Here is a 227,052-nt window from a genome sequence, read left to right as displayed (position 1 = left end):
TTTACCTTGGCGGCGCAACCACCCAGCATGGACAGCGCAACGGCGCAGGAGAGGGCGATCAGGGCCTTTTGGGTTCTCATTGAATTTCCGTATCCACAGCAGTTAGGAGGGAGAGGCGTGCGCAGGTCATTCGCGCAGGCCTGTTAAATAAGCGGCGCTAAGATGCGTGAATGCCTATTGGTCTGTCCACATCTTGTTACGTGCGCGCGGCTCAACCACCCACAAAATTTATTGGTTCGCAGCAACAATTTTTCTTGTTGGACACCTCCCGCCCCCAGGCAGCAAAGTTGCCGCCACTGACGCTCGACCTTCCGGGTCAACAATAAAAAACCGAGCCGACTGCACGCCACTTCCTGCTGTGAACCCTTTGTTCACATCCTGCTGTAATGGCGCCGCAGCGCGCACTTAAGGACCTCACGCCATGCAAACTGTTGTGAACTTATGGCCGTTGATCGGCGTACTTGTGATCGTGGTTGGCTTTGTTTTGCGCATCAACCCTCTATTGGTGGTCACCGCCGCCGCTATCGCCACCGGGCTTGCCGCCCATTTCCCATTGGAAAAAATCCTCGCCACCATGGGCGATGGCTTCCTTCAGACCCGCGCCCTGCAATTGATTCTGTTGCTGCCCCTGGCGGTCATTGGGCTGCTGGAGCGACATGGGCTGCGCCTGCATGCGCAGAACTGGATTGCACGGTTTGAGCGCGCTACGGTCGGGCGCTTGTTGATTATCTATCTGTTTGTGCGTGAATCCACGGCTGCCATGGGCTTGACCAGCCTCGGCGGACACCCGCAGATGGTGCGTCCGTTGCTGGCGCCGATGGCTGAGGGGGCTGCGGAAAAACGCTACGGAAAGCTCCCCGACAAACTGCGCCATAAGGTGCTGGCGATGTGCGCGGCAACTGACAATGTCGGCTTGTTTTTTGGTGAGGATATCTTTGTCGCCTTCGGTGCAATCGCCTTGATGCACACCTTCCTGTTGGGCTCGGGTATTGATGTGGAGCCGCTGCATATTGCGGTGTGGGGGATTCCTACGGCGATCTGTGCCTTCATCATTCATGCGATCCGCTTGCATCGGTTTGATCGCAGGCTCACCCGAGAGATGACGCCGGTCGCTGCATCCGTGGAGGCCGCACAATGATTATTTCCATTCAATACCTGTACTGGCTGGCCGGGGTTCTGCTGCTGATCACGGCGGGCATGATCCTGATGGACCGCACCCATCCCAAACGCTGGACCAGTGCATTGTTCTGGCTGTTGTTCGCCATTCCGTTCCTGATCGGTGAGCGACTGCCGTCGGTGGCCATCGGGGGTGGCATAGTGGTGATGGCCTTGATCGCCGGCATGGGCGGCGTGGGCCGTGGCAAACATGCCGAGCTGCACGACAAGGCATCCCGTGCCAGTGCCGGTCGCCTGGGGCACAAGCTGTTCATCCCGGCGTTGGCGATCCCGCTGACCACGGTGATCGGATCGGTGTTGCTCAAGCACACCGAGATAGGCGGACTGCCGTTATTGGACCCAAAAAACACGACCTTCGTTTCTCTCGGTATCGGCTGCCTGATCGCCCTTGGCCTGGCGTGTTGGTTGACCCGTGATACGCCGGTGCAAGCCTTGCGCGAATCCCGTCGCCTGACTGAAGCGCTTGGCTGGGCCATGGTGCTGCCGCAGATGCTGGCAATGCTGGGCTTGCTGTTCAACGAGGCCGGGGTTGGTACGGCTGTCGCGCATGTCACCACCACTTATATCAACCTGGATTACAAGTTGGTGGCGGTGATGGTCTATGTGCTGGGCATGGCGTTGTTCACGGTGATCATGGGGAATGGCTTTGCGGCTTTCCCGGTGATGACCGGCGGCGTCGGCGTGCCGGTGCTGGTGGGTATCTATGGCGGTAACCCGGCGGTGATGGCGGCGATCGGCATGTTCTCTGGCTACTGCGGTACCCTGATGACCCCAATGGCCGCCAACTTCAATATCGTCCCGGCGGCGTTGCTTGAGCTGCCGGACAAGAATGCGGTGATCAAGGCCCAACTTCCGACCGCGTTGATGATGCTGGTGGTCAATATTGTGCTGCTTTACCTGTTGATGTGAGGCCATGATGCAAATTGTACTGCTGACGGGTTTCGAGCCCTTTGATCAAGACCAGGTGAACCCCTCCTGGGAAGCCGTGCGCCAACTGGACGGCGTGCGACTGGGGAACGATGTGCGGATTGTTGCGCGTCGACTGCCTTGCGCATTTGCCACGGTGGGTGTGTGCCTGACAGGGCTGATCGACGAGTTGCACCCGGCGATGGTGATTGCGACTGGCCTGGGGCCTGGGCGTAGCGATATATCAGTCGAGCGGGTGGCGATCAATATCAATGATGCACGCATCCCCGATAACCTCGGGGAGCAGCCTATCGATACGGCTGTCGTAGCCGGTGGCCCGGCGGCCTACTTCACGACCTTGCCGATCAAGGCAATGGTCAAGGCCGTGCGCGAAGCAGGAGTCGCGGCCTCGGTATCGCAGACGGCTGGGACATTTGTGTGTAACCAGGTGTTTTATTTGTTGCAGCATGCGCTCGCAGGTTCTGGGGTACGCAGTGGGTTTATCCACGTACCTTTTCTGCCAGAGCAGGTGGCAGATTCTCAGCGGCCCTCAATGGCGTTGGATACATTGGTTGCGGGGCTGCAGACAGCTGTGCTGGCGGCGTGGAAAACAGCGGTGGATGCAGAGGAAGCGGGCGGGCAGGTCAGTTGATCGGCCCGATGCTCCTCAAATCGCAAACAGACGGGTAAGCCCGAAGGTGATCGCGCAAGCCAGGCCAGTCATGGCGAATGCGGTTGCCACGTACCACTTGATAAGGTTCAGTTCAGTAGTTGCCAGGTCTGCCTTGGAAGCGAAGTGCTTGTCCATGGCATCTGCCTTGCTCGAAACGGTGATCAGCTTCTCATTCATTTCAGCCAGCCCCTTTTCCAGTAAACCTAATCGCATTTCCATTTCGGAATCTCTCCATTGTTTTACCGCTGCCGGCTCTACCTTGAGCCGATTGGGAAGCAAGATTAGCCTGGCTTGCGTCGAGCGGTTAAGAGACAAACCTTTGCAAAATAACACCGGGCGTTTGCGCTCAGTCTTCCCGTTTCGGAAAGAACAACTCAAAACACGTCACACCTGCCTCACTGCTCACGCTGTACCGTCCGTTGTGCAGTTGCATGATGGTTGCCACAATCGATAACCCCAACCCGTTTGATAGCGCCGAACGTTCCCGTGACTCATCCACTCGGTAAAATCGTTCGAACAGGCGCGGCAGATGCTCGGCGGCGATAGTCTCTCCTTGGTTGCTGACCCTCAGGTGAATGCCCTCGGCGCTTGGCACGGCGCGGATCTCCAGCTCGGTACTTGGTGCACCATATTTGATGGCATTGGCACACAGATTTGCCAGGGCTCTGCGCAGCAGCATCGGCTCCGCCCAGATCACGCCTTCACCTTCGGCACGAATGCTGATATCCACATCGCCCGCCAAGCCCTCAAAGTACTCGGCGATGCGTTCCACCTCATCCACGGCGCTGAGTTCCTGGCGTAGACGCAAAGCGCTCGCCGGGTCGGTGCGCGCGAGGAACAGCATGTTGTCGAGCATCCGCGCCAGGCGTTCAAGCTCTTCGACATTGGACGCAAGCAACTGCTGGTAACTTTCAATGCTGCGGTGCTGTTGCAGGGCGACCTGGGTTTCCCCCAGCAAATTGTTGATGGGCGTGCGCAGCTCGTGGGCCATGTCGGTGGATACCTGGCCCAGTTGCACAAAGCCCTTGGCCAGCCGCTCAAGCATGGTATTGAACGAATCAATCATCGGCAGCAGTTCTTTCGGCGCACCGTGGCTGTCGAGGCGTTCGGCAAGGTTGCCGACACCAATGCCCTGGGCGTGCCGGGCCAGGCGGCGCAACGGCACCAGCCCACGATGAACCAGCAGGTAACCGACCACTGCCAGGATAATTGCAGCAATGCCCGCCAGGATGTAAACGCTCAAGCGATAGCTGGCGAGTACGGCGGTGCGTTCGGTCATCAGGCGCCCCGTGGTGACTTGCAGGCTGCCCAGGTCACCGGAGTCGATGGACGCGGCCAGGGTTGCAAAGGGTACCCCATTGATGCCGGGAAAATGGTGCACGTCGGCAAACGTCAGTTCGTGGTTATTGGGGACCGGCGGAACGTCTGGCAGGTCGATATTGCCGGGATTGACCGTCAGCAGCGGCTTCTGGCCTGGCGCGGCGATGCTCAGCACTGACTCACGGTTGCCGAGCATGTTCTGGAACAACTCCGGCTTGGTCTTGATCAGGTCCAGGGTGTTGCTGTCATTGAGCAGGTTGCGCAACTGATCGATGCGGTAGATCAAGGCTGCGTCGTCACGCATGATCAGTTCCCGCTCCAACTCGCGATACAGTGCCACGCCGAGGGTCGCCAGCAAGGCGAAGGCGAGCAGGGCGAAGATCAACGCCAGGCGCAGGGTCAGGGAGTAATGATGGCGTGTGTTCATGGTTGGGTATCGAAGCGGTAGCCGATGCCACGCACGCTGTGGATCAGCTTGAGCTGGAAAGGGTCGTCGATTTTCAGACGCAGGCGCCGTACGGCCACGTCAACCACATTGGTGTCGCTGTCAAAATTCATGTCCCACACCCGCGACGCGATCAGTGAACGGGACAGCACCTGGTCCTGATGAGTTGCGAACAGGTGCAGTAAGGCAAACTCTTTGTTGGTCAGGGTGATACGGGTGCCGGCCCGGGTGACGCGACGCTTGAGCACATCGATTTGCAAGTCGGCGATCTGCAGTTGTTCCTCTTCGCGGCTTGGGCCGCGACGGGTCAGGGTTCGCAAGCGTGCCACCAGTTCAGCGAAGGAAAAAGGCTTGATCAGGTAATCATCGGCACCTAGCTCCAAGCCCTTGATGCGGTCGGCAATGTCATCGCGAGCCGTCAGAAAAAGTACCGGCGTATCCGCTTCCTTGCGCAGGCGACGCAGCACTTCCCAGCCGTCCATTTTTGGCATCATCACATCCAGCACGATCACGTCGAACGGTGTTTCCAGGGCCTGGTGCAAACCGTCCACGCCATCACGGGCGAGGCTGACGGAGTAGCCCAGTTCCTGAAGGCCGTTGAGCAGGTAATTGCCGGCCTTGGGTTCGTCTTCGACTACGAGAATGTTCATGGGAGTGCCCTGTCTCAATGCGTGGCGCAAGTGTAGCCCGATCAATTATCACTGGCGCAACCGATGCCCTGGACCTGGTAGTCCAGCACGTGTTCGCGGCCCTGGCTGTCCAGATAGTCGAGTCGTGCTGGGACGATGCCGCATTGGCCGTAGGTATCGGTGCTCGACAGCACTTTGGCCACATCCAGGTGTACGAAGAAGCCGGTTTTGTCATGGATCACAGGTTCAGCAGCAAACACGGAACCGGTAGCGAGCAGAGCGGCAAAGCCGAGGATAAACAGTTTCATGGCGGTATCTCTCTTAAGGGGTTGGCTGCCAGATCGTGGCGGTGAGTTCACAGTAACCAGGCACCCCGAACAGCCAACCAACAGGATGATGACAAGTTTGTAATGCAGGGCTCAGGGCTGGCGGCCGGAGGCTTCGAGGATCAGGTCGGTGATTTCCTTGGCGTGGGACACCAGCGACAGGTGGCTTGAAGGCAGCTCGATGGTGGTGGCGTTCATGCGCTTGGCGAGGAAGCGCTCCAGGTCCGGATTGATGGTCTGGTCATTCGCCGACACCGCATACCAAGAAGGCTTGGTGTGCCAGGCGGCGTTGACGGTGCGACCGCTGAACAGGGTCTTGGTGATGGGCTGCTGCACGGCGTACAGCTCCAGGGCCTTGGCATGCGGCACATCGCCGGCAAAATACTTGAGGAAGGCCTCCTGGCTCAGGGTGAGGTAGCCGTCGTGGTCTTCAACGCCGGCTCGCACCGGCATGCTCGGATACTTTGCCGAGAGCGCGACAAAGTCTTCATTGGCGTCCGGCGCGCGTGCGGCCACGTACACCAGGGAGCTGACCTTCAGGTTGGCCCCGGCGTCGCTGACCACGGTGCCAGCGTAGGAGTGGCCGACCAGCACAGTGGGGCCGTCCTGCTGGTCCAGTACACGGTTGGTGGCGGCGACATCGTCGGCCACCGAGGTCAGCGGGTTCTGCACCGCAGTGACGTGCAGACCGGCGGCCTGGAGGCGGGTAATCACCTCGGACCAACTTGAACCGTCAGCCCAGGAACCGTGAACCAGCACCACGTTATTGGCTTTGACCGGCGCCACGGTGCCGGCCATGGCGGTACCCGTGCCCAGCATCAGCAGGCTGGCGGCGATCAGGCAGAGTTTGCTTGCAGGTTTCATCGGGGGACCCTTTTCATCAGTGGGAAGTGGCGTCATCCGGTGTGGGTGACTGACGACTTCACTGTATGAAGTGAGGGTGCTGGTAAGACTTACCGCTCCATTACAAACCTGTAATGCAATCGACCTCGGTAGCGTTTACAAGCGCCAAGGCGATCCGTAGATTGCATCGGGCCTATCATTTTTGCGCCCATGAGGAATTCGCTCAGTGTCTATCCGAGGTTCAGCCGTGTTCAATCGCCGTTACCGTGCCTTTTTGTTTGATATGGATGGGACCTTGCTCAACTCCATTGCCGCTGCTGAGCGGGTGTGGAGCATCTGGGCTGAACGTCATGGCCTGGACGTGGCGGCTTTCTTGACCACTATTCACGGTGCCCGCGCGATCGACACCATCACACGCCAGGCATTGCCTGGCGTCGATCCCGAGGTTGAAGCGCAGTGGATCACCGAGGCTGAAATCAATGATGTCGAAGGTGTTGTGGCGATTTCCGGCGCCGTGGCGTTTCTGAACCGCCTGCCGGGTGATCAATGGGCGTTGGTCACTTCTGCTCCAAGGGAGTTGGCGTTGCGTCGACTGCAAGCCGCGGGCATTGCGCCGCCGGCGGTATTGGTGACGGCTGAAGATGTGGCCGTCGGCAAGCCGAATCCAGATTGTTATGTGTTGGGGGCGCAGCGCCTGGGTGTGCCGGTGCAGGAATGCCTGGTGTTTGAAGATGCGACGGTGGGCATTCGTGCAGGAGAGGCTGCTGGGGCGGATGTGATGGTCGTGACGTCGACGCATCACACGCTTATGGCCACTGACCATCCTTCGATTGATGGGTACCAGCAGATAAAAGTACAGCGTGATGCAGACGGCCTGTTGTACTTGCAGAGCGTGGCAGGCTGATACGGAAAGACCGGACTCGTTACCGGTCTAGGTCTTGTTCGGCGCTGGCAGCATCAGGAGGCTGCATCCGTTCATTCCTCATGCCTTGGCGGGACAGAACCATCTCCCGGAGGATTTCATTGGCGAGCCGTGCGATCGCTTTGGTGCCGCGATAATGCGCGCGCACAATCCCGGTAATGGCAAAATGGTCGGTTTCCGGGCCGCTGAGTACGGCCGAAAGGGTCCCGTCGGCGTGCAATGTGCAGGTCACCTGATAACTAGGCAGGCGGGCCGCAAGTGCTGATTCGATTTGGGATTTACTCAGGGTATCCATTTGCTCTAGTACCTTTCACAGACCATGCACGGCCAAGCATAGGTGGTGTTGTGGTGCTGAGAATACCGGCGATCTGATAGCGAAGAACCCGCCATCAACGCGTCGTTTGCCGGCACAGCCTGCGCTGTATGGCTTTCTGGATGGGCTGGAGGCAGAAAAGAAACAGATAGCCGCCAAGCAGCAGCGACAAGTCCAGCCAGGAGTGAGGTGCTGCCAAGCCAGCGCCTTCGATTGCAAACCTTAAGCCATACGCCAGCGCTACAAACACCAGCCCTATCAATAAGGCAATCATCCAAGACCTGTAGGCAAACGGCGGCGTGGTAGTAGGCCTCATCGACGTGCTCCTGAATGCACATGGAGGGTTGGATGTCAGTCAGGAGATTCGGCTGTGAGCGAAACAACTAGTTCCAAGCGTGAAGACAGTTTCATCTTTCCATGAAGATGAACACATTGGCGACGTCAGTCACGCAGCAAGGACAAGAGCGGTGGGAAGGTTTTTTCGCCAGCCATTACAGTGAACGAAAGGGCTGGCTACTGAAGGCACTTCAAGGCGTCTGGTTTTTGTCCGGAGCGGTCAGGCCGGCCTGGATGCGCTGGTAGATCTCCTCGCGATGCACGGCAACATCCTTGGGTGCGTTGATGCCGATTCGTACTTGCTGGCCGCTGACGCCCAGGATGGTGATCGTGATGTCATCACCGATGTTTATGCTTTCACCAACTTTTCGGGTGAGTATCAGCATGGACTTCTCCTTGATTACTTTTAAGGACACATGTTTCAGACAGGGCAGGTGTCGGATGTGTGTAGCTTACTGCTAAGCGCTTCCCTGTGACTGCCTCTTTTTAGGACGCATAGAGGCGACATTAATTCCCATGGCGGCATCATACAGGTCTGCGATACATGATTCGCATTGTTTAAGCCAACGTTTATGACGGCCAGAATAGACAGTGAATGATAAAGTCGCCTCTTTATCTTTAAAGGAGCAGGGCAGTGCGTAAAGTAGCGATGGCAATGGCGGTGTTGGCGTTGGTAGGTTGCGGTGAGGGCAAGCGGGTCGAGGCACCCAAGACCAAGCCTGCCGTGACCGAAAGCCAGCCTCAGACCGGCGCAATTGCCGCGCAGGAATGGGACGTGTGGGTAGGGCCGCCGGACCACAAGCTACAAGCTATCACCGACCTTACGGCCTGGTTGCTGGAACATGGTTTCAACTTTTACATCGTGAAGGTGGACGGTAAGGACGAAGTCCTGCTGGGCCCGTTCGCGACCAAAGCTGAAGCGGAGGCCAAGCAGGCGCTGCTCAACGAGAAAATGGCCCGCGCCAAGAAAACGGATACCGAATCGCAGGTTATCGAGCACAAGGTTGCGCAGTAACGCGTCGGGTGGGCGGGAGTTTCGCCCATTTTCAACTGCAGGCTTTCAGATTCACCGGGCCGACAAACTCATTGCCGCGCCCCATCACACACGCCACAGTCTGGTTGCGCTGGCGCTCCCAGGCTTGCACCGGGTAGGTTTTGTTCCAGGCTTCGTACAACTGGCGATCCTGTTTCGACAGGCGCAAGCCGTACTGTTTGCTCATATAAAAATAGGTGCGGGCGATCATTCCCCGGATGGAAGGGCGTGGCATGACCTTCTTGGCCTTGAAATCCACCTGGGTCAGGCATGACCCGTACTGCCCGCTTTGTACCGGCAGCCAGCCAAAACTGAAGTTATTACGGTCGCCGTTGACCTCGCCGATGCTTGGCACCAGGTTATGCAGGTCCGCTTCGGCGCGTTTGAACACGTCATCACGGCGCGTGCAGTTCTTGCGCCCACCGTCCTGCCAACATTGGCGCTGATGCCCGATCTGCCAGGCGGGAACAATGTGCTCCCATTCGATGCGTGCGGCACGGTTGGCGTTTTTGCGGGGGATGTAGCCACAGGCTTTCAAGTCCACGCGGTTGCCGGTGTATTTGCAGCCGCAATAGAACTCGGTGGATTGTGGGGCGTAGAGCTTCCAGGCGATTTTCTTGGCTTCGCTGAACGTGCGTGGCGCCTGGGCGTGGGCGGTGACGGCAAAAAACAGGCAGCACACCGCGATAAAACGGACACTCATTGAATCAATCTTCCTTCGGTACAACCCAGAAAATCTGTACGCCACCGTCGTCACGATAGGCGAGGGTGACATTGTCGTTCTCAGCGATTTCCTCCAGTAAGCGCGCCCATTCATCCTCAGGCTCTTCCGGCAAACGGAAGATCAACGCTGCCTTGGCTTTCTGGGCGTTGGTTGAATTGATGATCTTTTGCACGCGAACAGCCAGGCGTTCGTAGGCATCAGGTGCGGTTGGCGCTGCGGAAGAGGACTTTGCCACGGAGTATTCCTTAATAAGCTGTACGCACATACAGTATTTAACTGTAGGCGATTTCGCAACCACTTAAAATTCAAGAAGTTCGTCTTACAGCACTTCAGGCAACTGGGTGTAGGGCGGGGCATGATGGTGTAGGAGCGAGCAAGCTCGCTCCTACAGGGGGGGCAGTCAGGAATCAGTATTCCCAGAAGATCCGCTGCAGCTCTTTGCTGTCTTGGGTCTTGGTCAGGGCGACCATGGCCAGGATGCGGGCTTTCTGCGGGTTCAGGTCGAGTGCAGCGACCCAATCGTATTTGTCGTCAGGCTGTTCGGCGTTGCGCAGAACCATGCCGCCGGCATTCACGTGGGAAGAGCGAATGATCTGTACACCCTGCTTGCGCAGTTCCACCAGCGCAGGTACGACTTTGGAGGACACGGAGCCGTTGCCAGTACCGGCGTGGATGATGGCTTTGGCGCCTGCTTGAGCCAGGGCCTTGTAGGCAGTGTCGCTCACGTTGCCGTAGCCATAGGCGATCTCGACGTCCGGCAGGCTCTTGATGTTCTTGATATCGAATTCCGAATCCATGGTGTGACGCTTGGCCGGCAAGCGGAACCAGTAGGATTTGCCTTCAACCACCATGCCCAGTGGGCCCCATGGGCTCTTGAACGCTTCGGTCTTGATATTGATCATCTTGCTGACGTCGCGGCCCGACTGGATCTCGTCGTTCATGGTGACCAGCACGCCTTTGCCGCGTGCATCCTTGCTGCCGGCAACAGCCACGGCGTTGTACAGGTTGAGCATGCCGTCAGCCGACATGGCGGTGCCTGGTCGCATGGAACCGACCACCACGATTGGCTTGTCGGTTTTCTCCACCAGGTTCAGGAAGTAGGCGGTTTCTTCCAGGGTGTCGGTACCGTGGGTGATCACGATGCCGTCCACGTCCTTGCTGTCGGCCAGTTCAGCGACGCGGCGACCCAGTTGCAGCAGGTTTTCATTGTTGATGCTTTCGGACGCAATTTGCATCACTTGCTCGCCACGCACATTGGCGATCTGGCTAAGCTCAGGAACACCAGCGATCAATTGCTCGATACCGACTTTCGCTGCCTGGTAGGTGGCGCTGTTGGCTGCGCTGGCACCGGCGCCAGCAATGGTGCCGCCGGTGGCGAGGATCACCACGTTGGACAGTTTGGTTTTGGTTTCAACTTCCTTTGCCTGGGCGGCAACGGGGAACAACAGCAGGAGGGCTAACGCGCCCGGAACAAAAGTCTTCAGTGCAGATTTCATTATTTTTCTCTCTGGTTTTTGATGATTGCTGTAGCAGGTTCATCTAGAACACCCGGGCGGTTCTGAATGCCACGAGGTGATGGGGTAGAGCAGGATCTGTACCAGGCTCAGCGTGAACGCAAAAACAATTTAAATTATTGATTTATAACAATTAATATTGATTTTTCGGGCTTGTTGATCATGTGCTTGTCCGGCTTTCCGAACATCGGACTGTATTGCGTTCGGTTGTCCGAAAAAGTTGACCGCCAGGCTTTGGGGGATGCATGAATCATGCGCACCAGCCTGTCGTTTTAGAGAACGACTGGGGGTGTGCGATGTTTAACTGCATCCATGGTCAAGCGTGAGGGATGGCGTGGATGAAAGGCTGTTTTCAACCGTTGACAAATCTCGACAAGGTTCTCATAGTTTGAATAACGCAAACGTTTGCGAGATGTTTCACGGAGCACTCCTTGAGTATCGTGACAGCTCGTACCAGCCGCCCGGGTGGGAAGGCTGCCGAAGGGGTCTTCGGTGCAAGCGTTGCTCACAATAATCATAAGATCGGAGTGAACCCATGAAGCTGCCATTCGCTGGACGTCTTCTTGCTGTCGCTGTGCTTGCTGCTGCATCTGCTGCCCTGCCTCTCTCCTCTGCATTTGCCGATGACGCCGCCAAACCCAAGGTCGGCCTGGTCATGAAATCCCTTGCCAATGAATTCTTCGTCACCATGCAGGAAGGTGCCAAGACATATCAGAAAGAGCACGCCGCCGATTTCGACATGATCACCAACGGTATCAAGAACGAAACCGACACCAGCGCGCAGATCGACATCGTCAACCAGATGATCCTCGCCAAGGTCAACGCCATCGTCATCGCGCCTGCCGACTCCAAGGCACTGGTCACCGTGCTGAAGAAGGCTTCCGATGCCGGTATCAAGGTCGTCAACATCGACAACCGCCTGGACCCGGACGTGCTCAAAAGCAAGAACCTCGACATCCCTTTCGTAGGTCCGGACAACCGCAAAGGTTCCAAGCTGGTCGGCGACTACCTGGCCAAGCAACTGGCCTCGGGTGACAAGGTCGGCATCATCGAAGGCGTGCCGACCACCACCAACGCCCAGCAACGTACCGCAGGCTATAAGGATGCGATGGACGCTGCCGGCATGAAGATTGTCTCCACCCAATCCGGCAACTGGGAAATCGACCAGGGTCAGAAAGTGGCGTCCGCCATGCTGAGTGAATACCCTGACCTCAAGGCCCTGCTGGCCGGTAACGACAACATGGCCTTGGGCGCAGTTTCTGCCGTGCGTGCGGCCGGCAAGGCTGGCAAGGTGCAGGTCGTAGGCTACGACAACATCGAAGCCATCAAGCCGATGCTGCAGGACGGCCGTGTCCTGGCGACCGCCGACCAGGCCGCTGCCCAGCAAGCCGTGTTCGGTATCCAGAATGCGCTCAAGCTGGTCAAGGGTGAGAAAGTCGATGCCAAAGATGGCGTGATCGAAACCCCGGTCGAACTCGTCCGCAAGAAGTAATCCTGGCAGCACCCAACAGCGCCCGCTCGTCCTGAGCGGGCGCCTGGAGATTTTCCTATGTCATCTTCCGCCCCGAACGCTGTCCTCTCGGTCAGCGGTATCGGCAAGACCTATGCCCAACCGGTTCTGTCCGACATCACCCTGACGCTGAATCGCGGGGAGGTGCTGGCGCTGACCGGTGAGAACGGCGCAGGCAAAAGCACGCTGTCGAAGATCATTGGTGGGCTGGTCACGCCGACCACCGGGCACATGCAGTTCAACGGCCAGGACTTCCGCCCTGGTAGCCGCACCCAGGCCGAAGAGCTGGGCGTGCGCATGGTCATGCAGGAGCTCAACCTGCTGCCGACGCTGACCGTTGCCGAAAACCTGTTCCTGGATAACCTGCCCAGCCACTGTGGCTGGATCAGCCGCAAGCAACTGCGAAAAGCCGCGATCGAGGCCATGGCCCAGGTCGGGTTGGACGCCATCGACCCTGATACGCTGGTTGGCAGCCTGGGTATTGGCCATCAGCAAATGGTCGAAATCGCCCGCAACCTGATCGGCGACTGCCACGTACTGATCCTTGACGAACCCACGGCCATGCTGACGGCCCGTGAAGTCGAGATGCTGTTTGAACAGATCACCCGCTTGCAGGCCCGGGGCGTGGCGATCATTTATATTTCGCACCGGCTGGAAGAGCTGGCCCGTGTTGCCCAGCGCATTGCGGTCCTGCGTGATGGCAAGCTGGTCTGTGTCGAGCCGATGGCCAATTACAACAGTGAGCAACTGGTCACCTTGATGGTCGGTCGTGAGCTGGGTGAACACATCGACCTGGGCCCGCGCACCATCGGCGGCCCGGCCCTGACGGTAAAAGGCCTGACCCGCTCGGACAAGGTTCGCGACGTGTCCTTTGAAGTGCACGCGGGCGAGATCTACGGCATCTCCGGCCTGATTGGTGCCGGTCGTACTGAGTTGTTGCGCCTGATCTTCGGCGCCGACCTGGCCGACAGCGGCACCGTGGCGCTCGGTTCGCCGGCCCAGGTGGTAAGCATTCGCTCGCCGGTGGACGCGGTGGGCCATGGCATTGCGCTGATCACCGAAGACCGCAAGGGTGAAGGCCTGCTGCTGACCCAGTCCATCAGTGCCAACATTGCCCTGGGCAACATGCCGGAAATTTCCGGCGGTGGGGTGGTCAACAGCCGCAATGAAACGGCCTTGGCCAAGCGTCAGATCGACGCCATGCGCATCCGCAGTTCCAGTCCGGCGCAGCTGGTTTCCGAACTGTCCGGCGGTAACCAGCAGAAGGTAGTGATTGGCCGCTGGCTGGAACGCGACTGCTCGGTGATGTTGTTTGACGAACCGACCCGTGGCATCGACGTGGGTGCCAAATTCGATATTTACGCCTTGCTTGGCGAGTTGACCCGCCAGGGCAAAGCGCTGGTGGTGGTGTCCAGCGACCTGCGCGAACTCATGCTGATCTGCGACCGCATCGGCGTATTGTCCGCCGGGCGTTTGATCGAGACATTCGAGCGCGACAGCTGGACCCAGGATGAATTGCTCGCCGCGGCCTTCGCCGGCTATCAGAAACGTGATGCGCTGCTCAACGACGCAGTGCTTAGGGATAACCCATGAAAACTACAACCTCCCCTGGCAAGACCGGCGGCAACTTCTACGGCCTGGGCACCTACCTGGGCCTGGCGGGTGCCTTGCTGGCGATGATTGCGCTGTTCTCGGTGCTCAGCGATCACTTCCTGTCTTATGACACCTTCAGTACCCTGGCCAACCAGATTCCGGACCTGATGGTGCTGGCGGTGGGCATGACGTTCATCCTGATCATCGGCGGGATCGACCTATCGGTGGGCTCGGTGCTGGCACTGGCTGCATCGGCTGTCAGCGTAGCAATCCTCGGTTGGGGCTGGAGTGTGCTGCCGGCTGCCGTGCTGGGCATGGGCTGTGCCGCATTGGCCGGTACCATCACCGGCTCGATCACCGTGGCTTGGCGCATACCTTCGTTTATCGTGTCCCTCGGCGTGCTGGAAATGGCCCGGGGCGTGGCGTACCAGATGACCGGCTCGCGTACCGCCTACATCGGTGATTCGTTCGCCTGGCTGTCCAACCCGATTGCCTTTGGTATCTCGCCGTCGTTCATCATCGCGTTGCTGGTGATCATCGTCGCGCAACTGGTGTTGACCCGTACTGTGTTTGGTCGTTACCTGATCGGTATCGGCACCAACGAAGAGGCCGTGCGCCTGGCGGGGATCAATCCCAAGCCTTACAAGATCCTGGTGTTCAGCCTCATGGGGCTGCTGGCCGGTGTGGCCGCGCTGTTCCAGATTTCGCGCCTGGAAGCGGCGGACCCGAACGCCGGTTCCGGCCTGGAGCTGCAAGTGATTGCGGCCGTGGTGATCGGCGGCACCAGCCTGATGGGCGGGCGCGGCTCGGTGATCAGTACTTTTTTTGGTGTGTTGATTATTTCGGTACTGGCGGCTGGCCTGGCGCAGATCGGTGCCACGGAACCCACGAAGCGCATCATCACCGGTGCCGTGATCGTGATTGCCGTTGTCCTCGATACCTACCGCAGCCAGCGCGCCAGTCGGCGGGGCTGAATCATGGCAACGATCAAGGATGTGGCGGCGCTTGCGGGTATTTCCTACACCACGGTGTCCCATGTGGTGAACAAGACGCGCCCGGTCAGTGAGCCGGTGCGCATCAAGGTTGAAGCGGCGATCAAGCAGCTCGACTACGTACCCAGTGCCGTCGCGCGCTCACTCAAGGCCAAGACCACGGCCACCATCGGTTTGCTGGTGCCCAACAGCCTCAACCCGTATTTTGCGGAGTTGGCCCGGGGGATCGAGGATTACTGTGAGCGTAACGGCTACTGCGTGATCCTGTGCAACTCCGACGACAATGCCGAAAAACAGCGCAACTATTTGCGCGTATTGCTGGAAAAGCGCATCGACGGCTTGATCGTCACTTCGGTGGGCGGCGATGACAGTGGTCTCGCCGCCGGCTTGAGCGCGGTGCGCACGCCCATGGTGATTGTCGACCGGGCGCTGGATGGCATTGATGTGGACCTGGTGCGTATCGATCACGAGGAGGGCGCCTATCTGGCGACCCGGCACTTGCTCGAACTGGGCCATCGCGACATTGCTTGTATCGGCGGCCCTGCCCATACCCGTGTTGCGCAAATGCGTTTGGCGGGCTATCACCGTGCGCTGCGAGAGGCCGGTGTCGAGGTGGCCGCCAACCGCACCCAGGAAAGCGATTTCACCAGCACGGGCGGTTATGCCGCTGCTGTGCATTTGCTGGCGCAAAACCCGCCCAGTGCGATTTTTGCCAGCAACGACATGATTGGTTTTGGCGTGTTGCGTGCAGCGGCAGAGCGCAATATCCGCGTACCGGGTGAGCTGTCGGTGATCGGTTTCGATGATATTCAAATGAGCCGTTACGTCTACCCGGCGCTGACCACGGTCGGGCAGTCGATCGTGCAACTGGGCGAGACGGCGGCCGAACTGTTATTGCGAAGAATTGCAACACCCCAAATGCCGATCGATCAACGCATCGTGACGCCGAGCATCGTGTTGCGTGAGTCGACGGCGCCTGTCTCCGGTACGTTCGCCCAATACCGCTGAACCGAATTGATGAGTACTGATGTATGCCAGCAAAAGTAGTGGTAATAGGCAGCTTGAACATGGACCTGGTCACCCGTGCCAGTCGGTTGCCCCGTGCCGGTGAAACCTTGATCGGCCAGACATTCTCAACCGTGCCTGGTGGCAAGGGCGCGAACCAGGCGGTTGCCTGCGCACGCTTGGGGGCCGATGTGTCGATGATCGGCTGTGTCGGCAGCGATGCCTATGGCATCCAGTTGCGCGATGCGTTGGTGGTGGAAGGCATCGATTGCCAGGCCGTCAGCACCGTGGACGGTTCCAGTGGCGTGGCCTTGATCGTGGTCGATGACAGCAGCCAGAACGCGATTGTGATCGTGGCGGGCAGTAACGGCGAACTGACGCCAGCCTCATTGCAGGCGTTTGATGCGGTGCTGCAGGCGGCTGAGGTGATCGTCTGCCAGCTGGAAGTGCCGATGAATACGGTGGGCTACGCCCTTAAGCGCGGTCGTGAGCTGGGCAAGACGGTGATCCTCAACCCTGCACCGGCCAGCGCGCCGTTGCCGGCTGAGTGGTACGCCTCGATTGACTACCTGATCCCCAATGAAAGCGAAGCTGCCGCACTGAGTGGTGTGGCCGTCGACTCCATTGACAGTGCCAAGGCCGCGGCCATCCACCTGATCCAGGCGGGCGCCGGCAAAGTCATCATCACCCTGGGCTCTCAGGGCGCACTGTTTACCGACGGCCAGAATTTTGAGCATCTGCTTGCGCCCAAGGTCAAGGCGGTAGACACAACGGCAGCGGGCGATACCTTCGTCGGTGGCTTTGCTGCGGCGTTGGCCAACGGCAAGAGCGAGGCCGAGGCCATTCGTTTTGGCCAGGTCGCGGCGGCGTTGTCGGTCACCCGCGCCGGTGCGCAACCCTCTATTCCAACGCTGCACGACGTACAAGGTTTTGTGCCCTCATGAAAAAGACACCTCTGCTCAATATTGCCCTGTCGCGCGTGATCGCCTCGCTTGGGCATGGTGACATCCTGGTGATCGGTGACGCTGGCCTGCCGGTGCCCCCGGGTGTCGAGCTGATCGACCTGGCGTTGACCCAGGGCATTCCGGATTTCATCAGCACCTTGCGTATCGTGCTCAGCGAGATGCAGGTGGAGCGCCATGTGCTGGCGGAAGAAATCTTGCTCAAGCAACCACCGGCGTTGGCCGAACTGAATGCGCTCACAGAACAGGCGGCCCTCGGTGAGCGGCGCCTGGTCAGCCATGACGAATTCAAGCAGCTCAGTCACAAGGCGCGCGCGGTAGTGCGCACCGGTGAATGCCAGCCCTACTGCAATATCGCGCTGGTGTCCGGCGTAACGTTCTAGCGTTCTCAACGACAAGGAGTGTTTTATGCAATATGGTCTTCCAACCCTGAAAAACCTGTTCCGGAGTGTCCTGCTTTTGTCTGCGCTCACTGCTGCAAGCGCCCAGGCGGCGGAAAAAATCGACCTGATCATCGACACCGACCCTGGTGCCGATGATGTGGTGGCATTGCTGTTCGCCATGGCCTCTCCGGAGGAACTGAACATTCGTGCGCTCACCACCGTCGCCGGCAACGTGCGCCTGGACAAGACTTCCCGTAACGCCCGTCTGGCCCGCGAGTGGGCAGGGCGCGAGGAAATCCCGGTGTACGCCGGTGCGCCCGCACCGCTGCTGCGCACGCCGATCTACGCCGAGAATATCCATGGCAAGGAAGGTATTTCCGGCGTCACTGTGCACGAGCCCAAAAAAGGCCTGGCTGACGGCAATGCCGTTGACTACCTGATCAAGACCCTGAGCACCGCCAAACCGCACAGCATCACCATCGCCATGCTGGGTCCGCAGACCAACCTGGCGCTGGCGTTGACCCAGGCACCTGACATCACCCAAGGCATCAAGGAAGTGGTGGTGATGGGCGGCGCGCACTTCAACGGCGGCAATATCACGCCGGTGGCGGAGTTCAATCTGTTCGCCGATCCTGTTGCAGCCGAGATTGTGCTCAAAAGTGGCGTCAAGCTGACCTATCTGCCATTGGACGTGACCCACAAGGTGTTGACCAGTGAAGCGCGCCTGAAAAAGATCGCCGATCTCAAGAACAATGCGAGCAAGGTGGTTGGCGATATTCTTAACGAGTACGTCAAGGGCGACATGGAGCATTACGGCATTCCAGGCGGTCCGGTGCATGACGCTACCGTCATCGCCTACCTGCTCAAACCTTCGCTGTTCAGCGGCCGCGAGGTCAACGTGGTGGTGGACAGCCGTGAAGGCCCGACCTTCGGCCAGACCATCGTCGACTGGTACGACGGCCTGAAACAACCGAAGAACGCGTTCTGGGTGGAGAACGGTGATGCCCAAGGCTTCTTCGATCTGCTGACCGAGCGCCTGGCGCGTCTGAAGTAATGGGTTGACCGGTCGGCGTTCGCCAGCCGGTTCTTATTCGCGCTCGGGGTCGTGTGCCCCCATGTGATCGGCCGGGTATTTCTCGAATATCTGGCCGATGAACGCTTGCGCTGCCTGCGTACCCAGTTCCTTGACCAGCAGGTCGATGCCGATAATCGCCAATTCCTCTGGGCTGCCGGGGCTGTATGAGCTTTGTCCTTGGGGCCACTTGGCTTTGATATCGGCTTGGAGCGTTACGGTGGTCATGAAGGTCTCGCGGGGCTGAAAGTACTGGGCAATGCGCTGGAACGCGGTTTTTACCGGGCCAGTTAACCATTTTGCATCGTGTTTGGCACTGATACTTAGGCATGAGGTGATTCGGCATGACGTTGCTGCTGTGCGACACTGTCTGCCTGTTTAATTGCCGGGGAGCACCGCGTGCAGATCGACTTGAACAATCCCGAGAACCTGACGCTTGCGAATGTGCGCCAACTTCTCGCCAGTGCCAGTGACGACGAACATGCTCAGTTGCGGGTGACCAAGGCCGGGATCGCCTATATCTCTACAGGAAGGGTTGTAGGTGGCGTGGATATCGACGGCCTGCTGTTTCGCCTGGAGACGTGGGCCAAGGGCTCCGGATACGTAGGCAATGTTGCCGCCAGTGATGAAGTCTGGGTGACACAGATCTTCAATGCACTAAAGGAAAACTGGCCAAAGCCTGCGTTCGACTACATCGACATCTACTGAACACATTCATATCTGGTCACGATTGAACGGGCGAATGCCTGTCCAGACTCAGGCAGACTTGCCCGGCGGCGGTTTACGTCTTGAAACCAATCCGCCCAATTGCTGTCGCACGATCTCTGTCCATTTTTTATCATAGGAGGCTTCATGCCTTGGAAGCTCGCATCATTCGGTACTTTGTTGGCAGCACTCGCGTTGGCGGGTTGCAGCACCCCGGGTGCCTCTGAGCCAGCCAAAGACGCCGCCGTGACCGATGCCGGTCATAGCCGCTGTGAGTCGAAGGCCGCCGAATTCACGATCGGCCAGAAAGCCTCGCCCCAGTTGCTGGAACAGGCGCGTACCCGTGCCGGTGCGCAGAACGCGCGGATCCTCAAGCCAAATGACATGATCACCCTGGAGTATCGCTCCGACCGCCTGAACCTTAATACTGACGACAACCTGGTGATCACGCGGGTCAATTGCGGCTAAGTCTCACAAGGCTTTTGCACCACCCATAAAAAACCCCGTCACATGGACGGGGTTTTTTTAGCTCAGCGGAGAATTACTCGCCGCGAACCTGTGCAGCTTGCATACCCTTTTGGCCTTTCTCAGCCACGAAGGAAACGGTTTGGCCTTCTTTCAGGCTTTTGAAACCGTCGCTTTCGATAGCTTTGAAGTGTACGAACAGGTCGTCACCGCCACCTTGAGGAGTGATGAAGCCGAAGCCTTTTTCATCGTTGAACCATTTAACGGTGCCGGTTTGGCGATTAGACATGGTGTATCTCCAAGAAACATATATTTTCAGTAGTGCTGTGCTGCTCAGGCCAACTGGGCACACCGGGCTATCATAGTCGAAATGTTCGGCTTGGGAGCCCCCCCAAGGCATTGTTTGCTAATCAATAGCGTTGCGTTTAGTACCTGTTCCGGCTGAAAGCCACGGTCTACGGGGCTTTCGCTCGAAATATCAACTGGTAAAAAAAGCCGTAAAAGCTGCGTAATTTGTGAGAAATGGCAGTTTTCAGGCCGTTTTACCCGTAAAAAAGCCGTCTGATCTGTGGCGGTTCTTACTTTTTCTTCACGACTTTGCAGGACGAAATAGCCGCGACGGCTTTGTTTTTAAGCTCCGGCTTGGCGTTCGGGTTGGTCATGAGTTCTTTGATTTCGGCAGTGCTCAATTCGGCGTTGATCTTGTCTGCGCCACATTCGCAGTGGTCTTTGGCTGTCTTGACGTCTACGTTCTGGCTGGCGGCGGCGCTGCAGTCATTGACGAAGCTGTCACGGGCACCGGCTGGCCAGTTCGACGGGGCGGCTGCCTGTGCACCGAGGGAAAGGAGGGTCAGGGAGGCGGCGAGAGCGAGGGTAGAAGTAAAACGCATCATGAGGATGCTCCTTTGAGTCGAGGACGAACGGCGATTCTCAGTGGCTTTGAGGCATTGCGTACAGCTCAAGTTCACTTTTGCAGCTATAAAGCGCGGATTTTGTGGTTACACAAGATAGCAGCGCCGCGATGACCGTTCATCTGTGCTAGCATCTTGCGCTTGGCTATTTCCAGGCGCGCCAATTGCCGCCTTGCCATGTTCTTTTTAGCTCACTCCAGTCACTCTGGTTCGATTATCGGTTGGCCGAAAGGCTCCTGCCGCTGTAAGGCAGGCGTTCATCATTGAACGGCCTGGTGTTGGATCTTGTACTGGCTCATCCCAACCCACGTGACCTTTGGTAGGGGTCACCACTAGGAGAGGAGGCGCCATGCCAACTATTACTCTTCCCGACGGCAGTCAACGTTCATTCGATCATTCGGTTTCCGTAGCCGAGGTCGCCGCATCCATTGGTGCAGGCCTGGCCAAGGCCACCGTGGCCGGCAAGGTCGACGGCAAGCTGGTCGATGCCAGCGACCTGATCACCTCCGATGCCAGCCTGCAAATCATCACGCCCAAGGATCAAGAGGGGCTGGAGATCATTCGCCACTCTTGCGCGCACTTGATTGGCCATGCGGTCAAGCAACTGTACCCAACCGCGAAGATGGTGATCGGCCCGGTCATCGATGAAGGCTTCTATTACGACATCGCCTACGAGCGTCCTTTCACTCCGGACGACCTGGCGGCCATCGAACAGCGCATGCACCAGCTGATCGAAAAAGACTACGACGTGATCAAGAAGGTCACGCCGCGCGCCGAAGTGATCGACGTGTTCACCGCCCGTGGCGAAGACTACAAGCTGCGTCTGGTGGAAGACATGCCGGACGAGCAGGCCATGGGGCTGTACTACCACGAAGAATACGTCGACATGTGCCGTGGCCCCCACGTGCCGAACACACGCTTTCTCAAGTCCTTCAAGCTGACCAAGCTGTCCGGCGCCTACTGGCGTGGCGACGCTAAGAACGAGCAACTGCAGCGGATCTACGGCACCGCCTGGGCTGACAAGAAGCAGCTTGCGGCCTACATCCAGCGCATCGAAGAAGCTGAAAAGCGCGACCACCGCAAGATCGGCAAGCGCCTGAACCTGTTCCACCTGCAGGAAGAAGCGCCGGGCATGGTGTTCTGGCACCCGAACGGCTGGACCCTGTACCAGGTGCTTGAGCAATACATGCGCAAAGTTCAGCGCGAAAATGGGTATCTGGAGATCAAGACTCCGCAGGTCGTTGACCGCAGCCTGTGGGAGAAATCCGGGCACTGGGCCAACTACGCCGACAATATGTTCACCACCCAGTCGGAAAACCGCGACTACGCCATCAAGCCAATGAACTGCCCTTGCCATGTGCAGGTGTTCAATCAGGGCTTGAAGAGCTACCGCGAGTTGCCGATGCGCCTGGCCGAGTTTGGTGCCTGCCACCGTAACGAACCATCGGGTGCACTGCACGGCATCATGCGCGTGCGTGGCTTCACCCAGGACGACGCGCACATCTTCTGCACCGAAGAGCAGATGCAGGCCGAGTCCGCCGCGTTCATCAAGCTGACCATGGATGTATACCGCGACTTCGGCTTCACCGAAGTCGAAATGAAGCTGTCCACTCGTCCGGAAAAGCGCGTCGGTTCCGACGAGCTTTGGGATCGCGCCGAAGCAGCACTGGCCGCAGCGCTCGACAGTGCGGGCCTTGCGTACGATCTGCAGCCGGGCGAGGGCGCTTTCTACGGTCCGAAGATCGAGTTCTCGCTGAAAGATTGCCTTGGCCGCGTCTGGCAGTGTGGTACCCTGCAGCTCGATTTTAACCTGCCGATCCGCCTGGGCGCCGAATATGTGTCCGAAGACAACAGCCGTAAACACCCGGTTATGCTGCACCGGGCGATCCTTGGCTCGTTCGAACGGTTCGTCGGGATCCTGATCGAGCACTACGAGGGTGCGTTCCCTGCGTGGCTGGCTCCGACCCAGGCAGTGATCATGAATATCACTGATAAACAGGCAGATTTTGCCGCTGAAGTTGAAAAAACACTCAACGAAAGCGGATTTCGTGCCAAGTCCGACTTGAGAAATGAAAAGATCGGCTTTAAAATCCGCGAGCATACTTTGCTCAAGGTTCCCTATCTTTTGGTTATCGGAGATCGGGAAGTCGAGATGCAGACTGTCGCTGTGCGTACTCGTGAAGGTGCTGACCTGGGCTCGATGCCCGTCGCCCAGTTCGCTGAGTTCCTCGCGCAAGCGGTTTCCCGGCGTGGTCGCCCAGATTCGGAGTAATTATTATTAAGCGTGAAATGAGACAAGATAAACGAGCTGCACCGAAAGCCCCGATCAACGAGAATATCTCGGCACGCGAGGTTCGGTTAATTGGCGCTGACGGCGAGCAGATTGGCATCGTCTCGATTGATGAAGCGCTTCGTATCGCTGAAGAGTCCAAATTGGACCTGGTGGAAATCTCCGCCGACGCAGTCCCGCCTGTTTGCCGGGTGATGGACTACGGCAAGTCGATCTTCGAGAAGAAGAAGCAGATTGCTGCGGCGAAGAAGAACCAGAAGCAGATTCAAGTAAAAGAAATCAAGTTTCGTCCAGGGACGGAGGAAGGGGATTACCAGGTAAAACTGCGCAACCTGGTACGTTTCCTGAGTGATGGGGACAGGGCCAAGGTATCCTTGCGATTCCGCGGCCGTGAGATGGCCCACCAGGAGCTGGGGATGGAACTCCTCAAGCGGGTTGAAGCTGACCTGCTCGAGTACGGTTCGGTCGAACAGCATCCTAAGATGGAAGGACGCCAGCTGATCATGGTCATCGCCCCGAAAAAGAAGAAGTAATCAACAGGGCACGGCAGGCCTTCTGATTATGTTTATCAACTGAATGCGGAGTATCCGAACATGCCAAAGATGAAGACTAAAAGTGGTGCTGCTAAGCGGTTTCTGAAAACTGCTAACGGTATCAAGCACAAGCACGCTTTCAAGAGCCACATCCTGACCAAAATGTCGACCAAGCGTAAGCGTCAATTGCGCGGTAGCAGCTTGCTGCATCCGTCTGACGTGGCAAAAGTCGAGCGCATGCTGCGCCTTCGTTAATTTTTGGATCAAGAATAGAGGAAGTAACTCATGGCTCGTGTAAAGCGTGGCGTCATTGCCCGTAAGCGTCACAAAAAAATTCTGAAACTTGCTAAAGGCTACTACGGCGCGCGTTCACGCGTATTCCGTGTTGCCAAGCAAGCGGTAATCAAGGCAGGCCAATACGCCTACCGTGACCGTCGTCAGAAAAAACGTCAGTTCCGCGCTCTGTGGATCGCTCGTATCAATGCTGGTGCACGTGTTAACGGTCTGTCCTACAGCCGTTTCATCGCCGGCCTGAAAAAAGCGTCCATCGAGATCGACCGTAAGGTTCTGGCTGATCTGGCAGTGAACGAAAAAGCGGCGTTTGCTGCGATTGTCGAGAAAGCTAAAGCCACCTTGGCTTAAGTACCCCCGACAGTCACCCTGGGTTACGCTGTAGCCCAAGGTGTTAAACGTCATAAATAGGGGAAGAGCCTTCAAGCTCTTCCCCTATTTTGTATCTGGAGTCTGTACATGGAAAACCTGGACGCGCTCGTCGCTCAAGCCCTCGAGGCTGTGCAAAGCGCTGAAGATGTAAATGCCCTGGAGCAAATCCGGGTTCACTACCTTGGCAAAAAGGGTGAATTGACTCAGGTGATGAAGACCCTGGGAAATTTGCCGGCTGAAGAGCGTCCGCAAGTCGGTGCGCTGATCAACGTCGCCAAGGAGCGTGTCACAGAGGTGCTCAATGCGCGCAAGGCGACCATGGAGGAGGCCGATCTAGCGGCCAAACTCGCCGCCGAGTCCATTGACGTAACCCTGCCTGGTCGTGGCCAGGCCTCGGGCGGTCTGCATCCGATCACCCGGACTCTGGAACGTATCGAACAGTTCTTCACCCACATCGGCTACGGCATCGCCGAAGGCCCCGAGGTCGAGGACGACTATCACAACTTCGAGGCGCTCAACATCCCTGGCCACCACCCGGCCCGGTCGATGCACGACACCTTCTATTTCAACGCGAACATGCTGTTGCGCACCCATACCTCGCCGGTACAGGTCCGCACCATGGAAGCGAACAAACCGCCGATCCGCATCGTCTGCCCAGGCCGTGTGTACCGCAGCGACTCCGATATCACCCACTCGCCGATGTTCCACCAGGTCGAAGGCCTACTGGTTGATCGCGATATCAACTTCGCCGACCTCAAGGGCACCATCGAAGAGTTCCTGCGGGTGTTCTTCGAGAAGGAACTGGCGGTGCGTTTCCGTCCATCGTTCTTCCCATTCACCGAGCCATCCGCTGAAGTCGACATGGAATGCGTGATGTGCAGCGGTAAAGGCTGCCGAGTGTGCAAGCAAACCGGCTGGCTGGAAGTGATGGGCTGCGGCATGGTTCACCCGAACGTGTTGCGTATGTCCGGTATTGATCCGGAAGAATTCTCGGGCTTTGCCTTCGGCATGGGCGTTGAGCGTCTGGCAATGCTGCGTTACGGCGTGAACGACTTGCGTCTGTTCTTCGACAACGACTTGCGGTTCCTCGCGCAATTTCGCTAGTCGTAACGAATCTTTAGGAGAGCAGGATGAAATTCAGTGAACAATGGCTGCGTGGCTGGGTAAGCCCGCAGGTAGATCGCGACGAGCTGGTTGCTCGTCTGTCGATGGCCGGTCTTGAGGTCGATAGCGTTACCCCGGCCGCCGGTGTTTTCAGTGGTGTGGTAGTGGGTGAGGTGCTGAGCACCGAGCAACACCCCGATGCCGACAAGTTGCGTGTATGCCAGGTCAGCAATGGCGCGGATACCTTCCAGGTCGTGTGCGGAGCGCCCAACGTGCGCCCGGGCCTGAAAATCCCGTTCGCCATGATCGGTGCCGAGCTGCCGGGCGACTTCAAGATCAAGAAAGCCAAGCTGCGTGGCGTTGAGTCCAACGGCATGCTGTGCTCCCAGGCCGAGCTGCAGGTAGGTGAGGGCAACGATGGCCTGATGGAGCTGCCGGCCGACGCGCCAGTGGGCCAGGACATCCGCGTTTACCTGGAGCTGGAAGACGCCAGCATCGAGGTCGACCTGACCCCGAACCGTGGCGACTGCCTGTCCCTGGCCGGCCTGGCGCGTGAAGTGGGGGCGTTGTACAACGCCCCGGTCACTCGTCCGGTCGTTGCTGCTGTACCTGCCGTGCACGACGAAGTACGTCCGATCGACGTGTTGGCACCCAACGCCTGCCCACGTTACCTGGGGCGTGTGATCCGTAACGTCGACCTGTCCAAGCCAACCCCGCTGTGGATGGTTGAGCGCCTGCGCCGTGCTGACGTGCGCAGCATCGACGCGGCCGTCGACATCACCAACTACGTGATGCTGGAGCTGGGTCAACCGCTGCATGCGTTCGACCTTGCCGAAATCAATGGCGGTATCCGCGTGCGCATGGCCGAAGAAGGCGAGAAGCTGGTGCTGCTCGATGGCCAGGAAGTCAGCCTGCGTGCCGATACCCTGGTCATCGCCGACCACTCCCGCGCCCTGGCGATTGCCGGCGTGATGGGTGGCGAGCACAGCGGCGTATCTGCGACCACTCGCGACGTATTCCTTGAAAGCGCATTCTTCGACCAGATCGCTATCGCCGGCAAGGCCCGTTCCTATGGTCTACACACCGATGCGTCGCACCGCTACGAGCGTGGCGTGGACTGGAACCTCGCCCGTGAAGCCATGGAGCGCGCCACTGGCCTGCTGCTGGAAATCACCGGCGGCGAAGCCGGTCCGATCACCGAAACCGTCAATGAGCAGTTCCTGCCGTCCGTTGCGCCGATCACCCTGCGCGCCAAAAGCGTTGAGCAGATGCTTGGCCTGGTGATCGCGCCGGCTGAAATCGAGCAACTGTTGTCCGCCCTCGGCCTGGGTATTTCTGCCGGCGGGGAAGGGCAGTGGACCGTTGAAGTACCAAGCCATCGCTTTGATATCAGCCTGGAAGTCGACCTGATCGAAGAGCTGGCTCGCCTGTACGGTTACAATCGCCTGCCGGTTCGTTACCCGCAAGCACGCCTGGCGCCGCAACCGAAGGCTGAGGCGCGTGCGCATTTGCCTGAGCTGCGTCGCCTGCTGGTTGCCCGTGGTTATCAGGAAGCGGTGACCTACAGCTTCATCGATCCGAAGCAGTTCGAATTGTTCAACCCGGGCGTCGAGCCGCTGTTGCTGGCAAATCCGATTTCCAATGACATGGCAGCCATGCGTTCGTCCCTGTGGCCAGGCTTGGTGAAAGCACTTTCCCATAACCTGAACCGTCAGCAAGACCGTGTGCGCATGTTCGAAAGTGGCCTGCGTTTCGTTGGTCAACTGGATGGCTTGAAGCAAGAGCCGATGTTGGCCGGTGTTGTTTGCGGTAGCCGCCTGCCCGAAGGTTGGGCGCAGGGCCGCGATGCCGTGGACTTCTTCGACGTCAAGGCTGACGTGGAAGCGGTGCTGGGCTTTGCCGGTGCGCTGGACGCGTTCACCTTCGTGCCAGGCAGCCATCCTGCGTTGCACCCTGGCCAAACTGCACGCATCGAGCGTGAAGGTCGCCTGGTGGGCTTCATCGGCGCGATTCACCCTGAACTGTCGAAAACCCTCGGCCTGGACCGTCCGGTCTTCGTTTTTGAGCTGGTCTTGGCTGAAGTTGCGTCGGGCAAGATGCCTAAATTCAGCGAGTTGTCGCGCTTCCCTGAAGTGCGTCGTGACCTGGCGCTGATCGCCGACCGTGAAGTAGCCGCCACTGCCGTTCTGGATGTAATCCGTGAAAATGCAGGGGAATGGCTGACAGACCTCAGGCTATTTGACGTCTATCAGGGTAAAGGTATTGATCCGCATAGAAAAAGCCTTGCAGTTGGCTTGACCTGGCAGCATCCATCGCGCACTCTTAATGACGATGAGGTGAATACCACGACACAAAATATCCTCACCTCGCTCGAACAAAGGTTGAACGCCACGTTAAGGAAGTGACGTATGGGGGCTTTGACGAAAGCTGAGATGGCGGAACGTCTGTACGAAGAGTTGGGTCTGAACAAGCGCGAGGCCAAGGAATTGGTCGAGCTGTTTTTTGAAGAGATCAGACACGCTCTGGAAGACAACGAACAGGTCAAATTGTCCGGTTTCGGCAATTTTGACCTGCGGGACAAACGCCAGCGGCCTGGCCGCAATCCGAAAACGGGAGAAGAAATCCCGATCACGGCTCGCCGTGTGGTCACCTTTCGTCCAGGGCAGAAGTTGAAGGCCCGAGTTGAGGCTTATGCTGGAACCAAGTCATAACGACGAGCTACCCGTCATCCCAGGCAAACGCTACTTTACCATTGGTGAAGTCAGCGAGCTTTGTGCGGTAAAACCGCACGTGCTGCGCTATTGGGAGCAGGAGTTTCCTCAACTCAACCCCGTCAAACGCACCGGGAACCGTCGGTATTATCAGCGCCAGGATGTGCTGATGATCCGACAGATCCGCGCGTTGCTCTACGATCAGGGGTTCACCATCAGCGGCGCGCGCCAGCGTATGTCCGGTGATGAAGCCAAAGACGACACCACCCAATACAAACAAATGATCCGCCAGATGATCGCCGAACTCGAAGATGTGCTGGTGGTGCTGAAAAAGTAATTCCGGCTTTTAAAATACTTCCACATTTCAAAAGCTTGCGGTATATTCCGGTTCGCTTCGTCAAGAAGCAAATCCAGTAACACGCCTAGTCGGGGCGTAGCGCAGTCCGGTAGCGCACTAGCATGGGGTGCTAGGGGTCGAGTGTTCGAATCACTCCGTCCCGACCATATAAATCAAAGGGTTGCGACATTTTATCTCGCGACCCTTTTTATTTTTAAGTATTTTTACCCCTACAAAACGACTGGCTTTGGATGGAATCCTCGTCTGTTTCAAAGAAAATGGGCGCGAGATTTCTGGGTGCCGGAGTCCCCACCGCAGTAAGTTCGGCGATGGGGGTTGAGGGGACCTTAATTACGGCCCGTCAGCAGTCTCCAGCTTTGACTGTGGGGAGGCCGCGCTAACCGAGAAGTCCCAATAACCCTATAAGACGAAATGTCAGCAAATCGGGGCTAGAAGATCTGGGGCTCGAAGCCCATGCATTCGACTCTGAGCCCCTATCGATCCACCTGAAACCGCGTGACCAGGGTAGGCTGCGGTTGAGAGCGTGGCTTGCGCGGCCTGATTCATCCAACCATAGAAATCACCGGTCTTCCCACAAGCGCTGTCAGTGCCGGCAGCCTCTTGCTTCGGATGTATTCGATGCTTCCCACCAGGTAGACACAGTCTCTGGCCCGGGAGATGGCGACATTCATGCGTCGGTCGTCTGCATAGAACGTGGCGGGCCCGACGGTACGCACGAACGAGAAGAAGACGACGTCAGCCTGACGCCCTTGGAACGCATCGACGGTATCTACCTCGATTGTCAGATGCTCGCGGAAATCGAGTTTGCCCAGGGCGAGCTTGAGCTGCCTGCACTGTGCGCGGTAAGGCGTGATCACTGCTACGCTCAATCGCTTGCCGTCGCTGAAGTAGGGCCTGGACTCTTCGCTTTGAAGAACGGTGGTGCTGGCATCCATCATCACATCACCGGAGCCCACGGTATCGCCGCGGGCTGAGGCTTCAGCAATCACAGCAGACTTTGCTTCGCTGATTTGCTCACACATCGTCGTCAGGCGATCAACGATGATCTGAATCTCGCGCTGGTTGATCAATGTCTTTTCCTCTTCTCCGCGTTCAGGGGGGACGAAGTACCCCTTGGAGTCGTAGGTCAGCCAGGCGAATTGCTCGAACAGGCCATTACCCTCCGTGCGGCTGTGATCGAGGCCGTTGTTGTAGAAGTGCTTGGAGATGAATTTGCCGATCTCTGGCAGCATCCGGTACTGCTTGAGCAGCGTGCCTTTCATGTGCTCGGGGAAGTTCTCGAAGATGCGCTCGATGACGCCGCCTCTGATGAGCTTCTCCTGGGCCTTGTCGAGTGCCGAGAGGGCGGCAGACTCTTCCTTGCAGAAGGTCGGTGGCAACTGCTTATGGTCGCCCACCAGCACGCACTTGCGGGCCACTGTGAGTGCCATGAGCCACTCGGGCAGGGTGGCTTTGGAGCACTCATCGACAATGGCCAGGTCGAACATGTCACTGTCCTTGTCGATTAAGTGATCCACCTGGTTGCAGGTCACGCCGATGATCTGATGCCGGTCGGCGAGGTTGCGCACCAACCACCGAGGAAGTTCGATACTCCCATCGCTGTTCGTGCGTCCGCGATCCAGCTTTTGCCACAAACGCTCTGTGAGCTCCGGCGCTTTCTCCCACGCATCTCTCCATACGGCATCAGCCCGATCAAGCGCTTGGACTTCGATGGAGGCTGGGTTTTCCAGGGTGGAGACCACGAAGCGTGGGTAGCGCATCACCATGGACATATCGGCAACTGAAAGGTGAGTGGTCAGGCGATCAAGAGCGTTGTCGACCGCGACGTGTGTTTCGGAGCTGATGAGGATTCGCGCGTCGGGTTTGCTGCGCAGGGTCTGGAGGATGATCTCCACGATTGCGGTGGTTTTACCGGTACCTGGAGGCCCTTGAAGGAAGAAGATGTCTTCGCCAGCCAGGGCTTTCTGGATTTGGGAGTAGGCATAGATGTCAGCCAGGTAGCACTCCTGCACCGGTGCCGTGGCGTGAATAGCCATCGAATGGTGCAGGCCCAGTTCGGCAAGCTCAGCACCTACCTTCGTTTTGCGAGCGGTAGCGTGGGTTTTCTCAGCCGATTTGCTGCCCGATGCATCGTCTCCGGATCCTGCCGCCTCGGTGTAATACTTGGCCAAGATGTTGTTGTGAGCGACGTTGCAGTTAGCACCACTGCGGAATCGCAGGATGTACTTGATCTGCCGTTCATACTTTGCGCGGGTGATCGGATCGGCTGTGATCTCGACGAGCTTGACCAGGTACTCCAGCCAGTCGTCGATGTGATCGATGAGGTCGGGTGCCGGTGAGACAGGGGAGGGGGATGTGCTCAGGTCACCCTTGTTGAAGTGCTCTTTGGATGTCATTTCAGACCCCCTCAACTTTTGGCTTCAAGAGCGACAATGCACCCGCCGGGTTTCGTACGCCAATGCCCATCAGAATCTTGCTCAGCAGTGAGTCGTTTCGTTCCAGTTGCTCGATGCTCAGCGGCAACTCAAGTACCTGGCCAGCCGCGAGTGCCTCGACGATGCGCATGTCATCATTGATGGAGAGCGTGTCCATGTTGAGGTGGGCCATCTCCGCTGCGAGCAGTTTGTCCAAACCCAAGACGAGGCGGTTGACCGTAAATTGGGGCAGGACGTTGATCAGCTCATCGTTGGTGGTGTAGCCCTGTCGTACGGCTTCGGAAATGGCGATGAAGCACTCCCTGAATTGCCAGGCGCCCCATTGGAAGCTGAGCTTCACGCGCATTGTGCTTGATGTGCTCACTATTGCCTCCTTGCTGGGTGACGTACTGACTTGGTCGCCAGGCCGATCGCTGGCCAGTAGATGTCTGCGTCGTCGCGCGCGAGCAAGGTGAATACCTGCTCGATGGTTTTTGAGGGGTGAAGGTCGTTGATCCAGCCCATGAGTTTCTTGATTTCATCGCGGCGAAATGTGAACACCTGGCGGGCTACGTAGAAGTTGTCCTGGTGTTCGCGAGCGGCTGCCAGCGAATGGAAAATCTCCGAGCGCGCTGCCTTGTCCGCGTCGAGTGTGGAAAACTCTTGAAAGTCATGAGCCCACTTGATGCGCGTTTGGATAATCGCTTTACGATGTTTGAGGTCTGATGTCTTGCGCTTGGCGTCTTCCCAATCGGGCCTCGTATCGATGAGCACCTGATTGATTTCACTGAGCGTGCCGCCATTGGGCATTTGTGAAATCCACAGGTTGGCCAGTGGCGACTCGCTGTCCAAGAACTGGTAGTAGTTTTCGAAAATATCCTGCAGTGCTCTGAATTTGGTACCGCACTGCTCGTAGAGGTTCTTCACACGCTGCCTCACGAGCTGGTGTTGCTCACTGTTTCGTTCCTTCTCTGCCTTGAGCGCGGAGGTGGAAATTCGGAGGTCACTTAGCTGCTTTCGCAGCTTGCTCTGATAGCTTTTGATACGGCTCAGATCGCGCTCATAGTCCTTGGCATCGGACTTGGCATCTCTTGCAAACTGTTTGACGAGCTTGTTTATCTCCGGGGTTGTGACGCGAGGCGGACGATCCGCAATTTGTGCTTGCCAGGTGCGGCGTTCCTCGGCGCGCGAAAGCCGGATCATCTCTTGATTGAGCTCATCCAGGTACGAAATCGTGGATCGGATGACCTGGATTTTGTCTCTCTCAAGATTCCAGCGCAGCTCGCTGATGTTCTTGCGCAACCATGCCTCGATACACAGGAACATAGCCTGCGGGAGGTCTTTGAGGTGGTCAATGTAGTCCGTGGTCTTCTCGATGTGATCGTTGAGGAACTCAACATACTGCTTGAGCTCTTCCTCGCGCAGCTTGGCGAGCTGTTGGATCTGCAATTTGTACGCGTCGGCTTGAGCTTTAACCCGGGCCTGGCTAGCCGCAGCTTCGCGCTCATACTCATCGATCATGCACTGCGTTTTTTGCAGATGTTTATCCAGGCTACGGCTGGTGAAGTAATGGACAAGTTTCTTTAGCATTCTGGGCTCCTTGCACTACGGGCGCACAAAAAATTCGTAGGCCTGATCCCACGACGTCTGCTCAGGCAGCACGTCCGTGAGACGGACATCGATCGTGGCCAGCATCGTCCGTGCGATTTTGTCGGTGTCACCACCCCCGAATGCAGTCGCTTCAAGGGATTGCTGCAGCGTTTTGAGCTCCTCGCGATAGGCATCCATGCGCGCCTGTTCGAGTTGCTGTTCGGTACCGGCAGCCTGGAGCGCCTTGCGCTCGCCGAGAAGGGTGTTCTTGATTGGGGTGAACAGGAGGAACTGAAGCTCCAGGTGAGCGTTCAGGTCTTTGCTCAGCATCTGGTAGCGCTCCCCCGCCTGCCAAGTGATCTCTTGGCGCTGACGCTCGTAGTCCTCCTCGATCTGCAAAATTTTCTGCTGGTAGCTGGCCTTAAGCTGATAGAGGGATTCTGCCTCTTGGGAAGGTAGGCTGGCGATCTGCTTCTCGATCTGCTTCTGCACGGCCATAAGTTGACCTTTGCGAGCACGGTATTCCGAGAATACCGAGATACTGCCGGAAAACGGCAGCATGTCCTTCCACTCGAACTTGAACTCGGACATCGTTCCGACCAACCCCGCGTACTGCGATAGGTTGATTGAGCCGTTGGTGAGCTGGGACATCGCAGCCTGCATGTCCTCCATCGCCAGTTTTTTACCTTGGCCGGCGAAGTGGCCAACATAAGCAGAGACAGCGAAGGAGAACCCAATCGAGAATACGGCCCCCAGCGCAATTGGGCCAAGGGCTCCAAGTGTGGTGCCAAACAGAGCTGTGGAGGCGATCTCGGAGGCCACCCATTGGCCCAGGAAGGTCGCCGTCGCGGTGCCTGCGCTGTACGCCAAGGACCCGCCCACCACCGATACCGTGGTGCTGATCATTGAGCCACCGAACTCCAGGCTGTCGATTTCGCCTCGCGAGAACTTGTAGATGTTCTGGCCGAGGCTCACCGCGATGTTGGTGACAGCCGAAGCTACGTTGCCTTTAATCAGGTGGCCGCCTGCGTTCTTGAGTACGGTGTGCGAGGCGCTGTCGATCAGGTTCTGGCCAAGGTGCTGAATGCCAGTGACCAGGACGGCATTACCGGCCCCCTTGATCGAGCTCAGAACAATACGCTCGGCGGCCTCATAGCACTGCTCCATCGTGAGGGGCTCATCGCTGCGCATGATGCCAAGTAGCTCGGAGGCGGCGCTTAGCGTGGCGCCACCGATTGCCCCAGCCTTGGCTGCATTCGCGTATTGCATGCGATTGAACTCAGCACGCACGCGATCTTTCTCTGCGTACTCGGGACCTTTGCCTTCTTTGGTGGTCTCTTTGACGAGTTCCTCAGAGCTGCCTTTGCCGCGGCGCTTGAGTGGCTTGCTCTTTATGTCGGGGCGATCGTCCGAATGGATCGAGTCATCCAGGGTTTCTGAGGTCTTCTTGTAGTTCTCGCTTACCTCCGGCCGCTTCTGGGCGTTGTTGGTCGCCTCGTCTTTGGCAACGATTCGGGCGTCAGCGAGCTGCTCCTCCGGGACGATTTTGCCTACGTCCTGATAATCACCGTGGTTGATGGCTTTGGTGCTTTCCTCTGCAGTCTTGTAGAACTTGAGTTGATAGTCCTTAGAGCCATCGGGGGTGTTGATGCGAATGTCGGTGACTGGATCGTTATGTCGCCCTACGTCCAACGTGGCTCGGTGGTTGTTGGCTCCCTTGCCGGCTGCTTCGATGTTGTACGAGCCCGCGTGGTGAGCTTCTGCGATTCGGCCCTGCTGCTTGTCCAGGGCCCAGTTTGCATACTCACCGTCTTTTCTTGTGATCGATTGCTTGAGCATCACCGAGTACTGATCCAATGCATCGGTCAGGAACTGGTTCTGCAGTTCGTTGAAGCCAGCCTGAGCATACAGAACACCCTGTTCGAGGGTCTCTTTCGTTTCCATGTCATCTCATCCTTCAGATAGGTCGCCGAGGTGGCGCCTGACCCTGCATGGAGGCAGTCCAATCCGAACGCATCGGCGGCGATGCGCGTTTCTTGAGAGGATTATTACGAAAGTGATATCGGAAGGCCATTAAGTCTGGCAAAAGGTATGCGCCTACTTCGGATAAGCTTCAGCAGCGGATCATGAGCCTGATCCAGTCAGTGCGCATTAATGGGCACGACCCGTATGCTTGTCTCAAGGATGTGCTGACGCGGCTGCAGACGCAGCGAGTAAGTGAGATTGATCAGTTGCTGCCACGTCGGTGGATACCGGACTGACTTGCGCAAGGTGAGTTGGGCGGTCGCTTACCGCTCAATTTGTGATTGAACGGATATAGTAGCGTCGTGTGCGCATTGTCCAACGCAATACGTTGAAAGGAGTCGACATGAAGCTCATCGCCAATCGAATTAACGGGGTACACCTGCGCGACCTATTACCTGGGGCCGAGGTCGAGATAGATGGCGTATTGGCTGCCGTGGCCTATGGCAGTAGTGCATCCGATATCACCCAAGATCTGGTCGGCCATTGCGTCAATAACAAGCTGCGTCTGGACCTATGGATGCGCTACGACCACACCGTGCCTGTTTCGGTAGAGCTGCTCAAGCGCCTGTTCAAGCATCAGAAAGACAATGTATTTACGCGCTTTGTCCCCGACCGCTTCCACCCCAAGGTTATTTGGTGGAAAGGTTACGGCGCCTATATTGGCTCGGCCAACCATACCGATAATGGGTGGCTTACGAACATTGAAGCGGGAGTTTTCCTGACGGCGGACGAGTTGCTCGCAAATGGCATGGACAACCAGTTGGAAGACCTCTTCGACTACTTGCATGAACTGGAAGTGACCATCCCTATTTCGGCGGATTACATCGCTGAAATGGAGCGCTTCAACCTCTGGAACAAGGGCATCTACGACGAGTCGCGCAAGAAGCGCAGCCATCCCGAATGGGAAGGGCCGAGCTTTGTCCAAGAGAAGGCCGCCTTTGACCGACGGAAGGACAATTTCAAGCAGGAGTGGTTAGAAACGCTCGGTATTCTGCAGAGCATCCAGCAACAACTGGGTGACTACCGACCCAAATGGGTGAGTGCCGATGTCCCAAGTGCTTGGCATGTCGATCAATTTCTGCATGGTTACTATTACAATCATGTCGGCGACGCCCAGCGCAAGCCATACGAGGACTTCCACGAAAGCCATCGGGCCAACCCGCAGGCTGCACTGGAGGTTGAACTGAGGTGGTGGAAGTCTTTGTTGGAAGCGCCATCGTACGAAGACTACGCGCTTTATGAGAGTGCACCGGCGGTGCGTGAGTTGCTGGCCCGGGACAGGGTGCTCGAATTATCTAGTGAGGAATTCGCCGTCCTGTGTCGCAACACCCACGCGACCATGGAGCACATAATAAAAGTGCCAACCGCCGAGCTTGGCTTTCCTGAGCTGAAGACGCTGGACAGGGAGTCACGTGTGCGGCCCTTTGCCGAACTCATCCTGCGTCAGCGCAACCGCAAGGGATGGGATGTTCGTAAACTACTCCACCATGTGCTCTACGAAGGGCAAGATAATGAGATCTGGTTGCGCCTGTACCATGCTGGGCGCGACTGGGAGTACAGCATCCCACGCTATGGCCTGAATTCTCTAGCCGAGGTGATCGGCTGGGCCCGGCCGGAAGTGGTCCCACCGCGCAACGGTCGCACCAGCAAGGCGTTGAGAGCACTGGGCTACGATGTGAAGGTTTATTGAATTCCACAGCACAGTTGCCACGTTCAAGCGCTGTATCGCTTGGCGGATAGTTGAAATATTCAGTGCAGGAGCGTCTGCTAGTGGCCGATAGCTTCTGCTTGCTGGGCGCGCGTCCAGTTGCCGCCGGTCTGACAAATGCTCCTTTCTGGCTTGTCGGGTTGGGCGCAAAAAAACCAATGACACCATTGCGATGCGAACCGTTCGTTACGTCGCTCAATCGCTTCCAAAATGGGCACACCCTCCAGACTTTAGAGGGATTACCTCCACGATCCGCTGTATTGGCATCCATTCAGCCCTGGACCGTTAAAACGGACTAGCATAGAGGCGTTGACCGAGCGCGAGGTTTGGCCAGCCACCATTGGCGTAGGGCTAGAATGTACAAAATTTGCGCCAGATGCCGGGAGCCTTTCCAGTCGATTTCAGCACGTGTACTGCGATAGCGCTGTTTCGAGTTGCTCGCGGACATGACAGCGAAGGTGCGCGGGCGACACGACTTCGACGTCTGCGGCATTGCTCATCAGGAATAATCTAAGACCCTGAGTGTCGAGCAATTCACACCGCAGCAACCATCTATCGCCATCTCTTTCGACCTGTTGATTCGCCGCAAGCGCGTTTTCCGTAAGGCGATTGTGAAGGTTCTCCTTCAACCGCAACACCAACTCTATCGTCTCGTTCGCGTGGACAGAAATTAGGTCTCGCTGAACCTCGATGGATCGAACGTCATAGCCTTCAGGTTCTTGGATAGCATCCCTCGCCACCCGCGCGTCCACCATCCGATGCAACATCAGCGCACAGGTTTTACCAATCCCGTTGCTGCTGTACTTTCCTCTTGGCAAGCCAGGATCGGGCGCCTCTCCATGCCAGGTCTCCTTTGCTACAAATGCTGACAGGTAGATGTTGCTGTCCTGGTACGCGAGCGCGAGCGGTTTCAGAAGGTAGGAGCACTCCACGCCGTTGGCATCTCGAGGTCTATAACGCACGGTCAGGCTATGATCGTCGATCATTGCACCTTGTATGAGCTTGAGGTGCTCATGGTCATGTTGCCCATGCTCCAGCACAGTGAACCGCGTGCCAGTGATGATGCGACCCTCGGCGACTAAATGCCGGGCTGATCGAGACTTCAGCTCCCAGGCCGCGTACTCGCGCAGCTTTGTAAGCTCTTTCGTGTCCATCCAGAAACCGAAGCGTTCAGCATGTTGGAAAATAGCGCTAAGGGTCATCGATTCTTGCGGCGAAAGCGCCAAGTCAAAACTGCCCTTGCCCAATTTCCAGCGATGCGCTCTGCGTCGCTGTCCTGATTCTTCGGGTACTTTTTCTACAAACCCTTCCGCCTTCAACTCAAACAGGTCACGCCGAGTTGTCCTCGGATTGGCGGTACCGTCCGCCCATTCGAGCATCTCTTGATGCAACTCCTCGGTCGACAAAGCGCGGCCTGCACGTTGGAGAATCTTGCGCAAATATTTGCGCCGCTTTTCTCGGTGTTCAGTTTCATCTGAAATAATTCGCATAATTTTTCAACTCGGACAAATCAGTGTCTAGTAGGGCTGCATCATAGTCCCGCTGGCACGCAATTGGGCGTTGAATATGCCAGCCCACAGGAGCATTCATGAACACTAAACACCCCTACGCTAAGCTTGATCACGTCCCCGAATTCATCGACTGGTTGGCGGGTCATCTTGATTCGGACACGCTCATCACGCATGAGTACGTTGATCGTCGCTCGGGAGTACGGTGGTCGTGTAACAGCCTGTACGGCGCGTTTACCTCGTATTGCTGGAATCACCCGGGTAATACCCGCCTCGCGTTCAACCCAGGGGTTAGCGCTGCCAGCAACGAAATGGCGCTGTCCGCACTGCGCGCAGACTTGATCGCTGCTGGCAGCAGCGATGCGTTGATCCTCCAGGCGTCCCTCGACGTCATGGCCTGGGGAGGTGTCACCTCCCGCAACAACGAATGGTTGAAAGCCAACAAGACTGGCCTTGCAAAGATGATTTCGGATGTCGCTACAGCATTGGTAGACAATGATCCCGACGCCCCGATTCTTCGTAATCAATCGCTGCGCTTCAATTCGGGAATGACCAAAATCTATTCGTTGCTTTGCCCTGATTTCATCATCTACGACAGCCGGGTAGCCGCTGCATTGGGATTGCTGGTGGTCAAATACTGCAATGTCAAATGCCTGACGAAAGTTCCGCTGGCGCTTAATTTCCCTTGGGCCGGGGCGAAAGAGTCGACCACTGCTCTCGCACCTAAACGCCGTAACCCAAGTATCGGAAGTCTTCAGTTCAAACGCCTGCGCTCAGGGTCGCATCACGCACGTTGGAACATGCACGCCAGCTACGTGCTCAGCCAAGTGGCAAAACATCCTCTCTGTTCTGAGAGTCCTTTCCGGGTCGGTAAAACAACCCGACAAACACTTCGCAGCATCGAACAGGCTCTGTTCAGTATTGGGTATGACTTGCCGGTGAACGACTGACCACCATTGCTTTGGTGAAACAATCTCACAAGTCACCCTGCTGGAGGAGGCGAGGGGGCGTCCTGCGCCCTTGCGCCCCCCACTAACTTAAATCGGAGGCCCCAATGGCCGAGATGACCTCGCTGCAACTCATGATTGTCGAGTTGGCGAAAAGCGGTATTAGTTCGTCGGCGCTCAAATCTGCTGTCCTAAGCGTTCACCCACACCTGAACGATGGTGCTTACTTGGGGGAATTGGCCACCTTGCAAGTCGAAGGCCGGCTTGTTGGTGAAGAGGCGGAGGGCGCTTGGTTTTTCACGTCTTTCATCGACGACGTGGTCGCTGACCGGGTACCTGAGTACAGCCCGGAGTTCGCCGAAATGATTGTGGCCGCGGATTGTGGCAACTGGACCGAATTGGACCCGGATGAACTCATAGCGCAGTTGGATGAAATGCTCAGAAAGGCAAACGCCCGGCGTTCGGGAAAAGCGTAGCGTTGGATTTACAGAGCTCCGTTGTTGTCTTCACCCTGACAACGCACAGAATAATGGAGTGACAACGCTCCAGTCACCATCGGGATATCTTAAAAATGGAGTGATAGCGCTCCAGTTAGGCCTTTCGCTACGCTAAAAATATTACTAAAGTGCCATTATCTAATAGCGAGATGATGGCAATGAATATCCTCACGCCTCAACCCATTCAGGTTTCGCTCGGCCAATGGTTTAGCCGCAACCTATCCTCCGTTCTCGCTGTCGCAGGTGCGCTGCGGGAAACGCAACACGATGCCGACGGCCCCGGGCCTTTGTCCGCGGTGCAGATCCAGCAGCAAACCGGCATTGCTCGTAGCACGCTGCGGGCCCTGAAATCACCAGCGCAAGGTAGCGATGCCAACCCGGACCTGAGCACTATCGAGCGTCTTGCCCAGGCTCTGGGGGTGCCACCTGCTTTCCTGTTGATGCGCCCCCAGGACTGGGCACTGCTGGCCAGCGCGATCGGCAACAGTGGCGATTACTTGGTTGCAGCTCACAAGTTGGAGGCCGAAGAGCGGCTTCAAGAGATTAATCCGGTGGAAAAGGTCTTGCGCGAATGCAAGGTCCATCCGGATCAGCGCCCCAGTATTGTGGGTGCCTCGCCGGAAGTTGCCCGGGCCAATGCCCGCGATGAGTGGCGTAGACGCGCATGTCTCAAGCTCGATGCGCTGATGCTGCGCGAGATTTCAAAATCCGGCCCACGCAAGTGGTTGGCCGCGATAGCGGGCGCCTGGGTCAGCCAGACCACGCCACACGATCCTTCTTCTAGCGAACAATAAGGAGTGCCGGGATGCCGATCATTCACGACCCCGATCTTGCCGATGTATTGATGAGTGCCAGCGCCGACGACGTGGGCCTGTTGATAGATGTGATCACCGACAACGGCAAGGGCCGCATCTCCCTGTCATCTTCAGTCTGTCGTCAGTTGATGTCCGACAAGGACAAGGGTGTCGGCGAGTCGACCCGGGCTATTTTCGCCGAGGAGCTGACCCGCTTTGGCGGCAACTCACTGGTCAACCTGTTCCGCGGCGGCAGTGGTGTGCCGTACCGCGAGCTGTTGGCTGATGTGGCCGGGCACGTCGGCGCGAAGAACAAGGCGAGCGCCAGCTGCGCCGAGATGGAAATGGCGATCATCACCAAGGTATTCGCCCAGTCCCTGGCGCGGATGAGCGAGGAAGACCGCAAAACACTGTTCGAATCCCTGGGCGGACTGGCGTACCGACCCGGCATGGGGCCGGGGGCATTGGCGGCTTTGCTGGCTTCACTCGGTAGTTCCGGGTTGGCTTCCTACAACGTGGCGGCGGTGGTCGCCAGCGCGACCATGAGCAGCCTGGTAGGGCGTGGCGTGGTGCTGGCGGGTTCGAGCACCCTGGGTCGTGGTCTAGCAGTGCTGGCTGGCCCGGTGGGCTGGGCCATCACCGGGATCTGGACGGCATTCGACCTAGCAAGCCCGGCGTACCGGGTCACCGTGCCCTGCGTCATCCAGATCGGCCATATGCGCCAGAAGATGTTGCTCAAACCCACCTGTCCCGGTTGCCACGCGATAGTCGCGGCCGGCGCCAACTTCTGTGGCAAATGCGGGATACGCCTGGGCGCCTGATGCCCACTTTAGACGACCAAGGAGTGAGTCAATGAACCCTGTGATTTCCCCTCTCGAATTTCTCCTGACCAACGTCATCTGCTTCGCCGCTGGCGCGGCCACGGTGGTCGCGCTGAACCTTGCGGCGAAAGCCGTGCATGCCTCCGGCAAACGCGCCGCGCAGAGCGCCACCTGAACCAACGGATTGAGTAGGAGCGAGAACCGTGTACAGCAACCATCACGCCAAGCGACTGGTATCCCTCAAGGGGGAAATCATAAAGATCAATGCAGACATCCAGAATCTGCGTGCCGACCTCGAATGGTTCGAGCGATTCGACCAGGAGAGCAACCATAGCAGGCTCGCTCAGATGCAACGGGAAACTCTCGCCGCGCGGGAGCAGCTTGCCAGGGTCGAACAGAGCATCAAGGCCAGCCGCGCTGAGCTGAACAGCGCCAAGGGCGTTGCCGAGGCGGGCTGGTCGCCGTTGCACTGGTTTTCCAGTGAACGGCGCGTGGCTGAGCGCCAGGTCAGCACCCTGCAGGAGCGGCTGGCGCAGTTCAAGAGCCGGCAAGAGGGCTTGGTATCCGGGCTCGGCGAAAGCGAACGGGAGCAGCTGCGCTTGAGCGCCAATTCGCGGCGATACCAGGGCTTCGATTCATTGCAGGCCAAGGCCACCATCACGCAACTGGACAACGACGTGCAACGCCTGCAGGGCGTCGCCGACGAAGTCAGAAAGGCCAGCGCCCACTGGGAGGCGGTGGCCGGAGAGGTGTATCGCAATTGGAAAACTACTCATGACCAGTTGCGGGCGACGGAGCGGGACATCATCGATGCCGAATGCTTCATCAACCAGTTGGACAATGCGCAAAGCTCATTCGATAAAAGGATGGCCCATGACGAATGTGAAAACCGCTTTGGTGTCGGGCAACGCAGTCCGGATAGGGTGTTGAAGGATCGGCAATTCCACCAGCGCAAACTGGAACGGGAAGAGGAAAAACGCAAGCGCCGCCTGCGCGACACCATTCGCCTGCTGGAAAACGAAATCCGCAACTTGGTGGTAGATGGCAATAATCTTTGCTACCTGAACGAAGCGGGCGGAAAACGGCGCTTCATCGGTCTGGAGGTGCTCAAGACACTTGTGCCTCACCTGGCCGCGACTTATGGCGTGACTTTGGTCTTCGATCCGGGCATCCGCCGCCAGCTCGATATGTGCGACAACGCACTCCAAGCGATGTTTCCGCAGGCCCGGGTACTGGTTATGCCGCCCACCCTCACCGCCGACCATCCGGTGCTGGCCGCCGCGGAGTTCGATGTCGAGACCTATGTGATCAGCAACGACCACTACAGCGATTACCCGGACATGGCTGCGGTCCGAGAGGATCGGGTACTGCATACAGTGGTCCATCGCGACTCCGTGCAGATCCCGCAACTGCAGGTATTGCAGCCTTACTGATACCCCACGCGACCGGTGACTACCGGTCATGTGCAACCCACGCCTGTGCGCTCGTGCAGGCTAGCAACGAGTCAAGAAAGATGGATCTGAAAGGCCACCTGCTGTACATCGATATCACCCAAATTTGCGGCATCGGTTGCGCGTTCTGCATGTACGCCGACAAGCACAAGACGGGGATGAGCATGGAGTTATCGAGCCTCGCCCGGGAGAACCTGGCGGCGCTGATCAACGCCCCCGACGTCAAGCGCATCTCCATCAGCGGAGAGGGCGAACCCCTCAACAACGACAGAGTCTTCCACGAGATTCTTGAGCTTTCCCAGGGCGGGAAGCGTTTCGAGTTCATCACAAGTGGCTTCTTTCCCCACGAGAAGATGGCGGAATTCTATGACACCACCAATCGCATCGTGGTCAGCCGGGGCGACACCTGCAATATCAGACTGAGCTCGGACAGCCACCATATCGAAAAGGTGAAATGGCGGGCTCATGGCTTCAGCCTGGATTACCTGCGACGAAACAAACCGGCCGGGCTGAGCTTTTCGTTTCGCTCGATCGACACTGATCGGGAGTTCACCCGCGACTACCTCCGGGAGGAACTGGCGCGCTGGGGCCTCGACGCCGGGATCGTCGCGGGCAATGCCCTGGAAGATACGTTGGTGGTCGGCGAGGAACGGTTCGGTATCGACTACAAGAACCTCGTCCACCCAGCGGCCGACACGCCACCAGGTTACCTGGATCTGCATGGCTACATCGACGCGATCGAAGCCCGGGTCAACAAGCGCTTCACCCTCGGCAGCCTCAACCCGCCTCCCCACGCCAACGGCATGGACCTGACGGTGAAACCTAATGGTGACGTCTACCTGTACGGCATCGAGCACCAACGCCTGGGCAATATTCACTTTGACCGGATTGGCTGGGAGCGACTGGCCAGCCATGTACGCGACACGCCCCTGGTCCGCGCCCTTTACAGCCAACCGCTGAGGGACCTGCTGGCGCGTCTCGACGACCTCGAACTGGTGCACAAGATCCTGCGCAAAGCGAATAACCCCTACTGGCTGGTCAAGGAACTGGCTAATCACGATGGTCTGTTAGAACGAATGGTGCCGGCATGATCGACTCTCACAGCCATACCTTTTATTCCAAGCATGCCGTCGGTACGGTGGATGAGTTGGTGCGGGCGTCAATCGCCGCCGGAGTGAAGATCCTCACCATCACCGACCACGCGCCGTTCCCGGTGGACAGCGACAATCGCCTGTTGGAGGCGGAACTGGAGCGCTATTTCGCCGAGATTGAGCGGGCACGACAGGAGCACCAGGGGAAGATCAAGATCCTACGCGGACTGGAGTTCGACTACATGCCGGGTGCGAATGCCTACAACCGCGAGATGCTGGCCCGGTACGAGCTGGATTTCGCCATCGGCTCGATCCACTACGTCGAGTTGCCGGGCGAGACCATGGCTAAGGTTTGGGAATTGGCCCGGCTGTCCGCCCCAGCCTTTCTCGACCGTTATTTCGCCCATCTGCAAGCCTTGCTGGAGTGCGGGCTGTTCGACGCAGTCGGGCACGCCGACACGCTGCTGCGCGGCGTGGCGGAAGACGTAGTGCTGCGCCGGATGGAACCGCTGCTGCCGCTGTTCGCCCGCAATGGTGTGGCCTACGAACTGAATGCCTCGGGCATTCGCAAGTCGAGCCTGTTGCCCGGTTCGACTCGTGAGGTTCAGGGTGTCTGGAGCTATCCATCACGCACCCTGCTGCCCCAACTGATCGCCCACGGCGCGGCCTTCACCATAGGTTCAGACGCCCACGATCCGCTGGACGCGGGGGCAGGTATCCGCACTTTGGTCGACGAACTGCAACCGCTGGGCCTGGACCGGATCAGCTACTTCGAAGGGCGTCGACGCATCGACATGCCCCTAGACTTCTTCAGCCTGTCGTCTGGCACCGATACAAGGATTGTCCCGTGAACTCCCGATCGAATGACTGGAAACTACTCGCCAAGGCGCCTGTCGACGAACAGCTGGCGCGCTTTCGCGAGGCCGTGGCCCGGCCGCAGGCGGAGGACGTGAAAGGAGGTCTGCGCGCATTCGCTTGCGGCTTGCTTGCGCAAGACCTGATCGATATGGACAGCTATGTCGCGGTGCTCGGTGGTCATGCCCTGAACTGTCTGACGCCCGACTGCACCAACGGATTCCGCGACATGAGCAATGGCGCAAGCGCCTCTGCGCTGACAGCCATCTACAGCCGTGCCAAGTACGGCAGCCAGAAGGACATCCGTTTTCTAGCCGGCCTGGTGATCAACTATCTGGAGCGGCAGCTGGATGACCCGGCATCGCACTGGGCACGGCTGTTCACCAGCGCGCGGGAGCTCAACGACAATGTGGTGCTGATGACCACTGGCTGGCGCAACGTGCCTTCGACGGCCAACGTGCTCTACGACATCGTGGTTGAGGAGATAAACGTCAAGCTCGCCCATATGGGCCTGCCCACCCTGATCAACGTCAAGCTGCCGCGCATCGCCCCTCCTTGCGAGAACTACGCGAGCCTGAGTACTGAAGAGCGGGAGCGGGTCAATCTTGTCCAGGACCATGTGATACCCGCGGAGAACTTCTATCGCTGGAGCGGTGTGCACGTCATCTTCGGCGACGATGTGCTGGTGACGGGGTCGACTGCCGACAAGGTGTTGCGTGAGTCCCTTCTAGCCGGTGCCCGCTCGTTCCAGGCGATCTACCCGGTTGCCATCGATCCGCGGGTCGCCCTGGCGGATGCCACCGTCGAGGAGCGCCTGAACATGGTGGAAATCAGCCATCAGCTGGACGACACATTGGCCAAACTGCTTGGAGCCGTGGATTACCAACCCATCCTGCGCACGTTGCGTCTACTGTTTTCGACGAACAACTACCAAGCCTTGCCGTCATTCCTGGCGCGAGTGCCGGCGGCCAATTGGTTGCGGCTGTACAAGGCGGCTCTCGGAAACGAGTTCCTGCGCCAGGCCGAATGCATACCCTCGCTGACGCTGCTGCGGCATTACCTGGAGGACCATGGGCTGCTTGGTAGTAGCGGCGTGAAGGCAAAGAGGGCCCCGTTGTGCGTGTGAACTACGTGAGCTACTGGGAAACGGCGGCGGGGCAGAGCATGCCGCCGTGGATCGCCTTGGCCCTGGTCTCCATGCAGCGGGCGCTGGGGGACCATTTCACCCTGCTAACCCCGGACAGCCTGGAGCATTGCATAGATGCTTCTATCCTCGGCAAGGTTTGGCGCTTCGAGCCGCTGCCCTTCAACATGGACAAGGGGATCGAGGCGATCGTCGCCAGGAGCGACTTCATCCGCATGGCCTACGTGCATCGCCATGGCGGCGCATGGATCGACGCGGACAGCATCCTACTGCGCGACCCGACCTCGCTGCTGTTCCCGACGGGACTCGACGAGCGGCTGCACTGGCACAGCGAATGCCTATTCGCCTCACTGCCGGGAAATGTCCATCTCGCCGAGGCACTGGCGACCGGGCTGGCCGTCGAGGCACATGCCTGGGGCAATCCGGGGGGGATCAAGGAGATAGTTGCCAGGTTGCCGTACCAGCAGGTGCTAATTTCGCCCTCGGTATGCGACCCGGGTTATCGGCCGCTGTACAACTTCGACAGTTGCGCGGTGATGAGGCGCACGGACATTGACGTGAGCGATTTCCTGATGCGCGACGTGAGCCTGCTCAAGCTGTACAACACCTGGTTTAAGCGGACAGCGACACGCGATGAGTCGGTGGCCGAGTTCCTCGACGAGGAAACTCTGCTGTCACGCATCTTCCTGCATATCGAACCCGACCGTGGCTATTGGTTGGGGGAGTGTGAGCGCTTAATCGAACGCTGCGGCTGAGGGTTCAGGCCAGATCCACCGCATGCGCCGGCAGGTGCACGCGGCAACTTTTGGCCCCGTTTAGCTCCAAGCGAGTCGCGATCACCTCGTGCACTGTCGGGGTCCGCCGGTGTGGCGAGCCATGGGCGACATATAGCCAGGCCGGCACGCGGTGGGCAAGGTGGTCGAATTCCAACTCGATGCGCAATAGGTCGAACACCTCTTTGGTACGTCCGCTCGGAGTCCAAGCCATCGGCGCGCTGCGGTGATGAGGATGGATCAAACGCAACGGTCGTGACAATTGCAGGTTCAGCGTGCCCGGATGGCACTCGGCGACTTCAGGAAAAGACCGGCTGATCAAGGGCAGCTGGCGGGCCAGGGTGCCAGTGGCCACGCCCAGGCCGGAAACGATATGCGCATCCACTGCGAGAGTCGCAGCGATCGACTCTTGCAGCAGTTCGGCGACGGGTTGAATCACGTCGACATCAGTGAATTCGTTCATGTTTTTCCTGCCGGTGTGCGGGTACTGAAGTGGTCCCTGGCGACTAAACACAACCCGGGTATGGGGGGAAAGCGGCGGCAGCCAGGGATTGGAAGAGTTGCTGGCCGGATAGATCGCGACCAATGCCGCCTTCAGTCCAACGGCCATGTGCACGATGGCAGTATCGACACTGACAACCACTCTGGCCCGCTGGATGGAACCCGCGACCGCGCGGGGCGTATCCAGTTCGACCAGTGTCCGGACGTTGCTGCGGGCGATGGCGTGTCCGAGCTGCAGTGCCTCGGCACGGCTGGCGGGACTGCACAGAATGCCAATATGGTGCTGCGGCCAGACATCCGCCAGGGCACGGACCAGCGAGAGCGCTCTGGCGAACCCAAGGCTTTTATCAGGTCGGCTGGCATAGGGGTTGACCAGGATGTGCGCGACGTTGTCGTCCTGTCGTTCGGGAAGCGGGACGATATAGTCGCGGTTGATACGGGTCGCACCGAGGTCGAGCAGGACCCGGGTATAGCGCTCGACCACGTTGAGCTGCGCGGTTGCTTCACCAAGCTTGCCGCTGACGCAGTGCAAGGCATCATCCAGCGAGTAGACCCGGGCGGGCTTAAGTAAGCGGATGAACAGCATCTCGATGGGTTGGATACGGCCAACTAGGTGGACAAACACATCGACCGATCCCAATTCCCGTACCAGTGGGCCCAGCCCGGTCAGCGTGGGTGCGCAAGCGACAGGGATGACCCGGTCGACGCCGAAATCGAGCCGATGCAGGTCGACCAGTTCCGGTACGGTGAGCACGGTGACCCGGGCACCGAGCTTGTGCGCTTCGCGAAAGAAGAATGAAGAAACGATCGCGTCGCCCAGTTTGGCGTCCCAGCGGGGAAGCACGATATGCAGGGGTTGGGCAAGGTCGCGAGGTGCCAGCTGGCGGTCCACCAGGCAGCGCATCAACAGGCGCGCCATAGACTTCCGATGGTTTTGCAAAATCGGCATCAGCTCGCACTTTCCGGAATAGCTGGCGATGATATCTATGGCACGGGGCCGTTACCAGTATTGGCCTGAGGCGCGTGACATATGGCGACGAGACAGGTGCCCGCGTACTAACTGCCAAAATACATTCACTACGATGCTAGTGCCTAAGCTTAGCTGCGTTATCAGGGAAGAACTCAAAGCTGCTGGCTTCGCTGATACAGCTCAGTGACCCAAGGCGAGTGATTAGCTTTCTGAAAAACCAAACAGAGCTCTTTTCGAGGCCGCGTTACGCCGACATAGAACAGACGTCTAGCTTCGCGCATGCCTCGTTCTGACTTAGCGTCGCGCCAGTTGGGGAAGTCTTGAGCATTGATACCAAACATGATGACCGCGTCAAACTCGCGACCTTTGGCGCTATGTAAGGTACTCAAGGTCACTCGGCCAGAGCCATCTATCCGTCCCGCAAAAACATTGAGGGGCATATCAAGCTTCGACGCCGGGTCGGTCCGCACTAACAACTCAGAACAGACTTCCCATTCCTGATGAGTGTTTCGGGCAATTTTCTGCCAAGGCTCAATCAGCTCGCGGCAAAAGCGTGTCAACCAAGCATGGGCGGTTTCCTCTCGATCGATTCCGCTACGCAAGAAGCTGATCAATTGGTGGGTTATAGCCAGTTCTTCATCCGCGCTAACTCGCCCACCATACACAATCGCGAGAGCTTGGCCGAGTAACCGGTGATAGGTCGGCGAAGCATCACGCCAACCTCCAGTGACCCACCGGCTACAAGCTTCGACGAATCGGGCAAGACGGGAATTGCGCCTCACCAGCGCGTTACCATCAGTACGCAGAATGGCGATATCTGTATCCTTAAGTGCGTTGGCAACCTTATCTCCGAGCCATGCAGCGCGATACAGAATTGCAATTTGATCGGGCTGGAACTCTCGGTCAAGCAGTGAGGGCAGGACTGCCTGAGCGATGTGTAGAGCCTGCTCATCATGGTCGCCATCTACCGCCCAGAATCCCAGTTCTCCATCGGGGGCACCCTCCACACCACGGTAGTCGCGCTCTTCGCCAAGTGCTCCTAAGGAGGCTCTGATGATTTTCGCACCAGATCGATAGTTGAAGCGCAGACGGATCGTTTTAATTTCGTCGCGCGCGATGAGACTTTGCAGCAAGCCTGGGTTGGCGCCGTTAAAGCCATAGATCGACTGATCAGCATCGCCAACTGCAAAGAGTCGGATTCCGCTCTCAAAACAGAGCAGGAGCACCAGTTCATGAAGTGCGTGCCCCAGGTCCTGATATTCATCGACAAAAAGGATGGGGAACCGAGCGCTTAGAGCGTTACGAATCCAATTGTGGTCCTTGATCATTCGGAAGGCGAGGAGTGGCATATCATCAAAGTCGATCAGCGCCTCGCAACGCAGTTCCGCCTCGTAAGCCTCGATAAAAGATGCAAGCTCTGGATTCTGTCCCTGCCAAGCTGGCAGAGTACGATCAACGTCTCGACGTCGCTTCTCCTCGGCAAGGCGCCAACGGTCCTGTGCATTGCCCATCTCGCCGAACACCGACTTGTATGCGGTTTCGACTGCAGCACGGCACTCGGTATTCGTAGCAACTCGGAAGCCGTCAGGGAGGAGATGAGGAATGCAGCGAGCATAGGGAGTAAGAACTTGAGTGAGCGCGAAGCTGTGGACAGTGCCGATGAAGCTGCGGTCGCTGTTAGCAACGCCAAATCTAGCTAAACGCTCCTCGAGCTCCGTAGCGCACTCATTGTTATACGTAATGCAGGCAACTCCACGCGGATCGACAACATCGTCCATCAGGGCACGTGCCATTGCGGTAGTCAGCGTCTTCGTTTTCCCGCTTCCTGGGCCAGCCAGGACAACGCAATGACCGCATTCAATGGCTGCATCATATTGTTCGCTATTGAGCTTGAGCTCTGCAAGCGCTTGTTCCAACGCGAACCTACTAGACATAGGACGCCAAGAACTTAATAGCCGAAGTGATATAGTCGGGCGGAGTGAGCCCTGTCAGTTTGCTCGCGAGCTTTGCACTCAACCGGCCTTTGCCGATGTCAGAAATCATTGCAAGCAGTTGAGTAGGATCGACGGGAGTGCCCGTACGCCAAGCCTTAATACGCGACGAGCGGACAGATCCGAATCCCTGCTCGTCAAGAATGTCCAGCAGCGCCCCTTGGAGGCCAGGTGTATTTGCCACAGCTACTTCGAAGGTCTGATCGTTCAGAAAGATGCCGAACGACGCCCAAGCCTTACTGAAGCTATCGAAGTCAGCTGTTTCACACCAAGTGCGGTTCTCGGGTGTCAATTGGCGCGCACCAACGGCAACCGCGCAGTAGGCGTCCCAAATACCTACCGTCCTCGCTTTGCCGAGCGGAGGTTTTGTGCCGTCCAGCGGATCCCAATCAGTGATGACCGCGAAAGGCAGACCGAGACTACCTGCCAGCTTCACGTAGGGAGCGAAATTCACGCCCGCCACGTTGCAAACGGTGATGCCAAGTTGGTCCAGGTTGTACCCCAGCGCATCGGCGAAGCCGGGGAGCAATGCTTCTTCCGCGTCGCCTTCGACGAAAATCACACCTCTTGCGAAGAGCAACTCAGACCGTGTAGCAGTGAGATACCGCTCGATATCGTCCAGTTCGTCAGCTGTCACCGGCAGCGCAGCAAGAGAGTAAGCCTTAGACAAACCATCTGGCGTTCGCCGCAGGGTTACGATTGAACGCAACGGCGCGATTGCGGCCAGAGTCGGAGAGTGGCTGGTCACGATCAAAGCCTGCGCGGCGTCAGGGTTATTGAAGAGCTTCTCAAAGACCGCCCTCTGCAACTGGGGATGGAGGTGGGCCTCAGGTTCCTCAATGCAAAGCAGCGAATAGTTCCGTTCATTCTTCGTGCGACGCCAAGCAAACTCAGCCAGCTTCAGAGCTATCAGCGCAACGTTCGCTGAACCAAGGCTGGCCTCCGCGATACCGCGCTTACCGTCGTCGATGAACATGGCGATAGAGCGAATGAGCCGGAGCGGGTCGGCGGGCGCGAAACGTAGCCTTGCGTTGAGATCATGCGCGTTACCAGCCAAATTGAGAATGCCACTCCGTAAAGAACTCTCCAGAGCTTTTACGGATGGGATGCTCTCCATCTTTGCTGTAGCCGCCTCTAAATCATTTGCGACGCTATCCAGCTCGGCCCGGCTGACTGAAGCAAATGAGTCCTCAAGCAAAGGCCGGAGTGGGGAGTGTCGCCAGGAAGCGAGCTGTCCTTCGGCGTCGCGCAAGGCATCCAGCATGTCAATTGCAATACGACGGCGTACTCGGCTGGGAATGCTGCGGGACTCATCACCCCCGCCGAAGACAATGAACTCACAATCCTCGCTGGATTGTAGTCCGCCAGTAACATCGGCTTTTTTGCGGTAGACATAGCTCAGCCGTGCAACCGTTGGATTGCCTGCAGTGCGGAAGTCAGTGAGCAAAGCAACGAGCATGGGGTCGCTATCGAAATCAGCAAAATCTAGATGCACTTCGACCTGAGGGTTTGCTGTCAAATCGCTACCGTCCGAAAAATCAGACAGTCTTAACTGCCGCAGCGAATCAGGAAGGGCGGGATCAAGTACAAGGCGAATGGCGAGCAGCAGGTTGCTTTTGCCGACACGATTCTCGCCGAGCAACACAATGTTGCCCGCAAGCGGGATATCGACCGATAAAAAATTGCGGAAGTTGCGAATGCTCAGGTTTGCCAGGCGCATCAAACTCCCTCTCGCATGCGGATCGCGTATTTCGGCTTCACAGCTGTCATCTCGAATCACCTTCCGACAGTTAGGCAAGGAGCTGGCGAGGATGATTTATGATGGCCACTGGCCTGCATCCTAATTCCTATACCTACGAGCTGTCTGCTAGATTTTGTTCTGAATTAGACAATACCACCTAGCCGCTCTTGGCCGTTCACTACCGGTTATGGTTGCTAGGGGGGCAAATCCGTTGCAAATGGCTGGTTAGGTCGATTGCAAATGAGTCGTCAAGTCAGTGCAAATCCCCAGGTGTCAGCGGATCTGGAGAAGTGGCTCCAGCCAGCGGCGTGTTCAGCTAGTCTTCCCACACCATTTACTCAAGGACGATCCCAATGCCAGATAACTCTGAAGCCAACATAGTCACAGCGGACGCTCTCACACTGCTCCTCCACAACCAGCACGCCCTCGCAGCGGCCCTTGAAGAAGTGATCAAATGGATCTCAGAGGATGGAGTGGAAAGTGTCGCCGCTAACGCAATGGGGGCCATGGAAACGCTGGACGAGAATGCACGAGCCATCACCGATGCGATTATGCGCCTACGCCAGTTATAGGTTTCATCTAAGGCCCACTGCCCCCTTGCAGGTAGCGACATGATTCTGCTGAATCAACCTGTAATCTGCCACTCGACTCGCTGGATCTGGTCATTTGAGATGTGGGGGAGTATTGATGCGAATTGACCAACCTTGTTCCCTCCGGAGAGTAGTGCTCAGAACACATTCCAGTGCTGGAAACTGCCTCGCCAAGACTAGCTGTTAGAATGGCGCTGGTTTAGTGATTAGGCCCTTGAGAGGCAGTATGAACAAAGAATGGACCGAAGAAGATATGCGCCAAGCGTTGTTCGGCAACGCTGAAATATCTGCACCGGTGAGCACCTCACTCGTGGAAGAAATCCAGCCGGACGTCGCTGCCGTGCCCGTATCAAAAGTGGCGAAAAAGAAGGTCTCCAAAGCCTTCACCCCGAGGCTTCTGGTGACTCTCCGTGTGAGCAATGAGTTTGAAGGAAGGATGCTTGAAATCGTCCATGAAGCCGATACGCTGAGTACGCTGGTGGCAGAGCAGGAAGCCACCAAAGCAGCCAGGAAAAAATTCCGCTATGTAGAAGTGGTATCGGTCAAGTCGATGTAAATCATGTTTCCATCGAGAGGGCTTCTTTTGCAGTTGCGTCGCGCAGCGCTATGAAGCTGATTTTTTGAGCTTTAGCATGGCCAGATTTGTTAGGGCATTGCGATGGCAAAGGATCAAGAGGTAGGGATCGAGTGAGCTTAAATACATATTTGCCAGGACGGCTGCGAAATACACCTCTACCACGTAGCCACGGTTTGATGCCGCTGTTCGAGGCTGTCGTGAATTCGATTCATTCGATTGCCGAAACTAGCTTCGATCCTGAATATGGCCGCATTAGGATTGAGATAGTCCGCGTGCCGCAATCCAGTCTGGCTTTGGATGCTACCAAGGCGAAGCGGGGCGCTCCTACCCAAGAACCAATCATGGGTTTCAAGATTACTGACAATGGCGCCGGCTTCCACGACAAAAACATGGCCTCGTTTGAAACGCTTGATAGCGAATATAAGGCTCAACAAGGGTGTCGGGGGGTAGGGCGCTTGCTTTGGTTGAAAGCGTTCGAAGCGGTCAACATCAGTAGTGATTACAAGGATGAAACCGGTGCTATCAAACATCGCTCATTTGCGTTCACGGCAGCTCAAGGCGTTTCAACCCTCCCGTCGAGGATGAAGCCCGTCGGCACAGAGTTGCAGACCTGCGTACATCTCTCTGGATTCAACAAATCGTACAGAGAGAACTCGGCAAAGACGGCCCGAAAGATCGCCACGAGTCTTTTCGAGCACTGTCTTTGGTACTTTGTGCGTGACGCCGGCGCGCCCAAAATTCAGATCAAGGACGGTGAAGAGGAGATTGACCTTGATGAGGTGCTTGATCAATACCTGTTTACGTCGTCACAAAAGGAATCTATTCAGATCAAGGGGCAGCCATTTGAGCTCACCCATCTGAAGCTTAAGGCTAGCTCGGCCAAGCAACCTTTCATTGCTTGGTGCGCTGCCAGTCGCGTTGTTGAAGAGGAAACTCTTTCAGGTAAGGTGCCAGGGTTGTACGGAAAAATCCGCGACGATGAAGGTGATTTTGTCTACGCCTGTTATGTGACGTCTCCCTTTCTTGACCAGAATGTGCGACCCGAACGAATTGGTTTCGATATAGAGGAGATGAGCGACGATTTGTTCTCGGAAACGGAAGTCAGTTTGAGCGATATTCGCAAGGCAGTTATTGCTTCTTCTAGTGGTTACCTCGAGGGCTATCTGCAGGAAATCCGAAAAACTGGGCGCGAGCGTGTAGAGCGGTTCGTGTCGGTCCGTGCGCCGCGGTATCGACCCATACTGCGTCGAATCGATGAGGAAAAGCTCAGCGTCGACCCGGATATTTCAGATAAGGACCTTGATCTTCTGCTTCACAAACAGCTTTCCGAAATTGAAAACGCCTTGCTGTCGGAAGGGCACGACGTGATGAGCTTCGGCAGGGGGGAAACCACAGCCCAGTACCAGAAAAGGCTCGTCAGCTACCTTGAAAAGGCAGATGACATCAAGAAGTCGGATTTGGCCAACTACGTATTCCATCGCAAGGTTACGCTCGATATTTTGGCGAAAGCGCTTGAGCGTGGGGATGATGGCAAGTACGCCAAAGAAGAGCTGATTCACGAGCTCATCATGCCAATGCGTAAAACATCGGATGACGTTTTCCTCGATAGCTGCAATCTGTGGTTGCTCGATGAGCGTCTGGCTTTTCACGACTTTTTGGCTTCTGACAAGTCACTGCGCTCCTTCCCTATAACGCATTCAACTGACACCAAAGAGCCGGATATTTGTGTGTTGAATGTGTTCGATGAGCCTCTGCTGGTTTCCGAGAACAGGAGAATGCCGCCGGCGGCTCTGACAATCGTGGAGATCAAGCGGCCGATGCGAAATGATGCTGGCGAAGGAGAGGAGAAGGATCCGATTGAGCAGGCACTTGGTTATCTGCAGCGGATTCGCGATGGGAACGCCCAGACGTCCGCGGGACGACCTATTCCCAAAGGGGATGATATTCCGGGATTCTGCTACGTGATTTGTGATCTCACGCCTTCGATGGAACGGCGCTGCAAGATCCATGACTTGACGCGCGCGGCCGATGGACTGGGGTATTTCGGGTACAAAACCCGCTTCAATGCCTATGTGGAGGTCATGTCGTTTGATGGGGTCATCAAGTCAGCGACTGAGCGTAATAAGGCATTTTTCGAAAAGTTGGGATTGCCAACGAACTGACACGGTCAGGATGTACCGTCCTGGTAGATTGGCATCGGGGTACGGGTGACATGTCCAAATGTCAGCGATGTTGCGCCAGCCGAGTGTGTCACGCTGCTAATATGTAATGGTAGGTGTTGGTTTTGAGCTTGTCCACCAGATGAGCAGGTTGATCGCAGAGGGAACGAAGCGATCACGAAGAGGAAGAGGTTCTACGATGTTTCTTATGCAAGTATCGCTACGCAATGTGCGCTCGATAAAGTCTCTGGACCTTGACTTCAGATCCTCAGAGGGCAATGCACGTCGCTGGACGCTTCTGTTGGGGGAAAATGGCTGTGGAAAGAGTTCGGCTCTGCGTGCCATTGCGCTGTTGCTCGCAGGCAGCGAAGCGCTCCCGGATTTGCTGGGCGAGCCTGATGCATGGATTCGAAATGGATCGAAGAAATGCCTTATTTCAGGAATTTTAGCCACTGCCAAGGGGGAGATTCGTGAGATTGCATTGGAAATTAATCGTGGAGATGGAATAAGACAAATATTTTCTCGAAACCACTCTTCGCTAGAAGCTTTGGATAAAGCGTTATCTTTCGCGGAGCGTAACTATTTTGTATTGGGTTACGGCGTATCTCGGCGTCCAGCTGCGCCTAAATCGAGATCGACCTTCCCGGATGAGCGCTCTAGAGTTCCTCGTTCAATGGGTGTCGCTACGATGTTCTCCCCCGACGCGACCTTAATCTCACTAGAGCAGTGGGCGATGGATCTCGAATATCGCAAAGGTAGCAGCTCGATGGATGCGATACGTCGAGCGCTTAATCAGTTATTACCTGATATGCAATTCTCCAGAATCGACCGTGAATCTCGGCAAATTATTTTTGACACAGTTGATGGGGAAATTCCATTAAGCCAACTATCTGATGGATATCAAAATATCGCTGCCTGGTGTGGAGACCTTTTGTATCGAATTACAGAGGCTTTTCCAGATCGCAAGGATCCCTTGTCCACGAGAGGGGTTTTGCTTATTGATGAAATTGATTTGCATCTTCACCCAACATGGAGACGTAAATTAGTTGAGTTTCTTTCTCTGACATTGCCGAATTTTCAATTTGTTGCGACGACCCACTCAGCATTAACTGCTCAGCAAAGTGGTGATGGGGAGCTGTATGTTATTCGCCGCGAGGGCAAGGATCACCTTCCGACATTGACTCCATTTGTGGGCGAGCCTCGTAATATGATGCTACACCAATTGTTGATGAGCCCTATGTTCGGCTTGCGAACGATGGACTCGGTGGCAGTTGAAAACGCAAGATCTGTCGTGCGCACTCTCAGCAGTAAAAAAACTCCTTTAAGCGTCGGCGAGAGCAGGGAGTTGAAGCATATGTATGAAGTTTTAAGTGAGGCGCCGAATTGGGACGCGATTCCGGAATATGCGAAAGAGCAAATAGATTTACTTAAAAGAATAAACTCAACTTTGGATAAAGATGGAAAGCGCCCAGCCGTATCGGCGCGGAAACTGAAATCGGTCGTCAAGGAAATAGGGAGCAGCGATTGATCCAGATTGCGAGGACACGTACCGGTCGGGGGCTGGATGGATTTACTGGCGTGCAGCTCCAAGCAAAGCTTGAAAAGCTCTTGCAGTATTACTACGACGATGGCGCCAACGGCAAGGTCGACTTTAAACCCAAAAAACGTCAAGTTTGGGGGAAGGCGAAGCCACAGCTAAAAACAGAGTCGTTCAGCAAATGTGCTTACTGCGAGGCAGACACCGCAGTAGTAGCTTATGGGGATGTAGAGCATTTTCGTCCTAAAAGTGAGTACTGGTGGCTAGCGTACTGCTATGACAACTATACGTTTAGCTGTCAAGTATGCAATCAAGTGCACAAGGGGGATAAATTTACGGTCAACGGTACAAGGTTGCCCGCACCACAGGTTCCCCATTCTCTTCCTACTGACTCGGCTCAGCTAGAGTCCCTTTTGGCCAGTCTTTGTCCAGATCCTGTCATCACTACAGATGTTGCGATCGGACAGATCTATTCAGCAGAAGATGCTGATCTGATTAATCCCTATGTAGTGAATCCTGAAGAATACTATGCTTGGAAAGCAATTCCTGCCACTGAGGAAGTATGGCTGGTCCCCAAGACTAAGTCCCAACGCTCGGTGAGAGCAGTTAAAGCAGCCGAAGAAATTCTTGGTTTAAATCGAGAAGAACTTTTACGACTACGTTGGAATGCTTACGATGAAATCGAGACACTTGCGCTCGCAATTCAAGAGGGCACATTTACCGATGAACAAAAAAGAGACCTTTTGATTCGCATTAAACGCGCTGCGGGTAATGACCGACCGTTTGCAGGGATGAAACGCTTTTTTCTACGTGCTTGGGGGGTGCTCACATAATGGGAGCGTCTTCCACACTCTCGGCGGGTTTACCGGTTACGAGTTTAAACAGCTGCTTCGTGATAGAGCGGCCCTCACTCTGAAGACAGTGAAAAAAATATCTGCACGATTAAGCCAGTGGGCAGATGATTGGTTGCGGGGAGTAAACCGATCGAGTGATGAGCTTCATCGCAATGACGAGGCCCATCGCCGGCACTGCTCAGTACTTCAAAAACCATCGTTCAAATGTAAGCGTCTGCTAATCACACCTTGCAACCTCAGGCCTGAGGCTGGGGCTACTCCTTGGATAAAAACCGTTCGGTGATCATCGCCACCGCCTGCGCAGGAGACGTCAAAGCTGTGTCTATCTTAAACGGAGCGTCTTCCCACGCCTCGTATTCATGATCCAGTACTGACTGCCAGGTTGGTGGAGTCAGCCCAGGAATATCGATCTTTCTGGTTTCTACCCGACGCTGGTGTTCATGTTTATCAGAGCAGATCACTTGGACGTTCACTAATGGAGCACCAGAGCGTGTGGCGATTTCGCTCCATGCCTTTCGGCTTTCGAATACTGGGTTAACACAGTCAACTATGACCGTGCTCCCAAAACGAAGATTGCTTAGAGCAAGCTCATTGGCGACCATGTACCCGCTCCGTCCTACGTCTTGTGCAAGAGCACCGGAGTCTCGAATAGCCTGCTCAATCGTGTCGATCCGCAGATACAAGGCACTTGTTCTGGCGGCAAGGTCGCATGCAATAGTCGTTTTTCCGGTACCTGGAAGACCGCTGAAAACAATGAGCATTCTATGTCCTTAGGTTAGTGAGTTAACCCAGTCTAGGTGGCTGCCAGTTATGCGGTAGCAACTGGTCCACTTCACTCGCCCGCTGTGTCGGCAGCTGCGTGAGAACGTCCTTCAAAAAAGCATACGGATCATGCCCATTCAACCGCGCTGACTGGATCAAACTCATGATCGCTGCCGCTCGTTTGCCACTGCGCAGAGACCCGGCGAACAACCAATTGGAGCGCCCAAGCGCCCATGGCCGGATCGTGTTCTCCACCGGGTTGTTATCGATGGGCACAGCCCCATCATCTAGGTAGCGCGTCAGCGCTACCCAGCGTTTCAGGTTGTAATCCAGTGCCCTGGCCGTGGCCGACCCTTCGGGCACAAGTGCGCGCTGAGCCAGCATCCACTCATGCAACTTTTCAGCGATGGGCACCGCCATTTCTTGGCGTAATCGCCAGCGATCTTCATCGCTCATATCCTTGGCCTGCCGTTCGACTTCGTACAGCCCGCCGATGGAGTGCAGCGCCTGCTCCGCCAACTGGCTTTTGTTCGTCACATGCAGGTCGAAGAACTTGCGCCGGGCATGTGCCATGCAGCCGATTTCGGTGATGCCCTGCTCGAAGCCAGCTTTGTAGCCTGCGAAGTCATCGCACACCAGCTTGCCGTTCCAAGTGCCCAGGAAGCTACGCGCATGTTCGCCGGCACGGCTGGGGCTGAAGTCGTAGACCACCGCTTTCAGTGCCGAGAACGGTGTCGTGCAGTAGGCCCAGACGTATGCTCGATGGGTTTTCTTTTCGCCCGGTGCCAGCATCTGCACCGGTGTTTCGTCAGCATGGACGACTTGCTGAGCCAGCACGGCTTCGCGCAGTGCATCTACCAGCGGTTGCAGTTGTACGCCGGTTTGACCGACCCACTGAGCCAGCGTCGAACGCGGGATCGCCAGTCCCGCACGGCCGAAGATTTTTTCCTGCCGGTACAGCGGAAGATGGTCGGCGAACTTGGCCACCATTACGTGGGCCAACAAGCCGGCGGTGGGGATACCCTTATCGATCACCTGTGCCGGTACCGGTGCCTGGATCAGTGTTTCGCACTGACGGCAGGCCCACTTGCCACGTACATGTTGCTCAACCGTGAACACGCCGGGCGTGTAATCCAGCTTCTCGCTGACGTCTTCGCCGATGCGCTGAAGTTGGCAGCCGCAAGCACATTCAGTGCTCTCCGGCTCATGATGAATGACGGTACGAGGAAACTGCGGTGGCAACGCTGCACGCTTGGGTTGTTGGCGTGGCTCGTCCGGTGCCGGAGCGGGACGAAGTGCTTTCAACTCCGCGTCGATGGCTTCGAGGTCGGTGTTGAGCAAGTCATCCAGCAAGCTGCCTTGCGCCGGACTGATCTGCTCACTGCGCTTGGCAAACTTGTGGCGTTTAAGGATCGCGATTTCGTGAGAGAGCTGCTCGATGATCGTCTCGTCACGATGGATCTTTCGGCCCATGGTGTCGACCTTCGACAGCAACTGCGCAGCGAGTGCGCGCAGTTGATCGGGCGTCATTTGGTCGAGATTGGGCGTGGAAGTCATGCCGTGGATTTTACCAAAGCCGCCCACCCGACACAGCTAAAAGACCCGATTCAGAGCAACGTAATTACGCCGTTAGCACCCACCCGCTGCCAAGGCAGGCCCACAACCAGCGCCTGAAGTTGCTCTGCGTCGAGTTCAACTTCGTGGCCTCGATACGTGCCAGGCCAATGGAATTTGCCCTGGTTCAGGCGGCGTGCGGCCAGCCAGATACCCACACCGTCGTGCACGAGTACTTTCATCCGATTGGCGCGGCGGTTGGCGAACAGATAAGCGCAGTGCGGCTTCGCCGCACCGAACACCGCGATCACACGGGCAAGGGCAGTTTCGGTGCCAGCGCGCATGTCCATAGGCTCAGTGGCGAGCCAGATGGCGTCGATGCGAATCATTGGGAGAGGCTGCGGATAAAGCGGGCGCAGCCTTCCGGGTCGGAGATGGGCCATTTGACCGTGATGGCTTGGCCGCCCAGCGGCAATGCAATAACCACCGCCTCATCAGCGGGCCGCTTGGGCATGGGGTGCAATGGTACGAATGCCGGAAGTGGAGCGACCGCCTTGTCGCGGTATAGCGGCAGCCACTTGCGGATAACGTTGGCGTTGATGCCATGGCTGATGGCGACGCTGGAAAGTGAGGCTCCAGGTTGCAGGCATTCCTGCACGACCTGGGCTTTGAAGGGCTTCGGGTAAGAGCTTCGTTGGCGCATGGAAATCCTGGCGATAAGGGTGATCGCGTCCGCTTAAAAATAGACGGACAACATCGCCCTTAATGCTGGGGTTCGGAAGGTGTGTTCACCGGCCCCTTACGTTCAAATAGCTTGTTGGTGCGTTCAATCATGCTCCGGATACCAATAGCTGTTTCCAGCTTGAATCACACATGGTAGGTATCCGTACCTCTCTTTCAGTATTCGTTGCAGGTCATGGTAGCTGCTCCCTACCGTATCTTGAATCATGGCAACGTAGGCTTCAAAGGTAGGATGCTTACGCCAATATTTGCCATGGATCGCATCTGCCAGCGACCGATCAAACCAGCCACGTAAAAGTATCAGAACGCCTTCTACTCTAATCTCCACGGACTGACCAGATTCAGCCTGTTCCCGCCCATCACGTTTCATAAGCTCCCGTCGCACGTAGTTACCGGGTTGGTAGCCCAGAGATACGCACGCTTCGTGAAATTGCTCATGGATTTTGCGATGTGACTGAAGATTCTCCTTGATATCTGGGGCAAATATGAATTCACAGTAGGCACATTTGCTTACTCGGTCAGCATCCTCTGAAGGATGGACATGGAGCATGACCCATTTGTCGTACAGGCAGTGCACTTCATGATAGTTCCGAATACCCAAATACTGCGTGGCTGCTTTGTCTAAACGTTGGCCCATTTTCAGTGTGGGGTAAATGCTTTCAAGCTGTTTGGCCAGACGTTTGACCTGCTTGATATGGATAGAAGTAATCTGCATATACAGCTCCCGGAAGGGCTGTGCCTGGCGTCCACTACGAGGTCACCTGATTGGGGGTCAGGTTAGGTGTTTCGACTAATCACGACAGTGCTATTGCTTCGCCAGTGTGGACGGCAGGTACCTACCGAGTACCTTAAGGAAGGGAGGCTAGCATTCGGGGATAGACGAATCAATTGATCAAAAATATCCATATGTGTCTTCACGATCGGTTTCCGAATGGCCGCTCAATGTATGCGTCCGGCCAAATCATCTACCCAGCCCCACAAAGCTAGGACATGGTGTGCACTATTAAGTGGACACCAGTTCTAGCCTTTTAAGCGGGTATTTCATGCAGCCAACACGCCGTTCCTATTCCAAATCCTTCAAGGCCCAGGTCATTCAAGAGTGTGCCCAGCCCGGCGCTTCGATTGCCAGCGTCGCCCTCAGCCATCGCCTCAACGCAAACCTCGTCCACAAATGGATTCGGTTGAACGCGCAGAAAAGCACGGCGCTGACATCCGCATTCATTCCGGTACCCATGCGGCTGGCCGAAGTGAATTCGCAAGCTGGATCGCCGAATATCTGCGTCGAAATCCTGCACCCACACGGCACCGTCAAAGTGAGCTGGCCAACTGAAAGTGCTACCGCTTGCGCGACCTTTCTTCGAGACTTGCTGCGATGATCAGCATCGACTCCATCTGGCTCGCCACGGAGCCGATGGACATGCGCGCTGGTACCGAGACTGCATTGGCCAGAGTGATTGCGGTGTTCGGTGCGGCGAAGCCGCACTGTGCTTATCTGTTCGCCAACCGCCGCGCTACTCGGATGAAAGTTCTGGTGCATGACGGTTTTGGCATTTGGCTGGCTGCTCGCCGGTTGAACCAAGGCAAGTTTCACTGGCCAGGCATTCGCCAGGGCTCTGAAATAGAGTTGGATACCGAGCAACTTCAGGCTCTGGTATTGGGCTTGCCATGGCAACGCGTGGGTAGCGGGGGCGCAATCACGCTGCTTTAGCGGCTGCCATTAGCCTATCGGTCTATGGCCGCGAAAGGCCTGCTCCGGCAAAATCCGCAGCATGACTTCTTCGCCTAATCTCGACCAAATGTCCCCCGACCAACTGCGTGCATTGGCAACGCAGTTGCTGTCGCAAGTCGACACCATGGGCAAGACGGTTGAAACCATGGGTAAGAAGATCAACCGCGATCAAACGGTGATCGAGAAGCTGACCCACGAGATCGCGCAACTCAAGCGTTTGAAGTTTGCCAAGCGCAGCGAGCAGATGAATCCTGAGCAGGCCAGCCTGCTTGATGACCTGATCGATACCGATATCGCAGCGATTGAAGCCGAGCTTCAAGCCTTGCAAATAGCACCTGCGGCAACCGAGCAAAAAAAGCAGAAGCCCAAGCGCAGGGCATTGCCGGCAGAATTCCCACGCACGTTGATCCATCACGAACCGGACAACACCCACTGCCCATGCGGCTGCGCACTCAAGCGCATCGGTGAAGATGTCAGTGAAAAACTGGACTACACGCCGGGCGTGTTTACCGTTGAGCGCCATGTTCGTGGCAAGTGGGTTTGCGATGACTGCGAAACGCTGATCCAGGCCTCGGTGCCGGCGCAGATCATCGACAAGGGCATCCCGACTGCTGGGTTACTGGCCCACGTCATGATCGCGAAGTTCGCTGACCATCTGCCGCTTTACCGTCAGGAATCGATTTTCGGTCGCGCCGGCTTGGCGATTCCACGCTCCACTTTGGCTCAATGGGTGGGCGTTACGGGCGTGCAGTTGCAGCCCCTGGTCGATGCCCTGCGTGACGTAGTGATCGGGCAGCAGGTCGTGCACGCGGATGAGACGCCCGTGCAAATGCTCGCTCCGGGCTCGAAGAAAACCCACCGTTCTTATGTTTGGGCTTACGCCACCAGCCAGTTCTGCGAAACAGCCGCTGTCGTCTACGACTTCAGCCCCAGCCGCGCCGGCGAGCATGCTCGCAACTTCCTGCAAGGCTGGAAAGGTAAGTTGGTCTGCGACGATTTTGGCGGTTACAAGGCCAGCTTCGAACTCGGCGTGACCGAGATTGGCTGCATGGCCCATGCCCGGCGCAAATTCTTCGAATTGCACGCTACTAACAAGAGCCAGCTCGCCGAGCAGGCCCTGCGTCACATTCAGTTGCTGTACGAAATCGAGAGCGAAGTGCGCGATCTGGAGCCGGATTTACGGCGCCGAATACGGCAAGAAAAAGCCGTACCGGTGATGAATAGGCTGCATGCCTGGATGATTGCCCAGCGTGAACTTGTGCCCGAAGGTTCGGCCATCAGCAGAGCACTCGATTACAGTCTCAAACGCTGGGCAGCGCTGTCGCGTTACCTCAATGACGGGGCCGTACCCATTGATAATAATTGGGCGGAGAACCAGATCCGACCATGGGCCCTTGGACGCAAGAACTGGTTGTTTGCCGGATCGATACGCAGCGGTAAACGGGCGGCGGCAATCATGAGCCTGATCCAGTCTGCGCGCATGAACGGGCACGATCCATACGCCTATCTGAAAGACGTCCTCACGCGCTTGCCGACCCAGCGCGCCAGTCAGATTATCGATCTGCTGCCACATAAGTGGGCTCGTTAAGCCTCGCCGTGTGTACGAGTTTGACTTTGCTTAGGGACGTGCCTCCAAAGCTGCATGAGCGCCAAAGAAGCAAGACTCGCAATAATGAGCGCAAGTGAGCTTATTCCAATGCTCAGCCCCCAAAAGTCGATCAAGTAACCTATTAACACCGGGATCGCCCCAGCGGGCACATACCCCCCCATGTTGAACACTGCGTTGGCTTCGGCTCTGCGCTGCGCAGGCACGCGGTCAGCAATAAGGGTCAGTCCACCTAATTGGCCCAAGCCTTGACCGGCGCCTGCCAACAGAGCGGAAACGATCAGCCATGGAGCGGAACCGGTTTCCAGCGCGATCCACACGAAAATCATTGAGAAGAGAGTACCGATCCCGCTAAGCGAAAACACGGTACGGCTGCTGTATCGCTTCGCCGCAAACTGCACGCACACGGCGACGAGGAACATTGAAAAGGCCATACAACCCGTGACAAGGGGACTATTCACGCTTAGAAAAGTCGCTATCAGCTTGGGGCCGAGCGATAGGATGAATGATGTCGAAGTTATTCCAGGGCCGAAGAACGCTATCCCCAATAGCACGATGCCGAGGTTTTCCTTAGCGACGGTGGGCAAGCGCGGTTTAAACGTACCGCCCCCAAGCTTCTGGTTCTTTTGATTGAGTAACGCTAGGAGCGCCACGCACAAAATCGCGATTTCCACTCGGAAGACGGTGTGGATCGGGTTCGGAAGATATTGCGCAACGATCCCTGCCAATAGCGGCCCGGTGCCCGCTCCGGCCACCATCGCGACAGATGCCATTAGCGAAGCAAAATGCTTGCGATGAGGCTGAGCATGCTCGACGACATTCGCCATACCCCCAGATACAACGAGGCCCACCGAAACGCCGGTGAGGAAGCGTGCGAGCATCAAGACGCCGATGCTGTGCGCTTGGTCGAACAGAATCGCTGCAATGATAGCCAGCCCCACACAGGGTAGAAGCAAGGCTTTGCGCCCGTAGTGGTCGGACAGCTGCCCAGCGACGGTGAGAGTTAGAAGAAGACCGATGATGTAGCAGGCAAAAATTACGGTTAGCACCCCCGACGCGAAGCCGAGGGACTGCTGCCAAAAGCTGTAGAGTGGCGTAGCGGCATTTGAAAGTATAAAAATCGCGGTCACGATCCACGCTGTACGGTACACAGCCATCGAGCTTTTTATGGGATGGGAACTGCTCATTGGTGAAGGGCCTCTCAGTGGGCAGGAATTCAATTCGGAGCCCAGAGTAGAGAAATGTTTCGTGATGGCCCATTCATCAAAGTCACAAACCGGATGTGAAAAAATTCACAGCTCCTGTGCCTGCACTAATCCCTCCATGAGGAAATCAAGCACTGCCCGGATTTTTAGAGAGCTGCGTAAATCTTCATGAAACGCGAGCCATATGGGTAGTTCCAGCGGTGTGTGATCCATATTAACCCTTGCCAGCCCATATTCCTTGCCTAAAAAATCCGGAAGGAAAACTATGCCAGCATTGCCTACGGCAGCTAATGCCTGGATGCGCAGGTCGTTGCTGGTGACGGAAAGCGGTCTTCCTTCCAGCCGACCCAGGAGCCATTGCTGCTGTACCGAATCGTCCATGCTACGGTCGTAGCCTATGAACTCGAACTCTTCAGGTTCACGTTGACTAATGTAGTCCTCGCTAGCATGAGGGTAAAAATGCAAGGAGCCGAGACTTTTGGCGACGACACTCTGTTCATCCGGCCTGCTGAAGGTAATGGCAATATCGGTTTCTTTCCTTGCCAACGACGCAGTGGACTTGGCTCCGACGAGCGTCAGCTGCAACCGGGGATAACGCTCGCGCAATACCCCAAGTCGCCGAGCTACCAACGTTCCGAGGTATGCAGGAGGTGCAGACAAGATCACCGCACCCTCAATACGGCTTTCTCCCCCGTCAGCGAATCGCCTGAGCGCAAGCGACGCAGACTCCATCTGCGCTGCATATTCACCTACCCTCACACCATCCTCGGTCAGTTGGTAGACACGGCCCCTACGATCTACCAGCTTCATGTCCAAAGAGGCTTCAAGGGCAGCTATTCGGCGAGCCACAGTCGCGTGCTCCACCCCGAGCGAGCGAGCCGCAGCGGCTAAGGAGCCCTCATGAACAAAGGCAAAGAAAAAACGGAGGCTGTCCCAGTCAAGCATATTGGTCATCAGGGTGTGGTTAGGAGTGGATTTACAGCGAGCTAAAAGCGTAGCTTACCGATAAATCAGGTGGCGCTGCCGCATAAAGCTTGGGCTTAATTTCGTCCCCACGTTCTCCGCCCCGCAAGAACCGCTTGGCGATTACAGCGATCACGACGGGCATGGAATATTCAGTCCCCCCGGGGCCTGTAGAGCAACGGGCAAAATCGCGGGTGATATCAGGGGGCCTTGTCCTTCCATCGGCGCTCCGACTTCGGCTCCACTGCTCATTACGCGCACTTCCATTTGCACCTAACGCATCGCTTCCAGCATCCCCGACGCGGCTGCGGTTAGGATTCTAGCCCGGTGGAAGTCAGTTTCGTTGCGCAAGGTGTATTGGACGGACGCTTACCGCTCAATGGCGTTGAACTGCAACCAAAAATTGGAGGAGCTGTGTGATAATGGCTCAATAGTGGCGCGCCTGGCGTCAATGTTGGGATCAGAATGGACTGAGCCTGCGGATTTGGATGACAGCTGCGTTCGCCCATTGCGGATGCTGGCAGAGCAGGATAGTTAGATGACTCAAGAGGCGTTTCGTAGTTTTGGTTGGGTGAAGTGGGTGGGCGCCGGTTGTGCTTCGATAGATATCGCTTCCAACGGTTTGATTGCGGTTGATTGGGCAGGCCGATCATCCACACTCTCGGTGGCGGGAATGCCCAGACCACCTGAGCTGAATCGATGGTTAGTGGTATCACGCTTGAAGTTGAGTGCAGCCTCGGGGCCGGTAGTTGCAATCGGATGGGGCGTTAAAAAACCCTACCAGCTATGGCGTGCGGCACTGCGTGAGTGGTATGCCGATCGGATTCAATCAGTCGCAGGTTATTTGAACTCTTTCTTCAATCGCGTGAGGCAAACTGGTTACTGTCGTCGCTCGCAATGGGTGCGTCTTCATGCCCAGCTTGTTATACAATCCGCTCAGTGGCCTGGACTACCAGACAGAGGGTTAGGCGTACTCTCAAGAGAAGAACGCAAGGTCCTCACTCGTGCTTGGTCGTGGGTCAAAAATGGTGAGGTCTTCCTGCGCCGTTGGCGTTCGCACTATGTGAAGTCCAGCCTTGTGAAGTACGCCGAGCTCTTCGAACGAGTCGAGTCGAGTCCATTGACGCCCAAGCAGCGTTTGGCCTGCATTATTGATGAAGATAACAACCTGGTCTTGGCAGGTGCAGGTACTGGAAAGACTAGTACGACGATTGGGCGAGTCGCTTTTCTTGTCAAAAGTGGTCAAGCACGCCCTGATGAGATCCTGCTCCTGGCTTACGGAAACGACGCCGCCAAGGAAATGCGTGAGCGATTGGAGTCGCGCCTGGGCGTGAAAGGCGTCGAGGCACTCACGTTTCATTCACTGGGTAAATCGATATTGCAGCATCCCTCCCTGTCGCCTATGGCTGACGATGAGGCGGCTCGCAAGCGATTCGTACAATTGGCATTCGAACGACTGCAAAATGAGCCGGAGTACCGCAAGCGACTCCTTCAGTATTTCGAGCACTACCTATACCCCATCAAAAATCCGTTCGACTTTGCTTCCTTAGGCGAATACTTCCGATATCTGGCAGAACATGAGGTTCGCACGCTCAAGGGCGAGCGCGTCAAAAGCATGGCCGAATGTCGAATTGCAAACTTCCTGTTCAAGATGGGCGTTGAGTACCGTTATGAGCCCGCGTACAAGGTGTCAACTCGTACACTTGAGCGTCGCCAGTACCACCCTGATTTTTACCTTCCAGATTTCGATCTTTATATCGAGCACTTTGGTGTCGATCGTAGAGGTAATACCGCGCCGTACATCAATCGAGCGGCTTATCAGGAAGCTATGGCATGGAAGCGCCAACTGCACAAGCAGCATCAGACCCACTTGATTGAAACCTACCACTACGAGCAACAAGAAGGCGTACTGCTCAAGGTGTTAGAGGAGCGTCTCGCCGCAGCCGGGGTAACGTTTGAACCAATGCCTGAGAAGGTGCAGTTGGAGACGCTCCGTGAATTTGGCGTTGTATCAGCGTTAGCCGAGCTCTTGGAAGAATTACTGAAGTGCTTTAAGGCCGCCGATTTGTCGCTGCTAGAGCTTGAGGCGCGAATCAAGGCTGCGCCCGACCCAGATCAAATGCGCGCAGCATTGGTACTATTGGAGCCGATTTACCAGCAGTACCAGGAGGAGCTAAAGCGCAATCAACAGATCGATTTCGATGACATGATCGTGCGTGCGATTGAGCGAGTTGAAAAGGGTGGGTACACGCCGCCATGGCGCTTCATTCTCGTTGATGAATTTCAAGACACTTCAAATCCAAGGGCGCGATTGGTTAGGGGACTTCGACGCCTTCAGCCGGATGGTTCGTTGTTCTGCGTGGGAGATGATTGGCAGTCGATTTATCGCTTCACAGGTAGCGACATAACCCTGACGTCTGAATTCGACAAGTTCTTTGGTCCGACTGCGACCAGTGCGCTGGATAAGACCTTCCGCTTCAACGATCGCATAAGTGAAGTCGCCAGCCGTTTCGTCATGCGCAACCCTGCACAGCTGTTCAAGAAAATGTCCACCCACGTCGAAGAGGAGGATCCCGCGGTCTCATTGTTTCGTACTGACCTGAAAGACGATCAGGCATTGGACCAAGTTATTGCTCGTATTGATGCTCGAGCCGGTGCAGGCGCGAGTGTCTATATTCTTGCCAGGTTTTCATTTGGGCTCCCGGACAAAAGCAGATTGGAGCAGTTGGCCAAGGCGTATCCGAAGCTTTTGATTCGAGTGGACAGCATTCACTCGTCCAAAGGCCAAGAGGCCGATTTTGTTGTGTTGCTTGGAAACAAGTCAGGAAAGTTCGGCTTGCCCTCAGAGAAAATGTCCCATCCTCTGGTGGATGCGCTGCTGCCCCCACGGGAAAACTTCATTCATGCAGAAGAACGACGCTTGTTTTACGTGGCGCTCACCCGTGCCAAACGAAGGGTCTATCTCATTGCCGGCGAGAATAAAGTGTCTAGCTTCGTCAAGGAGCTGCTTGACGATGAATATGACCTTGAACTCAACGAGTTTGGTGCTCCTGCGTCCATTGTCTCAGTTCCACCTTGCCCTGTATGTGAAGCAGGTGAACTAACGTTGCGTAAACAGAAAAAAAGGGATGAGTATTTTTACTTTTGCTCTCTCTCTCCGCGTTGCTCGCACACTGAGTCGGCTTGCCCAGATTGCCGCTCGCCAATGCATGCGCGCGGGCGGTACTTGGTTTGTACGCAGAACTGCGGTGGTTGGATTGCATTGTGCGCAAAATCGGGAGGCAGAATGGTTTGGCAGCAAACGGATAGACCTTTCTGGGGCTGTTCTGACTATCGAGGGACGGAACCTGGCTCTTGTACGCACAAAGAGCGACGTATCAGTCCGCCTCAAGGCTGCGAGGCAAGAGCGGTGACCTAGATCGGGGGCAGCACCCGCAACTACTTGCGGTATTGTATTGGGCGGCACGGGGGGGCAGATGCCCGTATAGGAATGGATTTCCGCATCAGATGTTACGGAGGCTACCGAAATGTACTGGCTGGGACCTTTCGAATACAGATCCAAGAAAGCGCTTTTGGATGGGTTGAAGAGTTATTTGCAGCGTGCTTCGGTTGGCGTGATTACTAACCTATACGCGATCAAGAAATTGCATTTGCTCATCGCGATGCATCCTGATGCGGAAAGAAAAATCGGCGTGGGCGTCGATCATTTCAAGATCAAAAGGAATGCGCTGGGTGCTGGTAGCGGTTTTTGGCTCGTGCGCATCGATGGGAGCGAGGACAGCTTTTCTTACGAGCGTTGCATCACGGGTGCTGTTCAGTCGCCTCATAGCAAGGTTTGTGAGGCTTTGAGGTTCGCTGTGCGCGATCAGATGCGGGCTTATCGGGATGAGCTTGGCTTGCCCGCCAAATGTTCTGTGAGTGGTGTGGACATCCTAAAGAGGAAAGATCTACACATCGATCACAAGTATCCCTTTTGGATATTGCTCGAGCAGTTTTGCGAGGATCGCCAAGTCGATCTGAGTACGCTTGAAGCTAGGGGGAATGGTGAGACCTTGGAACTGGTTGATAAGGAGATTGCCAGTGCCTTTGAGGAGTATCACCGGCTCCATGCGGAATTGCAGCCGATGTTGAAGGCGATGAATGTCGCGAAAGGTGGTCGGTTGGTGTTTCCGTAGTAGCGACTACTGAAAAGTCTTTACCTTTCTAGCGCGGCATGTGCCGCAACAGACGCCGTCACTCCGGCGCCATCAATACCGCTAGTGTCATTTTGATAAACTCTTCGTTTTTGCTGATTGTGTCTAGCGCGCCGCGAACATTCTCGGCGACCTCAGCAGATCCGCGATGCTCGACCCAAAGTGTTAGCTCCATGATGGCAGCTTCGAGGGCGAGTTGGTTTTGATTGATCTTGAAAAGCAGGGAAGGGAGTAGGTCTGAATTGGTCATTGGTTATTCTCCGTGTGAGGACAGCGTAGCAGTAGGAAAACTTGCGATGACCAATTGTCTAAACGTTGCGATTGGAGCCCATTCAAAGTCGTGTTTCCTGAGGTCTACATCGTTGCCGACTACTCAGACCACCAACCTTTCTCTGCCTGTCCGTAATGTGAGCCGCTGAACCAGCTTTCTAACTCTACGTCCAACGTGGTAATGAATGCCAGATTCCCCTGCAAAGGATCCAAGAGATCAGCCTGCTTGCGAGCCCAGTCGATCCAACGATTTGCCATTTCTTGATCTGCGATCGGGGCAATTTTCAGCCGATCTTCCACTGCTTTTATGAAGGCTCGTAAGCGCTCGGCTCGTTCCCATCGCTCTGTATGTTTAACGACGCTTAGTCTGAGGCGACGTTGAGTCTCTGTTGCATGGGCTCGTTCAAGACGTCGTCTTTCATCTTCAGCCCATTCACGATTTCTTGCCTCCTCTTTCTCTCTGAGGACCTTGATAGAAACTGATGCGGAACTTAAGCCCGACAGGATGCTAGAAAGTTTTTTCTCGAGCGGTGCGGTCTTGGTGTCCTTCCAGTTTTTCCGTTCTCCGTAATCCATCCGCGCTTCGATCTTAAACGTCAGTTCACCCGTTGACATCCATTCAAACTGTGGACTTCGCTGGGACATGAAATTAGGCTCCCAAGGAGTATCGGGGCGGCGTTTTGGGGGAGGCGGTGCTGGTAACGCGTGTTTGTCTAATCGCTCTATGAGTCGCACGGCCATGGTCTCGCCGTTAACAGTGGCAATGGTTTTTCCTTCAGCGTTGATCTTCCATGAATAACCTTCAGCCTCACCCTCTTTGATCAGTGCATCAAAAAAGATTGCGCACCGTTCGATCAATGTCGTCGAGATCATCACATTCAAGACACGCTTGCCTGCGTAATCGAGGTAGCCGTCCTTGACCTTCGATGTTTTTGCGCTCTTTAGCCATTGACTCACTAGCGCGTGAGGCTCGGTTAATTGATAGGGGGCTTCAATCGTTCGCCGGACTATAGGTGAGTTCAAATCAGTGCCAGCCGTGACGAGCGAGTTGTCACGGTCGAGCACTTGGAATCGGACATTGCCTTCGACCTGAGGAGGTTTGGGTTTGCGTTGTCGCTGCTTTTCCGATTTGGCCCAGTGGCCACGCCCTGGGAGAGGGATGCCGGCTTTGCGACAAGCTTTGGCGACGGCGACGTCGGAAATACCAATTTCGTGGGCCAGTTTGACCATGGGTGTTTGCCACACTTTTTCGAACAGTTCCACGACGGTGAAGCTTACGAATGTGTACATGCAGTCTTTCACCTTTCCTCATCGCGAATTTAAGGTCACAACACAGTGTGTCGCGGATGTTGAATTCCCGGAAACTCTGGGTGCAACAGCCTATGACGGTGTTCGCGTCTCTGGCGTCGCGTACGCTGGAAAAGACAACATCGACTCGTTTGGCGTGTGCTCGTAAGTTGAGGACAGCACGGCACTGAGTCGATCGCTTAACAGGTTCCAGGCGTTTTTCTTCTCGTCGGCATAGTCGTGGTGCAAGTAATGGCGCCTCACCCGAGAGCCGGCCAGTACATGATTTTGGCAGCGATCGATGACATCCAGGCTAATGCCTAAGGCTTGCATCATGGTCGCCCCCGTACGGCGCAGGTCATGCGGTGTCCAGTCGCCGTTTTGGCCGTCGGCAAGGACCAGGGTATCGCCATGGCACCGTCTGGAGAGGGCTTTGCGGTTTTTGAACCGGGCCTGGCGATCGCCGACCTGTTTGCTCACCACTTTCACGTCCACATGCCCATCATCCAGCTTGTTCGGAAAGCACCATTGCGAGTCTCCCGTCAGGATTTTGAGTTCCTGAAAGAAATGCAGGGCGAAGGGGGAGAGGAAGACATGGTGGTCTTGTTTCTTGCCACGGGTGCCTTTGACGTTTTCGCTGGGGAGGAACCAGGTCTGCTGGTCTAGATCGACATTTTTCCATTCGGCCTGCAGCAACTCGCCAATCCGGCATAGCGTGCCCAGGCTAATCCAGAGCGCAAGCTGCGTTTCTTTTTTCAACGGCCGAATGCCGTCGTATTTTTGCCCGGTGGGAAGGGCGTTGTAATCGGCCGTCATTTGTTGGAAGCGGTTATGCAGTTCCAACAGCTCAGCCGGTGAAAGGATCCGGCTTCTTTCTGCCTCGTAGTCGGCAGGGATCAGGGGGGATATGTCGACCAGCTCAGTTGGATCACCCTCGACCAACAAGGCCCGCCAGGGCTGGCGCTTTCTAGCCCAGCCAAACATTTGGGTGAGGTCGGCGAAAAAGCTGATGGCTTGCCGGTGAGCGCCGCGGTTGACGACTGCCCGGATAAGCGCCCGAATATCGTGTTCGGACACACTGCTCACCGCTGTCTTGCCGAGTGCTGGCAAAAGGTCTTTGTTAAAACGCCGCTGCAGCTCTGCATTGCCGTCTTTGCGCGCGACGCCATCCAACAGCCACGCCTTGGCTAGATCCTGGACGGTCAGCGTTTGCACCTTCGTCGTTTTTACTTGTTCAGCCTCTACGTTAGCAGCGGCGTATGCCTGTGCCTTGGCGGTTTTCTTTTGCTCGTTGGGATTGATCTGCTCGTCGATGAGCGCTCTGGCCTGGTTGCGGGCCTTGCGAATGTCCGTCAGGGATTTGCGCGGCCAGGTTCCGCAGGCGTACTCTTTGTTTTGGTCGCCCCAGCGATAACGATAGAAAAAGCTGACCGACACACCGTCCTTGCGTACTGAGATTCGGCCGGCGAGATTGCCATCTTCCCTGAGGATGCGGCCGGCATCTTCAGCGGTCAGCGACTCGAGTTCTTTGATGGTGATTTTGGCCATGAAATGGACTCCCCCTACTTTTACCCCCACAAAGACGTCGGCTCTTGGTGGACGTTACTGGACTCTCGTAGAGCAGAACACCGCTGGAGCTCAAGTAAATACTAGCTCAGAAAAATCCAGAGTAAAATTTTGGAAGCTTTCAAGAAGTATGAAAAAGGAGATGGGGTGCTAGGGGTCGAGTGTTCGAATCACTCCGTCCCGACCATATTTTTCAGTGACTTAGGCCAATGTTTACAGCATTGGCCTTTTTCTTGCGCGTGACTTTTGCGTGATTCGTCGATTTTTCACGCCTGCTTCCTCTTCAGATTGTCAGAGCCGGTCCTCGTGAATCCGGGGTGTGCTTGCGTCTGATGGGACGCTTCCCATTTGTCCGCACGCACTCTGGCTTTCTTCCAGGTCGTGTCATTCATTCCATGCATTGCCGTTGGCCCAAAGTTGTCTGGCTGTTCGTATCGGACCACTATGTCTTTGTTCAGACTACGCTGGCCATCGATGATCTTCATGGCAATGCGCGCGTTTACCGGACAGGCTGCCTTTCAGCTCAGCACGTCCAATCGCAAAAAGATCGACATCGCGGCCACCGGCAAGGACGCGCAGCTTTCGCGATTGGGTCCCGTTGGTGGCAGATACGAACAGCCACAGCGAAATCAATGCTATCGGTCTTGAAACGCCAGCCATCGGTACAGCGAATATTCAATGCAACGGCGCAACCGTAATGGCGGTAGGTCTGAGCGTTATGAACATGATCAGCAGTGTAATAGCCTAATAGACTACTCAAAGGATACAGCCAAGCCTCGGCGCACTCGGGGCTTTGCCGCTATAAGCATGACTTTGTAAGTATGCGAAGGTACGATGATCAGGAAAAATTAGCGCCATGGGGGTTGCTTTCGAGCAGGGCATCCATGTTTTAGACTCTATAAATGGATAACGTTGAATGGCCCAGTTACCAACAAATCGAATACGTTGGATCGATACCGCACGCGGAATCGGAATTATAGCTGTAGTAGTCGGGCACTCTGTTCTTCCTGGTGGCAGTGCGGCTTTGTGGATATTTACTTTTCACATGCCGCTTTTTTTTCTGCTGTCAGGCTTCACGTCTAACTTCGTTGGAGAACCCTGGCCTTTCATTAGAAAGAAGGTCCTAACCCTTGTTCTGCCCTATGTCATAACGCTGTTTATTTTTTATCTGTACTGGCTATTTTTTTACAAGTGGTATTCGGGCGATGGTAATTCGCCTACTACGATTGCATCAATCCTGGCCTGGGGCGGTATTTATGGTAGCGGCATGGCGTTGCCTGAATCGCCTAGCATTCTGCCAATAGGTCCGCTGTGGTTTATTTTGGCATTGTTTTCTGCGAACTTAATTGGTTTCTACATAATGATGGTTGCTCGCCGAAGTATTATTGCGGGCGCATCGTTAGTGTGCATTACTGTTGTGATTGGTCTCGCCGTTGGACCTCGTCTTTATCTTCCGTTTAGTATCGATATCGCATTTGTCGCACAGTTATTCATATTCGCGGGCATTGCGTTACGCAGGTTTGAAGTGCTGTCCGCACCTCGTTCCTGGTTACTAATTTTAGCCAGCGTCTGCGCGCTCGTAATCAGCCGGTACAACGGCGCAATGGATATGAATGGACGCAATTACAACGACTTCTTTATCTCCAGCGTTGGGGCTATGGGCGGCTCCATCTTGGTGCTGTACGCGGCCATTTCTCTGGAGCGTATCCCGCGCCTAGAGCGGATTCTTTCCTACCTCGGCAGAGCGAGCTTGGTGATTCTGTGTTTCCACACTGCCGACACAAGTTTTTTCCACTTCCCCCAATTGGTACCGAGCATCTACCAATGGCTAGATGCGCATCCATTGTGGTTGAGTGTGTGGCGGCTTTCATATTCTATGCTGGTTTTCGAGGCTTTTAGGCGAATTCCATTTATGCGTTATGCGTATTCACTCCCTCGTGCAGCAAGGGTTTCTTGAGCTAATAACTGCTGCAAGGACGGCGGGTTATCCGGCGCTCATCCTTCCTTTCCATCAGCTGCTGCTGGTTTTCCCTAGATAGGTAGTCACGCGGATCGGCGACTAGCTCAAGGCTGCGGATCTTCCAGCCCAGTTCCGAGTTATTCAGGTTCAGCCTGCCCAAGTCGGCGAGCACCTTCTTGAGTTCGGCTTCGGTCGAGGCTTTGCCAATGACCAGGTTATCGTTCATCTGTATCAGCCCCTGGATGCTCCTGCGGGCCGAGCGCAGATCTTTGGGTAGACCGTCAATCTGGCACCTTGGTGCTGGTACATATGTAGGGGGATAGGGCATCCGAGCCACTGACAGATGTCTTCATCGAAGTTCATGGTGGCACTCTCAAATACTGTGCGCGAATACAGTAATCGAGGTTTACCGGCTGGGCGATTTTAGGCGGCGAGCTTTTGCATATTTGGTTTTATATTCGTTCGGCAGAATGCCAGGCACAGGGACCTTCTTGGAAAAAGCCTGCAGGGACTGGTGAATCGCTATCCAGCATCGCTAGTCGTCGATTGCAGTGGGCGTCTGCGTAAGGTGTTTCAATTTAAGGTGTTTCAGGACTCCCACTAGTATGGGGCTAGAAGCTAGTGTTCGAATCACTACGTCCCGGCCATCATTCCTGAATAAAATCACACAAAAAAGCCGATCACATAGATCGGCTTTTTTTGTGCTCGCGCAAAACTACCCGATGATATCGACGGCATGCAGGAGGGCGCTCCTGGTTCAGTCTTGCGTTGCGATTGCCTGGGCCAGTTGCATGTCTGACATGAGTGGAAAGCGATGTGTCGTGTGGTAGTAGCGGAACGCCTGTTCAAACTGAGCACCACGAATATGGCCGTCCGAACCGATGAAAGCGAGGGCATCCGTTTTGGCTGGTTGGTAAGGCTTTGGATCACCGTTCGTGAGAAAGGTGGACCAAGCCGACAACATGGTTGGCCCGAACGTCGTGTAGGTGAACATTCTTTCCAAAGGGCCGGCGTTTTCGTTTGCCGCTAATGGGCTGCCGAGTAAAGCCAGCAGCGAGATTGCAAGGATCTTCCATGGCCCCATTTTGTGATGCTTCCATTGTGTTCAGAGGACGTCACCCTAGCAGAGTGTGCATTTGTCATAAACAAGCCGACCACAGCCCGGTCGGACTCATTACTGCGTCACTTGCAGCCAGGCGCGGCCCCGTTACTTCCGCCCACAGATGGCGCACGTCCTGCGCCATTTGGTAGCAGCTTCCCGGGTGGGAATTTCGCGTGTCAGCTGAAATGTCCCCATCTATTTCACCCGAATCAATCACTTGGCTCGTCGCCCTGTCACTTGGCACACATCCTGCTTTTTCGTATCCATGGATAATTGGATACAAAAATTCAAAAGGTGCTGCCGATGCAATTTGCCCCCGCTTACGTTGACCGCCAGCCCCTCACCGCCGAGGAGGAGGCCTACAACTTTCTGCTCGATGCCATTTGCGGCGGTCGTTATCGCAAGGGCGACCGTCTGATCGCTGAAGACATCGCCAGCGAGATCGGCATGAGCCGCATGCCGGTGCGCGAAGCCTTTCGCCGCCTGGACGCCCAGGGGCTGGTGACCTTGCGGCCCAATCGCGGCGCCATCGTCAGCGGCCTGGATATCGATGAACTGCACGAAGTGTTCGAAATGCGCAGCGCCCTCGAAGGCCTGGCGGTGCGCGTCGCGGTGGGGCGTATCGGCGAGCGCCAGTTGGCCGCGCTGGAGCGCTTGCTCGATGCGATGGACGACTACCGCGATGACAGTGCCGCCTGGGTCAGTCGCCACCGTGCCTTCCATGAATACCTGTGCAGCCTCAGTGGCCGACCGCGCCTGATGAAGCAGATCTCGGCGCTGTACTCACTGGTCGAAGCGCCCATGCGCCTGTGGTTGCAACACGGCGAAAAACCCCTCAGTGCCCGCCAGGAACACGCGGTGATCCTCGACGCGATCCGTGCCGGTGACGCCGCCCGCGCCGAAGCCGTGGTGCGCGAACACATCGAAGGCACCGTGCCGGCGCTGATCCAGTTCCTGCAAACCGAACAACAACAATAAGAAACACCTGCTGTGTGATGACGTTGAGTCCTGCCCCGTTAATCAACGAACTGGAGTGTCTGGTCATGCATAAACACCGCGCCTTGCTGGTGGCTGTCTCCCTCGGCCTCTGTACCCAATGGGCCGTCGCCGCGCCCCAGGTGCCGGAGCGCCTGAAGAGCGTCGACAAACTCACCTACTGCTCGGGGATGGATTCACCGCCCCTGGTGTCCTTCGATGAAGCACAGAAACCCCGCGGGCTCACCGTCGACCTGGGCCTGGAGATCGCCAAGCGCCTGGGCGACAAACAGGTGCAGTGGCGGGTGATTCCGTTCTCCGGCCTGGTACCGGCGCTGCTCGCCCAGCAGTGCGACATGATTGTCGACCAACTGTTCGACAAACCCGAACGGCGCCAGGTGATCGACATCGTCAACTACATGTATTCCAGCCAGTCGGTGGTGGTGCCCAAGGGCAACCCCAAGGGCATCAAGAGCCTGGATGACCTGTCCGGGCACAAGGTCGCGGTGCTCAACGGCTCGACCATCAAGACCCTGCTGGACGCGCAGAACGACAGCCTGGCCGAGGCCGGCAAACCACCGATGAAACTGGTGGTGTACAACACCGACACCGACGCCTTCCAGGCCCTGCGCATCAGCCAGGTCGACGCCTACGGCACCACCGTGGAAACCGCCGGCTACTACGCCGCGATGGCCCCGGACCTGTTCCAGGAAGGCGTGCCGGCCTTCAGCCGCATCCTCACCGGCCTTGGCATGCGCAAGGACGACCCGCAACTCACCGCCGCCGTGCAGCAGGTGATCAGCGACATGCGCAGCGACGGCAGCTACCTCCAGTTGCTGAACAAGTGGCATGTCAGCAGCGACACACTCGACTGAGGCACACCGGCGATGAATTTCAATTGGGATGTGTTCTGGCAGTACCTGTTGCAGCCGAGCGGGGTGTATCTCACCGGGCTGTGGCTGACCTGCCTGATCGCGGTGTCGGCGATGCTGCTGGGCTGCGTGCTGGGGCTGGCGGCGGCGCTGTTGCGCTTGTCGAAGAACCCGCTGTTGCACCTGCCGGTGCGCTTTTATGTGTGGCTGATGCGCGGTACGCCGCTGCTGGTGCAGATCGTATTCCTGTACACCGCGCTGGCGGCGGGCGGGATTTTCCGTTTCGAGGACATCGCGCTGTTCGGCCTGGTTATCCCCGGCAATATCCAGGCGGCGATCATCGCACTGGGCTTGAACGAAGGCGCGTACATGGCCGAGATCATCCGCGCCGGCATCGGTGCGGTGGAAAAGGGCCAGTACGAAGCCGGGCGTTCCCTGGGCATGGGCTTTGCCAAGCTGATGCGGCGCATCGTGCTGCCCCAGGCATTCCGCGTGATCGTGCCGCCGCTGGGCAATGAGTTCAACGTGATGCTCAAGAACACCACCCTGGTCAGCGTGATCGGCGTGCAGGAGTTGCTGCTCAGCACGCAGATGGTCACCTCGGCGACGTTCCGCGTGTTCGAGTTGTACCTGGTGGTCGCGATTTACTTCTTGATGCTCACCACCTTGTGGGGCTTTTTCCAGCGCTGGCTGGAGGCGCGCTTCGGCCAGTCCGACCGGCCATCCGCGCCGCCACCGGCGTCCAGCCGCATGTTCGGGCGCAGCACCTTGAAACTGCTGAGGGGACGATAACCATGGCGCACCAGAGTGAAGAACTGATCATCGAGGCGCTGGACATCCACAAGTCGTTCGGCACGCTGCAGATCCTCAAGGGCATCTCCCTGCAAGTGCGGCGCGGCGAAGTGGTGGTGCTGATCGGCGCCTCCGGTTCGGGCAAGACCACCTTTATCCGCTGCATCAACCTGCTGGAAGACATCCAGGGCGGGCGCATCCGCGTCAACGGTCGTGCCATGGGCTATCGCGAGCGCAGCGACGGCAGCCTGGTACGTGATTCGGAGCGCAACATCGCGCGCCAGCGCCGCGACATCGGCATGGTGTTCCAGCGTTTCAACCTGTTCCCGCACATGACCGCGCTGGAAAATATCATCGAAGCGCCGATCCAGGTGCTCGGCACACCGCGCGCCGAAGCCCTGGAGCAAGCCCGTGGATTGCTGGCGCGGGTCGGCCTGGCGGACAAGGCCAGCCATTACCCGTCGATGCTTTCCGGCGGCCAGCAGCAGCGGGTGGCGATCGCCCGCGCCCTGGCGATGAAACCCCAGGCCATGCTGTTCGACGAGCCCACCAGCGCCCTCGACCCGGAAACCGTCGGCGAGGTGCTGCAAGTGATGAAGGAGCTGGCCGAGGAGGGCATGACCATGGTGGTGGTCACCCACGAAATGGGTTTTGCCCGTGAAGTCGCCGACCGCGTGGTGGTGCTCGACCAGGGCGAACTCATCGAGCAAGGGCCGCCGGAACAGATCTTCAGCCACCCCAGCCACCCGCGGACCCGAGCGTTTCTCAGCCGTGTGTTATGACCCGAAACCTTGTGTGGAAGAGCCTTTGCCATGTTGAAACTTTCTGCTCACGAGTACCCCTATCCCTCGCAACGCCAAAGCGTATTTGCCCGTCGCGGCATGGTTGCAGCGTCCCAGCCCCTGGCGGCCCAGGCCGGTATCCAGATCATGCAACAGGGCGGCAACGCCATCGACGCTGCGATTGCCACGGCGGCCGCGCTCACGGTGGTGGAGCCCACCGGCTGTGGCCTGGGCGGCGACGCGTTCGCGCTGGTCTGGTGCAAGGGCCGGTTGCATGGCCTGAATGGCAACGGCCACGCGCCGGCGGCCTTGAGTATCGAGGCGGTCAAGGCGGCGGGGCACGACCGCATGCCGCTGTATGGCTGGACACCGGTCACCGTGCCCGGTTGCCCCTCGGCCTGGGCCGAGCTGTCCGAGCGCTTCGGCAAATTGCCGTTTGCCGAGTTGCTGCAACCCGCTATCAGCCTGGCACGTGACGGCTTCCCGTTGTCGCCGGTGATCGCGCAGCTATGGCAGGTCGCGCTGGATGAATTCAGCCCCCATCGCGACTCGGCCCTGGACGCCTGGTTCGACACGTTCCTGATCGACGGCCGCGCGCCACGGGCCGGTGAGATATTCCGCAACCCGGCCCAGGCGCGCACCTTGGAAGAACTCGCCGTGACCCGTTGCGAAAGCCTGTATCGCGGCGCCCTGGCCGAGCGCCTGGATGCCCATTCCAAGGTCAGTGGCGGCTACCTGCGCGCCAGCGACCTCCAGGATTATCGCGCCCAATGGGTGGACCCGATCCACGTCAACTACCGGGGGGTGGACGTCTGGGAAATCCCGCCCAGCGGCCAGGGCCTGGTGGCGCTGATGGCGCTGAAAATCCTCGAAGGCTTCAGCTTCGATCACCGCGACAGCCAGCAGACCTGGCACCGCCAATTGGAAGCGATGAAACTCGCCTACAGCGATGGCCTGCACTACATCACCGACCCGCTGCACATGCGCGTGGCCGTCGCCGACCTGCTCAGCGATGCCTACAGCACCCGCCGCCGTGGGCAGATCGGCGAACAGGCGCAACCGCCCAAACCCGGCGACCCCCATGCCAGCGGCACGGTGTACCTGGCCACGGCGGATGCCGAGGGCAATATGGTCTCGTTCATCCAGAGCAACTACCACGGCTTCGGCTCCGGCGTGGTGCTGCCCGACAGCGGTATCGCCCTGCAGAACCGTGGGCAGGAATTCAGCCTCGACCCGAACCACGCCAACTGCCTGGCACCGGGCAAGAAAACCTTCCATACCATCATCCCCGGCTTCCTTACCCAGGACGGACAGGCCCTCGGCCCATTCGGCGTGATGGGCGGCTACATGCAGCCCCAGGGCCATGTGCAGATGGTGATGAACCTGGTGGACTTCGGCCTCAACCCGCAAGCGGCCCTGGACGCGCCGCGCTGGCAATGGCTGGGCGACATGAAGGTCGGCATCGAACACGGTGCCTCCCGTGACCTGGCCAATGCCCTGGCGCGACGCGGGCATCAGGTGCAGATCGCCAGCGACCTCACGGACTACGGGCGTGGCCAGATCATCCTGCGTGATCCGGTCAGTGGTGTATTGTGCGGCGGAACGGAGCCAAGGACGGATTCAACGATCGCAGTGTGGTAAGCGAAAAAATTGGCTGGAGGCTGTCCCTTTTTTTCATCTCGCCTGTCATTCCAGGCAAGTGAACAACATCGAGAGCTTCCGCCAATGCCCGCAGTCCGCCCCTTGCTCAAACTGAGCCTGATGCTGAGCCTCAGCGCCAGCCCGTTTTTCGCCGCCGTCAGCTACGCCGAAGACACCGCCGCCCGCCGCAGTTATCAAGTGCCGGCGGGCAGCCTGAGTGCGGCGCTGACGCGTTTTGCCGGGCTGTCGGGGGTCAACCTGTCGGTGGACCCGGCGCTGGTCAGCGGGCGCAGCAGCAGTGGCCTGTCCGGCGAATACGGCGTGGAGGAGGGCTTTGCCCGTCTGCTGCAAGGCTCCGGCCTGCAACTGCAAGCCATGGGTGAGCAGGCCTACATGCTGGTGCCGGTGCCGGAGGGCAGCAGCCTGGAACTGGCGCCCACGTCGATCCTCGGCACCACCGGCCTGTACGACGGCGACACCTACGCCGGTGGCCAGGTGGCGCGCCGCACGGCACAGGGCATGCTGGGCACGCGGGACTTCATGGAGACCCCGTTCAGCATCACCACCTACACCCAGGAGGCGGTGAAGAACCAGCAGGCGCGCACCCTCGGCGACCTGATCAGCGCCGACCCCTCCGTGCGCGCCACCAACCCGGCCGGTGGGCGCTACGAGCAATTCACCATTCGCGGGTTCAGCCTGTTCAACAGTGACGTGGCCTACAACGGCCTGTACGGCGTGCTGCCCACGTACACCATCGATATGGAAATGGCCGACCGCGTCGATATCCTCAAAGGCCCGAGCCAGTTGATCAACGGCATCTCGCCGCGTGGCAGCGTCGGCGGCGGGATCAACGTGGTGCCCAAGCGCGCCACCGACAAGGACATCAACTCGTTTACCGGAAACTGGGCCTCCGACAGCCAGGCCGGCGGCGCGGTGGACATTGGTCGGCGCTTTGGCGAAGACAACAAGTTCGGCATTCGCTTCAACGGCGTGAAGCAGTCCGGCGACACCGCCTGGGACCACCAGAGCGTCGACCGCGAAATGGCCGTGCTGGGCCTGGATTTTCGCGGCGAGCGCCTGCGCCTTTCCACCGATATCGGCCACACCGAGCGCGACACCGATGCCCCCCAGGAGCGCGTGCAGGTGGCGGCCGCTGCGCCCGTGCCGAATGCCAACGACGTGCGCCGCAACTATGCGCAGTCGTGGAGCAAGGCGCGCACCAATGACACGTTCGGTACGGTCAACGCCGAGTACGACCTCAGCGACAACGTGATGCTCTACGGTGGCGTGGGCGCGCGCAAAAGCAACCACGACTTCCTGCGCCACGCAGTTTCGGTGACCAATGCGGCCGGCGATTTCAGCGTGCAGCCACGGGACTTCACCCGTGATGAAAACGTGCGCACCTATACCGCCGGCGTGCGCAACTGGTTCCACACCGGGCCGGTGAGCCATGAGGTCAACCTGGCCGCCAGCTACTTCGACATGGACTTCACCAACGGCGGTGCGCGGTATACGGCGCCGTCGAGTAATCTCTACAATCCGGTACAGTCGCAGACGCCGTCACGGCCGACGCGCTTCGATCCCAAGGTCTACACCGAAAACAAATTCAGCGGCGTGGCCTTGTCCGACACCCTGGGCTTTTTCGACGACCGCCTGTTGCTCACCCTCGGTGCGCGCTGGCAGCGGGTCAAGGTGACTGACTGGAGCGACGGGATCAAAGGCGACACCGCCTATGACGAAGAAAAGGTGTCGCCGTCGGGCGGCATCCTGTTCAAGGCCACCGACAAGTTGTCGCTGTACGCCAACTACATGGAAGGCCTGAGCCAGGGCAAGATCGCGCCGTCGACGTCGAGAAACGAAGACGAGATTTTCCCGCCGTTCATCAGCCGCCAGGTGGAAGTGGGCGCCAAGTACGATGCCGGTGCCTTCGCGGTGACCGCGGCCGTGTTCCGCATCAAGCAACCGGCCTATGAAACCAATGCGACCACGCGGCTGTTTGGGCCCAATGGCAAGCGTGAGAACTCCGGCGTGGAGTTGAGCGTGTTTGGCGAGCCGCTCAAGGGCTTCCGCCTGCTGGGTGGGGTGATGTACATCGACAGCACACTCAAAGACACCACCAATGGCACCTGGGACGGCAACCGCGCGCCGGCCACGCCCAAGTACAACGTCAACCTCGGCGCCGAATGGGACGTGCCGGGCCTGGAAGGCCTGACGTTGACCAGCCGTGGCATCTACTCCAGCTCGCAGTACCTCGACCAGTCCAACGTCAAGGAAATCGACGCCTGGAACCGCCTCGATGTGGGTGCGCGCTATGGCTTCAAGGTGGATGACAAGCACATCACCCTGCGGGCGAATGTGGAGAACGTCGCCGATAAACGCTACTGGAGCTCGGCCGGTGCATCGGATGACAGCGAGCCGGGGCTGACCCTGTCGACGCCGCGCACCTACCTGCTGTCGGCCACCGTCGACTTCTGACACCGGGCTTATTGTGGTGAGCGGGCTTCTGTGGTGAGCGGGCTTCCTGTGGTGAGCGGGCTTGCCCCGCGTTGGGCTGCGCAGCAGCCCCAACAAGAACATCACATCGTGCCAGGTAGAACGCGGTGCCAGGTTTTGGGGCGGCTTCGCCACCCAACGCGGGGCAAGCCCGCTCACCACAGAAGCCAGCTCACCACAGCAAGCCAGCATCCACAGGGCCGAGCAGGTTATAAATGAGAATGTTTTTTGATCACGCCGCGCTGATATGGAATAGTACCCGCCGTTTTCCCCGGCCTGTCTAGCCGGGGTGTTTTAACGTCGAGGTCCTTGTCATGCGAATGCTGCGTTCCATCCCCACCCTGGCCGCCTGTGTCCTGGCGTTCTCGTCCAGCCTGCTGAGCGCCGCCCCCATCGACCTCAACGACGGCCAGCACGCCGTGCATCTGCCCGATGCCCCCAAGCGCGTGGTGGTGCTGGAGTTCTCCTTTCTCGACAGTCTGGCCGCCGTGGACGTAACCCCGGTCGGCGCCGCCGATGATGGCGATGCCAACCGCGTGTTGCCCCGCGTACGCCAGGCCATCGGCCAGTGGCAGTCGGTGGGCCTGCGCTCGCAGCCGAGCATCGAGGAAATCGCCCGGCTCAAGCCCGACCTGATCGTCGCTGATCTCAACCGCCACCAGGCGCTGTACAGCGACCTGGCGAGCATCGCGCCGACCTTGCTGTTGCCGTCCCGTGGCGAGGATTACCAGGGCAGCCTCAAATCTGCCGAGCTGATCGGCAAGGCCCTCGGCAAGAGCACTCAGATGGAGGCGCGTATCCAGAAGAACCGTGAAAACCTCAAGGCCATTGCGCAACAGATCCCGGCCGGTGCCAGCGTGTTGTTCGGTGTGGCGCGTGAGGACAGCTTCTCCGTGCATGGCCCGGACTCCTATGCCGGCAGCGTGCTTGCGGCCATCGGCCTGAAAGTCCCATCGGTACGCGCCAATGCCGCGCCCACCGAGTTCGTCAGCCTGGAACAATTGCTGGCCCTCGATCCGGGCTGGTTGCTGGTCGGTCATTACCGTCGCCCCAGCATCGTCGACAGCTGGAGCAAGCAGCCGTTGTGGCAAGTGCTCGGCGCCGTGCGCAATCAGCACGTGGCCGAAGTGGATGGCGACAGCTGGGCACGCAACCGTGGCGTGCTGGCGTCGGAGCAGATCGCCGAGGACGCGTTGGCGATTCTTAAAGGCGGCAAAGCCGTATTGAGCCAATAACCGTGCAACGCAGTTTCGCCGCCATTGGCATTCTGCTGTTGGGTGCCGGGTTGTTCTGGCTGTCGCTGTACAGCTGGTCACCCTTCACGCTGACGGGGACGGATGCGTGGAATGGCCTGGTTCACCAGGGCCGCGTCGGCGGCAACATGGCCTATATCGTCGCCCAGTTGCGTGTGCCACGGGCCGTGTGTGCCGCGTTGGTCGGTGCCTGCCTGGGCCTCGCGGGGGCGCTGATGCAGGGCATTACGCGCAACCGTCTGGCCTCGCCGTCGCTGTTTGGCGTGACGGCGGGCGCCGCGCTGGGACTGGCCCTGTTTTCCACCGGCCTGGTCGCACTGCCCTTTGCCGGTGGTGCGCTGTTGATGACCTGCCTGGGCGGCGCACTGGCCTGGATCACCGTGTTCAGCCTCGGCGGTGCCTGGTCGCCGACCACGGCCCAGGGCCGCCTGGTATTGGCGGGTGTGGCCGTGGCGGCGTTGTGCGCGGCATTGACCCGGCTCACGGTGATCCTGGTCGAGGCCCAGGCGCAAAGCGTGCTCAACTGGCTGGCCGGTTCACTGGCCAATGTCGGCGCTGCGCAGGTGCAACTGCTCTGGCCGTGCACCTTGATCGGCGGCCTTTGGGCACTCTGGTGTGCGCCGCGCCTGAACCTGATCAACCTTGGCGAAGACGCCGCACGCTCACTGGGCGTGGGCATCGCCAGCCTGCGTCTGCAAGTGTTTGTCGCCAGTTTGCTGCTGGTGGGCGCCAGCGTGTGTGCGGTGGGGCCCATCGGGTTTGTCGGGCTGATCGCGCCGAATATCCTGCGTCAGTTCCTGGGCAATGACTACCGCTGGCTGATCCCGCTGAGCGCCGCATTGGGCGCGGTGATCGTGCTGGGGGCCGACCTGCTCAGTCGCGCCGTGGCCTTCCCGGTGGAAACGCCGGCGGGGGTGGTCACCGCGCTGATCGGCGCACCGTTTTTCCTCTTTCTTGCCAGGCGCGCCCTATGATCCGCCCACGACTGCGCCTGTGGCTGCTGCTCGGCCTGTTGCTGCTGGCAACCGGGGTCAGCCTCAGCGCCGGCACGCTGTGGCTCACGCCGCACACCGTTCTGGAACGCCTGCTGGCCCACGACACCCTCGACTTCGAAGTGTGGAACCACCGCCTGCCACGCAGCCTCATCGCGATCCTCGCCGGTGCGGCTTTCGGCCTGGCCGGAGCGATTGTGCAGGGCGTGATCCGCAACCCGCTGGCCTCGCCGGAGATCCTCGGCGTGACCCAAGGCGCCGGGCTCGCGCTGACCGTGGCGATCATCAGTTGGCCACACCTGCCGATTGCGTGGCTGCCGCTGGTGGCTTGCCTGGGCGGGGCCGGCGGCGCGTTGCTGCTGGCGCTGTACAACACCGGCGTGAGTTTTTCCGGGGTGCGCTTTGCGTTGTCCGGGGTGGCGATTGCGGTGACCTTGTCCAGTGTCACCGAGTTTCTGATCCTCTCTCACCCCTTGGATATCAACACCGCGCTGCTTGCGCTGACCGGCAGCCTGTGGAGTCGCAACTGGCACTATGTGGCGCTGGTGTTGCCGTTCCTCGTATTGATCCCCGTGGGCCTGTGCCTGGCCAAACCGCTCAACCTGATCGCCTTGGGCGATGAGGCGGCCCACAGCCTGGGCACCGCGCTGAGCCGTACGCGTTGGTCGGCGATGGCCTGCGCGGTGTTGCTCACCAGCCTGGGCGTGGGAGTGATCGGGCCGATTGGCTTTATCGGGCTGGTCGCGCCGCACATGGCGCGGCGGCTGGTGGGTGGGCATCACCAGTATCTGCTGCCGGCGGCGATGCTGATTGGCGCGTTGCTGCTGGTACTCGCCGATACGCTGGGGCGCACGCTGATCGCGCCCAGCGAAATCCCCGCCGGGGTGCTTACGGCGGTGATCGGCGCGCCGTATTTTCTTTGGTTGCTGGCACGGTTCAAGGGTTGATGACATGAGTATTCTCCAGGCACGCGAGCTGGACATCGGCTATGGCGCCACGCGCATCGTGCAGGGCCTGTCCTTTGCACCGCCCGCCGGCAAGGTCACCGCGTTGATCGGCCCCAACGGCTGCGGCAAGTCCACCTTGCTCAAGGCCTTCGCGCGCATCCTCAAGCCGACCCAGGGCGAGTTGACCCTGGATGGCCAGGCCTATGCCAGCCTGTCTGCCCGGGAGTTGGCACGGCAGATCGCGTTCTTGCCGCAAGTGTTGCCAGTGCCCGAAGGCGTCAGCGTGCGCCAGTTGGTTGCTTATGGCCGCAGCCCGCATAACTCGCTGTGGGGGCGCTTGAGCGGCAGTGATCAGGCTCACGTGAGCCAAGCCATGCAGCGCCTGGAACTGGACGTGTTGGCTGATCGCGCCCTGGCGGACTTGTCCGGCGGCCAGCGCCAGCGTGCCTGGCTGGCGATGGTGCTGGCGCAGAATGCGCCGGTGGTGTTGCTTGACGAACCTACCACTTATCTCGACATCAGCCATCAGGTCGAGTTGCTCGACCTGATGGGCGAACTGGCTGCCGAGGGCAAGACGGTGATCACTGTGTTGCATGACATCAACCAGGCTTGTCGGTATGCCGATCACTTGGCGGTGATGCACGGCGGTAAGTTGGTGGCCGATGGTGTGCCGGGGGAGGTGGTCAGTGCCGAGTTGATGCGGCGGGTGTTTGAGGTGCAGGTGCGGGTGATGCAAGAGCCGGTCGCTGGGACGCCGATGTGTCTGGTTGAAAAAAGCATACGGGCGGGTTGAACGTGTGTGGGGGGGCAGATTGAGTACATATCCGTTGCTGCGGTAACGGCGGCTTATGGTTCCGCCCTTACGGCGGCTCACTTTTGAAAAGCGCAAAAGTAAGCAAAACGCTCTTGCCCCAACACTCGGCACCTCGCTTAGGCTCGGTGTGCCCGTAATCCGACAGTGATTTGGGGGGCCGCCGCCACGCGCCATCCATGGCGCGGGGCGGCTAAACCGGCATCCCTGCCGGTTTACCCCCCAAATCCCTGCCGAATTCCGGCCAGCGTGTTTAACGGGGCGCCTCAGATCAAGATCAAGAGCGACTCGCTTCGCATCGTGGATACGGTTTTTGTTCTGTGTTGCCGGCCTGCTGTGGCGAGCGGGCTTGCCCCGCGTTGGGCTGCGAAGCAGCCCCCAAACCACTCACGCAGGCATGCCAACGCACTCCCACATTTCAATGCTCGATAATCCTGGTTAACGGCCACTCGAAAGTGCGGGTGTGCTCCGCGTCAAAGGCGAAGTAAGTTCAGTGAATTTATTAGGCTGCCGTTTAATTGCGTGAAAGCGCATAAGTGGCTAATTGCAACTAGCGAAGTAGTGGCTATTAGCTGCTAAGGCTCTGTCACGGGGTTCTCGGTCATTGTGTCTATTTTATTCCCCCTCTTCAGGAACTAGCGCTATAACTTCCAGTCGATAACCCCGGCTTGTTCTCGCTTGGGTTATGGCTAACTAATGGCATGTTTAAGTAGTTCCAAATAGCCATACTTTTTCGCAATACTAGATACCTCAACCTTATGTCGTCAGCGCCTATCGATGCCTGCCAGATGCAGATCCCGCACACCGACCAGGTGTGTGCGTGGCTGATGCAGCATGCCGGGTTGAAAACGGTGGACCTGGAGCGCGCCCGGCGCTTGCCGTCGGATGACCTGCTAAGCCTGCTGACCCGCCTGGGCCTGGTTTCCGATATCGAATTGGCCCGCGCCTGGGCGGCGTTGCTCGGTGCGCCGCTGTTGCTGGCCGACGCTGCGCCGCCGTTGCTCGATCCTTTGCCCGCCCTGACTGAACGCTTTATGCGTCACTATCAGGTCGCGCCCATGGGCTGGACCCAGGGTGGTCTGCGCGTGCTGGCCGCCAACCCGGCGCTGCGTTATCCGTTCCAGGCTCTGGCCTATGCGTGCCAGGTGCCGGTGTGGCTGGCGATCGGCCCGCGCACTGAGGTCGACACGCTGATCGAGCGTTACTACGGCCAGGGCCGTTCGGCCATGGGCACGCTGATTGAAAACCTTGATGAGCAGGGCGGTGCCCTGGAGGATATCGAACACCTCAAGGACCTGGCCTCGGAAGCGCCGGTGATCCGCCTGGTCAACCTGATCCTGCAACGCGCGGTGGAGCAACGTGCTTCGGATATTCACATCGAACCTTTCGAACACCAGCTCAAGGTGCGCTACCGCATCGACGGTGTGTTGCACGACGCCGAAGCGCCGCCGGCCAGTTCGTCGGCGGCGGTGATTTCGCGGGTGAAGATCATGGCGCGGCTGGACATCGCCGAGCGCCGGCTGCCGCAGGACGGGCGCATCATGCTGCGTATCCAGGGCAAGGAACTGGACCTGCGGGTGTCCACGGTGCCCACCAGTTTCGGCGAGTCGGTGGTGCTGCGCCTGCTCGACCGGCAGACCGTGCAGTTCGACTTTCCCAGCCTGGGCTTCGACGGCCAGCGCCTGGCCGCCTTTCTCGACCTGCTGGCGCGGCCCCACGGCATCCTGTTGGTCACCGGGCCTACCGGCTCCGGCAAGACCACCACGCTCTACACCGCGCTGTCGCGGCTCAATACCGCCGAGCGCAAGATCATCACCGTGGAAGACCCGGTGGAGTACCAGCTCGAAGGCATCAACCAGATTCAGGTCAAGCCCGCCATCGGCCTGGACTTCGCCGGGGCGTTGCGCTCCATCGTGCGCCAGGACCCGGACGTGATCATGATCGGCGAGATCCGCGACCTGGAAACCTGCCGCATCGCCATCCAATCCTCCCTCACCGGGCACCTGGTGCTTTCCACCCTGCACACCAACAGCGCCGCCGCCAGCATCACGCGGCTGCTGGACATGGGCGTGGAAAGCTACCTGATCGCCTCGACCGTCAGCGGCATCCTCGCCCAGCGCCTGGTGCGGCGCCTGGACCCGGCCACGCGTGTCGCTTTCGAAGCGCCGCCCGAACTGATCGCCGAACACGGCCTGGACCGCCTCACTGAACAACGCCCGATCCTGCTCTATCGCGGGGACTATCACGGCCGCAGCGCCCTCACCGAACTGCTGGTGATGAACGACGAACTGCGCAGCCTGCTGATGCGCCACGCCGATGCCTCGACCCTGGAACAGGCCGCGCGCCGCGCCGGTTTGCGCACCTTGTATGAAGAAGGCTTGCGCCAGGCACTGGCGGGGATTACTTCGCTGGAAGAAGTGCTGCGCGTGACCCGTGGAGAGGACGCGTGAGCCTGTTCAGCTACCGTGCCCTGGACAGCCAGGGTGCGCCGCAGAACGGTACGCTGGAGGCCACCGATCAAACCGCTGCGGTGGCGGCCCTGCACAAGCGCGGCTGGCTGCTGTTGCACATCGAACCGGCCGGCGGCCCTGGCCTGCGCAAGGCACGCGGGCAGTTGAAGGGCCAGGCGTTGGTGAGTTTTACCCAGCAATTGGCGACGCTGCTGGGGGCCGGCCAGCCGCTTGAGCGCTCGTTGAGCCTGCTGCTCAAGCAGCCCGGCCCACCCCAGGTGCGCGCGTTGATCGAACGCCTGCGCGACCGGGTCAAGGCCGGCAAGCCGTTGTCCGCCGCGCTGGAAGAAGAGGGGGCGGCGTTCTCGCCGTTGTACCTGAGCATGGTGCGGGCCGGTGAGGCCGGTGGCGCGCTGGAAGGCACATTGCGCCAACTCAGTGATTACCTGGAACGCAGCCAATTGCTGCGTGGCGAAGTGATCAATGCGCTGATTTACCCGGCGTTCCTGGTGGTGGGCGTGCTCGGTTCTCTGGCGCTGCTGCTGGCCTATGTGGTGCCGCAGTTCGTGCCGATCTTCCAGGACCTGGGCGTGCCGATTCCACTGATCACCGAAGTGATCCTGACCCTCGGGACGTTTCTCGGCGCCTATGGCCTGGCACTGTTGGCTGGGTTGATCGTGATTGTTTGGTTGGGGGCCGTCCGCCTGCGCGATCCGCTGTTTCGCGAGCGCTATGACCGGCGCCTGCTCGGTATTCGCGTGGTCGGCCCGTTGCTGCAACGCGTCGAAGCGGCACGCCTGACGCGCACCCTTGGCACGCTGCTGAGCAATGGCGTGGCGTTGCTGCAGGCCTTGGTGATTGCGCGGCAAGTCTGCACCAATCGCGCGCTGCAGGCCCAGGTCGGGCGTGCGGCGGAGTCGGTAAAAGCCGGCGGCACCCTTGCCAGCGCGTTCGGCAGCCAGCCGCTGCTGCCCGAGCTGGCCGTGCAAATGATTGAAGTCGGCGAACAGGCCGGCGAACTCGACGGCATGTTGCTCAAGGTCGCCGACATTTTCGACGTCGAAGCCAAGCGCGGCATCGACCGCCTGCTGGCCGCGCTGGTGCCGTCCCTGACCCTGGTCATGGCGGTGCTGGTGGCGGTGATCATGCTGGCGATCATGCTGCCGCTGATGAGCCTGACCAGCAATCTATAAAGGAGCTGACCCCATGAGAAAACCACGCCGCCAAGGCGGTTTCACCCTGTTGGAAATGCTCGCGGTGATCGTGCTGCTGGGCATTGTCGCCACCATCGTCGTGCGCCAGGTCGGTGGCAATGTGGACAAGGGCAAGTACGGCGCGGGCAAGGCCCAATTGGCCAGCCTGAGCATGAAGATCGACAGTTACGCCCTCGACGTCGGCGCACCGCCCACCAGCCTGCAACAGCTGGTGGACAGGCCCGGTGGCTATGCCAAGCCGTCCGACCTCAAGGACCCGTTCGGGCACGCCTTCGGTTATCGCTTCCCTGGCGAACACGGCGCGTTCGACCTGATCTTCTATGGCCAGGACGGCCAGCCGGGCGGCGAAGGCTACAGTGCCGACCTGGGCAATTGGGAGTAGGGCCGCCATGCTCCAGCGCGGCTTCACCCTCCTGGAAATGCTGGTGGTGATCCTGCTGATCAGCCTGGCTGCCAGCTTGCTGGGGCTGGGTGTGCGCCAGGGCTTGCAGGTGGCAAAGGAACGCCATGCGGTGGGGCAGATGGTGGAGGCGCTGCGCACCACGCGGGCAGGGGCGATTGTCAGTGGGCAGCCTGCGCGTACCGTGTTCGATCTGAACGCCCGTACGTTCCAGGCGCCAGGTCGAGCGTTGCAACGGTGGCCGTCGCGACTGCATGTGACGCTGCACACCGCCGAACAGGTCGGCCCTGGCGTCGAGTTCTACCCCGACGGCAGCTCCACCGGCGGCAATCTCCTCGTGGCCAATGGTGCCCGGCGCTGGCGCATCGATATCGGCTGGCTCACTGGCAGCGTGCAAGCCAAGGCGCTGCCATGAAGCGCCAAGGCGGTTTCACCCTGCTGGAAATGCTCGCCGCCCTCACGCTGATGGCGGTGTGCAGCACGGTGCTGCTGGTTGCGTTTGGCCAGAGTGCGCGCTCGTTGTCCCAGGTGGCCCACAGTGACCGGCTGACCCACGCGGCGCTGACGATTTTCGATCAGGAAGCGGCGGGGCGCTTGAGCAACGGCGTCAGCCAGGGCGAACTCGACGGCATCCATTGGCAACTGACCAGCACCCGGCAGCAAGCGCGGATTGTGCGTCTCGACCTGGTCCTCAGCGAAGGCTCGCACCAGGCCCGCTTCAGCACCTTGAAGGCGCGCCTGTGAAGCGCCACGAGCAGGGCTTCACCTTGCTGGAGATCCTTGTGGTGCTCAGCTTGCTCGGCGTGTTGCTGGTGCTGGTCGGCGGCGCATTGCTGGGGGCCAATCGCGCCGTGTCCAAGGCCCAGGCGTACACGGTGAGCCTGGATGAAGTGCGCGCCGCCCAACAGTTTTTGCGCACAGCGATCAGCGAGGCATTGCCGCTGGCGGTGGGCGAGGGCGATGGTTTTTTCGTCGGCACGGCGCAGCGCCTGGAGTTTGTCTCGACCTTGCCCGGCGTGCTCGGTGGCGGGATCCATCGGTTCAGCCTGCAACGGGTTGAACAGGCGTTGCAGGTGGCGTTTTCTCAACGTGAACCCCAGGTGCTGCTGAACAACATCGAAGCGTTGCAGTTCAGTTATCGCGGTGAGTCGCCGCTGGGCCAACCCACCGGCTGGGTGAGTGAATGGCCCTGGCCCAGGCGCTTGCCTTCGGCCGTGCGCATCGCGGCCAGCGTGGCCGGGCCGGTGCCCTGGGTCACCCAGGTGATTGCCCTGCGCCTGAACCTGTCCAGCGGGAGTGTCGAAGAATGAGGCGTCAACGTGGTACTGCGTTGCTGCTGGTGCTGTGGGTACTGGCGTTGCTCAGCGTGTTGCTCGGCGGCCTGGCTGGCTGGGTACAGCTGGAAAGTCGCCAGGCCCTGTGGCTGCGCCAGCACACCCAGACCGTATTGGCCGCCGAAGCCGGTATCGCGCAGGTCATGGCCGATCGGCACTGGGTTGCCGATGGCCGCGATATCCCCCTGGCCTTTGATGACGCCCAATTGCACGTGAGCCTGCGCAGCGAGCGCGGCAAGCTTTACCTGATCAATGCCGAGGCGCAGGACTTCACGCGCCTGGCCCTGGCCTGCGGCGCTACCCCGGCCCAGGCCATGCAACTGGCCACTGCCCTCGAAGCACGTCGCAACCAGGGCCTGGCGCCATTGCGGGTGCTGGAAGAAGTGCGCCAGTTGCCCGGCATGACGCAAACCCTCTACAGCCGCTTGCTGCCCGAGATCACCTTGTGGAGCGACCTGGACCGCCCCGATCCTGCCTTCGCCAGCCCGCTGATGCGCAAGGCACTGAACCTGCCGCGCCAGAACGCCGAAGGCGTGGACCCCGGCGAAGTGCTGGTGGTCGACAGCCGCGCCGAGCGGCCCGGCGGTTATCAGGCGCGGCTGCAAGTCACCGTTTTATTGAGCCCATCGGAGGACAGCGCACAACCCTACCGGGTGTTGCGTTGGCAAGAATGAATCGACTGGAACCCATCGCCCGACACTGGCGCGGCAGCCTGCTGCAACAGGGTTGGCACGCATGGATCGCGGAGTTGCGCGCCTGTGTACCCGCATGGCTGGCGTGGCAAGAGCCACCCGAGCAGATCCACCACTGGCCACTGAGCGCGCCGGTCGCAGCGGCCAACACGCGCCAGGTGCTGATGCTCGACGCCAACGCTGTGCTGGTGCAAAGCGTGCAACTGCCCTTGGCGGCGGGGCGCAATCTCAGCGCCGTGGTCGGCTATGAACTGGACCGCTATACCCCGTTCGAGGCCGACCAACTCTACTTTGTGGCGCGTCAGGAGCGGCGCACGCCCACCCACCTTGAGGTGACAGTGGTGGCGATCCTGCGCGAGCGCCTGGACCGGATCCTCGCCGACTGCGCCACCCTCGGCCTGCATCCCCATCGTGTGGATGCGGCGGACCTCGGCATCGACCTGCTGCCCGCGCCACTGCGCCCGCAGCGGCCCACCGGAATGGGCTTGCAACGCAGCCTGCCGTGGCTGTGCGGGGCGTTGCTGATCGCGGCGATGCTGCTGTGGCTCAACGACCGCCAGCGCGTCCTCGACGTGATGCACGCCAGCGTCCAACGGCAAAAAGCCGAGGTCGCCGAGGTGCACGCGCTGCGCCAGCAACTGCTCAATACCCGCGGCGCCGCGCAGTACCTCACCCGGCGCAAACTGGCGCAACCGCCGCTGGCGGCCCTGCTCAATGACCTGACCACCTGCCTGCCCGCCGACACCTGGCTGGATCAACTGGACGTGAAGGACGGCGAGATTTCCATCGCCGGCCAGAGCGCCAAGGCCAGTGCGCTGATCACCCGCATCAAGGGCTGCCGCAGCCTGGAAAACGCCCAGTTCGAAGGCGTGATCCAACCCGATGCGCGCACCGGCAAGGACCAGTTTGCCCTGCGCGCCCACCTACGCCAGGAGGCCGCCGATGCGCCGACCCCTCACACCCCGTGAACGTCGCGGCGCGGCCTTGATGCTACTGGCCGTGGTGGTCGGCGCGGCTTACTGGCTGTTGGTCGACAGCTGGTTTGCCGGTCCCTTGCGTGACATGGGCGAACAGGCCGAACAACTGCGCGAGCAGCAGCAACGCTATGCCGGTGTGTTGCGCCAACGCGATGCGTTGCGCCAACAGCTTGAGCAAGCCCGTCAGGACCCCGCCAGCAGCACCAGCCTGCTGCCGGGGGACGACCCGGATGTGGTCGCCGCCGATCTGATGCAACGCCTCGCCGACCTGATCAACAGCCACGCCAACCTCGGCGGCGGGTGCAGCCTGAGCCAACGCAAGCCCATCACCCCGGAGCAGGACGACGGCGAGCCGTATCGCCAGGTCAAGGTCAGCCTCACACTCGATTGCGCCATCGAACCCCTCGAAGCGCTGCTGCATGAGCTGGAGTACCAGCCGCCGTTCCTGTTTGTGGATGAGTTGCGCATCCGCCGCAGCCAGCAGGCGCCGGCCAATGGTGGTGCGGGCAAGCTGGTGGTGCACCTGCTGGTGCGCGGCTACCTGCAACCGGCGCGGGTGACACCATGATCGGTAGATTGCGCCCCGTGGAGTGGGGCTTGCTTGGCCTGTCGGGGTTGCTGGGCGTGTTGATGGCGGTGATCCTCAGCAGCCTGGGTGATGAACCGCAGTGGTTGCCTGAAGCGCCCGTGCGCGCCCATCCCGGCCCTCAGGTGCAAGGAGTGCCGAGCGTCCCGCTGGATAACCTGGCCGCCACGTGGCAAGCACCGCTGTTCAGTCCGGACCGCAGCCCTGACCGTGTGGTGGGCAAGGCACAGGTCAGCAGCCTGGCCCATCTCACCCTCAGCGGCATCATGATCACCGGCAACCTGCAGATGGCCATGCTCAAGCAGGTCGATGGCCCACTGCTGACCGTGCGCCTGGGCCAGACCCTGCCCAACGGCTGGCGCCTGGACCACCTCACCCCGCAATCCGCCCGTTTCAGCCTGGACGGCCGCACCCAGACCTTGAGCTTCTACGCCAAGCGCTTGCCGCCACCGTCCAAGCGCCCCCCCCTTACTTTGCCCCGCGAGCCCCTCCCTTGATCGACATGCGCACCTCCACGTTATGCCTGGCCACCGCCCTTGCCCTGGGCGGCTGTGGCAGCTTCCCCGACCGTCTCGAACCGGATGATGAGCTTCTGCACGAGGCCATGCAGGGCACTGGCTCGCAACGCCCACCCAGCGAGGCGCCCCCAACGGAAGTTGCCCAGCCCTTGGTCAAATCCCCCGCGCAGCGCCAGTTGATCCGGGGCAACCAACAGTTCGTGCGTGCGCCGGCGGCCACGCCGGGTGCGAAGGCAGAGGGCGGCGACATCGTGTTCAATTTCGCCGACCAGCCCATCGAAGCGGTGATCAACAGCGTGATGGGCGACCTGTTGCACGAGAACTACAGCATCGCCCAGGGCGTGAAGGGCAACGTCAGCTTTTCCACCTCCAGGCCGGTGGACAAGCAGCAGGCCTTGTCGATCCTCGAAACGCTGCTGTCCTGGACCGACAACGCGATGATCAAGCAGGGCGACCGCTACGTGATCCTGCCGGCCAGCCAGGCGGTGGCGGGCAAGCTGGTGCCGCAGATGAGCGTGGCGCAACCTTCCAGCGGCTTGTCGGCACGGCTGTTTCCGCTGCGCTACATCTCCGCCACCGAGATGCAGAAACTGCTCAAGCCCTTCGCCCGCGAGAATGCGTTTCTGCTGGTCGACCCGGCGCGCAATGTGCTGAGCCTGGCCGGTACGCCGGATGAGCTGGCCAACTACCAGGACACCATCGACACCTTCGACGTCGACTGGCTCAAGGGCATGTCGGTGGGCGTGTTCGGCCTGCAACGCGCGTCGGTGGCCGAGCTGATGCCTCAGTTGCAAAGCCTGTTCGGCCCCGACAGCGGCATGCCCCTGGCGGGCATGCTGCGCTTCCTGCCGATTGAACGGACCAACTCGGTGGTGGCGATCTCTTCCCAGCCCCAGTACCTCAGCGAAGTCGGCGACTGGATCCGCACCATCGACGAAGGCGGCGGCAACGAGCCACAGATGTACGTCTACGACGTGCGCAACATGAAGGCCGCCGACCTGGCCAAGTACCTGCGGCAGATCTACGGCACCGGCGCGATCAAGGACGACACGCCGGCCAAGGTCGCGCCTGGCTTGCGCACGACGACCCTGTCGTCACTCAATACCGGTGGCTTGCAGAACAACCCGCCTGCCGTTGAAGAACCCGAGCCGGAAGAGCAGCCGGTCGCTGCCACCAACGCCCTGGAGGCCGGCACCCGTATCACCGCGCAAAAGAGCAGCAACCAACTGCTGGTGCGCACCCGTCCCGCGCAGTGGAAAGAGATCGAAGCGGCGATCAAGCGCCTCGACAACCCACCGCTGCAAGTGCAGATCGAGACACGGATTCTTGAGGTCAAGCTCACCGGTGAATTGGACCTGGGTGTGCAGTGGTATTTGGGCCGCCTGGCGGGCAATTCTGGCAGCACCACGGTGGCGAATGCCTCCGGTAGCCAGGTCGCGCTGGGCGGTGGCGGGGCGGGGCTGGGGGCGACGGATTCGTTGTTTTATTCGTTTGTCAGCTCGAATCTGCAGGTGGCGTTGCATGCGCTGGAAACCAATGGGCGCACCCAGGTGCTGTCGGCGCCGTCGCTGGTGGTGATGAACAACCAGCCGGCGCAGATTCAGGTGGGCGACAACATTCCCATCAGCCAGACCACCGTCAACACCGGGGATGCGGACACCACCTTGAGCAGTGTCGAGTATGTGCAGACGGGGGTGATCCTGGATGTGGTGCCGCGGATCAATCCGGGGGGGTTGGTGTACATGGATATCCAGCAGCAGGTCAGTGATGCCGAGAGCCAGAGCTCGACGGGTGATACGCCGGTCAATCCGCGGATCTCGACGCGTTCGGTGTCGACGCAGGTGGCGGTGCAGAGTGGGCAGACGGTGTTGCTGGGGGGGTTGATCAAGCAGGACAACGGCGAGAGCGTGAGTGCGGTGCCGTACCTGGGGAGGGTGCCGGGGTTGCGGTGGTTGTTTGGGAGTACCAGCAAGTCCAAGGATCGGACGGAGTTGATTGTGTTGATTACGCCCAGGGTGATTACCAGTAGTGGGCAGGCGCGGCAGGTGACGGATGATTATCGGCAGCAGATGCAGTTGTTGCGGCCGGGTAGGTAGGTGTACATATCCGTTTCTTCGGTGACGGCTACTTATGGTTCCGCTCTTACAGCGGCTCACTTTTGGAAAGGCCCAAAAGTAAGCAAAAGGCCTTCGCCCCAACACTCGGCACCTCGCTTAGGCCCAGTGCGGCTAACCCGGCGTCCTGCCGGGTTACCCACGGATTCAAGCCTGCGTTCGGCCAGCGTGTTTGACGGGGCGATCCCAGATCAAAAGCAAGAGCGCGGCGGCCTTAGAGCCGACCGGATTGTATGGGCGGTACTCGGTCAAAGTGTGGGAGGGGGCTTGCCCCCGATGGCAGTGGGTCAGTCACTGATGAGTTGGCTGACACACCGCCATCGGGGGCAAGCCCCCTCCCGCAGTTTGATCTCCATACATCAGTTACTTTTGGGCTCTTTTCAAAAGTGACCCGCCGTAAAGGCGGAACCATAAGCCGCCGTTACCCAAATAACGGATATGCCCCAATCCAAAAATCGCAAAAAACATTACCTATATGAATGACTTCACTAATAAATAATGAAATCTAAGAATATTAGCTTATACCCAAATAGCATTATATTTTCAAAACCCATTCCGTTATGTTTGAACTCAACAGCCTACCCCTGACCTCGGATGGTACCAATCTAGACCCGGATTCTGCGCTGCCACCCCGCAGCAGAACCGTTGGAAGGGAGTTCACCGTATGTTGCCAATTCAAACCTCGCCGCACACCTAGCCCCAAATCGCCCTGACACCCAGAAAAAAACCGAGCACCGCGCCCACCCGCGTGACGGCCCGACTTCGCGATTTGGAAACGCAGGAACCCCTATGAAGCGAGTTCTACCACCCACCGCCGCATTCACCCTGGCCATCCTGGCCAACACCGCACACGCCCAGGACGACAGCACCCTGTCCACGGTGGTCGTCACCGGCAACCGCGGCGCCGAGCAGCGCACCGTCACCAGCAGCCCGGTGCCGATCGATGTGGTCAGCGCCAAGCAACTGCAGAGCACCGGCAAGCCCGGCCTCATGGAAGCCCTGAGTGCAGTGATCCCCTCGCTGACCCTGCCGGAAAAAACCGGTTGGGACGCCAGCGGCATTGCCCGAGCCCCCAACCTGCGTGGCCTGAGTGCCGCCGAGGTGCTGGTGCTGGTCAACGGCAAGCGCCGTCACACCGCCGCCACCCTTAACATCAACGGGATCAATATCGGTGCCGCCCCGGCCGACCTCGACCTGATCCCCATCAGCGCCATCGACCACGTGGAAGTCCTGCGCGACGGCGCCGCCGCCCAATACGGCTCCGATGCCATTGCCGGGGTGATCAATGTGATCCTCAAGGCCGACACCAGCGGCACCTCGGTGACCAACGTCGGCCAGGGCTACGACGGCAAGAAGCAGACCGTGCAGCAAAGCCTCAACAAGGGCTTTGAAATCGGCAACGGCGGTATCGTGCAGCTCGCCCTCGACGCGCGCAGCCAGAACGACGACAACAAGGCCAGCGCCAACGGCTACACCTATGCCCAGGCCTACGAGCAGGCCGGGCGCTCGACCTACGGCGGCTACGGCACGCCCAAGACCAACCTGCTGACCCTGGGCTACAACGCCGAGCTGCCGATCGACGACAGCCTCAGCCTGTATTCCTTCACCACCTATTCACGGCGCAAGGCCGAGCAGGGCCAGAACTTCCGCCTGCCGACCATCACCAACACCATCACCACCGGGCCGAACGGTTATCCCGGTGGCTACACGCCGACCTGGTTTATCGACGAGGATGATTTCCAGGCGGCGTTCGGTGGCAAAGGTACGGTGGGCGAGTGGGACTGGGACTTGTCCACCACCTACGGGCGCAACGAGGCAGAGCAGGGCACCACCCATAACCAGAACCCGTCCCTGGGCGAGGCCACGCCGAATCACTTTACCTCCGGCACCTGGATCGCCACCGAGCTGACCACCAACCTCGACTTCAAGCGCGGCTTTGATATAGGCCTGCAAAAACCCTTGGACCTGAGCGTCGGCTTCGAACATCGGCGCGACACCTATGAGGTGCAGGCCGGTGACTATGCATCCTATGCCAACGGCGGCTACTGCGTGGCGCCGGGCAACTGCGCGTCGTCGGGGGCGCAGGTCACCAACGGCATTTCGCCGGACGAAGAAAGCAGCGCCTCGCGCAACAGCCTGGCCAGCTATGTCGATGTGGGCTTCAACCCGGTGCCGGACTGGTACGTCGGCACGGCGTTTCGCTACGAACACTACAACCAGGGCGTCGGCGCTACCCGCAGCGGCAAGCTGACCACCCGCTACGACTTCACCCCGCAGTTCGCCGTGCGTGCCACCGTGAGCAACGGCTTTCGTGCGCCGTCCCTGGCCAACAGCCTGTTCAGTGCGCGCTCCACCACCTATGGCGTGGTCAACGGCGTGTACCAGTCGATCAACTACGGCGTATTGCCCGTGGGGTCCGCCGCCGCCCAAGCCCTCGGTGCCCAGGAGTTGAAACCGGAGCGCTCGACCAACTTCAGCCTGGGGTTCACCCTCACACCCACCGACCGCCTGAGCTTCACTGCCGACGCCTACGTGATCAATCTGCGCGACCGCATTACCCTCACAGGGACCTTGCTCGGTCCCGAGATCACCCAGGTATTGCAGGACAACGGCATCAACTCCACCTCTGGCGGGCAGTACTTCATCAATGGCGCCGACACCCGTACCAAAGGCCTGGACCTGGTCGGCAACTACAGCCAGGACCTCGGCCAGTACGGCTCGGTGAAATGGACTGCGGCGTTCAACTGGAACCAGACGCGAATCCTCAACTACAAGGAATCCACCAACATCCTTGGCACCTCCTACGAGCTGATGAACCGCGAAGCGCGCAACCTGATCACCGGCGTGCAGCCCAACACCAAGCTGATCCTGGGCGGTGACTGGAGCATCGAGCGCTTCAACCTCAACCTGGCCCTGACTCGCTACGGCTCTTACAAGGAGGTGAATTCATCGGCCAATCGCGACCTGGACCGCATCTATAGCGCCAAGTGGATCACCGATCTGGACCTTGGCTACAACCTCACCAAAGCCCTGAATATCGCCGTCGGCGCCAAGAACCTGTTCGATATCTACCCCAAAAAGCAAGGGGTGCCGAGCAGCACCATGGTCAGCAGCTATGGCGTCTATTCGCCCTACGGTTTTACCGGCGGGTACTACTACACCCGCCTGACCTATGCCTTCTGAGGCCGAGGAGTACACCATGCCCATTGTCGCCAAACCCTATGACCTGATTGATGCGCCCAGCCCGCTGCGCCAGGCCCGTCTCTCCACGCCGATCAAGGCCCTGCAGGTGGTGCCCGCCCGGCATCCCTGGCGCTGGGCCGGGTCGATCTTTGCGGCGCTGGTGCTGCTGGCCATCGTGCATTCCCTGGCCAGCAACCCGCGCTGGGAGTGGGGCGTATTCGGCCAGTGGTTTTTTTCGCCGTCGGTGCTGCGCGGCCTCGGCCAGACGCTGTTGCTGACCCTGCTGAGCACGCTGTTCAGCATCATCCTCGGCACCGCGCTGGCCTTGGCGCGGCTGTCGGGTTCGCCGCTGATGGCGGCGTTGGCCTGGGGTTACATCTGGTTTTTCCGTTCGATGCCGGCGTTGCTGGTGCTGATCATCCTGTACAACTTTGCCTACCTCTACGATCACATCGTGCTCGGTGTGCCGTTCACCGACGTGGTGTTCGCCGAGTGGTCGACGGTGGATGTGCTCAGTCAGTTCACCGTGGCCGTGCTGGGCTTGAGCCTGATGCAGGCGGCGTATGCGGCGGAGATCATCCGTGGCGGGCTGATCGGTGTGGATGCCGGCCAGCACGAAGCCGCTGCAGCCTTGGGGCTGCCGGCCTCGCGCCGTATCTTCCGGATCATCCTGCCCCAGGCGCTGCGCTCGATCCTGCCGTCCGGTTTCAACGAGATCATCGGCCTGGTCAAGGGCACGTCCATCGTCTACGTGCTGGCCCTGCCGGAGCTGTTCTACACCGTGCAGGTCATCTATAACCGCACCCAGGCGGTGATCCCGCTGCTGATCGTGGCGACGGTGTGGTACCTGATCATCACCACCGTGCTGACCAGCGCGCAGTACTACGTCGAACGCCACTTTGCACGCGGCACCGCACGGGTGCTGCCGCCCACGCCGCTGCAACGCATTCGCGGCTGGATCAAGGAGAAGACCCATGGCTGAAGCACGCGCCGGGCGCATCCAGATCCAGGGCGTGGGCAAGCGCTTTGGCAACCAGCAGGTGCTCAAGGACATCGACCTGACCATCGACCCCGGCAAGGTCACGGTGATCCTCGGGCCGTCCGGCTCGGGCAAGTCCACCTTGCTGCGCACCATCAACCACCTGGAGAAGATCGACAGCGGGCACATCACCATCGACGGTGAATACGTCGGTTATCGCCGCAAGGGTGACCTGCTCTATGAGTTGAAAGAGCGCGAGATTCTCAAGCGTCGCATCGACGTCGGTTTCGTGTTCCAGAACTTCAACCTGTTCCCGCACCTCACCGCCTGGGAAAACATCGCCGAAGCACCCCTGGCCCACCAGCGCTGGAGCAAGGCCGAGGCCCAGTCCAGGGCGGCCGAACTGCTGGCCAAGGTCGGCCTGGCGGACAAGGTCGATGCCTACCCGCGCCAGCTCTCTGGCGGCCAGCAACAGCGCGTGGCCATCGCCCGTGCCCTGGCGCTCGACCCCAAGGTGCTGTTGTTCGATGAACCCACCTCGGCCCTCGACCCGGAGCTGGTGGGCGAAGTGCTCGACGTGATCAAGGGCCTGACCCAACTGGGCGTGACCCTGGTGATCGTCACCCACGAGATCGGCTTTGCCCGCGAGGTGGCCGACCACGTGGTGTTTCTCTGCGACGGCCAGTTGATTGAAGAAGGCCCGCCCGAACAGATTTTCCGCCAACCGCGACATCCCCGCACCGTGGCCTTTCTCGGCAAGGTGCTTTAGTTCAAGGAGTGACTGCCCATGTTTAGCTCTACTGCCCGTGTCGCCTTGCTGGCGCTTGCCGTCAGCGCCGCGCAAAGCGCATTCGCCGTGCAACAGGTCGACCTCAGCCCAGACCGCGTGCGCATTCATGTGCCACGTAACGAGGCGGCCATCGCGCAGATCCCGCCGGGCTTCAAGTTCGCCCAGCCGGGCAAGTTCACCGTGGCCGTGTCCGGCGTGGCCGGGCCGCCCCTGGCGCTGCTGGCCAGCGACGACAAGACCACCATCGGCAGCGAGGCCGACACCGCGCAGCTGGTTGCCGATAGCTTGGGCCTGCAACTCAATGTGGTGCAGACCAGTTGGGAGGACTGGCCCCTGGGCGTCAGCTCGGGTAAGTACGACGCGGTGATCAGCAACGTCACCGTGACCGAGGCGCGCAAGAAGCGCTTTGACTTCGCCACCTACCGCCAGGATGTGCTCGGCTTCTACGTGAAGAGCACCAGCACGATCAGCGAGATCAAGCAGGCGGCGGACATCGCCGGGCTGAAGATCATCGTCGGTTCCGGCACCAACCAGGAAAAAGTCCTGCTGGCCTGGAACGAGGCCAACGAGAAGGAAGGGCGCAAGCCGGCGCTGTTGCAATACTTCGACGACCAGGCTGCCGCCCAGTTGGCCGTGCAGTCCGGGCGCAGCGATGCGCTGTTCGGGCCTAACTCGGTGTATGCCTATTCGGCGGCAATCACCGGCGGTATCAAGCTCGTCGGCACGGTGAATGGTGGCTGGCCGTTGAAGGCCGATATCGCGGTGACCACGCGCAAGGACAACGGCCTGGTCAAACCGATCCACACCGCCCTGGAAGGCGCGATTGCCGGCGGTCAATACGAGCAAGTGTTGCAACGTTGGGGCCTGGACATCGAGCGGGTCGACACGTCGCTGATCAACCCTCCTGGCCTGCCGGATTAAGGAGCATCGAGCATGGGACTGACACGACGTGAAGCGCTGTCGAGCATTGCTGCGGTAGGGGGCGAGCAGGCGGTCAAGGAGGCGTTGGCGGCATTGGGCCTGGGGCCGTCGTCACACCGCCGTCCGCAACCGTTGAAACTCAAGGAAGGCCTGGGGCAGGGCACGCGTGTGCTGGTATTGGGGGCGGGGATCGCGGGGCTGGTCACGGCCCTGGAGCTGACCCGCGCCGGCTTCGAGGTGCAAGTGCTGGAGGCCCGTGAGCGGGTGGGCGGCCGCACCTGGACGATCCGCAACGGCGACCGCGTGGACTACAAGGACGGCCGCACGCAAACCGCCGCGTTCGATCCGGGGCATTACTTCAACGCCGGGCCGGCACGAATTCCCAGCCAGCACCGCACGATTCTCGACTATTGCAGCGAGCTGGGTGTACCGCTGGAAGTGCTGGTCAACAGCAGTCATGGCGCCCAGGTGCGGCCGGACGTGAGCAAGCCTGCATTCACGGTCGGCCAGGCGATCAACGATGCGCGCGGGCACCTGTCCGGCTTGCTCGCCAAAGCCGTGCAGCGTGATGCGCTCGATGATCTGTTGAGCAGTGAAGAGCGCACGCGCTTGCTGGCGTTCCTGCGGGTGTATGGCGACCTGTCCCAGGAGCTGGCCTTTGAAGGCACGATCCGTTCGGGGCACCTGGAATCGCCTGCGCACCCCGGCGCCTTGCCCGCCAGCCGCCGACCGTTGGCGCTGGACCAACTGCTGCACCCTGAGCTGTGGGGCGCATTGCTGCATACGGAGTTCCCGGAGTTCTCCGCCACCATGTTTCAACCGGTCGGCGGCATGGACCGCATCACCGAGGCCTTCTACCAGCGTGTCAGCGGCCATGTACAAGTGGGCGCCCAGGTGCGCCGTATCCGCCAGTTGGAAGACGGCGTGGCGGTGACTTATCACGACCAGCACAGCGGCCTCGAGCAGGTCGTGCGCGCCGACTACCTGATCTCGACGTTGCCGCTGCCGTTGCTGGCCAAACTCGACACCGACTTCAGCGACCCGATCAAAGCCGCCTTGCTCAGCACCCGCAACGACCAGGCGACCAAAGTGGCATGGCAGTCGCCGCGCTTCTGGGAGACCGACTATCGTACCTACGGCGGCCTGTCGTGGATCGAACACCCGGCGCGCCTGCTGTGGTACCCGAGCAATGACCTCAACACTCGCGAAGGCCTGCTGGTGGCGGGCTATGTGACCGGGGAGGGGGCCGATGTGTTTGGCGCGCAGCCTTTCGACAAACAGTACGCGACCTCCAAAGAGGCCGTGGAACTGTTGCACCCAGGCTATGCAAAACACCTGCGCAACCCGCTGGCAGTGTCCTGGGAGCAGATTCCCTACAGCGAAGGCCCATGGTTGCAACGTGAACATTTCCCGGCCGACGCCAGCGCCTTGCTCGAAGCCGGCCACGGCCGGGTGTACTTCGCCGGCGACGGGCTCGTGCAAAGCGGCGTGGGTATCTGGCAGGAATCGGCGGCCAACTCGGCGCGCCATGTGGTCGGGCAACTGGCCGAGCGGGTCATTCAACAGCGACACATCGCGGCTTAGACCAAAGTGGCGAGCGGTTTTTGAAGGTGGTTTAGTGAACCATGCATCATTGAAGGAGATTCATCATGAGCGACAGCATTCAACGTACCAGCGTCGGCGACTTCCCGATTTCCCAGACCGTCACGGTGCCGCCATCCGCCAGCCTGATTTTCATCAGCGGCACCTTGCCCGACCTGCACGATGCCAGCGCCCCGGCAGGCACACCGGCCGCCTATGGCAATACCGAAGTGCAGACGGTGTCGGTGTTCAACAAGCTGCGCAAGATCCTGCGCCAGCAGGACCTGGACCTGGGCGATATCGTGCAGCTACGGGTGTTCCTGGTAGGGGCCGAAGAAACGGGCGGCAAGCTGGATTTCGCGGGTTTGCAGGCGGGGTACACGCAGTTTTTTGGTACACCGGAACAGCCGAACAAACCGGCGCGAACGGCGTTGCAGGTGGTTGCATTGCCGTTGCCCGGGGCGTTGATCGAAGTGGAGGCGGTCGCTGCAAGAGCGGTGTGAGACTCAACGCGTCTTGGCAATCACACCGCTCATGTATTGATTCAAATCGCGGAAGTCGCCAACCCTCCACGCGAACGGCGCTAGCTTCACGCCGTTCTCTCGCAACGTCCTCGGGATCAGGTCGCCATTGGGGCGAAGGATGATTGAAGAGACGATAACGCCTGGGTAGTCACTCAGGCGTTTTTTGAACGCGGCGGTGGTCAGGTCAGGTGTCGGGGGGGTGCTCTTGTTGGCCAATGGGCCTGTGCCTTTGATATCGGCGCCGTGGCACATCGCACACCGCTGGGTGAAGAGGGTTTTCCCGTTGCTGTTATCCGCTGAAGAGAATGACGGTTGGAGGAGCGATAGAGCGCTGAGCGATGCGATAAGTACTCGTTTCATTTCCATATGACCTTGTTGTGTCAATCTGATGTGGGCCTATGGCGTCAAGGACGGTGGGCCAGCCAAGGCTGATTACTCCTGCAACTGCAACGCCTGTTGCTTGAGCTTGCGCTTTTGCTCGAACGGCAACTTCTCATCATCCCCATACGGCGCGCTGTACCAGTTGCCATAGGTCGGGTTGGGCAGCAAGAACCAGCGCTGTCCCAGCCAGTTCACATAAGGCTCCACCGCCTTGCGTTGATCCGCGACGGTATTGTGCTCGGCCTGCACGAAATCCCCCAGGGAGTCACCGGCCATCAATAACACCCGTGCGTGGGCGGCGACCCATTGGCGGCGGCAGTTCTTGCCGTAACCGGCGCTTTCGCAGTGACCGGTGGGGGTGCTGGCGGCCAGGACTTGTTCGTCGTTTTCCACCGGGAAACCGCGCAGGCGCAGGTTTTTCACTGTGGCGGCGACCTGGCTGTGTTCGCGGTTGGTCAGGTAATACACCTTGATGCCTTTTTGCCGGGCTGCTTGCAGGAAGGCGACCGCACCGGGCAACGCCTGGGCCTTGGCCTGGTCGACCCAGGTGTTCCAGCGGTCGTAGGAATAGACCTGGTTGTTGACCACGTCGCGGGCATTGAGCGGTACGTTGTCCAGCAGGGTTTCATCGATATCGACCACCACCGCAGGTGGTAAACCGTTCAGGTCGCGTGGGGGAAAGGGCAGGGCGTCCCAGGTCGGATCGGCCAGGGCCAGGTCGAGTTGGCGGGTGGCGTTGGCGAAGAGTTGGCGGTAGATCAGCTCATGCTCAATGGAGGTCTGGGTCCAGAGCACGGCATCGAGTTGGTCATTGGCCGGCGGCGTTTGTTGGCAGCCCGCGAGCAGGAGCAGGCTGGCGAAGATCAGGTTACGCATGCAGAAGTCTCGGTGGTAAAGGGCGCGTGGGCGGCACCATAGCCCAATTCTGCGTTGGCTCACCACCCTGAGCATTCTCATCCCATCAAGGGCCGCACACCAATGCCTGCCGCTCATAATTCAGTGCCTTGTTCTGTGGTGGCAACACATACGAAGCGCTGCAACGGTGTTCCCCCCACTTGATCACCAGGGCCCCCTGGTCCTGGTCTACCAATGCCAACGCATTCCCATTCGGATCGGCAATCGCCAATTGCTTCCCAGTCGAGTCCTCCAGCGAAGCCCCAAAACCCAGTGGCTTGCGCTGCGCGTCCATCAACTCAAACAACACCCGCCGCCCCGTGGTGCCGCTGTAATGCGCGACCACCACGGCGCCACGGCGTGGCACCACTTGCTGGGTCGCGTTGGTGATTTCCACGTCAGCGCCCAGGTCGCGGGTATCCAGGCTGACCCAGTTGACGCGGTAAGGCTGAGCATTCGGGATCACCGCGTAGCCGTTGTAGCCCGTTTCGACGCCGCTGTAGCTGCTGATCTTCGCCCCGGAAATCCCCGGTACCTCGGCCAGTGCGAAGGTTTCGCTGACCGTCTGCCCCAGGTTGATCCCGCCGCCATGGGCCACCACGGAACCGGCGAGGTTGAGGTTCTGCGAGTTGTAGCCCTGGCCCTGGCTGTAGCCCAGGCTCACATCCGCCATAGCGGTGCGGCTGTTGATGTTGACCGAGCCGGAATCGCCGCTGGTGTCGCTGTGCCCGGCCTGTACCGAATAGAACGTATCGCTGGTATCGGCGACGTAGCCGTTGATGCCGGCCTGGGTGGTGGTGTTGCCGTGCTGGTGGCTGGTGGTCACGAACGCGCGCGGCGCCCGTGCCTGGCTGCCCAGTGGGAAAGAGACGGACAGGTTCACCTGGGTGTCGCTGCTCGGTTCGCCCCAGGTGACAATCTGCTTGGTACGCGTCACGCCAAGGTTGTAGCTCAGGTTGCCCCAGTTGCTGGTGTAGCCAGCGGAAAAACTCTGGGAGCCCCCACGGTTCCAGTAGCGCTGGTCGCTGGCGTTCAAATACAGGCTGCCGAACGTACTGTTGCGCCCCAGGCTCTGGTTGATGGTCAGGTCGGTGCGGGTCTTCGAATGGCCGCTACGCCCACGGAGGTTTTCGCTGATGTCTTCGACGTGGTCGCTGAAGCTGCGATAACCCTCGGTGGAGTAGCGGTAGGCGGCCAGGGTGAAGTTGGTGTCGGTGCCGGCGAAGGTCTTGGCGTACAACGCGCGCACGCTGCTGCCCTGGGTGGTTTGCCCACGCGCTTTGCTCGATGAGTGGGTCGCATCCAGCGACACAGCGCCCCATGTCGTGTTGCGTCCGGCGCCGAGGGACAGGGCGCTGTAGTCCTCTGCGGCTTGCAGGCCGACGATGCCACTGAGGTTGCTGGTCAAGCCATACGCCAGGGTGCCGCTCAGAAAGCGCGGGGTTGCCAGGCCATCGGTGTTGCTGTTGAACCGTCCCGCCGAGAGGCTGTACTTCACTTGCCCCTCGCGCACCATGATCGGCAAGCTGGAAAACGCCTGCATCGTGACACGGCGGGTGCCGTCCGCCTCGATCACGGTGATCTGCAAGTCACCGTTGGAGCCGCTGGGGTAGATGTCGTTGATCTCGAACGGCCCCGGCGCAACGTTGGCGGTATAGAGGATGTAGTCGTTCTGACGGATTTCCACCGTCGCGTTGGTCTGCGCCACGCCTCGGATCACCGGTGCATAGCCGCGCTCGCTGTCGGCCCGCATGCCTTCGTCGGAGGCCAGCTTGACCCCGCGATAGCGCACGCTGTCGAACAGGTCGGTGTCGGAAAAAATCTCACCGGCACTGAACTGGCCCTTGATGGCCGTCACGTCGTGTTGCACATAGGTCCGGTTGCTGGTGTAGGTGTTCGTGCGCCCGGTGCCGCCACTCAGGTTCGACTCGTTGCGCAGGCGCCAGGCACCCAGGTTGATGCCGTTGCGCAAACCCAGGTTGTTCGCGATGCGCGTGTTGTAGTCGCCGGCGGTGCGGCTGCTGTTGAACTGGTAGTTGATGAACGCGGCGGGCACGCCTTCGTCCCATAGCTGCGGGTCGACGTAGCCGCGCAGGCCGCGTTGCATGGCCACCTGCGGAATACTCGCCAACAGGCGCAGGCGGCTGCTGTCATAGCGCACGCTGGCGTCTTCGATCAGTTGCGCCAGTGGGTAGCATGCCAGCGGATGTTGCGGGTCGAGTTTGCCCTGGGCCTCCAGGCGCGCCATGTCGATGCCCAACTGCTTGAGCAAGTCGAGGGTCAGGCAGGCTTCGACCCGGTCGTTTTGCCGGTCGTGCTTGAAGTCGATGTCGCGCCGGCCCACCAGCACTTCGTTGCTGTACAGGTCGACGCGGTAGTTGCCCGGCAATACGCTGTTGGCCGAAAGCAATTGTTGCAGGTCGACTGGTGATTGCGAGCCCTGCAGGAATGTCGTGTTGAAGGTTTGCGTGGCCTCGTCCGCCATGGCCCAGACGGGCAGGCTGGCGGCAATCGCCAGCGACAGCGTCTTTAAGTGCAGTGCGCCACGCGCGGACCTGTTGCTGGAGAGAGAAGACATGCGAAGACCTGTGACATCCCTGGTTGGCAAGCGTGAGCCTGAGGCGAAGTGCTCAGGGTTTGAGGCGTGATTCAGTGGCGTGCGTGGTGCCGCCTGCCAGGGAGGCGCTGTAATGGTTCTGCGCGCCATAATCGTTGATGCTGGAGAACGACAACCGCACCGCGCCGCTGGCCGTCGGGCCCTTGAGTGGGAACTGTTTTTCTTCGCCTGGGGCGACCATGGTGGAGTCGCTGGCCAACTGTTCCTGCACTTTGATGTCGGCCATGGACACGTGGTACAGCGTCGGGTTTTTCACCGTCAGCACGTACTGTGCGCCGTGCCTGGCCAGCGTCCACTCAAGCTGGGCGGGGGCCTGCAACGCACTGCCCGGCAAGCCGGCAGGGCGGAAAAAAATCTTGATGCGTTGGCGGATGGCCAACTGCAAGGTGTTCTCGACTTCACTGGCCTTGGGGATTTCCTGCACGTTGAGCCACACCACGGACTCGCGGTCAGTGGGCATGCCGGTGCCTTCATACAAGATGCGCAGCAGTTGCTGTTCCTTGGCAAACACCCGTGCCAACGGTGGGGTGACGGCAAACGGCGCGCGGCTGCTGCTGGCGTCGTTGCGGTCGACCCAAGACTGGATCAACACATCCTGGTTGCCGTTGCGCACGGTGATGTTGGCTTCCTTGTGGTCGCCATCGAACACAATACGCGTGGCATTCAATGAGATGCTGGCGACGGCCTGGGTCGCCATGAACATGCCCAGCAGCCCGAGGCCCAGGGCGATAGAACGAGGCAGCATGAGGGTTTCCGGTGTCATCAGAAGGAGAATGGCGAGGCCGTAGGGCCTCGCGCGCTCGGTGTACAGGCGAAGGGTTATTCGTATTGCAGGATGAACGGCAGGGTGGCGTCACCGCGACCGGCGGTCGATGCACCCGCGGCGCCGGTAGTGACGTAGGCTGCCGCGAAGCTCAGGGTGGCGTCGCCGCCTTCAGTGCCCTGGCCGTGCATGGTGCTTTCGATGCGTGCGGTGGCCGCCGAGCTGAGGTCGATCAGCGTGCCTTTGCTGTCGAGCAGGGCGATACCGACGTTTTGTGCGGTGGCCGAACCCGGGTTCAGCGCCAGTACGTTCTTGCCGGTGACCAGGCCAGAGCCGCCGTTGTTGGCGTCAAAGATCATCGCGACCTTGGTGCCCTGGTTGCAGTTGACGTTGAGGTTGAAGTCTTTGGCGGTTACGCGACCTGCGGTCGGGTTTTCCGCGGTGCCCATGTCCTTGATCGACACGTTACCCATGTCCACCGAAATGGTGCGGTCGGAGTTGGCACCATCTACCGAGCAGGCATCATTGTTGATCACGCCGGTGAAAGTGATTTTACCGCTGCCGCCCAGGGTCGGAGTCTTTGCCGCCGGTTCTTCGGCGTAGGCACCGGCGCAAGCGCAGAAAATGGCCGAGGCGATAACAGCCAGGGAAAACTTCTTCATGATGATGTCCATAAGTGTGAATTGGAAAGTGCTGTTGCTGAACTGCCCGTAAAGATTAAGCGGCGAGGGTGGGCGGGCACATAAGACGATTCTTATAAGCGTTGGGGGATGGTTTAGTTGCACTTATGGAGGCGGGATTATCAATGAACAATCAGATAAGCCATTGTTGATAAATGGCTTTAAAGTTTTGTTAGTTGAATATGTTGCACGCCAGGCAATAAGCGAGCAGGTCCTGGTCGCTGCTGACTTCAAGTTTGCGCATGGCCGCTATCTTTTGTGCGCTGATCGTCTTGGCACTTCGGTTCTGGCTGCGCGCAATATCGCTCACACTCATGCCGGCGATAAACAGGCGCAGGATCTCGAACTCCTTGGGCGACAAGGTCGAGAAGCGCTCGTCGATGGCGGTGAGGGTCTCGATTACCGAGCTCTTGGGCGGCTCCAGGCTGCGGTAGGCACTCTGCTGGGCAATGGCCTTGAGCGCCAGCTGGATCTCGGTGTGCAACTGGCTTTTCTGGATGATGCCGACCACCCCCAACTCCTGCAGGCGGGTGAGGATGAGATGATTGGAGATCATTGTCAGGATCAGGATCTGCACCTGCGGGAAATGCCGTTTCAGGTATTCCACCAGCTTCAGGCCATCGCCGTAGGGCGAGTCGCCCGGCATGTTGTAGTCGGTGATCACGATGTCGACGCCCTGACGCTGCAACAGCTCGATCAGGCCCGTCGAACAGACGGCTTCACCCACGACCTGGAAACGCGTGTCGCGTTCTACCAGTTCGCGCACCCCGAGCAGCACGATCGGGTGATCGTCCGCGATAACCACGTTGAATGTTTTCATAAGGGGCCGTCCGTAGTGCCAGTTCATGTGAGGGAAGTGGGCCCGGACTGGAGAGTCTCCAGGACGGCCGAGAGTCGCTGCATCACCACCTTCACTTTGAGCGTAAGCGCAGTGTCGAGGCGGCCATGGTTAAGTGCGTTTTCCAGTTCAATACAGGCATGCGCCAGGCTGGCTGCCTGCACGGAGCCCAGTGCGCCTGCCATCGAATGCAACAGTTGGCCGAGGCGATAGGCATCACGCTGCTCCAGTGCGGTGCCCATATGCTGCAGGTCCTGCTGCACGCTGGTGATGAACAACGGGCGCATCCTGTCCGAGAGTTGCACGCTGTCGTCGAACGTTTCGGCGGGCGGAGCTACCTTGCACAGCCTGATCAACTGCGCGCGCAGGGTTTGCAGGCTCAATGGCTTGACCAGCCAGGCATTCATGCCCACCGCCAGGCAGCGTACGCCTTCTTCGCGCATCGCATTGGCGGTCACGCCAATGATCGGCAAATCCGGGGCGTGTTCGCGCAGGGTCCGAGCCAGGTCGTAGCCGTTCATCAGCGGCATGTTCACGTCGGTCAACACCAGGTCGAAGGCTTGCGGTTGCCACAGGTGCAAGGCTTGTTCGCCGTTGGCGGCCAGACTCACCGAGCAGCCGAGTGCCTCAAGTTGCTCCTTGATGATCGCCTGGTTGATCGGATTGTCCTCGGCCACCAGAACGCGTAGCCCCAATCGGCCGATGCTTTGGGGTTGGGCCGCTGCGGGTTGCTCGTGCTTGCCGTGCTGGGCAAGGGACACCGTGGCGGCGATGGCGCGCACGTCGTGCATATCCACCACCCAGCCCTGTGCTGTGGGCAGCGGAGGGGCGTGAGCACCCGGCAGGCAGGTCACGCGCTGGCCTGTCCACGGCGAGATCGGCTCATTGGGCTGCACGTCCACCAGCACGGCGCCGGGGTCGCCTGGCTCCTGGGTCGACGCGGCCAGGGCGGCGGCAATGCCCAGGCGATTGAGCCAGTCACACACCGATTGTGCCAACTCGCGCATCGGTGCCTGTACATACACCGGCGTGAGGCTGGGCTCGATCAACGGCGGGCTGGTCAACGCACCTGAACACACCGGCAAACGGATTTTCAAGGTAAAGCTACTGCCCAGCCCGGGCTCGCTGACGACCTTGATCTGACCGTCCATCATTTGCGCCAACCATCGGCAGATCGGCAGCCCCAACCCGGCACCGCCTTCGCTTGCGGTGTCCGGCGCCTGGTAGAACAGGTCGAACAGCTTGGACTGCTGCGCTTGGGCGATCCCCACGCCCGAGTCGGTCACCTGCCACTCCAGCTCCACATGCCCGGCGTCGCGCGCGCGTACCCTGGCACGGATCACTACGCGTCCGATGTCGGTGAACTTGATGGCGTTGCTCACCAGGTTGTTGAGGATCTGGCGGATACGCAGCGGGTCGCCGAGGACGCAGTCCGGCAGCTGCGGGTCGATGCAACTGTAGAGTTGCAGGCCCTTGCGCTGGGCGAAGGCGGCGTAGGTGTGGAGGGTGTCTTCAAGCATGTCCAACGGGCAGAATTCCACGGCCTCGATCGCCATTTGCCCGGACTCGATTTTCGACACATCCAACACATCGCTGATCAACTGGAACAGCGTCGCGGACGAGCGCTGGATGGTGTGCAGGTACGTTTTCTGGTGTGGGTCCAGTTGCGTCAGGCCCAGTAGTTCCAGGGTGCCGAGCACACCATACAGTGGGGTGCGGATCTCATGGCTCATGGTCGCCAGGAAGAGCGTCTTGGCTTCGTTGGCCGCGTCGGCGACACGGCGCGCGTCGTCCAGGGCCGAGGCGTCCTCGATATGCCGGGTGATATCGTTGAAGGCATACAGGCGCACGTCCTGTGCCTGATAGCGCGTGGACACGAAGCCGATCTGCAGGTGCCGGCCTTCGATTTCCAGGTGCGTCTCGCCGCTTTCGGCGCTGTCGTGGGCACCGGCCAGGGCGGCCACCAGGCGTGCGCTGCCTGGCCATTGCTGGGCGCGCTGGTTTTCGATCAACACTTCACCGTCGCTGCGCCGTACCACGCATAAACCGGTGGGCGCGGTGTCGATGATCACGCGGCTGAACGCTACGCTTTCAGCGATGCGCTCGTGGGCCTGGCGTGCTGGCACAATCACTTGGCGCCGGTACCAGCGGCTGCCGGCCCACCCCAGCGCAAGCAAGCTGCCCAGGAACAGTGCCAGGCTGCTCAGCGGCCAGAACGCGTAGTGGAAAAACCGCGCATAACTCAGGCCGTAGATTGCGCTCCAGGGTTGGTCGCCGGCCTGGGAGATCTTGAATTCAAAGCCATCTGCCGTGAAGTGCACGCCGTTGCTGAGGGGCGCGCCGGCTATTTCCGGCCCGATCAGCCGAGTGCCATCCGGCGCGATCAGGGTAAAGCGATCAAACGCAGAGCGCTCCAGGGCACGCTGCACATCGTCAGCCTGGGCCACGTCCAGCACGGTCCCGACCACCGCCGAATCCGGGCCGTCGAGTGGGATACCGATATAGGCCAGCAAATGGTCGGGCGCGGGCCCGGCTTCCCAGTACACGCGCTCCTGCGCCAGCCCTGGCGGCGTCTGTCCGAGGGCGTCCTGCACGGCATTGACCAACCCTTGCCCGGTGCCTCCGTCACGGTCGTTGCGTGGGTAGCCAACGGCGGGGATGTCGATGGTGTAGTCAACCTGGCGATTGAACACAAAAGTCGGTGGCGCCTGGTACGGCGATGATGACCAGAAGGCGCTGTAGTAACTGGTCAGATGGGCGCCCAAGGCAAAGATCCGTGGCCGGGCACCGACGCCGACACGCTCCTCATCGAATGTCACGCTGAACGGCACCGAGAACGAGTATTTCTGACCTTCGAACAAGGTGCGCCGCGTGTCGACCGTGCGGTTTCCGAGGCTGACCTGTACGTCGGTGGCCCGCACCAGTTCGGCCTGGACGCCGGGGTGCGACAGATTCTTGAGGAACGACTCGTGTTGTTGGAGGTTTTCCATCAGGCGGGCGAAATGAAACCGCATGCCGCTGTAGCGGGTATCGACACCCCGTTGCAGCGACCAGTAATTGGTCAGGGCCAGTAACAACGCGAGCCCGAACATCAGCATAAGGCCTTTGTTCAAGCGCAATGAGCTTCGGGTAAAGGCTTCCAGGACCGCGTTGTTGTGCTTCATCAGGGACTTCCGCAGGCGGAGAAAAAATCGGCACTGGATGGAGCTTACTCCCACTCTGCAACAAATAATCCGTGCCCGGCGCCTAATGAGATGTCGCGGGGCCATCATTGTTCAGAAGTTGTTGAAATTGTTCGGAAGATACCGCGTGGGAAATCAGAAAGCCTTGCACCTGGTTGCAGTCGATCTTGCGCAGCAGCGCCAGTTGCTGGGGCGTCTCCACCCCTTCGGCCACCACCGTCAGGCCCAGCTTGCGGCCCAGGCTGATGATGCTTGCCAGCGCCGAAGCCATGCCTTCGTTGTCATGGCAACCCTGGACGAGTGCCTGGTCGATCTTGAGTTCGGTGAACGGCGTGGACACCAGGTTGAGGTATGAGCTGTAGCCCTTGCCGAAATCATCCTGGGACAAGCCAAACCCCTTGATGCGCAGGCGGCAGGCACCGGCGTAGAAGTTGCTGATGTCCTGGGGCACTGAGCATTCCATCAACTCGAAACAGATCATGCCGGGGATGCCGTCGTGCAGCAGTACGAATTCCAGCAGGCGGTCGGCCAAGTCCTGGCTATTGAGCAAATGGGTGGGCAGGTTGATTGACACCGGGATGTCATAGCCGCGCAGGCACCATTGTTTCTGTGCGTAGATCGCCTGCTTGAGCACCAGCCATAGCAGGCGCTCTTCCAGTTCGAAGGCCTTGATCGCTTCCAGAAACGCGCCTGGCAACATCACCCCTTGTTCGGGGTGCATCCAGCGTACCAGCGCTTCGGCGGCGACGATGCGGCCGTTGGCCAGCGACTTTTTCGGTTGGAACCACGCCTGCAACTGGCCGTTGCCCATCGCCTGGATCAGCGTGTGACGGTCGATGTCCACATGCTCGGGCGGCAGCGGCGAGGGGGTGCGCAGTTTGTGCCTGAGCTGGTCGACCAGGCTGCGCAAGGCGTCGGCAGCCACCGGCTTGGAGATCAGCCCGATCACTTCCACATCCAGGTTCTTGGCTACCAGGCTGGCCGCCATCAACATGCGCCGGGACGCTACGCTCATGATCGCCAGTGCCGGTTTGCAGCGCAGGCCGGCCAGGCTCTGAATGAATTGCACACCGTCCATGCCAGGCATCAACAGGTCGGTCAGTACCAGGTCAAACTCGCGCTGGCGCAGGCGTTCCAGCGCTTCCTTGCCGTCCTGGGCGGCTTCGAGCAGGAAGTCCCCCAACTCACTGAGCAGGTGCTGCAAGTAGATGTGCTGCAGGGGATGGTCCTCGACGATCAGAATACTAAGGGGCTTCATGGGTGATCCGTGCATAAGGCGCCAGGGAATTGAAGAGCGCCCGCAACGCGAATGGCTTGACCAGGCAATGGTTCATGCCGGCGGCCAGGCACAGGTCGGCCTCGCCGCGCATCGCGTTGGCGGTGGCCCCGATAATCGGCAACGGGCAGCCCTGGCGCCGCAGTTCCCGCGCCAGTTCGTAGCCGTTGATGTGAGGCATGTTCACGTCGGTCAGCACCACATCGAAGGTGCCTGCGGTGTACAACAGCAAGGCTTCGTGACCATCGGCCGCCAAATCCACGGTGCAGCCGAGCTCCTCCAGTTGGTCGCGCAGTATCAGTTGGTTGATGATGTTGTCTTCGGCCACCAGCAGGTGCAGGTTGAGCTTCTTCAGGTCGCGCTGGCGGGTCTGTTCATCGGCCCGCGCGATCCACAGCCCCTGCGCCTGGCTGACCGCCTGGTGAATGGCAGTCAAGTGATTGAGGTTGACCTGCCACGCACCGGCGTCATCCTGCGGGGTGCTGCAGGCGTTGGCGCTGGCATGGATCACCGGGCCGGCCCAATCGGGGGCGAGCGAGGGGTCCACGTTGCCGGGGTGCAGTTGCAATAGCAGATGCCCTTCGGTCTGGGCCGGCAGGGCTGTCTGTGCCCGCGCCCCCCAACGTCGCAGCCAACCGCTGATGGCGTTGGCCAGTTCCGGAATCGGCGAGGCGACGTAAATGGTTTCTGCCAGCAGGGGCGGCATCGACGCAGTGGGCGCCTCCTCCAGCGGCAGGGTCAGGCTGAAACTGCTGCCCAGGCCCAGCTCGCTGACCATGCGGATATTGCCGTTCATCAATTCGGTGAGGCGTTGGCAGATCGGCAAGCCCAGGCCGGTGCCGGCGACCACATTGGTGTTGCCTTCGCTCTGGTAGAACGGTTCGAAGATCAGTGCCTGGTCTTCCTGGGCGATACCTTTGCCGGTGTCCGAAACCTGCCACAACAGGCTGGACCGCTCGCCGTCGCGACCCAGCACCTTGACCCGCAACACCACGCGTCCATAGTCGGTGAACTTCACCGCGTTATTGAGTAGGTTGTTCAGGATCTGGCGAATGCGCGTCACGTCGCCGATCAAGCGTTCCGGCAGCTTGGGGTCGAAGCATGCGTAGAGTTGCAGGCCTTTTCCCTGGGCCGCAGCGGCGTAGCCCTGGATGATCTCGTGCACCAGGTCCAGCGGCGAGAACTCGCTCAGCTCCAGGGCCAACTGCCCGGCTTCGATCTTGGAGACGTCCAGCACATCGCAGATCAACTGCAACAAGGTCGAGGACGAGCCTTCGATGGCATGCAGATAGTCTTTTTGCTGGGTGTCCAATTGGGTGCGTGACAGCAACTCCAGAGTGCCCAGCACGCCATACAACGGCGTGCGGATTTCGTGGCTCATGGTTGCCAGGAACAGGGTTTTCGCGGCGTTGGCGGCATCGGCCGACTGCCGTGCTTCCTCCAGCGCGGCCTCGACCTGCTTGCGTGCGCTGATATCGCTGAACGCACAAAACAACACGTCTTCGCCTTTATAGCGGGTGGGTGCGCTGCTCAGGTACAGGTGGCGGCCGTCGATGGTTTCAAAATAGTCACTGCGCTCGGACGGTCCGTTGGCGAAGGCCTGCTCTATCCAGCCGTCACGCAGGGCTTCCCGCTCCGGTCCGGCGCCTAGCCATTGTTGGGCAAGGGTGTTTTCCAGGACCACCTGGCCGTCGGTGCGGCGCAAGACACATAAGGCCACGGGGGCGGTCTGGATCACATCGCGGCCGAACGCTTCGCTTTCGATCAGGGCCTGGATGCGGTGGATCGACGGAATGATGAAACGCTGGTCCACCCGACGCATCACCAGCCAGATCAGCGTCAGACTGAACAGGCAGAACAGCAGCGAGCCGAGCAACTGCTTCCACAGGCCACTGACCACCGCGCGCAGGTCGATGGAGTACATCAGTTGCCAGTCCGAGGATTTGAGGTGTTTGCGGATCACCAGGTGATCGGGCAACCAGCCGTTGCCGACAAAACCGAAAAAACTTTCCTCTCCGGGTCGCAGGCGTTGCTGGCTGAGCCGCGCGTTGTCACTGTTGGTGAACACCAGCATGCCCTGAGAACTGAGCATCATGAATTCGCCGGCGCTTTTGTCGCTGAGGGTCGAGGACACTTCGCGACTTTCCATTTCCATGCCGAGCCAACCGGACTCGGGGTCGCGCTCATCCAGGCGGATGAAGATGTACAGGTGCGAGTGGCCTTCGGTCTTGTCACTCAGCCACACCTCGTTGAGGCCGGTGGGATCGCTGTGTTGCAGGGCCTTGAGGCGGTTGAGCATGCACTTTGAAATCGGCAGTACTTGTGCGGTGGCGTCATACAGGCGCGTCACCTGAGGGGTAGGCCCGGCGTTCACGTACAGCAGGTTGAGTTGCTTGGCCTTGAGGTATTCGCGCATGCGCGTGGTCAGCCAGATGCTCCATTGGTTGGCTGGCGTGTCACCCAATAGCAAGTGCTGTTCTTCCGGGGAAAAGGTGTAGACCGGCGTCTTCGATGGCCGGCGTACGGCCGATAGGCTGAGACTTTCGAGCAAGGCTTCGCGGTTGGTGAAAAACGTGTGGGCTTCGGCGATGGCACTGCTCATGTAGCCACGGCGCTGGGAAATGTCACTGTTGAAGGTGGACAGCAGAAAGGTGTAGACGCCGCTCAGGATGCCGATCAGCAGCACGGTCGCAAAAATACGAAGCAGCCTTCTGGCTGCTTCGGGTCGAGAGAGAACGGGGTTGATCTGGAGCAGGTAACTTTTCAATCGCATCGACAGACTTTAAGCGCCGATCCAGGCCGATGGCATAAGACGATCCTTAAAAACCACTTACTTGTAATACATATCCACCACCACTGCGGCATCGAACGCACCGGGAATCGGCAGGGTGCGCCATTTCAGGTCGGCACGGAATTCATCGTGACTCTGGCCCAGCCCCATCAGCTCCTGGAGCGTGAACCAGTTGTTGAATGGCAGTTGCTGCTGGCTCTCGGCGCGGGACAACGAGATACCCACCGACGGGTTATTGTCCGGCACCAGCAAGCCATTGGTCACACTGCCGCCGCCCGCGGTGGTCGCGAAGCGCGCGCTGACGGTGTAAGGCGTGTCGCAGCCCTTGCGCAGGTTCAGGCTGAAGTTCGCCGTGCTGGCGACTTCACCGATCGACGCTTTGCGTGACGGTGTCGGGAAGTTGACCACACTGGGGGTGATGGTCAGCTCCGGCGTGCAGGGGACGAAGCGGATGCCATTCATTCCGGTCACCACATAGTTGAAGTTACTGTTGGGCCGTGAGTTGAGGCCGCGCACTCCGTCCAGCTGGAATACCCGGTAAGAGCTGAGTGTGCTGGCCTGGCCACTGGGGGGCGTGGGGTCGTACTTTTCGATGAACACGCTGAAGTTGAGGGTAAAGCGCGCTTTGTCCCAGCCCACGCAGTTGGACAGGTTGCAGCCACGGTCGGAAAAGAACCCGGTGCCGACCTTGCCGGTGCTCTGGGTAATCGGCTGGTTGTTGTAGCGGATGCCTACGCGGATGCCGGTGCCGATGCTCACACTGGCCGGGTTGACGTAGAAGTACACCTCTTCGCGGCCATGGTTGTAGTCGTCCTTGCAGATCACATTGGTTGAGCGTGGGCCTGACTCCCAGATGATGGTGCCGTTGGGGGCGTCGGCCGCCACTGCCAGTGCAGTGCCCAGCGCCTCCTGGGTGATGATCGAACCGGTGCCGTCCTCGCGGCAGGCCAACGCATGGCTGGTAGCGGGCAGGGCGGCGCACGCCGACAGCAGCATCGGCAAAAATCGGTTGGTCAGTGACATAGGTGCGTATACCCCGTGGTCTATCACTTGAGCACCGCACGGTGGCGGGCCTGCAAGCCGATATCGGTGATTTCGGTGAAGTGGAGGGTGGTGCCTTTGAGCAGCACGCCCGGCGCGTCCAGGGTTTTACGCTCATGGGGTTTGAGCAGCAGGTAATCGCTGAGCGTCTGGCTGTCGGTCTGCACATTGACCAGTGACAGGTGGAAGGCGCTGGGGTTGTTGACCGTGACCGTATCCCCGTCGGTGTTCCATACCAACTGCTGTACCGCTTGCGCCGAGCCGCCCTGGAGCGCAGGCGGGCGATAGAACAACTTGAGCCGTTGACGGATCGCAAATTGCACGCTGTTGGCGTCTTGCGATTTGAGCGGGATCTCCATGATGTTCAGCCAGAACAAGGATTCGCGGTCCGTGGGCAGGCCTTCGCCGGCATACAGGATGCGCAGTGCGTGATGTTCGCCGGCGCCCAGGCGAACCAGGGGCTCGGTGGTGACAAAAGGCACATCGCCGCCGGCGGGCTCGTTCTCACCGCTGATCCACGTCTGCACCACCACATCGCGGGCGGCCCGGTTGACCACGCCGATGCTGGCGCCTTTGTCCTGACCCCTGTAGATCAGGCGCGTGCCTTCGATCGTCAGCGCCGCACCGGCCGGTGGTGCGAGGGTCAACAGTGCGCCGGCTAACAGCAGCATGCGGAGTAAAAACATGAACACAGAGGGGTTCCATCGCGGCGTTGGGAGACGCGGGCCATGGTAGGAGGTGGATGACGGGAAGGCTTTGAGGCGATTCTTAAAAGAGTCGGAGTGTCCGGCATTGCCATTTCAGAATCGCCTTAAAGTCAGGCTTCGCCCCGGACGGTTACCTTGATCGTCGTTGAATGATCGACGTTGATGCCCAACTGTCAGGTTTACCCTATGCCCAATAAAGCGTTACGCCTGCTGATTGCCGATGCCGACCTTATGCAGCGGATCAAAATCGAGAAGATGCTCAACCAGCTGGGCTATTACCGCATTGCCCCACTGAGTTCGTTCGACGAGTTGCAAGCGTTGACGCGCTCCGAAGGCGTGGCGTTCGACCTGTTGATCATCGACACCGCACTGGTGCGCTCGCGACAGGTGAACCTGTTGAAGTACTGCAATGACAATCCGCTGATTCGCCATACGCTGATCTACGACGGGCAATGTGCGCAGAGTTCGCGGGTGTCGGTGTCGGTGAGCCAGACCCTGCACTTGTCGTTGTCGCAATCGCCGGACTTCAACTCGTTGCGTCGCTGCATGCAGATCGTCGACCCGGCTCATGACCTGCCGGCAGCGCAGAGACCGACGCTGCGCGCCGTTGATACAGACGGCGCGACACCCCGTGCGAGCACGCTCTCGATTGCCACGCGAACCACCTACCAGGGCGACCCGGCGGTGGTCGCGTGTGCCATCGGCTTGTCACCCAAGCGGTGAGATGTCAGTTACGCCAGACCGGTACGTTGTCTTCGCCTAGCGTCCAATGCGGGCGACCGGCTCTCAGGCATACACCGCCGACCCAGCGCTCATGACTGGCATGGTCGAGCCAATAAGCGTCGCCGCTCAGCACTTGATGCCCGAAAGACGTGAGCCTCAACTCGCGCAGTGGCCAGTCCTTGTGCGTATCGGTCTCTGTGATCAAGGCTGCATCGCTGTCAATCAAGGGCCGCAACAACGCATGGAACATCATGTCTCCCAGGAACGGCAGTGGCTCGCGCTTGGCCATCAACTCGGCAAACACACGGCCGAAGGGGGTTGGCCCGGCTTCGGCGAGGTACGTCAGGGCCAGGCGCTCGGTCAGCGATAAGCCGTCACGCCGACCTGGCAGTTCCTGCAACTGGCGCAACAACGCCGGGGCCAGCAAGGGCAGGACGGGATGCTTGCCGTGGGCCAATTGTGCCCACTGTGCAGGCGAGCTATCGCAATACGCCGTCCAGGCCTGTTTGGCCAATTGCACTGCGTCATCTTCGATCAGTCGACGCTGCGGCCAAAGCCAGGCCAGCACGTCCGGGGCCAACTGGCCGATACCAATAAACCGTTGCACGCCGGGAATGCGATCAACCTCAATCAGTTCCAGCTTGCGCGGGGCCTGCTCAAGGCCGGCCAACGCGCATATCAGGAACAGTTGGTCATAGGCATCCGCTTCGCACCACAACACGTTGTGTTCGGTGTTCGCCAAGGCTTCAAGCTGCGTATATTCATCGGCGACGCGGTGCGCGGCTTCGGCTTCGTTGATGGCAAAGGCCTGGCTGATGAATGCGCTGCGCATTGCGCGAAATGCTGCGTCGGGCACGTCGCGAACCGGGCCCATGCACAGGGGATCGGTTAGCATCCGGAACTGCCCTTTGAACCCCGCCAGTTGCAGGCTGTGCGCAATATCGTTACCGCAGCGCCAGTGGGTGGTGCGGGCTTCATCGCTGGCGGCAAAATCGGGGTGGCGGGCGGCGAAGTCGATGGCATCGACATGGGCCTTGAGCTTCGGCCAACTGCTGAAACCCAGCTGCCTGGCGATTTCCCATTGGGCCTGGGACAAGGTAGCGTTCGGGTCTTGGGCTTTGAGGCGCGGCAGCAGTTCCTTGGCGCGCTTGCGCTGTTGCTCAAGGTTGAGACGGCCATCGGTGTTGAAGGGCTGGGACATACGATCTCCTTGCACAAACCTTTTCCGCTTCAAGGTGGGGAGTCGTAGAAAAAAGAGGATGTTGCAGTGTCCTGGGCGCAGCCCTTTCCGCGGAAGGTGGCGTAGAGAGCGCCAGGCAGGGAATATAGGCAGTGCTGCGTTCGTTTGCAAATCAGTGTTGCGCGTCTGGCGTGTGATCAACCCAATGGGAAAAGGCAGCCTTTAGCGAAAGCGAAAGGCTGCCACGGCATTACTTGTCCTTGCGCGCATCCATGGTCTTCTGATGCTCAGCCAAAAACGGCTGCTCTGCCGGATCAAAGCGGTCGATCCCGGCGGTAAAGCGATGCCAGTAGGGGTACAACGGCTGGCGACGCGTCACGGCTTCGATGCGTGAAGATTGTTCCTGGGTCAGTTTCAACTCAGTCGCAGCGAGGTTGTCGCGCAAGTGTTCTTCAGTGCGAGCGCCGATGATCAGCGAAGTGATCCCCGGTCGATCCTTGAGCCATGCCAGGCACGTGCGGGCTACCGAGACACCGTGCTCATCACCGACCGCCGCAAGGGTTTCGATGATATCGAGCGCCCGCTCCTGATCATGCACATAGGGTTCCGGCCAACCGCTGCCCTGGCGGGTGTTGGCGGGCGGCTTGCGGCCACGACGGGTCGACCCGGTCAACAGGCCTTCGCCCATCGGGCCCCACACCAGTGTGCCTACCGACTGGTCCAGCGCCAATGGCAGCAGTTCGTACTCGGCTTCGCGGGATTCCGGGGTGTAGTAGATCTGCTGGGTGATGGGCTTGAGCATGCCGTGCAGTTCGGCCTTGCCCAGGGTTTTCATCATCTGCCAGGCGGTGAAATTGCTGGTGCCGAAGTAGCGGATTTTTCCCGAGCCCACCAGCAGCCGTAGCGCTTCGAGGGTTTCCTCGATGGGGGTCATGCCGTCCCAGTTGTGCAGTTGGTAGAGGTCGATGTGGTCGGTGCCCAAGCGTTTCAAGCTGGCTTCGCACGCGCGAATCAGATGGTAGCGCGAAGATCCGGAATTGTTGGGGTTGTTGTCCACCGGGCTGCGGCCCTTGGTGGCCAGCAGGATACCGTTGCGCTTATCTCCCAAGGCTTGGCCGACGACTTCTTCGGCCAGGCCGTGGGAGTAGAGGTCGGCGGTGTCGACCATGTTCACACCCGCGTCGAACGCGATATCGAACATGCGTTTGGCCTGGGGCACATCCACCGATCCGCATTGCTCAAACTCGGCGCGACCGCCAAAGGGCACGGTGCCCAGGATGATTTCGGATACCAGCAGGCCGGAATGGCCCAGTTGTCGGTATTGCATGTCGCCTCCTCGGTAACGTTGAACCTAGAGTTCTGAGCCACACCGGATGCGATAGTTTGAATTTTTTGAATGAAATCCCGGCGAGTGTGCCTCACCATTGCGTCATTCTGATTGAGAGGAACACTGTGTCCATGAGCGCACTGATCGAAACCCGCGCCCTCACGCGCCTGGACGAGCGCCGCCAGGTGCCGTTGCTCCAGCCCACCGATTTCAGCCTGCAGGCCGGCGACCGGGTGTCGATCACCGGCTCATCCGGCTCCGGCAAAAGCGTGTTCCTGCGTGCGCTGGCGCTGCTGGACGCGCCCACGTCCGGGCAGGTCCTGTGGAACGGTCAGCCGATCGGCAACGCGCAGATTCCCCACTACCGCTGCCATATCAGCTACCTCTCCCAACGCCCGGCGCTGCTCGACGGCACGGTGGAAGACAACCTGCGCTTCCCCTTCAGCCTCAACACCTCGCGCAAGCGCAGCTTCGACCTGGGGGCGGTGACCGCACTGCTGGGCCACGCCGGCAAGACGCCGGACTTTCTGGCCAAGCGCGCCGCCGACCTGTCGGGCGGTGAGTCCCAGGTGGTTTCGCTGATCCGCACCCTGCAACTCAACCCCGAAGTGCTGTTGCTGGATGAGCCCACCGCCGCCCTCGATCCCACCTCGTCCCGCGAAGTGGAAGCGCTGATCGATGCCTGGTTTGCCGGTGATCGTTCCCGTGCCTGTATCTGGGTCTCCCACGACCTGGACCAGGCCCGGCGCATGAGTGACATCCACTTGCAGATGAGTGCGGGTGTGTTGAGTGGAGCGGCCCAGCCATGAACTATCAAAATCTCACCGCGCTGGACATGGGCATTGCCGCTTCGCTGATCCTGATCAATGGCGCGCTGTCGCTGCTGTTGCGCCTGGGCCTGGGCCGCCAATTACTGTGGGCGGCGGTGCGCACCGTGGTGCAACTGCTGGCCATCGGTTACCTGTTGGGCTGGGTGTTCGAGTTCGCCTATTGGTACGTGGTGCTGCCGCTGATGTGCGCCATGACCCTGATCGCCGGCCTCTCCGCCGCCGGGCGTGGGCGGCGGACGTACCGGGGCCAGCGGGTCGACAGCATCCTGTCGGTGTGGGGCAGTTCGTGGCTGGTCACCGCAGTGGGCCTGTTTGCGGTGATCCGCACCCACCCCTGGTACGAGCCGCAGTACGCGATCCCGATCCTCGGCATGATCCTCGGCAACACCTTGACCGGCGTCTCCCTGGGCATCGAGCGCATGACCCAGGAACTCACCTCGGGGCGCAACACCATCGAGATGATCCTGGCTCTCGGCGGCTCACGCTGGGAGGCCGCGCAGGAAGCCATCCGCCAGGCGGTGCGTGCGGGGATGATCCCGACGCTGAACCAGATGACAGTGGTCGGCATCGTCAGCCTGCCCGGCATGATGACCGGGCAGGTGCTGGCGGGGGAGAGCCCGGTGGACGCGGTGCGGTATCAGATCGTGATCATGTTCCTGATTGCCGCATCGTCGGCGTTGGGCACGGTGGGGGCGGTGCTGCTGACCTATCGGCGGTTGTTTTCGGTGAGTCATCGGTTCCTGAGGGACAGGCTCGAGGAGCGCTGAGCGGTATTGTTGCATCGGATGAAATGCTCGATTGTAAATCCTGGTGATTCCAACGGCCGGGGCAGCGGTGGAGTATGCGGGGCGTCGATACCCCCTTCTTTTGGAGCCTTTCATGATCAAACTCTATGGTTTCCCGTTGTCCGGCCACTCCCACCGCGTGGAGTTGATGCTGTCCCTGCTGGGCCTGCCGGTGGAGTACAACCTGGTGGACCTCAAGCAGGGTGCCCACAAGGCCCCCGACTATCTGGCCACGATCAACAGCTTCGGCCAGGTGCCGGCGATTGATGACAACGGTGTGGTGCTGGCCGACTCCAACGCGATTCTGGTTTACCTGGCGAACACCTACGGCAAGGGCCAGTGGCTGCCGGGTGACGCTGTGGGACAGGCGCGGGTGCAGCGCTGGCTCTCGGCGGCCGCCGGTCAACTGAGTGCCGGGCCTGCGTCCGCGCGGCTCGCCACCGTGTTTGGTGCCGAGGTCGATACCGTCGCCGCCATTGCTCGTTCCCATGCCCTGTTGAAGCTGGTGGAGGCACAACTGAGCCAGAGCCGTTTCCTGGCCGGCGAGCAGCCCTCTATTGCTGATATTGCGTTCTACACCTACGTGGCCCACGCACCGGAAGGCAATGTGTCGCTGGCCGACTACCCTCAGGTGCGCGCCTGGCTCGCCAGCATCGAAGCGCTGCAGGGGTTTGTCGGCATGCCACGCACAGCGGTGGGCTTGCAATCCCATTAACGCAAACCCTATGTAGTGAGCGAGCTTGCCTCGCGCTGGGCTGCGAAGCGGCCCGGAAACCGGCCTCCACGGACTGTCTGGAAAAAAGCGGCGGCCTAGTTGGGGCTGCTGCGCCGCCCAGCGCGAGGCAAGCTCGCTCACTACAAGGAGCAGGTACATAGAGGTGTTTGAGAGGAGTGCCGATGGATCGATTTCATGAAATGCAGGTGTTCCTGGCGGTGGCCGAGGAGGAGGGCTTTGCCGCCGCCGCACGCCGCCTGAACACCTCGCCGCCCAGCGTCACGCGGGCTATCGCCGCCATGGAGGAGCGCATCGGTACCCAACTGCTGGCGCGCACCACCCGCAGCTTGCACCTGACCGAAGCCGGCCAGCGTTACCTGGAAGATTGCCGGCGCATCCTGGCGGAGCTCGATGAAGCCGAGGAAGCGGCGGTGGGCAGTTACTCCATCCCCTGCGGTCACCTGACGGTCACCGCGCCGGTGCTGTTCGGCGAGCTGTATGTGGCGCCGGTGCTGGGGGACTACCTGGACCGCTTTCCGTTGGTGAACATCAATGCGTTGCTGGTCGACCGCGTGGTCAATCTGGTCGACGAGGGCGTCGATGTAGCGGTGCGTATCGGCCATCTGCACGAGCCGGGGCAGCAGGCGATCAAGGTCGGCGAAGTGCGCCGGGTGGTGTGCGCGTCGCCGGCCTATCTTGACCTGCATGGGCGGCCGGAGCATCCGTCGCAGCTGCGTGAGGCCAAGATCGCCACGTCATCGTCGAGCCAACTGGTGAGTGGCTGGGAGTTTGTCGACGCCGGCCAACCCTTGACCGTGCCCATCGAACCGCGTCTGGTGGTCACGGCGAACAATGCCGCGATCAACCTGGCGCGCCTGGGCTGGGGCATGACGCGGGTGTTGTCCTACCAGGTCGCAACGGCTGTAGCGGCAGGCGAGCTGGAGATTGTCCTTGAGGCGTATGAGGCCGAACCGTTGCCGATCCAGGTAGTGTTCCAGAAAAGCAGCCGCGTGCCGGCCAAGATCAATACCTTTGTCGACTTCCTCAGCCATCGCCTGGGCCAGGACACCGCCCTGAACCCGGCGATGAAGCGGCGCGGTTGATGGAGCGCTATCGCGATATGCAACTGTTCGCCGCACTGGCCGGGCACTCGAGCCTGGCCGGCGCGGCGCGCAGTGTGCAGGTGTCCGGGCCGACCCTGGTCCGTGCGGTGGCCCGCCTGGAAGCGCGGCTACGCGTGCGGTTGCTTGAGCGCAGCACGCGCGGCGTGAGCCTGACCGACGCTGGCAACGCGTACCTGGCCGATTGCGTGCGCCTGCTCGCCGCCGTGGATGCCGCCGAAGCCTCGGCCAAAGGCTTGCATGTGCAGGCCCAGGGCAACCTGCGGGTGTTTTTGCCCTTTCTGTTCAGCCGCTATGTGATGGCGCCGGTGTTGGCCAACTACCTGGACCGTTATCCCGAGGTGAGCCTCGCGGCGCATTACCACGACTATTATCCAAACCTGCACGAAGAAGGGCTGGACGTGGCGATCCTCGTCGGTGAACTGCCCGACTCGTCGTTGATCGCCCGGGCGGTGGGGCAGGTGCGGCCTATCCTTTGCGCCAGTCCCGGCTATCTGGCGATTCACGGCGAACCCCAGTGCCCGGCGGATCTCAAGCAGCATCGGCTGATCGCCAGTGCCGATCAGGTGCATTGGGATTTCCAGGGCTATCAACTCAAGGCCCGTGCCCGCCTTGGCTGCGCCACGGTGCAGGGCGCGATCAATGCGGCGGTGCATGGCGCGGGGGTGATTCGCTGCCTGAGTTACCCGGTCCACGAGCATCTGCAGAATGGGCAATTGCGCCGCCTGTTGCCGGGTTTTGAACAGCCGCCATTGCCCGTGCACGTGGTGTATCGCCAAGGCCGCAACGCACCGATGCGCGTGCGCAGCTTTGTCGACCACTGCGTGGCGGCGCTGCGTGAACACCCGGCATTTCAGCTGGCGTAACAGTGGATTGCCTGGCGTGGTGATTCCCTCGGTGGCGGGCAGGGCGCAGCATCGGGTTATCCAACATGAGGTGCTTGCCATGAACCTGATCGAACAATCTCCCTGGCATGCCGGTGAACGGCTCATGCAAGAAGCTGTGGGCGTCGCCGAGCGCATGGCCGTGGTCGGGCCCAAGGTGATCCGTGATCACTTGCCCGAGCAGCATCGGGATTTCTACCCCTTGTTGCCCTACCTGATGTTGGGTGTGGTGGACGAGCAAGGCATTCCCTGGGCGACGATGCTTGAAGGTGCGCCGGGCTTTGCCCACTCGCCGGACCCACAGACCTTGCAGGTTGATAGCTTGCCATCCGCGACCGACCCTGCCCGCAATGCCTTGCGTCAGGGGGCAGCCGTCGGCCTGCTGGGGATCGACCTCAACACCCGCCGCCGTAACCGCATGAACGGGCGTATTGAAGCGCTTGATCACGAAGGTTTTTCGGTCAATGTGGTGCACACGTTCGGCAATTGCCCCAAGTACATTCAACTGCGGCCGGTAGATGCCGTCGCACGCAAACCCGGTAGCGTGGCCGAACGTTCCAGCAGCCTGGATGACGCGGCCCAAGCGCTGATCCGCAACGCCGACACCTTCTTCGTCGCCAGCTATGTCGAGGTGGATGGCCAGCGCTCGGTGGACGTTTCCCATCGCGGCGGCAATACGGGTTTTGTACGGGTCGAAGGCAACGTGCTGACCATCCCTGACTTTGCCGGCAACCTGTTCTTCAACACCTTGGGTAATTTGCAGGTGAACCCGGTGGCGGGGTTGTTGTTTATCGATTTTGAATCGGGGGATGTGCTGCAGGTGGCTGGGCGTACTTCACTGATCCTCGACGGCCCTGAAGTGGCGCTGTTCGAGGGCGCCCAGCGCTTGTGGACGGTCACCGTGGAACATGTCGTACGCCGCCCGGCGGCGTTGGCGTTGCGGTGGCAGTTCGCGGAGTTTTCGCCGTTCAGTCTGGCGATGGGGAGTTGGTAGTCTGTCCCGCCCCTCGATGATCCCCGATATGTTGCGGGATGTTGAACCGCCGGATTGAACGATTGCTTTGGGTTAGCCTTGTTTTCCTACAAACAACAAGGAAGTGTCATGCAACGGAAGGTCATTAATCCCACAACGGTATTCAACGCCCTGCAATACGGCTTCAGCCAGGCCATGGAAGTGCCGCAAGGCCGGCGCATCATGCTGTCCGGCCAGGTCGGTGTGGATGCTGACGAGCGCACCGTCGGCCCGGGTATTGCGCAACAGACCGCCGCCGCTTTGGACAACATCGAAAAGGTGCTGGCCGAGGCCGGCGGTGATCTGTCCCATGTGATCATGTTGCGGCTGTACATCGTCGAGTCCGCCCGTGACCAGCAGGAGCCGATCGCGCAAGCGCTGCGCGAGCGCTTCCCGCAGGACCCGCCGCCGTCTTCGTGGATTATCGTCAGCGGGTTGTCGTTGCCGGATTGGTTGATCGAGATCGAGGCGGAGGCGGTTGTTCCGTTCAGTACCGAATCATCACCGACTTGAGCTCGGTGTAATCCTCGATGAATGCACTGCCAAACTCCCGACCAACCCCCGAAGAGCGATTGCCGCCAAACGGCACTGCTGGGTCGAGCAGTGTGTGCATGTTCACCCACAACGTGCCGGCCCTGATCGCCGGCACCATGCGCAGGGCCTTGCCCAAGTCATTGGTCCACAGGCTGGCGCTGAGGCCGAAGGGGCCGTTGTTCATCAGCGCGAGCAGCTCGTCTTCACTGTCGTAGGGCAGGAAGGTAGCGATGGGGCCGAAGGTTTCTTCGTTGAGCAGGGTGTCGTTGATGCTGTTGGCGAGGATCACCGTGGGTTCGACGTAGCAGCCGGGGCGGTCGATGAGTTTGCCGCCGTGGATGATCCGGTTGTTTTCGGCGCGGGCCTGGCTGAAATAGCCGAGCAGTTTGAGTTGATGCTGATGGTGGGTAACCGGGCCGAATTCGGTGCGTTCGTCCAGCGGTGAGCCGATGGTGAGGCGGCTGAGGCGCTGGCTGAGTTTTTCCAGCACTGCGTCGAGCTGCGAGCGGTGCACGAAGAATCGTTCGGCCGCCGCGCAGATTTGCCCGGAATGCAAAAAACCGGCTTCGATGATGCCGTCCACCGCTTTGTCTACGTCCATGTCGCGCAGGAAGCCGGCGGCGTTCTTGCCGCCCAGTTCCAGGGTCGCGCGGGTGAGGCCGGCGCCCATGGCGCTGCGGCCCACGGCGATGCCGGTGGGCACCGAACCGGTGAAGGACACCTTGTGCGTGCCGGGGTGTTCCACCAGGCCTTTGCCGACGTGGCCGCCGCCCGTCAACACGTTGAGCACACCCGCTGGCAACCCGGCTTCGATGGCCAGTTCGGCGATGCGCAGGATCGTCAGCGGCGTGAATTCGCTGGGCTTGATGATGATGCTGCAGCCGGTCACCAGTGCCGAGGCGAGTTTCCATATGGCGATCATGGTCGAGAAATTCCACGGCACAATGCCCACCACCACGCCCACCGGTTCGCGCAGGGTGAACGCGGTGTAGCGTTCGCCATTGAACGAGGGCAGCGACGGGGTGAGCGTCTGGCCGCTGATCTTGGTCGCCCAGCCTGCGTAGTAACGCAGGAAATGCGCGGCCTGGTCGACCTCGAACGCACGGGCAATCTGGATGATCTTGCCGGACTGGCAGGTCTCGATCTGCGCCAGTTCTTCGCGGTTGCGTTCCAGCAGGTCGGCGAGCTTGAGCAGCACATTGCCGCGTGTCGCCGGCGCAGCCTGGGACCACAACTGGAAGCCCCGGTTGGCGGAGTCTACGGCCGCATCGATATCCGCCAGATCGGCATCGGCGACCTGGGCGATCACCTCACCGGTGGCCGGATTGGTCACCGCCAGCGTCTGGCTGGAATGGCTGCGGACGTTGACGCCTTCGATGAACAGCCCATGGGGTCGACGTAAAAACGCTTCGACGTGAGGCAGCAGCGGGATATCACTCATGGCAGGTTCCTGGCAGTTCACAAAAGAAAACCCGAGGGTAACCAAGCCGCCCAGGCCTGGCTTGACTGTGCCTGCCAGGCGTCATGCCTGTGGCTGCCGCGCCTGTGAAAAGTACAACCTTGCCTGTGGAACGTACATTTTCCACCCGCCCGACCCGTTCGATACTGGCCCTGCATCCAGCGCTGCCCCTCGACTCGGAGTGCCAGCCGGACTTCCAATAATAAGCAGGGCCGTCCATGAAAAAGCCAAACCCGCTCCTCGAAGACCTCAAGCCCCTCCTGCCCCAGATTGCGGCAAATGCCACGCGTGCCGAACAACAACGCCAGGTGCCGGATGAGAACATCGCTTTGCTCAAAAGCATCGGCTTGCACCGTGCCTTTCAACCCAAGGCCTTTGGTGGCCTGGAACTGTCGTTGCCCGAGTTCGCCGACTGCATCGCCTTGCTCGCCGGCAGCTGTGCCAGTACCGCCTGGGCCATGAGCTTGCTGTGCACCCACAGCCACCAACTGGCGCTGTTTTCGGCCCGGTTGCAGCAGGAAATCTGGGGCGAAAACCCGGATGCCACCGCCAGCAGCAGTATTGCGCCGTTCGGGCGTGTGGTGGAGGGCGAAGGCGGTGTGCACTTCAGCGGTGAAATGGGCTGGAGCAGCGGCTGTGATCACGGCGAGTGGGCGATTGTCGGCTGCCGTCGACAGAATGCCGAAGGCACCCAGGATTACTGCTTTGCCGTGCTGCCGCGCAGCGACTACCAGATCCGCGATGACTGGTTCGCCGCCGGCATGAAAGGCAGCGGCACCAAGACCCTGATTATCGACAATGCCTGGGTGCCCGAGCACCGGATCCAGAAGGCCAGGGACATGATGGAGGGCAAGTCCGCAGGTTTCGGCCTCTATCCAGACAGCCAGATTTTCTACGCGCCGTACCGCCCGTATTTCGCCAGTGGATTTTCCACCGTCAGCCTCGGCGTGGCCGAGCGCATGCTGGAGGTGTTCCGCGAAAAAACCAAAAACCGCGTGCGTGCCTACACCGGTGCCGCCGTCGGTGCGGCCACGCCCGCCTTGATGCGCCTGGCCGAATCCACCCACCAAGTGGCTGCCGCCCGCGCATTCCTCGAAAAGACCTGGCAGGACCACGCCGAACATAGCGCCGCGCACCGCTACCCGAGCCGCGAAACCCTGGCGTTCTGGCGCACCAACCAGGCCTACGCCACCAAGATGTGCATCGAAGCGGTGGACCGCCTGTTCTCCGCCGCCGGTGGCAATGCCTGGTTCGAACACAACGAAATGCAGCGCCTGTTCCGCGATTCCCACATGACCGGCGCCCATGCCTACACCGACTACGACGTCTGCGCGCAGATCCTCGGCCGTGAGCTGATGGGCCTGGAGCCGGACCCGAGCATGGTGTGACCCGTTCTTCCACTAAAACAATCAGGGCGTCCGTTCGAGGGCGCCCGGGAGTCTTGCATGTCTGAGCACAGCCTTTTCGACCCACGGGCCTTTCGCCGCGCCCTGGGCAACTTCGCCACCGGCGTGACCGTGGTCACCGCCGCCACCGCGTCCGGGCGCAAGGTGGGCGTGACCGCCAACAGTTTCAACTCGGTGTCCCTCGATCCGCCGCTGGTGCTGTGGAGCATCGATAAACGCTCCAACAGCCACGAAGTGTTCGAAGAAGCCAGCCACTTTGCGGTGAACGTATTGGCCGCCGACCAGGTGCACTTGTCCAATAACTTCGCGCGCCCGCGTGAGGATCGCTTCGCCCTGATCGAGTACGAGCCGGGGGAGGGCGGTTCACCGGTGTTCGCCGATTGTTCGGCGCGCTTCCACTGCGAGAAATACCAGCAGGTGGACGGCGGCGACCACTGGATCATGATCGGCAAGGTGGTGGCCTTCGATGATTTCGGGCGTGCGCCGCTGTTGTATCACCAGGGCGCTTATGCCGAGGTCCAGGCGCTGCGTCCCTGCGCGCCCGAGACGGTTCAGAACGGTACGGCGACCACCAACTGACTGTAGACATTGGTGCCGTTGCCACCGACCTGGTTGCCGCCGGTTTCGGCATCCTTGTCGGGTTTGTAGAGGCCCAGCAGCGGCGTGATGATCAGGTGCTCGTTCACCGCCCACTCGGCGTACAGGTCCAGCTCGCGCCCGTCCAGGTTCAGCTGGCCACGGCTACTCACGGTGTTGTAGTCGAAGAACAGCGCACCCAGGGTGAGGTTCTCCAGCGGCTTGACCTTGAGCGCCACGTGTTGCACGGAGGTGTTGGTGTTGTACGGGCCGGAGTAGTTGCCCGCCACTTCACCCTGCACCCAGGTGCCGTAGCCGCGGTTGAAGCCGGCGAACATCGCGTCCCAGTTCTTTGAATAGCGTGCGTAGCGGTAGGTCAGGTCCGGCGACCAGGGCAGGTCGGTGAAGGTGTAGCCGGCTTCGGCGTAGCCGGCGTTTTCCTGGCTGTCGCGGCGGTTCTGGCGGGCCAGTTCAAAGGCGAAGTGCGCGTTGTCGATACCGGCATTGCCGGCGCCGCGCAGGCTGTAGAGGTTCATGCCTTTGCGCTGGCGCTGCACGTCGCTGGCGAAGCGCTCGTCCACATCGATCCCATGAATATACGTGAGCCCCAGGGTGCCCGGCGCGGCGCTGTACTCCAGGGTGCCGGCGGCCATTTCGGTCATGGCCTGGGCGGGGTTGTCGGACTTGATCCACATCAGGCTGCCATGTACGCCGTCCTTGCCGCCGAGGCGAATCACCGCAGTCTTGTCGAAGGCATGGCGTGCGGCGATGTAGTAGGCACCGCCACGGTTGAACTCGCCGTCACCCACGCCCTTGCCGAGGTTGGGGCCATCGTCGTTGATCAGGAAACCGTCGCCCAGCATGATGATCTGCCGACCGAACGACAGGTCTACACCGTCCTTGCCCAACGCCGGGAACAGGTCGCCCGAGCGCCAGCCGGCGAAGGCTTCGTCGAACTTGGTGGTGCGCTCCTTGCCTGTGATAACCCCGGAGGCATCGCCATCACCCCAGGTGCCGGAACTCACCAGGTTGGCCGTGCCATATACGCCGCCAAAGCGGCCAAGGCTCTGGTCGACGCTCAGGCCGTACTTGATGAAGGCCTCGCGCCAGGTGGAACCGCCGTTGCGCCCGTCGTAGTTCTTCTTGCTGTTGAACATCCCGTACACGGCAAGGAAGTTGCCGGTGACGTGGGTGTCGGCATCGGCGTACAACTCGACCGCCTGGGCCTGGCCCACCAGCAGCGCAATCCCCAGGCCGACCGCCTGGCGCAGGCCGCGATTTTTCAGTGTGTGCTCCATTGTTATTGTCCCCAGCTTGGTTAAGAGTGAGGGCGCATTAGGGCGAGTGGCGGGGGCCTGAGTCTTTTCTCTGCGTGCCAGGGAATTGACCCTGGCCGCCACACCGCCCGCTGTGGCAGGGAGCAACAAAACCGGCGGCAGACAGGGGCAAGACGATCAATTCGGGTGGGGCGCAGAGTACCGACACATTAAAAAAACCGTCTTCGAGGACCCCACCATGTCGATCAACGACCGACTCACCGCGCACCTCAACCGGGGTACGGTAGGTTTCCCCACCGCCTTGGCCAGCACCATTGGCCTGATCATGGCCAGCCCGGTGATCCTCACCGCCACCATGGGCTTTGGCATCGGCGGCAGTGCGTTCGCCCTGGCGATGCTGATCGCCGTGGTAATGATGCTGGCCCAGGCCACCACCTTTGCCGAGGCTGCCTCGATCCTGCCCACCACCGGCTCGGTGTACGACTACATCAATTGCGGCATGGGGCGCTTTTTCGCGATCACCGGCACCTTGTCGGCGTACCTGATCGTGCATGTGTTTGCCGGCACCGCTGAAACCATCCTGTCCGGGGTCATGGCCCTGGTGAACTTCGAACACTTGAACACCCTGGCGGAATCGGCGGGTGGCTCGTGGTTGCTCGGCGTGGGTTTCGTGATCGTCTTTGGGGTGCTGAACGCGTTTGGCGTCAGCGCGTTTGGCCGTGCGGAAATCATCCTCACCTTCGGCATGTGGACCACCCTGATGGTGTTCGGCGTGCTCGGCCTGATCGCCGCACCCGCCGTGCAGTTGGACGGCTGGTTCGGTGAGTCGCTGGTGGGCACCGACCTGATCACCGTGCTGTCGCTGGTGGGCATGGCGATGTTCATGTTTGTCGGTTGCGAGTTCGTCACGCCGCTGGCGCCGGACCTGCGCCAATCGGCCAAGGTGATGCCGCGCGCGATGATGCTGGGGCTGATGGGTGTGGCCACCTGCATGTTCATCTATGGCGCGGCGATGAAACGCCAGGTGGACAACGTGGTGCTCGACGCCGCTTCTGGCGTGCACCTGCTGGACACGCCCATGGCCATCCCCAGGTTCGCCGAGCAGGTGATGGGGCAGATCGGCCCGCTGTGGCTGGGCATCGGTTTTCTGTTTGCCGGCGCGGCCACCATCAATACCTTGATGGCCGGCGTGCCACGGATTCTCTACGGCATGGCGGTGGACGGCGCGTTGCCCAAAGTCTTCACCTACCTGCACCCACGCTTCAAGACGCCGCTGCTGTGCATCCTGGTGGCGATGCTGATTCCCTGCCTGCACGCGCTGTACCTGGGCGGCAACACCGACAACATCATGCACCTGGTGCTGGCGGCGGTGTGTGCGTGGAGCTTTGCCTACCTGCTGGTGACGATCTCGGTGGTGAGCCTGCGTATTCGGCGGCCGGACTTGCCACGGGCCTATCGCTCGCCGTGGTTCCCGCTGCCGCAGATCGTGTCGAGCATCGGCATCCTGCTGGGCATGGGGTTCATCACGCCACCGGGCATGACCCCGGCGGACATCTACGTGCCGTTCTGCGTGATGTTGGCCGGTACGGCGGCGTATGCACTGTTCTGGACCCTGGTGGTGCAGAAGGTCAACCCCTTCAAGCCGGCCTCCGTGGAGGAAGTATTGGCAAAGGAGTTCAGTAACCAACCGGAGCAGACTGATGACGGTTATGGCGACTTTGCGGCAAAGACTGTTTGAGCTGTTGCGTGCCGATCGTGCGCCATCGGGATATCGACCGGGGGTGACCCTCGCGCACCTGCGGCGCAACCTTGGGCTGGCAACGCTTGAAGTGGACGGCGTGGCGTTCAAGATTGTCGAGCGCACCGAGTCGCAGTTGTTGATGCACCTGGTGCTGACCGAGTTTGTCCTGCGCGTACCGGCAGCAACGGGGGGCACGGCGAGCTTCGCGGTGCACCACGGCGGCGCGATCCGGCGCCATGGAATTCGTGTGCAGCGCCGTGCCGGCAACCAGGCGCTGGGGCGTGAGTTGCAGGCACGCCTGCTGGCCGACGAGGCGTTGTTCCAGGCGTTGATGCCGCTGGATTTCAAGCGTCTGCGCATCGACCTGCACGAGCAGCAATGGTGCGTGCGCCTGGAGCATATGGGCGGCAGCGAGGTGGTCAATCGCCTGCCTGCGTTTCGGCGTTATATCGCCCTGCGCCCGGTGCAGCGCACTCATTTGCTCGCGGCGCTGGTCGGGTTGAATCGGGTGTTGTCGAACCTCTGATTGGCATCATTAGTGCTTCTGCAAAGGGCAAACAGGTTGTTGTTGCGTGCATATAGATAACATGTTAACTATTGCATCAGAACAACAAAAAGAAGCCATTGCGGAGACACCCCATGAGCATCCCACAGCATGCACACGACGGGCTGGACACTTGGAACCGCGAGCTACGCGCCGCGTGCGGTTATTTCGAGACGGAACTGGCGTTCAACCGCTCGCTGTTCATCGGCGAGATCCGAGACTTGCCACGCGGCGTGGCCATCCTGCGCACCAATGCCGGGCTGATCAAACGCCCGGCGCACCACGCCGACCATGACAACGACCAGGACTGTTTCCTGGTCAGCCAACGCAGCGGCTATTCGCAGATCGCGCAGAACGGCCAGACCCTGCAACTGGCGCCTGGCGAGATGCTGTTGATGGACTCGGTGGGCTCCATCGAAATCACCCCCTTCGGCCTGATCGAGCACGCCTCGCTGTCACTCTCGCGGCCGCAGGTGTGCAAGCACCTGGGCGGCGACGCACGGGCCTTCGGCAAAATATCCTCGACCAAAGCCTGCGGGCGCATGCTGCATGTGCTGATGGATCAACTGTGCAAGGACGACACGGCAGACGGCGCGGGTGAAGTAGAAGCGCTGCAAACGGCCTTCGTGTCGCTGCTGGGGTCGGCCCTGGAGCAGGGCGACGAATGCCGCGAGGGCCTGGCAGCGCTGCAGGGCAGTAACCTGCGCAGCTATGTGCAAAAGGTCATCGATGAGTCCCTGAGCCAGCCGGGGCTCAGCCCGATCGGCCTGGCCAACCGGCTGAACATCTCGGTGCGCCACCTGTACCGTCTGTTCGAAGAACAGGACGATAGCGTGTGCCGCTACATCCAGCGCGCGCGGCTCAAGCGCAGCGCGGATGACTTGACCAACCCGTGCCTGCGCAGCGAGTCGATCACCTCGATTGCCTATAAATGGGGTTTTACCGATTCGGCGCACTTCAGCCGGTCGTTCAAGAAGCAGTTCGAGGTGTCGCCGAAGGATTTCCGTTCGAGCCGGATGCAGGCGGTGGGGGCATAACCGGGGCCTCCAAAACCAAGGAGGCCAAAGGTGGGAGGGGGCTTGCCCCCGATAGCGGTGGTTCAGCCAAGCCTGTGGTGACTGACACACTGTTATCGGGGGCAAGCCCCCTCCCACATTGGAATCGGTTTTCAGATCTCAGGCAGGGTGGCGCCACCATCGACTACCAAGGTCTGCCCGGTGATGTAGCTGGCCAGGCCGGAAGCCAGGAACAGCATCGCCCCGGCAATATCCGCCGCCGCGCCCAGACGCCCCAATGGCACCCGCCTGGCAATGGCGTCATTCAACCCAGCATCCCCCAGGTTATCCATCGCCGGCGTGGCGATCATGCCCGGTTCCACACCGTTGACCCGCACATTCAGCGGCGCGAGTTCCAGCGCGGCATTGCGGATAAATCCATTGACCCCGGCCTTGGACGCCGCGTAGTGGCTGAGCCCCGGATAACCCACGCGGTTGCCGGTGACCGAGGAGGTCACCAGCACGCAGCCCCGGCCCTGTTCGCGAAACACCGGCAACGCGGCCTGGGTCAGCCAGAACAGCGCCGACAGGTTGACGGCCAAGGTGCGTTGCAGAATTTCCGGAGTGATGTCCTCAAACGCAGTCAGCGGAAAATAGCCGGCGTTGTGCACCAGGATATCCAGCGACCCCAAGCCGTAGACGCAGGCGAACACCGCCTCTGAATCCGCCAGGTCGACGCCCACGGCCTCAACGCGAAAACCTTGCGCGCACAAGTCGTCGGCCACCTCCTGGGCCTGCACCAGCAGGCGATCGGCGATAACCACTCGCGCCCCACGCTGGGCAAACGCTTCGACGATGCCACGACCAATGCCCTGGGCACCGCCCGTGACCAGCACGACTTGCCCGCTGAAATCGAGGTCACTCATGGGCGCTCTCCAGGTGCGCGAAGGCCAGCGTGGGCACGTCGACAATGCTTGAGCCGCCATCGGCGACGATGGTTGCGCCGGTAATGATCGAAGCGTCGCTTGAGGCCAGAAAGCGGCAGACCCTGGCGATCTCTTCGGCACTGGCGGCTCGGCGCAGCGGCACGTCAGCGCAGACTCGCGCATAGGCCTGCTGCAACGTGTCGCCATAGGCGTGCATCAGTGGCTGCATCTCGGCATCCGCCATAGGTGTGTGCACCCAGCCCGGGCACACCGCGTTCACGCGCACGCCGCTCGGCCCATAATCCCGCGCCAGCGAGCGATTGAGCCCGATCAGCGCATGCTTGGCCGTGGTGTAGCCGCACACCTCAGGCCCTGCCGCCATTGATGCGATGGAGCCGATCAGCACGATATTTCCCGTGCTTTCCTGCAACAGCGGCAAGCAGGCACGGGCGCTATAGAACGCGCTGTCCAGGTTGCTGCGCAGGGCGCTGTCCCAGGTGGCGGGGCTGGTCTGGGTTGCACTGCCCAGGCCATGCCCGCCCGCGCAGGCCAGCAGCACATCGAGGCGGCCGTACTGTTCGCGGATTTGGCGGATAAACCCTACCCAGGTGTCCGGGCAGGCGGCGTCGCCCACCAGGACCAGGCCGCCGGTGTCCCGCGCCACCTGTTCCAGGGGCTCACGCCGCCGGCCAACCAGCACCAGGCGCGCACCTGCCTGTGCATACAGCCGGGCACACGCAGCGCCGATGCCCGTGCCGGCACCGGTGATCAACACCGTGCGCGGCTCAGTCATCGGGATACTCCGTGCGGTTGAGCACCTGGCAATACGAGCTGATGGGGAAGTTCGACAGCGCATCGAAGGATGCACCGGCATAGCCGAAGATCTTGCCGTCGCTGCGGTGCTGCTGCAGGTCGATCAGCACCAGGCCGAGGGTCGGCACGATCTTCTCCTGCCACACGAACAGGTACAGCTGGTCGGCGATCTTGTAGTAATGGCAGCGGTCGGTGTCGCACAAGCCTTGCTCCACGCCTTTGAGGCATTGCCAGGCATAGAACCGCTCGTTGAGGTAGATGTGCTCGTAGACCTCGCTGGGGCTGTAGCGGTATTGGTTGCGCAGGCCCACCAGCTCATCGGTGGGCACATGCCGGCAGTGGCCGGCGTGCCACGGGCGGTCGAGGCTGCCGTGGAGGAAGTCGACTTCCACCGAGGTCAGCGGCTTGCCGGCCAGGGCGCGGTGGTAGAGGCCTTCGTGGGTCTGGGCCTGATCCGGCAGGCGCCCGATCACGGCAGTGAACGAGGCGTTCGGTGTGTCCAGCACCAGGCTGATCGACCAGCTATGCCCGGCCTCGTGCTTGATGAAATCCACCAGGTACAGGCCCGGGCGAATCGAGGTAGCACGGTAAGGCGCGCTGCCACTGGAGTGGCCATCGGCGGCGCGCCAGGCCAGGCGGTCCTGCTCGAAACGGTGCTCGATCTGCCAGCCATTGGCGAAGTGCAGGGTGAACGCCTGGCCCGCCAGCTCGGCCAGGTTGGGCAGGATGAAGGCGTCTGGAGCGAAGCCGTCGGCCAGCGCGCCCACGGTAATCCAATCTGGGGAACTCGACATGGTGGCGCCTCCCTACACGACGGCGAAGTAATGTTTGACGAAGCTTTCGCTGAGCACTTCCCACAGCACGGGCGTGCCTTTGGTCACGAACCAACTGTCACCGGCCTTGTAGCGGGTGGACTGGCCGGTGGATTCGTCGGTGAGCAGCACTTCGCCGGTGACCACTGTGGCCTGTTCGGCGAACGGATAAACCATACGGAACTTGCCCTGGGTGGTACCGAAATAAGCGCTGCTGACCGGGTCGGTGGGCGCGCCGAAGGTCATCTTGCCGAAGGCGCGCACGTCGCCTTCGAGGATCTCGGAGCCGAGGTCGGCCACGGTGCCCCAAGGGTCGAGTTCCGAGAGTTGGACATTGTGCTTGAGGGGGGTGAGGGGCATGGCAGTTACTCCTGATGAGGACAAATTGTAGGAGCGAGCTTGCTTGCGAAAAACGCAAGGGCACCGCGATCATTCAGAATGCCCGCGTTATCGTTAACGATTTTCGCGGGCAAGCCCGCTCCTACAGAGGGGGGGGGTTAGCGGCGACCGTTCCAATAGCCGGAAAGCTGGTGCCAGGATTTGCCCGCCGTCAGCAGCAAGGGGCGAATCGCGTCCTTGCCGATGATGGTCGGGCGATGAATCGAGCTGACAAGGTCGTAGCGCGCTGAGCCTTCGCTCATGCCTTCGGCCAGGACCTTGCAGATGATGTGGCTCGGGGTCACGCCGAAACCGGAATAGCCCTGCACGAAAAACGCGTTGCTGCGCCCCGGCAAGGTGCCGATCTGCGGGAACAGGTTGGGGCTGCACGCCATCGGGCCGCCCCAGGCCAGGTCGATTTTCACGTCCTTGAGGTAGGGGAAGATCTTCAGCATGAGGTGACGGTTCCAGGCCTTGAGGTCGCCGGGAATATGCTCCACCAACGGCGTTGCGGCGCCGAACAGCAGGCGGTTTTCGTTGGTGACGCGGTAGTAGTCGATCACCGGGCGAATGTCGCTGTAGGCCCCGCGAATCGGGCTGATGCGCTGGATCAGTTCTTCGGACAACGGCTCGGTCATCATCTGGAACGCGTAGGTGTTGATGGTCGAACGGTGCAACTCCGGCTCCAGCTTGTTGAGGAAACTGTCGCAGGCCCACAGCAGCTTGCTGGCGCGCACCGAGCCACGGCCGGTGCGCACGGTGATGCGTCCGCCGTAGCTTACTTCCAGCGCCGGGCTGTTCTCGAAAATCCGTACCCCATGGCCGGCCAGCGCGGTGGCTTCGCCCAGCAGCAGGTTGAGCGAATGCACATGCCCGCCGCCCATGTGCAGCAGGGCGCTGCTGTAGGCCTTGGAACCAATGATCTGCTGCACATCCGCGCCGCCGAGAAAGCGGATCTCGTGCTGGCTGTTGATCGACTTGAAGTCCTTTTCCCAGGCACGCAGGGTTTTTTCCTGGCGGGCGTTGAAGCCCATGTAGCCGTAGCCGTGGCAGAAGTCCGCGTCGATGTTGTACTTGGCGATGCGGTTCTTGATGATGTCCGCGCCCAGGTCGCTGATCTCGAACACCTGGCGCAGGCCGTCTTCGCCCACGTCCTTCTTGATCTTCTCCAGGTCATGACCGATACCGGCCATGATCTGCCCGCCGTTGCGGCCGGTGCCACCGAACCCCAGGTAGCGCGCTTCAAGCACCACGATATTGGTGATGCCTTTTTCCGCCAGTTCCAGGGCCGTGTTGATGCCGGAAAAACCGCCGCCGATCACCATCACGTCGGCGTCGATATCCTGTTCCAGGGTGGGGAAACTCAGGTTGTATTTCTTGGTGGCGGTGTAATACGTGGGGGTTTCGATGTTGATCATGGCGCAGCCTGAAAAGGTGAAGGAAGGCTCTAAAGCGGATGCCTCCATTAGGGGCCCTGGCGGGATGGAAGTCTTGATCCTGCGTGCCCATGCATTTGATTCAGCGCGCCATGGGCGGTGCGCTCAACAAGTTATAGCGCGCTCGCCGGCAGGGAATGTTAGAGTTTCGTTAAATTATTAACTAAATACTTCGTGACCCTGATCCCTATGTCCAAACCTCGACAATCCCTGACCCTGGCCTTGCTGCAAGCCCGCGAAGCCGCCATGAGTTTTTTCCGCCCGTCCCTGAATGAACACGGCCTGACCGAACAGCAATGGCGGATCATCCGCATCCTCGAGCAGTACGGTGAACTGGAGATCTACCAGTTGGCCGAACTGGCCTGCATCCTCAAGCCGAGCATGACCGGTGTGCTGGTGCGCATGGAAACCGCCGGCATGGTGCATCGGCGCAAGGCCGAGCAGGACCAGCGCCGGGTACTGGTGACGTTGGCCGACAAGGGCAAGGCCAGCTTCGAGTCGATGAGCCAGTGCATGGAGGCCAACTACCAGCGGTTGCAGGATCAGTTTGGCGAAGAGAAGTTGCAGACCCTGCTGGGTCTGCTGGATGACTTGAAGAACATCAATATCAAGCGTTGAATCAACACATCGAACACTGAGGATCAAAATGTGGGAGCGGGCTTGCTCGCGAATGCGGTGGGTCAGTCAGAGAATAGTCTGGCTGAACCACTGCATTCGCGAGCAAGCCCGCTCCCACATGAGATTTCAGTAGACTCCACCGCTGTGGTCAGCCTCGGGACTGCCTTTGAATTTCCCGGCCAGCGCCTGCAACCCACGCGTCAACACAGTGGTATCCACGCCCACCGCGACAAAGGTCGCGCCCAACTCAATGTAGCGCCGCGCCAGGTTTTCATCCGCGCTGAGAATCCCCGCCGCCTTGCCCGACTGCACGATGCGCGTGATCGCATCCTCAATCGTCGCCTGCACATCCGGGTGCCCCGGATTCCCCCGATGCCCCATCGATGCACTCAAATCTGCCGGGCCGATAAACACACCGTCCACGCCCTCGACGGCGGCAATCTTGTCCAGGTTCGCCAGGCCCTCAAGGTTTTCGATCTGCACCAGCAGACACATCTGTTCGTCCGCCTGATCCAGGTAGCCGGGGATGCTGTTCCAGCGCGAAGCTCGCGCCAGGGCACTGCCGACACCGCGAATGCCCTGGGGCGGATACCGCATCGCACGCACCAGTTCGCGGGCCTGGGCGGCGCTTTCGACCATGGGCACCAGCAGCGTCTGGGCGCCGATATCCAGCAGTTGCTTGACCAACGCACTGTCGCCGATTACCGGGCGGATCAGCGCCTGGCTGGGGTAGGGCGCGATGGCCTGCAACTGGCCGAGCATGCCTTGCAGGTGATTGGGCGCGTGTTCGCCATCGATCAGCAGCCAGTCGAAACCGGCATTGGCGGCCAGCTCTGCGCAATAGGCGTCGGCCAGGCCGAGCCACAGGCCGATCTGCACCTCGCCGCTGTGCAGGCGTTGTTTGAAGCGGTTGATGGGCAGGTCCATGGCAATCCTCCAGGGGTCAGACGAAGCGGCAGGCAATCGACCCAAGCAGGTCGTAGTCGACATGGAACGTGTCGCCAGGGCGGGCCGCGACCGGGCGGGTGAAGGAGCCGCCGAGGATCACTTGCCCCGGCAGCAGGGTCACGTCATACGGCGCCAGTTTGTTCGCCAGCCAGGCCACGCCCTTGGCCGGGTGGTTGAGCACGGCGGCCGACACGCCGGACTCTTCGATCACGCCATTGCGGTACAGCACCGCTGGCACCTTGCGCAGGTCGATCTCGGTCGGCCGCACGGCACGGCCACCCAGCACCACCCCGGCATTGGCGGCGTTGTCGGAGATGGTGTCGAACACCTTGCGCGTCGCGTTGGTCTGCGGGTCGACCTGCTGGATGCGTGCGTCGATGATCTCCAGCGCCGGGATCACCCACTCGGTGGCGTCGAGCACATCGAACACCGTGCAGTTCGGGCCCTTGAGCGGCTTGCCGAGGATGAACGCCAGCTCCACTTCCACTCGCGGCACGATGAAGCGTTCGAAGGGAATGTCGCTGCCTTCGTCGAAAAACATGTCATCGAGCAGGGCGCCGTAGTCGGGCTCGGTGATGTTCGACGAGACCTGCATGGCCCGCGAGGTGAGGCCGATCTTGTGGCCCTTCAAAGTGCGCCCGTCCTTGATCTTTTGCGCGACCCAGGCGCGCTGGATGGCGTAGGCGTCGTCGAGGGTGATGCCGGGGTAGTCGAGGGAAAACTGGCGCACCTGTTCGCGGCTGCGTTCGGCGCGGTCCAGGTGCGCAGCGGCCTGGAGAATTTGCTGGGGGGGGAGCATGGCAACGGTCCTTAATGTGGGTTGACGATGGCGGCGTGGGTGCGCAGCACCAGCAGGCCGCCGAGGGCGATGAACAAGGCGAGTACGTACAGCGCCAGGCTGGCGCTCTGGGTGGCGTCGCGCATCCAGCCGATCAGGTACGGCGCGAGGAACGCGGCGACGCTGCCGAACGAGCTGATCATGGCGATACCGGCGGCCTGGGTGGTGGTGGATAGATACGCCGGCGGCAGTTGCCAGAACATCGGCAGGGCGGCACTGGCGCCCATGCCGGCCAGCACCAGCCCGCCCATCACCAGCAGCGGATTGCCCGGCGCCAGCCCCGCCACGGCAATCCCGACCGCCGCCATCAGCAGCGGCACGCACAGGTGCCAGCGGCGTTCGCGATGGCGGTCGGAGGAACGCCCGCAGCCGATCATGAAGAAGCACCCGGCCAGGTACGGCACGGCGCTGAGCAGGCCGACCTGGCTGTCGCGGCCGATACCGGCGCCGTGGATCAGGGTGGGCATCCAGAACGCCAGGGTGTTCACCGCCAGCATCACCGCGAAATACACCGCCACCAGCAGCCATACCTGCGGGTCGCGCAGGATGCCGCCGAACGAGGTGATGGTCTTGCGCTGTTCCTCGCTGCGCAGTTGGTCATGCAACTGGTGTTTTTGTTCGGCGGTCAGCCAGTGCACCGCGTCGAAGCCGTCCGGCAACCACTTGAGCACCACCAGCCCCAGCAGCACCACGGGCAAGCCTTCGATCAGGAACATCCACTGCCAGCCACGCATCCCGCCGACATCGTGGAAGTGTTCCAGGATCGCCCCGGACAGTGGCCCGCCCAACACCCCGGCCATGGGCACGGCGATGGCGAACAACGCGGTGACCTGGCCGCGACGGCGCGCCGGGTACCAGCGGTTGAGAAACACCAGGATGCCCGGGAAAAACCCGGCCTCGGCCACCCCCAGCAGAAAGCGCAGCACGTAGAAACCACGGGCACTCTCCACCCACAGCATGCCGGTGGACAACAGGCCCCACACCACCATCAGGCTGGCGATCCAGCGCCTGGGGCCGACGCGGTCCAGGGCCATGTTGCTCGGCACGCCGAACAGCGCATAGGCGATGAAAAACAGCCCGGCGCCGAAGCCGTAGACCGTGTCGCTGAACTGCAGGTCGCTGCTCATCTGCATCTTGGCGAAGCCAATGTTGATGCGGTCCAGGTGGGCGAACAGGTAACACACCAGCAACAGCGGCATCAGGCGCCACGTCACTGAACGATGGGTACGGTCGTGCTCGGCCAGCGCGTGGCTGGCGGTGGAGTGGGCTGTGCTCATGATGTTGTACTTTTTGTCTGAGAGGCCGTGAGGAGAACAGCGGGTTTACCCCGCCGGGTTGTTCAGGAACGCATGCACATTGTTCTGCTTGAAATTGAGCTGCGGGTGCAGCTCGACCATCTCGAATGACAGCGCCAGCAAACGTTGCGCCTGCAGTTCGGCAAAGTGCGCAGTGATCACCGCGAACACCGCTTCGGCCACCGCCTGGCGTGTGGCCAGGTCGCGGCCATGGCCGACCTTGAGGGTCATGTGCACAAAGGCGTAGTCATGCTTGCCATCGGCCATGCGCCAGGTGTCCAGGCGTACGCCACGGCTGCGGATACCGCCGAGGGGGAACACGCCACTGTCGCCCAGCACGCGGTGGATCTTTTCAAACAGGCCGGGCAGGTCGGCCTGTGGTTCGAGGTTGTCGGTGTACTCGGCGATAAAGTGCGGCATGGGTATCTCCCGGTTCTACAGGGGGAAAATCGCGTTGATCTGGCCGGTGCCCGAACTGCCGAACGGCGGCGTGATGATTTCTGCCGGCTTGGCATAATCCGGCCCGCCGAGCAGGCCCAGGAGCATCGCGGTGTCGTGCATCTTGCCTTCGCCGAAGCAGTGCTCGGCGTAGTCCGGCAGCATCGCGCAGAACTCCTTGAAGCGGCCTTGCTTCCACATCTCCACCACGTGCAGGTCCACTTGCTTGTCGAATTCGCGGGTCCAGGTGTGGATATTCGCCTCGGCCTGACGGTCGTCCGAAAAGCGGTGCGACAGCGAGCCCGAGGCCAGCACCAGCACCTTGCGGTCACTCTTTTCGATAGCCCGGCGCACGGCGGCACCGAATGCGAAGCTGTCTTCCAGGCGGTGCCAGGCGCACCAGGCGGCGATGGAAATAACCTTGAATGTCTCATCCTCCGGCACGTCCATGTGCATGTAGCGCATGGGCACCAGGGTGCCGTATTCCAGCTCCAGGCTCGGGATGTTGTGGGCCATGCTGCGCACGCCGGCCAGGTTGGCCTCGGCGGCGATCAACGCGCCCAGTTCGGGGCAACCGGGGTAGGCGTACTGCATGTTCTTGATGAAGTGCGGCAGTTCGTTACTGGTGTAGGTGCCCTGGAACCGCTCGCCGCAATTGACGTGGTAACCGCTGTTGACCAGCCAGTGCACGTCGAACACCACTGCGGTGTCGGCGCCCAGTTCGCGGGCGCGGCGGCCGATCTCCTTGTGCCCGGCAATCGCCGCTTCGCGACAGCCGTGATGCTTGCCGGGCAGTTCCGACAGGTACATCGACGGTACGTGGCAGATCTTCGCTGCCAGGACCACTTCGCCCATGATGATTCTCCAGATTCATTATTGTTGTTGGAGCGCATGACCCGGTGTTACACACCCCAACGCGGGATGTGGTGGCTGCCCATGGAAATGCACACGTTCTTGATCTCGGCAAACACTTCGAAGCTGTACTGGCCGCCTTCACGTCCGGTGCCGGAACCTTTCACCCCGCCAAACGGCTGGCGCAGGTCGCGCACGTTCTGGCTGTTGATAAATACCATGCCGGCTTCGATCCCGCGCGCCAGGCGATGGGCCTTGCCGATGTCCTGGGTCCAGATGTAGGAGGCCAGGCCGTACTCGGTGTCGTTGGCCAGTTGCAGGGCCTCGGCTTCGTCCTTGAAGGGGATCAGGCACACCACCGGGCCGAAGATTTCTTCCTGGGCGATGCGCATCTTGTTGTTCACATCGGCAAACACGGTCGGCTGGATGAACTGGCCTTTGCTCAGGTGCGCCGGCAGGTTGGCCGGGCGTTCCAGGCCACCAGCGAGCAGGGTGGCGCCTTCCTCGATGCCGATCTTGATGTAGCCAGTGACCTTGTCGTAATGCGCCTGGGTGATCATCGAGCCGACCTGGGTCTTCGGATCCTGTGGGTCACCGACGATCAAGCGTTTGGCGCGGGCGGCGAACTCGGCGACAAACTGCGGGTACACGCTTTCCTGGATAAAGATACGGCTACCGGCGGTGCAACGTTCGCCATTCAGGGAAAAGATGGTAAACAGCGCCGCATCCAAGGCGCGCTCAAGCTCGGCATCCTCGAAGATCAGCACCGGCGACTTGCCGCCCAGTTCCATGGAGTACTTTTTCAGGCCGGCGGTCTGCATGATCTTCTTGCCGGTGGCGGTGCCGCCGGTGAACGAAATGGCGCGCACATCCGGGTGCCGCACCAGCGCGTCACCAGCCGTGGCGCCATAGCCCTGGATCACGTTGAGCACACCGTTGGGAATTCCGGCTTCCACCGCCAGGCGCCCCAGTTCATTGGCGGTCAGCGGCGACAGCTCGGACATCTTCAACACCGCCGTATTGCCCAACGCCAGGCACGGCGCGGTCTTCCAGGTGGCGGTCATGAACGGCACGTTCCACGGCGATACCAGCCCGCACACGCCCACCGGTTGGTACAGGGTGTAGTTGAGCATCTGGTCGTCCACCGGGTAGCTGTGGCCATCCATGCGCGTGCAGACTTCGGCGAAGAAATCGAAGTTGTGCGAGGCGCGGGGAATCAACACATTCTTGGTCTGGTGGATCGGCAGGCCGGTGTCGAGGGTTTCCAGTTCGGCCAGGTGCGGCACGTTCTGTTCGATCAGTTCGCCGAGCTTGCGCATCAGGCGTGCGCGTTCCCTGGCCGGGGTGTTGGCCCACTTCGGGAACGCCGCTTTGGCGGCCGCTACGGCCTGGGCCACTTCCTCGGCACCGCCGCTGGCGACTTCGCCAATCGCCTCGCCGGTGGCCGGGTTGTAGTTGATGAAGGTGTCTTTGCTTTCGACCTCACGGCCGTTGATCCAGTGTTTGATCATGCTGCTCACGCCTCTTTCCGGGCGGAGAAAAACTCCGCCTCGCTGACAATTCGGTTGACCAGACGGCCCACGCCTTCGACTTCCACCACCACTTCATCGCCGGGCACCACATCGGCCAGGCCTTCGGGCGTGCCGGTGGCGATCATGTCGCCGGGTTGCAGGGTCATGAAGCTGGACAGGTATTCGATGAGGTAGGGGATGTCGAAAATCATGTCGCGGGTGCTGCCTTCCTGACGCAGCTCACCGTTGATCCAGGTGCGCAGGGTCAGGTTGCCGGGGTCGGGCACATCGGCCACATCGACGATCCACGGGCCGACCGGGGTGGTGGCGTCGCGGTTTTTCACGCGCAGGTTGGGGCGGTAGTAGTTTTCCAGGTAGTCGCGGATCGCGTAGTCGTTGCACACCGTGTAGCCGGCCAGGTAGTCCAGGGCGTCGGCGCGCTTGACGTTGCGCGCGGTCTTGCCGATCACGGCCACCAACTCGCACTCGTAGTGCATGTAGGCGACGTTGTCCGGGCGCCAGGTGACCTGGCGGTGGCCGGTGTAGGTGCCAACGGACTTGATGAAGGCCAGGGGTTCGGTGGGCGGGGTGAAGGCCAGTTCAGCCGCATGGTCGGCGTAGTTCAAGCCGAGGGCGAACATGTTGCCGGTGGCCGGTGGAAGCCATTGCACCTGGTCTTCGGCGAGCAGGCGACCATCGCCCAGGCGCACGGCGTTGTCGGCTTGCACCTGTACGGCGTGCACGGCACCTTCAAAGCGGATACGGGCGTGTTTCATGCTGGAGTCTCCGCTTGAATGTGATTGAGCAGACGGCCCACGCCGCTGATCTCGACTTCTACCCTGTCGCCCGGCAGCACATCGACGCGGCCTTCGGGGGTGCCGGTGATCAGCACGTCGCCGGGGTGCAGGGTCATGAATTCGCTGATTTCGGCGATCAGTTGCGGGATATCGCGCACCCAATTGGCCGTGGTGTTTTCCTGGCGCAGTTCGCCGTTGACCCACAGCCTGAGGCTCAGTTGATTGGGGTTGGCCACCTGGTCCCGTGGGATCAACTGTGGCCCGAGGACGCAAAAACCATCGCGGCATTTGGCTTTGACGGCCGGGCGGTAGTAGCTGTCTTCCGGCAGGCTGAATTCATTCACCACCACATAGCCGGCCACATGGGCCATGGCGTTTTCCAGGCTGACACGACTGGCGCGCTGGCCGATTACCGCGCCTAAAGCGGGGCCGGGTTGCAGGCGTTCACCCTGGGGGTGCCGCACCACGCCAGCGTGCTCGTTGCGCGTATTGGGAGTCTTGATAAACAGCACCGGCTTGCTCGGCGGCTTCTGGTAGGGCGCCTGCTGGAAGGCGGCGAGATGCTGGTCCAGCAGACCCTGGTAGTTCAGCGCAACGCCGAGCAGGGTGCCGCTGGCAACATCATGCAGGGTACGGCTCATGCGTTTCTCCTGGCGGTGGCGACTGCTGCATAGGCAGTTCGTTAATGTGTTAACGTTATAATTAATATGTTAACTACCGTCAAGCGTGGCAAAATCAGGCAGCATCAAAACAACAAAAAGAGGGCACCGTGAAGCCGATCCCCAACATCAACATCGGGCAGGTCTACGACCAGCGTTACAGCGATGCCGAGGTGCATTACGACAAGCTCGGCAACCTGGCGGGATTTTTCGGGCGCAACATGCCCGTGCATCGGCATGACCGGTTTTTCCAGGTGCATTACGTGAAGAGCGGCGCGGTGCGGGTGTACCTGGATGACCGCCAGTTCGTGGAGTCCGGGCCGATGTTCTTCCTCACGCCGCCCACGGTGCCCCACGCCTTCGTCACCGAGGCGGATGCCGATGGGCATGTGCTGACGGTGCGCCAGCAGTTGGTATGGGGGTTGATCGACGCTGATCCCAGCCTGGCCTCCGGCGCAGCCTGCGTGGCACTGACGGCGGGTGACCACGGCCTGGATCAACTGTTCGAAGAGCTCAACGAGGAGATCAACGCCGCGCGGGCAGGGCGCGCCGCCGCGTTGGACAGCCTCACGCGCCTGATCATGATTCGTCTGCTGCGCCTGTGCGCCCACTCACTGCCGGCGCGCCCGACCCGGCACGAAGACCTGCGCATCTTCCATCGCTTCAACGAACTGATCGAGGCCCACTATCTGGAGCACTGGCCGCTGGCGCGCTACGCCGAGGGGATTGGCGTGACCGAGGCGCGCCTCAATGAGGTGTGTCGGCGCCTGGCTGACCTGCCGTCCAAGCGCCTGATCCTGGAACGTGTGATGCAGGAAGCCAAGCGCCTGTTGCTGTTCACCGGCAGTTCCGCCAACGAGATCTGCTACCAGCTGGGCTTCAAGGACCCGGCGTATTTCAGCCGGTTTTTCCTTCGGTATGCCCAGGTGACGCCGGGGGAGTATCGGCTGCGGCAGTCGGGCTTGCGCTGACGTTCCACGCGCCGCCCAGCGCCGTGTACAACTTCACCTCCGCCACCAGTTGCGCCAGGCGGTCGACGATCAGCGCCTGTTGCGAACTGAACAACGCACGCTGCGCGTCCAGGAAGGTGAGGTTGCTGTCGACGCCACTGCGGTAGCGATGCTCGGCCAGGTTGTAATACTGCTGGTTGGCCGCGACGAAATCCCGCTGCGCCTGCAACTGGTCGGTATAGGTTTGCCGCGCCGCCAGGCCATCGGCGACTTCCTGGAAGGCGGTCTGGATCGATTTTTCGTACTGCGCCACGCTGATGTCTTTTTGCAGTTTGGCGTAGTCGAGGCTGGCGCGCAGGCTGCCGGCGTTGAAGATCGGCAGGTTGATCTGCGGCTGGAACGTCCAGCTGCCCGAGCCACCCTTGAACAGCCCCGACAGTTCGGTGCTGGCGCTGCCGGCGTTGGCGGTCAGGCTCACCGACGGGAAAAACGCTGCGCGGGCCGCGCCGATATTGGCGTTGGCGGCGCGCAACTGGTATTCGGCCTGGAGGATATCCGGGCGGCGTTGCAGCAAGTCCGAGGGCAGGCCGGCCGGTACGCGCGCCACCAGGTCGGCGGCAAGTGGACGTGACGGCAACTGTTCGTCCACCGGGCCGCCTACCAGCAGGGCGAGGTTGTTGAGGTCCTGGGCCACCTGGCGCTCATAGCGGGCCACGCTGGCGCGGGTGCTTTCGACGCTGGTGGTGGCTTGCACCACGTCCAGCGCCGAGGCTTTGCCGGCGGTTTTGCTGCGGCCGGTGAGGCGCAGGCTGTGTTCGTTGGCCACCAGGGTTTGCCGGGCCAGGGCCAGCAATTCCTGGTCTGCGCGCCAGGTCAGGTAGGCATTGGCGACGTTGGCGACCAGGCTCAGTTGCGCGGTGCGTCGCGCCTCTTCGGTGCCCAGGTAGGTGAGCATGGCCTGTTCGCTGAGGCTGCGGATGCGGCCAAACAGGTCCAGCTCGTAGGCGCTGATACCCAGGGTCGCGGAATAGCTGGAGGTGATGGCGGCCTTGCCGGTGCCGGTCACGTCCCCAGGCACACGCCGACGCTGGCCGGCGCCGGTAGCGGACACCGCCGGGAACAGGTCGGCACGCTGGATACGGTACTGCGCCTGGAACGCTTCGACGTTCAGCGCGGCCACGCGCAGGTCGCGGTTATTGACCAGTGCATCGCCAATCAACCCTTGCAGCGCCGGGTCGTGGAACAGCTGCTGCCAGTCCGACGTGCCGGACTGCGCCAGCGCATACACGCCTTCCTGGGGATACTGCGCAGGCACAGGGGCCGCAGGCCGTTGGTAGTCCGGGATCAGCGAGCAGCCGCCAAGCATCCAGACCATCGCGAAGGTGCTCAATTTATGCATCAGGCGCCCACCATCCACTTGGCGAGGCCGTGCCGGCCACTCACGCCCAACTTGGCGGCGGCGCGTTTAAGGTAGGTCTCGATGGAACTGTTCTTCACACTCAGTTTCTCCGCGATCTGCGGCACGGTGCCGCCGGTCAGCAAGCCGAGGCACACCTCCTGCTCGCGCGCCGACAACGTGATGTCGCCCAGGGACAGGCGCTTGTAGAACTCACGTTGCAATTGCGACTGCTCCAGCAACGTGTGGGCCGGTTCAACCTCGGTGTGCGGTGCCTGGCGCAGGCTCTGGGCGTGGCACTCGATCAGCGGCAGCAGCGTGTCCGACAGGCACTTGAGAAACGACAACTCGGCCAGGGAAAACCCGCGCTGGGTCGGCGGGCGATAAAACGAAATCACACAGCGCCGGTTGCCCTGGCGCGACACCAGGTTGCACTGGTGCGAGGTGCCACGCGGGTGAGCGCTGTTGGCCTTGGCCTTCAATTGGATCAGCAGCGGGTCCTGCATGCCGAGCATCTCGCGCAATAAGGGATGGTCGTCCATGGAATTCAGGGCCAGGGGCGGCAGGTCCTGCGTCTGGCCGGCGCTGCCCAGCAACGTGATATCGAGCACGCGGTCGCGCAGCTCGTCGAGGGTCCATTCGCTCAGATCCACCAGGTGGATCGGCACCCATTTGCCCACGAGGTGCAGCATGTGGGCGGCAAAGCCCGGGTGGCCACTGCTGGCAATCAACTCGCCCATTTCGGCGTAGAAATGCGGGCTTTGTGTGTTGGCAATACTGCTGGTCAAACTCATAGCCTTCTCATCCTTGATATCGAAAACCGTGTACAGACGCTCTGGGCCTCTGCGGGGGCGATCCGTTGCTCACACACCAGAGTCGGTATTCGAAAGTGTATTTAGCCAGTGGATTTGTCCTACGTATGTAGCGGAAACGAGGGACACAACCTGCCATAGAAACCGCGTCATTAATTCGACGTTTCTGAGAGGTAATTCCGACTACGAGTCACCAAGCGGATTTTTTAGAGTTAATTAACCATATGATAAATAAGATAAAAATATATTTTTTGAAATGTTCAATTCAAACCGGCATCGGCCAAATATAGCCAATGTCCTACAACTCTTTAATCGTTTCAGCAATGAACCATCAGCCAAGCCTGGTCTATCCCTTCGGATGTCCGGGTTTAGGGTGACAGACAGCCCCTGGCCCCCATGCTCCAATCCGGCCCATTCGTCGTAATGGGCACCCCTGCGCGGCCAGTGCCTGACCTCCATGAGAAGGATCTTATGAAGCATTCACCCAGCTTCCCCCTCACCGCCGCCCAGCAGGACATCTGGCTCGACCAACTGCGTGCAGGCGATTCGCCGCTGTACAACATTGGTGGTTATGTGGATTTTGCCGGCGCCATTGACCCCGGCCTGATGCAGCGCGCTGTTGAACGTCTGGTCGCCAGGCACGACGCGTTGCGCACGCAACTGCACAGCGACGCCGACGGCCTGCCTCGCCAAACCTTTGCTGCCACGTTGGCTGTGGACCTGGCGCTGCATGACGTTTCTAAGGGTTGCGACCCGCAGGCCGCGAGCCACGCCCTGATGCAGGCGCAAATGGCCCGGCCTTATGCGATGCAGGGCGCGCCGCTGTTCCGCTTTTTCCTGGTCAAGCTCGACGACAACCACTATCGCCTCGGCACCCAGGCCCACCACCTGATCCTCGACGGCTGGGGCTTCGGCCAGATGCTGCAATCCCTCGCGCAGCTGTACACCGCCCTGGCGCAAGGCCGGCAAGCGGAGTCGCCGGCGCCGTCTTACATCGACTTTATCGACGCAGACCAGCACTACCACGCGTCCGCCCGTTATGCCCGCGACCGCGCCTATTGGCTGGACAAGTACCGGCTGATTCCCGAGCCGCTGCTGACCCCGCGGCACACGGCCAAGGCCACGAGCAATACCCTGGCGCAGGCGTTTCCGGTGGCACTGCTCAACCGCATGGAGCAGGTGGCCAACCGTTACCAGGCGTCGGCGTTTCATGTGCTGTTGGCGGCGCTGTATGTGTATTTCACCCGTACCGCTCAACGCCAGGAGTGGGTAGTGGGGTTGCCGATTCTCAACCGTTCCAATGCGCGGTTCCGCTCCACCGTCGGGCTGTTCACCCAGGTCAGCGCCGTGCGCTTGCAGTTTGATGAGCAGTCGCCGTTCAGCGCGGTGGTGCGTGGGGTGCGCGACCAGCTCAAGCAGGATTTCCGCCATCAGCGTTTCCCCCTGAGCGAGATGAACCGCGAGTTGCGCCTGCGTCGCAGCGATCGCGGCCAGCTGTTCGACCTGTCGGTGTCCTTCGAGCAGGACGATCATGAACTGCGCTACGGCACGACCGCAGGCCGTGCGGTCAAGGTGTCCAACCACCATGAGCCGCTGCCGCTGGCCCTGCACCTGCGCAGCAATCGCTACCAGGACACTGCGTGCCTGCATTGCGTCTACAACGAAGCGTACTTCCAGCACGATGAAGTGGCGGCCCTGGCGCAACGCTTGACCTGGTTGCTGGAACAGGGGCTGGAAGACACCGCGCTGACGATCCGCGATTTTTCGCTGGTGACACCTGCCGAGCAGGCCCGGTTGCAGCAATGGAACGCCACTGCCGAGCCCGTTACCCAGCCACAAACCCTGCACGCGCGCATTGAAGCCCAGGCTGCGCGTGCGCCGGACGCCATCGCGGCGGTGTATCAGGGGCGGCACCTGAGCTACGCCCAACTCAACCAGCAGGCCAACGCGCTGGCCCATCAACTGCTGGAGCGCGGCGTGCGGCCGGACGACCGCGTGGTGATCCTGGCGCGGCGCGGGCTGGACACGCTGGTGGGGTTGCTGGCGATCCTCAAATCCGGCGCCTGCTACGTGCCGGTAGACCCGGCCCATCCCGCCGAGCGCCTGAATTACCTGCTGCAGGACAGCGACCCGGTAGTGGTGCTGACCCAGCACGATTTGCTGCATCGGTTGCCCCCGTTGACGGTGCCGGTGATCCAACTCGACCGCCCGACCTTCCACCTGGGCACCAACCCCCGCGTAGCGATCAGCCCCTCGCACCTTGCCTACGTGATCTACACCTCCGGCTCCACCGGTTTGCCCAAGGGCGTGATGGTCGAGCACCACAGCGTCTCGAACCTGGTGGACTGGCACTGCCGGGCCTTCGACCTGCATGCCGGCAGCCATACCGCCAGCGTCGCCGGTTTCGGTTTTGACGCGATGGCCTGGGAGGTCTGGCCGGCGTTGTGCGTGGGCGCCACGCTGCACCTGCCGCCGGCCCATGACGGCGCCGAAGACATCGACGCGCTGCTCGGTTGGTGGCAGGCGCAGCCGCTGGACGTGTGCTTCCTGCCGACGCCCGTGGCGGAGTACGCCTTCAGCCAGGGCCTGCACCACCCGACACTGCGCACCCTGCTGATCGGCGGCGACCGTCTGCGCGCGTTCACCCAGGCGCAGTCCTTCGCCGTGATCAACAACTACGGCCCTACCGAAGCCACGGTGGTCGCCACCTCTGGCCCCATGGCTGTCGGCCGGCCATTGCATATCGGCGCGCCTGTCGCCAATGCCACGGTGTACGTGCTGGACGCGCAGCAACGGCCGCTGCCCATCGGCGTGGCAGGGGAGTTGTACGTGGGCGGCAAGGGCATCGCGCGCGGGTATCTCAAGCGTCCCGACCTCAGTGCCGAGCGTTTCCTCGACGACCCCTTTACCCAGGGGCGCATGTACCGCACCGGCGACCTGGTGCGCTGGCTGCCGGACGGCAACCTTGAATACCTGGGGCGCAATGACGACCAGGTGAAAATCCGCGGCGTGCGCATTGAACTGGGTGAAATCGAATCGGCCCTGGCCACGCACCCGCATATTCAGGACGCCGTGGTACAGGCCCGCGAAGGGCAGTTGCTGGCCTGGTTCGTCCCGCGTGAAGCGGTGCCGATCGAAGCCCTGCGCGCCCACCTGCAAGCGTCGCTGCCCGACTACATGCTGCCGGCCGCCTACGTGCAGTTGGACGTGTTGCCCCTGACCGCCAACGGCAAGCTGGATCGCAAGGCGTTGCCCGCACCGACCCAAGACGCATTCGTCACCCGCCTGTACGAAGCACCGCACGCCGGCGCGGAAAGCGTACTCGCACAGATCTGGGCCGAGCTGTTGCAGGTGCAGCAGGTCGGGCGCCACGACCACTTCTTCGAACTGGGCGGGCATTCGTTGCTGGCCGTGCAATTGGTGCAACGCATGCGCCAGGTCGGCTTGCGCGCCGATGTGCAGGTGCTGTTCGGCCAGCCGACTCTGGCGGCCCTGGCGGCGGCGAGTGAACTCAGCGACGTGGACGCGCCGGACCTGGCCGAACTCGACCCCGACAGCCTGGCGCCTATCGTCGCGCGCATCCCCGGCGGCGCGGCCAATGTGCAGGACATCTACCCGCTGGCGCCGTTGCAGGAAGGCTTGCTCTACCACCACATCACTGATGAGCGCGATCCGTATCAGCAGCAGGCGCTGTTCAGCTTTGCGCAGCGCGAGCAGTTGGACGCGTTTGCCCAGGCCCTGCAACAGGTGATCAACCGCCATGACATCCTGCGTACCAGCCTGGTGTGGGAGGCCCTGGAGCAACCGATGCAGGTGGTGTGGCGTCAGGCGCAATTACGCGTTGAGCCGCTGCGCGAAGACCCTGCGCCGCTGGATTTGCGCCAGGCGCCGCTGATGGCCCTGGACTATGCCGAAGAGCCGCAGCACTCGCGTTGGGTGGCGCGGCTGCGTTTCCATCACCTGGTCAATGACGCCACCTCGACCACGCTCCTGATGCAGGAAATCCGCGCCCACTTGCTCGGCCAGCAGGCGCAGTTGCCGGTGCCGGTGCCGTATCGCAATGTGGTGGTGCAAGCCCGTTCGCCGGCACGTCAAGCGGCGCACGAGGCGTTCTTTCGCGAGCAGTTGGGGGATGTCGACGAGCCGACCCTGGCCTTCGGTCTACAGGAGCGCCAGGCGGATCGGGCGCACACCGAACAAGCCGAACGTGGCTTGAGTGACAGCCTCAATCAGCGTTTGCGTGCCCAGGCGCGTGGCGTGGGCGTGAGCACCGCCAGCCTGTTCCACCTGGCCTGGGCCCAGGTGCTCAGCCGTGTCGCCGGCCGTGATGACGTGGTCTTCGGCACCGTGCTGCTCGGCCGTTTGCAGGCGGGCGAGGGCGCCGACCGCGCCCTGGGCATGTTCATCAACACCCTGCCGCTGCGGGTGCGCCTGGCCGGGCGAACCGTGGCCGATGCGCTCACGCACACCCACGTCCGACTCAGCGCCTTGCTTGCCCATGAACAAGCCTCCCTTGCGCTGGCCCAGCGTTGCAGCGGCGCGTCACCGTTGTTCAACAGCCTGCTCAACTACCGGCACACCGACGCCGAGCGTGACCTGACCCTGGTGCCGGGCATTGCCTTGCTCAGCAGCGAGGACATCCTCAGCTACCCGCTGATGCTGACCGTGGACGACACGGCTGCAGGCTTGCGCATCAAGGCCAAGGCGCCACACAAGGTCGGCGCCGAGCGCCTGCTGGACTACCTCGAAACCACCCTGGTCAACCTGGCGGACATGCTGGACCAGGCGCCACAGACACCTTTGCGCGACGTCCAGGTACTGCCCGCCGACGAGCTGAAAACCCTGCTGGTGGACTTCAACGCTACCGACACCGACTACCCCGACACTTTCACGGTGCAGGCGCTGTTCGAAGCCCACGCACGGCATATCCCCCATGCCATCGCGGTGCAGGCCGGCGAGTTGCAACTGACCTACCGCGAACTCAACGAACGCGCCAACCAATTGGCCTTCCACCTGCGTGAGCGCGGTGTGCAACCGGACGCCCGCGTCGCGCTGTGCGTCGAGCGCGGCTTGGAACTGGTGGTGGGCCTGCTGGCCATCCTCAAGGCCGGCGGTGCCTATGTGCCGCTGGATCCGGGCTACCCGCGCGAGCGCCTGGCCTACATGCTCCACGACAGCCAGCCGGTGGCGCTGCTGGTACATGCCGCCACCCGTGACGTGCCGGGTGACGTGTCGATCCCGGTGATCGACTTCGACCACTGCGCCTGGAGCCAGGCACCTGTCGGCAACCCGTTGGTGCCGGGGCTGAGCGTGGCCAACCTGGCCTACGTGATGTACACCTCGGGCTCCACCGGCACACCCAAGGGCGTGATGATCGAACACCGTGGCCTCGGCAACCTGATGCACTGGGGCTCGCAGCTGTGCCCCAATGCCGAAGGCGGCGCGCTGTTGCAGCGGGCGCCGTTCAGCTTCGACGGTTCGGTGTGGGAGCTGTTCTGGCCGCTCACCAACGGCATGCGCCTGGTGCTGGCACGGCCCGACGGCCATCGCGAACCGGCCTACCTGGCGCAGGTGATTCGTGAGCAGCAGATCACGGTGATCAAGTTCGTGCCGGCGATGTTGCAGCAGTTCCTTGAGCTGGAAGAATCGGCGTTGTGTACCAGCCTCACTGATGTGCTGTGCGGCGGTGGCGAGCTCACCGAAGCCCTGGCCCATGGCGTGCAGGCGCGCTTGCCCAAGGTGCGCCTGCATAACGTCTACGGTCCCACTGAAGCCACGGTGGACAGCAGCGCCTGGACCCTGGAACCCGGCGCGCCGGTGCCGGCATTGCAGTTGCCGATTGGGCGGGCGATCAACAACACGCGCCTGTATGTGCTGGATGAACACGATGCGCCGGTGCCGATGGGCGTGAGCGGTCAATTGCATATCGGTGGGGTCGGTGTGGCCCGGGGTTACCTGGGGCTGCAGCAGATGACCGCCGAGCGCTTTATCGACAGCCCGTTCGTGGCCGGTGATCGGCTGTATCGCACTGGCGACCTGGTGCGCTACCTGCCTGACGGCAATCTGGAGTTCCTCGGGCGTAACGACTTCCAGGTCAAACTGCGCGGTGTGCGCCTGGAACTGGGGGAGATCGAGTCACGGCTGCTGGTGCATCCGGCGTTGCGTGAAGTGGCGGTGTTGATTCGCGATGAACGCCTGGTGGCGTATTTCACCGTGCGTGGCGAGGCGCCGAGCCTGGATGCGTTGCGCGCCCATGTGCTGGAACAGTTGCCGGAGTTCATGGTGCCGGCGGCGTTTGTGCAGCTTGACGCGTTGCCGCTCAATCCGGCGGGCAAACTTGACCGCAAGGCGTTGCCGGAGCCGGGGTTGGGGGCGGTGGTTAGCCGGGCCTATGCGGCGCCGGTCGGGGCGGTGGAGGTGTTGATGGCCGGGATCTGGGCTGAGTTGCTGAAGTTGGAGCGGGTGGGGCGGCATGATCATTTCTTTGAGCTGGGCGGGCATTCGTTGTTGGCGGTGAACCTGGTGGCGCGGATGCGCAAGGCGGGGGTGGAGGTGGATGCGCGGGCGTTGTTCAGTCATCCGACGGTGGCGCAACTGGCGGGGTGTGTGTTGACGCAGGTTCAGCGGGTGGAGGTGCCTCAGGCGGCTATTCCGCAGTTGGGGCGGCGGCGGCGGATTTGAAGTGAGGGGGGGGGCGGCTGCAATTGGCACCGCCCCCCTTTTTTCAAGGAATGTTGTGAACTCCCTCCAGGTCATAATTGCCCGACATCCGGAACTCATTATGCGGCGCCCCATCCTGAACCATTCGGCAATTGGAGAAAGTGCCAGAAATATGCTCCTGTCCAGGTGTGCGATTAGAGGTGAGGGTGAGTTCTCCTTCCGTTGCATAATAACTGACGATGACATCGTTTATAACAAGAGCGTAAATCACCGCTACGGCTCCAAAGTATGTAACTTGATGAGTGCCATCGGGGACCGAATCTGAAATGGCCAATACAACGGCTTGATAGTTGGCGTCAGCCTGCTCACCTACTCTCCTGCCAATCCATCTGGCTTCGGAAGGATCGTCGCCGAGATGTTTCTCGAAGTCCAATCGTTTTTGTCGTGGTAGTGGGAATTGAGCATCATGCAGTGTTACGTTGAATGTTCCAGTTGCTGTGCTTTTGCCGGGATCGTTGTGATGAATGAGGTCTTTCAAGTGTGCCTGAGACATGATGAGAGCTTCCTTTGCGTGGGTGTGCTCCAATTATTTCAAGTTTCAGGCGTGTGTAAACTGTGAATGTTGACAGGTATAAAAAGCGAGTATCCATGTGTCGGGAGGTTATATGGAGCTGTTGGTTTTGATGAGCCTAACTATCTTGCAGGTGATTAAGATGATTGTTCTTCCCTGCGGCGCATGACTATTTGTTCGACTCGTTTTCTGGCTATTGCCGCTTGCGCCACGCAGTCCAAGGCTACCTATACGCTCACCACACACACTGCCAACACGCCCGCTGCGTAGTCATCCTTTGCATTTCTCAGCGCTTATCCGACCTGCAACGGGTGACCAACCGCGCCATCGTCCTGCAAGCGGGCAGACGGAACAGCGACCTTAACAGCCGGAACTTGGCGAGTGCGCAGCGCAAAAGCCGGATCAATCCGGATACTTGATTGCGGGCTTATGGCGCAGCGAGCGATGCCCACTGCGAAGAGCCCGAAGGGCGCATCGCATTCATTCGCGAGGCAGAAAAAACCAAGGAGGTACTCTGCACCATACACACCACCTGCGGGTGTGCTGAAAGCACTACGCGAGTTTGGCCGTCTGTTCACACATCCTCGGCGATGTAGTCATTACACAGATGAGCGAAGCCGGTATTAGCGTAGCGCGGATGACAAACATTAAGAACTAACCAGTGCCGTTTGTCGGTTTTTTTTGTTCGCGTCTGTAGGACTAAGTTCTGTTTTGCAAAAGACACCTGCGTGGATATAAGTTGATTCTATTAGTCCGATAATTTTTAAGTTATTAAATTCGCATGGATTGATTTTTTGAGGCGCGATGAGTGATGGCTTTGATGTTTTGGGCAATTGTTGATCTTCTGAATTGTGTGAGTGAAATTTCCTAAAGTTGGTAGTTATGTTTCCTACATGAAGATTTTATTGTTGTTGCGATATTCTCCAGTTGGACTAGATTTGGTTTTGTTGCATGATGGTGAGCAACCTGAGTCAATATATGTATAAGGCTGAAACTGGAGGCCCGAAATGAACAGCGAAGAGTTTGGAGAAGTTGTTTTTAGTTTCGAAAGTGAAGAAGGGTTCAACCCGTACGCAGGTAATGCCGGAGCGTCAGGAAGTCAAGGTGGGTGCGGTGGTAGCGGAGGGTGTGGTGGGGGCGGCGGGTGTAATGGGGGAAGCGGGGGCTGCCATAACTCGATAATGGAGCCTGCATCAACGGATGAGTAAATTCAGTATTCACTCACCTAATGAGGTTTTCTGGTTTGTCAGAAAACCTCTACAGGGGATCGTACAATGAATATAATCATACCAAATTATGAAATATTGAACTTCGAAACGGAGAGTCTGCTGATCTCCGATGTTGGGATTTCGAAAATTCATTCTCAGTCGTTACTGAAAGCTCTTCGACAAATAAAGCTGTCGAAGTTAATGACGAAAGTAGAGCTGGAAGAGGTCTTGGCGGAAAATGGTTTGAGTCAAAGTGGTGCTTTTGAATTTTTAGAAAGAGTAGTTCCCCTGCGGCTAGCTGAGGAAATATTTTTTGAAAAAACGATAGTTGTTCATGAGTGGGCAGGTCAGGTTGATATTGAACGCCTATTCAGATGTGAGCTTTCCACGTGTTTGGAGTTTAAGTCGTTTTCAGGTGAGCTGGTCGAGTCAGTCCGGAATCTTAGGTGTTTTATTGTGCTGTTGTGCTATACGTATGATTATGATCGCGTTAAAAATTTATATTTTGATCTTGCGCGCGCGTCCCCTAAAAGCGCCATTAGTGTTTGTTTGCAAATGGGTAGCATTTTTTGCGTTGGTCAGCCTCATATCGCAGAGATAGGGAACCCGTGTCATTTTTGTAGCGTCGACAGGCTTCTTCATAACCAGTCAGTGACGGCTGCAAAGAATAACTGGGCGAGTGTTTTGGCATTTTGTAAGAATGAACATATAGGTGTGCCCGCTAAGACGCTCAGTCTTTATCAGGAAATGATTGTTGTTGGTGCGGTTATCAAAAAAGTTAAGTTTTTCACCGAGTATAATGATATGCATAAATATCAGGATGACGTTTTGCATGGTTCATATATTCAGCTGATAGATGGTCAGATGTCAGAAGAGTCTAACTCGCATTGGTATATGTGTGATTGTTTGAGGGCGGGTAAATGAAAAATATACCGCATGATTATTATCTTAGGTTTATAGAGTCGTCAGTTTACGATGAGGTGCTTGAATTTCATAATAAGGGTAATTTTACATTTCATGGCGCTACTAAAGGCCGTACAGTTCTCCATCGGTTGGATGAGAAAAGTTTGGAGCAACTAACGGGTAATGAATTGGCGCTTTATCCCGATATGGACCTGTCGCTGGCGATCAATATATCCCAGGACGATAGAGAGGGAGCATTATACAGGAATGAGTCGTGTGAGGATTTTGCATCTCTCTTGTTAGAGTTTTCAGATGTAGAGAAATTGATGTTCCCATTACTGTCACGGGATTTGGACTCTTGTAAAAGAGGATATCCGAGCGGTGGTGCACTGTATCCGGCTGAGGTTTTTCTCTGTTCGATGATTGAGGATGATCCTACTTGGCCCTGTCCTGGAAAAGTACTCCATTTGCTTCCGAAGTCCCGAAAATTTGAGGTGATGCAAATTCAAATTGCCGTAGATGAACTCAAAGCGGCATTGCTGTTCTCTTCTAATAAAATTGGAACGCCCAGTCTGGCAATAGTTTACGCGGTCTATATGCCCAAAAATCTCTTCAAGTATCGGTATCGTGCGTATCGAATGGCCTTGATGGAGGTTGGCTCAATTTACATGCTTGTCGAACTGCAAGCAAAGCTCTTGGGGCTGTCATGTCGGCTATGGTCGGCTTATACGGACCTTATGCTGTGCAAGGTTTTGGGAATTAACCCTGCTCTGTTTTTTCCGATGTGCGTTCATTTTGTAGGTAAGCAGCATGAAGCTTATTAATGGTATGCATAATCCGGATTTGCCCGGGATAATCCTTTTTCAGCCTGCGGGCATACTCGGTCTGCCAAGCTCCGTAGAAATATCGGATTTCCTTTCTGTTAATGGATCTGGTGTCGGAGGAGGCTCGAATTCGATAAAAACTGCTACAGGTGAGTATTTCGAGCGCCGGCATTTCTATAGGGAAGTTTTGGCAAAAGAACGCGGTTGCCTTAGTGAATCTCTATCAGGAAGCGAGTCTCTGGGTTTTGCGGAAGCATTCATTCAGACTGCGAATAAGAAAACCACTCTAGCAGAGGTTAGCGCGCACAGATTTGCTTTAAGTCAAGTGGCCAGAGCCTCTGACTTCTCTACGTGTTTTATTCCTACTGTCTGTATTTCGCTCTCGTCCCATAGCGTCGGTGATGATAACGTGTTCTACCCTTTGCGGGATACCTGTGGGTGCAGTTTTCACTGGTGCCCAAATACTGCCTTTCTAGGGGCCATAAAAGAATACCTTGAACGTCAGTTTCTTATCAGGTTCTGGTTAACGAAAATGTGTCGTTCACTGATCCCGGCTACAGAAGCGAGGAAATTGTTGGCGAGTCGGGAAGTCAGGCACTTATATGGTCTTCTATCTATGTCCGGGGATATTACTTTTTTAGATATATCGGATTCCAGATTTCCAGGGTGTTGCATATTGGTTGTGTATGGACAGGAAAGAAATGATCGTCATGTGAATTATTGTGCTGGTATGGCCTATTCTTCGAATATGACGCTCGCTTTAGAAAAGTCCTTGCTAGAACTCTGGCAAACTTTTCGTTTTATGAATGTGTTCAAGGCAACTAACTCTGACGAGGAAAAGCTTGAGGACTCATATATACGTTACTTTTTAAGTTGCAATGCTTATGAGACCTATCTGGAAACCGTCAATGTGCTCGAGTGTGGAGGTGTGGGATCTATACAAGATTTTACATTGCCTGAATTTTTGCTTGTGCTGAAGCAGTTAGATATCGCTGGCTATTTTTATTCCAGATTAGAAGAAATTAATGGAGTGGCAGGCGTCTTTGTTAAGTTTGTCTCTCCTGATTTGTTTCTTCATATGAATAATTCGCAGAATTTCAATTTGATAAATAAGTACTCCAAGGAGTTTGAGTCGTCGATACTCAGCACTAGGCTAGGCGTGATGGTCCCGTTTCCGTGAGGTCAATCATGGACTTTTATTGTGTGTCGAGGCCGGCTGTGCTAGCGGCGTTATTCATAAAAGAGCAACTCAGAGAGCCGGTTGCATTATTGTGGACAGTCGTGTCTCCCGTGGTGACCTATTACTTGATTACCTATGCGCGTGCGCCGCTGAGTGGTGAGGCTGTGGATTATCTTTCGGGGACTTCATGGTTTTACGCATTTGTGTCCTCCAATGTGGCGTTGTTTGGTCTGGCCTTTTACATCGTCGGGCGAAGGGAAAGTGGCTTCCTTCGATCTTTTGTTTACACGGGCCGTACGAAGGTTGTGTTTTTGTTTGGGCAGTTTTTGGCTTACTCAGTTGTTTCAATAGTATATTGCTCCGTATTTTATATGCTCACGCGAATGTATTCAGGGGGGCTTGATAGTGCGGAGTACCTCATGATTGTAGGGCGATTTTATGTTTGCTTTCTGCTTTTCTCTATTCCCGCGTTATTGCTGACGCTGGTCCCGTTAGGTTTTCAAAATGCGAGTACGCTCTTTTCTATTCTGTCCCTTTTGATGTTGGCTGTTGGGATCGTCAGTATGGGTTCAGTCAGTCCGTTATTAACGGTTGTCAATTTTTTCAACCCCCTGTGGTGGGCGAATAAAATAATGTTGGGCGGCGTGGTGGAGTGCGCGTTGCTTGTCTGGGTGGTTACCCTTTCCCTTCTGTTGTTGTTTTTAGTGCTATGTCGTTTTTTGTTGATTAATCCTGTTTGGAGTCGATATTGATGGCGAGGCTTCTCGTAGACTCTCTCGGTGTCAGGTATGGAACTCATACCGTGTTTCATCAGGCTTCGCTGACAGTTGAGGCCGGTTGCATATCAGGCCTTCTCGGCCCAAACGGCTCCGGTAAAACCACTTTTTTTGATGTGCTGTGCGGCCTAAAGAAAGTGGAGGGTGGTGAAATAAACAGCTCCTTCTCCAAGCTGCTGTACCTGTCGCAGGTCATCAGCACACCCCCTGTATTTCGCATGTTCGACATCTTCAAAATGGCCATGCTGTTTTGCTCCGACACCCGGGTTACCCAACAACATGCGCTCGATAAAATCGAAAAATGGAGCCCCGGCATCGCCGAGCGGTACTGCGAGATCTGGAACAAAAAATCTGCGCTCTGCAGCTATGGAGAGAAACGCTGGTTTTTTACGTTGTCGTTGCTCTGTGCAAATGCAGACCTGGTGATACTGGATGAGCCCACCGCGGGTGTGGATCCGGAATTTCGTTATCACATTTGGCGCTGTCTGGAGGGGGCAGCGGCAGAGGGTGTCGCGGTCTTGGTTTCATCACATAACGTCGATGAGATCGTCGCGCATTGCGATGATTTTTATATGCTGAGCCAAAGGCGATTCAACCGGTTCACTGACGCGCAAGGCTTCATGGACGCGTACGACGCCCAAAGCCTGGATGAGGCATTTATCCATGCCGTCAGCAAAAAAATGTAAGACCGCCGTCTATTTGGACACTGGAACGAACGCCACGCTGCCGTCCTGGCGTTTTTGAAACATTCGCTCGCCGTTGTCTGGCTGGGTGGTGATGACCTGGTGATCCGCGCCCAGGTAGGCCAACGGTGTCGGGTCGTCCTTGGAATACTGCGCGATGATGATCGTGCGCTGCGGGTCGAAGGCCTTGCCGCTGGTTTTCTGCAACCAGGCCATGAACGCTGCGCTGTCGCCCTGGCGCGGGAAGTCCTGGGTCTCGGCCACGTAGTAGAACGGCTTGCCACCGTTTTGCAGGTACATCGGCACCTTGTTGTCCACTTCCACCAGCACCAGTTGCCACTCCTCCCACGGCGCGCTTTTGACGGCTTCAGTGCGCACGTCCTCGGCCAAGCGGGTGACGCCGCCATTGCCGTTGCTCCATGGATAGGCCACGCCAATGGTCAGCAGCATCAACAGGGCAGCGATGGCGAACCCTTTGCTCCAGCGCGGCCGGCTGGCGGGCCTGGCCTGCAGGCGTTCGCTGAGCCACCAGGCGCCGAGCAGCTGGGCGAAGGGCACCAGCGGCAACACGTAGTAGCTGCGCCGGCTGCCACTGACGGTGAAGAACACAAACAGCAGGCCCAGGGCCCACACCAGCCATCGCACGTTTGGCGGGGTCTGGCGCCAGTGCCGCAGCGCCAGCCACAGGCCGAGCAGCCAGCACGGCACCCACGGCAGGGTGTAGGCGGGCAGGTAGATCAGGTAGGTGTAGATCGGCCCCATGTGATCGAACGGATCGAAGAAACGCACCACGTTTTCGCGGAACACCAGCGCCAGGCCGCTTTGCCCATAGGAGGGCGCACCGTAGATATGCGACAGCACGAACGGCACGGCATACACCGCGGCGGCGATCAGCAGGGCGAACACCAGGCGCAGGTTGAGATGGCGCTTGTAGCGCTGCTCGCCGAGCAGGTGTGGCAGCAGGACCAGGCCCGGCAGCACAAAGCCGATCAAGCCCTTGAACAGCGAGGTCACGGCCAGCAGCAGGAAGAACACTGTATAGCGACCCAGCCGGGTGTCCTCCGGCCCACGCCAGTACCACCAGACGGCGGCCAGCACGCCGCACACCGTCAGCACATCCGCCGTGGCCACCCGCGCCCAGAACAGAAAGTAGAAGGTGGTGGCGAGCATCCAGCCGGCGATCAGCCCGGTGCCCTTGCGCATCAGTTGCTCACCGAGCAGGTAGACCAGCCACACACTCAGCCAGGCGCCGATCACCGAGGGCAAGCGCAGTGACCACGGACCGAGGCCGCCCATCAGGTGGGCGGCGGCGGTGATCAGCCAGTAGGAGGGCAGGGGTTTGTCGTAATAGGGCGCGCCCTTGAGGTAGGGGTCGAAGTAATTCCCGCTCTGCAGCATCTGCAAGGCGATGTTTGCCCAGCGGGTTTCCGGGCCCCACAGGTCGCGTGCGCCGAGGCCGCTCAGCAGGAGCAGCGCGGTGACGCCCAGCAACAGCAGCAGGGCGCCGCGTTCGGTCTTCCAGAATGTCGTCATCAGGGCAATTTCGGGTAGATGATCAGTTCGAGATAACCCTTGTAATAACGTTTGCCGCCGGGCGGCAGTTGCCCGGCTTCGCGCATTTCACTGGTGCTGTTGACCCGCAGCAACACGCCCACCGACCCCTGCTGGCGCGCATTCTTTAGCCAAGCCTGGACCTCATCCAGTTCCACTTTGCGATGCACCGAGCCCGCGTATTGCAAGCCGTAGCGCAGTTCGCCCTCGGTGTCATACAGCGATACTTCTGGTCGTTTCAGGCGCCAGGCCAGGGCGCTGGCACTCCCCAGTTCATTGCTCAGCAGTGCCTGGGTCTGTTGCAGTTCTTCCAGGTGTTCAAGCACAAACTGGTCGGGCATTTCGTTGTCCGCGATCCACGACGGCATGCTCGCCGGCAGCAGGATCACCAGCACGCCGATGCCCAGCGCAGGCATCGCCCACAGTGTCAATGGGCGAATCACTTGCAGCAGATTGGCGAGGATCCATGCCAGCAACACGATGAAAGCCAGGGACAAGCTGAACATTTCTGCGTGGCTGTTGCTGTACAGCGGCCGGGCGATTTGCAGATAGATCAGGCCGATCATGGCAGCCATGCCGATCACGAAGTTGAACAGGCCATTGAGGCAGATCGTGCGGGCTTTGCCCTGCTTGACCAGGTCGATCAGGGTATGGCCCATCAGCAATGCCAGGGGCAGCAGGCACGGCATGATGTAAGTCGGCAGCTTGCCTTTGCTCAAGCTGAACAGGCCCAGGGGCAGCAGCAGCCACAACGCCAGGAAGGTAATCGCCGGCTGGCGTTTTTCCTGCCAGGTCTTGTGCAGGGCAGACGGCAGCAGCCCGGCCCACGGCAGGCTGGACACGGCGATGATCGGCAGGAAGAACCACCACGGCCGTACATGCTGCGCGTTGTCGGCGCTGAAGCGGCGAATGTGTTCGTTCCAGAAAAAGAAGCGCCAGAAGTCCGGTTCCTGAAGGTGGACCGCCAGCACCCAAGGCAGGCAGACCAACGCTGCGACCACCATCGCCAGTGGGCCATAGCGCAGCAGCTCACCCAGGCGGCGTTGCCAGAGCATGTAAGGCACTGCAATCAGTACTGGCAGTGCCAAGGCCAAAAAGCCCTTGGTCATGAAACCCATGGCGCAGGCCAGGCCCACGACGGTCCAGGCCCAGAGGCGGCCTCGCAGCGTGGCGCTATCGAGGGCAAACCACAGGGCCACCAGGCTCAGGTTGACCCAGAACGTGAATTGCGGATCGAGGTTGGAGTACCCCGCCTGCCCGGCTACCAGGCCGAAGCTCAGGTAGAGCAGGGCGCAGGTGAAGCTCTTGCGTGGGTCGTTCCACAGGCGACGGGCGATCAGGTAGGCCAGCAGCACGCTCAAGCCAGTGGTCAGCGCCGAGGCGATGCGCACACCGAACAGGTTCTGGCCGAACACCGCCTGGCCCAGGGCAATCAACCAGTAGCCGCCGGCGGGTTTTTCGAAGTAGCGGATGCCCATGAAATGCGGGGACACCCAGTTGCCGCTCTGGAGCATCTCCTGGCTGATCTGGGCGTAGCGGGTTTCGTCGGGGATCCACAGGCCATGCAGGCCCAGGGGCAACAGGTAAAACGCAACAAAGGCCAGCAACAGCACTGGCAATGGTTTCAATCGAGTCATGAAAACGTCGCTCCCTGACGTTCAGTGGTAGATAGTTGATTTAATGAAGTAATAGCGGAAAAAGTCACAGCGTTCACGCAATTGCAGAAAATATTCATGACGTCCTTATTTAAAAGGCGCAACTAAACATGCCAGAACAGGGCTGTCTTTTTGCTGAACAGGGCGAAGGGTAAGTTAGTGAGTCTGTTTTAGCGCGGCAGGCCAATCCGGATTGTTGACGATGCCCAGGATCTTCAACTTGCCGTTGGGCAATGCCTGCACGAACAACGCACTGCCGTATTCGGGGAACGCGGCATGCGGGAAGCCCTGGGTTTTTTCGAAGTCGGCGATGCAACCGCTGTGGGTAACGAACACCAGATTGCGCCCCGGAGCCTTGTGACTGAGCAATTCCTCGCCCATGGCCGCGCCGCAGACGGTTCTTTCACCCGAGGTAAGCTCCTTTTTGTCGAACATGAAACGCAGGGTCTGCGCCGTGCGGATAGCGGGGCTGGCGAGTACGTCGCTGGTGTCCATGCCCAAGGATTTGAAGGCGTTGCCGAGCTTTTCGGCCTGTTGGCTGCCATGCACCGTCAGGCCTTCCACCGGGCCCAGGCACGGATTGGTCGAGCGGTCGCAACGTTCTTCATGGCGCACCAGTACGATCAGGTCGCCATCGCGCCACAGCGGCATCACTTGTGAGGTGAGCAGGCGATTGCCGATGCCCAGGTCCCGCGGCGACGCTGGCCAGAACACGCTGCACGCCAGCAATAGGCCAACCACAGCAAGCCCCAGCCAGAGCCGTTGCAGGCGCTTGAAAAAGTCCCGGGGCGAGCGCGGTTTGGTCAGGGTAAGGTCAACCACTTCATTCACCATGGGCATTGTTGGCAGTGTTGTATTAATTAGGCGCAACGGTTTAGCGAGTGTCCTTAGTGGGACCAGAGGCTGTCACACGACGGCTGTCTTTTCGCTGAACACCTTGCATGTAAAAAGTTGTGAAACAGGGCAACTAACAAGTTGCCCACAAGTGACGCTTGATGGGTAATTTAAAGAAAGGTGGGTAGGCAGCCGGTGAAATCCATGTGAAAAATTTGCGTGGCCTTGGGCGGCAGCCGTTATTCTCGATGGCCACCCATCAAACGAGTGTTGTCATGTTGCAGGTGCAAGGTGTGATCAAAAGCTATGCCACCCCCCAGGGGCCGTTGGCGGTGTTGGCCGGGGTCGATCTGCAGCTGGGCCAGCGCAGCAGCCTGGCGCTGATGGGCGAGTCGGGCAGCGGCAAGAGCACCTTGCTGCACTTGGTGGCCGGGCTCGACCGGGTGGATGGCGGCAGCATCCAGGTGGGCGAGCAGCGCCTTGATCAACTGAGCGAAGCGCAACTGGCCCATTGGCGACGTACCGAAATCGGCCTGGTGTTCCAGCAGTTCAACCTGATCGGCAGCTTGCGGGTCGAGGACAACCTGGCGTTCCAGGCGCGGCTGGCGGGGCGCTTTGACCCGCAGTGGCAGGCGCAGCTGGTCGAGCGCCTTGGCCTGGGGGATTTGCTCAGGCGCTACCCGGAACAGCTCTCCGGCGGCCAGCAGCAACGGGTGGCGGTGGGGCGCGCATTGGCGTCACGGCCGGGCCTGTTGTTGGCCGACGAGCCCACCGGCAACCTGGACGAGGCGACCAGCGACGAAGTGCTGCAACTGTTGCTGGACCTTTTGCGCGACAGCCCCACCAGCCTGTTGATGGTCACCCACAGCCCGCGCATCGCTGCACGGCTGGACCGCCAGGTGGTGTTGCAGCGTGGGCGCGTTCTAGCCGCAGGCGCCGCCTGAGATGGCGGTATTTCAGTGGACCTTGCGCGCATTGCTCAGCCACTGGCGACGGCATCCGGTGCAGTTTTTCAGCGTGCTCACCGGCCTCTGGCTGGCGACCGCACTGTTGATCGGCGTGCAAGCCCTCAACAGCCAGGCGCGTGACAGCTATGCCCGCGCCAGCCAATTGATCGGCGGCGAACCCCAGGCCAGCCTCGGCGCGCCGGACGGGGCGAGTTTCCCCCAGGCGGTCTTTGCTCAATTGCGCCGCGCCGGGTGGCCGGTGTCGCCGGTGGTGCAGGGGCGGGTACAGCTCAAGGGGCGGGAGGATGTACGCCTGCAGTTGATGGGCATCGATCCGTTGTCGTTGCCCGGTAGCGGCGCCGTGGCGGGGCAGCGCTTGAGCCAGGCGCAGATGCTCGCGTTTTTTGAACCGCCGGGGCGTACCTGGATTGCGCCGCAGACCTTGCAGGCCCTGGGGCTGCGCGAAGGCCAGCAACCGACCACTGTGGGCGGTCACCCCCTGCCGCCGCTGCAAGCCCAAGCAGACATGGCGCCCGGCCTGTTGCTCACCGACATCGGTTTTGCCCAGCCTGTGCTCGATATGCCGGAGCGCCTGTCGCGCCTGCTGGTGGACAAGGCATTCGCCGCCAGCCAACCCACGCCGCCCGCCGGGTTGCAGCTCAAGCAAGGCGAGGACAACAACCTCGCACGCCTTACCGAGAGCTTTCACCTGAACCTCGACGCGCTGGGTTTCCTGTCCTTTGTGGTGGGGCTGTTCATTGTGCATGCCGCCATCGGCCTGGCCCTGGAGCAACGGCGCGGGTTGCTGCGTACGTTGCGCGCTTGTGGGGTCAGCGTGCGCATGCTGATTGTGAGCCTGAGTGTGGAGCTGGGCGTGCTCTCGTTGCTCGGGGGTGTGCTGGGCGTCGCAAGTGGCTACCTGCTGGCCAGTCTGTTATTGCCGGATGTGGCCGCCAGCCTGCGTGGTTTGTATGGCGCCGAAGTCCCGGGGCAGTTGAGCCTCAGCCCGTGGTGGTGGGGCGCGGGGCTGGGCTTGAGCCTGATCGGTGCGTTGCTCGCCGGTGCCGGTAGCCTGTGGCGGGCAGCGCGCCTGCCCTTGCTGGCGCTGGCCAATGCCCAGGCCTGGCATGAAGCCCATGGGCGCTGGTTGCGCCGTCAAGCGTGGGTGGCTGCCGTCGCATTGCTGATCGCTGTGCTGGCGCTGTGGTTGGGCAATAGCCTGGCTGCCGGGTTTGTGCTGATGGCCGCCTTGCTGCTGGGGGCGGCGCTCGGTTTGCCGGTGCTGCTCAATGGCCTGCTCAAGGCGGTGTTGGGGCGCAGCCGTTCAGTGCTTGGCCAATGGTTTCTCGCCGACTGCCGCCAGCAGTTGCCGGCCTTGAGCCTGGCCCTGATGGCGTTGCTCCTGGCCCTGGCCGCGAACATCGGCGCGGGCTCCATGACCTCGGGTTTTCGGCATACCTTCAGCAACTGGTTGGAGCAGCGACTGACGGCCGAGCTGTATCTGAATCCTCAAAGCGCTGCCCAAGCCGAACAACTCGGCACCTGGCTGGCGCAACAGCCAATAGTAAAGACCGTGCTGCCCACCTGGCAGGTCGCCGTGCAAGTGCAGGGCTGGCCGGCGGACCTGTTTGGTGTGGTCGATGATCCCACCTACCGCCAGCATTGGCCGCTGCTGGAGGCCACGAGCGAACCCTGGGACCAGTTGCAGAAGGGCGACACCTTGATGCTCAGCGAGCAACTGGCGCGCCGGCTCGGGGTGAAACTGGGCGATGCCGTGAACATCCCCACGCCCCAAGGTGTGTGGGCGCCGAAGGTGGTGGGGATCTACGCCGACTACGGCAACCCCAAGGGCCATGTGCTGGTCAATTCACAACATCTGCTGGCGCACTGGCCGACGCTGTCACCGGCGCGTTTCAACCTGCGGGTGTCGTCGTCGGACGTAGCGCCGCTGGTACGTGAGGTGCAGCGCGCCTTTGCCCTGGACGACAGCCGTATCGTCGATCAGCAACAACTCAAGGGCTGGTCGAGCCAGGTGTTCGAACGCACCTTCGCCGCCACTGCCGCCCTGAACAGCCTGACCTTGGGCGTGGCCGGCGTGGCGTTGTTCATCAGCCTGTTGACCCAGAGCCAGAACCGCCTGGGCCAGCTTGCACCGTTGTGGGCATTGGGCGTCACGCGTCGGCAATTGATGCTGCTCAATCTGGGCCAGACCTGGCTGCTGGCGGTGCTCACATTAGTCCTGGCCGTACCGCTCGGCCTGCTGTTGGCCTGGTGCCTGGATGCGGTGATCAACGTGCAAGCGTTTGGCTGGCGCCTGCCATTGCAGGTGTTCCCGTGGCAGCTGGCGCAATTGCTCGGGTTGGCGATGCTGGCGACCTTGCTGGCGTCGGCCTGGCCGTTGTGGCAGTTGTACCGCAGCCGTCCTGCGGATTTGTTGAGGACGTTTGCCAATGAAGATTAAGACCCTGTTTCAAGCCGTGCTCTCTGTAGGAGCGAGCTTGCTCGCGAAGAACGCCAGGACGACGCGTGCAACCAGGCAGCACGCGTTATCGTTGAGGTTTTTCGCGAGCAAGCTCGCTCCTACAGGGGTTGCCTTGTTGTTGCTGAGTGCCTGTGACAAAGCGCCTGTTCCCGTAGAGAGCTTTGCCGGCCTGGGCAGCGACGCGGCGGATTTTTCCCGGGTGGTGCCCGGCAAGGTGTTCAGCTTCCCCGAGGATCACGGCCCCCATGCGGGCTTTCGTATCGAATGGTGGTACGTCACCGCCAACCTCAAGGACGCGCAAGGCAATGTCTTCGGCGTGCAGTGGACGCTGTTTCGCAACGCGCTCAAGGCCGGGCCGGTACAAGCGGGCTGGCACGACTCCACCGTGTGGCTCGGCCACGCCGCTGTCACGTCCGCCACCCGCCATTACGCCGCCGAACGTTACGCACGCGGCGGCGTCGGCCAGGCCGGAGCCCAGGCAGTGCCGTTCAACGCCTGGATCGATGATTGGAGTTTCGTCACCCGCCCTGGTGCCGATAGCCCTCTGGCGGACATGCAACTCAAGGCCAGCGGTGCGCAATTCGCCTACGACCTGCACCTTACGTCCAGCCGTCCATTGGTGCTGCAGGGCGACCACGGCTATAGCCGCAAATCCGACCAGGGCCAGGCGTCTTACTACTACAGTCAGCCGTTTTTCAGTGCCCGTGGCAGCGTCAGCATTGACGGCAGGGTGTATCAAGTCAGCGGCCCGGCCTGGCTCGACCGTGAATGGAGCAGCCAGCCGTTGACCGCCAGCCAGACCGGCTGGGACTGGTTCTCCCTGCACCTGGACCGGGGCGAGCAATTGATGTTGTTCCGAGTACGGCAAACCGATGGCGCGTCCTACCTGACCGGCACCTGGATTGATCGCGAGGGCCATACGCAAACCCTGCACAACGCGGATATCCAGCTTCAGCCCCTGGAAACCACGACCCTTGAAGGGCGCAAGATCCCCACTCGCTGGTCGCTGAAGGTCCCCGGCAAGCAGCTGGATATCACCGCGCAAGCGGTCAACCCGAATGCCTGGATGAACCTGAGTATCCCGTACTGGGAAGGCCCGGTGCAGTTCGAAGGTGGGGTGGGTTACCTGGAAATGACTGGGTATTAGGCAAGATCATAGCGATCAATGGTGATATTGCCTTTTTCAGAAAAAAATACTGTACATCCATCCAGTCATATCCTACATTCCATCCCAGGTGACCGGACGTCACCTGAGCTTCACTTTTTAACTATGGATGGATAAAAAATGAAATCGAAAAAAGCCTTTATGCTGGGCGCGGCCATGGCGGCCTCCTGCTTCGTTTCGGCCTTTGCCCTGGCCGAGCAATACCCTCACCTGGCTGCCCAAGCCGTTCAAACTGACATCAAGCAAAGCCTCAAGGCCGCCGGTAAAGTGCCGGCCACCAAGGCCCCTGCGACGCTCAAGCAGCAACTCAAAGCGGGCGCTCAATTGAAAAAACCGGCGTTCGCCGCCAAGGCCCAGGCCGATTCGGTGGTGGAAGATCATGCCGCTCCGGCGCCGGTGACCCAGGTCAGGAAAGCCGATGCCCAGGCAGCGGCTGCCGTGCAGGCGGCACTGGTCCAAGGCTGCGAAACCACGCTGGATGTGAACCAGTTGTACACCCTCAATGGCGTGCAGACCGGTGACCTGCTGTGCTATCACTTCAACCTGCCACAGAAGGCGCGCATCAACGCGTTGCTGGTCGGCCAGACCGCAGGCACCGACATGTCGTTGACCCTGTTCCAGGACGATGGCCAAGGCAATCCGCTCCCGCTGGGCACCTCGAATAATCCAGGTACGGGCGATGAGAGCCTGAGCGGTGTGGTGCCTGCCGGTGACTACTACTGGTTCATGGAAGCCAACGCCGCGGTGCAGGGTTCCAGCTTCCAGTTCGGTGTGGCGGTGGATGCCAATATCGATGCCTATGAGCCCAATGACACGCCCGACACGGCGTTTCAACTGCCGGATACCCTGAACTACATCAAAGGCAACGCCGACAGCCTCAACGACGTCGACTACTTTGATTTCACGGCGGTCCGTGGCCAGAGCGTAGGCATCGCGCTGACGGCCGACGCGGCCAGTGGCAGCACGCGCAACAAGTGGATCCTTGAGCGTTTCGATGGCAGCCAGTGGGTCACCGTGGGCGCGAATGTCGTGTCGACGTCGATCCCGAACCCGGGTGTCGGCGGGGTGGTCAAGGTGCGTGTTCGTCCGAACCAACACCCGAATGAGCCTTGGAGCGCGACGGGCAAATACAACCTGTCCTTCGGTTCCAACCCTCGGGTGAACAACCCAGATGTGAAAGGCGAAGGCAACGTGTTGCGCATTCCTTCCTCCGCGTCCAACGTGGGGTATGGCTACATGACCACCCAGGCCTATCGCGACCTGACCTGGACCATGGGGCTGTCGGACAGCACCGGCGCACCGTTGGTGGGCCTGCACCCGATCGTCTACCTCGACCAGCACATCAACCCGGACACCGGCGCTATTGTCTACAAAGGCTATTCGGCGGCCACCAACAGCGCCGGTCTGGCAGGGGGCACGATCAACGTAGGCACCTGCTTCGGTGACTTCCAGACCACCTTTGTCGACTACGCCCAGGGCTACAAAAACACCTGGCGCACCGACTTCAACTACGGCGTATGGCGTATGGAAGTGCTCGAGTATCCGGGTATTGGCGTCGGCGGTGACAACGTCCAGTTCGTCAGCTTTGGCCACCTGTGCAAGCAGACCCTGCTCAGCAGCACCAAGAGCTAAGCGTGTTTAACCGGTAACCACCAGGGCATACGGGCCGCGCGCCTGTATGCCCTTTTTGCGTCAGGGCGCCAACGCCAGTGCCAACGGCAGTCGCGCCATGCTCGTACTCTTCAGCGAGCCCAGGTACAGCCACTCGCCGTATTCCCGAGCGGTAGTAATGGGCGAGTAATTTCCTGCACTGCCATCCTGCAAATTGGCAATCACCTTGCCTTGCGTATCCAACCCCAGCACGAAGGCTTTGCGCTCGATCGGCTTGGGCACCACCATCAACGCCCGCACCATCACTTTGCGCAGCATGGGGTAGCCGGCGAAACTGTCCAGCAGCGGGTTGCGCGGTGAATACAGTGCTACCCAGAAACGGTCCTGGCCGTTGAAACTGAGGTTGTCCGGCAGGCCGGGCAGGTTGTCGATAAACAGGTCATGGCTGCCGGCACGTTCCCCCTTGAGCCAATACCGGCTGATGCGATAGGCGCCGGTCTCATTGACCAGTACATAATTTTCATCCGGGCCCAGGGCCACGCCATTGGCGAATTGCAGCTGGTCGAGCAGCACCTCGGTGGTGCCGTTGCTGAAGTCATAGCGCAGCAGCCGACCATCGCCGCCATGTTCGATCACCGCTTCGCCGTCCTGCCCATAACCCCAGCGGCTTGATGCATCGCTGAAGTAGGTATAACGCCCGCTGGCGTCCACGGTGACGTCATTGGTGAAGCCGAAGGGGACATTATTGGCACCCGTGCTCAGGGTGGTGAGTTGGTGGTTTGCATCCAGGGCGAGCAAGCCCTTGATGCCATCGGCAATGATCAAGCGCCCATCCGGGTGCAGCGCCATACCCAGAGGCCGCCCGCCGGTGTTGGCCAGCACCTCCAGGCTGCGGCTGTCAGGCGCGGTGCGGATGATGCGCCCGTCATGCAAGCCACTGATCAGATAACCCTGGGCATCCAGCAGCAACGCCTCTGGCCCGGCGATGTCCTGCGCGCCGATCTTCTGCACGCCCTTGAGGCGCTGGTTTTCGGCGTAGGGGCCGTCCTTCAGCGACGGCGGCTTGGGCGGTGTCCAGTTCACCGGTTGCACTTTGGTGGGCATCAACAGCAAGAAGGCGATCACCAGCAGAAACAGCACAAACAACAGATGACGCAGTTTTTTGGGACGGGTACTCATGACGATTCCTGGTTGTCGTGGGGGCCCGGCTCCCAGTACAGGGTGCCGAACAAGTAATCCATCAGCGGGAGGACGATATTGAAATTGCGCCCCTGCATCAGCTCACGGCGGTGATGCAGGGCATGCAACTGATGCATCTGGCGCAGCCACGGCAGGCGTGCCACCGGGTGGTCGGCGGGCAGGTGTTCGCAGGCGTGAAACAATTCGTAAAGCAAATACCCGAGGATCATGCACCCGGCGAACAATCCGGCGACGTTGGGGCTCAACTGCTGGAGCAGCCACCAGGCGGGCAGGGTGATCGCCAGGCTGTGCAGCACGATCAGCCAGGCCGGGAACAGGATGACGCGCCAGTCCCGAGGGCTGTCGTAGGTCATGTGGCCGGGGGTGAAAAAACTGTGGTGATCGCCGGTGTGGCGCGCATAAAACAGGCGGGCCAGGGCGTGTTTGTGGTGGCCGAGGTGGCGGTGTACCAGGTAGATACACAGGTTGAAGAACACCAGCGTCGCGGGCACGGTCAGCCATTGCAGCGCGGTGATCTGGTGCGTCGATGACCAGGCCAGGCTGATGCACGCGATGCCGTAGCCGAACACGAAACTGGCGTGGAGCCAGGGGTTGTAGTGGGGCGCGACTTGGGCACGGTAACGGGCGCGAAAGGTCTCGGTGGGATGGGCCATGGCAGGCAGCTCGGTATTTTTTGTTGGAGGCTGAGCTTAGTTGGTACTCAAGATTGTGCGAGGTTTTGTGGTGCACACATGAACACGTGTGGGAGGGGCTTGCTGTGGCGAGCGGGCTTGCCCCGCGTTGGGCTGCGAAGCAGCCCCCCCCTTGTGACATTCCGACCGAAGCCGACCAGCGGCCCCTTGCGTCACCCGAATTTCCTTGTTAGCTTCTCGCAAAATGTTAACGATAACATTTGCTCTAACAATAAAAACAAAACAGAGAACCACGCCATGAAAATGCTCCCGAAAACCCTGTGTTTATTGGCTGTAAGCATCACCCTCGGCACCGCTGCCCCCGCTTTTGCCGACGCCGCCAAGCCGATCCGCATCGGCGCGTCCTTCCAGGAAATCAACAACCCCTATTTCGTCACCATGAAAAACGCCCTGGAAGAAGCCGGGGCGACCATCGGTGCGAAATTGATCATCACCGACGCCCGCCATGACGTGTCCAAGCAGGTCAGCGACGTTGAAGACATGCTGCAAAAAGGCATCGATATCCTGCTGATCAACCCCACCGACTCGGTCGGCGTGCAATCGGCCGTCAAGTCCGCCCACGCCGCCGGTGTAGTGGTGGTTGCGGTCGATGCCCAGGCGGACGGCCCGCTGGACTCCTTCGTCGGTTCGAAAAACTTCGACGCCGGCTTCCAGGCCTGTGAACACCTGGCCAAGAGCATTGGCGACAAAGGCAATATCGCCATCCTCGACGGCATTGCCGTGGTACCGATCCTGGAGCGTGTGCGCGGTTGCAAAGAAGCCGTGGCCAAGCACCCGGACATCAAGATTGTCAGCATCCAGAACGGCAAGCAGGAACGTGACCAGGCGCTGACCGTCACCGAAAACATGCTGCAGGCGCAACCGACGCTCAAGGGCATTTTCAGCGTGAATGACAACGGCTCCCTCGGCGCACTCTCGGCCATCGAAGCCAGTGGCCTGGACGTGAAGCTGGTCAGCGTCGACGGCGCGCCGGAAGCGATCAAGGCGATCCAGAAGCCGGGCAGCAAATTCATCGCCACCTCGGCGCAATACCCTCGTGACCAGATCCGCCTTGCCCTGGGCATCGCCCTGGCCAAGAAGTGGGGCTCGCAAGTGCCGGCCAGCATCCCGGTGGACATCACCCTGATCGACCAGGCCAAGGCCAAGGATTTCAGCTGGTAAATCACCCAGGCCCCACGCCATCCGTGGGGCTTGCGGTCTCCTTCTGAATACGAGGTCGGCGGCATGAGCAGTCTTCTGAAGCTGGAAAACATCTGTAAGCGGTACCCGGGCGTACAGGCCCTCAAGTCCATCAACCTGCAGGTCGAGCGCGGCGAGATCCATGCCTTGCTCGGCGAAAATGGCGCGGGCAAATCGACCCTGATGAAGATCCTCGGCGGTGTCGAGCATCAGGACGAAGGCCAGATCCTGATCGATGGCCAGGCCTGCCAGTTTGCGACCTACCGCGATGCAATCGCCGCCGGCATCGGCATCGTGTTCCAGGAATTCAGCCTGATTCCCTACCTCACGGCCGTGGAAAACATCTTCCTCGGCCATGAGCTCAGCAACCGTTTCGGCCTGCTGCGCAAGCGCGAAATGGTCGCGGCCAGCGAGGCGCTGTTCAAGCGCCTGGGCGTGACCCTCGACCTGCAATGCGCGGTCAAGCACCTGAGCGTGGCCGAACAGCAGTTCGTCGAAATCGCCAAGGCCCTGGCCCTGGATGCGCGCCTGCTGGTGCTCGACGAACCCACCGCCACCCTCACGCCGAGCGAGGCCGAGCTGCTGTTCGAGATCATGCGCGAGCTCAAGCGCCAGGGCGTGGCGGTGATCTTTATCTCCCATCACCTGGAGGAGATTTTCCAGGTGTGCGACCGCATCAGCGTGTTGCGCGACGGCGGCAATGTCGGCGTCACCGAGGTGGCCGACAGTGACATCGACCGCCTGGTCGAGATGATGGTCGGGCGCCGCCTGGCATGCAGTTTTCCGCCCAAACCGAGCAGCGCACGCGGGCCGTTGTTGCTGGAGGTCAAGGACATCCAGCTGGTGCGCAACGGGCCCCGCAACAGCTTCCAGTTGCACAAGGGCGAGATTCTCGGCTTTGCGGGTCTGGTCGGCTCCGGTCGCACCGAGCTGGCCCTGGGCATGATGGGCGCGCGGCCGTCGGTGAGCAAAGACGTGTGGCTGCGCGGCGAGAAAATCACCCTGGATGACCCGGCCCAGGCGCTCGCCCACGGCATCGGCCTGCTGCCGGAAAGCCGCAAGAGCGAAGGGCTGATCACCGATTTCAGCATTCGTGAAAACATCTCGCTGAACAACCTGCCCAAATACCAGAACGCTTCGGGCCTGATCGACAAGGCCAGGGAAAGCGCCAGCGTCGAAGACCTGATGCGCCAGCTGTCGATCAAGGCGCCCAGCGGCGAAAGCCGGGTGTTCAACCTCAGTGGCGGCAACCAGCAGAAGGTGGTGATCGCCCGCTGGATCAACCACCACTGCGACGTGCTGGTGTTCGACGAACCCACCCGAGGCATCGACGTGGGGGTCAAGGCGCAGATCTACGCGCTGATGCGCAGCCTCACCGAACAGGGCTACGCAATCATCATGATTTCCTCCGAGCTGCCGGAAGTCATCGGCATGTGCGACCGCGTCGCCGTGTTCCACAAGGGCGCGATCGTCAAGGTCCTCGAAGCGTCCGCCGTCAATCCTCAAGAGGTCATGCGCCATGCAACAGGGGGCTCAAGTGAATACGTCCATTAACACCGTCGACAGCAGCCGGCTGCGCCTGAACCTGACGCGGCTGGTGCGCTCGCCAGCGTTCTACCCGTTCGTGGGGCTGGTGGTGGTGACTCTGGTGATGATCCTCGCCAGCGATACCTTCCTGACGGCCAGCAACCTGTCGAACATCGCCCGCCAGGTGTCGATCAACGCGATCATCGCGGTGGGCATGACCTGCGTGATCCTCACCGGCGGCATCGATCTCTCGGTGGGGCCGGTGATGGCGTTGTCCGGTACGCTCACCGCCGGGTTGATGGTCGCGGGCCTGCCGCCGGGCCTGGCGATTGGCGCGGGGATGTTGATCGGTGTGGCCTTCGGCATCGGTAACGGCCTGTTCGTCGCCTACCTGCACATGCCGCCGATCATCGTGACCCTGGCGACCATGGGCATCGCCCGTGGCCTGGGCCTGATGTACACCGACGGCTACCCGATTTCCGGGCTGCCGGAGTGGTTCGGCTTCTTCGGTCGCCAGAGCCTGTTCGGCATCGAAGTACCGATCCTGATCATGCTGATCACCTACGCCGCCGCCTATGTGCTGCTGCAACACACGCGCATCGGCCGCTACATCTACGCCATCGGCGGCAATGAAGAAGCGGTGCGCCTGTCCGGCGTGCGCGCCGCGCGCTTCAAGCTGCTGGTGTATGGCATCAGCGGCCTGACCGCAGCGATTGCCGGGCTGGTACTCACCTCACGCCTGATGAGCGGCCAGCCGAATGCCGGCGTGTCGTTCGAGCTGGATGCGATTGCCGCCGTGGTACTCGGCGGGGCATCGATTGCTGGCGGGCGCGGGGTGATCGTCGGCACCTTGCTCGGCGCCATGCTGCTTGGCGTGCTGAACAACGGCCTGAACATGCTTGGCGTGTCGCCCTACGTCCAGAGCGTGATCAAGGGCGCGATCATTTTGCTGGCGATTTTCATCAGCCGTCAGCGCCACAAATAAACTCCTAACAAGCACAGGATTCGACACCATGGACAAGCACACCGATATGCAAGCCGTCGTCTGCCACGGCCCCAAAGACTACCGCCTGGAACGCATCGGCAAACCCCAGGCCCGCGCCAATGAACTGGTGATCCGCATCGCCGCCTGCGGTATCTGCGCCAGCGACTGCAAATGCCACTCGGGCGCCGCGATGTTCTGGGGTGGCGACAACCCCTGGGTCAAGGCGCCGGTGGTGCCGGGGCACGAGTTTTTCGGTTATGTGGTGGAAGTGGGCGAGGGCGCCGCCGAGCACTTTGAAGTCGCGGTCGGCGACAAGGTGATCGCCGAGCAGATCGTGCCCTGTGGCAAGTGCCGCTTCTGCAAATCCGGCAAGTACTGGATGTGCGAAGTGCACAACATCTTCGGCTTCCAGCGTGAAGTGGCCGAAGGCGGCATGGCCCAGTACATGCGCATTCCCAAGACCGCCATCGTGCACAAGATTCCCGAGTCGGTGTCGCTGGAAGACTCGGCGCTGGTGGAACCGATGGCCTGCTCGATCCACACCGTCAACCGTGGCGATATCCAGCTTGACGACGTGGTGGTGATCGCCGGCGCCGGCACCCTCGGCCTGTGCATGGTCCAGGTCGCCGCGTTGAAGACCCCGAAGAAACTGGTGGTGATCGACATGGTCGACGAACGACTGGAACTGGCGAAGCAATTTGGCGCCGACGTGGTGATCAACCCGGCCCGTGACAACGCCCGCGAGATCATCAACGGCCTCACCGACAACTACGGTTGCGACGTCTACATCGAAACCACTGGCGTACCGGCCGGCGTCACCCAGGGCCTGGACCTGATCCGCAAGCTCGGGCGGTTTGTCGAGTTCAGCGTGTTCGGCGCCGAGACCAGCGTCGACTGGTCGATCATCGGCGACCGCAAGGAGCTGGACGTACGCGGCGCGCACCTTGGCCCGTATTGCTACCCGATCGCCATCGACCTGTTCGAGCGCGGCCTGGTCACGTCCAAAGGCATCGTCACCCATGACTTCCCGCTGGACGACTGGGCCGAAGCCTTCGAGCTGGCCAACTCGACCAAGTCGATCAAGGTGCTGTTGAAGCCGGTGGTTTGAACATGAATTACGTGATGGGGGTCGACATCGGAACCCAGAGCACCAAGGCGCTGCTGGTGGATGCTCAAGGCACGATCATCGCCCAGCACAGCCAGGGGTATCGGGTGGATACCCCGAAAGTGCGCTGGGCCGAACAATGGCCGCAGGTCTGGCTGGACGCCGTCGAGGCCTGTGTGGCGCAGTGCATGGCCAAGGCCGGCGTGGCGAAAGACCAGGTCAAGGCGCTGTGCATCAGCAGCCTGTACGGCGGTTCGGGGATTGCGGTGGATGCGCAGCTCACACCGCTGCACCCGTGCCTGATCTGGATGGACCGCCGCGCCGGCGAGCAGGTGGCCTGGGTGCGCGAGCATGTGGACCTGGAGCGCCTGTTCGAGGTGACCGGCAACTCGGTGGACAGCTACTACGGCTTCACCAAGATGCTCTGGCTCAAGCAGCACCAACCCGAGGTGTGGGCCAAGACCCGCTACCTGCTGCCGCCGAACAGCTATCTCAACTGGTGCTTCACCGGTGAGTTGGCGGTGGACCACAGCAGTGCCGGCAACATTGGTGGCGTCTACGACGTGAAGGCGCGTGGCTGGTCGGCCGAGATGCTCGATGCGCTGGGTATCCCGCAGGCCATGATGCCGCAGCGCTTGGTGCATTCCGGGGAGGTGGTCGGTGGTTTGCTTGAGGCCTGGGCGACACTCCTGGGCCTGCAGGCGGGCACACCGATTCTGGCCGGTGGCGTCGATGCGGCCATGGCAACCTTGGCGGCGGGTGTGACTCAGCCAGGCAACCACGTGGCAATGATCGGCACCAGCATGTGCTGGGGTTACCTGAACCAACAGGTGGATGCCCATCACGGTTTGGTCAGCATGCCCCACGTCTACAACGGCCACCGCGACCTGTACATCTTTGGCGGTGCGATCACCGCCGGTGCCTCGGTGAACTGGTTTCGCGAGCAGTTCTGCCAGGCGGAAGAGCAACAGGCCGAGGCCAGCGGCCAGGACAGCCTGGTGCTGCTGGAACAGCGGGCGATGCATATCCCGGCGGGCAGCGAAGGGTTGTTGTTCCTACCCTACCTGATGGGTGAGCGCAGCCCGGTGTGGGATGACCGCGCCAGTGGCAGCTTTGTCGGGTTGAACCTGTATCACAGCAGAATCCACCTGTATCGCGCAGTGCTGGAAGGGGTGAGTCTTGCCCTGCGCCATAACATCGAAGCGGGCACACGCGGCGCGCATTCCCTCGACCCGCGCTTGATCGTAGTGGGCGGGGCGAGCCATTCGGACCTGTGGATGCAGATCATCGCCGACGTTACGCGGTACCCGGTGTACACCATCGTGCAGGAGGTTGAGGCAGCGCTGGGCGCGGCGTTGTTGGCGGCGCATACGGTGGGGTTGGTGAGTGATGCGGCGATGGACAAGGGCTGGGTGCAACTGGAGCTGCGCGCTGAGCCCAAGGCGCAAAACGTCGAGGCGTATGACCGCGCATTCGGCGAATACCTGAAGCTGTATCCGGCCCTGAAACCGATCATGCACAGCCTGCAGGAGAACTGAATGAACGCCGCCTTCGACTTCACCCACCACCGCATCCTCGTCACCGGCGCCAGCAGCGGCATTGGCCGTGAAATCGCCCTACAACTGATCGCCAGCGGCGCCGACGTGTTTGCCCTCGGCCGCGACGCGCAGGCCCTGGCCCAACTCGGTTGCCGCAGCCTCTGCCTGGACATCGCTGACAGCGCGGCCCTCGACAACGCCCTGCAAGACCTGCCGCCGCTGCACGGCCTGGTCAACTGCGCCGGCATCTCGCGCCTGGAACCTGCCGCTGCCATCAGCGCCGAGGCATTTGACCAAGTGATGAACGTCAATGCCCGCGCCGCCGCGCAGGTCGCCAGCCGTGTGGCGGCGAAAATGATCGAAGCGCAGATCGCCGGCAGCATCGTCAACGTCTCCAGCCAGGCCTCGTTGGTGGCGCTGGACGATCACCTTGGCTACTGCGCCTCCAAGGCTGCGCTGGATGCGATCACCCGCGTGCAATGTGCCGAGTGGGGCCGCTTCGGCATTCGCGTCAACAGCGTCAACCCCACGGTCACGCTCACACCGATGGCGACCATGGCGTGGTCCGCACCGGCCAAGCGTGACCCGGCGCTGGCGGCGATTCCTTTGGGGCGTTTTGCGCAAACCGCGGAAGTGGCCCTGCCGGTGCTGTTCCTGCTGAGCCGGGCGGCGAGCATGATCAGCGGTGTCAGCCTGCCCATCGACGGCGGCTATACCAGCCGCTAGCCGTTTTCCAACTGGCCGGCGATGACCACCTTGTCCCGGGGCTTGCTCGGATCTTCGAGGCGGTCGAGCAGCAGGCGTACCGCGCTGCTGCCGGCCAGGGATGCATCATGGGCCACGCAGGCGATGGGCACGCCGAAGATATCGGCGAAGGGCAGGCGGTCGATGCCGCAGATGGTCAGGCTGTCGTGGGGGATGTTGTGCATGCGCAACGCGCGCAGCGCGCCGAGGGTGATCAACTGGTTGAACCCCATGATCGCGTCCGGCGCCGAGTGTTCGGCCAGGTAGTCGAGGGTATGCAGGTAGGACGGCATCAGCGTGTAGTCGCCGGCCTGCACTTCGACCTGCACCTGCGGGTGCTCGGCCAGCACTTCGCGCAGGCCCTTGAGGCGCTCCACGGTGATGCGTGAATGTTCGGGGCCGGTCAGCACCAGCAGGCGCCTGAGGTCGGGCGTCTGGCGCAGCAGGTAGTGCGCGGCCTGGATGCCGCTGTGGTAGTTGTCGAGCACCACACGGCTGAACGGGCTGTCGTGGATCGTGCGGTCGAGCAGCACCACCGGGGTCTTGCCGTTGGCCAGGCGTTCGAGGTAGTCGGGCTGGTAGCCCGGCTCATCCGAGACCGGCGACAGGATGATCCCCGCCACACGGTAGCCCAGCAGGGTGTCCACGGCCTTGCTTTCCAGTTCTTCCAGTTCATCGGTGTCCACCAGCATGATGGTGTAGCCGTGCTGCTTGGCCTCGCGGGAAATCGCCTTGATCATTTCGCTGTAGAACGGGTTGTCCACCGACGCCGTGATCACGCCGATGATCAGGCTTTCACTGCGCTTGAGCCCGCGGGCGAAGGCGTTGGGCACATAGTCCAACTCACGCGCCACTTCGAGGATGCGTGCCAGGGTGGCCGGCTTGACCAGGTCAGGTTTGCTCAGCGCCCGTGACACCGTGATGGTGGTCATGCCGACCTGTTTGGCGATGTCGCTGATGGTGACGGACTTTTTCTTGTTCATCGGTAAGGCTGCAAAAGGAAACACCCGCAGGCTAGCATGCGCGGCGGATATTGTTGCTTCAAATCAACGGGTCCCAGCGCTGCGACCAGTCGCTTTCGGCCTTGACCACCTCGCGCAGCAACGCCAGCGCCTGTTGCAATACCGCCGAATCCCGCGCCCGTGAATACACCAGGTACGTGGGGAAGCTGAACTCCGGCGCCTTGGGCACGCGTTGCATCACGCCGCTGTCCAGGTAGCTCTGCACCACGCGGGTGCGGAAATAGCCGGCGCCGCCGTTCTCAAGGATGTACTGCAATGCCAGCGGCCCCAGGTTGAAACTCAGCGCGGCGCGGGCCTTGTCGGGCAGGGCGGCGTCGTGTTGCTGACGAAAGCCGGGTCCCCAATCGATGTACACATAGGGCGCCGGGTTGCTCACCAGCTGCACCAGGATCAGTTTTTCTTCCAGTACCTGTTCCACCTGCAACCCAGGCCAGTACTGCGGCTGGAACACCAGGGCGGCGTCCAGTACACCCAGCTCCAGTTGGCGCAGCAGGTATTCGCCTTCGCGGATTTCGGTGCGCAGGGCGTGGCCGGGGATGTTCTGGCGCAAGGCCTGGGCCCAGCCGAGCATCAGCGGGTTGCACAGGCTGACTTCGCCGCCGATGTGCAGCACGTTGCGATAGCCATCGGGCAGTGGCAGGTCGCGCTTGGCGGCTTCCCAGGTCTGCAGCAACTGGTTGGCGTACACCACGAAGGCCTCGCCGTCGGCGGTCAGCCGGGCGCCGGCGCGGTTGCGCACGAACAGCGTGCTGCCTAGCTGGCTTTCGAGGCTTTTGACTCGTGCGGTGATGGCGGTCTGGGTGACGTGCAGTTTCTCGGCCGCTGCGGCCAGGCTGCCGCAGCGGGTGATTTCGAGGAAGGTGCGTGCCAGTTCGATGTCCATGAAGGCCCCTGGGAGTTAATGGGGGACAGTGTAATGGAATGTGGTTGAAACTGTGGGAGCTGGCTTGCCTGCGAGGGCGGCCTGACAGCCGACCTGGATGTTGGATCTGACCGGGTACATATCCGTTATTTAGGTAACGGCCACTTATGGTTCCGCCCTTACGGCGGCTCACTTTTGAACAGCGCAAAAGTAAGCAAAACGCTCTTGCCCCAACACTCGGCACCTCGCCTAGGCTCGGTGTGCCCGTAATCCGACAGGGATTTGGGGGGCCGCCGCCACGCGCCATCCATGGCGCGGGGCGGCTAAACCGGCATCCCTGCCGGTTTACCCCCCAAATCCCTGTCGAATTCCGGCCAGCGTGTTTGACGGGGCGCCTAAGGTCAAAAGCAAGATCAAAAGCGACTCGCTTCGCATCGTAGATACACAGTCTTGTAGGAACCGGCAAGCCGGCTCCTACAGGGAGTGCCTTTCAGGTTGGGGTTTGTGGGGCTTGGAGGTGCTGGGTCGGGAAGGCCTTCGCGTAGGCGTGGCACACCCGCAACACCTGCTCATCGGCAAACCTCGCGCCCACCACATGCAACCCCACCGGCAAGCCATTCGCCGCCAGCCCGCACGGCACCGACGCCGCCGGTTGCTGGGTCAGGTTGAAGGGGTAGGTGAAGGGGGTCCACTGCGTCCAGGCCTGCAAGCCGGAGCCGGGCGGTACGTCGTGCCCGGCTTCGAAGGCGGTGATCGGCATCATCGGCGACACCAGTACATCGTAATGCTCATGGAACGCGGCCATGCGCGCCACCAATGCGGCGCGGGCTTCAAGGGCGGCGCTGTAGTCGTCCAGGCTCAACTGTGCGCCCCGTTGTGCAATCTTTAACAGTCCGGGGTCCAGCAGCTGTTTTTGTACCTCGCTCATGGCGCCGGTCAGGCGCGCTGCGCCGGCTGCCCATAAGGTGCTGAACACTTCCAGCGGGTCGCTGAACCCTGGGTCGATCTGCTCGACATGGGCGCCCAGTTGTTCCAGGCCTCGAACCGCGTCGGCAACCACCTTGGCCACCTGTGGGTCGACATCGACGTAACCGAAGGTCGGGCTGTAGGCCACGCGCAAGCCTTTCAAATCCATCGCGCCCGATAACCACGGTGTGGTGCACGGTGCACCGATCAACCCATCCCGTGCGTCCGGCTGTGCGATGGTCTGCAGCATCAGCACACTGTCTTCCACCGTGCGGGTCATCGGCCCCAGGTGCGACAGGATCGTCATGGAACTCGCTGGCCATTGCGGCACATAGCCGAAGGTCGGCTTGATGCCGAAGGTGCCGGTAAACGCGCAGGGAATGCGGATCGAGCCGCCGGCATCGCTGCCCTGGTGCAACACGCCGAGGTTCAGCGCTGCCGCTGCGCCTGCGCCGCCGGACGAGCCGCCCGCCGTGGTGCGTGTGTCCCAGGGGTTGCGGGTGATGCCGTACAGTGGGTTGTCGGTCACGCCTTTCCAGCCGAATTCCGGGGTGGTGGTCTTGCCCAGCAGCACCGCGCCGGCCTTGCGCATAAAGGCTGTGAAGGGCGCGTCGACGTCCCACGGTCCCTCGGCGGATGAGGTGCGCGAGCCCTTGCGGGTCGGCATGCCGATGGTCAGTGTCAGGTCCTTGATCGACGCTGGCACACCGTCCAACGCACCGCAGGGGCGGCCGTCGAGCCAACGTTGTTCCGAGGCGCGTGCGGCATTCAAAGCGCCTTCCGGGTCGACGTGGCAATAGGCATTGACCACCGGGTTGTAGCGTTCGATGCGCAGCAAGGCGTCCTCGGTGACCTCCACCGGCGACAAGGTCTTGTCGCGAAAATGCTGCAGCAGTTGCACCGCCGTCAGTTGGCCGATCTCACTCATGCCGTTTCCCCCTGTGCCGCATTGACCATGGCGCGCAGCAATACCGCGCAGCCGGCTGCCAGGTCGTCCGGCGCGGCGTTTTCGATTTCGTTATGGCTGATGCCGCCTTCGCACGGCACAAAGATCATCCCGGCCGGGCCGAGTTCGGCGACGAAGATCGCGTCGTGCCCGGCACCGCTGACGATGTCCATATGGCTCAAGCCCAGGGCCTCGGCACCGTCACGCACCGCGTTGACGCAGTCCGGGGCGAAGTCCAGCGGTGGGAAATCGGCGGTGGGCGTCAGCTCAAAGGTGAGGCCGTGTCGCTGGGCGGTGGCTTCGATCACGCCGCGTACTTCATCGACCATGGCTTGCAGCCTGTCCGCGTGCAGGTGGCGCAGGTCGATCGTCATGTGCACCTGGCCGGGAATCACGTTGCGCGAGCCGGGGTGCAGGCTCAGGCAACCCACCGTGCCGCAGGCGTGGGGCTGCTGTTGATGGGCGATGCGGTTGACCGCGCTGACCACCTCGGCGGCGCCGACCAGGGCGTCCTTGCGCAGGTGCATCGGCGTCGGGCCGGCGTGGGCTTCGACGCCGGTAAGGGTCAGGTCGAACCACTTCTGGCCCAGGCAACCCATGACCACGCCAATGGTGGTGGCCTGGTCTTCGAGCACCGGGCCTTGTTCGATATGCGCCTCGAAATACGCGCCTACCGGGTGGCCGAGCACAGCGCGGGAGCCGGCGTAACCGATGCGCTGCAATTCGGCGCCCACCGACAGGCCCTGGTCATCGACTTTGTCGAGGGTGTCCTGCAAGTCGAACTTCCCGGCAAACACCCCGGAGCCCATCATGCACGGTGGAAAGCGCGAGCCTTCTTCGTTGGTCCACACCACCACTTCAATCGGCGCTTGGGTTTCAATGTCCAGGTCATTCAGGGTGCGGATCACTTCCAGCCCGGCCATCACCCCGTAGCACCCGTCGAACTTGCCGCCGGTGGGCTGGGTGTCGATATGGCTACCGGTCATCACCGGGGGCAGTGCGGGGTTGCGCCCGGCACGGCGCGCAAAGATATTGCCGATGGCATCGACACTGACGCTGCAGCCGGCGGCTTCGCACCACTGCACAAACAGGTCGCGGGCCTGGCGGTCGAGGTCGGTGAGGGCCAGGCGGCACACGCCGCCTTTTACCGTGGCGCCCAGTCGGGCCAAATCCATCAGCGATTGCCACAGGCGGTCGCGGTTGATCAGCGGGGCGTTGCTCTGGAGCGGTTGCGTAAAACTGTTCATCAGCAGTCTCCGGTCAGGCACTCAGGGCCAAATAACGGTTTTTGATCGTAGGGTCGGCACGGAAGGCTTCGGCGCTGCCTTCGTAGACCACTCGGCCCTGTTCAAGCACGTAATGGCGGTCGGCGAGTTTGTCGCAGACCATCAGGTTCTGTTCCACCAGCAGCACCGGCAGGCCGTCGTCCTTGACCTTGCGCAGGATCTTCACCAGCTCGTCGACGATCACCGGGGCCAGGCCTTCGGTGGGTTCATCGAGGATCAGCAGCTTGGGGTCGTTGAGCAGGGCACGGGCGATGGCGAGCATCTGTTGCTCGCCACCGGACAGCGCGTGGCCGGCGTTTTTGCGCCGCTCCTTGAGGCGCGGGAACATGGCGTACACGTCTTCCAGCTGCCAGCGGCTGGTCTTGCGGGCGGCGATGCGCAGGTTTTCCTCGACGGTGAGCAAACGGAAAATCCCACGGTTCTCCGGCACCAATGCCAAACCCTGGCGGGCGATTTCGAAGATCTTCTGCCCAACCAGCGCCTGGCCGTTGAAGTGGATCTGGCCCTGGCGCGGGCAGATGATGCCGAGGATGCTGCGCAGGGTGGTGGTCTTGCCGGCGCCGTTACGGCCCAGCAACGTCACCAGTTCGCCGGGGTTGACGCTCAGCGACACGCCTTCCAGTACGTGGCTCTTGTCGTAGTAGGAGTGAATATTCTCGACGATCAGCATCAGGCAGCCTCCCCCAGGTATGCGGTGCGCACACGTTCATCGGCGCGCACGAATTCCGGCGTACCTTCCACCAGGATCTGCCCGTGGCTCATCACCGTGATGCGTTGGCTGATGGACATGACAATGCTCATGTTGTGTTCGATCAACAGCACCGTGTGGTCGCGGCCAAGGTCGCTGATCAGCTGGGTCATGATCGGGATATCGTCGATGCCCATACCCGAGGTGGGTTCGTCGAGCATCAACAGTTTCGGTTTCGAGCAGATTGACATGCCCACCTCCAGCACCCGTTGCTGGCCGTGGGACAACTCGCCGGCCAAGGTGTCGGCGCGGGCAGTGAGTTGCAGGCGTTCCAGCACCTGGTCGGCCATCTCCAGGTGTTCGCGTTTGCTGTCCACACGGCACCAGAAGTTCAGCGCCCGCGCACCGTCACGGCCTTGGGCGGCCAGGCGCAGGTTCTCGCGCACGCTGAGGTTCTGGAACAGGCTGGTGAGCTGGAACGAGCGCGCCATGCCCAGGCCCACACGGCCGTGGGCGGGCTTGCGCATCAGGTTTTTGCCGTCGAAATGAATCGCCCCGGCGGTGGCCTGGCGCTCGCCGGTGAGGCAGTGGAACAGGCTGGTCTTGCCGGCGCCGTTGGGGCCGATGATGGTGTGGATGGTGCCGGCCTCGACCTTGAGGTTGACGCCATTCACCGCATGGAACGCACCATAGGCCAGTTCCAGGTCTTGGGTTTCCAGCAGGATGCTCATAGCCCTTCCTCCTTGGCGATAGCGGCGGGTCTGCGGCTGCCGCGCACCTTCTCGAACAGCGACGCCAGGCCGCCCCACAAACCACCGCGCATGAAGATCACCACCAGGATCAGGATCACCCCCAGCAGCATCAGCCAGCGCGGCCACAGGTCGGAGAGGAAATCCCCGAGCAGAACGATGGAACCGGCGCCCAGCAACGAGCCAAACAGCGAGCCGGTGCCGCCGACGATGGTCATGATCAGGATGTTCTCGGACATCGCCAGGTCGATGTTCGACAGCGGCACGAAGTGCAGCAGCATGGCGTACAACGCCCCGGCAATCCCGGTGACGGCGCCGGACAGCACGAACACCAGGATCTTGAAGTGCCGCGTGTCGTAGCCGATCGCCGAGGCGCGGGTTTCGTTTTCGCGGATCGCCATCAGCGTGCTGCCGAACGGCGAGGCGATCACCCGGCGCGCACCGATGAAGATCAGCAGGAACAGCACCGCGACAAAACCGTAGAACGCGCGGGCGTCGGCAAGCGACAGCAGCACGGTGTCACCCAGGCGGATTTCCGGGCGCGGCACGCTGAGCAGGCCGTTGTCGCCGCCGGTCCAGTCGCTGAGGGTGTAGGCGACAAAATACGCCATTTGGCTGAACGCCAGGGTCAGCATCACGAAGTAGATACCGGTACGGCGGATCGCCAGGGCACCCACCAGCAAGGCCAGGAACCCACCTGCAATGGCGGCGCCGAGCAACGCGGTGAACAGGCCCAGTTGCAGGTGGATCATCAGCAACGCCGCACAGTACGCGCCGGCGCCGAAGAAAATGCCTTGGCCAAACGACAGCAGCCCGGTGTAGCCCAGCAACAGGTTGCAGGCCAGGGCGGCCATGGCAAAGATCAGGATCTCGGTGGCCAGGGTCGCCGAGGGCAGGATCAGCGGCAGGCCGATCAGTACCGCCAACACCCACAGCAACATTGCGCGCGATTGCGTCTTGGCAAACGGCAGGGGATTTTTCTCGCTCATGTCAGGCTCTCCCGAACAGGCCGTAGGGGCGGACCAGAATCACCACGGCCATGGCGCCGTAGATCATCAGGCTCGCACCCTGGGGCCAGAGTGTGGTCATCAGGCTTTGCACCACGCCCACCAGCAGTCCGCCGACCAGCGCACCGCTGAACGAGCCCATGCCGCCGATCACCACCACCACGAAGGCCACGCCGAGAATCTCCGGGCCGACAAAGGGCTGCGCGCCGCGCAACGGTGCAAACAGCACACCGGCGACGCCGGCCAGGGCCACGCCGAGGGCGAAGGTCATGGAGAACAGGCGGAAAATATTGGTGCCCAGCAGCGACACGGTTTCAGTGCTTTCACTGCCGGCGCGCACCAGGGCGCCGAAGCGCGTGCGTTCCAGCAGCAGCCACAGGCCCAGGCCGACCAGCCCGGAAAACACAATGAGGAACAGGCGGTAGTAGGGGTAGACGAAGTCGCCCACCACCAGTACGCCGCGCAGCAGTTCCGGTACTGCGACGCTCTTGCCCACCGGGCCCCAGATCATCACGCTGGCTTCCTGGATGATCAGTGCGATGCCCAGGGTCACCAGGATCTGGAACATGTGCGGCAAGTGGTAGATCCGCTGGATCAACAATCGCTCGATCACCCAGGCCAAGGCAGCCACCACCAGTGGCGCGATCAGCAGCGCCAGCCAGAAGTTGCCGGTGAGGCTCACGGCGGTGTAACAGATATAGGCACCCAGCAAAAAGAACGCGCCGTGGGCGAAGTTGACGAAGTTGAGCAGGCCGAAAATGATCGTCAGCCCGACCGCAATGAGGAAGTAGATCATCCCCAGCCCAAGGCCGTTGAGGATCTGGAACAGGTAAAGATTAAGCATGCAGGAACCCTCGGCAGGACGCCGCTTGCGCGGCCCTGCGCTACAAAATTCAGCGGATCAGCCGAGCGTGCAGCCCGTGGCGTCCACCGGCGGGAACGATTGGCCGGCGCTGAGCACCTTGGCCAGGTCATCCTTGTCGGCCATGTCGTTGCTGGCCTTGCCGATCAGCAGGTAGTAGTCCTTGATCACCTGGTGGTCGCCGGCGCGGATCGATTCCTTGCCAGTCGGCCCTTCGAAACTCAGGCCCTGCATGGCCTTGGCCACGGTCGGCCCGTCGAAGCTGCCGGTGGCAATGATGGTTTCGAGCATGACCTTGGTGCTGATGTAATCGGCGGCCAGCGGGTAGGTGGGATTGATGCCGTACTTGGCCTGGGTGAGCTTGACCAGTTCACGGTTGAGCGGGGTGTCGACCTGGTGCCAGTACTGCGCGCCGAGGTACACGCCTTCGAGTACATCGCTGCCCAGTTCCTGGAACTGGTCGAGGCCGGCCGACCACACCAGCAGCACTTTCATGCGCTCCTTGATGCCGAAATTCACCGCCTGGCGCAGGGTGTTGGACGACTGGCTGCCGAAGTTGAGCAGCACCAGCACGTCGGGTTTGGTCGAGATCGCGTTGGTCAGGTAGCCGGAAAATTCCTGCTCCTGCAGCGAGTGGTAGCTGTTGCCGACGTGTTCCAGGCCGTGTTCCTTGAGCACGTTTTTGGCGCCTTCGAGCAGGGCTTCGCCGAACACGTATTGCGGGGTAATGGTGTACCAGCGCTTGGCGTCGGGCAGCAGCTTGATCAACGGCACCATGGTTTCGCGGATCGCGCCGTAGGTGGGCACCGACCAGCGGAACGTCGCCTTGTTGCAGTCCTTGCCGGTGACTTCATCGGCGCCCACCGGGGTCATGAACACGCCACCGACCTTGTCGACTTCCTTGGCCACCGCCAGCGCCGACGACGACAAGGTGCACCCCTGGAAGAACCGCGCGCCGTCCTGCTGGATGGCTTCCTGGACCTTGCGCACCGCCTTGCCGGCGTTGCCTTCGGTGTCGATGACCTTGTAGTTCAACGGGCGACCGAGCACCTCGGGGTGCTGTTCCACCGCCAGGCGCGAACCCATGTCGGCAAACTTGCCATAGCTGGCAAACGCGCCAGACATGGACTTGAGGCCGTAAAAGGTAAAGGGCTCGGCGGCAAATGCCGAACGCACGCTCAGCGGGAGGCTGAGGGCGGCGGCTGCGGTGAGACTGGCTTTCAACAACGTACGACGCTGCATGGGGTGACTCCCTGGTTTAGTTATTGGCAGGAGTGGCAATGGCGATACGGTGGAGCAAGGGCCTGTGGGCAGGCCTGTTATTGGATGAAACGGTGTGTGGTTGAAATGCAGCCAAAATGTGGGAGGTGGCTTGCCTCCGATGGCGGTGTGTCAGTCGACATTAACGTTGAATGTGCTGGCGTCATCGGGGGCAAGCCCCCTCCCACATGGGGTCTGTGGTGTTTTTTAAGAGTGATCGAACTCCAGCAAAAAGTGCGGGCTGACCTGGCCTTCGAGGGCGGTCATATGGTGTTCGGCATCGCACATGTGTTCATGCATCAAGCTGCGCACCGCGCTTTCATCCCCGGCACGAAAGGCGATCAGCAACTGCTTGTGATAGTCCAGGTTGGCCGCGTCGAACTGCTTGCGCTTGGGCTTGTAGGCTTTTTTCAGCACCACCAGGTCGCGCAGCAGGTCGTTGAGGAACTGCGCCATGAAACTCAGCAGCGGGTTGGGGCAGGCCTTGGCCAGCAGGTTATGGAACTCCAACTCCGCCAGGCGTTGTTCGCGCTGGCCGGCTTCGCTGTCTTCCGGGGCGCTGCAGAAATCCACGTTGTCTTGCAGGGCCTGGTAGTCGTCTTCGCTGAGGCGCCCCAGCACCGACACCGCCAGTTCCACTTCGATGACTTTGCGCAGTTGGTATACCTGTTCGCCGTCCAGGTGCTGGAAGTGCAGGTAGTTGCGCAGTGCACGGCTGGCCGGTTCGGTGCCGGCCTGGTTCAGGTAGGCGCCACCGCTGGGGCCGGTGCGGGTGCTCACCAGGCCTTCCACTTCCAGGGCCTTGAGTGCTTCGCGGGCAGAGCCCTTGGAGCACTGGAAGCTTTCCATCAGCTCACGCTCGGTGGGCAGGCGGTCGCCGGGCTTCAAGGCGTCGGTAACGATGGAGCGCTTGACCGACTCGACAATCACATCGGATAGCTTCTGGCGTTTGCGTCGTAGCGGGCGGCTTAGCATGGATGCGGTTTATCATATTAATGCGGATAAATTGACCTTAATCGGACGAGCCGCAACTCGTCAATTGGAGCGCGGCGGCTATGTCGTTTTCAATGAGCATCGGTCGTAATCCAGATAGTGGCTTGTGGTATGCGCAGAGCCGGACAGTTGCTGAAAAATCTGATTGATGAGGCGTGCGCGGGCAGTGAGTCTTACAGGGTGCCCCATCGTTGTGGCTTGCAGGGATAGGGCGGTTTCGTCAATACGTCGTAACAAGATACTGGAGGAACAAGCATGGTTAATTCAGTGGGATCCAGCGTTGCCGCACATCCTGGGGCCGTGCTCTTCGACATCGGGCGTGGTGGTGGTCGCCAGATCAATGGCAAGCCGTCGTACACCGTGGAGCAGGCAGCCAACGAGCTGACTCGCACTGGGGACCGATGGCACGATGTCAACGGCGACGGCGTAACAGATGTTTCCTATCAATTCCGAAAAACCGCCAGCCCGCTGTTCGCTGGCTACGGGCTTCGTGGGTTCAGTCAGCTCAACCCCGCGGCCGAGGCACAGGCTCGGAACGCTATGGCAGCCTGGTCGGATGTCGCCAAGGTACGATTCTCCGAAGCCCCACCGGGTGGTGCTGAAGAAGGCAATATTGCCTTCAGCAACTACACGACCAACGAAGGTGAACGCGAAGGCGCGACCGCGATCACTACCAAATTGCCGTCTGAAGCGAGCCAGCAGTATTTGGGGAAGAACCCACAAATGCCACGCTTCGGGTTGGTTTCGGATGTTTTTTTTGACAGCACCGACGACGCCAATAGGGAGCCGACCCCGACCAACGGTGGGAAAAAAACCAGTCTGCATGAAGTGGGTCATGCACTTGGTATGTCGCACCCCCACCGGGACCTTCCGCAGGGTATGAGCTATGACACCGCTACCTATGCGCAGGACACGGTCGGATACAGTGTGATGAGCAATTGGGATGAACATCACACTGGCCAGGATTTCAATAAAAATGGGGTGAAGCACTTCCCTTCGGGGCCGATGGTGGACGACATCGCGGCAATCCAGAAACTCTACGGGGCCAATACCGATGCCCGGTCGACGGACACCACTTATGGTTTCAACTCCAACGCTGACCGTGATGACTATCGTTTGAGCCACTCCAGCGATGCGCCTGTGTTTACCATCTGGGATGGCGGCGGTGTGGATACCATGGATTTCTCGGGATTCAGCGATCAGCAAATCATCAATATGAATCCGGGTCAGGGGTCCAGCATCGGCGGGATGAAGGGCAATGTATTTATTGCCAAAGGCGTCACGATTGAAAATGCGATTGGGGGATCCGGGGACGACGTATTTATCAGTAACCGCGCACAAAATGTGATGACGGGCAATGGAGGCAAAAATACCTTCCGGTTTCTGAGCACAAAGCAGTCGACGCCGGACCGGCCCGATAGAATCACTGATTTTGTTTCGGGAAAGGACAAGATTGACCTGTCCGAGCTACACCGAAAATCCGCCCGCGGCGACACACCAAGCAAAAGCACAAAGGTACAGAGACCGGTGGAGTTAGTGCCCCAATTCACCGGGAAGCGTAACCAGGCGGTGCTTAGTTATGACCCTGCGATCAAACAGGCGCGACTGGAAATTGATGTGAATGGCAACGGCAATCCCAACTTTGTCTTATTGATTGATAGCCAATCTCCCTTGAAGCCTACGGATATCCAGGTGGCAAAACCCACGACAACTTGACCGCCCTCCCGGCCTTGGAGGTGGGCGCTGACTGGATCATTGCGGTGTGCGGGTGTCCAGGCATCGGGATGAGCGCGGCGGATGTTTGCCATGGACCAGATAGTCGCCAACCCAGCGGTTGATGCAACCGCTGGCGTTGTGCTCGACGGGGTCATTCAGGCGCAGTTGTTCAACCGGTGAAGCAGCCGTATCGGTTGGTTGCGCGTTAATCAGCACCATGCGTGCAACCCGCTCGGGAAACAGGGTGGCATAGCGGTTGCCCAGGCGAGCGGTAGTGGCGATGCCCAGGTAAAGTAACTGGGCATCGCCAAGTTGGGTGCGTACGTACTCCAGGTCTTGAGCGGCCTGTTCGACCCCACTGTCGTCGCCGAGGTCGCGCGTGCTTAGTTCAATGACATCGTAACGGTTGACCAGCGTGCGATAGGCCTGTTGGGAGTGGGAACTCCACAGGCTGGCCAGGTGGATGGCAAAGGTGCCGACCTGGTTCTTTTTGGCGGCGTCGCCGGCCTGGGCAATGATCACGCCTTCACGGCTCAGCGGATCGCGGGCACCGACACGGGTCACGTACAGACGCAGCCGGCCCTGGCGTGGCGCGGCATGATTGCGCGGTACGCTTACGGTGCCGCACTGGGTACGTTCCAGTACCGCGGGGTCCAGGCGTTCAACGGTGGGCAGGGGACAGTCCAGCAACCAGTCGATGGCAGTGGGGGGGATCAGCGGCTGGGCGGTAGCAAGGTTTGCCATCAGCCAGAGGCAGGCGCACGTCAGGTGTTTTGCAGCAATCATCGAGAGGTCCGGGGCAACCGTGTGATAACGGTGTTTTTACCAAGGACCTTGTGTCGAAGAATGTAGGCTGAAAGGACGCCTCGTGTATGAAACTGGAGTTTTGTTTATCGGATCTCTGTCTGCCAGCCACCACCCAGTGCTTTGTACAGGGCGATACTGGCCTGTAGGCGTGACAAGCGCAGTTGCACGTTCTGGTCCTGGGCCGCGTACAGCGTGCGCTGGGTTTCCAGCACGGTGAGCAGGTCCTCGGCGCCGGCCTGGTAGCGGCTTTCGGCGATCTGGAACGCCGTCTGCGCCTGTTGCAGTTCTTCACGCTGCCATTGGCGTTGCTGGTCGAGGCGGGTGATGCTGCTGAGGGCTTTTTCCACATCGGCAAAACCGTTGATGATCGCGCCGCGATAGGTATGCAGCAGTTCATCCTGGCGGGCGCGGGCCTTGTCACGTTCAGCGCTTAAACGGCCGTTGTTGAAGATCGGGCCGACCAGGCCGGCGGTCAGCGTGTAGTAGGGGCTGCGCAGGATGTCTGCGGCCTTGTAAGCGTCGGAGCCAAGCGTCGCACCAAGGGTGACGGCGGGCAGCATGGCCGCGCGCGCCACGGTGACGTCGGCTTGCGCCGCCGCCAGTTGCGCCTCGGCCTTGGCGATGTCGGGTCTACGGCTGAGCAACTGGCTGGGCATGCCGGCGCCGATGGTCGGCCAGGTGAGGGCCTGGAACGGTTCGCTGCCCAGCGCCAGGGCCTGCACGGGCTGGCCGAGGAGGGCGGCCAGGGTGATGCGCGATTCTTCGGCCAGTTGCTGGATAAGCGGCAGTTGACGTTGCTGGCTGGCGACCAGGCTTTTTTGCTGGGCCAGTTCCAGGGCAGTGGCGGAGCCGGCGTCATAGCGGGTCTGCACCAGGTCGAGTACGTTGCGCGCGTTCGCCAGGTTGAGTTCGGCGATCTGCTGGCGCTGGTGGGCAGCCAGGGTTTGCGCGTAACGGTCGGCCACGCTGCTGAGCAAGGTCAACTCCACCGTGGCCTGGTCAAACTCGCTGGCGCGCAGGCTATGCAGCGCACTGTCACGGGCGGCGGCACGGCCACCCCAGAAGTCCACTTCGTAGCTGGCGGTGAGGTTGGCGCCAAAGTTGTCGACGGCATCATTGGTGCGTGACGCATCCAGATCGGGCCCGCCCGGTCCGCGCAGCAACTTTTGACGGCTGGTGGCGAGGTTGAACTTCACCTCCGGCAACAGCGGTGCGCCGGCGATCACTGCACTGGCCTGGGCCTGACGCACGCGCGCGGTGGCGGCAGCTACGTCGAAGCTGTCGCGGCGAGCCTGATCGACCAGGCGGTCGAGTTGCGGGCTGCCGAACTGTGTCCACCATTGCTGGTTGGTGGCCTGCGCCGCCGCACGCTCGGTATATTGCCAGGCGGTCGGGGGGGCAATGCCGCTGTCGAGGGCTGGCGGGTTGCCGGTGCAGGCACTGAGCAACACACACACGCCAGGCAGAAAAATGAATCGTTTATTCACTGGTCAACGCCTTAACCGGATCGAGCCGGGCAGCTTTACGGGCCGGCATGAAGCCGAATACGACGCCGGTGACGAGGGCGCAACCGAATGCACCGAACACCGCCACCAGGGAAAACTGCACCGCCACCTTGGCCAGCACCAGCACGCCGCCCACCAGCAACGCCAGGGCGATGCCGCACAGGCCGCCGACTACCGAAAGCATCACTGCTTCGGTGAGAAACTGGCGCAGAATGTCGCGCTGGCGTGCGCCGGTGGCCATGCGGATACCGATTTCACGGGTACGTTCGCGCACCGTCATCAACATGATGTTCATCACGCCGATGCCGCCCACCAACAGGGAAATCGCGGCAATCGAACCGAGCATCAGCGACAGTGTGTTCTGCGTGCGCGCCTCGGCCTGGATCATCGCGGCGTTGTTGGTCAGCTCATAGTCGCGCTTGCCGTTGTGCAGCTTTTGCATCAACTGGTCGATGGCCACCTCAGCCTCGCGGACCTTGCGCGCATCTGCCGCCGCTATCACCACGTACTCGGGGTTGTAGCTGCCGAACAGGCGCACGCTGGCGGCGGTGTAAGGGATGGCAACCCGGTCGTCACTGTCCTTGTTGCCGGAGCTGGCGCCTTTTTCCGCCAGTACGCCAATCACCTGGAACGGCACGTTTTCAATCAGAATGTACTGGCCGATGGGGTCGACCTCACCCTTGAACAGCTTCTCGCGCACGCGATGACCAATCACCGCCACGGTGGCAGCCGCACGTTCGTCGGCGGCAGTGAAGTAATTGCCCTCGACCACCGGCCAATTGAAAATCTCCGGGAAGTTGGTGTCATTGCCGCCCACGTAGGCCATGTAGTCGACATTGCCGAAACGCACCCCGGCTTCGTTGCCGTTGACCGGCATGATGCGCTGCACCTGCGGCAGGGACGCCAGTGCATGCACGTCATCGAGGGTCACGATGCCCAGCGGCGTGCGCGGATTCGGTGACGAACCGCTGAGGTAGATGATGTTGGAGCCGAACGCGCCCATCTGCGCCATGACCTGGCGCTTGCTGCCTTCGCCCACTGCCAGCATCACCACCACCGACGCCACGCCGATGATGATGCCCAGCAGGGTCAGCGCGGTGCGAAAGCGGTTGATCCACATCACACGCCAGGCGGCCTGTACCGCGTCCAGCAGTTCGGCTTTCCAGGCGCCGTTGTGCTCGGCGCCGTCGGCCAGGCGCTGGCGCAGATCCACGGCTTGCAGGGCGCCGCTGGTGGCCACGGGCAGGGTATCGCTGTGGTTGGCCGAGTCGCTGATGATCAGGCCATCGCGGATCTCGATAATGCGGTTGGCCCGCGCGGCCACTTCGCGGTCGTGGGTGATCAGGATCACCACGTGGCCCTGGCTGGCGAGTTCGTCGAGCAGGGTCATGACCTCGGCGCCGCTGTGGCTGTCGAGGGCGCCGGTGGGTTCGTCGGCGAGGATGATATGGCCGCCGTTCATCAATGCACGGGCGATGGACACCCGCTGCTGCTGGCCGCCGGACAGTTGGTGCGGACGGTTGCCGGTGCGCTCGGCCAGGCCCAGGCGGGTGAGCAGGGCGTTGGCGCGGGCATGGCGCTCGGCGGCGCTGATACCGGCGTAGATCGCCGGCATCTCGACGTTTTCCTGGGCCGAACCCGAGGGGATCAGGTGGTAGCCCTGGAACACAAAACCAAAGGCTTCGCGGCGCAGCCAGGCGAGTTCGTCGCTGTCCAGGTGCGCCACGTTTTCCCCGGCGAACAGGTAGTCGCCGGTGCTGGGGCGGTCGAGGCAACCAAGGATGTTCATCAACGTGGACTTGCCGGAGCCGGAGGCGCCGACGATGGCGACGAATTCCCCGGCATGGATCGCCAGGTCGATGCCGCGCAACACGTCGACCTGCGGGCTGTCGCCGCCGCCGTAGGACTTGCGGATGTCCTTGAGTTCGATCAGGGGCGTGTTCACCTCAACCCCCGTTGCCGTCGGCCGGGCCGACCAGCAAGTGATCACCTTCTTTCAGGCCGTCGAGCACTTGCACGCGCAGGCGGTCGCTGATGCCGACCTGCACCTGGCGCTGTTCGATGCGGCCATTCTTGGCCACCACCCGGGCGATCTGCTGGTTGGCGTTCGTCGTGCCCTGCAGCGCAGCGACCGGTGCGGTCAGCGTGTCCTGGGCCTGGCTGGCGACGAAAAATACCTGGGTGGTCATTTCGGCCATCAGCGCGTTGTCGCTGTTGTCTACATCCAGCAACACGGTGTACAGCACCACGCGGCCGCTGCCGCTTTTATTCGAACTGTTGGGGCTGCCGCTGCCTTGAGTCTGATTCAGGGGCTTGGGTGGGATCGGCAGGATCTGCCGCACGGTGCTGGTCCAACGCCGGTTGCCGCCGCTCAGGGTGGTGAAGTAGGCGGTCATGCCCGTTTTGACGTGGCCGATATCGGCTTCCGAGACTTCCGCCCACACGGTCATCGGCGACAACTTGGCGATCCGCAGGATCAGCGGTGTCTGCTGCTGGGCGTTGAGGGTCTGGCCGACCCGTGCGTCCACTGCGACCACAGTGCCGGTCATCGGCGCATAAATCCGTGTGTAGCCGAGCTCGGCTTCATCACTGCGCAGGCTGGCCTGGGCTTGCAGGATCTGCGCCTGGAACATATCGACCCGGGCCTGGGTGGCGCTCAGTTCGGCCTTGGCGGTTTGCACGTCTTCCTCGCGGGTGGCGTTGCCGGCGACCAGGCGCTGCTGGCGCTGGTATTTCTGGCGCGCCAGTTCGTGCTGGGCCTTTTGCTCCTGCAACTGGGCCTTGAGGTTTTCGATGGCGTAGCGGCTGGCGTCGAGCTTGGCCTTCTGCGTGGACGGGTCGATCTCCACCAGCAACTGGCCTTCCTGCACCTGGTCGCCGGCCTCGACGTGGATCTTGCGGATCTGCCCGGATGCCTGGGCGCCCACGTCCACATAACGGCGCGGTTGCAGGGTGCCCAGGGCGGTCACGCTGTTTTCGATATTGCCGCGGGTGACGGTGACGGTGGTGAGGGTATCACGCCCCGGCGGCAGCACCTGCCAGGCCGCGACGGCGATGATGGGGATCAGGCACGCGATAACGAGCAAGGCGCGTCGGGCAGGTCGAGGGCGTTTCATGCGTGGGTTTCCAGCCAGGAAAGTTCGGACCGCAGTTGCGGGGAGCTGACAAGTAAACGAGAGAATTGCGCGGGGATTTAGGCGGTTACATAAGCAGTTACAGCTCCCTTGAAGAAAAAAATCGTCCGTTGATGCAAGTGTGCTTTAAAAGTAGATGAGAATTACTATAAATTGCACACACTCAAACTGCCATCACCTAAATGCTGTCTTTATTGCACCCGGGGACCTAATGCCGCTACCCCGCGGCCGGGAGTCATGTTGGAAAACTACTATCGCGAGCTGGTGTGTTTCCTCAACGCCAAGCTGGGCAACCGTCAGGTGGCCGAGGATGTGGTGCATGACGCGTATGTCCGGGTGCTGGAACGTTCCAGCGACACCCCCATCGAGCAACCCCGGGCCTTTTTGTACCGCACCGCGCTCAACCTGGTGATCGATGGCCACCGGCGCAACGCCTTGCGCCAGGTCGAACCGCTGGACGTACTCGATGCCGAAGAGCGCTTCGCCAGCTGTTCACCTCACGCCACCCACGACCACGGCCAGCGCCTGAAACTGCTCGAGCGCGCCCTGGCCGAGCTGCCGCCGGTCTGTCGCGACAGCTTCCTGCTGCGCAAGCTCGACGGCCTGACTCACTTGCAGATTGCCGAACGCCTGTGCATTTCCCGCGCCCTGGTGGAAAAACACATCGTCAACGCCATGAAGCACTGCCGGGTGCGAATGCGCGAGTGGGAAGCACACTGATCAATGATCGGTTAAATTTTATTTCACTGTCCTCGTTTCCTATCAACACACGGCCTGTTGTTCAGGCTTTGAAAGGTATTCCCGCCCCACCGCCAAGGGGCTTATCCAGAGGACACTGGAATGACACAGGCAATTGCTTCGCCCGCGGTTCACGACCTGATCGGTATCGGTTTCGGCCCTTCGAACCTGGCGCTGGTCATCGCCCTGCAGGAGCGCGAAAAGGCCCAGGGCAAACTGGACGTGCTGTTCCTGGACAAACAGGCCGACTACCGCTGGCACGGCAATACCCTGGTCACCCAGAGCGAGCTGCAGATCTCGTTCCTCAAGGACCTGGTGACCCTGCGCAACCCCACCAGCCCGTACTCCTTCGTCAACTACCTGAAAGCCCACGACCGCCTGGTGGACTTTATCAACCTGGGCACCTTCTACCCGTGCCGCATGGAGTACAACGACTACCTGCGCTGGGTCGCCGGGCAGTTCCAGGCGCAGGCGCGCTACGGCGAGGAGGTGCTGGCCATCGAGCCGATCCTGCACCAGCAACAGGTTGAAGCGCTGCGCGTGATCTCCCGCGATGCCCTGGGCGAGCAGCATGTGCGCACCACCCGTTCGGTGGTGGTCAGCGCCGGCGGTACGCCACGCATTCCAGAGGCGTTCAAGGCGCTCAAAGGCGACAGCCGGGTGTTCCACCATTCCCAATACCTGGAGCGCATGGCCACCCAGCCGTGTGTCGACGGCAAGGCCATGCGCATCGCTATCATCGGCGGCGGCCAGAGTGCGGCCGAAGCCTTTATCGACCTGAACGATAGCTTCCCGTCGGTGCAGGTCGACATGATCCTGCGCGGCTCGGCGCTCAAGCCGGCCGATGACAGCCCGTTCGTCAACGAAGTGTTCTCGCCGGCCTTTACCGACCTGGTGTTCCAGCAGGAAGGCGCTGAACGTGAGCGACTGGTGGCCGAGTACCAGAACACCAACTATTCGGTGGTGGACCTGGACCTGATCGAACGCATCTACGGCATCTTCTATCGCCAGAAAGTCTCCGGAATCGCCCGCCAGGCGTTCCGCACCATGACCGTGGTCGAGAAGGCCACCCCCGGCCCACTGGGCATCGAACTGACGCTGCGCAACAACGCCAACGGCGAAACCAGCGTCAACCATTACGACGCGGTGATCCTGGCCACCGGCTACGAACGCCAGACGCACCGCGCCTTGCTGGCGCCCCTGGAAGATTACCTGGGCGACTTCGAAGTGGCGCGCGACTACCGCATCGTCACCGACGAGCGCTGCAACGCCGGCATCTACATCCAGGGTTTCAGCCAGGCCAGCCACGGCTTGAGCGACACCTTGCTGTCGGTGCTGCCGATTCGCGCGGATGAAATTGCGGCGTCGTTGTATGCCCTGGACCGTGGGCGCGGCAAGGGGCGTTCGGTGCAGGACCTGCTCCTGGCAACTGCGAGCTGATACCCGCCCCCTCTGTAGGAGCGAGCTTGCTCGCGAAAAACGTCCAGACGACGCGTTCATTCTGAAGGGCTGCGTTATCGTTGACGACCTTCGCGAGCAAGCTCGCTCCTACAGACGGCACTTGTGGCAAGGAGTGGCTATTGGTACTGTACAAAAAACCAGTATCGGTAGCCCTCCATGCAGTTGATCGAAAAACTCAGCATTCTCGCCGACGCCGCCAAGTACGATGCGTCGTGCGCCAGCAGTGGCGCGCCCAAGCGCAGCTCCGAGGGCAAGGCAGGGTTGGGTTCCACCGATGGCATGGGCATCTGTCACAGCTACACGCCCGACGGGCGTTGCGTGTCGCTGCTCAAGGTGTTGCTCACCAACTTCTGTCTCTACGACTGCCAGTACTGCGTCAACCGCCGCTCCAGCGACGTGCCCCGTGCGCGTTTCAGCCCGGAGGAGGTGGTCACCCTGACCCTGGATTTCTACCGGCGCAATTGCGTCAGCGGGCTGTTTCTCAGCTCCGGCATCATCCGTTCGTCCGACTACACCATGGAGCAGTTGGTGCGTGTGGCCAAGCTGCTGCGTGAAGAGCATGACTTTCGCGGCTATATCCATCTCAAGACCATTCCCGACGCGGACCCGGCGCTGATCGCCGAGGCCGGGCGCTATGCCGACCGGTTGAGCGTGAACATCGAACTGCCCACCGAGGCCAGCCTGCAGACCCTGGCGCCGGAAAAAAAGATCGTCTCGATCAAGCAGGCCATGCAGACCATCTACACCGGCGAGCAGACCGTGCGCAACGAACCGCGTGCACCGCGTTTTGCGCCGGCCGGGCAGAGCACGCAACTGATCGTCGGCGCCGACGACACCGATGACAGCACCATCCTCCACGGTGCCGAGGCGTTGTACGGCAACTTCAAGCTGCGTCGCGTGTATTACTCGGCGTTCAGCCCCATTCCCAACAGCCCGAAAAGCGTGCCGCTGGCCGCGCCGCCGTTGATGCGCGAGCACCGCTTGTACCAGGCTGATTTCCTGTTGCGCAGCTATGGGTTCAATGCCAATGAACTGTTCAAAGGCCCTGGCCACCTGGCCCTGGACATCGACCCCAAACTGGCCTGGGCCCTGGACAATCGCGACGTGTTCCCGCTGGACCTGAACCGCGCCGAACCGACCTTGATCGCACGCATCCCAGGCATTGGGCTGCGCACCACCCAGCGCCTGGTCGACCTGCGCCGCGAACGCAAGATCCGCTTCGAAGACCTGGCGCGCATGCGCTGCGTACTGGCCAAGGCCAAGCCGTTTTTCATCACCAGCGACTACCACCCGCAACAGGCCGACAGCACCAGCGTGCTGCTGCGCGAGCAACTGCGCGATCGCCCGCAACCTCAGCAGATGGGGTTGTGGGGGTGATCAGCCTGGAATGCGACAACCTGTTCGCCACCTGGCGCGACCAGGCACGCTGGCTGCTCAGCCATCAGGTCGACCCCAGCCAGGTGAGCTGGGGCGAGGCGGAGGTGGCGGACCTGTTTGCCACCGATGAGCCGATCCCTGAGGGCCTGGGGCCGTTCCAGGCGCGGATCCCCAAAGCGTTGTTGGAACTGCTGGAGTCGGCTGCCTGCTATCACGGCGACCAGCGTTGGAGCTTGTTGTACGAAGTGTTATGGCGCGTCAGCCATGGCGACCGCACCGCGATGCTGGCCGGGGACAAGCTGGGCAGCGAGTTGCAGCGGCGGATCAAGCAGGTCAGCCGCGAGGCGCACCATCTGCATGCGTTTGTGCGGTTTATCGCGCTGCCGGCAGGCGCCAGGCCGGAACTGCCGGAATACGTGGCCTGGCACGAGCCGGCCCATGACATCCTGAAATCAGCCAGCCAGCACTTTATCGGGCGCATGGGCCGCCATCGCTGGATGATCGCGACGCCGCTGGATGGGGTTTACTACGACGGCGAGCAGTTGATCCACCAGCGTGAGTGCCCTGAGGCGTGGCGGCAGTTGGCGCAGAATGTCGAGGACCCCCACAGTGCGATGTGGCTGACCTACTACAGCCACATCTTCAACCCCGCGCGGTTGAACCCCAAGGTGATGGAAGGGCACTTGCCCAGCCGGTTCTGGAAGAACCTGCCGGAGGGCAAGTTGATACCGGGGTTGATCAGCGAGGCGCGGACGGGGAAGCAGAAGGATGGGCAAGCCACGCTGATCGGCACCAAGCCTGGCAAGAAAATCTTAAGCGGGCAGGGTTGAATATGTGGGAGGGGGCTTGCCCCCGATGAGGGAGTGTCAGTCACAGATGCATAGACTGACACACTGCTATCGGGGGCAAGCCCCCTCCCACATTCGATCGGCAGTGTTTTGGAGAGATAAGTTCAGGCCAACTCGGTGGCGGTGTTCTTGACCACCGCCAACTCCGGATGCGCCACCAACTTATCGATGTGCAATTCGTCATTGTTCAGCCAGGTCTCCGTCAACACCCGGTAATGCTCCATGTCCCGGCAGCGCATGCGCAGGCTGTAGTCGAACGGCCCGCTGATCAGCTGGCATTCGAACACCTGCGGGCAGGCTTTAACACAGGCTTCGAAGGCCTTTTGCGCCGAGCGCCCGCTTTGGTTGGACAAGGCCACCAGCACCAGCAATGACAAGCCTGGCGAGACCATCTGCACATCGATGATCGCCCCATATCCCCGGATCACCCCGCGCCGCTCCAGCTTGCGCACCCGTTCCAGGCAGGGCCGGGGCGTGAGGTGCACCAGCGACGAGAGCTTTTCGTAGGTGATGCGCCCCTGATGGCGCAGCACTTCGATGATGGCCTCATCGATGCGGTCCAGCGCAGGGGAGGAATGGGGTCCGTTGGCCTTGGTATCCATGGGTTTCACTTCAAACGGTTGGAAAGAAATTGCTGCAGGCGCTCACTGCTGGGGTGGTCGAGGATCCTGGCATCGCCTTGTTCCTCAACCTTGCCCTGGTGCAAGAACAGTACTTGGCTGGACACCTGGCGGGCAAAGCCCATTTCGTGGGTGACCATCAGCATGGTACGACCTTCCTCGGCCAACGTCTGTATGACTTTGAGGACTTCTCCTACAAGTTCTGGGTCGAGTGCGGAAGTCGGTTCATCGAACAGGATGATCTCCGGTTCCATCGCCAAGGCCCGGGCGATGGCCACGCGCTGCTGCTGGCCGCCGGACAGGAATGCCGGGTACTGATCCGCCACGCGGCCCGGCAGGCCGACCTTGTCCAGGTACAGGCGTGCGCGTTTTTCCGCCTCGGCGGCGCTCACGTTCAGCACCCGGCGCGGGGCCATGGTGATGTTTTCCAGCACGGTCATGTGGCTCCACAGGTTGAAGTGCTGGAACACCATGGCCAGGCGTGTGCGCAGGTTCTGCAACTGGGCCTGGTGCGGCGCGCGGGTGCCGGCGCGGCCTTGCTGCATTTCGATGCTGATGCCGTCCAGGGTGATCACCCCAGCGTCCGGCTGTTCGAGGAAGTTGATGCAGCGCAGCATCGTGCTTTTGCCGGAGCCGCTGGCGCCGATCAGGCTGATCACATCGCCATTGCGCGCGTTCAGCGATACACCCTTGAGCACTTCGTGTTCGCCGTAGCGTTTGTGGATGCCTTCGACTTGCAGCTTGATGGCGGCGGTGGCGGGTTTGGCTACGGGTTCGTCAACGGGATAAGCGGCCAGGGCCTGCGCGGACTGGTTCATGGGTTAGCCTCGGGTAGGAACAAGAAAACGCATCCAGCGACGTTCGGCCAGTCGGAACAGGCCCACCAGTGCAAAGGACAGCAGCATGTAGAGCAGGGCGGCGATGCCGAAGGCCTGGAACGTCAGGAACGTCTCGGCATTGGCGTCGCGGGCCACCTTGAGGATGTCGGCGACGGTAGCGGTAAACGCCAGGGAGGTGGCGTGCAGCATCAGGATCATTTCATTGCTGTAGGCCGGCAATGCGCGACGCAGAGCTGCCGGCACTACCACAAACAGGTTCAACCGCCAGCCATGCAGGCCATAGGCGCGGGCCGCTTCGATTTCGCCGTGGGGAATATTGCGGATCGCCCCGGCGAAGATTTCCACGGTGTAGGCGCAGGTGTTGAGCACGAAGGCCAGCAGGGTGCAGTTCAGCGCGTTGCGGAAAAACTGGTTGAGCAAGGCGTTGTCCTGTACCACTTCCAGGCTGTACAGCCCGGTGTAGCAAATCAGCAACTGGATATACAGCGGCGTGCCCCGGAACAGGTAGGTGTAGACCTCCACCGGCCAGCGCAGCCAGAAGTGTTCGGACACCCGCGCCAGTGCCAGCGGAATCGATAGAAAGAACCCGAGTACTACCGAAATGATGAACAGCCACAGGGTCATGGCCACGCCGGACAACCCTGCGCCATCGCTGAACAGGTAGGCCAGGCCGTATTGCTGGAACAGTTCGATCATCGCGCCATCCCCTTGATGCCGAGGTTGTAGCGCCGTTCGAGGCGCTTGAAGATGCGGTTGGAGAGGGTGGTGATCACCAGGTACACCAGGCCCGCGAGGATCAGGAAGTACAGCGGCTCGTTGGTGGTCTTGCCGGCGTTCTGCGCGGCCTTGACCAGGTCCGACAGGCCGATGATCGACACCAGGGCCGTGGACTTGAGCAGCACCAGCCAGTTATTGCCCAGGCCCGGCAGGGCAAAGCGCATCAGCTGCGGGAACAGCACCAGGTGAAAGCGCTGCCAGCGACTCAGGCCGTAGGCGGTCGCCGCTTCCAGTTGGCCGACCGGCACGCTGAGGATCGCGCCCCGGAAGTTCTCGGTGAAATACGCGCCGTAGATGAAGCCCAGGGTGACGACGCCTGCGGTAAACGGGTCGATTTCAAAGTAGTCCCAGCCGAACACTTCGCTCAGGTCGTTGAGCCACAGTTGCAGGCTGTAGAAAATCAGCAGGATCAGCACCAGGTCCGGCACGCTGCGGATCAGCGTGGTGTAGAGCGTGGCCGGCACCCGCAGCCATTTGGCGCTGGAGAGCTTGGCACCGGCGGCGATCAGGCCGAGGGCGAGGCTCAAGGCCAGGGCGAGGAACGACAGCTTGAGCGTCATCCACGCGCCCTGGGCGAGCATCGGGCCGTAGCCTTGCAAGTTGAGGAATTCATTCATGGAAATGATCTCGATGGAGCACAGAGATTGACTGTGGACGCTGCCTTTTGTGGGAGGGGGCTTGCCCCCGATAGAGGTGTATCAGTGCCAAATCAGTTGACTGACCCACCGCTATCGGGGGCAAGCCCCCTCCCACACAAGCAAGTTTCCACAGCGAGGTCAGAGCATCACTCGTGGTAGATGTCCTGATCACCAAAGTATTTCTTCTGGATCTGCGCGTAAGTGCCATCAGCCTGCACGGCAGCGATGCCCTTGTTGATCAGCGCGCGCAGTTCCTGGTCGTTCTTGCGCAGGCCCATGGCGATGTCCAGGGGCAGGGTTGGGTCCTTGAACGCCGGGCCGGTCTTGAAGTCGGCGCCTTCGGGCTTGGACAGGAAGTTGAGCTGGGCTTCGAGCTTGTCGGTCAGGGTTGCGTCGAGGCGACCGTTCTGCAGGTCGGCGTAGTTCTGGTCCTGGGACTGGTACGCCTTGATCTGCGCGCCGAGCCTGGCCAGGTGCGCACGGGCATAGGCCTCCTGCAACGAACCTTGCAGTACGCCGACTTGCTTGCCCTTGAGGGATTCCGGGGTGTCGCCGAAGTCGGCGCTCTTGCGGGTGATCACCGAAGTCGGGCTGAGGAACAGCCGGTCGCTGAAGTCGATGATTTTTTCACGGGCCGGGGTGACGGCCATGGACGACATGATCGCGTCGAACTTGCGCGCGCGCAGGGCCGGGATCATGCCGTCGAATTCATTGTGGACCCAAATGCATTTCACTTCGAGCTTGGCGCAGATCGCGTTGCCCAACTCGATATCGAAGCCTTGCAGGCTGCCGTCGGCGGCCACGGATTCGAAGGGCGGGTATTCGGGGAACACGCCGAAGCGGATTTCTTTCCAGTCCTGGGCGTGGGCGGAGGTGGCGCAGAGTGGCAACAGCAGCGCGGCGAAGAGTGATCGCAATGGAGTCATGTGCAGGTCCCTATATTTTGTAATTGATGTCAGGGCAGTGAATAACTGGGAGCAGAGAATGCTTCATGATGGTGCGTTTTTTGTGTCGTTTACCCCGTGCATAAAGCGCGAATTGCGCTGTTAAAACCGGCAATGCAGCGGAATCGGCTGTGATACCCGCTGAATCGGCTTTTCATCCCTGAAAAACTGGCCCGCCCTCGACGCAAAGCGGCAGGCCAGAGCGGTCTCAGGCGCGCTTTTTCTGCTGTACGCGGGGCTGTTGGGCCAGGCGTGCGAACAGGTCTTTCGGGTCGGCCAGGTTCGGCACCAGTTCAAGTGTGCTGCCCACTTCCAGCGCTTTTGCGACGTCCAGTACATAGCGCAGCGCCGAATAGTCTTCGATGGCAAAGCCCACCGAGTCGAACAGCGTGACCTGGCGCGCATGTTCGCGGCCAGGCTGCTGACCGTTGATCACTTGCCACAGCTCTGTGACCGGCGAATCTTCCGGCATGTGCTGGATTTCGCCTTCGATGCGGCTTTGTGGTTCGTACTCGACGATCACCCGGGCGCGCTCGACGATACGTCGGTCCAGCTCGGTCTTGCCCGGGCAGTCGCCGCCCACGGCGTTGAGGTGCATGCCGGGTTCGATCATGTCGTCGGTAAGGATGGTGGCGTAGGCCTTGTCGGCAGTGACGGTGGTGATGATGTCGGCGCCTTTGACCGCTTCGGCCACGCTGCCGGCCAGGATCACCTTGATCGCCGGGAAAGCCTTGAGGTTGGCGGCCAGTTTGGCAGTGGCCTTGGCGTCGATATCGAACAGGCGGATTTCGTTGATGCCAAGCATGGCGTGGAAGGCCAGGGCCTGGAATTCGCTCTGCGAACCGTTGCCGATCAGCGCCATGCTGCGGCTGTTCTCGCGGGCCAGATAGCGGGCGACCAGCGCCGAGGTGGCGGCGGTGCGGATCGCGGTGGTCAGGGTCATTTCCGCCAGCAGCACCGGCAGGCCGGTGTCGACATCGCCCAGCGCGCCGAAGGCCATTACGGTGAGCATGCCGGCCAGGGTGTTTTTCGGGTGGCCGTTGACGTACTTGAACGCATACAGCGACGCATCGGACACCGGCATCAGCTCGATCACGCCGTCCGGCGAGTGGTTGGCCAGGCGTGCGCATTTTTCGAAGTCCTGCCAGCGCAGGTAGTCGGCGCGGATGTACTCGGCCATTTCGGTGATGCAGGTGGGCAGGCCTTTTTGCGAGACCAGGTAGCAGAGGTCGTTGACGTCGATATAGCGGGTCATGGCAAGACTCCTTATTGAAATGAGGGACGGGCGGGCAGGTGCACTTCCGCCAGCATGCAGCGGGCACTGCCGCCGCCGATGCGTTCGATGTTGTCGATGTTCACCACCACCGGCCGGGTGTGGCGCTCGATATGTTGGCGCTGCGCCGGTTGCAGGGCGCCCCAGGCGCTGGCCGACATCACCAGCAGTGGCTGGCCGTCGCGGTCGTGGACTTCGAGCATGTTGCCGGCGAAGGCTTCCAACTGGTCGAAGTCGAGGGCGACGATGTCCTTGCCGGTGTTGCGCAGGGAGCGTTCCAGAGCCTGGCGCTCATCGGCAACCGGCAGGGCTTGCAGGCACACCACCGAGAGGTCGCGGCCGACGCTCATCATCACGTTGCTGTGGTAGATCGGCGCGTGGTGGCGGTCGACCGCATGGAACACGCAGAGTTGGTAGTCGAGGCGTTCGGCGAACTGGCGCAGGGCGTGGTGGTGGGTGCGCCCGGAGTGGCAGGCGTAGCTGATGCGGTGCTGGCGGTCGAGCACCATGCTGCCGGTGCCTTCGAGGAAGATGTTCTGTTGTTCGAGGTGGCTGAGGTCAATGGTGCTGTTGATCGCAAAACGTTGCTCCAGCACTTGCAGCACGCCTTTGTCGCGTTCCAGTCGTCGGTTCTGGCCTTCCATCGGGTACAGCACCAGGCTGCCGTCGGCGTGGCTGCTCCACCAGTTGTTGGGGAAGATCGAGTCGGGGGTGTGGGGCGCCGGGGTGTCCTGCACCACCAGCACCTCCACGCCGTGATTGCGCAGGGTGGCGACATAGCCGTCAAACTCCTCCAGCGCTTTTTGCTGTGCGTGGAGTGGGTCGAGGGGCTGGCGTTGGAAGCGGTTGTTGATTGCGGTGTCCGGGTTGAAGGCAAAGCGCGCCGGGCGAATCATCAAGACGGTGTTGGTGGTTTGCATGGGGGCACGACATCCATGGGGTGAGCTGTGGGGCTATTTTGTGGGTTGTGCGGGATGAATCCCGGCTGAAACCAGGGGGTGGTTCAGCCGGGAAAGCTGAAAAGTGGGGTGGGGCAGCCGAATCGGCTGTGATGGCTGTAGGAGTGAGCTTGCTCGCGAAAAAGCTCAAGAGCGCCGTGTGTAATCTGACTTCCCGCGTTATCGTTGACGTTTTTCGCGAGCAAGCTCGCTCCTACAGAAAAGTTTGCTCGTTGCCACGTGCTTGCGTTAGCCAGGAGGAATCATGTCTACCGTCGTTCGTCTCGCCCAGCCGGCCGATGCCGAAGGCATCAGCCAGGTCATCCTCGCGGCCCTGCGCAGCAGCAATGCGCGGGATTATCCGGCGGAGGTGATTGCGCGGGTCGCCGCTAACTTCACGCCGGAGGCGGTGCTGGAACTGCTCAAGCGCCGCGTGGTGCTGGTAGCGGTTCAGGATCAGGTGATCGTCGCCACCGCAGCGCTGGATGCCAATGTGGTGCGCTCGGTGTTCGTCAATCCTGTGCTGCAAGGGCAGGGGATTGGCCGGTTGTTGATGAGCGAGATCGAACGGCGCGCCCGTGAAGCCGGGGTGACGGTGTTGAACGTGCCGTCCTCACTGACGGCCGAGCCGTTCTATACCAAGCTGGGTTTTCACACCGTGCGCCACGTTTATCACGGCAACGAGCGGACGCTGGTGATGGAAAAGGCCCTGCTGTCCCGGCACCCCATCGGGCCGTATCGTGACCGCCAGCACCGGGCGCAGGTGGTGGCGTTGTGGCAAGAGGCGTTTGGCTACGAAACGGCACACAACCTGCCGATTCTGGCGATTGATAAGAAGCTGGCGGTCAACGATGGTTTGTTCTTCGTCGCGACGGACAAAAAAACCGTGATCGGGACGATTCTGGCCGGGTATGACGGGCACCGTGGCTGGCTGTATTCAGTGGCGGTGCATGCGGACTACCGGCGCCATGGCCTGGGTTCGTCGCTGGTGCGGCATGCGGAACAGGCATTGACGGCGCTGGGCTGCATGAAGATCAACCTGCAGATCACCAGTGGTAATGAGGCGGTGGTGGGGTTTTACGAGGCGTTGGGGTATGGGGTGGAGCCGAGGATCAGCATGGGCAAGAAGATTGCCGAAAACATCCCCAAAACTTGAAACACTGGAGACCAAATGTGGGAGGGGGCTTGCTCCCGATGGCAGTGTGTCAGTCAGCACATTCATGACTGATACGCCGCTATCGGGAGCAAGCCCCCTCCCACATTAGTTTTGGGCAGTGGCAGTTATACCTTGACGATCCAGCCTTCCGGCGCTTCAACGTCACCGGTCTGGACGCCCGTCAGCTCTTTGTAGAGCTTCTGGGTGATCGGGCCGACTTCGGTTTCGCTGTGGAATACGTGCAGCTTGCCGTTGTACTGGATACCGCCGATCGGCGAGATCACCGCCGCCGTACCGCAGGCGCCGGCTTCCTTGAACTGGTCCAGCTTATCGATGAACACTTCGCCCTCGATCACGTCCAGGCCCAGGCGGGTCTTGGCCAGTTCGATCAGCGACAGGCGGGTGATGCCTGGCAGCACCGAAGGCGACTTCGGTGTGATGAACTTATTGTCGTGGGTGATCCCGAAGAAGTTGGCCGAACCGACTTCCTCGATTTTCGAGTGGGTCATCGGGTCCAGGTAGATCGCGTCGGCGAAACCGGATTTCTTCGCTTCCGAACCCGGCATCAGGCTGGCGGCGTAGTTGCCACCGACCTTGGCGGCACCGGTGCCCTGTGGGGCGGCGCGGTCGAAGGTGGAAATCTGGAAGTTATGCGGCACCAGGCCGCCCTTGAAGTAGGCGCCGACCGGGATGCAGAACACCGAGAAGATGAACTCCGGCGCAGTGCGCACGCCGATGTTGTCACCGGTGCCGATCACGAACGGGCGCAGGTACAGCGCGCCGCCACTGCCGTACGGCGGAATGAAGCGCTCGTTGGCCGCGACCACTTGTTTGCAGGCATCGATGAAGTCTTCGGTCGACACGTGCGGCATCAGCAGGCGTGCGCAGCTGCGCTGCATGCGGGCGGCGTTCTGGTCCGGGCGGAACAGGTTGATCGAACCGTCCTTGCAGCGGTAGGCCTTGAGGCCTTCGAAACACTGCTGGCCATAGTGCAGGGCGGTGGAGCCCTCGCTGATGTGCAGCACGTTGTCGTCGGTCAGGGTGCCTTCTTGCCATTCGCCGTTTTTCCAGACCTGGAGAAACCGCTTGTCGGTCTTGATGTAGTCAAAACCCAGCTTGTCCCAATTGATGCTTTCGTTACCCATGACACCCTCTATCGTTGGTCAAGTCGGTTTTTTTCTGGATGGGCGCAACAATACTGCATTCTTGGCTTGTGTGGGAGCCACTGGGTGGACGCCTTCAGCCTCTGGTTTGACCGATCCACCGCTATCGGGGGCAAGCCCCCTCCCACAATTTGAATGCATTCCCCTGTGGGAGGGGGCTTGCCCCCGATTGGCTCACCGTGATTTTACAGGTGGAGGGCATGCCCCAACGCCCGCAGTGCGGCTTCCTGTACGGCTTCGCCGAGGGTCGGGTGGGCGTGGATGGTGCCCGCCACGTCTTCCAGGCGCGAACCCATTTCCAGGCTCAGGCCAAAGGCGGTGGAGAGTTCCGAGACGCCAACCCCCACGGCTTGCCAGCCGACGATCAGGTGGTTGTCACGGCGTGCCACCACCCGCACGAAGCCGGTTTTCGATTCCAGGGTCATCGCCCGGCCATTGGCCGCGAACGGGAAGCTCGACACGATGCAGTCCAGGCCAGCGGCCTTGGTTTCGTCGGGCGTCTTGCCGACCACCACCAGTTCCGGGTCGGTAAAGCACACCGCCGGGATGGCCGCCGGGTTGAATTCGCGATGCTTGCCGCTGATCAGTTCGGCGACCATCTCGCCCTGGGCCATGGCCCGGTGCGCCAGCATCGGCTCGCCGCTCAGGTCTCCGATGGCCCACACGTTGCGCATACTGGTCTGGCAGCGGTTGTCGATCTTGATCGCCGCGCCGTTCATGTCCAGGTTCAGCGCTTCGAGGTTCCAGCCCTGGGTGTTGGGTTTGCGACCGACGGCAACCAGCACCTGATCAGTGGCCAACGACAAGGTGTCGCCGTTCGGGTCGCTCACTTGCAGGCTGCCATCGGCAAAACCGGTGACACTGTGCTTGAGGTACAGCTTCACGCCCAGTTGCTTGAGGGATTCGTTCACCGGTTGGGTCAGCTCGGCATCATAGGCCGGCAGGATACGATCCTGTGCTTCGACCACACTCACGTCGGCGCCGAGCTTGCGGTAAGCGATGCCCAGTTCCAAACCGATGTAACCGCCGCCCACCACGATCAGGCGCTTGGGCACGCTTTTCGGTGCAAGTGCTTCGGTCGAGGAGATGATCGGCCCGCCAATCGGCAGCATCGGCAGGTTGACGCTTTTCGAGCCGGTGGCCAGCAGCAGGTGTTCGCACTGGATGCGCTGGTCGCCGACGTCGACGGTCTTGCCGTCCACCACCTTGGCCCAGCCGTGGATCACTTGCACCTTGTGCTTTTTCAGCAGCGCCGCGACGCCAGTGGTCAGGCGATCGACAATGCCGTCTTTCCATTCCACGCTCTTGCGGATGTCCAGGGTCGGCACATCCACTTCGATGCCCAGTTGTGAACCCTGGCTGTGGTGCACGGTTTGCTGGAACTGCTCGGCCACATGGATCAGGGCCTTGGATGGGATGCAGCCGATATTCAGGCAAGTACCGCCCAGCGCCTGGCCTTCCACCAGGATGGTCGGGATACCCAGTTGGCCGGCACGGATCGCCGCCACATAACCGCCAGGGCCGCCGCCGATAATCAGCAGGGTAGTATTCAATGTCTGCGTCATGCCTTACTCCAGGAACAGGCTGGCGGGTTGTTCGAGCAGGCCGCGAATGGCCTGGATGAATTGCGCCGCGTCCATGCCATCGACCACGCGGTGATCAAAGGAGCTGGAGAGGTTCATCATCTTGCGCACCACGATCTGGCCCTTGAGCACCATCGGCCGCTCGACAATGCGGTTGACCCCGACGATGGCCACTTCCGGCAGGTTCAGCACCGGCGTGCTGACAATGCCGCCCAGCGCGCCCAGGCTGGTCAAGGTTATCGTCGAACCCGACAGCTCATCGCGGCTGGCCTTGCCATTACGCGCCGCCGTGGCCAGGCGTGCGATTTCCTCGGCATTGCCCCACAGGCTGCGGGCCTCGGCGTGACGCACCACCGGCACCATCAGGCCGACATCGCTCTGGGTGGCGACGCCCACATGCACCGCGCCGAGGCGGGTGATGACCTGGGCTTCGTCGTCATAACGCGCATTGATCTGCGGGAAGTCGCGCAACGCCACGACCATGGCGCGTACGATGAACGGCAGCAGGGTCAGCTTGCCGCGTGTGGCGCCGTGCTTTTCGTTGAGGTGCACGCGCAGCTCGTCGAGGGCGGTGACGTCGATTTCTTCCACGTAGCTGAAATGCGCGGCACGGCGCGTGGCGTCCTGCATGCGCTGGGCGATCTTGCGGCGCATGCCGATCACCGGGATCTGTTCTTCGGTGTTGCGTTCCGCGTAGGGGTTGGCGGTGGATGAGGCCTTCGCCGTGCCTTGTTGCAGGTACGCGTCGAGGTCTTCGTGCAGAATTCGACCCGCCGGGCCGGTGCCCTGTACCAGGCGCAATTGAATCTCGGCGTCCAGGGCGTGCTTGCGCACGGCAGGGGAGGCCAATGGGCGTTCGTCGGCGGCACGTGCTACAGGCGCCTGCGCCGCGACAACAGGCGCGGGTTTGCTCTCGACAACCGTCGGCGCCGGCTTGGCTTCCACCACCGGGGCGGCCTTCGGCGCCTCTTTGACGAGCGGCGCATCCTTGGCGTTGCCCGCTCCTTCCACTTCAATGCTGATCAGAATACTGCCCACGGCCATGACTTCACCCGGCTCGCCGCCAAGCGAAATCACCTTGCCGTGCACCGGCGAGGGAATGTCCACCATCGCCTTGTCGGTCATCACATCCGCCAATACCTGGTCTTCGACCACCATGTCGCCGACCTTCACATGCCACACCGACAGTTCAACTTCCGCGATGCCTTCGCCAATGTCCGGCATCTTGATAACGTGCGTGCCCATTCAGACCTCCATGACCCGTTGCAACGCCGCGCCCACGCGGGACGGCCCTGGGAAATACGCCCACTCCTGCGCGTGCGGGTAGGGGGTGTCCCAACCGGTGACGCGTTCGATCGGCGCTTCCAGGTGGTGGAAGCAATGCTCTTGCACCAGCGCTACCAACTCGGCGCCAAAGCCGCAGGTGCGGGTGGCTTCGTGCACCACCACGCAACGGCCGGTCTTCTTCACCGATTTGACGATGGTTTCCAGGTCCAACGGCCACAGGCTGCGCAGGTCGATGACTTCGGCGTCGATGCCGGTTTCTTCGGCGGCGACTTGCGACACATACACGGTGGTGCCGTAGGTCAGCACGGTGACGGCCGAGCCCGGGCGCACGATGGCGGCCACGTCCAGCGGCACGGTGTAGTAACCGTCCGGCACTTGCGCTTGCGGGTGTTTCGACCACGGCGTTACCGGGCGGTCGTGGTGGCCGTCGAACGGGCCGTTGTACAGGCGCTTGGGCTCGAGGAAGATCACCGGGTCATCGTTTTCGATGGAGGCGATCAGCAAACCTTTGGCGTCGTAAGGGTTGGACGGCATCACCGTGCGCAGGCCGCAGACCTGGGTGAACACCGCTTCGATGCTCTGGCTGTGGGTCTGGCCACCGTAGATGCCGCCGCCGCACGGCATGCGCATGGTCAGCGGTGCGGTGAACTGGCCGGCCGAGCGATAACGCAGGCGTGCCGCCTCGGAGATGATCTGGTCGGTGGCGGGGTAGACGTAGTCAGCGAACTGGATCTCCGCGACCGGGCGCAAGCCATAGGCACCCATGCCCACGGCCACGCCGATAATGCCGCTTTCCGAAATCGGTGCGTCAAACACCCGCGAGCTGCCGTACTTGGTCTGCAAGCCTTCGGTGCAACGGAACACGCCACCGAAATAGCCGACGTCCTGGCCGAACACCACCACGTTGTCGTCACGTTCGAGCATCACATCCATGGCCGAGCGCAGGGCCTGGATCATGGTCATGGTGGTGGTGGTCATGGCGGTTTCCACTTCAATGCTGTTGTTGTGATCGTTCATGTCAGACCCCCAACTCTTGACGCTGGCGCTTCAAGTGCTCCGGCATCTCTTTATAGACGTCCTCGAACATGGTCGCGGCGCTTGGAATCTGGCCGCCGGCCAGGGTGCCGTACTGTTCGGCCTGTTTTTGCGCGGCAATCACTTCGGCTTCAAGTTCGGCACTGGCCGCCGCGTGTTCCTCTTCGGACCACTGGCCAATCCTGATCAGGTGCTGCTTGAGGCGGGCGATCGGATCGCCCAGGGGGAAGTGGCTCCAGTCGTCGGCGGGGCGGTATTTGGAAGGATCATCCGAGGTGGAGTGCGGACCGGCGCGGTAGGTGACCCACTCGATCAGCGTTGGCCCGAGGTTGCGGCGCGCACGCTCGGCAGCCCAGGCGGAAGCGGCGTACACCGCGATGAAGTCGTTGCCGTCCACACGCAGGGAGGCGATGCCGCAACCGACGCCGCGTCCGGCGAAGGTCGTTGCTTCACCTCCGGCGATGGCCTGGAAGGTGGAGATGGCCCACTGGTTGTTGACCACGTTGAGGATCACCGGCGCACGGTACACATGGGCGAAGGTGAGGGCGGTGTGGAAGTCGGATTCGGCGGTGGCGCCGTCGCCGATCCAGGCGGAGGCGATCTTGGTATCGCCCTTGATCGCCGAGGCCATGCCCCAACCCACGCCTTGTACGAATTGGGTGGCGAGGTTGCCGGAAATGGTGAAGAAACCAGCGTCCTTGACCGAGTACATGATCGGCAACTGGCGGCCCTTGAGCGGGTCGCGCTCGTTGGACAGTAACTGGCAGATCAGGTCCACCAGTGGCACTTCGCGAGCCATCAGGATGCTTTGCTGGCGGTAGGTGGGGAAGCACATGTCGTCGATGTTCAAGGCCAGGGCCTGGGCGCTGCCGATGGCTTCTTCGCCAAGGCTCTGCATGTAGAACGACATTTTTTTCTGACGCTGGGCGACCACCATGCGGTTGTCGAAGATCCGCGTCTTGAGCATGGCGCGCATGCCTTTGCGCAGGATCTCCACCGGCACACCTTCAGCCCATGGGCCGAGGGCCTGGCCCTGGTCGTCGAGCACGCGGATCAGGCCCTTGGCCAGGTCGGCGATGTCGGCGGGTTCTACGTCGATGGCGGGTTTGCGCACGGTGCCTGCGTCGGTCAGGCGCAGGTAGGTGAAGTCGGTCTTGCAGCCTGGGCGGCCCGAGGGTTCAGGGACGTGCAGGCGCAGTGGTTCATACTGCTGGGTCATGGCTTTCTACGCTCTATCTTGTGAATTTCTTGTAGTGGGCGCGCTAGCTGACAGTCAGTCCCCGGGTAGGGGAAATCTTGTCCTACAACAATCATAGGCGTGGCGTAGAAGAATATTTATCTCTGTTTCGTTGCGCTCAGGATCATTTGCGGATAAAAAAACTGCATAAACATAATAAACAGGTGATTTTGTCTCATGCGCAAACTGGACCGTACCGATATCGGCATTCTCAACGCCCTGCAGGAGAATGCACGGATCACCAACGCCGACCTGGCCCGCTCGGTCAACCTGTCGCCCACGCCTTGTTTCAACCGGGTCAAGGCGATGGAAGAACTGGGCCTGATTCGTGACCAGGTCACGCTGCTGGACGCCGACCTGCTGGGGCTGCACGTCAATGTGTTCATCCACGTGAGCCTGGAAAAGCAGAATGAGCTGGCGTTGCAGCAGTTCGAAGGGGCGATTGCGGACCGCCCGGAAGTGATGGAGTGCTACCTGATGGCCGGAGACCCGGACTACCTCATCCGGGTATTGGTGCCGACTATCCAGTCGCTGGAGCGTTTCATGATGGACTTTTTGACCAAGGTGCCGGGTGTCGCCAATATCCGGTCCAGTTTTGCACTTAAACAAGTGCGATATAAAACAGCGCTGCCGTTACCACGGGATGGACTAATGGTATGAATATCGGAGAGTCGTAACAGCCGTTAATTATGATGGTTAGCTAAGCAATGATCTGCGTCATGTTTATTTGCCACTATTCATAAAAAAATGCGTAAGTAGTCACGTTTTTTTCACACTCGGTTAAACAAAGTTGTACCCGTAAGGCCGTGTACAGCACGGCCAAGGGGAAGGGTGAGCCGAGATGTCCATGAGAGCCTTGAAGTTGAACTTTCGTACCACATTGTGCTTCGGTGTGGTGTGTTTCCTGCTGTTAATACAAGGCGCAATGACGCTGATAAAAGTCGATAAGGTGTATTCATCGACGGTCGAAATACAAAACAACTGGCTGCCCAGCATTCGTCTGGCCGGCCAGATAGATTCGACGTTTTACAAACTTCGCCTGGACCTGCGGCGTTACGCCATGGAATACGCGGACAAGGACCCTGCCTCCCTGGAAAAACTCAAGGCGGTTCGCGCCGAAGTACTGCAAGTTGCCGAGCATTATGGAACGCTGGTATCGAGCCCCGAGGAGCGTACCAAGTACGACCAGGCACTGAGCGAGATAAAAAACTACAGCCAGAAGATGGATGAATTCCTCGCGCAAGCCTCCAGCTTTTCCGCGGAACAAATGGCGGTGTATTTGCGCGACGTCAACGGCCCCATTGCTCGCCAAGTGCAGGCCTCCATCAGTGATTTGATTGCGATCAATGAACAGGGCTCGAAGAACGCGGTGCAAGCCGCCGCCAGTGAGCATGATGCGGCGCGGTTGTTCACATGGGTGTTGATGGTCAGTTCGGTGTTGATCGCCGTGGTGGTGGCCCGCTTGCTGACCCGCAGCATTATCAATCCGGTGCGGGAGCTGCTGGTGTCGACCGGCAAGATTGCCGACGGCGATTTGCGTGTGGCCATTACCATCAGCGGCAATGACGAACTGACCGAGCTGCAAAAGTCGACCGCTACCATGCAGATGAACCTGAAAAGCACGTTGCAGCATATCTCGGAGGCGTCCGGGCAGTTGGCGTCGGCAGCCGAGGAGATGAGTGCGATCACCCGTGAGTCCACTGCCGGCATTGAGCGCCAAAGCCTGGAGACGGATCAGGCTGCCACGGCGGTCAACCAGATGACGGCGGCGGTCGAGGAGGTGGCGAGGAATGCGGTGTCTGCGTCCCAGTCGACGCAGGACTCGCAGCGTTCGGCAAGTGTGGGGATGGAGCGTGTGACGCAAACCATTGCTTCGATTGACAAGTTGAGCACCACGGTGCAGCAAACCGGGGTGGAAGTTGAAGGGCTGGCTAAACAGGCCCAAGACATCGCCCGGGTGGTCGAGGTGATTCGCTCCATCGCCGAGCAGACCAATCTGCTTGCCTTGAACGCAGCGATTGAAGCAGCGAGGGCGGGAGAACAAGGGCGGGGCTTTGCGGTGGTCGCCGATGAAGTGCGGGCGCTGGCCCACAGGACGCAAACATCGACCCAGGAAATCGAACAGATGATTGCGAAAATCCAGAGCTGTTCGAGCGAAGCAGTGGCCTCCATGGTCCTCAATCGCAATGAAGCGGTGGACTCGTTGAAGGTTGCCCATGAAGCCGGCGTGGCGATCACCCAGATCACCCAAGCCATTACCGATATCAATGAGCGTAACCTGATGATTGCAACCGCGTCGGAAGAACAGGCGCAGGTGGCGCGTTCCGTTGACCAGAACCTGATCAGCATCCGCGACCTGTCCATCCAGAGTTCGTCGGCCGCCGGTCAGACATCGGTGGCCAGCCAGGAACTGTCCAGGCTCGCGGTGGACTTGAAGCAGATCGTGGCGAAGTTTGCGGTGAGTTGACCGCCAAGCGTGCTGTGATCAGTTGGTTCAGTGACCTGCACGTGGGGCCAGCGGTGGAGGTTCGTCATGTGGCCAGCCTGGTGGAGGGCATGTCCCTCGCCATGCTGCGCCATGCCTACGTCGCTGCTGCCCCCCAAGGCCGAGGTGTTCTTTTCTGCGCGTTCACGCTTGCGATTCCCCAGTCAGCTCGATTCAGAGCTGGTTGAGCGGAATCTTCAGGTACACCACACCGTTAGCTTCGGCGGGGGGCAGGTTGCCCGCCCGCACATTCACCTGGATCGCCGGCAGCAACAGCGTCGGCATGCCCAGCCCGGCGTCGCGTTGGGTGCGCATCTCGACAAACGCCGCTTCATCCACCCCGTCATGCACATGGATATTGCCTGCGCGCTGCTCGGCCACGGTGGTCTGGCATTTGGCCTCACGGCCTTCAGGCGGGTAGTCATGGCACACGTACAACTCGGTTTCCACTGGAAAGGCCAGCAATTTGCGCATCGATGCATACAACTGCCGCGCATCCCCGCCGGGGAAATCACAGCGCGCGGTGCCGACATCCGGCATGAACAGCGTGTCGCCCACCAGGATCAATCGACCGTCGATCAGGTAGGCCATGTCCGCCGGCGTATGCCCCGGCACATGCAGTGCCTGGGCCTTGAGGTTACCGATATGAAACACCTCATCCGGCGCAAACAGGTGGTCGAACTGCGAGCCATCCACACGGAACTCCGGCTCCAGGTTGAACAGGTGCTTGAACACGCCCTGGACTTTGCTGATGGACTGGCCAATCGCGATCTTGCCGCCCAAGGTGCGGCGCAGGTAGGGCGCGGCCGACAGGTGGTCGGCGTGGGCGTGGGTTTCCAGCAGCCACTGCACCTGCAAAGCGTGCTCGCGCACGAAGGCGATGACGTTATCGGCCTGGGCGGTATCGGTACGCCCCGAGGCCGGGTCGTAGTTGAGTACTGAGTCGACAATGGCGCACGGGCCGCCGTCGGTTTCATAGACGACGTAGGTGTAGGTCGACGATGCCTCGTCCAGAAAGGCTTGAATCAACGCTGGCATAGCGGACGTCCCCGATGAAGAAAAAAGTGGTTACAATCAGTTTACGTTTTCACATAATGTTTTGAGCTTAAGTGACATAAAGGACCCGAGGCAAATGGAATCTACTCTGAGTGAAGGCGAAGTCGCCCAGTTGCGCGCATCGGCGTCCAAGGCCTGTTCCTTGCTCAAGGCCCTGGCCAATGAGGACCGTTTGTTGATCCTGTGCCAGTTGACCCAGGGCGAGCGCAATGTCGGCGAGCTGGAAGCCCTCACCGGTGTGCGCCAACCCACGCTGTCACAACAGTTGGGCATCCTGCGCGACGAAGGGTTGGTGGCCACCCGTCGGGAAGGCAAATACATTTTCTACGGGCTGGCCAGCCATGAAGTGATTCAAGTGATGAAGACCCTGTCCGGGCTGTATTGCGGCGCGGTCATAAAAAGCTGGGCGTGACGCCATCCGGCAGCGACCCTTGTGTGCATGTATTACAAAGGCGATAGACCATGACCGACCAACACTGGGGCCCTACCATCAGTGGCGATATCGTAGTCATCGGCGGCGGCTCGGCGGGCATTGGCCTGCTGGCCAGCCTGCTCAAGCGCGACCCCCACCTGCATATCACCCTGATCGAACCGAGCGACCACCATTGCTACCAGCCCGCCTGGACCCTGGTGGGCGGCGGTGCCTACGACGTGAAAAAGACCCGCCGCCCACTGGCTGACGTCTTGCCCAATGGCGTCACCTGGGTACAGGCCGCCGTCACCGAACTGCTGCCCGATGAGCAGACCCTGGTGCTCGACAGCGGCCAGCGCGTCACCTGGAACAACCTGATCGTCTGCCCCGGCCTGCGCCTGGCCTGGGAAAAGGTCGAAGGGCTGCAAGACACCCTCGGCCAGCATGGCGTCACGTCCAACTACAGCTATGAACATGCGGCCTACACCTGGCAACTGGTGCGGCAGCTCAAGGGCGGCAAGGCAATCTTTACCCAGCCGGCGATGCCGATCAAATGCGCGGGTGCGCCGCAAAAAGCCATGTACCTGTCCTGCGATCACTGGCTCAAACAGGGCACGCTGAAACACATCGACGTCGAATTCAACCTGGCCGGCGCCGCGCTGTTCGGGGTGGCGACCTTTGTGCCGCCGCTGATGAAGTATGTGGAAAAGTACAACGCCCGCCTGGCGTTCAATACCAACCTGGTGAAAGTCGACGGCCCAGCCCGCAAGGCCTGGTTCGAAGTGAAGGACACCGAGGGCAACGTCCGCATCGAAGAGAAAGCCTTCGACCTGCTGCACGTGGTCCCACCCCAAGTGTCGCCGGATTTCATCCGCCAAAGCCCACTGGCCGACGCCGCCGGTTGGTTTGAGGTGAACCCCCATAGCCTGCAGCACCTGCGCTATCCGCCTATCTTCGGCCTGGGCGACGTGTGTGGCACCACCAACGCCAAGACCGCCGCAGCGGTGCGCAAGCAAATCGTAGTGGTTGCCGAAAACCTGCTGGCCCTGCGCAAACAGGCGCCGTTGCCGCTCAAATACGACGGCTACGGCTCCTGCCCGCTGACGGTGGAGAAGGGCAAGGTGGTGCTGGCCGAGTTTGGCTATGGCGGCAAGCTGCTGCCGACCTTTCCCCTGGACCCGACCCGGGCGCGCCGTTCGATGTGGTTCCTCAAGGCGACCTTGCTGCCGTGGTTCTACTGGAACGGCATGCTCAAGGGCCGCGAATGGCTGACCCGCCTGAGCAAGGTGGACTGAATGCTGCTCGCCAGTGTGTTGGGCTTGTTGATGGGCCTGGTCATGGGGCTGACCGGCGCCGGTGGCGGCATCCTCGGGGTGCCGGCGCTGGTGCTGGGCCTGGGCTTGAGCATGACCCAGGCCGCGCCGGTGTCGTTGCTCGCCGTCGGCGCGGCGGCGGCGGTGGGGGCGGTCGATGGTTTGCGCCATGGCCTGGTGCGTTATCGCGCCGCGTTGCTGATCGCCTTGCTCGGTGCGCTGTTTTCGCCGGTGGGGGTGTATCTCGCCCACCAATTGCCGGAAGCCCTGTTGATGGGCCTGTTCAGTGCATTGATGGTGCTGGTGGCCTGGCGCATGTTGCAGCGCGAAAAACGCGAGGCAGGGCCGAGTGACCATGGCACCGCCTCCTGGGGCCAGAAGAACTGCATGCTCGACCAGCAGACCGGGCGCCTGGCCTGGACCGCCAAATGCAGCGCGACCCTGGCCGCCCTCGGCGCGGTGACCGGCGCGGTGTCCGGCCTGCTGGGTGTGGGCGGCGGTTTCCTGATCGTGCCAGCGTTCAAGCAGCTCACCGACGTGCAGATGCGCGGCATCGTTGCCACCTCCCTGATGGTGA

The 227,052-nt window shown here is 60.3% G+C and carries 210 protein-coding genes, 1 tRNA gene and 2 pseudogenes (2 of these 213 running past the window's edge); 115 read left to right on the top strand and 98 right to left on the bottom strand.

Annotated features, from left to right (window positions below; genetic code table 11):
* Positions 1–80, bottom strand: partial view of a DUF4410 domain-containing protein gene (locus BLR69_RS11240; protein WP_071492902.1) — the 5' end (the start) only. 466 nt of this gene lie to the left of the window's left edge; the window shows 80 of its 546 coding nt (coding positions 1–80); the start codon lies at positions 78–80; its stop codon lies beyond the left edge, outside the window.
* Between the two features lie 341 nt (positions 81–421).
* Between BLR69_RS11240 and BLR69_RS11235 the strand changes: the two genes are divergently transcribed.
* From BLR69_RS11235 to pcp, 3 genes are read left to right on the top strand one after another with little or no spacing between them, the layout of a single operon-like run.
* Entirely contained in the window at positions 422–1,138 is a 717-nt protein-coding gene (locus BLR69_RS11235) for a DUF969 domain-containing protein (protein ID WP_071492903.1), read from the top strand.
* Positions 1,135–2,085: a DUF979 domain-containing protein gene (locus tag BLR69_RS11230; RefSeq protein ID WP_071492904.1), complete on the top strand. Its 951-nt coding sequence runs from the start codon at positions 1,135–1,137 to the stop codon at positions 2,083–2,085. Before BLR69_RS11235 ends, BLR69_RS11230 begins: the two co-directional genes overlap by 4 nt.
* 7 nt (positions 2,086–2,092) lie before the next feature.
* Complete coding sequence (gene pcp / locus BLR69_RS11225) at positions 2,093–2,734, top strand: pyroglutamyl-peptidase I (protein WP_071492958.1); 642 nt, start codon at positions 2,093–2,095, stop codon at positions 2,732–2,734.
* Positions 2,735–2,749: 15 nt separating this feature from the next.
* On the opposite strand, the gene BLR69_RS11220 is transcribed toward pcp, so the two are convergent.
* From BLR69_RS11220 to BLR69_RS11200, 5 genes are all read right to left on the bottom strand, one after another.
* Entirely contained in the window at positions 2,750–2,974 is a 225-nt protein-coding gene (locus tag BLR69_RS11220; RefSeq protein WP_058426270.1) for a hypothetical protein, read from the bottom strand.
* Positions 2,975–3,101: 127 nt separating this feature from the next.
* Positions 3,102–4,502, bottom strand: coding sequence for a heavy metal sensor histidine kinase (locus BLR69_RS11215; protein ID WP_071492905.1), 1,401 nt, complete (start codon positions 4,500–4,502; stop codon positions 3,102–3,104).
* Complete coding sequence (locus BLR69_RS11210; protein ID WP_015884955.1) at positions 4,499–5,170, bottom strand: heavy metal response regulator transcription factor; 672 nt, start codon at positions 5,168–5,170, stop codon at positions 4,499–4,501. The genes BLR69_RS11215 and BLR69_RS11210 overlap by 4 nt, the downstream gene beginning before the upstream one ends.
* A gap of 41 nt (positions 5,171–5,211) precedes the next feature.
* The gene (locus BLR69_RS11205; RefSeq protein WP_025857849.1) at positions 5,212–5,457 is read right to left on the bottom strand and encodes a DUF2790 domain-containing protein; all 246 of its coding nucleotides are present in this window, start codon (positions 5,455–5,457) and stop codon (positions 5,212–5,214) included.
* Positions 5,458–5,568: 111 nt separating this feature from the next.
* The gene (locus tag BLR69_RS11200) at positions 5,569–6,339 is read right to left on the bottom strand and encodes an alpha/beta fold hydrolase (protein WP_071492906.1); all 771 of its coding nucleotides are present in this window, start codon (positions 6,337–6,339) and stop codon (positions 5,569–5,571) included.
* Positions 6,340–6,544: 205 nt separating this feature from the next.
* Between BLR69_RS11200 and BLR69_RS11195 the strand changes: the two genes are divergently transcribed.
* Entirely contained in the window at positions 6,545–7,222 is a 678-nt protein-coding gene (locus tag BLR69_RS11195; RefSeq protein WP_071492907.1) for an HAD-IA family hydrolase, read from the top strand.
* Positions 7,223–7,241: 19 nt separating this feature from the next.
* On the opposite strand, the gene BLR69_RS11190 is transcribed toward BLR69_RS11195, so the two are convergent.
* The 3 genes from BLR69_RS11190 to csrA form a co-directional block, all read right to left on the bottom strand.
* On the bottom strand, positions 7,242–7,535 hold the full coding sequence (locus BLR69_RS11190) for a hypothetical protein (RefSeq protein ID WP_071492908.1): 294 nt from the start codon (positions 7,533–7,535) through the stop codon (positions 7,242–7,244).
* 94 nt (positions 7,536–7,629) lie between these two features.
* Positions 7,630–7,869, bottom strand: coding sequence for a hypothetical protein (locus tag BLR69_RS11185; protein ID WP_071492909.1), 240 nt, complete (start codon positions 7,867–7,869; stop codon positions 7,630–7,632).
* Between the two features lie 211 nt (positions 7,870–8,080).
* Positions 8,081–8,275, bottom strand: coding sequence for a carbon storage regulator CsrA (csrA, locus tag BLR69_RS11180; protein ID WP_003192511.1), 195 nt, complete (start codon positions 8,273–8,275; stop codon positions 8,081–8,083).
* A gap of 263 nt (positions 8,276–8,538) precedes the next feature.
* Here csrA and BLR69_RS11175 point away from each other — a divergent pair, with 263 nt between their 5' ends.
* Positions 8,539–8,904 carry a penicillin-binding protein activator LpoB gene (locus BLR69_RS11175; RefSeq protein ID WP_071492910.1) on the top strand — a complete coding sequence of 122 codons (366 nt, stop codon included), beginning with the start codon at positions 8,539–8,541 and terminating at the stop codon, positions 8,902–8,904.
* Between the two features lie 31 nt (positions 8,905–8,935).
* Here BLR69_RS11175 and BLR69_RS11170 read toward each other — a convergent pair whose 3' ends face one another.
* From BLR69_RS11170 to BLR69_RS11160, 3 genes are all read right to left on the bottom strand, one after another.
* Positions 8,936–9,625, bottom strand: a complete 690-nt coding sequence (locus BLR69_RS11170) for an endonuclease (protein ID WP_071492911.1) — start codon at positions 9,623–9,625, stop codon at positions 8,936–8,938.
* A 4-nt stretch (positions 9,626–9,629) separates the two neighbouring features.
* Positions 9,630–9,881, bottom strand: a complete 252-nt coding sequence (locus BLR69_RS11165; RefSeq protein ID WP_083365800.1) for a DUF1654 domain-containing protein — start codon at positions 9,879–9,881, stop codon at positions 9,630–9,632.
* Positions 9,882–10,053: 172 nt separating this feature from the next.
* Positions 10,054–11,142 (bottom strand): asparaginase, encoded by a 1,089-nt coding sequence (locus tag BLR69_RS11160; RefSeq protein ID WP_071492913.1) that lies wholly within the window; start codon positions 11,140–11,142, stop codon positions 10,054–10,056.
* 553 nt (positions 11,143–11,695) lie between these two features.
* Here BLR69_RS11160 and BLR69_RS11155 point away from each other — a divergent pair.
* The 7 genes from BLR69_RS11155 to BLR69_RS11125 are packed head-to-tail and all read left to right on the top strand — an operon-like array spanning position 11,696 to position 18,659.
* Positions 11,696–12,652, top strand: coding sequence for a sugar ABC transporter substrate-binding protein (locus tag BLR69_RS11155; RefSeq protein WP_071492914.1), 957 nt, complete (start codon positions 11,696–11,698; stop codon positions 12,650–12,652).
* A gap of 57 nt (positions 12,653–12,709) precedes the next feature.
* Positions 12,710–14,263, top strand: coding sequence for a sugar ABC transporter ATP-binding protein (locus tag BLR69_RS11150; RefSeq protein WP_071492915.1), 1,554 nt, complete (start codon positions 12,710–12,712; stop codon positions 14,261–14,263).
* Positions 14,260–15,237 carry an ABC transporter permease gene (locus BLR69_RS11145; protein WP_034107535.1) on the top strand — a complete coding sequence of 326 codons (978 nt, stop codon included), beginning with the start codon at positions 14,260–14,262 and terminating at the stop codon, positions 15,235–15,237. Before BLR69_RS11150 ends, BLR69_RS11145 begins: the two co-directional genes overlap by 4 nt.
* Before the next feature lie 3 nt (positions 15,238–15,240).
* On the top strand, positions 15,241–16,263 hold the full coding sequence (locus tag BLR69_RS11140) for a LacI family DNA-binding transcriptional regulator (RefSeq protein ID WP_071492916.1): 1,023 nt from the start codon (positions 15,241–15,243) through the stop codon (positions 16,261–16,263).
* 23 nt (positions 16,264–16,286) lie between these two features.
* Entirely contained in the window at positions 16,287–17,204 is a 918-nt protein-coding gene (gene rbsK, locus BLR69_RS11135) for a ribokinase (protein WP_071492917.1), read from the top strand.
* A complete protein-coding gene (rbsD, locus tag BLR69_RS11130; protein WP_071492918.1) occupies positions 17,201–17,605 on the top strand; it encodes a D-ribose pyranase in 405 nt (134 codons plus the stop codon). Before rbsK ends, rbsD begins: the two co-directional genes overlap by 4 nt.
* A gap of 25 nt (positions 17,606–17,630) precedes the next feature.
* On the top strand, positions 17,631–18,659 hold the full coding sequence (locus BLR69_RS11125; protein ID WP_071492919.1) for a nucleoside hydrolase: 1,029 nt from the start codon (positions 17,631–17,633) through the stop codon (positions 18,657–18,659).
* A gap of 33 nt (positions 18,660–18,692) precedes the next feature.
* On the opposite strand, the gene BLR69_RS11120 is transcribed toward BLR69_RS11125, so the two are convergent.
* Positions 18,693–18,905 carry a hypothetical protein gene (locus BLR69_RS11120; RefSeq protein WP_010209115.1) on the bottom strand — a complete coding sequence of 71 codons (213 nt, stop codon included), beginning with the start codon at positions 18,903–18,905 and terminating at the stop codon, positions 18,693–18,695.
* Between the two features lie 171 nt (positions 18,906–19,076).
* Between BLR69_RS11120 and BLR69_RS11115 the strand changes: the two genes are divergently transcribed.
* Complete coding sequence (locus BLR69_RS11115; RefSeq protein ID WP_071492920.1) at positions 19,077–19,385, top strand: hypothetical protein; 309 nt, start codon at positions 19,077–19,079, stop codon at positions 19,383–19,385.
* Between the two features lie 144 nt (positions 19,386–19,529).
* A complete protein-coding gene (locus BLR69_RS11110; protein ID WP_071492188.1) occupies positions 19,530–19,850 on the top strand; it encodes an I78 family peptidase inhibitor in 321 nt (106 codons plus the stop codon).
* Between the two features lie 73 nt (positions 19,851–19,923).
* Here BLR69_RS11110 and BLR69_RS11105 read toward each other — a convergent pair whose 3' ends face one another.
* Together BLR69_RS11105 and BLR69_RS11100 are read right to left on the bottom strand one after the other, a co-directional pair.
* Entirely contained in the window at positions 19,924–20,136 is a 213-nt protein-coding gene (locus BLR69_RS11105; RefSeq protein WP_003234260.1) for a cold-shock protein, read from the bottom strand.
* Positions 20,137–20,425: 289 nt separating this feature from the next.
* On the bottom strand, positions 20,426–20,740 hold the full coding sequence (locus BLR69_RS11100; RefSeq protein ID WP_081049314.1) for a hypothetical protein: 315 nt from the start codon (positions 20,738–20,740) through the stop codon (positions 20,426–20,428).
* Between the two features lie 367 nt (positions 20,741–21,107).
* Here BLR69_RS11100 and thrS point away from each other — a divergent pair, with 367 nt between their 5' ends.
* The 9 genes from thrS to BLR69_RS11055 all read left to right on the top strand — a co-directional run bounded on the left by thrS (position 21,108) and on the right by BLR69_RS11055 (position 28,563).
* Positions 21,108–23,030, top strand: coding sequence for a threonine--tRNA ligase (gene thrS, locus BLR69_RS11095; protein WP_071492921.1), 1,923 nt, complete (start codon positions 21,108–21,110; stop codon positions 23,028–23,030).
* Entirely contained in the window at positions 23,030–23,581 is a 552-nt protein-coding gene (gene infC / locus BLR69_RS11090; RefSeq protein ID WP_169850653.1) for a translation initiation factor IF-3, read from the top strand. The genes thrS and infC overlap by 1 nt, the downstream gene beginning before the upstream one ends.
* 60 nt (positions 23,582–23,641) lie before the next feature.
* A complete protein-coding gene (gene rpmI / locus BLR69_RS11085; RefSeq protein ID WP_002553160.1) occupies positions 23,642–23,836 on the top strand; it encodes a 50S ribosomal protein L35 in 195 nt (64 codons plus the stop codon).
* Between the two features lie 30 nt (positions 23,837–23,866).
* Positions 23,867–24,223, top strand: a complete 357-nt coding sequence (gene rplT, locus BLR69_RS11080) for a 50S ribosomal protein L20 (protein WP_002553161.1) — start codon at positions 23,867–23,869, stop codon at positions 24,221–24,223.
* Between the two features lie 108 nt (positions 24,224–24,331).
* On the top strand, positions 24,332–25,348 hold the full coding sequence (gene pheS, locus BLR69_RS11075; protein ID WP_010209123.1) for a phenylalanine--tRNA ligase subunit alpha: 1,017 nt from the start codon (positions 24,332–24,334) through the stop codon (positions 25,346–25,348).
* A gap of 26 nt (positions 25,349–25,374) precedes the next feature.
* Entirely contained in the window at positions 25,375–27,753 is a 2,379-nt protein-coding gene (gene pheT, locus BLR69_RS11070; RefSeq protein WP_071492922.1) for a phenylalanine--tRNA ligase subunit beta, read from the top strand.
* Positions 27,754–27,756: 3 nt separating this feature from the next.
* The gene (ihfA, locus tag BLR69_RS11065; protein ID WP_002553164.1) at positions 27,757–28,059 is read left to right on the top strand and encodes an integration host factor subunit alpha; all 303 of its coding nucleotides are present in this window, start codon (positions 27,757–27,759) and stop codon (positions 28,057–28,059) included.
* A complete protein-coding gene (locus tag BLR69_RS11060) occupies positions 28,040–28,396 on the top strand; it encodes a MerR family transcriptional regulator (RefSeq protein ID WP_010209127.1) in 357 nt (118 codons plus the stop codon). Before ihfA ends, BLR69_RS11060 begins: the two co-directional genes overlap by 20 nt.
* A gap of 90 nt (positions 28,397–28,486) precedes the next feature.
* Positions 28,487–28,563 (top strand) — tRNA-Pro (locus BLR69_RS11055).
* 396 nt (positions 28,564–28,959) lie between these two features.
* Here BLR69_RS11055 and BLR69_RS11050 read toward each other — a convergent pair.
* From BLR69_RS11050 to BLR69_RS11035, 4 genes are read right to left on the bottom strand one after another with little or no spacing between them, the layout of a single operon-like run.
* Entirely contained in the window at positions 28,960–30,813 is a 1,854-nt protein-coding gene (locus BLR69_RS11050) for a DEAD/DEAH box helicase (protein ID WP_071492923.1), read from the bottom strand.
* 1 nt (position 30,814) lies between these two features.
* Positions 30,815–31,216: a hypothetical protein gene (locus tag BLR69_RS11045; protein ID WP_071492924.1), complete on the bottom strand. Its 402-nt coding sequence runs from the start codon at positions 31,214–31,216 to the stop codon at positions 30,815–30,817.
* Entirely contained in the window at positions 31,216–32,421 is a 1,206-nt protein-coding gene (locus BLR69_RS11040) for a hypothetical protein (protein ID WP_071492925.1), read from the bottom strand. The genes BLR69_RS11045 and BLR69_RS11040 overlap by 1 nt, the downstream gene beginning before the upstream one ends.
* Before the next feature lie 15 nt (positions 32,422–32,436).
* Positions 32,437–34,365: a hypothetical protein gene (locus tag BLR69_RS11035; RefSeq protein WP_071492926.1), complete on the bottom strand. Its 1,929-nt coding sequence runs from the start codon at positions 34,363–34,365 to the stop codon at positions 32,437–32,439.
* Positions 34,366–34,490: 125 nt separating this feature from the next.
* Between BLR69_RS11035 and BLR69_RS11030 the strand changes: the two are divergent.
* Together BLR69_RS11030 and BLR69_RS11025 are read left to right on the top strand one after the other, a co-directional pair.
* Positions 34,491–34,682: pseudogene (locus BLR69_RS11030) on the top strand (transposase domain-containing protein); the annotation flags it as partial.
* Between the two features lie 107 nt (positions 34,683–34,789).
* On the top strand, positions 34,790–36,136 hold the full coding sequence (locus BLR69_RS11025) for a phospholipase D family protein (RefSeq protein ID WP_071492927.1): 1,347 nt from the start codon (positions 34,790–34,792) through the stop codon (positions 36,134–36,136).
* 419 nt (positions 36,137–36,555) lie between these two features.
* Here BLR69_RS11025 and BLR69_RS11020 read toward each other — a convergent pair whose 3' ends face one another.
* On the bottom strand, positions 36,556–37,644 hold the full coding sequence (locus BLR69_RS11020; protein ID WP_071492928.1) for a helix-turn-helix transcriptional regulator: 1,089 nt from the start codon (positions 37,642–37,644) through the stop codon (positions 36,556–36,558).
* A 98-nt stretch (positions 37,645–37,742) separates the two neighbouring features.
* On the opposite strand from BLR69_RS11020, the gene BLR69_RS11015 reads away from it, so the two are divergent.
* From BLR69_RS11015 to BLR69_RS10975, 10 genes are all read left to right on the top strand, one after another.
* A complete protein-coding gene (locus BLR69_RS11015; RefSeq protein WP_071492929.1) occupies positions 37,743–38,612 on the top strand; it encodes a hypothetical protein in 870 nt (289 codons plus the stop codon).
* A gap of 104 nt (positions 38,613–38,716) precedes the next feature.
* Positions 38,717–39,085, top strand: coding sequence for a hypothetical protein (locus BLR69_RS11010; RefSeq protein ID WP_071492930.1), 369 nt, complete (start codon positions 38,717–38,719; stop codon positions 39,083–39,085).
* A gap of 179 nt (positions 39,086–39,264) precedes the next feature.
* Complete coding sequence (locus BLR69_RS11005; RefSeq protein ID WP_092254351.1) at positions 39,265–39,900, top strand: helix-turn-helix domain-containing protein; 636 nt, start codon at positions 39,265–39,267, stop codon at positions 39,898–39,900.
* Between the two features lie 11 nt (positions 39,901–39,911).
* A complete protein-coding gene (locus BLR69_RS11000; RefSeq protein ID WP_071492932.1) occupies positions 39,912–40,721 on the top strand; it encodes a ubiquinol-cytochrome C chaperone family protein in 810 nt (269 codons plus the stop codon).
* A 31-nt stretch (positions 40,722–40,752) separates the two neighbouring features.
* Positions 40,753–40,896: a hypothetical protein gene (locus tag BLR69_RS30940; protein WP_164488184.1), complete on the top strand. Its 144-nt coding sequence runs from the start codon at positions 40,753–40,755 to the stop codon at positions 40,894–40,896.
* 28 nt (positions 40,897–40,924) lie between these two features.
* On the top strand, positions 40,925–42,154 hold the full coding sequence (locus tag BLR69_RS10995) for an AAA family ATPase (RefSeq protein ID WP_071492933.1): 1,230 nt from the start codon (positions 40,925–40,927) through the stop codon (positions 42,152–42,154).
* 80 nt (positions 42,155–42,234) lie between these two features.
* A complete protein-coding gene (locus BLR69_RS10990) occupies positions 42,235–43,263 on the top strand; it encodes a radical SAM protein (RefSeq protein WP_071492934.1) in 1,029 nt (342 codons plus the stop codon).
* The gene (locus BLR69_RS10985) at positions 43,260–44,114 is read left to right on the top strand and encodes a histidinol-phosphatase (protein WP_071492935.1); all 855 of its coding nucleotides are present in this window, start codon (positions 43,260–43,262) and stop codon (positions 44,112–44,114) included. Before BLR69_RS10990 ends, BLR69_RS10985 begins: the two co-directional genes overlap by 4 nt.
* Positions 44,111–45,244, top strand: coding sequence for a hypothetical protein (locus BLR69_RS10980; protein WP_071492936.1), 1,134 nt, complete (start codon positions 44,111–44,113; stop codon positions 45,242–45,244). The genes BLR69_RS10985 and BLR69_RS10980 overlap by 4 nt, the downstream gene beginning before the upstream one ends.
* Positions 45,235–46,017: a glycosyltransferase gene (locus BLR69_RS10975; protein ID WP_083365799.1), complete on the top strand. Its 783-nt coding sequence runs from the start codon at positions 45,235–45,237 to the stop codon at positions 46,015–46,017. Before BLR69_RS10980 ends, BLR69_RS10975 begins: the two co-directional genes overlap by 10 nt.
* A gap of 4 nt (positions 46,018–46,021) precedes the next feature.
* On the opposite strand, the gene BLR69_RS10970 is transcribed toward BLR69_RS10975, so the two are convergent.
* From BLR69_RS10970 to BLR69_RS10960, 3 genes are all read right to left on the bottom strand, one after another.
* Positions 46,022–47,485 (bottom strand): glycosyltransferase family 9 protein, encoded by a 1,464-nt coding sequence (locus tag BLR69_RS10970; protein WP_071492937.1) that lies wholly within the window; start codon positions 47,483–47,485, stop codon positions 46,022–46,024.
* A 173-nt stretch (positions 47,486–47,658) separates the two neighbouring features.
* Positions 47,659–49,422, bottom strand: coding sequence for an ATP-dependent helicase (locus BLR69_RS10965; protein ID WP_232000974.1), 1,764 nt, complete (start codon positions 49,420–49,422; stop codon positions 47,659–47,661).
* 10 nt (positions 49,423–49,432) lie between these two features.
* Positions 49,433–51,217, bottom strand: a complete 1,785-nt coding sequence (locus tag BLR69_RS10960; protein ID WP_071492939.1) for an AAA family ATPase — start codon at positions 51,215–51,217, stop codon at positions 49,433–49,435.
* A 374-nt stretch (positions 51,218–51,591) separates the two neighbouring features.
* On the opposite strand from BLR69_RS10960, the gene BLR69_RS10955 reads away from it, so the two are divergent.
* The 5 genes from BLR69_RS10955 (at position 51,592) to BLR69_RS10935 (ending at position 56,934) form a co-directional block, all read left to right on the top strand.
* Positions 51,592–51,810: a hypothetical protein gene (locus BLR69_RS10955; RefSeq protein ID WP_071492940.1), complete on the top strand. Its 219-nt coding sequence runs from the start codon at positions 51,592–51,594 to the stop codon at positions 51,808–51,810.
* Between the two features lie 244 nt (positions 51,811–52,054).
* The gene (locus BLR69_RS10950) at positions 52,055–52,384 is read left to right on the top strand and encodes a hypothetical protein (RefSeq protein WP_071492941.1); all 330 of its coding nucleotides are present in this window, start codon (positions 52,055–52,057) and stop codon (positions 52,382–52,384) included.
* Between the two features lie 197 nt (positions 52,385–52,581).
* Entirely contained in the window at positions 52,582–54,567 is a 1,986-nt protein-coding gene (locus tag BLR69_RS10945; protein ID WP_232000973.1) for an ATP-binding protein, read from the top strand.
* Positions 54,568–54,772: 205 nt separating this feature from the next.
* Positions 54,773–56,092 (top strand): AAA family ATPase, encoded by a 1,320-nt coding sequence (locus BLR69_RS10940; RefSeq protein ID WP_166794311.1) that lies wholly within the window; start codon positions 54,773–54,775, stop codon positions 56,090–56,092.
* Complete coding sequence (locus tag BLR69_RS10935) at positions 56,089–56,934, top strand: HNH endonuclease family protein (protein ID WP_071492944.1); 846 nt, start codon at positions 56,089–56,091, stop codon at positions 56,932–56,934. Before BLR69_RS10940 ends, BLR69_RS10935 begins: the two co-directional genes overlap by 4 nt.
* 275 nt (positions 56,935–57,209) lie before the next feature.
* Here the strand turns inward: BLR69_RS10935 and BLR69_RS10930 are convergent, their stop codons facing one another.
* From BLR69_RS10930 to BLR69_RS10910, 5 genes are all read right to left on the bottom strand, one after another.
* Positions 57,210–57,716 (bottom strand): AAA family ATPase, encoded by a 507-nt coding sequence (locus tag BLR69_RS10930; protein WP_071492945.1) that lies wholly within the window; start codon positions 57,714–57,716, stop codon positions 57,210–57,212.
* A 22-nt stretch (positions 57,717–57,738) separates the two neighbouring features.
* Positions 57,739–59,274: an IS66 family transposase gene (gene tnpC / locus BLR69_RS10925; RefSeq protein ID WP_071492946.1), complete on the bottom strand. Its 1,536-nt coding sequence runs from the start codon at positions 59,272–59,274 to the stop codon at positions 57,739–57,741.
* A gap of 50 nt (positions 59,275–59,324) precedes the next feature.
* Positions 59,325–59,660 (bottom strand): IS66 family insertion sequence element accessory protein TnpB, encoded by a 336-nt coding sequence (gene tnpB, locus BLR69_RS31150; RefSeq protein ID WP_044344464.1) that lies wholly within the window; start codon positions 59,658–59,660, stop codon positions 59,325–59,327.
* Complete coding sequence (tnpA, locus tag BLR69_RS10915) at positions 59,657–59,974, bottom strand: IS66-like element accessory protein TnpA (protein ID WP_071492947.1); 318 nt, start codon at positions 59,972–59,974, stop codon at positions 59,657–59,659. Before tnpA (BLR69_RS10915) ends, tnpB (BLR69_RS31150) begins: the two co-directional genes overlap by 4 nt.
* A gap of 123 nt (positions 59,975–60,097) precedes the next feature.
* Positions 60,098–60,727, bottom strand: coding sequence for a hypothetical protein (locus tag BLR69_RS10910; RefSeq protein ID WP_071495997.1), 630 nt, complete (start codon positions 60,725–60,727; stop codon positions 60,098–60,100).
* Between the two features lie 292 nt (positions 60,728–61,019).
* Here BLR69_RS10910 and tnpA (BLR69_RS10905) point away from each other — a divergent pair, with 292 nt between their 5' ends.
* From tnpA (BLR69_RS10905) to tnpC (BLR69_RS10895), 3 genes are all read left to right on the top strand, one after another.
* Positions 61,020–61,388, top strand: coding sequence for an IS66-like element accessory protein TnpA (gene tnpA / locus BLR69_RS10905; protein WP_083365797.1), 369 nt, complete (start codon positions 61,020–61,022; stop codon positions 61,386–61,388).
* Positions 61,385–61,720: an IS66 family insertion sequence element accessory protein TnpB gene (gene tnpB / locus BLR69_RS31145; RefSeq protein ID WP_071495995.1), complete on the top strand. Its 336-nt coding sequence runs from the start codon at positions 61,385–61,387 to the stop codon at positions 61,718–61,720. The genes tnpA (BLR69_RS10905) and tnpB (BLR69_RS31145) overlap by 4 nt, the downstream gene beginning before the upstream one ends.
* A gap of 61 nt (positions 61,721–61,781) precedes the next feature.
* Entirely contained in the window at positions 61,782–63,329 is a 1,548-nt protein-coding gene (tnpC, locus tag BLR69_RS10895; RefSeq protein ID WP_071495994.1) for an IS66 family transposase, read from the top strand.
* On the opposite strand, the gene BLR69_RS10890 is transcribed toward tnpC (BLR69_RS10895), so the two are convergent.
* Together BLR69_RS10890 and BLR69_RS10885 are read right to left on the bottom strand one after the other, a co-directional pair.
* Positions 63,326–64,534 carry an MFS transporter gene (locus tag BLR69_RS10890; protein ID WP_071495993.1) on the bottom strand — a complete coding sequence of 403 codons (1,209 nt, stop codon included), beginning with the start codon at positions 64,532–64,534 and terminating at the stop codon, positions 63,326–63,328. The genes tnpC (BLR69_RS10895) and BLR69_RS10890 overlap by 4 nt on opposite strands.
* Positions 64,535–64,639: 105 nt before the next feature.
* Complete coding sequence (locus BLR69_RS10885; protein WP_071495992.1) at positions 64,640–65,497, bottom strand: LysR family transcriptional regulator; 858 nt, start codon at positions 65,495–65,497, stop codon at positions 64,640–64,642.
* Between the two features lie 556 nt (positions 65,498–66,053).
* Here BLR69_RS10885 and BLR69_RS10880 point away from each other — a divergent pair.
* Together BLR69_RS10880 and BLR69_RS10875 are read left to right on the top strand one after the other, a co-directional pair.
* Positions 66,054–68,933 (top strand): UvrD-helicase domain-containing protein, encoded by a 2,880-nt coding sequence (locus BLR69_RS10880; RefSeq protein ID WP_071495991.1) that lies wholly within the window; start codon positions 66,054–66,056, stop codon positions 68,931–68,933.
* Between the two features lie 109 nt (positions 68,934–69,042).
* Positions 69,043–69,690: a DCL family protein gene (locus BLR69_RS10875; protein ID WP_071495990.1), complete on the top strand. Its 648-nt coding sequence runs from the start codon at positions 69,043–69,045 to the stop codon at positions 69,688–69,690.
* A 58-nt stretch (positions 69,691–69,748) separates the two neighbouring features.
* Here the strand turns inward: BLR69_RS10875 and BLR69_RS10870 are convergent, their stop codons facing one another.
* The 3 genes from BLR69_RS10870 to BLR69_RS10860 all read right to left on the bottom strand — a co-directional run bounded on the left by BLR69_RS10870 (position 69,749) and on the right by BLR69_RS10860 (position 72,813).
* Positions 69,749–69,958: a hypothetical protein gene (locus tag BLR69_RS10870; RefSeq protein WP_071495989.1), complete on the bottom strand. Its 210-nt coding sequence runs from the start codon at positions 69,956–69,958 to the stop codon at positions 69,749–69,751.
* 119 nt (positions 69,959–70,077) lie between these two features.
* Positions 70,078–71,268 (bottom strand): hypothetical protein, encoded by a 1,191-nt coding sequence (locus BLR69_RS10865; RefSeq protein ID WP_071495988.1) that lies wholly within the window; start codon positions 71,266–71,268, stop codon positions 70,078–70,080.
* Positions 71,269–71,358: 90 nt separating this feature from the next.
* The gene (locus tag BLR69_RS10860; protein ID WP_071495987.1) at positions 71,359–72,813 is read right to left on the bottom strand and encodes a tyrosine-type recombinase/integrase; all 1,455 of its coding nucleotides are present in this window, start codon (positions 72,811–72,813) and stop codon (positions 71,359–71,361) included.
* Positions 72,814–73,747: 934 nt separating this feature from the next.
* On the opposite strand from BLR69_RS10860, the gene BLR69_RS10850 reads away from it, so the two are divergent.
* On the top strand, positions 73,748–74,788 hold the full coding sequence (locus tag BLR69_RS10850) for an acyltransferase family protein (RefSeq protein ID WP_076955302.1): 1,041 nt from the start codon (positions 73,748–73,750) through the stop codon (positions 74,786–74,788).
* Between the two features lies 1 nt (position 74,789).
* Here BLR69_RS10850 and BLR69_RS31140 read toward each other — a convergent pair whose 3' ends face one another.
* Together BLR69_RS31140 and BLR69_RS10840 are read right to left on the bottom strand one after the other, a co-directional pair.
* A complete protein-coding gene (locus BLR69_RS31140; protein WP_071495984.1) occupies positions 74,790–75,017 on the bottom strand; it encodes a hypothetical protein in 228 nt (75 codons plus the stop codon).
* A 531-nt stretch (positions 75,018–75,548) separates the two neighbouring features.
* The gene (locus tag BLR69_RS10840) at positions 75,549–75,875 is read right to left on the bottom strand and encodes a DUF2388 domain-containing protein (RefSeq protein WP_071495983.1); all 327 of its coding nucleotides are present in this window, start codon (positions 75,873–75,875) and stop codon (positions 75,549–75,551) included.
* 321 nt (positions 75,876–76,196) lie between these two features.
* On the opposite strand from BLR69_RS10840, the gene BLR69_RS10835 reads away from it, so the two are divergent.
* The 27 genes from BLR69_RS10835 to BLR69_RS10705 all read left to right on the top strand — a co-directional run bounded on the left by BLR69_RS10835 (position 76,197) and on the right by BLR69_RS10705 (position 105,693).
* Complete coding sequence (locus tag BLR69_RS10835) at positions 76,197–76,871, top strand: GntR family transcriptional regulator (protein ID WP_058426251.1); 675 nt, start codon at positions 76,197–76,199, stop codon at positions 76,869–76,871.
* 65 nt (positions 76,872–76,936) lie between these two features.
* Positions 76,937–77,743, top strand: a complete 807-nt coding sequence (locus BLR69_RS10830) for an ABC transporter substrate-binding protein (RefSeq protein ID WP_071495982.1) — start codon at positions 76,937–76,939, stop codon at positions 77,741–77,743.
* A 12-nt stretch (positions 77,744–77,755) separates the two neighbouring features.
* Positions 77,756–78,532 (top strand): amino acid ABC transporter permease, encoded by a 777-nt coding sequence (locus BLR69_RS10825; protein ID WP_071495981.1) that lies wholly within the window; start codon positions 77,756–77,758, stop codon positions 78,530–78,532.
* Positions 78,533–78,534: 2 nt separating this feature from the next.
* Entirely contained in the window at positions 78,535–79,314 is a 780-nt protein-coding gene (locus BLR69_RS10820) for an amino acid ABC transporter ATP-binding protein (protein ID WP_015884888.1), read from the top strand.
* A 30-nt stretch (positions 79,315–79,344) separates the two neighbouring features.
* Positions 79,345–80,955, top strand: a complete 1,611-nt coding sequence (locus tag BLR69_RS10815; protein WP_071495980.1) for a gamma-glutamyltransferase family protein — start codon at positions 79,345–79,347, stop codon at positions 80,953–80,955.
* 84 nt (positions 80,956–81,039) lie between these two features.
* Entirely contained in the window at positions 81,040–83,430 is a 2,391-nt protein-coding gene (locus tag BLR69_RS10810) for a TonB-dependent receptor (protein WP_071495979.1), read from the top strand.
* A gap of 338 nt (positions 83,431–83,768) precedes the next feature.
* Positions 83,769–84,683, top strand: coding sequence for a Fe(3+) dicitrate ABC transporter substrate-binding protein FecB (locus BLR69_RS10805; RefSeq protein WP_371858644.1), 915 nt, complete (start codon positions 83,769–83,771; stop codon positions 84,681–84,683).
* A gap of 2 nt (positions 84,684–84,685) precedes the next feature.
* Entirely contained in the window at positions 84,686–85,675 is a 990-nt protein-coding gene (gene fecC, locus BLR69_RS10800) for an iron-dicitrate ABC transporter permease FecC (RefSeq protein WP_071495977.1), read from the top strand.
* Positions 85,672–86,640: an iron chelate uptake ABC transporter family permease subunit gene (locus BLR69_RS10795; RefSeq protein WP_071495976.1), complete on the top strand. Its 969-nt coding sequence runs from the start codon at positions 85,672–85,674 to the stop codon at positions 86,638–86,640. The genes fecC and BLR69_RS10795 overlap by 4 nt, the downstream gene beginning before the upstream one ends.
* 4 nt (positions 86,641–86,644) lie before the next feature.
* Positions 86,645–87,433 (top strand): Fe(3+) dicitrate ABC transporter ATP-binding protein FecE, encoded by a 789-nt coding sequence (fecE, locus tag BLR69_RS10790; RefSeq protein WP_071495975.1) that lies wholly within the window; start codon positions 86,645–86,647, stop codon positions 87,431–87,433.
* A gap of 776 nt (positions 87,434–88,209) precedes the next feature.
* Positions 88,210–89,901 carry a GspE/PulE family protein gene (locus BLR69_RS10785; protein ID WP_071495974.1) on the top strand — a complete coding sequence of 564 codons (1,692 nt, stop codon included), beginning with the start codon at positions 88,210–88,212 and terminating at the stop codon, positions 89,899–89,901.
* Positions 89,898–91,094 (top strand): type II secretion system inner membrane protein GspF, encoded by a 1,197-nt coding sequence (gene gspF / locus BLR69_RS10780; RefSeq protein WP_071495973.1) that lies wholly within the window; start codon positions 89,898–89,900, stop codon positions 91,092–91,094. The genes BLR69_RS10785 and gspF overlap by 4 nt, the downstream gene beginning before the upstream one ends.
* A gap of 13 nt (positions 91,095–91,107) precedes the next feature.
* Entirely contained in the window at positions 91,108–91,497 is a 390-nt protein-coding gene (locus BLR69_RS10775) for a type II secretion system protein GspG (protein ID WP_010209194.1), read from the top strand.
* Positions 91,498–91,504: 7 nt separating this feature from the next.
* Complete coding sequence (locus tag BLR69_RS10770) at positions 91,505–91,930, top strand: GspH/FimT family pseudopilin (protein ID WP_071495972.1); 426 nt, start codon at positions 91,505–91,507, stop codon at positions 91,928–91,930.
* The gene (locus BLR69_RS10765) at positions 91,927–92,259 is read left to right on the top strand and encodes a type II secretion system protein (protein WP_071495971.1); all 333 of its coding nucleotides are present in this window, start codon (positions 91,927–91,929) and stop codon (positions 92,257–92,259) included. The genes BLR69_RS10770 and BLR69_RS10765 overlap by 4 nt, the downstream gene beginning before the upstream one ends.
* Positions 92,256–92,825 carry a prepilin-type N-terminal cleavage/methylation domain-containing protein gene (locus BLR69_RS10760; protein WP_071495970.1) on the top strand — a complete coding sequence of 190 codons (570 nt, stop codon included), beginning with the start codon at positions 92,256–92,258 and terminating at the stop codon, positions 92,823–92,825. Before BLR69_RS10765 ends, BLR69_RS10760 begins: the two co-directional genes overlap by 4 nt.
* A complete protein-coding gene (locus tag BLR69_RS10755; RefSeq protein ID WP_071495969.1) occupies positions 92,822–93,523 on the top strand; it encodes a Cdc6/Cdc18 family protein in 702 nt (233 codons plus the stop codon). Before BLR69_RS10760 ends, BLR69_RS10755 begins: the two co-directional genes overlap by 4 nt.
* Complete coding sequence (locus BLR69_RS10750; protein ID WP_071495968.1) at positions 93,520–94,509, top strand: type II secretion system protein GspL; 990 nt, start codon at positions 93,520–93,522, stop codon at positions 94,507–94,509. Before BLR69_RS10755 ends, BLR69_RS10750 begins: the two co-directional genes overlap by 4 nt.
* The gene (gene gspM / locus BLR69_RS10745) at positions 94,484–95,086 is read left to right on the top strand and encodes a type II secretion system protein GspM (RefSeq protein ID WP_071495967.1); all 603 of its coding nucleotides are present in this window, start codon (positions 94,484–94,486) and stop codon (positions 95,084–95,086) included. The genes BLR69_RS10750 and gspM overlap by 26 nt, the downstream gene beginning before the upstream one ends.
* Positions 95,083–95,601: a general secretion pathway protein GspN gene (locus BLR69_RS10740; RefSeq protein WP_071495966.1), complete on the top strand. Its 519-nt coding sequence runs from the start codon at positions 95,083–95,085 to the stop codon at positions 95,599–95,601. Before gspM ends, BLR69_RS10740 begins: the two co-directional genes overlap by 4 nt.
* A 5-nt stretch (positions 95,602–95,606) precedes the next feature.
* A complete protein-coding gene (gene gspD / locus BLR69_RS10735; protein ID WP_071495965.1) occupies positions 95,607–97,718 on the top strand; it encodes a type II secretion system secretin GspD in 2,112 nt (703 codons plus the stop codon).
* Positions 97,719–98,525: 807 nt separating this feature from the next.
* Entirely contained in the window at positions 98,526–100,919 is a 2,394-nt protein-coding gene (locus BLR69_RS10730; RefSeq protein ID WP_071495960.1) for a TonB-dependent receptor plug domain-containing protein, read from the top strand.
* Between the two features lie 16 nt (positions 100,920–100,935).
* Positions 100,936–101,901 carry an amino acid ABC transporter permease gene (locus tag BLR69_RS10725; protein ID WP_071495959.1) on the top strand — a complete coding sequence of 322 codons (966 nt, stop codon included), beginning with the start codon at positions 100,936–100,938 and terminating at the stop codon, positions 101,899–101,901.
* A complete protein-coding gene (locus tag BLR69_RS10720; RefSeq protein WP_071495958.1) occupies positions 101,894–102,667 on the top strand; it encodes an amino acid ABC transporter ATP-binding protein in 774 nt (257 codons plus the stop codon). The genes BLR69_RS10725 and BLR69_RS10720 overlap by 8 nt, the downstream gene beginning before the upstream one ends.
* Positions 102,668–102,685: 18 nt before the next feature.
* Entirely contained in the window at positions 102,686–103,609 is a 924-nt protein-coding gene (locus BLR69_RS10715; protein WP_071495957.1) for an ABC transporter substrate-binding protein, read from the top strand.
* 12 nt (positions 103,610–103,621) lie between these two features.
* Complete coding sequence (locus BLR69_RS10710) at positions 103,622–105,193, top strand: flavin monoamine oxidase family protein (RefSeq protein WP_071495956.1); 1,572 nt, start codon at positions 103,622–103,624, stop codon at positions 105,191–105,193.
* Positions 105,194–105,258: 65 nt separating this feature from the next.
* The gene (locus tag BLR69_RS10705; RefSeq protein WP_071495955.1) at positions 105,259–105,693 is read left to right on the top strand and encodes a RidA family protein; all 435 of its coding nucleotides are present in this window, start codon (positions 105,259–105,261) and stop codon (positions 105,691–105,693) included.
* A 3-nt stretch (positions 105,694–105,696) separates the two neighbouring features.
* Here the strand turns inward: BLR69_RS10705 and BLR69_RS10700 are convergent, their stop codons facing one another.
* From BLR69_RS10700 to BLR69_RS10650, 11 genes are all read right to left on the bottom strand, one after another.
* Positions 105,697–106,074: a c-type cytochrome gene (locus BLR69_RS10700; RefSeq protein ID WP_083365795.1), complete on the bottom strand. Its 378-nt coding sequence runs from the start codon at positions 106,072–106,074 to the stop codon at positions 105,697–105,699.
* 72 nt (positions 106,075–106,146) lie between these two features.
* Positions 106,147–106,971 (bottom strand): 5'-nucleotidase, lipoprotein e(P4) family, encoded by an 825-nt coding sequence (locus tag BLR69_RS10695; protein ID WP_071495953.1) that lies wholly within the window; start codon positions 106,969–106,971, stop codon positions 106,147–106,149.
* Positions 106,972–107,056: 85 nt separating this feature from the next.
* Positions 107,057–109,567, bottom strand: a complete 2,511-nt coding sequence (locus BLR69_RS10690; RefSeq protein WP_071495952.1) for a fimbria/pilus outer membrane usher protein — start codon at positions 109,565–109,567, stop codon at positions 107,057–107,059.
* 52 nt (positions 109,568–109,619) lie between these two features.
* Entirely contained in the window at positions 109,620–110,351 is a 732-nt protein-coding gene (locus tag BLR69_RS10685; RefSeq protein ID WP_071495951.1) for a fimbrial biogenesis chaperone, read from the bottom strand.
* 74 nt (positions 110,352–110,425) lie between these two features.
* Positions 110,426–111,031: a fimbrial protein gene (locus tag BLR69_RS10680; protein WP_071495950.1), complete on the bottom strand. Its 606-nt coding sequence runs from the start codon at positions 111,029–111,031 to the stop codon at positions 110,426–110,428.
* Positions 111,032–111,221: 190 nt separating this feature from the next.
* Positions 111,222–111,869: a response regulator gene (locus BLR69_RS10675; RefSeq protein WP_071495949.1), complete on the bottom strand. Its 648-nt coding sequence runs from the start codon at positions 111,867–111,869 to the stop codon at positions 111,222–111,224.
* A gap of 23 nt (positions 111,870–111,892) precedes the next feature.
* Positions 111,893–115,051 (bottom strand): hybrid sensor histidine kinase/response regulator, encoded by a 3,159-nt coding sequence (locus BLR69_RS10670; protein ID WP_071495948.1) that lies wholly within the window; start codon positions 115,049–115,051, stop codon positions 111,893–111,895.
* Between the two features lie 82 nt (positions 115,052–115,133).
* Positions 115,134–116,327, bottom strand: coding sequence for an EAL domain-containing response regulator (locus BLR69_RS10665; protein ID WP_071495947.1), 1,194 nt, complete (start codon positions 116,325–116,327; stop codon positions 115,134–115,136).
* Positions 116,314–119,118, bottom strand: coding sequence for an ATP-binding protein (locus tag BLR69_RS10660; RefSeq protein WP_071495946.1), 2,805 nt, complete (start codon positions 119,116–119,118; stop codon positions 116,314–116,316). Before BLR69_RS10660 ends, BLR69_RS10665 begins: the two co-directional genes overlap by 14 nt.
* Positions 119,119–119,175: 57 nt before the next feature.
* On the bottom strand, positions 119,176–120,159 hold the full coding sequence (locus BLR69_RS10655; protein WP_071495945.1) for a fimbrial protein: 984 nt from the start codon (positions 120,157–120,159) through the stop codon (positions 119,176–119,178).
* 23 nt (positions 120,160–120,182) lie between these two features.
* Positions 120,183–120,848, bottom strand: a complete 666-nt coding sequence (locus tag BLR69_RS10650; RefSeq protein ID WP_232000972.1) for a fimbrial biogenesis chaperone — start codon at positions 120,846–120,848, stop codon at positions 120,183–120,185.
* Between the two features lie 222 nt (positions 120,849–121,070).
* Between BLR69_RS10650 and BLR69_RS10645 the strand changes: the two genes are divergently transcribed.
* A complete protein-coding gene (locus BLR69_RS10645; protein ID WP_071495944.1) occupies positions 121,071–121,607 on the top strand; it encodes an ANTAR domain-containing protein in 537 nt (178 codons plus the stop codon).
* Positions 121,608–121,611: 4 nt separating this feature from the next.
* Here BLR69_RS10645 and BLR69_RS10640 read toward each other — a convergent pair whose 3' ends face one another.
* Both BLR69_RS10640 and BLR69_RS10635 read right to left on the bottom strand, forming a co-directional pair.
* Complete coding sequence (locus BLR69_RS10640) at positions 121,612–122,808, bottom strand: DUF1835 domain-containing protein (protein WP_071495943.1); 1,197 nt, start codon at positions 122,806–122,808, stop codon at positions 121,612–121,614.
* Between the two features lie 229 nt (positions 122,809–123,037).
* Positions 123,038–124,114, bottom strand: a complete 1,077-nt coding sequence (locus tag BLR69_RS10635; protein ID WP_071495942.1) for an aldo/keto reductase — start codon at positions 124,112–124,114, stop codon at positions 123,038–123,040.
* A gap of 131 nt (positions 124,115–124,245) precedes the next feature.
* On the opposite strand from BLR69_RS10635, the gene BLR69_RS10630 reads away from it, so the two are divergent.
* The 7 genes from BLR69_RS10630 (at position 124,246) to BLR69_RS10600 (ending at position 129,974) form a co-directional block, all read left to right on the top strand.
* A complete protein-coding gene (locus tag BLR69_RS10630) occupies positions 124,246–124,923 on the top strand; it encodes an ABC transporter ATP-binding protein (RefSeq protein ID WP_071495941.1) in 678 nt (225 codons plus the stop codon).
* A complete protein-coding gene (locus BLR69_RS10625; RefSeq protein ID WP_071495940.1) occupies positions 124,920–125,711 on the top strand; it encodes an ABC transporter permease in 792 nt (263 codons plus the stop codon). The genes BLR69_RS10630 and BLR69_RS10625 overlap by 4 nt, the downstream gene beginning before the upstream one ends.
* Positions 125,712–125,823: 112 nt before the next feature.
* Positions 125,824–126,444, top strand: coding sequence for a glutathione S-transferase family protein (locus BLR69_RS10620; protein ID WP_071495939.1), 621 nt, complete (start codon positions 125,824–125,826; stop codon positions 126,442–126,444).
* A gap of 182 nt (positions 126,445–126,626) precedes the next feature.
* Positions 126,627–127,547 carry a LysR family transcriptional regulator gene (locus BLR69_RS10615; RefSeq protein ID WP_071495938.1) on the top strand — a complete coding sequence of 307 codons (921 nt, stop codon included), beginning with the start codon at positions 126,627–126,629 and terminating at the stop codon, positions 127,545–127,547.
* The gene (locus BLR69_RS10610) at positions 127,547–128,431 is read left to right on the top strand and encodes a LysR family transcriptional regulator (RefSeq protein WP_071495937.1); all 885 of its coding nucleotides are present in this window, start codon (positions 127,547–127,549) and stop codon (positions 128,429–128,431) included. The genes BLR69_RS10615 and BLR69_RS10610 overlap by 1 nt, the downstream gene beginning before the upstream one ends.
* Before the next feature lie 79 nt (positions 128,432–128,510).
* Positions 128,511–129,443 carry a pyridoxamine 5'-phosphate oxidase family protein gene (locus BLR69_RS10605; RefSeq protein ID WP_071495936.1) on the top strand — a complete coding sequence of 311 codons (933 nt, stop codon included), beginning with the start codon at positions 128,511–128,513 and terminating at the stop codon, positions 129,441–129,443.
* Between the two features lie 108 nt (positions 129,444–129,551).
* Entirely contained in the window at positions 129,552–129,974 is a 423-nt protein-coding gene (locus BLR69_RS10600; protein ID WP_071495935.1) for a RidA family protein, read from the top strand.
* Here BLR69_RS10600 and BLR69_RS10595 read toward each other — a convergent pair.
* Positions 129,949–131,436 (bottom strand): aldehyde dehydrogenase family protein, encoded by a 1,488-nt coding sequence (locus tag BLR69_RS10595; RefSeq protein ID WP_071495934.1) that lies wholly within the window; start codon positions 131,434–131,436, stop codon positions 129,949–129,951. The genes BLR69_RS10600 and BLR69_RS10595 overlap by 26 nt on opposite strands.
* A gap of 236 nt (positions 131,437–131,672) precedes the next feature.
* On the opposite strand from BLR69_RS10595, the gene BLR69_RS10585 reads away from it, so the two are divergent.
* Positions 131,673–132,842 carry a p-hydroxyphenylacetate 3-hydroxylase oxygenase component gene (locus tag BLR69_RS10585; RefSeq protein WP_071495933.1) on the top strand — a complete coding sequence of 390 codons (1,170 nt, stop codon included), beginning with the start codon at positions 131,673–131,675 and terminating at the stop codon, positions 132,840–132,842.
* A gap of 57 nt (positions 132,843–132,899) precedes the next feature.
* Positions 132,900–133,379 (top strand): annotated as a pseudogene (locus BLR69_RS10580) (flavin reductase family protein); the annotation flags it as partial.
* A gap of 32 nt (positions 133,380–133,411) precedes the next feature.
* Here the strand turns inward: BLR69_RS10580 and BLR69_RS10575 are convergent.
* On the bottom strand, positions 133,412–134,734 hold the full coding sequence (locus BLR69_RS10575) for an alginate export family protein (RefSeq protein WP_071495931.1): 1,323 nt from the start codon (positions 134,732–134,734) through the stop codon (positions 133,412–133,414).
* Between the two features lie 217 nt (positions 134,735–134,951).
* Here BLR69_RS10575 and BLR69_RS10565 point away from each other — a divergent pair, with 217 nt between their 5' ends.
* The 3 genes from BLR69_RS10565 (at position 134,952) to feaR (ending at position 138,035) form a co-directional block, all read left to right on the top strand.
* Entirely contained in the window at positions 134,952–136,451 is a 1,500-nt protein-coding gene (locus BLR69_RS10565; RefSeq protein ID WP_071495930.1) for an APC family permease, read from the top strand.
* Complete coding sequence (locus tag BLR69_RS10560) at positions 136,414–136,980, top strand: DUF3156 family protein (protein ID WP_071495929.1); 567 nt, start codon at positions 136,414–136,416, stop codon at positions 136,978–136,980. The genes BLR69_RS10565 and BLR69_RS10560 overlap by 38 nt, the downstream gene beginning before the upstream one ends.
* Before the next feature lie 113 nt (positions 136,981–137,093).
* On the top strand, positions 137,094–138,035 hold the full coding sequence (feaR, locus tag BLR69_RS10555; RefSeq protein ID WP_071495928.1) for a transcriptional regulator FeaR: 942 nt from the start codon (positions 137,094–137,096) through the stop codon (positions 138,033–138,035).
* 131 nt (positions 138,036–138,166) lie between these two features.
* On the opposite strand, the gene BLR69_RS10550 is transcribed toward feaR, so the two are convergent.
* From BLR69_RS10550 to BLR69_RS10530, 5 genes are all read right to left on the bottom strand, one after another.
* The gene (locus tag BLR69_RS10550) at positions 138,167–138,919 is read right to left on the bottom strand and encodes an SDR family oxidoreductase (RefSeq protein WP_071495927.1); all 753 of its coding nucleotides are present in this window, start codon (positions 138,917–138,919) and stop codon (positions 138,167–138,169) included.
* Positions 138,912–139,712: an SDR family NAD(P)-dependent oxidoreductase gene (locus tag BLR69_RS10545; RefSeq protein WP_071495926.1), complete on the bottom strand. Its 801-nt coding sequence runs from the start codon at positions 139,710–139,712 to the stop codon at positions 138,912–138,914. Before BLR69_RS10545 ends, BLR69_RS10550 begins: the two co-directional genes overlap by 8 nt.
* The gene (locus tag BLR69_RS10540; RefSeq protein ID WP_071495925.1) at positions 139,705–140,526 is read right to left on the bottom strand and encodes a molybdenum cofactor biosynthesis F family protein; all 822 of its coding nucleotides are present in this window, start codon (positions 140,524–140,526) and stop codon (positions 139,705–139,707) included. The genes BLR69_RS10545 and BLR69_RS10540 overlap by 8 nt, the downstream gene beginning before the upstream one ends.
* Positions 140,527–140,538: 12 nt before the next feature.
* On the bottom strand, positions 140,539–140,904 hold the full coding sequence (locus tag BLR69_RS10535; RefSeq protein ID WP_058426103.1) for a cupin domain-containing protein: 366 nt from the start codon (positions 140,902–140,904) through the stop codon (positions 140,539–140,541).
* Between the two features lie 137 nt (positions 140,905–141,041).
* A complete protein-coding gene (locus BLR69_RS10530) occupies positions 141,042–142,340 on the bottom strand; it encodes an NAD(P)/FAD-dependent oxidoreductase (protein ID WP_071495924.1) in 1,299 nt (432 codons plus the stop codon).
* A gap of 207 nt (positions 142,341–142,547) precedes the next feature.
* Between BLR69_RS10530 and hpaR the strand changes: the two genes are divergently transcribed.
* A complete protein-coding gene (gene hpaR, locus BLR69_RS10525) occupies positions 142,548–142,976 on the top strand; it encodes a homoprotocatechuate degradation operon regulator HpaR (protein ID WP_071495923.1) in 429 nt (142 codons plus the stop codon).
* A gap of 126 nt (positions 142,977–143,102) precedes the next feature.
* On the opposite strand, the gene hpaI is transcribed toward hpaR, so the two are convergent.
* From hpaI to BLR69_RS10485, 8 genes are read right to left on the bottom strand one after another with little or no spacing between them, the layout of a single operon-like run.
* Complete coding sequence (gene hpaI / locus BLR69_RS10520) at positions 143,103–143,903, bottom strand: 4-hydroxy-2-oxoheptanedioate aldolase (RefSeq protein WP_071495922.1); 801 nt, start codon at positions 143,901–143,903, stop codon at positions 143,103–143,105.
* Positions 143,904–143,919: 16 nt separating this feature from the next.
* On the bottom strand, positions 143,920–144,723 hold the full coding sequence (gene hpaH / locus BLR69_RS10515) for a 2-oxo-hept-4-ene-1,7-dioate hydratase (protein ID WP_071495921.1): 804 nt from the start codon (positions 144,721–144,723) through the stop codon (positions 143,920–143,922).
* Between the two features lie 11 nt (positions 144,724–144,734).
* Entirely contained in the window at positions 144,735–146,039 is a 1,305-nt protein-coding gene (locus BLR69_RS10510; RefSeq protein ID WP_071495920.1) for an MFS transporter, read from the bottom strand.
* Between the two features lie 45 nt (positions 146,040–146,084).
* Positions 146,085–146,477: a 5-carboxymethyl-2-hydroxymuconate Delta-isomerase gene (locus BLR69_RS10505; RefSeq protein ID WP_071495919.1), complete on the bottom strand. Its 393-nt coding sequence runs from the start codon at positions 146,475–146,477 to the stop codon at positions 146,085–146,087.
* A 15-nt stretch (positions 146,478–146,492) separates the two neighbouring features.
* Positions 146,493–147,350, bottom strand: a complete 858-nt coding sequence (gene hpaD / locus BLR69_RS10500; RefSeq protein WP_071495918.1) for a 3,4-dihydroxyphenylacetate 2,3-dioxygenase — start codon at positions 147,348–147,350, stop codon at positions 146,493–146,495.
* A 47-nt stretch (positions 147,351–147,397) separates the two neighbouring features.
* Entirely contained in the window at positions 147,398–148,858 is a 1,461-nt protein-coding gene (gene hpaE / locus BLR69_RS10495) for a 5-carboxymethyl-2-hydroxymuconate semialdehyde dehydrogenase (RefSeq protein ID WP_071495963.1), read from the bottom strand.
* A 5-nt stretch (positions 148,859–148,863) separates the two neighbouring features.
* Positions 148,864–149,634 (bottom strand): fumarylacetoacetate hydrolase family protein, encoded by a 771-nt coding sequence (locus tag BLR69_RS10490; RefSeq protein ID WP_071495917.1) that lies wholly within the window; start codon positions 149,632–149,634, stop codon positions 148,864–148,866.
* Positions 149,631–150,296 carry a fumarylacetoacetate hydrolase family protein gene (locus BLR69_RS10485; RefSeq protein WP_071495916.1) on the bottom strand — a complete coding sequence of 222 codons (666 nt, stop codon included), beginning with the start codon at positions 150,294–150,296 and terminating at the stop codon, positions 149,631–149,633. The genes BLR69_RS10490 and BLR69_RS10485 overlap by 4 nt, the downstream gene beginning before the upstream one ends.
* Before the next feature lie 128 nt (positions 150,297–150,424).
* Between BLR69_RS10485 and hpaA the strand changes: the two genes are divergently transcribed.
* Positions 150,425–151,285 (top strand): 4-hydroxyphenylacetate catabolism regulatory protein HpaA, encoded by an 861-nt coding sequence (gene hpaA, locus BLR69_RS10480; protein ID WP_071495915.1) that lies wholly within the window; start codon positions 150,425–150,427, stop codon positions 151,283–151,285.
* Here the strand turns inward: hpaA and BLR69_RS10475 are convergent.
* Together BLR69_RS10475 and BLR69_RS10470 are read right to left on the bottom strand one after the other, a co-directional pair.
* Positions 151,212–152,663 carry an efflux transporter outer membrane subunit gene (locus BLR69_RS10475; RefSeq protein WP_071495914.1) on the bottom strand — a complete coding sequence of 484 codons (1,452 nt, stop codon included), beginning with the start codon at positions 152,661–152,663 and terminating at the stop codon, positions 151,212–151,214. The two genes, hpaA and BLR69_RS10475, sit on opposite strands and share 74 nt — an antisense overlap.
* Positions 152,663–153,454, bottom strand: a complete 792-nt coding sequence (locus tag BLR69_RS10470; RefSeq protein WP_071495913.1) for a helix-turn-helix transcriptional regulator — start codon at positions 153,452–153,454, stop codon at positions 152,663–152,665. Before BLR69_RS10470 ends, BLR69_RS10475 begins: the two co-directional genes overlap by 1 nt.
* A gap of 489 nt (positions 153,455–153,943) precedes the next feature.
* Here BLR69_RS10470 and BLR69_RS10465 point away from each other — a divergent pair, with 489 nt between their 5' ends.
* The gene (locus tag BLR69_RS10465; protein WP_071495912.1) at positions 153,944–160,153 is read left to right on the top strand and encodes a non-ribosomal peptide synthetase; all 6,210 of its coding nucleotides are present in this window, start codon (positions 153,944–153,946) and stop codon (positions 160,151–160,153) included.
* Positions 160,154–160,196: 43 nt separating this feature from the next.
* On the opposite strand, the gene BLR69_RS10460 is transcribed toward BLR69_RS10465, so the two are convergent.
* Positions 160,197–160,685, bottom strand: coding sequence for a hypothetical protein (locus BLR69_RS10460; RefSeq protein WP_071495911.1), 489 nt, complete (start codon positions 160,683–160,685; stop codon positions 160,197–160,199).
* Positions 160,686–161,977: 1,292 nt separating this feature from the next.
* On the opposite strand from BLR69_RS10460, the gene BLR69_RS10450 reads away from it, so the two are divergent.
* The 5 genes from BLR69_RS10450 to BLR69_RS10430 are packed head-to-tail and all read left to right on the top strand — an operon-like array spanning position 161,978 to position 166,280.
* Entirely contained in the window at positions 161,978–162,835 is an 858-nt protein-coding gene (locus BLR69_RS10450; RefSeq protein WP_071495910.1) for an McbB family protein, read from the top strand.
* Positions 162,832–163,638, top strand: a complete 807-nt coding sequence (locus tag BLR69_RS10445) for a SagB/ThcOx family dehydrogenase (RefSeq protein WP_071495909.1) — start codon at positions 162,832–162,834, stop codon at positions 163,636–163,638. The genes BLR69_RS10450 and BLR69_RS10445 overlap by 4 nt, the downstream gene beginning before the upstream one ends.
* Positions 163,625–164,818: a YcaO-like family protein gene (locus BLR69_RS10440; RefSeq protein WP_071495908.1), complete on the top strand. Its 1,194-nt coding sequence runs from the start codon at positions 163,625–163,627 to the stop codon at positions 164,816–164,818. Before BLR69_RS10445 ends, BLR69_RS10440 begins: the two co-directional genes overlap by 14 nt.
* Positions 164,819–164,826: 8 nt before the next feature.
* Positions 164,827–165,570, top strand: coding sequence for an ABC transporter permease (locus BLR69_RS10435; protein WP_071495907.1), 744 nt, complete (start codon positions 164,827–164,829; stop codon positions 165,568–165,570).
* Positions 165,570–166,280, top strand: a complete 711-nt coding sequence (locus tag BLR69_RS10430; RefSeq protein ID WP_071495906.1) for an AAA family ATPase — start codon at positions 165,570–165,572, stop codon at positions 166,278–166,280. Before BLR69_RS10435 ends, BLR69_RS10430 begins: the two co-directional genes overlap by 1 nt.
* A 9-nt stretch (positions 166,281–166,289) precedes the next feature.
* Here BLR69_RS10430 and BLR69_RS10425 read toward each other — a convergent pair whose 3' ends face one another.
* From BLR69_RS10425 to pmrG, 3 genes are all read right to left on the bottom strand, one after another.
* A complete protein-coding gene (locus tag BLR69_RS10425) occupies positions 166,290–167,810 on the bottom strand; it encodes an ArnT family glycosyltransferase (protein ID WP_071495905.1) in 1,521 nt (506 codons plus the stop codon).
* The gene (gene arnT / locus BLR69_RS10420) at positions 167,810–169,465 is read right to left on the bottom strand and encodes a lipid IV(A) 4-amino-4-deoxy-L-arabinosyltransferase (RefSeq protein ID WP_071495904.1); all 1,656 of its coding nucleotides are present in this window, start codon (positions 169,463–169,465) and stop codon (positions 167,810–167,812) included. Before arnT ends, BLR69_RS10425 begins: the two co-directional genes overlap by 1 nt.
* Before the next feature lie 174 nt (positions 169,466–169,639).
* The gene (gene pmrG, locus BLR69_RS10415; protein ID WP_071495903.1) at positions 169,640–170,317 is read right to left on the bottom strand and encodes a lipopolysaccharide core heptose(II)-phosphate phosphatase PmrG; all 678 of its coding nucleotides are present in this window, start codon (positions 170,315–170,317) and stop codon (positions 169,640–169,642) included.
* Positions 170,318–170,592: 275 nt separating this feature from the next.
* On the opposite strand from pmrG, the gene BLR69_RS10410 reads away from it, so the two are divergent.
* From BLR69_RS10410 to BLR69_RS10395, 4 genes are all read left to right on the top strand, one after another.
* Positions 170,593–171,261, top strand: a complete 669-nt coding sequence (locus BLR69_RS10410) for an ABC transporter ATP-binding protein (protein WP_071495902.1) — start codon at positions 170,593–170,595, stop codon at positions 171,259–171,261.
* A 1-nt stretch (position 171,262) separates the two neighbouring features.
* Complete coding sequence (locus BLR69_RS10405; RefSeq protein ID WP_071495901.1) at positions 171,263–173,725, top strand: FtsX-like permease family protein; 2,463 nt, start codon at positions 171,263–171,265, stop codon at positions 173,723–173,725.
* Between the two features lie 133 nt (positions 173,726–173,858).
* Entirely contained in the window at positions 173,859–174,893 is a 1,035-nt protein-coding gene (locus BLR69_RS10400) for a lipocalin-like domain-containing protein (RefSeq protein ID WP_232000971.1), read from the top strand.
* 138 nt (positions 174,894–175,031) lie between these two features.
* On the top strand, positions 175,032–176,543 hold the full coding sequence (locus BLR69_RS10395; protein WP_071495899.1) for a hypothetical protein: 1,512 nt from the start codon (positions 175,032–175,034) through the stop codon (positions 176,541–176,543).
* Positions 176,544–176,603: 60 nt separating this feature from the next.
* On the opposite strand, the gene BLR69_RS10390 is transcribed toward BLR69_RS10395, so the two are convergent.
* Both BLR69_RS10390 and BLR69_RS10385 read right to left on the bottom strand, forming a co-directional pair.
* Positions 176,604–177,701, bottom strand: a complete 1,098-nt coding sequence (locus BLR69_RS10390; protein ID WP_071495898.1) for an SMP-30/gluconolactonase/LRE family protein — start codon at positions 177,699–177,701, stop codon at positions 176,604–176,606.
* Positions 177,698–178,375 (bottom strand): sterol desaturase family protein, encoded by a 678-nt coding sequence (locus BLR69_RS10385; protein WP_071495897.1) that lies wholly within the window; start codon positions 178,373–178,375, stop codon positions 177,698–177,700. Before BLR69_RS10385 ends, BLR69_RS10390 begins: the two co-directional genes overlap by 4 nt.
* A 276-nt stretch (positions 178,376–178,651) precedes the next feature.
* Here BLR69_RS10385 and BLR69_RS10380 point away from each other — a divergent pair, with 276 nt between their 5' ends.
* The 6 genes from BLR69_RS10380 to BLR69_RS10355 all read left to right on the top strand — a co-directional run bounded on the left by BLR69_RS10380 (position 178,652) and on the right by BLR69_RS10355 (position 185,474).
* Positions 178,652–179,575: a substrate-binding domain-containing protein gene (locus tag BLR69_RS10380; protein WP_071495896.1), complete on the top strand. Its 924-nt coding sequence runs from the start codon at positions 178,652–178,654 to the stop codon at positions 179,573–179,575.
* A gap of 63 nt (positions 179,576–179,638) precedes the next feature.
* A complete protein-coding gene (locus tag BLR69_RS10375) occupies positions 179,639–181,147 on the top strand; it encodes a sugar ABC transporter ATP-binding protein (protein ID WP_071495895.1) in 1,509 nt (502 codons plus the stop codon).
* Entirely contained in the window at positions 181,113–182,105 is a 993-nt protein-coding gene (locus BLR69_RS10370) for an ABC transporter permease (protein ID WP_071495894.1), read from the top strand. Before BLR69_RS10375 ends, BLR69_RS10370 begins: the two co-directional genes overlap by 35 nt.
* A 28-nt stretch (positions 182,106–182,133) precedes the next feature.
* Complete coding sequence (locus tag BLR69_RS10365) at positions 182,134–183,213, top strand: alcohol dehydrogenase catalytic domain-containing protein (RefSeq protein ID WP_071495893.1); 1,080 nt, start codon at positions 182,134–182,136, stop codon at positions 183,211–183,213.
* Positions 183,214–183,215: 2 nt separating this feature from the next.
* Complete coding sequence (locus BLR69_RS10360) at positions 183,216–184,748, top strand: FGGY-family carbohydrate kinase (protein ID WP_071495892.1); 1,533 nt, start codon at positions 183,216–183,218, stop codon at positions 184,746–184,748.
* On the top strand, positions 184,749–185,474 hold the full coding sequence (locus BLR69_RS10355; protein WP_071495891.1) for an SDR family oxidoreductase: 726 nt from the start codon (positions 184,749–184,751) through the stop codon (positions 185,472–185,474).
* Here BLR69_RS10355 and BLR69_RS10350 read toward each other — a convergent pair.
* The 10 genes from BLR69_RS10350 to BLR69_RS10305 form a co-directional block, all read right to left on the bottom strand.
* A complete protein-coding gene (locus BLR69_RS10350; RefSeq protein ID WP_071495890.1) occupies positions 185,471–186,475 on the bottom strand; it encodes a LacI family DNA-binding transcriptional regulator in 1,005 nt (334 codons plus the stop codon). The genes BLR69_RS10355 and BLR69_RS10350 overlap by 4 nt on opposite strands.
* A gap of 58 nt (positions 186,476–186,533) precedes the next feature.
* A complete protein-coding gene (locus BLR69_RS10345) occupies positions 186,534–187,397 on the bottom strand; it encodes a LysR family transcriptional regulator (protein WP_071495889.1) in 864 nt (287 codons plus the stop codon).
* Between the two features lie 469 nt (positions 187,398–187,866).
* A complete protein-coding gene (locus BLR69_RS10340) occupies positions 187,867–189,270 on the bottom strand; it encodes an amidase (protein WP_071495888.1) in 1,404 nt (467 codons plus the stop codon).
* Entirely contained in the window at positions 189,267–190,535 is a 1,269-nt protein-coding gene (locus tag BLR69_RS10335; RefSeq protein ID WP_071495887.1) for a Zn-dependent hydrolase, read from the bottom strand. Before BLR69_RS10335 ends, BLR69_RS10340 begins: the two co-directional genes overlap by 4 nt.
* 13 nt (positions 190,536–190,548) lie before the next feature.
* The gene (locus BLR69_RS10330; RefSeq protein WP_058426386.1) at positions 190,549–191,244 is read right to left on the bottom strand and encodes an ABC transporter ATP-binding protein; all 696 of its coding nucleotides are present in this window, start codon (positions 191,242–191,244) and stop codon (positions 190,549–190,551) included.
* Positions 191,244–191,993 carry an ABC transporter ATP-binding protein gene (locus tag BLR69_RS10325; RefSeq protein ID WP_071495886.1) on the bottom strand — a complete coding sequence of 250 codons (750 nt, stop codon included), beginning with the start codon at positions 191,991–191,993 and terminating at the stop codon, positions 191,244–191,246. The genes BLR69_RS10330 and BLR69_RS10325 overlap by 1 nt, the downstream gene beginning before the upstream one ends.
* A complete protein-coding gene (locus BLR69_RS10320; protein WP_071495885.1) occupies positions 191,990–193,000 on the bottom strand; it encodes a branched-chain amino acid ABC transporter permease in 1,011 nt (336 codons plus the stop codon). Before BLR69_RS10320 ends, BLR69_RS10325 begins: the two co-directional genes overlap by 4 nt.
* Position 193,001: 1 nt before the next feature.
* Positions 193,002–193,862 (bottom strand): branched-chain amino acid ABC transporter permease, encoded by an 861-nt coding sequence (locus BLR69_RS10315; RefSeq protein WP_015884776.1) that lies wholly within the window; start codon positions 193,860–193,862, stop codon positions 193,002–193,004.
* Positions 193,863–193,919: 57 nt separating this feature from the next.
* Positions 193,920–195,122 (bottom strand): ABC transporter substrate-binding protein, encoded by a 1,203-nt coding sequence (locus BLR69_RS10310; RefSeq protein WP_071495884.1) that lies wholly within the window; start codon positions 195,120–195,122, stop codon positions 193,920–193,922.
* A gap of 225 nt (positions 195,123–195,347) precedes the next feature.
* The gene (locus BLR69_RS10305; protein ID WP_015884774.1) at positions 195,348–196,115 is read right to left on the bottom strand and encodes a FadR/GntR family transcriptional regulator; all 768 of its coding nucleotides are present in this window, start codon (positions 196,113–196,115) and stop codon (positions 195,348–195,350) included.
* A 273-nt stretch (positions 196,116–196,388) separates the two neighbouring features.
* Between BLR69_RS10305 and BLR69_RS10300 the strand changes: the two genes are divergently transcribed.
* Entirely contained in the window at positions 196,389–197,849 is a 1,461-nt protein-coding gene (locus BLR69_RS10300) for a M10 family metallopeptidase C-terminal domain-containing protein (protein WP_071495883.1), read from the top strand.
* Between the two features lie 36 nt (positions 197,850–197,885).
* Here BLR69_RS10300 and BLR69_RS10295 read toward each other — a convergent pair whose 3' ends face one another.
* From BLR69_RS10295 to BLR69_RS10280, 4 genes are all read right to left on the bottom strand, one after another.
* On the bottom strand, positions 197,886–198,635 hold the full coding sequence (locus tag BLR69_RS10295) for an alpha/beta hydrolase family protein (RefSeq protein WP_071495882.1): 750 nt from the start codon (positions 198,633–198,635) through the stop codon (positions 197,886–197,888).
* A 104-nt stretch (positions 198,636–198,739) separates the two neighbouring features.
* The gene (locus BLR69_RS10290) at positions 198,740–200,143 is read right to left on the bottom strand and encodes an efflux transporter outer membrane subunit (protein ID WP_071495881.1); all 1,404 of its coding nucleotides are present in this window, start codon (positions 200,141–200,143) and stop codon (positions 198,740–198,742) included.
* Positions 200,136–202,106, bottom strand: a complete 1,971-nt coding sequence (locus tag BLR69_RS10285; protein WP_071495880.1) for a MacB family efflux pump subunit — start codon at positions 202,104–202,106, stop codon at positions 200,136–200,138. Before BLR69_RS10285 ends, BLR69_RS10290 begins: the two co-directional genes overlap by 8 nt.
* A gap of 1 nt (position 202,107) precedes the next feature.
* Positions 202,108–203,277 (bottom strand): efflux RND transporter periplasmic adaptor subunit, encoded by a 1,170-nt coding sequence (locus BLR69_RS10280; protein ID WP_071495879.1) that lies wholly within the window; start codon positions 203,275–203,277, stop codon positions 202,108–202,110.
* A gap of 255 nt (positions 203,278–203,532) precedes the next feature.
* Between BLR69_RS10280 and BLR69_RS10275 the strand changes: the two genes are divergently transcribed.
* The 4 genes from BLR69_RS10275 (at position 203,533) to BLR69_RS10260 (ending at position 207,701) form a co-directional block, all read left to right on the top strand.
* Positions 203,533–204,015: a sigma-70 family RNA polymerase sigma factor gene (locus tag BLR69_RS10275; protein ID WP_071495878.1), complete on the top strand. Its 483-nt coding sequence runs from the start codon at positions 203,533–203,535 to the stop codon at positions 204,013–204,015.
* Between the two features lie 120 nt (positions 204,016–204,135).
* On the top strand, positions 204,136–205,473 hold the full coding sequence (locus BLR69_RS10270; protein WP_071495877.1) for a lysine N(6)-hydroxylase/L-ornithine N(5)-oxygenase family protein: 1,338 nt from the start codon (positions 204,136–204,138) through the stop codon (positions 205,471–205,473).
* A 177-nt stretch (positions 205,474–205,650) separates the two neighbouring features.
* Positions 205,651–206,871 carry a putative DNA modification/repair radical SAM protein gene (locus BLR69_RS10265; protein WP_058426732.1) on the top strand — a complete coding sequence of 407 codons (1,221 nt, stop codon included), beginning with the start codon at positions 205,651–205,653 and terminating at the stop codon, positions 206,869–206,871.
* Positions 206,868–207,701, top strand: a complete 834-nt coding sequence (locus tag BLR69_RS10260; protein WP_071495876.1) for a TIGR03915 family putative DNA repair protein — start codon at positions 206,868–206,870, stop codon at positions 207,699–207,701. The genes BLR69_RS10265 and BLR69_RS10260 overlap by 4 nt, the downstream gene beginning before the upstream one ends.
* A 122-nt stretch (positions 207,702–207,823) precedes the next feature.
* Here BLR69_RS10260 and BLR69_RS10255 read toward each other — a convergent pair whose 3' ends face one another.
* The 7 genes from BLR69_RS10255 to ctlX all read right to left on the bottom strand — a co-directional run bounded on the left by BLR69_RS10255 (position 207,824) and on the right by ctlX (position 213,730).
* Positions 207,824–208,321 (bottom strand): Lrp/AsnC family transcriptional regulator, encoded by a 498-nt coding sequence (locus BLR69_RS10255; RefSeq protein ID WP_016974875.1) that lies wholly within the window; start codon positions 208,319–208,321, stop codon positions 207,824–207,826.
* A gap of 5 nt (positions 208,322–208,326) precedes the next feature.
* Positions 208,327–209,157 (bottom strand): ABC transporter ATP-binding protein, encoded by an 831-nt coding sequence (locus BLR69_RS10250; protein WP_208527879.1) that lies wholly within the window; start codon positions 209,155–209,157, stop codon positions 208,327–208,329.
* A gap of 3 nt (positions 209,158–209,160) precedes the next feature.
* A complete protein-coding gene (locus tag BLR69_RS10245) occupies positions 209,161–209,874 on the bottom strand; it encodes an ABC transporter permease (RefSeq protein ID WP_016974877.1) in 714 nt (237 codons plus the stop codon).
* On the bottom strand, positions 209,871–210,572 hold the full coding sequence (locus BLR69_RS10240) for an ABC transporter permease (RefSeq protein ID WP_071495875.1): 702 nt from the start codon (positions 210,570–210,572) through the stop codon (positions 209,871–209,873). The genes BLR69_RS10245 and BLR69_RS10240 overlap by 4 nt, the downstream gene beginning before the upstream one ends.
* A gap of 167 nt (positions 210,573–210,739) precedes the next feature.
* The gene (locus BLR69_RS10235; RefSeq protein WP_071495874.1) at positions 210,740–211,519 is read right to left on the bottom strand and encodes an ABC transporter substrate-binding protein; all 780 of its coding nucleotides are present in this window, start codon (positions 211,517–211,519) and stop codon (positions 210,740–210,742) included.
* 226 nt (positions 211,520–211,745) lie between these two features.
* On the bottom strand, positions 211,746–212,792 hold the full coding sequence (locus tag BLR69_RS10230) for an ornithine cyclodeaminase (protein WP_071495873.1): 1,047 nt from the start codon (positions 212,790–212,792) through the stop codon (positions 211,746–211,748).
* 11 nt (positions 212,793–212,803) lie between these two features.
* Positions 212,804–213,730 carry a citrulline utilization hydrolase CtlX gene (ctlX, locus tag BLR69_RS10225; RefSeq protein ID WP_071495872.1) on the bottom strand — a complete coding sequence of 309 codons (927 nt, stop codon included), beginning with the start codon at positions 213,728–213,730 and terminating at the stop codon, positions 212,804–212,806.
* 283 nt (positions 213,731–214,013) lie between these two features.
* Between ctlX and BLR69_RS10220 the strand changes: the two genes are divergently transcribed.
* Positions 214,014–214,904 (top strand): GNAT family acetyltransferase, encoded by an 891-nt coding sequence (locus BLR69_RS10220; protein ID WP_076955306.1) that lies wholly within the window; start codon positions 214,014–214,016, stop codon positions 214,902–214,904.
* 125 nt (positions 214,905–215,029) lie between these two features.
* Here BLR69_RS10220 and BLR69_RS10215 read toward each other — a convergent pair whose 3' ends face one another.
* From BLR69_RS10215 to BLR69_RS10195, 5 genes are all read right to left on the bottom strand, one after another.
* Positions 215,030–216,049: a branched-chain amino acid aminotransferase gene (locus BLR69_RS10215; RefSeq protein ID WP_071495871.1), complete on the bottom strand. Its 1,020-nt coding sequence runs from the start codon at positions 216,047–216,049 to the stop codon at positions 215,030–215,032.
* 203 nt (positions 216,050–216,252) lie between these two features.
* Complete coding sequence (gene lpdA, locus BLR69_RS10210; protein ID WP_071495870.1) at positions 216,253–217,632, bottom strand: dihydrolipoyl dehydrogenase; 1,380 nt, start codon at positions 217,630–217,632, stop codon at positions 216,253–216,255.
* Positions 217,633–217,635: 3 nt separating this feature from the next.
* Positions 217,636–218,895 carry a dihydrolipoamide acetyltransferase family protein gene (locus BLR69_RS10205; RefSeq protein WP_071495869.1) on the bottom strand — a complete coding sequence of 420 codons (1,260 nt, stop codon included), beginning with the start codon at positions 218,893–218,895 and terminating at the stop codon, positions 217,636–217,638.
* Positions 218,896–219,954: an alpha-ketoacid dehydrogenase subunit beta gene (locus tag BLR69_RS10200; RefSeq protein ID WP_071495868.1), complete on the bottom strand. Its 1,059-nt coding sequence runs from the start codon at positions 219,952–219,954 to the stop codon at positions 218,896–218,898.
* Between the two features lies 1 nt (position 219,955).
* Positions 219,956–221,191, bottom strand: coding sequence for a 3-methyl-2-oxobutanoate dehydrogenase (2-methylpropanoyl-transferring) subunit alpha (locus tag BLR69_RS10195; RefSeq protein ID WP_071495867.1), 1,236 nt, complete (start codon positions 221,189–221,191; stop codon positions 219,956–219,958).
* A 195-nt stretch (positions 221,192–221,386) separates the two neighbouring features.
* On the opposite strand from BLR69_RS10195, the gene bkdR reads away from it, so the two are divergent.
* Both bkdR and BLR69_RS10185 read left to right on the top strand, forming a co-directional pair.
* A complete protein-coding gene (bkdR, locus tag BLR69_RS10190; protein WP_058426744.1) occupies positions 221,387–221,869 on the top strand; it encodes a Bkd operon transcriptional regulator BkdR in 483 nt (160 codons plus the stop codon).
* A gap of 181 nt (positions 221,870–222,050) precedes the next feature.
* The gene (locus tag BLR69_RS10185; RefSeq protein ID WP_071495866.1) at positions 222,051–223,676 is read left to right on the top strand and encodes a methyl-accepting chemotaxis protein; all 1,626 of its coding nucleotides are present in this window, start codon (positions 222,051–222,053) and stop codon (positions 223,674–223,676) included.
* A 192-nt stretch (positions 223,677–223,868) separates the two neighbouring features.
* Here the strand turns inward: BLR69_RS10185 and BLR69_RS10180 are convergent, their stop codons facing one another.
* The gene (locus tag BLR69_RS10180; protein ID WP_071495865.1) at positions 223,869–224,732 is read right to left on the bottom strand and encodes an MBL fold metallo-hydrolase; all 864 of its coding nucleotides are present in this window, start codon (positions 224,730–224,732) and stop codon (positions 223,869–223,871) included.
* Positions 224,733–224,826: 94 nt separating this feature from the next.
* Between BLR69_RS10180 and BLR69_RS10175 the strand changes: the two genes are divergently transcribed.
* The 3 genes in view from BLR69_RS10175 to BLR69_RS10165 are tightly spaced (at most 50 nt apart) and all read left to right on the top strand, a layout consistent with a single transcriptional unit that may run on beyond the window.
* Positions 224,827–225,162 (top strand): ArsR/SmtB family transcription factor, encoded by a 336-nt coding sequence (locus BLR69_RS10175; protein WP_005789341.1) that lies wholly within the window; start codon positions 224,827–224,829, stop codon positions 225,160–225,162.
* 50 nt (positions 225,163–225,212) lie between these two features.
* Entirely contained in the window at positions 225,213–226,457 is a 1,245-nt protein-coding gene (locus tag BLR69_RS10170) for an NAD(P)/FAD-dependent oxidoreductase (protein WP_071495864.1), read from the top strand.
* Positions 226,458–227,052, top strand: the 5' portion of a protein-coding gene (locus BLR69_RS10165; protein WP_071495863.1) for a sulfite exporter TauE/SafE family protein. It continues 212 nt past the right edge of the window; the window shows 595 of its 807 coding nt (coding positions 1–595); it begins with the start codon at positions 226,458–226,460; the stop codon falls past the right edge of the window.

Source organism: Pseudomonas azotoformans (genome assembly GCF_900103345.1).
GTDB lineage: Bacteria > Pseudomonadota > Gammaproteobacteria > Pseudomonadales > Pseudomonadaceae > Aquipseudomonas > Aquipseudomonas azotoformans.
The sequence above is the reverse complement of the archived record's forward strand: the minus strand, read 5'-3'. Positions and strand labels throughout refer to the sequence as shown.

What these genes read in the sequence shown, in the direction of transcription:
- BLR69_RS11235 (WP_071492903.1), top strand. Translation starts at nt 422, where the DNA reads ATGCAAACTGTTGTGAACTTATGGCCGTTGATCGGCGTACTTGTGATC.
- BLR69_RS11230 (WP_071492904.1), top strand. Translation starts at nt 1,135, where the DNA reads ATGATTATTTCCATTCAATACCTGTACTGGCTGGCCGGGGTTCTGCTG.
- pcp (WP_071492958.1), top strand. Translation starts at nt 2,093, where the DNA reads ATGCAAATTGTACTGCTGACGGGTTTCGAGCCCTTTGATCAAGACCAG.
- BLR69_RS11220 (WP_058426270.1), bottom strand. Translation starts at nt 2,974, where the DNA reads ATGGAAATGCGATTAGGTTTACTGGAAAAGGGGCTGGCTGAAATGAAT.
- BLR69_RS11215 (WP_071492905.1), bottom strand. Translation starts at nt 4,502, where the DNA reads ATGAACACACGCCATCATTACTCCCTGACCCTGCGCCTGGCGTTGATC.
- BLR69_RS11210 (WP_015884955.1), bottom strand. Translation starts at nt 5,170, where the DNA reads ATGAACATTCTCGTAGTCGAAGACGAACCCAAGGCCGGCAATTACCTG.
- BLR69_RS11205 (WP_025857849.1), bottom strand. Translation starts at nt 5,457, where the DNA reads ATGAAACTGTTTATCCTCGGCTTTGCCGCTCTGCTCGCTACCGGTTCC.
- BLR69_RS11200 (WP_071492906.1), bottom strand. Translation starts at nt 6,339, where the DNA reads ATGAAACCTGCAAGCAAACTCTGCCTGATCGCCGCCAGCCTGCTGATG.
- BLR69_RS11190 (WP_071492908.1), bottom strand. Translation starts at nt 7,535, where the DNA reads ATGGATACCCTGAGTAAATCCCAAATCGAATCAGCACTTGCGGCCCGC.
- BLR69_RS11185 (WP_071492909.1), bottom strand. Translation starts at nt 7,869, where the DNA reads ATGAGGCCTACTACCACGCCGCCGTTTGCCTACAGGTCTTGGATGATT.
- csrA (WP_003192511.1), bottom strand. Translation starts at nt 8,275, where the DNA reads ATGCTGATACTCACCCGAAAAGTTGGTGAAAGCATAAACATCGGTGAT.
- BLR69_RS11175 (WP_071492910.1), top strand. Translation starts at nt 8,539, where the DNA reads ATGGCAATGGCGGTGTTGGCGTTGGTAGGTTGCGGTGAGGGCAAGCGG.
- BLR69_RS11170 (WP_071492911.1), bottom strand. Translation starts at nt 9,625, where the DNA reads ATGAGTGTCCGTTTTATCGCGGTGTGCTGCCTGTTTTTTGCCGTCACC.
- BLR69_RS11160 (WP_071492913.1), bottom strand. Translation starts at nt 11,142, where the DNA reads ATGAAATCTGCACTGAAGACTTTTGTTCCGGGCGCGTTAGCCCTCCTG.
- BLR69_RS11155 (WP_071492914.1), top strand. Translation starts at nt 11,696, where the DNA reads ATGAAGCTGCCATTCGCTGGACGTCTTCTTGCTGTCGCTGTGCTTGCT.
- BLR69_RS11150 (WP_071492915.1), top strand. Translation starts at nt 12,710, where the DNA reads ATGTCATCTTCCGCCCCGAACGCTGTCCTCTCGGTCAGCGGTATCGGC.
- BLR69_RS11145 (WP_034107535.1), top strand. Translation starts at nt 14,260, where the DNA reads ATGAAAACTACAACCTCCCCTGGCAAGACCGGCGGCAACTTCTACGGC.
- BLR69_RS11140 (WP_071492916.1), top strand. Translation starts at nt 15,241, where the DNA reads ATGGCAACGATCAAGGATGTGGCGGCGCTTGCGGGTATTTCCTACACC.
- rbsK (WP_071492917.1), top strand. Translation starts at nt 16,287, where the DNA reads ATGCCAGCAAAAGTAGTGGTAATAGGCAGCTTGAACATGGACCTGGTC.
- rbsD (WP_071492918.1), top strand. Translation starts at nt 17,201, where the DNA reads ATGAAAAAGACACCTCTGCTCAATATTGCCCTGTCGCGCGTGATCGCC.
- BLR69_RS11125 (WP_071492919.1), top strand. Translation starts at nt 17,631, where the DNA reads ATGCAATATGGTCTTCCAACCCTGAAAAACCTGTTCCGGAGTGTCCTG.
- BLR69_RS11120 (WP_010209115.1), bottom strand. Translation starts at nt 18,905, where the DNA reads ATGACCACCGTAACGCTCCAAGCCGATATCAAAGCCAAGTGGCCCCAA.
- BLR69_RS11110 (WP_071492188.1), top strand. Translation starts at nt 19,530, where the DNA reads ATGCCTTGGAAGCTCGCATCATTCGGTACTTTGTTGGCAGCACTCGCG.
- BLR69_RS11105 (WP_003234260.1), bottom strand. Translation starts at nt 20,136, where the DNA reads ATGTCTAATCGCCAAACCGGCACCGTTAAATGGTTCAACGATGAAAAA.
- BLR69_RS11100 (WP_081049314.1), bottom strand. Translation starts at nt 20,740, where the DNA reads ATGATGCGTTTTACTTCTACCCTCGCTCTCGCCGCCTCCCTGACCCTC.
- thrS (WP_071492921.1), top strand. Translation starts at nt 21,108, where the DNA reads ATGCCAACTATTACTCTTCCCGACGGCAGTCAACGTTCATTCGATCAT.
- rpmI (WP_002553160.1), top strand. Translation starts at nt 23,642, where the DNA reads ATGCCAAAGATGAAGACTAAAAGTGGTGCTGCTAAGCGGTTTCTGAAA.
- rplT (WP_002553161.1), top strand. Translation starts at nt 23,867, where the DNA reads ATGGCTCGTGTAAAGCGTGGCGTCATTGCCCGTAAGCGTCACAAAAAA.
- pheS (WP_010209123.1), top strand. Translation starts at nt 24,332, where the DNA reads ATGGAAAACCTGGACGCGCTCGTCGCTCAAGCCCTCGAGGCTGTGCAA.
- pheT (WP_071492922.1), top strand. Translation starts at nt 25,375, where the DNA reads ATGAAATTCAGTGAACAATGGCTGCGTGGCTGGGTAAGCCCGCAGGTA.
- ihfA (WP_002553164.1), top strand. Translation starts at nt 27,757, where the DNA reads ATGGGGGCTTTGACGAAAGCTGAGATGGCGGAACGTCTGTACGAAGAG.
- BLR69_RS11060 (WP_010209127.1), top strand. Translation starts at nt 28,040, where the DNA reads ATGCTGGAACCAAGTCATAACGACGAGCTACCCGTCATCCCAGGCAAA.
- BLR69_RS11050 (WP_071492923.1), bottom strand. Translation starts at nt 30,813, where the DNA reads ATGACATCCAAAGAGCACTTCAACAAGGGTGACCTGAGCACATCCCCC.
- BLR69_RS11040 (WP_071492925.1), bottom strand. Translation starts at nt 32,421, where the DNA reads ATGCTAAAGAAACTTGTCCATTACTTCACCAGCCGTAGCCTGGATAAA.
- BLR69_RS11035 (WP_071492926.1), bottom strand. Translation starts at nt 34,365, where the DNA reads ATGGAAACGAAAGAGACCCTCGAACAGGGTGTTCTGTATGCTCAGGCT.
- BLR69_RS11025 (WP_071492927.1), top strand. Translation starts at nt 34,790, where the DNA reads ATGAAGCTCATCGCCAATCGAATTAACGGGGTACACCTGCGCGACCTA.
- BLR69_RS11020 (WP_071492928.1), bottom strand. Translation starts at nt 37,644, where the DNA reads ATGCGAATTATTTCAGATGAAACTGAACACCGAGAAAAGCGGCGCAAA.
- BLR69_RS11015 (WP_071492929.1), top strand. Translation starts at nt 37,743, where the DNA reads ATGAACACTAAACACCCCTACGCTAAGCTTGATCACGTCCCCGAATTC.
- BLR69_RS11010 (WP_071492930.1), top strand. Translation starts at nt 38,717, where the DNA reads ATGGCCGAGATGACCTCGCTGCAACTCATGATTGTCGAGTTGGCGAAA.
- BLR69_RS11005 (WP_092254351.1), top strand. Translation starts at nt 39,265, where the DNA reads ATGAATATCCTCACGCCTCAACCCATTCAGGTTTCGCTCGGCCAATGG.
- BLR69_RS11000 (WP_071492932.1), top strand. Translation starts at nt 39,912, where the DNA reads ATGCCGATCATTCACGACCCCGATCTTGCCGATGTATTGATGAGTGCC.
- BLR69_RS30940 (WP_164488184.1), top strand. Translation starts at nt 40,753, where the DNA reads ATGAACCCTGTGATTTCCCCTCTCGAATTTCTCCTGACCAACGTCATC.
- BLR69_RS10990 (WP_071492934.1), top strand. Translation starts at nt 42,235, where the DNA reads ATGGATCTGAAAGGCCACCTGCTGTACATCGATATCACCCAAATTTGC.
- BLR69_RS10985 (WP_071492935.1), top strand. Translation starts at nt 43,260, where the DNA reads ATGATCGACTCTCACAGCCATACCTTTTATTCCAAGCATGCCGTCGGT.
- BLR69_RS10970 (WP_071492937.1), bottom strand. Translation starts at nt 47,485, where the DNA reads ATGCCGATTTTGCAAAACCATCGGAAGTCTATGGCGCGCCTGTTGATG.
- BLR69_RS10960 (WP_071492939.1), bottom strand. Translation starts at nt 51,217, where the DNA reads ATGCGCCTGGCAAACCTGAGCATTCGCAACTTCCGCAATTTTTTATCG.
- BLR69_RS10955 (WP_071492940.1), top strand. Translation starts at nt 51,592, where the DNA reads ATGCCAGATAACTCTGAAGCCAACATAGTCACAGCGGACGCTCTCACA.
- BLR69_RS10950 (WP_071492941.1), top strand. Translation starts at nt 52,055, where the DNA reads ATGAACAAAGAATGGACCGAAGAAGATATGCGCCAAGCGTTGTTCGGC.
- BLR69_RS10945 (WP_232000973.1), top strand. Translation starts at nt 52,582, where the DNA reads ATGCCGCTGTTCGAGGCTGTCGTGAATTCGATTCATTCGATTGCCGAA.
- BLR69_RS10940 (WP_166794311.1), top strand. Translation starts at nt 54,773, where the DNA reads ATGCAAGTATCGCTACGCAATGTGCGCTCGATAAAGTCTCTGGACCTT.
- BLR69_RS10930 (WP_071492945.1), bottom strand. Translation starts at nt 57,716, where the DNA reads ATGCTCATTGTTTTCAGCGGTCTTCCAGGTACCGGAAAAACGACTATT.
- tnpC (WP_071492946.1), bottom strand. Translation starts at nt 59,274, where the DNA reads ATGACTTCCACGCCCAATCTCGACCAAATGACGCCCGATCAACTGCGC.
- tnpB (WP_044344464.1), bottom strand. Translation starts at nt 59,660, where the DNA reads ATGATTCGCATCGACGCCATCTGGCTCGCCACTGAGCCTATGGACATG.
- tnpA (WP_071492947.1), bottom strand. Translation starts at nt 59,974, where the DNA reads ATGCGCCAACGAAGCTCTTACCCGAAGCCCTTCAAAGCCCAGGTCGTG.
- BLR69_RS10910 (WP_071495997.1), bottom strand. Translation starts at nt 60,727, where the DNA reads ATGCAGATTACTTCTATCCATATCAAGCAGGTCAAACGTCTGGCCAAA.
- tnpB (WP_071495995.1), top strand. Translation starts at nt 61,385, where the DNA reads ATGATCAGCATCGACTCCATCTGGCTCGCCACGGAGCCGATGGACATG.
- tnpC (WP_071495994.1), top strand. Translation starts at nt 61,782, where the DNA reads ATGACTTCTTCGCCTAATCTCGACCAAATGTCCCCCGACCAACTGCGT.
- BLR69_RS10890 (WP_071495993.1), bottom strand. Translation starts at nt 64,534, where the DNA reads ATGAGCAGTTCCCATCCCATAAAAAGCTCGATGGCTGTGTACCGTACA.
- BLR69_RS10885 (WP_071495992.1), bottom strand. Translation starts at nt 65,497, where the DNA reads ATGCTTGACTGGGACAGCCTCCGTTTTTTCTTTGCCTTTGTTCATGAG.
- BLR69_RS10880 (WP_071495991.1), top strand. Translation starts at nt 66,054, where the DNA reads ATGACTCAAGAGGCGTTTCGTAGTTTTGGTTGGGTGAAGTGGGTGGGC.
- BLR69_RS10875 (WP_071495990.1), top strand. Translation starts at nt 69,043, where the DNA reads ATGTACTGGCTGGGACCTTTCGAATACAGATCCAAGAAAGCGCTTTTG.
- BLR69_RS10870 (WP_071495989.1), bottom strand. Translation starts at nt 69,958, where the DNA reads ATGACCAATTCAGACCTACTCCCTTCCCTGCTTTTCAAGATCAATCAA.
- BLR69_RS10865 (WP_071495988.1), bottom strand. Translation starts at nt 71,268, where the DNA reads ATGTACACATTCGTAAGCTTCACCGTCGTGGAACTGTTCGAAAAAGTG.
- BLR69_RS10860 (WP_071495987.1), bottom strand. Translation starts at nt 72,813, where the DNA reads ATGGCCAAAATCACCATCAAAGAACTCGAGTCGCTGACCGCTGAAGAT.
- BLR69_RS10850 (WP_076955302.1), top strand. Translation starts at nt 73,748, where the DNA reads ATGGCCCAGTTACCAACAAATCGAATACGTTGGATCGATACCGCACGC.
- BLR69_RS31140 (WP_071495984.1), bottom strand. Translation starts at nt 75,017, where the DNA reads ATGAACGATAACCTGGTCATTGGCAAAGCCTCGACCGAAGCCGAACTC.
- BLR69_RS10840 (WP_071495983.1), bottom strand. Translation starts at nt 75,875, where the DNA reads ATGGGGCCATGGAAGATCCTTGCAATCTCGCTGCTGGCTTTACTCGGC.
- BLR69_RS10835 (WP_058426251.1), top strand. Translation starts at nt 76,197, where the DNA reads ATGCAATTTGCCCCCGCTTACGTTGACCGCCAGCCCCTCACCGCCGAG.
- BLR69_RS10830 (WP_071495982.1), top strand. Translation starts at nt 76,937, where the DNA reads ATGCATAAACACCGCGCCTTGCTGGTGGCTGTCTCCCTCGGCCTCTGT.
- BLR69_RS10825 (WP_071495981.1), top strand. Translation starts at nt 77,756, where the DNA reads ATGAATTTCAATTGGGATGTGTTCTGGCAGTACCTGTTGCAGCCGAGC.
- BLR69_RS10820 (WP_015884888.1), top strand. Translation starts at nt 78,535, where the DNA reads ATGGCGCACCAGAGTGAAGAACTGATCATCGAGGCGCTGGACATCCAC.
- BLR69_RS10815 (WP_071495980.1), top strand. Translation starts at nt 79,345, where the DNA reads ATGTTGAAACTTTCTGCTCACGAGTACCCCTATCCCTCGCAACGCCAA.
- BLR69_RS10810 (WP_071495979.1), top strand. Translation starts at nt 81,040, where the DNA reads ATGCCCGCAGTCCGCCCCTTGCTCAAACTGAGCCTGATGCTGAGCCTC.
- BLR69_RS10805 (WP_371858644.1), top strand. Translation starts at nt 83,769, where the DNA reads ATGCTGCGTTCCATCCCCACCCTGGCCGCCTGTGTCCTGGCGTTCTCG.
- BLR69_RS10795 (WP_071495976.1), top strand. Translation starts at nt 85,672, where the DNA reads ATGATCCGCCCACGACTGCGCCTGTGGCTGCTGCTCGGCCTGTTGCTG.
- fecE (WP_071495975.1), top strand. Translation starts at nt 86,645, where the DNA reads ATGAGTATTCTCCAGGCACGCGAGCTGGACATCGGCTATGGCGCCACG.
- BLR69_RS10785 (WP_071495974.1), top strand. Translation starts at nt 88,210, where the DNA reads ATGTCGTCAGCGCCTATCGATGCCTGCCAGATGCAGATCCCGCACACC.
- BLR69_RS10775 (WP_010209194.1), top strand. Translation starts at nt 91,108, where the DNA reads ATGAGAAAACCACGCCGCCAAGGCGGTTTCACCCTGTTGGAAATGCTC.
- BLR69_RS10770 (WP_071495972.1), top strand. Translation starts at nt 91,505, where the DNA reads ATGCTCCAGCGCGGCTTCACCCTCCTGGAAATGCTGGTGGTGATCCTG.
- BLR69_RS10765 (WP_071495971.1), top strand. Translation starts at nt 91,927, where the DNA reads ATGAAGCGCCAAGGCGGTTTCACCCTGCTGGAAATGCTCGCCGCCCTC.
- BLR69_RS10755 (WP_071495969.1), top strand. Translation starts at nt 92,822, where the DNA reads ATGAGGCGTCAACGTGGTACTGCGTTGCTGCTGGTGCTGTGGGTACTG.
- BLR69_RS10750 (WP_071495968.1), top strand. Translation starts at nt 93,520, where the DNA reads ATGAATCGACTGGAACCCATCGCCCGACACTGGCGCGGCAGCCTGCTG.
- gspM (WP_071495967.1), top strand. Translation starts at nt 94,484, where the DNA reads ATGCGCCGACCCCTCACACCCCGTGAACGTCGCGGCGCGGCCTTGATG.
- BLR69_RS10740 (WP_071495966.1), top strand. Translation starts at nt 95,083, where the DNA reads ATGATCGGTAGATTGCGCCCCGTGGAGTGGGGCTTGCTTGGCCTGTCG.
- gspD (WP_071495965.1), top strand. Translation starts at nt 95,607, where the DNA reads ATGCGCACCTCCACGTTATGCCTGGCCACCGCCCTTGCCCTGGGCGGC.
- BLR69_RS10730 (WP_071495960.1), top strand. Translation starts at nt 98,526, where the DNA reads ATGAAGCGAGTTCTACCACCCACCGCCGCATTCACCCTGGCCATCCTG.
- BLR69_RS10725 (WP_071495959.1), top strand. Translation starts at nt 100,936, where the DNA reads ATGCCCATTGTCGCCAAACCCTATGACCTGATTGATGCGCCCAGCCCG.
- BLR69_RS10720 (WP_071495958.1), top strand. Translation starts at nt 101,894, where the DNA reads ATGGCTGAAGCACGCGCCGGGCGCATCCAGATCCAGGGCGTGGGCAAG.
- BLR69_RS10715 (WP_071495957.1), top strand. Translation starts at nt 102,686, where the DNA reads ATGTTTAGCTCTACTGCCCGTGTCGCCTTGCTGGCGCTTGCCGTCAGC.
- BLR69_RS10710 (WP_071495956.1), top strand. Translation starts at nt 103,622, where the DNA reads ATGGGACTGACACGACGTGAAGCGCTGTCGAGCATTGCTGCGGTAGGG.
- BLR69_RS10705 (WP_071495955.1), top strand. Translation starts at nt 105,259, where the DNA reads ATGAGCGACAGCATTCAACGTACCAGCGTCGGCGACTTCCCGATTTCC.
- BLR69_RS10700 (WP_083365795.1), bottom strand. Translation starts at nt 106,074, where the DNA reads ATGAAACGAGTACTTATCGCATCGCTCAGCGCTCTATCGCTCCTCCAA.
- BLR69_RS10695 (WP_071495953.1), bottom strand. Translation starts at nt 106,971, where the DNA reads ATGCGTAACCTGATCTTCGCCAGCCTGCTCCTGCTCGCGGGCTGCCAA.
- BLR69_RS10690 (WP_071495952.1), bottom strand. Translation starts at nt 109,567, where the DNA reads ATGTCTTCTCTCTCCAGCAACAGGTCCGCGCGTGGCGCACTGCACTTA.
- BLR69_RS10685 (WP_071495951.1), bottom strand. Translation starts at nt 110,351, where the DNA reads ATGCTGCCTCGTTCTATCGCCCTGGGCCTCGGGCTGCTGGGCATGTTC.
- BLR69_RS10680 (WP_071495950.1), bottom strand. Translation starts at nt 111,031, where the DNA reads ATGAAGAAGTTTTCCCTGGCTGTTATCGCCTCGGCCATTTTCTGCGCT.
- BLR69_RS10675 (WP_071495949.1), bottom strand. Translation starts at nt 111,869, where the DNA reads ATGAAAACATTCAACGTGGTTATCGCGGACGATCACCCGATCGTGCTG.
- BLR69_RS10670 (WP_071495948.1), bottom strand. Translation starts at nt 115,051, where the DNA reads ATGAAGCACAACAACGCGGTCCTGGAAGCCTTTACCCGAAGCTCATTG.
- BLR69_RS10665 (WP_071495947.1), bottom strand. Translation starts at nt 116,327, where the DNA reads ATGAAGCCCCTTAGTATTCTGATCGTCGAGGACCATCCCCTGCAGCAC.
- BLR69_RS10660 (WP_071495946.1), bottom strand. Translation starts at nt 119,118, where the DNA reads ATGCGATTGAAAAGTTACCTGCTCCAGATCAACCCCGTTCTCTCTCGA.
- BLR69_RS10655 (WP_071495945.1), bottom strand. Translation starts at nt 120,159, where the DNA reads ATGTCACTGACCAACCGATTTTTGCCGATGCTGCTGTCGGCGTGCGCC.
- BLR69_RS10650 (WP_232000972.1), bottom strand. Translation starts at nt 120,848, where the DNA reads ATGCTGCTGTTAGCCGGCGCACTGTTGACCCTCGCACCACCGGCCGGT.
- BLR69_RS10645 (WP_071495944.1), top strand. Translation starts at nt 121,071, where the DNA reads ATGCCCAATAAAGCGTTACGCCTGCTGATTGCCGATGCCGACCTTATG.
- BLR69_RS10640 (WP_071495943.1), bottom strand. Translation starts at nt 122,808, where the DNA reads ATGTCCCAGCCCTTCAACACCGATGGCCGTCTCAACCTTGAGCAACAG.
- BLR69_RS10635 (WP_071495942.1), bottom strand. Translation starts at nt 124,114, where the DNA reads ATGCAATACCGACAACTGGGCCATTCCGGCCTGCTGGTATCCGAAATC.
- BLR69_RS10630 (WP_071495941.1), top strand. Translation starts at nt 124,246, where the DNA reads ATGAGCGCACTGATCGAAACCCGCGCCCTCACGCGCCTGGACGAGCGC.
- BLR69_RS10625 (WP_071495940.1), top strand. Translation starts at nt 124,920, where the DNA reads ATGAACTATCAAAATCTCACCGCGCTGGACATGGGCATTGCCGCTTCG.
- BLR69_RS10620 (WP_071495939.1), top strand. Translation starts at nt 125,824, where the DNA reads ATGATCAAACTCTATGGTTTCCCGTTGTCCGGCCACTCCCACCGCGTG.
- BLR69_RS10615 (WP_071495938.1), top strand. Translation starts at nt 126,627, where the DNA reads ATGGATCGATTTCATGAAATGCAGGTGTTCCTGGCGGTGGCCGAGGAG.
- BLR69_RS10610 (WP_071495937.1), top strand. Translation starts at nt 127,547, where the DNA reads ATGGAGCGCTATCGCGATATGCAACTGTTCGCCGCACTGGCCGGGCAC.
- BLR69_RS10605 (WP_071495936.1), top strand. Translation starts at nt 128,511, where the DNA reads ATGAACCTGATCGAACAATCTCCCTGGCATGCCGGTGAACGGCTCATG.
- BLR69_RS10600 (WP_071495935.1), top strand. Translation starts at nt 129,552, where the DNA reads ATGCAACGGAAGGTCATTAATCCCACAACGGTATTCAACGCCCTGCAA.
- BLR69_RS10595 (WP_071495934.1), bottom strand. Translation starts at nt 131,436, where the DNA reads ATGAGTGATATCCCGCTGCTGCCTCACGTCGAAGCGTTTTTACGTCGA.
- BLR69_RS10585 (WP_071495933.1), top strand. Translation starts at nt 131,673, where the DNA reads ATGAAAAAGCCAAACCCGCTCCTCGAAGACCTCAAGCCCCTCCTGCCC.
- BLR69_RS10575 (WP_071495931.1), bottom strand. Translation starts at nt 134,734, where the DNA reads ATGGAGCACACACTGAAAAATCGCGGCCTGCGCCAGGCGGTCGGCCTG.
- BLR69_RS10565 (WP_071495930.1), top strand. Translation starts at nt 134,952, where the DNA reads ATGTCGATCAACGACCGACTCACCGCGCACCTCAACCGGGGTACGGTA.
- BLR69_RS10560 (WP_071495929.1), top strand. Translation starts at nt 136,414, where the DNA reads ATGACGGTTATGGCGACTTTGCGGCAAAGACTGTTTGAGCTGTTGCGT.
- feaR (WP_071495928.1), top strand. Translation starts at nt 137,094, where the DNA reads ATGAGCATCCCACAGCATGCACACGACGGGCTGGACACTTGGAACCGC.
- BLR69_RS10550 (WP_071495927.1), bottom strand. Translation starts at nt 138,919, where the DNA reads ATGAGTGACCTCGATTTCAGCGGGCAAGTCGTGCTGGTCACGGGCGGT.
- BLR69_RS10545 (WP_071495926.1), bottom strand. Translation starts at nt 139,712, where the DNA reads ATGACTGAGCCGCGCACGGTGTTGATCACCGGTGCCGGCACGGGCATC.
- BLR69_RS10540 (WP_071495925.1), bottom strand. Translation starts at nt 140,526, where the DNA reads ATGTCGAGTTCCCCAGATTGGATTACCGTGGGCGCGCTGGCCGACGGC.
- BLR69_RS10535 (WP_058426103.1), bottom strand. Translation starts at nt 140,904, where the DNA reads ATGCCCCTCACCCCCCTCAAGCACAATGTCCAACTCTCGGAACTCGAC.
- BLR69_RS10530 (WP_071495924.1), bottom strand. Translation starts at nt 142,340, where the DNA reads ATGATCAACATCGAAACCCCCACGTATTACACCGCCACCAAGAAATAC.
- hpaR (WP_071495923.1), top strand. Translation starts at nt 142,548, where the DNA reads ATGTCCAAACCTCGACAATCCCTGACCCTGGCCTTGCTGCAAGCCCGC.
- hpaI (WP_071495922.1), bottom strand. Translation starts at nt 143,903, where the DNA reads ATGGACCTGCCCATCAACCGCTTCAAACAACGCCTGCACAGCGGCGAG.
- hpaH (WP_071495921.1), bottom strand. Translation starts at nt 144,723, where the DNA reads ATGCTCCCCCCCCAGCAAATTCTCCAGGCCGCTGCGCACCTGGACCGC.
- BLR69_RS10510 (WP_071495920.1), bottom strand. Translation starts at nt 146,039, where the DNA reads ATGAGCACAGCCCACTCCACCGCCAGCCACGCGCTGGCCGAGCACGAC.
- BLR69_RS10505 (WP_071495919.1), bottom strand. Translation starts at nt 146,477, where the DNA reads ATGCCGCACTTTATCGCCGAGTACACCGACAACCTCGAACCACAGGCC.
- hpaD (WP_071495918.1), bottom strand. Translation starts at nt 147,350, where the DNA reads ATGGGCGAAGTGGTCCTGGCAGCGAAGATCTGCCACGTACCGTCGATG.
- hpaE (WP_071495963.1), bottom strand. Translation starts at nt 148,858, where the DNA reads ATGATCAAACACTGGATCAACGGCCGTGAGGTCGAAAGCAAAGACACC.
- BLR69_RS10490 (WP_071495917.1), bottom strand. Translation starts at nt 149,634, where the DNA reads ATGAAACACGCCCGTATCCGCTTTGAAGGTGCCGTGCACGCCGTACAG.
- BLR69_RS10485 (WP_071495916.1), bottom strand. Translation starts at nt 150,296, where the DNA reads ATGAGCCGTACCCTGCATGATGTTGCCAGCGGCACCCTGCTCGGCGTT.
- BLR69_RS10475 (WP_071495914.1), bottom strand. Translation starts at nt 152,663, where the DNA reads ATGCATAAATTGAGCACCTTCGCGATGGTCTGGATGCTTGGCGGCTGC.
- BLR69_RS10470 (WP_071495913.1), bottom strand. Translation starts at nt 153,454, where the DNA reads ATGAGTTTGACCAGCAGTATTGCCAACACACAAAGCCCGCATTTCTAC.
- BLR69_RS10465 (WP_071495912.1), top strand. Translation starts at nt 153,944, where the DNA reads ATGAAGCATTCACCCAGCTTCCCCCTCACCGCCGCCCAGCAGGACATC.
- BLR69_RS10460 (WP_071495911.1), bottom strand. Translation starts at nt 160,685, where the DNA reads ATGTCTCAGGCACACTTGAAAGACCTCATTCATCACAACGATCCCGGC.
- BLR69_RS10450 (WP_071495910.1), top strand. Translation starts at nt 161,978, where the DNA reads ATGAATATAATCATACCAAATTATGAAATATTGAACTTCGAAACGGAG.
- BLR69_RS10445 (WP_071495909.1), top strand. Translation starts at nt 162,832, where the DNA reads ATGAAAAATATACCGCATGATTATTATCTTAGGTTTATAGAGTCGTCA.
- BLR69_RS10440 (WP_071495908.1), top strand. Translation starts at nt 163,625, where the DNA reads ATGAAGCTTATTAATGGTATGCATAATCCGGATTTGCCCGGGATAATC.
- BLR69_RS10435 (WP_071495907.1), top strand. Translation starts at nt 164,827, where the DNA reads ATGGACTTTTATTGTGTGTCGAGGCCGGCTGTGCTAGCGGCGTTATTC.
- BLR69_RS10430 (WP_071495906.1), top strand. Translation starts at nt 165,570, where the DNA reads ATGGCGAGGCTTCTCGTAGACTCTCTCGGTGTCAGGTATGGAACTCAT.
- BLR69_RS10425 (WP_071495905.1), bottom strand. Translation starts at nt 167,810, where the DNA reads ATGACGACATTCTGGAAGACCGAACGCGGCGCCCTGCTGCTGTTGCTG.
- arnT (WP_071495904.1), bottom strand. Translation starts at nt 169,465, where the DNA reads ATGACTCGATTGAAACCATTGCCAGTGCTGTTGCTGGCCTTTGTTGCG.
- pmrG (WP_071495903.1), bottom strand. Translation starts at nt 170,317, where the DNA reads ATGGTGAATGAAGTGGTTGACCTTACCCTGACCAAACCGCGCTCGCCC.
- BLR69_RS10410 (WP_071495902.1), top strand. Translation starts at nt 170,593, where the DNA reads ATGTTGCAGGTGCAAGGTGTGATCAAAAGCTATGCCACCCCCCAGGGG.
- BLR69_RS10405 (WP_071495901.1), top strand. Translation starts at nt 171,263, where the DNA reads ATGGCGGTATTTCAGTGGACCTTGCGCGCATTGCTCAGCCACTGGCGA.
- BLR69_RS10395 (WP_071495899.1), top strand. Translation starts at nt 175,032, where the DNA reads ATGAAATCGAAAAAAGCCTTTATGCTGGGCGCGGCCATGGCGGCCTCC.
- BLR69_RS10390 (WP_071495898.1), bottom strand. Translation starts at nt 177,701, where the DNA reads ATGAGTACCCGTCCCAAAAAACTGCGTCATCTGTTGTTTGTGCTGTTT.
- BLR69_RS10385 (WP_071495897.1), bottom strand. Translation starts at nt 178,375, where the DNA reads ATGGCCCATCCCACCGAGACCTTTCGCGCCCGTTACCGTGCCCAAGTC.
- BLR69_RS10380 (WP_071495896.1), top strand. Translation starts at nt 178,652, where the DNA reads ATGAAAATGCTCCCGAAAACCCTGTGTTTATTGGCTGTAAGCATCACC.
- BLR69_RS10375 (WP_071495895.1), top strand. Translation starts at nt 179,639, where the DNA reads ATGAGCAGTCTTCTGAAGCTGGAAAACATCTGTAAGCGGTACCCGGGC.
- BLR69_RS10370 (WP_071495894.1), top strand. Translation starts at nt 181,113, where the DNA reads ATGCAACAGGGGGCTCAAGTGAATACGTCCATTAACACCGTCGACAGC.
- BLR69_RS10365 (WP_071495893.1), top strand. Translation starts at nt 182,134, where the DNA reads ATGGACAAGCACACCGATATGCAAGCCGTCGTCTGCCACGGCCCCAAA.
- BLR69_RS10360 (WP_071495892.1), top strand. Translation starts at nt 183,216, where the DNA reads ATGAATTACGTGATGGGGGTCGACATCGGAACCCAGAGCACCAAGGCG.
- BLR69_RS10355 (WP_071495891.1), top strand. Translation starts at nt 184,749, where the DNA reads ATGAACGCCGCCTTCGACTTCACCCACCACCGCATCCTCGTCACCGGC.
- BLR69_RS10350 (WP_071495890.1), bottom strand. Translation starts at nt 186,475, where the DNA reads ATGAACAAGAAAAAGTCCGTCACCATCAGCGACATCGCCAAACAGGTC.
- BLR69_RS10345 (WP_071495889.1), bottom strand. Translation starts at nt 187,397, where the DNA reads ATGGACATCGAACTGGCACGCACCTTCCTCGAAATCACCCGCTGCGGC.
- BLR69_RS10340 (WP_071495888.1), bottom strand. Translation starts at nt 189,270, where the DNA reads ATGAGTGAGATCGGCCAACTGACGGCGGTGCAACTGCTGCAGCATTTT.
- BLR69_RS10335 (WP_071495887.1), bottom strand. Translation starts at nt 190,535, where the DNA reads ATGAACAGTTTTACGCAACCGCTCCAGAGCAACGCCCCGCTGATCAAC.
- BLR69_RS10330 (WP_058426386.1), bottom strand. Translation starts at nt 191,244, where the DNA reads ATGCTGATCGTCGAGAATATTCACTCCTACTACGACAAGAGCCACGTA.
- BLR69_RS10325 (WP_071495886.1), bottom strand. Translation starts at nt 191,993, where the DNA reads ATGAGCATCCTGCTGGAAACCCAAGACCTGGAACTGGCCTATGGTGCG.
- BLR69_RS10320 (WP_071495885.1), bottom strand. Translation starts at nt 193,000, where the DNA reads ATGAGCGAGAAAAATCCCCTGCCGTTTGCCAAGACGCAATCGCGCGCA.
- BLR69_RS10315 (WP_015884776.1), bottom strand. Translation starts at nt 193,862, where the DNA reads ATGCTTAATCTTTACCTGTTCCAGATCCTCAACGGCCTTGGGCTGGGG.
- BLR69_RS10310 (WP_071495884.1), bottom strand. Translation starts at nt 195,122, where the DNA reads ATGCAGCGTCGTACGTTGTTGAAAGCCAGTCTCACCGCAGCCGCCGCC.
- BLR69_RS10305 (WP_015884774.1), bottom strand. Translation starts at nt 196,115, where the DNA reads ATGCTAAGCCGCCCGCTACGACGCAAACGCCAGAAGCTATCCGATGTG.
- BLR69_RS10300 (WP_071495883.1), top strand. Translation starts at nt 196,389, where the DNA reads ATGGTTAATTCAGTGGGATCCAGCGTTGCCGCACATCCTGGGGCCGTG.
- BLR69_RS10295 (WP_071495882.1), bottom strand. Translation starts at nt 198,635, where the DNA reads ATGATTGCTGCAAAACACCTGACGTGCGCCTGCCTCTGGCTGATGGCA.
- BLR69_RS10280 (WP_071495879.1), bottom strand. Translation starts at nt 203,277, where the DNA reads ATGAAACGCCCTCGACCTGCCCGACGCGCCTTGCTCGTTATCGCGTGC.
- BLR69_RS10275 (WP_071495878.1), top strand. Translation starts at nt 203,533, where the DNA reads ATGTTGGAAAACTACTATCGCGAGCTGGTGTGTTTCCTCAACGCCAAG.
- BLR69_RS10270 (WP_071495877.1), top strand. Translation starts at nt 204,136, where the DNA reads ATGACACAGGCAATTGCTTCGCCCGCGGTTCACGACCTGATCGGTATC.
- BLR69_RS10265 (WP_058426732.1), top strand. Translation starts at nt 205,651, where the DNA reads ATGCAGTTGATCGAAAAACTCAGCATTCTCGCCGACGCCGCCAAGTAC.
- BLR69_RS10255 (WP_016974875.1), bottom strand. Translation starts at nt 208,321, where the DNA reads ATGGATACCAAGGCCAACGGACCCCATTCCTCCCCTGCGCTGGACCGC.
- BLR69_RS10250 (WP_208527879.1), bottom strand. Translation starts at nt 209,157, where the DNA reads ATGAACCAGTCCGCGCAGGCCCTGGCCGCTTATCCCGTTGACGAACCC.
- BLR69_RS10245 (WP_016974877.1), bottom strand. Translation starts at nt 209,874, where the DNA reads ATGATCGAACTGTTCCAGCAATACGGCCTGGCCTACCTGTTCAGCGAT.
- BLR69_RS10240 (WP_071495875.1), bottom strand. Translation starts at nt 210,572, where the DNA reads ATGAATGAATTCCTCAACTTGCAAGGCTACGGCCCGATGCTCGCCCAG.
- BLR69_RS10235 (WP_071495874.1), bottom strand. Translation starts at nt 211,519, where the DNA reads ATGACTCCATTGCGATCACTCTTCGCCGCGCTGCTGTTGCCACTCTGC.
- BLR69_RS10230 (WP_071495873.1), bottom strand. Translation starts at nt 212,792, where the DNA reads ATGACCCGCTATATCGACGTCAACGACCTCTGCTACCTGGTCTCGCAA.
- ctlX (WP_071495872.1), bottom strand. Translation starts at nt 213,730, where the DNA reads ATGCAAACCACCAACACCGTCTTGATGATTCGCCCGGCGCGCTTTGCC.
- BLR69_RS10220 (WP_076955306.1), top strand. Translation starts at nt 214,014, where the DNA reads ATGTCTACCGTCGTTCGTCTCGCCCAGCCGGCCGATGCCGAAGGCATC.
- BLR69_RS10215 (WP_071495871.1), bottom strand. Translation starts at nt 216,049, where the DNA reads ATGGGTAACGAAAGCATCAATTGGGACAAGCTGGGTTTTGACTACATC.
- lpdA (WP_071495870.1), bottom strand. Translation starts at nt 217,632, where the DNA reads ATGACGCAGACATTGAATACTACCCTGCTGATTATCGGCGGCGGCCCT.
- BLR69_RS10205 (WP_071495869.1), bottom strand. Translation starts at nt 218,895, where the DNA reads ATGGGCACGCACGTTATCAAGATGCCGGACATTGGCGAAGGCATCGCG.
- BLR69_RS10200 (WP_071495868.1), bottom strand. Translation starts at nt 219,954, where the DNA reads ATGAACGATCACAACAACAGCATTGAAGTGGAAACCGCCATGACCACC.
- BLR69_RS10195 (WP_071495867.1), bottom strand. Translation starts at nt 221,191, where the DNA reads ATGACCCAGCAGTATGAACCACTGCGCCTGCACGTCCCTGAACCCTCG.
- bkdR (WP_058426744.1), top strand. Translation starts at nt 221,387, where the DNA reads ATGCGCAAACTGGACCGTACCGATATCGGCATTCTCAACGCCCTGCAG.
- BLR69_RS10185 (WP_071495866.1), top strand. Translation starts at nt 222,051, where the DNA reads ATGTCCATGAGAGCCTTGAAGTTGAACTTTCGTACCACATTGTGCTTC.
- BLR69_RS10180 (WP_071495865.1), bottom strand. Translation starts at nt 224,732, where the DNA reads ATGCCAGCGTTGATTCAAGCCTTTCTGGACGAGGCATCGTCGACCTAC.
- BLR69_RS10175 (WP_005789341.1), top strand. Translation starts at nt 224,827, where the DNA reads ATGGAATCTACTCTGAGTGAAGGCGAAGTCGCCCAGTTGCGCGCATCG.
- BLR69_RS10170 (WP_071495864.1), top strand. Translation starts at nt 225,213, where the DNA reads ATGACCGACCAACACTGGGGCCCTACCATCAGTGGCGATATCGTAGTC.